Genomic DNA, 224,057 nt, shown 5'->3' on the forward strand with positions numbered 1-224,057 from the left:
TTTCAGCGTTGATGATGATGACAAAGTCGCCCATGTCCATGTGGGATGCGAAAGTGGCCTTGTGCTTGCCGCGCAGCAGGATTGCGGTCTGGCTTGCAAGACGACCAAGGACAACGTCGGTGGCGTCAATGACGTGCCACTGGCGGTTGATATCGCCGGGCTTCGGGGTGTACGTACGCACGGTGTTTGCCTCGTTCTTGTTCTGGCGTTCTTTTTTAGGTGTCGCTAGCTCGCGCACCTACTGTCTGCGCGCTACCGGAACAGAGGTGAGGGCTCCATGTAACCAGTCATCCTGAAGTTCCGAATGTGCACGTTGAGTAGTTATCCTGCAACCGGATCCTCAAGCGGGCACGCACCATCGGAATAGGACACGCACAACGACTACCAAGATTAGCGCGTCAGGTGGTTCGGGGTCAAAATGAGGTAGCCGGAGGCCGCTGGGGCCACGCCGGCCCAATCAACGCAGGGGGATGCAGTGTTGTCAACGGCGAACGGGGATCCCACCAGCGCACTGCTAGTCGTTGGCGCCGGGATCCTGGGAGGCAGCCTCTCCCCCAGCGTCGAACTCCTGATTGCGAAGCTTCTTCCGAGGCTCGGCGAGACGCCGGGACTGCAGGCAAGAATTACGACGGCGGCACTCACCGGCATCGCATGTGCGGCCTTTGCCGCGCATTTCGGCAACGCATTGAGCCTTCCAGCGTTCCTTTTACTTGCCGTATTGGGCGTTCAGCTGGCAAGGATCGATGTAGCGCTCCATTTGCTGCCGAATCCCCTCGTTTTGATACTGCTGGGCGGCGGTCTTTTATTACTTCTATTGCCAGGGCTATTTGGTAAGCAATCTGTTGATCTGCTCCGCGCATCCCTGGGCGCGGTTATTTTGTTCGCCGCCTACCTGATTTTGGGACTCATTTCCCCCGGCGGCATCGGGATGGGCGACGTGAAGCTCGCCGCGCCTGTTGGCCTTTACCTGGGGTACCTAGGTTGGAGCCAGCTGCTCTACGGCGGGCTCATTGGCTTCGTCTTGAATGGCATCGTCACAGTGTTTGTGCTCGGTCGAAAAGGCCGGAATAAAGCCACCGAAGTACCCCACGGCCCCTCAATGCTCGGCGCTCTCGCCGCGGTCACGGTCTTCATCGGCTAGCAACCCAGCCGATTATCCTGCCGCACCCCAGCCGCTTCATCAACAACAGCAAGTAGCCGGCCTGATACATATGAACGGCGACTGAGTACTTGACCCCGTATTCAAGTACGTACTTTTGGCGTCTGCCAAAAAAGTCGAGTACCACTACGCATTGTTGCCTCATACCCCCCAGTGACAATCTCTTCTTAGCGAAGTCCAGCCGCTAAAGATTTATGGGGGCAGCTGGAAATTCGTTGAAATCAACAGAATCCAATTTCACCGAATTAAGGAAATAAAATGACTTCTCTTATGGTCTCGATGATGGCTTTCGTTGCCGGCGTCAAGGATCGTTTCGAATCGGAAAAGGGTGCCACGGCAACGGAGTACTCCCTCCTCGTTGGCCTCATCGCCTTGGTCCTAGTTGTGGGTGTAGGTGCATTCGGTGGCGCACTCAACACCTGGTTCAGCAACCTGGGTACCACCGTCGCCAAGTGGTAGCCCGAGCAAACTAAGTGGGACAAATGAAAAATCTACTTCTGGCCGCACAAGTCCTGGGCGCGTGGCTCCACGTTGATTTCAAATCTCAAAAAGGGGCCACAGCCACAGAATATTCGCTTCTTGTCGGACTGATTGCACTAGTCCTCGTGGTGGGCGTTGGCGCTTTTGGCGGCGCCCTCAATACCTGGTTCTCCACTCTGGGCACCACCGTCTCCGGTTGGTAGCCATATCAACGGTGTGCCGCGTTTCTACGCGGCACACCGTTCCTTTCAACAGCTGCAAATGTCCAGGGGGACCCGTGAAACGCAGCCGCAGAACTTCAAAGAATGACCAACGCGGTGCGGTGGCCGTCGAACTGGCGCTCGTGGCCCCGCTGCTCCTGGCCCTAATCGCCGGCATCGTGGAATTTTCCTATATGTATAACACTCAAATATCGCTGTCTCAGGCCGCTCGGGAAGCTGCGCGAACATATGCCGTGACGAAGGACTGGTCCCAAGCCACAACTGCCGGCATTAATGGCGCACCCGGTTCCTCACTGGTTTCGTCGGACTTCACGCTGACTCCCACAACTTGTTCTGGATCGGATCTCACAGTGAAAGTCACCGTTCAGCATACGTTTCCGTCACCTACAGGCTTTGCACTCAAAATCCAGGGAAGCAACATCTCCTTCTCGAAGACATTCGTAACAAATGGAGTAGGAGCCATGAGATGCGGTGGCTAACCCATCCACGCGATCCCCAGAGGGAAGAAGGCGTCGCCGGCGTCATGGTAGTTCTGATGTTGGTGGTCCTAATTGGGGCAGGCGCACTGGCAGTCGACGTTGGCCAAATTTACGCCGAACGGGCGCAACTCCAAAACGGTGCAGACGCCGCAGCGCTGGCTGTTGCCCAAAGCTGCTCCAAGGGAACATGCCAGACTGCGGTGTCTGGTCCGACATCTATTGCCCGGCCTCTCGCTGACTCCAATTCAAAAGACGGCGCGTCAAAGGTAACGAAAATCGACACCAGCGTCCCTGGCAAGGTAACCGTTACGACGTCGACCGAAGACGGTACATCCGGAGCAGGTTTCCTTTCCAAAATGTTCGCCAGTGCACTCGTAAGCGCCGGACCAGCCACCGTTGGCGCCACCGCAACGGCGACATGGGGGGGTCCGTCAAGTGGTCCGGCCTCGCTTCCACTGGCGTTTGCTCCCTGCCAGTTCGACTTTTCTGGTGCAACCGTCGCCATGTTCAACAAGGGAACCGGCAAGAACTGCGCCGGCGACGCATCAGCTTCAGGGAAGGTTATTGCCGGTGGCTTCGAATGGATCAACACCATCTCTGGCACATGTTCGGCAGTCGTACTGCCGCCAAATCCCGCCAATTCCGACCCCACAATGCCCTACGTCAAAAGCGATAACGGCGCCAATATGCCAAGTGACTGCAATGGCAACAAAGGCGACAACATGGCGGATTACGTAGGCAGTGTTGTCCTCATCCCCGTATTCAGTGGAGCCGCAGGCAATGGAGCCGGGGGGATTTACTACATCGAGGGTTTTGCCGCCTTCTATTTGGACGGCTTTGTATTCCCAGGACATTGCGCAGGGACATACAACCTCGTCGCAAGCAAGTGTGGTGGCAGTGACAGCGGCATTCAGGGGCACTTCGTGAAGTGGGTGGCTGACCCCACCAAATATGAAGGAGGGGGTTACACCGACGGTGGGACCACCGTACCGCCTTCGCTCGTCAAGTAGCAATCATCAAAGGGGAAAGTAATGAAAGCACGCCTACTGGGAGGCATAGCCGCGCTGGTTGTAGCAGTCATTGGCACGGTCCTTCTCTTCAATTACGTGCAAGGCGCGGACCGACGCGCCTTGGCGAACACCGAAACAGAGGACGTACTGGTTGTGAAACAGAACGTCCCGGCCGGAACACCGGCCAGTCAACTCGCTCAATACGTCACTACTAAAGCAGTGCCACGCACCGCCGTCGCCGCCGATGGTGTCCACGATCTCAACTCACTGGGATCAACTGTTACTTCAGTGGCACTGGTACCGGGCGAACAACTTCTAAGCAGCCGTCTGGTTGATGCAAATGCCTACCTCGGCCCCTCCAGGGTTGCTGTTCCTGCCGGGCTTCAGGAGATAACTCTTCGCTTGGGTATTGAGAGGGTAGTGGGCGGCAAAATCCAGGCCGGCGACACAGTGGGCGTCTTCATCTCCATGGCCGACTCTGCGGGTGGCGGCAACGGAACCCAGCTGACGTTTCACAAGGTTCTGGTTACGGCCGTCCAGTTCAGCTCGGGAGCCGCGGCGCAAACGCAGGCGCAATCCACTCAAGGGAGCTCATCGGGTGCCCTCAATGCCGCCAGCGAGAACAAGCCGGCAACAAGTGACTCCTACCTGATCACCCTCGCACGGAATGCGATCGACACCGAAAAGCTGGTTTACGCAGCTGAATTCGGGAAGGTTTACCTCTCCAAAGAACCGGCTGACGCCACCGAGGGCACTGACGGCGTCGTCAATCAGACAAAGGTATTCAAATGAGCCGCTTCATATTGATCTCGCCGTCAACTGACTACGAACGGAAAGTTCGCGCGTCAGTAGCGCCCCTCAGCGGCTCATTGCAGTATTTCCAGGCCGCATACCTCCCCGAGTCCCCTGACGATATCCTCCGGCAACAGGCAGGCGAACCACCGGAGGTGCTGATTCTTGGCCCTGGCCTTCCGCAGGACGAAGCTCTCAAATTCGCAGCGGTGATGGATCTCCAATACCCGGAAATCAGCATCGTCCTGGCGGCCGATGACGACGGCGAACTGGCCCTTAACGCGATGCGTTCCGGCATCCGCGACCTAATCCCCCCGTCAGCCGATATGGATCAGATCCGGGCACTGGTGGAACGGGCAAGCCTTGCCGCAGCTGGACGCCGGCGCGGTCTGGCCCCCAACACTGCCGAGCGTCCCGCCGCTGAAGGAGGGCGGGTCATCGCGGTCATGTCTCCCAAAGGCGGCGTAGGCAAGACAACGGTTGCAAGCAACCTGGCGATCGGATTGGGACAGATTTCGCCGATGAGCGTGGTAATTGTCGACCTGGATCTCCAGTTCGGTGACATCGCAAGCGGCCTGATGCTCGAGCCCGAATTCACGATCACGGAAGCAGTGGTAGGTGCCGCAAGCCAGGACGCCATGGTGCTTAAGACATATCTGTCTCTGCACCCCAGTAACATTTACGTCCTGTGTGCGCCCCGAAATCCCATCGACATGGATCGGATATCCGGCGAAAATATCAGCCACCTGCTGCGCCAATTGCGGGCCGAATTCCAGTATGTGGTGGTCGATACTGCACCCGGCCTGGGCGAGCACGTGCTGGCAACACTGGAGCAGGCCACGGATGCTGTTTGGGTTTGCGGCATGGATGTTCCCAGCATTCGTGGATTGCGGACTGGATTCCAAATCCTTTCGGAACTGGATCTCCTTCCAGATAACAGGCACGTTGTCCTCAACATGGCCGATCGGCGGACAGGCCTTACTGTCCAGGACGTGGAGGCCACCATTGGCGCTCCAGTTGACGTCGTCTTACCTAAGTCCCGCGCCGTACCGTTCTCCACGAACAAAGGAGTCCCCCTTCTCCAGGACGGAAGCCGGGATGGAGCGGCGAAAGGCCTGCGTCGGCTGGTGGAGCGTTTCAAACCCAACTGGGAAGCACCACGCAAGAAGGTTCATAGAAGGGCGGTAGTGCAGTGAGTCTCTCAAACCGTTTTGCCAAGATGCGTGGCGAATCCGATCCCGTTGCTGTCGCAATGCCCCCATCTGCCGCCTCCACTCTGGGCGCTATCCAGCAGGCGCAGGCAGCAGAGCAAGCCCAAGCCCCGGTGACGGTGGAAGTTACAGGCGGGATTGCGAGCGAAGCGCTTACTGGCCTTAAGGAGCGTGCGAGCCAGGCATTATACGAAAGGCTCGGCTCCCGGATCACTGACTCATCCCTTGAGGAGGCGGAGCTCCATCAGTTTGTGAAGGATGAGTTGAAGGCAGTCGTCGACGAAGAACAGGTCCCGTTGTCACAGGGTGAGCGACAGCGACTCACGCGGGAGATCATCGACGACGTTCTAGGGCACGGGCCGCTGCAGCGGTACCTTGATGACCCGTCAGTCACAGAAATTATGGTGAACAGAGCGGACCAGATTTATGTGGAGCGGAACGGCCACCTGTTCCTCACTGACACTAAGTTCAGCAATGAAGAGGCGCTGCGGAGGGTCATCGAACGGATCGTCACCCGGATTGGTCGGCGGATCGACGAATCCTCCCCGCTTGTGGATGCCCGCCTGGCTGATGGATCGCGCGTAAACGCCATCATTCCCCCGTTGGCCGTCAACGGCGCGTCTCTGACTATTCGAAAGTTCGGGCGGGAGGCGTTGACGGTACAAAAACTGATCAGCTTCGGAAGCCTGTCCCCGGAGATGGCCGAACTGCTCCAGGCCTGTGTCCTGGCCCGGATGAACATCATCGTCTCCGGCGGTACCGGCACCGGTAAAACGACAATGCTGAATGTCCTTTCGTCTTTTATCCCTGCCACAGACCGCATTGTGACCATTGAGGATGCGGTGGAACTGCAACTCCAGCAGGACCACGTGGTCAGGCTTGAAAGCCGGCCGGCAAACATTGAGGGCAAAGGTGAAGTGTCCATCCGTGACCTGGTCCGCAACTCCCTCCGCATGAGGCCGGACCGGATCGTGGTTGGTGAGGTCCGCGGGGGCGAATCTCTGGACATGCTGCAAGCGATGAACACCGGTCACGACGGTTCAATCTCGACCGTGCACGCTAACTCACCACGGGACGCGGTGGCCCGGCTGGAAACCCTCGTCCTGATGGCGGGGATGGACTTGCCCCTCCGAGCGATCCGGGAGCAGATCGCATCAGCCGTCAACCTGATCGTGCATATCTCCCGGCTTCGCGACGGAACCCGCCGAGTTACTCACATAACTGAAGTGCAGGGCATGGAAGGCGACATCGTCACGCTTCAAGATGCTTTCGTCTTCGACTACTCTGCGGGCATTGACGCGAACGGCCTATTCCTTGGGAAACCTGTACCCACTGGAGTCCGGCCCCGCTTCACTGACAGATTCGAGGAACTGGGAATCAAGATCTCACCTGCCGTTTTTGGCGCACGAGTGCCAAGGAGTCAATAGATGGAAATCCCAGAAGCTCCGGTCACAGTCTTGATCGCGGGAGTGCTGCTTATCTTCATCTCGATCATTGTCACCTTCGTCGTCGTACTGAAACCCCGGCACGCGATCCCGCTATCACGCCGACGTCCGGACGTGCCCGCAAGTACATCCAGGCTGACACTCCTCACCGAAACGGCAGTCGGTGCCATCAACAAGCGTATGAAAGGGAGAAACGACTTCCTGGTCAACCGTGACAAACTGGAACGGGCTGGACTGAAGACCCAGCCGGCCGACTTCCTGCTCATGATGGGCGCGGGCGCCCTGGCAGGCAGCGTATTCGGTTTTCTGCTTGGGGGGCTCTTCTTCGCAATCATTTTGTTCGCAGTTGTTCCCGCCGGAATGCTCGCCTGTCTTTCGGTACTCACCTCAAGGCGCAAGAGCAAGTTCGACGAGCAGCTGCCGGACACCCTGCAAATGCTGACGGGAAGCATGCGGGCCGGCCACTCCCTTCTACGGGCTATTGATGCGTCAGCACGGGAAAGCGATGCCCCTATGTCGGAAGAACTGAGTAGGATCGTCAACGAGACTCGGATCGGTCGTGATCTTGGGGAATCCATGACGGAAGTGTCCACCCGTACCGGCAGTGAAGACTTTGGGTGGATCTCACAAGCCATCGAAATCCACCGTGAGGTAGGCGGAGACCTGGCGGAAGTGCTTGACCATGTCGGGGAAACTATCCGCGATCGCAACCAGATCCGTCGCCAAGTAAAAGCCCTGAGTGCAGAGGGAAAGATGTCCGCTGCTGTTCTCATGGGCCTGCCAGTGGTTCTGTTCTTCGCACTCATCCTGATCAACGGTCAATACGCAAAGACATTTACGAGCACGGTTCCCGGGTTCCTGATGCTTGGCGCTGCCGCTGTGATGCTCACTGCCGGCGGGTTTTGGCTCAGCCGGCTGATCAAGCCAAAGTATTAGGAGAGCGACATGTCACCTATTGCACTCGGCGCCATACTTGCCATCATTCTGCCCGTGTCCTATCTGGTTTGGTCTGTAGCCGCTACGGACAGGGTTGCCATCCGGAACATACAGGCCAATCTGGGGCAGCGTGCCAGGAACGCTGCCCCACAAACCCTGTCACTGGAATTCAGCGCCTTCACCCGCAAAGTCACGCCGGTCCGCTATGTAACCTGGCTGGACAAACAGCTCGCTGCCCTGGGGCGCCCCAAAGAGTGGCCCCTCGAACGCCTACTGGCCGTAAAACCGCTGCTGGCCCTCGGAGCCGGACTCTTCGGCCTGTTCTACTTCTTTGCCTCGCCGGAGCCGTCACGCTTCGCGATCCTCCTTGCCGCTATTGCGTTTGGCTACTTCGCTCCGGACCTGCTGATACGCACTAATGCTGAGAAGCGGAGAGACAAAATCCGGCAGGAGCTGCCGAACACCCTTGACCAGATGCTGATCTCCGTTCAAGCGGGCCTCGGATTTGAGGCTGCGATGGCCCGTACGGCTCAAAATGGGGACGGCCCCCTCGCGGACGAAATGACGCGCACCCTGCAGGACATGCAGGTGGGGCGTTCCAGGAAGGAAGCCTACCTGGCTATGTCGGATCGTGTTGATGTTCCCGACCTGCGCTCATTCCTACGTGCCATTGTGCAGGCGGATGCGTACGGAATCGCCATCGCAAAAGTCCTGAAGGTTCAAGCCCACGAAATGCGGATGAAGCGCCGCCAGCGGGCCGAAGAACACGCAATGAAGATCCCCGTGAAGATCCTCTTCCCGCTCATCTTCTTCATCTTCCCGACCCTCTTCATCATCCTTTTGGGGCCGGCAGTCATGAACATCATCGCTGCATTCTCCTAGGAGGAGATATGAAGAACCTGGTCACAACCTTGTCCCTGGCCCGAAGCATCACACAGCGGCTTAGGAGTGAAGAAGACGGGGCCACCGCAACTGAATATGCGATCACAGTAGGTTTCATTGCCATCGTGATTGTGGCCGGTGTGGGCCTATTTGGAATCTCGCTCAACGGCTACTTTGGCAACCTCACCGCCGGGATCAAGACGGCGCTGGGTATTCCCTAACATTAGCGCCCAGCGCAGCGACCCAAGGCGCCCAAAGACCGGACCCCCTCGGCACCCAGAACCGAGGGGGTCCTTTGGTTGGAGAACACTCAATTCCAGGTGGCCCGAAAAGCGAGCGGCTGACAATACCGGGGTCCATCTACCGCCGATGTTCCGTCGAGGTCAAGATGAAGGTTGTCAGATTCCTTGTGGCACTCTTTGCAGCCAGCGCGCTAACCGGTTGCCTGCCCCAAGGGGCCCACTTGCAAACTCGCCCGCCGGAGAAGCCTCGTTCTACGGAAACTTCCTCAGTGGCCCAAACCCCGCTGCCTCTCCAGGGATACTCCGGTACATTCCACATCCTCGACAGCAACGGCCGCACCTTCGACCTCGCATATGACTACGAGCCCTCGCGAATAAAGCCCCGTCCTGTGGACTATGGCGGCGCCGAATTTACAGAGGTACAAGTCGAGGCGGCTTACAGGATGAAAATACTGAACACGTCAGAGACCCAAACACTGTCCTTTCAACCAACGTCTGTTTGGGAGGCAACTTTCGGACTTTACGCGCTTTGGGAGTCACCGAATACTCTCTGCGACGGCCTTATTGGGCCGGGTCGAAAAGGACACTGGTGCGGGGTGGAACTTACTCACTTCCACATCGAGCAGGAAGTCTTGCCGGGCACCTCATTGCAGCTCACACCACACCCCGGGTTTCGGACTCCTACCCCGTGCAAGGTGGGACAGTCGCCGTTGATCCCTCCCACCTGCCAGGAATCAGGAATAATTTGGCTCGGCCTGACAACATTGCCATCACATACCAAGGCAAGGATGGCCGCCGCTTCATCAACTCCTGCTATCGGGAAGCCAACCTAAGGTACAACCCGCAGTCTGCGGCAGAACTGCGGGACTGGGATCTCATGGTGGCCGCACGCGACGGCGTGTGCCACGCATTCATGGACAAGAGCATCTTCCCAGGCATGTCCAGCTCCGCAGATCCGGATGGCGGGTATACCTACCTCGACTAAACGGCGGGTCCGAACCCAGGGTAGGCATAGAAAAGACGCAGTGAAAGCGCAGGAAACGTACAAGGCGTAAAGGCTTTGCGCAGGATGTTGCAAGATCGGGTCAGCACTGGATCAAGCGTTGCTAACTTCGATTCAGTGCTGGTGCAGGGCCAGCCAATCCGTCTCGCTCAGGAGTCTCAGATGCTTTCTCTCTACACCAACATCATGATCCGTCTTCGCAGTGAAAAAGGCGCAACCGCCGTTGAATACGGCATCATGGTCGCCCTCATCGCCGTAGTCATCATCGTCGCCGTCAGCACCCTGGGCGGCCAGCTTGGCACTATGTTCAGCGGCGTTTCCAGCGACATTGCGCACCCGTCCAAGACGGCCATCCCCTCCCCGTAGCAACACCCGCCGCCGTTCCGGACCCCATATCGAAATGGCGGCACTCTGCGCGACAGAAACTAGCAAATCCAAGAGGAGGTGCAACAGGTGAGACGCGAGTCGGAACGCGGCGCAGCCGCCGTCGAATTCGCAATCCTGCTGCCCCTCCTCTTGATGCTTGTGCTGGGAACTATCGAATTCGGCCGGGCGTACAACGCCCAGATCACCCTGACCAACGCAGCCCGCGACGGCGTGCGGGTCATGGCGATCAATAACGATCCAATCGCAGCGAAGACAGCAGCCCAAAACGCGGCAGCCTCAGTCAGCAGCAATATCCCCTCCTCCGCCATCACGCTCAGCACTACCACTTGCAGCACAGGAAACCAGGTGACGCTGACCATCAATTACACGCTGTCTACGATCACCGGCATTGCCGGTCCGTATCCCATGATCGGCAAGGGAGTAATGCTGTGCGGAGGCTAAACCGGCGTGCGCGAACAGACAATCAGCAGGCCGAGCGCGGCGCCATAAGCGTCATTGTCGCCATCCTTCTGGTGACGCTCCTCGGCTTCGTCGCCATGGCGGTAGACGTTGGCCGAATTTACTCCGAGCGCGCACAGTTGCAAAACGGTGCAGACGCGGCAGCAATTGCTTTGGCCCAGAAGTGTGCGCGCAACGCATCAGATTCGCTGTGCACAACGTCTACCCTCGCCGGAAGCCTTGCAAACCAAAACGCCCTGAATGGGATGAGTAACGTCAACAACATCCAGCTCAGCACGACGGCGGGAACGGTTTCGGTCACTACAACGGCAAAGGAAAACGGCGCCCCGGATAACTCCGTTTCTCTCTTCTTCGCAGGGGTCCTCGGCATCCCATCGATGCAGGTGGCGGCGAAATCGTCCGCAGTCTGGGGAAGCCCCAGCAAAGGGCCCACAGCGTTTCCCCTCGCTTTTTCCATTTGCCAGGTGCAGACAATGGTGGACAAAGGCCTGCAGGTCCTTCAAAACAAGGACAGCTCCAGTAACCAAAATAAGGACAGCACCAAAAACGCCAACCCCGGTTGCACCCTTCCGTCGGGAGGGACTGTGCCGGGCGGCTTCGGCTGGCTGGCCCAGGACGCCGGGAAGTGCGGTGCCAGTATCGACTTGAGCGTCAACGAAAGCGGCAGCGACCCAACCAACACCAAAACAGGCAACAGCGCCCCCAGCAACTGCGAGGCCACGCTCAATGGCTGGGCCGCCGACATCACAGCCGGGCGCAAAGCTGTCGTCCTCCTGCCGGTGTTCGACAAAGCTACCGGCACAGGCGCTGGTGCCGTTTACCATCTCACGGCTTTCGCCGCCTTCAACGTCGTCGGCTGGAAGTTCAGCGGACAAGACAACACAACTCCCTACTCGTTCAACAACACGGCACCAAAAGGGTCAGGTTCCGCTGCCACAGCCACATGCACAGGCGATTGCCGGGGCATCATCGGACAGTTCGTCACATATGTTTCCCTTGCCGATGGCTTCACGCTGGGTCCCACCAACCCTTACGGCCAATACGGGGCCAGCATCGCCCGTCTCACGCTTTAACCAGCAATAACAATCAGGAGTTGAAAGTGAAATCTCGCATGCTCGCCGGCACGGCCGCCGTAGCCCTGGCGCTTGTGGGAGCCCTCCTCATCATCGTCTATGCCAACGGCGCCGACGCACGGGCGATGGCCACTACTAACCCCAAGAAAGTGCTGGTGGTCCAAAAGGCCATCCCCGCCGGAACCCCTGTGAACGACATGACGGCGTCGCTCGTCATCGAGGACGTTCCCGCGGCCGGTGTAGCCACCACCGCACTCACCTCCTTAGACGGCAAGGGCGGAACGGTCGCCGCCGTCGACCTGGTCCCCGGCGAACAGCTCCTCGCCGAGCGCCTCGTTGCACCCGCAGATGCCAAGAGCAGCAGTGCAGCCAAGGTGCCAGCCGGCTTGCAGGAAGTCACCTTCGAGTTGGAGCCAAAAAAGGTAGTAGGCGGTCGGCTTGAAGCCGGAGACCACATCGGCATCGGGTTCAGCTTCCCTCCCGGCGCGGACAAGAGCAAGCCTGGCGAGCCCACCACCCAGTTGACCCTCCGTAAGGTCCTGGTCACCGCTGTCCAGCGCGCACCGCAGGCAACCGCAAAACCCACCGACGGCAGCAACGCCCAGGACACCACCCTTCCGCAGGGATCATTCATGGTCACCGTAGCCGTGAATGACATCGACGCCACCAAGATCATCTACTCCTCCAACAACGGTGACCTCTGGCTCACCAAGGAACCCCTCGACGCGCAGGACAACGGCGGCTTCATCGCCAGGAAGGACACGGTGTACAAATGAGCCGTTTCGTCCTCCTCTCCCCCAGCGCCGAGTTCGACCAGAAGCTGCGCGCCGCCGTCGCCCACGGTCTTCGCGGCACCGTGCAGACCATCGCGAGTGACATCCTCCCGGCGGGCCCTGCGGAGCTGTTCGCCCTCCTCAACCAGGAGCAGCCGGAAGTGCTGATCATCGGCCCGGACGTCCCCTACGAGGAGGCGCTGCGGTTCGCCAAGGTCTTCGACGTCCAGCTGCCCGGACTCAGCCTGGTCCTGGTCAGCGACGTGGACCCGGACTACCTCCTCTACGCCATGCGCGCCGGCATCCGCGACATCCTCAGCCCGCAGGCCGACGCCGCGGAAATCCGGGTACTGCTGGAACGCGCCTGCCAGTCCTTCGCCACCCGCCACCGCGGCCCGGAGACCCAGCAGGCAGAAGCAAACAGCAAGGGCCTGGTCATCGGCGTCTTCTCCCCCAAAGGCGGCGTCGGCAAGACCACCCTGGCCACCAACATCGCCATCGGCCTGGGCCAGATCGCGCCCATGAGTGTGGTCATCGTGGACCTGGACTTGCAGTTCGGCGACGTCGCCTCCGGCCTCTACCTCAACCCGCAGCACACGGTCACTGACGCCGTCACCCCCGCCGCGGCCCAGGACTCCCTGGTCCTCAAGGCCTTCCTGACGGTCCACCCGGCCGGCATCTACGCGCTGTGCGCCCCGCCCAACCCGGTGGACGCGGACCACATCACCCCGGAACAGGTCAGCCACCTGCTGGAGCAGTTGGCCCAGGAGTTCCAGTACGTGGTCATCGACTCCGCCCCGGGCATGCCGGAAATCGGCCTTGCCGCCATGGAACAGTGCACCGACGTGGTCTGGGTCAGCGCCATGGACATCCCCAGCCTGCGCGGCCTCCGCTCCGGCCTGGAAGTCCTCCGCCAGCTGGACATCATGCCTGAATCCCGCCACGTGGTCCTGAACATGGCCGACGCCAAATCCGGCCTGAACGTCCGGGACGTCGAGTCCACCATCGGCGCGCCCGTGGACGTCAGCGTCCCCCGCTCCCGCGCCGTGGCCCTGTCCACCAACCGCGGCATCCCCGTCCTGCAGGAATCCAAGAAGGACCCCGCCGTCAAGAGCCTCCGCCAGCTCGTGGAGCGCTTCAACCCGGCATGGCGCACGCAGGCCCAGCGGAAACTTCACCGAAGGGTGGTCATCTGATGAAACTCTCCGAACGCATCAACGCGGTCCAGTCGCGCAACCAGGCGGCCGGGACCGCGCTGCTGGAGCCGCCCCTCCCGGCCCCCGCGCCCTCGCCGGCCCCCGCGGACAGCGTGGAGCGGCACCCGGCGCATGCCGCCGTCGTGCATTCAACGCACGACGCCGGCACCCCCTTGGTGCCCGCGGCACCCAGGGTGGATGTCTTCGCAGCCATGAAGGACAGGGCGGCCACTGCGCTTTTCGAGCAGATGGGAACGCGGTTCAACGACGGCGCCGTCACCGAGCAGGAACTGCGGAGCACGGCCAAGAAGGAACTCACCCGCATCGTGGACGCCGAGCAGGTGCCGCTGACGCCGGAAGAACGCACCCGCTTGGTCCAGGACGTTGCCGATGACGTCCTCGGTTACGGGCCCCTCCAGCGCCTCCTCGACGATCCCGCCGTCACCGAAATCATGGTCAACCGCATGGACCAGATCTATGTGGAGCGCAAGGGAAAGCTCACGCTTAGCGAATCCCGGTTCAGCTCCGAGGAGCACCTGCGCAAGGTCATCGAACGCATCGTGTCCAAGGTGGGCCGCCGCATCGACGAATCCTCCCCGCTGGTGGACGCCCGCCTGGAGGACGGCTCGCGCGTGAACGCAGTCATCCCGCCGCTGGCCGTGGGCGGTTCCTCGCTGACCATCCGAAAGTTCAGCAAGACCCCGCTGACCGTCCGCAACCTCATCGACTTCGGCACGCTGACGCCGGAGATGGCCGAGCTGCTGAACGCCTGCGTTAAAGCCAAACTGAACATCATCGTCTCCGGTGGCACGGGCACGGGCAAGACCACGCTCCTTAACGTCCTGTCCTCCTTCCTGCCGCACGATGAACGGATCGTCACCATCGAGGACGCCGTGGAACTGCAGATCCAGCAGGACCACGTGGTGCGGCTGGAAAGCCGGCCGCCCAACACCGAGGGCAAGGGCGAAGTCACCATCCGCGAGCTCCTCCGCAACTCCCTCCGCATGCGCCCGGACCGGATCGTGGTGGGTGAGGTCCGTGGCGGTGAATCGCTGGACATGCTCCAGGCCATGAACACCGGCCACGACGGCTCCCTCTCCACCGTGCACTCCAACTCGCCCCGTGACGCCGTGGCCCGCCTGGAAACCCTGGTGCTCATGGCCGGGATGGATCTGCCGCTGCGCGCGATCCGGGAACAGATCGCCTCCGCCGTGAACCTCATCGTTCAGATCTCCCGCCTCCGCGACGGCTCCCGCCGCATCACCCACGTCACGGAGGTCCAGGGCATGGAAGGCGACATCGTCACCCTCCAGGACGCCTTCGTGTTCGACTACTCGGCAGGCGTGGACGCACAGGGCCGGTTCCTGGGCAGGCCGGTGGCCACCGGCATCCGGCCCCGCTTTATCGACCGGTTCGAAGACCTCGGCATCCATGTGTCCCCCGCGGTGTTCGCCACCCCGCTGGGCCCGGGCCTGAAGTAGGGACGGGCCCATGATCATCGCCATCGGAAGCGTCATCCTCCTCGCAGCCATCTGCCTGCTGGGCGTGGCCGTGCTCCTGCCCAGCGCCCCCTCGGTGCCGCTGGACCGCCGTCGCCCGTTTGAACCCGAGCCGCCCTCCTCGCTGACCCGCCTGGCACTTTCCGGCGTCAGGTCATTCGAACGCCTCCTCGCCGGCCGGAACGTCAAGCTGTTCTCCCGCGCGGAACTGGACAACGCGGGCCTGAGGCTCAGCCAGGCCGAGTTCTTCCTGCTGGTGGGGATCGGCGCCTGCGTCGGCATGCTGGTGGGCCTGGTGACCGTAGGCCCCTTCATGGGACTGCTGCTCGCTTTGCTGGCACCGTTCGTAGGCAAACTGGTCCTCGGATTCCTGGCCGGCAAGCGCCGCACCGCCTTCGACGGCCAGCTGGGCGACACGCTGCAGCTGCTCTCCGGCGGCCTGCGCGCGGGCCACAGCATCCTGCGCGCCATCGACGCCGCCGCGAACGAGTCGCAGAAGCCAACGTCCGAGGAGATGCGGCGGGTGATCACCGAGACCAGCCTCGGCCGTGACCTGCTCGCCGCCCTCAACGACACCGCCGACAGGATGAAGAACGAGGACTTCGTCTGGATCTCGCAGGCCATCCAGATCAACCGCGAGGTGGGCGGCAACCTGGCCGAGGTGCTGGACCAGGTCAACGAGACCATCCGCGAGCGCGCGGAGATCAAGGGCCACATCAAGGCCCTGGCAGCGGAGGGCAAGTTCTCCGCCTACATCCTGATCGCCATGCCGTTTGGCATCGTGGCCATGTTGCTGGCTGTGAGCCCCAGCTATATGAATTCGATGTTCACCCATCCGCTGGGCTGGGTGATGATCGGTGCTTCCTTTGTCCTGATGACCATCGGTGCGCTGTGGATGCGCAAGATCATCGACCTGAAGTTCTGAGGACCCCATGAACCTCATCGTCCTGCTCTCCGTCCTGCTGGTCTGCCTCCCCCTGGGGGCAGTGGCCTGGTCCGTCCTCACCGTGGACAAGCAGGGCCGCGTCGCGGTCACCGACCTGCTCTCCCGTGGCGCCCCGCCCGTCGCAGCTGCACCCACCGGAGCGCCCGCACGGCTTGAAGCCCTGGGCCGGCGCCTCACTCCCCCGGCCTACGTCGCGTTCCTGGACCGCCTCTTGTCCCTCGCCGGCCGCCCCGCCTCCATGCCGCTGGGAAAGGTGCTGGGATCCAAACTCGCCCTCGGCCTGGCCGGGGTGGCCATGGGCGGCTACCTCGCGGGGATCGGAAGCAGCCCGCTGATGAAGCTCGCCGGGATCTTCGTCCTGTTCCTGGGCTACTTCATCCCGGACCTGCTCCTCTACAGCAAGGGGCAGGAGCGGCAGAAGGCGATGCAGCTCGAACTGGCCAACACGCTGGACCAGATGTTGATCTCCGTGGAGGCCGGGCTTGGCTTCGAAGGCGCCATGGCCCGGGCCGGTGAGAACGGCAAGGGCCCGCTGGCCGAGGAACTGGTCCGCACCCTGCAGGACATGCAGGTGGGACGCAGCCGCCGCGAGTCCTACATCGCGCTGGCGGAACGGACCAGCATCCCTGAACTGCGCAGCTTCGTGCAGGCCGTGGTCCAGGCCGACACGTACGGCATCGCGATCAGCCGGGTCCTTCGCGTCCAGGCCAAGGTTATGCGGGTAAAGCGCCGCCAGCGGGCCGAGGAAAAGGCCATGAAGCTGCCGGTCATGATCCTTTTCCCACTGTTGTTCTTTATCTTCCCGGTCCTCTTCATCGCCATCCTGGGACCGGCCGTGATCAACACCGTGATGACGTTCAGCGCACAATAAACGATACGCAGGGCGACGGCAAGGTTGCCTCAAGGTTTACACAGAATGATAAGAAATTGGACGCCGAAGGATTTCCAGGAAGTAGCCTTGAACAATGCAGAGTCAGGATCCCGGTTCCAGCGGAAAGAGCCCCGCTGTGGACTCCCCGCCGGCCGGGGTCTCGTCGCCTGCAGCCCCCGGGCCGGCCGCAGGTGCGTTCCCTTCACTGGAAGCGGCTGCGCTCTTGCCGCTCATTGATGCAGCGGTGCTGGAGGAGCTTGAGGACGAACTGGCCGGATCAGGGCTGGCCCAACGCTTTGCCCGTGACTACGCCGCCATGTGGGACCTGCGCCTGGCCCGGCTGGGAACAGCCGTGGAGAGCCAGGACGAGGCCTCTGCACTGGATGCCGTCATCAGCCTGAAGATCAGCTCCGCCATGGTGGGCGGACTCCGGTTGGCCAGGCTGGCGGAACTCCTCGAAGGCCTGATCCGGAAGGGCGACTTTGTCCAAGGCCAGGCCATGATGGCCGGCGTGGCCCAGGACGGGGCGCGGACGGTGTCCGAGCTGCAGTCGACCTACATCCTGGGAAAGGGCTGACCCTTAGGCGTCATCGGGGCGGCGGGGAGCCAACCGGTACCCCACCCCACGGACCGTCTGCAGCCAGCGCGGTGACAGCTGGTCCTCCTTGAGCTTGCGCCGCAGGTTTCCCACGTGGACCTCCACCGCCCGTTCGTCAGCCTCGCTGATGTACGTGTCCCGGTCATAGAAATCGCCCCGCACCGCCCTCACCAGGTCAGCCCTGGTGCACACGGCCCCGCCGCCTTTCAGCAGCACATGCAGCAGGTCGAATTCACTGCGGGTCAGTCCCAGCGGCTCGCCCTTGACCTCCACGGTGCGTGTCCGGTGGTTCAGCAGGAGGCCGTTGTGCCGCAATACGCTGGAGTCACCGTGCATGGCAGGAACGGGTGCCTGTCCCAAGCTGGCCGGCGCCTCCCCGGTTATCTCATGCCGGGGCCTGCGCATCATTGCCGCGACCCGCGCCCGGAGTTCCCTTGGCCTGAAGGGCTTGGCGATGTAATCGTCCGCGCCTGTGTTCAGTGCAGAGAGCAGGTCCGGTTCCTCCGTCCGTCCCGTCAGCATCACCACATAGGCATTACTGAAATTCCGGATTCGCCGTAAAACCTCGAAACCGTCAATATCCGGCAGGCCGATATCGAGCGTTACAACGTTGGCCTGCTTGCTGCGGACCACCTCAACCCCGGCCCGCCCATCTACAGCTGTATGCACTTCGAAGCCCGCCTGGGTCAGTACGCCTTCAAGGAGGTTGCGTACATCCGCATCATCTTCGATTACTACAGCTACACCAAGATCGTCCATTGCTATCCCTGCGCCAGGCGGAGATGGCCCCCCATTGGCCCAGCGCCAATGCCATTCCCGCTCCAACCATTTATACGCTACTAGTAAGCCCTGCTGATCACACCCGTATTCGTCGCAAAAATTGAAAAGTCAATTATTATGACAAGACGTGTGCACTATGGATGGGAAAGGGTAAGTACCGGGGTAAGGAAAGCAATCAAAGACCCGGGCGGGGCCTGAATTCCAGTTGCGAAAGGGTACGAGTCAGAAACATGGCTGAGCCATTGTTCCACCGGGGGCCTGGCCGGATCTTCCGCCGGCTGGGGCCCCGCGCCCAGGTGGCGTTGTGCCAGCTCCCCCTGACCCTCGTAGTGCTGGTCCTTGCGGTGATCACCCCGTTCGCGTGGCCCTCCCTCCTGCACAGTCCGTTATACGGCGCAGGCCTGGCCCTCCACGGCATCCTGTTCCTTGCCTGCTTCCTGTTGCCCTGGGAGCGGTTGCCGCACAGGCCGTACCTGCTGATCCCGGTGCTGGACTTTGTGGCGATCGCCTTCCTGCGCAATGGCGCGGCACCCCTCCTGCCGGGCCTGGCCGTCCTGGTGGTCTTTCCGGTCATCTGGCTCTCCGCGTCCGGAATGCTGGCACGGAGCAGCCTGGTGCTCAGCTTCCTGGGACCGTTCTTCATCATGGCCCCCTCAGCCGTAGGCCACCTGCCCTCCGTCAACGCATCGGATCTCACCACGGTGGTCCTCTTCCCCGTGATGATGCTTGCTGTTTCGCTGGCCATCCGCTTCGCGAGCGTCAACCTGCGGCTCCAGCAGCGTGAACTGGCGGAGAAGGACCGCGAACTCCGGGACCTGCTGGCGGCAAGCCGGGAACGGGAAAAGCTGCTCGAAACCGTCCTGGACGCCACCGACGTCGGTATTGCCGCCGTCGACCGTTCCGGCCACTTCCTGGTGTCCAACAGCCGCCAGCGCAACTTCCGCCGCGCCACAGGCGCTGACGAGGCCGTCCCCGGCCAGGGGCACCAGCTCATCTTCGGCCAGGACCGTCGCACCTTGCTTCCACAGGACCGCAGGCCCATCAACCGGGCCATGGCCGGGGAATCCTTCGCCGACTACCTGGTCTGGGCCGGTGAAGGGCCGGAGCAGCGCGCCGTCTCCACGGCAGCACGTCCGCTTGTCAGCGAGGATGGCCGGCTCACCGGGGCGGTGGTGGTCTACACCGACGTGACCGGCTGGGTGGAGTCCGTGGCCGCGAACCAGGAACTGATCTCCAACGTCTCGCACGAGTTCAAGAACCCGCTGAACTCGATCATTGGCAACGTGGACCTGGTCCTGGATGAAGCGGACCTGCTGCCGCCGCCCCTGGCACAGCGGCTCCTGGTGGTCCAGCGGAACGCGGAGCGGCTGATGGATCTGGTGGCCGACCTGACGGCCTCCGCTACCACCACTTTGAATGTCCACCCCAAACGGACCGACCTGGCCAGCCTGGTGGAGACCAGCCTGAGTTCGGCTCTCGCCTCGGCACAGCGGTCCCACGTGGAGATCGCCGCCGATGTCCCCTCGCCCCTCTGGGCCTACGCCGACCCGCTCAGGATCGGGCAGGTCCTGGACAACCTGGTGTCCAACGCCATCAAGTACTCCCCCGGCGGCGGCAGGATCAGCATCAGCGCCACCGCGGACAGGCAGTGGGTGCGGCTGAGCGTCACGGACACCGGGATGGGCATGTCGCACGAAGATGCGGCAAAGGTTTTCAACCGCTTCTTCCGGACGGAAGCCGCCCAACAGGCGGCCATCCCCGGGGCGGGGCTCGGCCTGTCCATCACGCGGATGATCGTAGAGCGGCACGGCGGCAGCATCATGTGCGAGAGCGGCGAGGGCCAGGGCAGCACTTTTACGGTGACGCTCCCCGCGGAGGGCCCGCCTCCGGCGTTCTAGGAGATCAGGGTGCGGCCGGGGTCAGTGCTCGCGGACGGCCCTGGTTTGTTCGGCGCGGGTCAGCAGCTCGCTGTCGGAAGGGTATGCCACTTCCTCCAGCACCAGGGGATGCGGGGCTGCAAGGACAGACTTGGCATCCCGCTTCTGCAGCAGCAGCCGTTCGTACAGCCAGCCGGGTTCCTCCACGCCCTCCCCCACATACAGGGCGGACCCGATCAGCGCGCGCACCATGTTGTGGCAGAACGCGTCGGCCTGGACGGTTGCCACGATGACGCCGTCCTCGCCGCGCCGGAACTCAAAGCGCTGCAGCTCCCGGATGGTGGTGGCCCCTTCGCGCGGCTTGCAGAAGGACAGGAAGTTCTGCAGGCCCAGCAGCCGGGAGGCGCCCTCGTTGAGCAGGTCCACGTCCAGCGGGTTCTTGTGCCACAGGGTGAAGTACCGCTCCAGCGGATCCCAGAGGGCGGGCCCGTCCGCGATCCGGTAGCTGTACCGCCGCCACAGCGCCGAGAAGCGTGCGTCAAAGCCGGCGGGTGCCGGCGAGATGTCATGGACTTCCACCGCCCCGTGCAGGTCGCCGAGGGCGCGGTTCAGGGCACCGCGGAGCCTGCGCATCATGGCGACGGCGGGATCCAGTTCGTGCCCGCGCGGCAGCCCCAGCCACTCGTCTTCGGTGAGGTCCAGGTGGACCACCTGGCCGCGGGCGTGCACGCCGGCGTCGGTGCGCCCCGCGACGGTGACCCGTACCTGGCGCCGGACCAGCAAGTGCAGGGCCTCCTCCAGGACGCCCTGGACGGTCCGCAGCCCCGGCTGCAGCGCCCACCCGCTGAACGGGCCGCCGTCGTACGAAAGATCAAGCCGGATACGCAAAAACCCGCCGCCCCCTGGAACGGGGGCCGCGGGTTTTTGGTGGTTCACAGACCTAAGTCTATGCGAAGAGAATCAGCGAATTACTTCGCGTCCTTCTCCTCGGCAGCCGGAGCTTCAGCAGCCTCAGCGGCCGGAGCCTCTTCGGTTGCAGCTTCTTCAGCGGCGGGTGCCTCTTCGGTTGCAGCAGCTTCCTCAGCGGCCGGAGCCTCTTCAGCGGGAGCTTCCTCGGCAGCCGGAGCAGCCTTGGCAGCAGCCTGGGTAGCCTCGGCTACGACGGCCTGCTTGGCGGAAACCGGCTCGAGGACCAGTTCGATGACAGCCATGGGAGCGTTGTCGCCCTTGCGGTTGCCGATCTTGGTGATGCGGGTGTAGCCGCCGTCGCGGTTCTCCACAGCCTGCGCAATGTCGGTGAACAGCTCGTGGACGACGCCCTTGTTGCTGATCAGGCCGAGGACGCGGCGGCGGGAAGCCAGGTCGCCACGCTTGGCGAAGGTCACCAGGCGCTCTGCGTACGGCTTCAGGCGCTTGGCCTTGGTGACCGTGGTGGTGATCCGCTTGTGCTCGAACAGGGATGAGGCCAGGTTCGCGAGCATCAGACGCTCGTGAGCCGGGCCGCCGCCGAGGCGCGGACCCTTAGTGGGGGTAGGCATAATTGTTTCTCCTCATGTGGAAGCCGTGGGCGGCACACCATGGTGCTGCCCGCCGGCCAAGGTCTGGTTTAGAGTTCGTCGTCGCCGAAGGCGGCGTCGTCCTCTTCGATTGCTGCGGCGCGTGCTGCGAGGTCAAAACCGGGAGGCGAGTCCTTGAGGGACAGGCCCAGTTCAACCAGCTTTGCCTTGACCTCGTCAATGGACTTGGCACCGAAGTTGCGGATGTCCATCAGGTCAGCCTCGGAGCGGGCAACGAGTTCACCCACGGTGTGGATGCCCTCACGCTTGAGGCAGTTGTAGGAACGGACGGTGAGGTCCAGATCCTCGATCGGAAGTGCCATGTCGGCTGCCAGGGCAGCGTCGGTGGGCGACGGGCCGATCTCGATACCTTCAGCTGCGGTGTTCAGCTCACGGGCCAGACCGAACAGTTCCACCAGGGTGGTGCCTGCGGAAGCAACGGCGTCGCGCGGGGCGATGGCCTGCTTGGTCTCGACGTCGACAATCAGCTTGTCGAAGTCGGTGCGCTGCTCAACACGGGTTGCTTCCACGCGGAAAGTAACCTTCAGCACCGGCGAGTAGATGGAGTCAACCGGGATACGGCCGATCTCTGCATCGCCGGACTTGTTCTGAGCTGCCGAAACGTAGCCGCGGCCGCGCTCGATGGTCAGTTCGAGTTCGAACTTGCCCTTCGAGTTCAGCGTGGCAATGTGCAGATCCGGGTTGTGGAATTCGACGCCGGCCGGCGGAGCGATGTCCGCGGCGGTGACGACTCCGGGGCCCTGCTTGCGCAGGTAAGCCACGACGGGCTCGTCGTGCTCGGAGGAAACCGACAGGCTCTTGATGTTAAGGATGATCTCGGTGACATCTTCCTTGACACCCGGAACCGTGGTGAACTCGTGCAGCACACCATCGATCCGGATGCTGGTTACGGCAGCACCGGGGATGGAGGAGAGCAGGGTACGGCGGAGGGAGTTTCCGAGGGTGTAGCCGAAGCCCGGTTCCAGCGGTTCAATGATGAAACGCGAACGGTTTTCGGAGACTACCTCTTCGGAGAGGGTGGGGCGCTGTGCAATGAGCACTTAGGTTTCCTTTCGGCGAGCATCCGCTATATGACGCAACACAGGTGGTGGAAATTCGGTCTGAAGACTTAACGCGCTGGGCTTGCCCGGACCATCGCTGGTCCGGGCAAGCTCCTGCTGCGGAAAAGAATTAGACGCGGCGGCGCTTCGGCGGGCGGCAGCCGTTGTGCGCTGCGGGGGTGACGTCCTGGATGGAGCCAACCTCGAGGCCTGCAGCCTGCAGCGAACGGATGGCGGTTTCGCGTCCGGAACCCGGTCCCTTGACGAAAACGTCTACCTTGCGCATGCCGTGCTCCTGCGCACGCTTGGCAGCGGCTTCGGCAGCCATCTGCGCAGCGAACGGGGTGGACTTGCGCGAGCCCTTGAAGCCAACCTCACCGGAGGAAGCCCAGGAAATAACAGCGCCGGTCGGATCCGTGATGGAAACGATGGTGTTGTTAAAGGTGCTCTTGATGTGCGCCTGGCCAAGCGCGATATTTTTCTTGTCCTTCTTACGCGGCTTGCGAACCGCGCCACGAGTCTTCGGGGGCATTTTTTCTCCTACAGAAAGTTATTGGGGAAAGTCCGTAAATCCCGAGCGGGGATATTAACGGGCCTTCTTCTTGCCGGCGACGGTACGCTTCGGGCCCTTGCGGGTACGTGCGTTGGTCTTCGTACGCTGACCGCGTACGGGCAGGCCCTTGCGGTGGCGCAGGCCTTCGTAGCTGCCGATTTCAACCTTGCGGCGGATATCTGCTGCTACTTCGCGGCGAAGGTCACCCTCAACCTTGTAGTTGCCTTCAATGTAGTCACGCAGCTCAACCAGCTGGGCGTCAGTCAGGTCCTTGACGCGGACGTCAGCGCTGATGCCAGTGGCGGCCAGGGTTTCGTGTGCACGGGTCTTGCCCACGCCGTAGATGTAAGTAAGCGCAATTTCCAGCCGCTTTTCGCGGGGAATGTCTACGCCAGCGAGACGAGCCATAGTGGCAGTACTCCTTGATAAACCGGAGGTCGTAGGCAGTACACCCGCACGTTCCGTGCGGCCCCAGCCTCCGACCGGGGGTTAGCTGTCCGGACTCTTTCGAGCTCAATGTTCCAGATCAGCTTGTGCTGCCTTTATTTACTTGCGTGGGTTAGCAACCCAGGATTTCCTTCAGGGAAGGAAATTAGCCCTGGCGCTGCTTGTGGCGCGGGTTCTCGCAGATCACCATGACCCGGCCATTACGGCGGATCACTTTGCACTTTTCGCAGATCTGCTTGACGCTCGGCTTGACCTTCATGGCGTTCCTTTGCGTGTAGCAGTTTGGTCAACTGGAGCAGCAGTCAGCTTGCACTGCCGCCGCCCAGCAATTTACTTGTAGCGGTAGACGATACGACCACGGGTGAGGTCGTACGGGCTCAGCTCCACCACTACACGGTCCTCAGGGAGGATTCGGATGTAGTGCTGACGCATCTTTCCAGAGATGTGTGCCAGAACGATGTGCTTGTTGGTGAGCTCAACGCGAAACATCGCGTTAGGCAGCGCCTCGGTCACAACGCCTTCGATCTCAATGACCCCGTCCTTCTTGGCCATACCCTCCGCTAACTGTTGTTGCCGCAGCCCCGCCGGATAGCACCGGGCATGACCACGAACGTTTTTGTTGGATCGATTGCCGTCTCCAGGCCCAAAAGGGCGTGGCAGTCCAGACAACCAACAAGCAACACTACCCTGTTGGCCGGTAAAAGTTAAATCGGCCATAGTAGCCTACGCAGTGCGGTACGCACCATATTCGCCGGCCGGAGTGCTCACCGCACCAGCTGCGGCCACACCGTCCAGGATGGCCAAACGGACGACGTCGGCTGCCGCGCTTTGGAGCGTGATGAGACTGACCGGCCGGGCAGCGTCGTCGGAGCGGTCAAGTGCCACAGCACCGGTTGCGAGGCAGAAGACTGTGTCCCCGTCGGCCAGGGTATGGCTAGGGTTCAGCGCCCGCGCAATACCGGCATGGGAAGCAGAGGCAGTCCTTTTACATTCGGCCACATCAAGAACGGCATTCGTAGCCACCACGACAAGAGTGGTGTTAAGTGGCGGCGGATCAGTGGTCTTCACGGAGAACTGCACTGCTGGTTCGAACGGAAGACCAAGGGCATTCACGACTGCGATGGCCCCGACCACAACACCGCTGTCCAGCGTGATGGATGCTGTGCCTATTCCGCCCTTATATTGCCCCCGGCCGATCAATGCCCCGGTGCCGGCACCTACGTTGCCCCGACCGACGTCGTGCCCTTCCTTTTGTGCTGCCGCGGCGGCCGTTGCCGCGTAGCCCATGTCCGGCGTCGGCCGTGCGGAGAAGTTCCCGCCCCTGCCGAGGTCGAAGATGGCGGCGGCGGGGACGATGGGCACCACTCCCCCGGGAACGGCAAAGCCGCGGCCGTCTTCCTCGCACCAGCGCTGGGCGCCCGCAGCTGACGCCAGCCCGTAGGCGCTGCCGCCCGTGAGGACAAGGGCGTCCACGGTTCCGACCAGGGTCGTGGGATCAAGGGCGTCTGTTTCGTGCGTGGCCGGTCCACCGCCCTGGACATCCACCGAACCCACAGTGCCCGGCGGCGGCAGGACAACGGTCACGCCGGTCAGCCAGCCGTCGGTGTCCTTCTGGACCTGGCCCACGCGTATGCCCGGGACATCGGTAATGGTTCCCATGCCCCTATTGTCCCCTCCGCTGGCGCGCCCCTGCCGCAGCGGCGAACTTTGTGCGAGACTGCAATCAACACAGCGTTAACGGGCGACGAAGCCTTGGATAACAGTCCCCTGACAAGGGCATATGCGGGTTTCAGCCCCCTGACGGTCTGGTGTAGTAGTCCCTAGATCAAGCCAGGGCCGGCCACGAGCAGGCTCCCAACACGGGAGAGACACGCATGACCCGTCAACTCGCCCAGCACCCCGCCACCAAACCCAAGAGGCCTCCGGGGCGTACGGCAAAAGTTCCACGACGGCGGTGGACCGCAAGGACCCGCCGCGACTTCTTTGTTTTCCTTGCCATGGCGCTGCCCAACCTGGTGCTGATCGCCGTCTTCACCTACCGCCCGCTGTTCAGCAACATGTACTACTCCACGCTGGACTGGACCCTCGGTTCGCCCACCGCCACCGTGGTGGGCTTCACGAACTACGTCACCTTCTTCACCAGCAACGATGCCCCGAAAGTCCTGGGCACCACCGCAGTGTTCACGCTGGTGACGGTGGGCGGTTCGATGATACTGGGCCTGCTGGTGGCGCTGGCCTTGAACGCAAAGGTCCGGGGCACCACGTTCGCCCGCTCCGCCGTCTTTGCCCCCTATGTCCTCTCCGGCGTCGGCGTGGGCCTGGTGTGGTTGTTCATTTTTGATCCGGGCTACGGAGTCCTGGCCTGGCTGCTCCGGGGCATCGGGCAGCAGAGCCCGCAGTGGATCAACGATCCCCAGCTGTCGCTGGTCATGGTGATCCTGGTTTACGTGTGGAAGAACCTGGGCTACTGCGCGGTGGTGTACCTTGCGGGGCTCCAGTCGCTTCCGCAGGAGGTCATGGAGGCGGCGTCCCTCGACGGTGCCAACGGGTTCCGGCGCTTCGTCAGCATCTCGCTGCCGCTGCTGTCCCCCACTACATTCTTCCTCCTGATCACCACCATGCTCAGCTCGCTGCAGGCCTTCGACCTCATCCGGATCATGACACCCCTGGGCACCGGCACCAGCACCCTGATCTACGAGGCCTACCTCCAGGCCTTCGGGGCCTACAACAGGGCCGGCTACTCAGCGGCCATTTCGGTGGTCCTGTTTGCCATCCTCCTGGTGATCACCGTGCTCCAGCTGCGGTTCGTGGAACGAAAGGTTCATTACTCGTGACATCCCTATCACCGGTGAGCCCGGACCCCGCCGCCCCGGCCATCGCCGCGCCGGATCCAGGCCTCCGCCGCGACCGGCCGTTCTCCCGCCGGAACCTTGTCCAGACCGTGGTGGGCGGCTACCTGCCGCTGCTGATCGCCACGCTGGTGGTGTTCCTTCCCCTGCTGTGGATGGTACTCAGCTCCTTCAAGCAGTCGGGCGAAATCGTCACCACCGACCTCAAGATCCTTCCGGAAAGCCTGAACCTGGAGAACTACCGGACCGCCATGACCACGGTCCCCTTCGGGCAGTTCTTCCTGAACAGCACCATCGTCACCCTGTCAGGGGCCACCATCAAGGTGCTCCTGGCCATCCTGACGGCCTACGCCCTGGTCTTTGTCCGCTTCCCGTTCCGGAACTTCATTTTCCTGCTGATCCTGGTGGCCCTCATGGTGCCGCCGCAGGTATCCATCCTGCCCAACTTCATCCTGATTGCGGGGATCGGCGGGAAGAACACCCTGTGGGGCATCATCCTGCCCGGTCTTGGCACCGCCTTCGGCACGTTCCTGCTGCGGCAGCACTTCCGTACCCTGCCCGCCTCCATTCTCGAATCTGCCGAGATGGACGGTGCCGGCCACTGGCGCCGGCTGTGGCAGATCGTGGTCCCCGTCTCCGTGCCTTCCATCGCCACGGTGGCCCTCGTGACCATCGTGACCGAGTGGAACGACTACATCTGGCCCCTGATCATCACGGACCGGCCGGAAACCATGACCTTGCCGGTGGGTCTCACCCTCCTGCAGAACAACGAAAGCAACGCCGCCGGCTGGGGTGTCCTCATGGCCGGGGCAGTCCTGGTCATCGTTCCCATCCTGATCATCTTCGCGGCCCTGCAGCGCTACATCGTGGCGGGCCTCACCCAAGGCAGTGTGACCGGCTAAGCCGCCGGCCGCCGTCGTACTGCCCAACCTCCCAGTACTCCCACCCTTCCGCAGGCAACAACCGAAAGGAAATGTCATGACACTTCATCTGGACCGGAGGCACTTCCTGGGCCTGGCAGGGCTCACCGCTTCTGCCGCTGCCCTGGCCGCATGCGGCGGACCTTCCACCAGCGGCGGCGGACAGGCCACGTCCCAGGCGGCCGATATCGACTTCAGCGGCGTGAAGCCGGCGGCCAAGATCGATTTCTGGTCCAGCCACCCCGGACAGTCGCAGGATGTGGAAAAGAGCCTGATCGAGAAATTCCAGGCCAAGAACCCGGGCATCGCCGTCAACCTGGTGACCGCCGGGGCCAACTACGAGGAGATCGCCCAGAAGTTCCAGACCGCGCAGGCGGCCAAGTCCGGCCTCCCGGGTGTTGTCGTCCTGTCGGACGTGTGGTGGTTCCGGTACTACACCAACGGCAGCATCATCCCGGTGGACAGCCTGACCAAGCAGCTGAACATGAAGATGGACGACTTCCAGCAGTCACTGGTCAATGACTACAAGTACGACGGCAAGCAGTGGGCGCTGCCCTACGGCCGGTCAACGCCGTTGTTCTACTACAACAAAGACCACTTCGCGGCAGCCGGGATCCCCGACCGTGCTCCCAAGACTTGGCAGGAATTCGGCGAGTGGGCACCCAAGCTGAAGGCAAGCTCGGGTGCCCAGTACGCCTACATCTATCCCGCACTGGCCGGCTATGCGGGCTGGACACTGCAGAACATGCTGTGGGGCTGGGGCGGTGGCTGGTCCAAGGAATGGGACATCACCTGCGACTCCGCCGAATCCGTCGCGGCGCTGCAGTGGGCCCAGGACTCGATCTACAAGGACAAGTGGGCGGGTGTCTCGTCCAAGGAAGCGGCCGACGATTTCTCCGCAGGCCTGACCTCGGCCACCATCGCCTCCACGGGCTCGCTGCTGGGCATCCTGAAGTCGGCCAAGTTCAACGTGGGTGTTGGTTTCCTGCCCGGCGGCCCTAGGGCGACGTCCAACGTCTGCCCCACGGGCGGTGCAGGTTTGGGCATCCCCAGCGGCATTTCCAAGGAGGAACAGCTGGCCGCCGGAATGTTCCTGGACTTCGTCACCCAGCCGGAGAGCACCGCGGAGTTCTCTGCCGCCACCGGCTACATGCCCACCCGCAAGTCGGCCGATATGAAGGCGGTCCTGGCCAAGACGCCGCAGATCCAGACCGCAGTGGACCAGCTCGCGGTGACCAAGGTCCAGGACAACGCCCGCGTGTTCCTGCCGGGTGCTGACCAGGAGATGGCGAAGGCCGCCGCGAAGATCCTCACCCAGCAGGGCGACGTCAAGTCCACCATGACGGACCTGAAGGCCACGCTGCAGGGTATTTACGAGCGGGACGTGAAGCCGAAGCTGAAGTCCTAACCACTGTCGACGCGCAAAAGCCCTGGCGGGACCCGGATCCGGGTCGCGCCAGGGCTTTTGTGCGTCACGCAGGAAAATGCGCGTCGAAGAGGGGGAAGTGCGTCCCTTAGGGGATCGGCACCGGGGTGACGCCAAGGGGAACCAGGTGCTCCGCACCGCCGTCGGGCGCCGAAAGCACCCAAATGCCCTTCTCGTGCACTGCCACGGAGTGCTCCCACTGGCAGGAGCGCTTGCCGTCGGTGGTCACCACGGTCCAGTCATCCTCCAGGACTGCGGTCTCGATGGCGCCCCGGACCAGCATGGGTTCGATGGCGAGGCACAGGCCCGGCTTGATCTTGGGGCCGCGGTGGTTGGTGCGGTAGTTCAGGACGTCCGGGGCCATGTGCATCTCGGAGCCAATGCCGTGGCCCACGTAGTCCTCCAGGATGCCCAGCGGCTTGCCGGGTACGGAGGAGACGTAGTCGTCAATGGCGGCGCCAATGTCCCCCACATGCGAGCCGCCGGCCAGGGCAGCGATCCCCCGCCACATGGCAGCCTGCGTAACGACCGAGAGGCGCTGGTCCTCGGGGTCCGCTGTTCCCACGATCACCGTGCGCGCGGAATCCGAGTGCCAGCCGTTGACGATCGCGCCGCCATCGATGGAGATGATGTCGCCGTCCTGCAGGACGCGGCTTCCCGGAATGCCGTGCACCACCTCTTCATTGACGGACGTGCAGATGGTCGCCGGGAAGCCGTGGTAGCCCAGGAAGTTGGACTTGGCGCCTGCCTCGTTGAGCACGGCGGCGAAGACATCGTCCAGGTGCTTGGTGGTGACCCCCGGCACCGCGGCGGCAACGGCGGCATCCAGTGCACGGCTAAGGACCAGGCCGGCCTCGTGCATGGTGCGCATCTGGGCGTTGTTCTTGTATTCGATGCGGGGCTGGCCGAAGGCCATGATGATTCCTTTCAAATGGCTGAGGCTCCTCCCGGATGCCGGGAGGAGCCTCGATAAAACCGGGCGCCTTGGGTCAGGCGGCCTGTGCGGCCTTGATGGCCTGCATCACGCGGTTGGTAACTTCGTCGATCGGACCGATCCCGTCAACCTTGGTGAGGATGCCGCGGTCGGCGTACTTCGCCACCACAGCTTCGGTCTGCTCGTGGTAGAGGTCCAGGCGGTGGCGGATGACGGCTTCGTTGTCGTCGCTCCGGCCTGTTTCCTTGGCCCGGCCCAGTAGGCGGTGTACCAGCTCCTCGTCGTCGGCAGTCAGCTGCAGGACCACGTCGAGCTTCTCGTCGCCGTCGGCGAGGATCTCGTCCAGGTAGTCCACCTGCGCGGTGGTGCGCGGGTAGCCGTCCAGCAGGAAGCCGTTCTCGACATCGGACTCGTTCAGGCGGTCACGGACCATCTTGTTGGTCACGCTGTCCGGGACGAAGTCACCGTTGTCCATGTACTTCTTGGCCTCGACGCCGAGCGGAGTTTCGCCCTTCACGTTGGCACGGAAGATGTCACCGGTGGAGATGGCCACAACGCCGAGGCGTTCTGAAATCCGCTCCGCCTGCGTTCCTTTTCCGGAACCGGGAGGTCCAATAATCAGCATTCTCGTCATCGCAAAAGCCCTTCGTAGTGACGTTGTTGTAGCTGCGCATCAATCTGCTTTACGGTCTCCAACCCAACGCCCACCATGATCAGGATCGAGGTGCCACCGAACGGGAAGTTCTGGTTTGCGTTGATCAGCACGAGTGCCACCAGCGGGATCAGTGCCACGAAGCCCAGGTAGAGGGCGCCAGGCAGGGTGATCCGTGAGAGCACGTACTGCAGGTAATCAGCGGTCGGCCGGCCGGCGCGGATACCTGGGATGAAGCCGCCGTACTTCTTCATGTTGTCTGAGACTTCTTCAGGGTTGAAGGTAATCGCGACGTAGAAGTAGGTGAAGAACACGATCAGGACGAAATAAACCGCCATGTAGATCGGGTGGTCACCGCGGGTCAGGTTGTTGTTGATCCACTCAACCCACGGTTGCATTGGCTCGCCGTTCCGGGGCTGGTTGAACTGCGCGATCAGCCCGGGAATGTAGAGCATGGAGGAAGCGAAGATCACCGGAATGACACCGGCCATGTTCACCTTGATGGGAATGTAGGTACTGGTGCCGCCCACGGTGCGGCGGCCGATCATCCGCTTGGCGTACTGCACCGGGATGCGGCGCTGTGACTGCTCGACGAAGACCACCAGGGCCACGGTGAGGAGACCCACCACCAGGACGAGGAAGAAGGTTCCCGGCCCCTGCGAGGTCCAGATGGCACCGAGGGAGGTGGGGAACTGGGCGGCGATGGACGTGAAAATGAGCAGCGACATGCCGTTGCCCACGCCCTTTTCCGTGACGAGCTCGCCCATCCACATGATCAGGCCGGTGCCGGCCGTGAGCGTGATGATGATCAGGATGGTGGTGATGATGCTGCTGTCAGGAATCACCGGCAACTGGCACCCGGGAAGCAGCTGCCCTGAGCGGGCCAGGGACACCAGGGTGGTGGCGTTGAGCAGGCCCAGCGCGATGGTGAGGTAACGGGTGTACTGGGTCAGCTTCGACTGCCCCGACGCGCCCTCTTCGTAAAGCTGCTGGAACCGGGGAATGACCACCCGAAGCAGCTGGACGATGATGCTGGCCGTGATGTAGGGCATGATGCCCAGGGCGAAGATGGACACCTGGAGCAACGCGCCGCCGCTGAAGAGGTTGACGAGCTGGTACAGCCCGCCGGCGGTCTGACCGTTATGCAAGCATTGCTGGACATTCTGGTAGTTCACACCGGGCGAGGGAATGAAAGCACCCAAGCGGAAGATGGTGATGATTCCCAGCGTGAACAACAACTTGCGTCGCAGATCAGGCGTGCGAAAGGCCCGGCCAAATGCGCTAAGCAAGCGTCCTCCTGTGGTGTCAATAAGGGGTGGGTGACGGAATTTGATAAATCCCGACATCCGAGTCTAACGGGTCTATGCGCCGAGCGAACAATCCGGGCCAGCCGTCATGCGCCGGATGGCGGGAATTGTTCGCCCGGCGGATACGAAAAACTCCCGGTATCCGGGGCCGAAGCCCGCGGATACCGGGAGTTTTACAGCTGGCGCCGTCCCTTACAGGGCGGTGGTGCTTCCGCCTGCTGCAGCAATCTTTTCAGCGGCGCTGGCCGAGAATGCGTGGGCGGTGACGTCAACCTTGACGGTGATGTCGCCGGTGCCCAGCACCTTGACGGGCTGGTTCTTGCGAACGGCACCCTTTTCGACCAGGTTCTCCACGGTGACTGCGCCACCTTCCGGGAACAGCTCGTTGAGCTTGTCCAGGTTTACAACCTGGAACTCAACCCGGAACGGGTTCTTGAAGCCACGCAGCTTCGGAAGGCGCATGTGCAGCGGCAGCTGGCCGCCGGCAAAGCCAGCCTTCACCTGGTAGCGGGCAGCCGTACCCTTGGTACCACGGCCGGCGGTCTTACCCTTGGATGCCTCACCACGACCAACACGGGTCTTGGCGGTCTTGGCACCCGGTGCGGGACGCAGGTGGTGAACCTTCAGGGCGTTCTGCTTCTCAGCAGCCTGCGCCTTATCAGCAGTGTTCTCTGCCATTTACTTCGCCTCCTCTACCTTTACCAGGTGCGGAACCGTGTTGAGCATTCCAACGGTCACGGCGTCGGCGGTGCGGACAACGGTGTGTCCAATCCGCTTCAGGCCGAGGGACCGCAGGGTGTCGCGCTGGTTCTGCTTGCCGCCAATGGCGGACTTGATCTGAGTGATTTCCAACTGAGCGTCGGAGGGGACCAGGTTCTTAGCCAAGACTAAACACCTGCCTTCGGAGCCAGGAGGGCCTTCACCAGCGCTGCCGGAGCGATCTCGTCCAGCGGCAGGCCGCGGCGTGCTGCCACTGCTGCCGGCTCTTCGAGGCGCTTCAGGGCATCAACGGTCGCGTGAACGATGTTGATGGCGTTGGAGGAACCGAGCGACTTGGAGAGGATGTCGTGGATGCCCACGCACTCCAGTACTGCACGGACCGGACCACCGGCGATAACACCGGTACCGGCGGAAGCCGGACGCAGCATTACGACGCCGGCAGCGGCTTCACCCTGAACGCGGTGCGGGATGGTGTTGCCAACGCGGGGAACGCGGAAGAAGGACTTCTTAGCCTCTTCAACGCCCTTGGCGATAGCAGCGGGAACTTCCTTGGCCTTGCCATAGCCCACGCCGACCATGCCGTTACCGTCACCAACGACGACCAGAGCGGTGAAGCTGAAGCGACGACCACCCTTGACCACCTTGGAAACGCGGTTGATGGTGACAACGCGCTCTACGAACTGGTTCTTTTCGGCTTCACGGCCACCGTCGCGGCCGCCACGGCCACCGCGGTCGCCGCGGCCCTGGCCACGGTCGCCACGCTCGCCGCGACGGGCGCCACCACGGCGGTCGTCGGCAGCGGGGGCAGTGGTCTCAGCAGCTGCCGCTTCGGGCGCCTTCTGATCTGCAGACACAGTGTCCTTTTCCTTGTTTGCTTCGGTCACAGTGACAGCCCACCTTCGCGTGCACCGTCAGCGACGGCGGCAATCCGGCCGTGGTACTTGTTACCACCACGGTCGAAGACAACAGCCTCGACGCCGGCAGCCTTGGCACGTTCGGCAACGAGCTCGCCGACGCGCTTGGCCTTGGCAGTCTTGTCACCGTCGAATGCACGAAGGTCGGCTTCCAGAGTGGACGCGCTTGCTACGGTCTGGCCAATGGTGTCATCGACAACCTGGACAAATACGTGGCGTGCGGAGCGGTTGACCACCAGGCGGGGGCGGACAGCCGTACCGGAAATGCGCTTGCGGATACGAAGCTGGCGGCGGCTGCGACCAGCAGCCTTGCTCTTGTTCGTACGCTTCTTGTTAATGGAGATGGCCATGGTTACTTACCAGCCTTTCCGACCTTGCGGCGGATGACTTCGCCGGCGTAACGGATGCCCTTGCCCTTGTACGGGTCAGGCTTCCGCAGCTTGCGAATGTTGGCAGCAACCTCGCCGACCTGCTGCTTGTTGATACCTGAGACAGAGAGCTTGGTCGGTCCCTCTACTGCAAAGGTGATGCCGGCCGGAGCCGAAACGTTGACCGGGTGGCTGTAGCCAAGAGCGAACTCAAGGTCAGATCCCTTGGCCTGAACGCGGTAACCGGTACCGACGATTTCAAGCTTCTTCTCGTAGCCTGCGGTGACGCCCTGGATCATGTTGGCGATCAGGGTGCGGGTCAGGCCGTGGAGTGAACGGGAGGCGCGCTCGTCGTTCGGGCGGCTGACGGTCAGGGTGTTCTCGTCCAGGGCAACCTCGATGGGGCTGGCCACAGTGTGGGTCAGCTCCCCCTTGGAACCCTTGACGCTGACGACAGAGCCGTCAACCTTGACCTCAACGCCGGCAGGAACGGTGATGGGGAGACGTCCAATACGTGACATTATTCTCTTCCTTTCCCGTTACCAGACGTACGCGAGGACTTCGCCGCCCACGCCCTTCTTGCCGGCCTGCTTGTCAGTCAGGAGGCCGGAAGAGGTGGACAGGATAGCGATACCCAGGCCACCGAGCACGTGCGGGAGGTTGGTGGACTTCGCGTAAACGCGGAGGCCCGGCTTGGAGATGCGGCGTACACCGGCGATGGAACGCTCGCGGTTCGGACCGAACTTGAGGTCCAGGGTCAGCTTCTTGCCGACCTCGGCGTCCTCTTCCTTCCAGCCGGCGATGAAACCTTCGGCCTTGAGGATGTCGGCAACGCGTGCCTTGAGCTTGCTGTAAGGCATAGACACGGAGTCGTGGTATGCCGAGTTTGCATTACGCAGGCGCGTAAGCATATCTGCGACAGGATCTGTCATTGTCATGTGGGCTCATGCCCTTCCTCGTAACGGTTTCCGCCGTTCCGTCCTTGACGGAGCGGAGCGGCCGGACCTTTTACGTAGTTAATTAAGCTTCGGTTTTGAACGGGAAACCAAGCGCCTTGAGCAGCGCGCGGCCTTCGTCATCGGTCTTGGCAGTGGTCACAACCGTGATGTCCATACCGCGGACGCGGTCGATCTTGTCCTGGTCGATTTCGTGGAACATAACCTGCTCGGTCAGACCGAAGGTGTAGTTGCCGTTGCCATCGAACTGCTTGCCGCTGAGGCCGCGGAAGTCGCGGATACGGGGCAGTGCCAGGGTGACCAGGCGGTCCACGAATTCCCACATGCGGTCGCCACGCAGGGTTGCGTGTGCACCGATGGGCATGCCTTCGCGCAGCTTGAACTGTGCGATCGACTTGCGGGCCTTGGTAACCTGCGGCTTCTGGCCGGTGATCTGGGTGAGGTCGCGGACAGCGCCGTCGATCAGCTTGGAGTCCTTGGCGGCATCTCCAACACCCATGTTCACAACAACCTTCACCAGACGGGGTACCTGGTTCACGTTCTCGTACTTGAATTCATCCTGGAGCGTTGCCTTGATGGATTCGGCGTACTTGGTCTTCAGACGAGGAACGATCTTCGTTGCCGGAGTCTCGAGAGTCTCAGTCATTAGATGTCCTTCCCGGAGCTCTTGGACACGCGGATACGGACAGTCTTCTGGACGCCGTTCTTCTCCACGGTGTCGAGGCGGAAGCCCACGCGGGTCGGCTTCTTGGTCGACGGGTCAACCAGCGCCACGTTGGAGATGTGGATCGGGGCCTCTACAACCTCGATGCCGCCGGTCTTGGTGCCGCGCTGCGACTGTCCAACCCGGGTGTGCTTGGTGACGCGGTTGATACCCTCGACCAGCACGCGGTTGGTGTCGGTGAATACGCGCAGAACCTTGCCCTGCTTGCCGCGGTCACCGCCGCGCTCAGCCTTGGCGCCAGTGATGACCTGAACCAGGTCACCCTTCTTGATCTTTGCAGCCATGGACTAGAGCACCTCCGGAGCCAGAGAAACGATCTTCATGAACTTCTTGTCACGCAGTTCACGACCAACCGGTCCGAAGATACGGGTACCGCGGGGGTCACCGTCGTTCTTCAGGATCACAGCTGCGTTCTCGTCAAACTTGATGTAGGAACCATCCGCACGGCGGCGTTCCTTCTTGGTACGGACGATGACGGCCTTGACCACATCGCCCTTCTTTACGTTGCCGCCCGGGATTGCATCCTTGACGGTGGCGACAATGACGTCACCGATGCCTGCGTAGCGACGGCCGGATCCGCCGAGAACGCGAATGGTAAGGATTTCCTTAGCACCCGTGTTGTCGGCGACCTTGAGTCGCGACTCCTGCTGAATCACTATTTACTCCTTGCGTCGCGCCGGTTCTCAGGCCGTGATGTTGCTACGGAATGAGCCTTGCGGAACGGTTGATCGGGGTGTCTCTTGACCTGCCTGGATTTTGCCAGACCAGGCCTAAACGCCCGTGCCAGAAGCAGTTGCTCCCACCCGGTCCGGGACGGATCCCGGGCGCACAGGGGCACTATGCTGTGGCACGCTTGTTTACGAGGTTGATGATGGCACGCGAAAGGCGCCATACAAACTCAATATCCTAGCATGTTTTCCGCCGGTCCCCATATCACCACCGTCCCCTGCCCGGCAAGACGGACGACGGCGGCAGGCAGGACAGCCTTTCCGCCCGCCCAGGGCGCCGCTCCCCCGCCAGGCCACGCGCCGCCGTCGTCCGCTGCCGCCAAAAGCTGTCCGGCGTGACGCCCCGGTTAAGCGAGGAAGCCCCCGCTCCCGGAAGGGAGCAGGGGCTTCCAGCGAAGCAGCAGGTGCTACTTGGCCTTTTCGAGGATTTCCACGAGCCGCCAGTTCTTGGTGGCGGACAGCGGACGGGTCTCGGCGATGACAACGAGGTCGCCGATGCCGGCGGTGTTCTCTTCGTCGTGTGCCTTGACCTTGGAGGTACGGCGGATGACCTTGCCGTACAGTGCGTGCTTCACGCGGTCCTCAACCTCGACAACGATGGTCTTTTCCATCTTGTCGGAGACCACGTAACCGCGACGGGTCTTGCGGTAACCGCGCTGCCCAGCCTTGGCTTCGGTAGCAGTTTCGGTCACGTTCTGGTCCTTTTCACTCACTTGGCGTCCTCCTCGGTCTCAGCCTTTTCAGCCTTTTCGGCCTTCTTGGTTGAAGCCTTCTTGGACTTCTTCTCTTCCTTGGCTTCCACAACCGGTGCGGCAACCTCGGCACGAATGCCCAGCTCGCGTTCGCGGAGAACGGTGTAGATGCGTGCGATGTCCTTCTTTACCGCGCGCAGGCGACCGTGGTTCTCCAGCTGTCCGGTGGCGGACTGGAAACGCAGGTTGAACAGCTCTTCCTTGGCCTTGCGGAGTTCTTCAACGAGACGCTCGTTGTCGAAACCGTCCAGCTGTGCGGGAGCCAGATCCTTGGATCCTACTGCCATTTCTATTCACCACCCTCGCGACGCACAATGCGTGCCTTCAACGGCAGCTTGTGGATTGCCAGGCGCAGGGCCTCGCGAGCTACCTCTTCATTGACACCGGAGAGTTCGAACAGAACCCGGCCCGGCTTGACGTTGGCGACCCACCATTCCGGTGAACCCTTACCGGAACCCATGCGGGTTTCGGCAGGCTTCTTGGTCAGCGGACGGTCCGGGTAGATGTTGATCCAGACCTTACCGCCACGCTTGATGTGGCGGGTCATTGCGATACGAGCGGACTCGATCTGACGGTTGGTGACGTATGCCGGGCTCAGGGCCTGGATGCCGTACTCACCGAAGGAGACCTGGGTGCCGCCCGTAGCAGCGCCGGAACGACCCGGGTGGTGCTGCTTACGGTGCTTTACTCGACGTGGGATAAGCATTTAAGCCTGTCCTCCTTCTGCAGCAGCAGGTGCTGCTTCAACTGCCGGTGCTTCGGCAGCAGGAGCTGCTTCAGCGGCCGGACGGTCGTTGCGACGGCGGCGGTCACCGCGGTCAGCGCCACCCGGGCGGCCGGGACGCTCGCCACGGCCACCGCGGGACGGTGCGGCAGCAGCCTGTGCGGCCAGTTCCTTGGCGGTGACGTCACCCTTGTAGATCCAGACCTTCACACCGATGCGGCCGAAGGTGGTCTTGGCTTCGTAGAAGCCGTAGTCGATGTTCGCGCGGAGGGTGTGCAGGGGCACACGGCCTTCGCGGTAGAACTCCGAGCGGGACATTTCAGCGCCACCCAGGCGGCCCGAGCAGGCGATACGGATGCCCTTGGCACCTGCACGCTGTGCGGACTGCATGGCCTTCTTCATCGCACGGCGGAATGCCACGCGGGAAGTCAGCTGCTCTGCAACGCCCTGGGCCACAAGCTGTGCTTCCATCTCGGGGTTTTTGACCTCGAGGATGTTCAGCTGGACCTGCTTGCCGGTGAGCTTTTCGAGCTCGCCGCGGATGCGGTCTGCTTCTGCTCCACGGCGGCCGATGACGATGCCGGGACGGGCCGTGTGGATGTCCACGCGGACGCGGTCACGGGTGCGCTCGATCTCGACCTTGGCGATGCCGGCGCGCTCCATGCCCGTGGACATGAGCTGGCGGATGCGGATGTCTTCGCGAACGAAGTCCTTGTACCGCTGGCCGGCCTTGGTGCTGTCAGCGAACCAGTGCGATACGTGATCGGTGGTGATGCCGAGTCGGAACCCGTGCGGGTTTACTTTCTGTCCCACTTAGCGAGCCTCCTCTTTCTCCGGGGTAGCGACTACCACGGTGATGTGGCTGGTGCGCTTCTTGATCTGAAATGCACGACCCTGGGCACGCGGCTGGAACCGCTTCATGGTCGGGCCTTCATCAACAAACGCTTCGCTGATGATGAGGTCGCCTTCGTCAAACGCCACGCCGTCGCGGTCCGCGAGGACCCGGGCGTTGGAGATTGCTGACTGAACTACCTTGAATACCGGCTCCGAAGCTGCCTGCGGGGCAAACTTCAGAATTGCCAGAGCCTCATTCGCTTGCAATCCACGAACAAGGTTGACGACGCGCCGGGCCTTCATAGGCGTTACGCGGATGTGGCGCGCAATTGCCTTGGCTTCCATTGCTTTCCTTCTCTCGTCTTTGACGTAAACGCAGGCGCCTAGCGGCGCTTGCCCTTACGGTCGTCCTTGACATGGCCGCGGAATGTCCGCGTGGGAGCGAATTCGCCGAGCTTGTGCCCGACCATCGACTCAGTGACAAACACCGGGATGTGCTTGCGTCCGTCGTGTACGGCGATCGTGTGTCCGAGCATGTCGGGGATGATCATCGAACGGCGGGACCAGGTCTTGATGACGTTCTTGGTGCCCTTTTCGTTTTCCCTGGCTACCTTCACAAAGAGGTGCTGGTCAACGAAAGGACCTTTTTTCAGGCTGCGTGGCATGTGTCCAGGCTCCTATCGCTTGTTCTTGCCAGTACGACGGCGACGCACAATAAGCTTGTCGCTCTCTTTGTTGGGGCGGCGGGTGCGGCCTTCCCGCTTACCGTTCGGGTTGACGGGGTTACGTCCACCGGACGTCTTACCCTCACCACCACCGTGCGGGTGGTCAACCGGGTTCATGGCAACACCACGGACGGTCGGGCGGACGCCCTTCCACCGCATACGGCCGGCCTTGCCCCAGTTGATGTTCGACTGCTCGGCGTTGCCGACCTCGCCGACGGTTGCGCGGCAGCGCACGTCAACGTTGCGGATTTCGCCGGAAGGCAGGCGCAGCTGGGCGAAGCGGCCTTCCTTGGCAACAAGCTGGATCGATGCGCCGGCGGAGCGGCCCATCTTGGCGCCGCCCCCGGGACGCAGTTCAACTGCGTGGATGACAGTACCCACCGGGATGTTGAGCAGCGGCAGGTTGTTACCGGGCTTGATGTCAGCACCGGCACCTGCTTCGACAACGTCACCCTGGGAGAGCTTGTTGGGAGCGATGATGTAACGCTTGGTGCCATCAACGTAGTGCAGGAGGGCGATGCGAGCCGTGCGGTTCGGATCGTACTCGATTTCGGCAACGCGGGCGTTGACGCCGTCCTTGTCGTGGCGACGGAAGTCGATCAGACGGTACTGGCGCTTGTGTCCGCCACCCTTGTGACGGGTGGTGATCTTACCGGAGTTGTTACGGCCGCCCTTTTTGGGCAGCGGACGTACCAACGACTTTTCCGGCGTCGACCGCGTAATTTCGGTGAAGTCCGCTACGCTCGAGCCACGACGGCCCGGGGTAGTCGGCTTGTACTTACGGATTCCCATAATTTATTTCCTCGTTAAAGTGGTCTCCGCTACGCGAGCGGACCGCCGAAGATGTCGATGGTGCCTTCTTTGAGGGTGACAATCGCACGCTTGGTGTTCTTGCGGGTACCCCATCCGAATTTGGTGCGCTTGCGCTTACCGGCACGGTTGATGGTGTTGATCGATTCGACCTTGACGGAGAAAATCTTCTCCACGGCCAGCTTGATCTCGGTCTTGTTCGAACGGGGGTCCACCAGGAAGGTGTACTTGCCCTCGTCGATCAGGCCGTAGCTCTTTTCCGACACGACGGGTGCAAGCACGACGTCGCGGGGATCCTTGATGGTGGCTGCACTCACTTGGCATCCTCCTCGTTCTTAGCTGCCTTAGCGGCAACGAATGCGTCGTAGGCAGCCTTGGTGAAGACAACGTCATCAGAGACGAGAACGTCGTAGGTGTTCAGCTGGTCTGCGTACAGAACGTGAACGCCGGCGAGGTTGCGCACGGACAGTGCAGCAACGTCGTTATCGCGCTCGATGACGACCAGCAGGTTCTTGCGGTCGGAAACACCGCGGAGCGTTGCCAGTGCGTTCTTGGCGGAGGGCTTGGTGCCTTCAACCAGGTCAGCGACAACGTGGATACGACCGTTGCGGGCCCGGTCAGACAGTGCGCCGCGCAGTGCAGCAGCAATCATCTTCTTGGGGGTGCGCTGGCTGTAGTCACGCGGGGTGGGACCGTGGACAACGCCACCGCCGGTCATGTGAGGAGCACGGATGGAACCCTGACGGGCGCGGCCGGTGCCCTTCTGCTTGAACGGCTTGCGTCCTGCACCGGAAACTTCAGCGCGGGTCTTGGTCTTGTGGGTTCCCTGGCGGGCAGCAGCGAGCTGGGCAACGACAACCTGGTGCAGCAGCGGCACGTTGGTCTGAACGTCGAAGATCTCTGCAGGCAGGTCAACCTGGACAGTGTTAGCCATTGAACTAGGCTCCCTTCACGGCGGTGCGTACGAAGACGACCTGGCCACGGGCACCGGGAACGGCACCCTTGATAAGGAGCAGCGACTTCTCGACGTCGACCGCGTGAACCGTGAGGTTCAGCGTGGTGTGACGAACGGCGCCCATGCGGCCGGCCATTTTCATGCCCTTGAAGACGCGGCTCGGGGTGGATGCGCCACCGATTGAACCGGGCTTACGGTGGTTCTTGTGGGCACCGTGGGAAGCGCCAACGCCGTGGAAGCCGTGACGCTTCATGACACCGGCGAAGCCCTTACCCTTGGTGGTCCCGACGACGTCGATCTTCTGGCCGGCTTCGAAGAGCTCTACAGAGAGCTCCTGGCCCAGCTCGTACTCGGCAGCATCTGCGGTACGAAGTTCGACGACGTGGCGGCGAGGCGTGACGCCTGCCTTTTCAAAGTGACCAGCCAGCGGCTTGGTGACCTTGCGGGGATCGATCTGGCCGTAGCCGATCTGAACGGCGACGTAGCCATCAACTTCTGCGTTGCGCAGCTGGGTGATGACGTTCGAGTCTGCCTGGACCACAGTGACGGGGATGAGCTTGTTGTTCTCGTCCCAGACCTGGGTCATGCCGAGCTTCGTGCCCAGCAGGCCCTTTACGTTACGGGTTGCGGTCATAGTCTCTCAGCACCTCCCTACAGCTTGATTTCGATGTTCACGTCAGCCGGCAGGTCGAGACGCATGAGCGAGTCAACAGCCTTCGGCGTGGGATCGATGATGTCGATAAGACGCTTGTGCGTGCGCATTTCAAAGTGCTCGCGGCTGTCCTTGTACTTGTGCGGAGAGCGGATAACGCAGTACACGTTCTTCTCCGTCGGCAGCGGCACGGGGCCAACTACCGTTGCGCCTGCGCGCGTGACCGTCTCAACGATCTTCCGTGCTGAAACGTCAATGACCTCGTGGTCGTATGACTTCAGCCGGATGCGGATTTTTTGTCCCGCCATGTCGCCTGACTCTCTTTCAGTCTGTGCTTCCCCGGTTTAGGGCTGCCCTGTTCACTTACTCGTTGTATGGCTGCCGAAGCATTTGAGGTCGTAACCACCATCCGCCGCACAAACTGAATCCGGATAAATCCGGGTTCCTCACCTTGCCGGCGCAACCGACCCCCGCGGTCGGGCGTGTCGCGCTGAACACGCATACAAATCCGCAATTCCATTGGGGTGGGTTATGTTTGGTCTTCAACTTGGACCCTGCACCCGGCATTATCCGGATCGGGACGCGAAGAAGCGCTTGAACAACTCATCTAGTATGCCGGAAAAGCCTGGCAGATGCGAATTGGCTTCGCTTCGTCCCCCTCAAGCCCCATTGCCGTGGAAAGGAACGGGCTGGATGATAGGGGCATGACCCTGGAAGGCACTGAATCGGTGACGGAACTGGCCGGGCGCGTGCCGCCGTCGTTTACCCTGGGCGTCGCAGCTGCGGCGTTCCAAATAGAAGGCGCACTGAAGGCGGGCGGCCGCGGACCGTCCGGGTGGGATGCCTTCGCAGAGAAGCCCGGCGCCATCATGGACGGGCACTCCCCCGCCGTGGCGTGCGACCACTACAACCGCCTGCCCGAGGATGTTGCGCTGCTCAAGCAGCTGGGCGTTGACTCCTACCGGTTCTCGCTTTCCTGGCCACGCATCCAGCCCGACGGCCGCGGCACTTTCAATGCCGAAGGCCTGGACTTCTACGACCGCCTGATCGACCAGCTCCTCGATGCCGGCATTTCCCCCATGGCCACCCTGTACCACTGGGACACCCCCTTGCCGCTGGAACACCGCGGCGGCTGGCTGAACCGGGACACTGCCGATAGGTTCGGTGACTACGCCCGGGCCGCCGGTGAGCGGTTCGGCGACCGAGTGGACCAATGGGTTACCCTCAACGAACCCGTCTCGGTCACCCTCAACGGCTATGCCCTGGGGGTGCACGCGCCGGGACGCAAATTGATGTTCGATGCCCTTCCCGCCATCCACCACCAGCTTCTGGCGCACGGGCTCGGCGTGCAGGCGCTGCGGGCGGCCGGAGTGGCCGGTGGCGTTGGCCTGACCAACCTGCACTCCCCCGTCAGGCCCGCCACACGGAAGATCGGCGACCGGCTCGTCGCACACCTGTACGACCTCCTCATGAACAGGATCTACGCTGATCCCGTCCTGCTGGGCCGCTACCCCTCACTGCCCTTGTACGCCAAGCCGTGGCTGCGCTCCATCGGCAGGATCTCCGACGCCGACCTCAAGACCATCCACCAGCCCCTGGACTTCTACGGGCTCAACTACTACTTCCCGGTGAAGGTGGCCCTGGGACCGGGCATCACACCCATGCCCGCGGACATGCACAAGGAAGTGGCCAAGCTGCCCTTCCACGAAGTGGGGTATCCGGAATACGGCAGCACCGGCTTCGGGTGGCCGGTTGCCCCGGAGCACCTGGGGGTTCTGCTGCGGGAAATGCGGGACCGGTACGGGGAGGCCCTCCCGCCGCTGTACATCACCGAGGGCGGGGCCAGCTTTCCTGAACCCGACAGGGTTTCAGAGACGCTGGAGGACACGGACCGCGTGGAGTATCTGGCTGCGCATCTGGGGACGGCGCTTGAGGCCACGGCTCCCGGCGGCATGGCAGAGGGCGTTGACCTGCGCGGCTATTACGTGTGGACACTGATGGACAATTTCGAGTGGGCCGCCGGCTACTCGCAGCGTTTTGGCCTGGTGCACGTGGACTTCGATTCACTGGAGCGGACCCCCAAACGGTCCTTCTACTGGTACCAGGCGCTGTCCCGCGCCCGGGGCCACCGGCAGGACTAGCCGGCGGGTGGCTGGCCGGTCACCAGCGGCATGTCACTGGGGGCACGTCAATGGACGCCCAGCACTGTGAGGAAAATCAGCACGCAGTTCAGGCCCACGATGAGCGTGGCGCTCGTCCAGCCCGCGATCCGAAGCAGTTTCGAGTCCGCGTGGATGCCCATCACCTTGCGGCTGCCGGTGAGGCGGATCAGTGGAATCAGCGCGAACGGAATGCCGAAACTCAGGAGGACCTGGCTGAGGACCAGGGCCAGCGTAGGTTCAACGCCGGCGCCCAGGACCAGCAGAGCCGGGATCAAGGTGAGCGTGCGGCGGATCAGCAGCGGAATCCTGACCTTGAGCAGGCCGCCCATGATGGTGGCCCCCGCGTAGCACCCCACCGACGTGGATGCCAGGCCCGAGGCCAGGAGGCCTATGGCGAATGCGACGCCGATGACGGGCCCCAGTGCCGACGTCACGGCTGCGTGCGCACCGGCAATGGTGTCCGTCCCCTCAACTCCGCGAAGGCTGGTGGCGGCCAGCAGGAGCATGGCGATATTGACGATTCCGGCAAGCAGCAGGGCACCGGCGACATCCACGCGGGTGGCGCGGATCAACCGTGTCCTGACCGCCGGATCCTCTGAGAAGCCGTGGCGGTCCCTGGCCAGGGCCGAGTGCAGGTAGATCGCGTGCGGCATGACAGTCGCCCCGAGCATGCTGGCGGCGAGCAGGACGGTGTCGGTTCCCTCGAAGCGTGGCACAAGGCCGGCGAGGGCACCACCGGCATCCGGCGGCGCGACGAACAGGCCTGAAACAAACCCGACGGCGATGACGCCAAGCAGGGTCAGGATGGCAAGCTCAAAGGACTTCTGACTCCGGTTTGACTGCAGTGCCAGCAGCAGCATGGACGCCAGGCCGATGATGAACCCGCCCGTCAGCAGGGGCAGGCCGAACAGAAGGTTGAGCGCGACGGCGCCGCCAATGACTTCCGCCATATCCGTTGCCCCGGCAACGATCTCAGCCTGCACCCAGTAGGCGCGGCGCCGGGCGGCTCCCAGGCGTTTGCCGAGGATTTCCGGCAGGCTCATTCCGGTGGCCAGACCCAGCTTGGCTGACTGGTACTGGATCAGCACCGCCATGGCATTCGCTGCCACCAGAACCCACACGAGCAGGTACCCGAAGTTAGCGCCGGCGGTCAGGTTCGCCGCCACGTTCCCCGGGTCCACGTACGCGATGGCGGCCACGAACGCGGGCCCGAGCAGCAGGAGGCGGGACCACACTCTGGTGGTGGCGGATTCCGCGGCCAATGTTGAAACAGCCATCACGTGTCCTCGTCGTTGCGGGCGTCAATAAGACGAGGATACCGCGAATTTAGGTATACCGAAAAGTAGGAATAAGGGGCACCAGCAAATGAGCCTGCAACTCCTCCTACTGGTTCTTGTTTGCCCTGTTGATCCGCTTGGCCCGGTCAATCTCGTGCCGGAAATTCCTTTTGACCCAGAACACCCCGCCCACGACGGCCACCGCGACGATCAGGAAAATAAGCCACCCCATGATGATCTCCTTTCAGTGCTGCAACAGTATCAGTGGCCACTCCCCCCGCACCCGCAGGGTCCTGCCAAAAGGGCAAAAGAAAGCCCCGCTGCTTGGAGCAGCGGGGCTTTCTTTGTGGATTCAGCGCGGGCCGGAGCCCGGCGGATCCTTGATCAGCAAGTACTACTTGATGATCTTGGTAACGCGTCCCGAACCAACGGTGCGGCCGCCTTCGCGGATAGCGAAGCCGAGGCCCTCTTCCATAGCGATGGGCTGGATGAGCGCAACGGTCATCTCAGTGTTGTCGCCAGGCATAACCATTTCCGTGCCCTCGGGCAGGGTGATAACGCCGGTTACGTCCGTGGTACGGAAGTAGAACTGCGGGCGGTAGTTGGAGTAGAACGGGTTGTGACGTCCGCCTTCGTCCTTGGAGAGGATGTAGACGTTAGCCTCGAAGTCGGTGTGCGGGGTGATGGAACCCGGCTTGACGACAACCTGGCCACGCTCGACATCGTCGCGCTTCAGACCGCGGAGCAGCAGGCCACAGTTCTCGCCGGCCCATGCTTCGTCGAGCTGCTTGTGGAACATCTCGATACCGGTAACCGTGGTCTTCTGGACCGGGCGGATGCCGACGATCTCGACCTCGGAGTTGATGGCGAGGGTTCCACGCTCGGCGCGGCCCGTAACAACGGTGCCACGGCCGGTGATGGTGAAGACGTCTTCGATCGGCATCAGGAACGGCTTGTCACGGTCACGTACGGGGTCCGGAACGGACTCGTCGACAGCAGCCATCAGGTCCTCAACGGACTTAACCCACTCGGGGTCGCCTTCCAGGGCCTTCAGGCCCGAAACGCGGACAACCGGAGCGTTGTCGCCATCGAAGCCCTGCGAGCTGAGGAGCTCACGAACTTCCATTTCGACGAGGTCGAGGAGTTCCTCGTCATCGACCATGTCAGCCTTGTTCAGTGCGACCAGCAGGTAGGGAACACCAACCTGGCGGGCCAGCAGAACGTGCTCGCGGGTCTGAGCCATCGGGCCGTCGGTAGCGGCAACCACGAGGATTGCGCCGTCCATCTGGGCAGCACCGGTGATCATGTTCTTGATGTAGTCAGCGTGGCCGGGGGCGTCAACGTGTGCGTAGTGACGCTTCTCGGTCTGGTACTCCACGTGGGAGATGTTGATGGTAATACCGCGCTGACGCTCTTCGGGTGCAGAGTCGATCGACGCGAAGTCACGCTTCTCGTTGAGATCCGGGTACTTGTCGTACAGCACCTTGGAAATGGCGGCCGTCAGCGTCGTCTTACCGTGGTCAACGTGACCAATGGTGCCGATGTTGACGTGCGGCTTAGTCCGCTCGAACTTTGCCTTTGCCACAGGTTCCTCCTAGAACGTTTTCAAATAGCTTGCCCTCCAGCCGCGCTTATCGCGGTAGAACTCAGGCAAGTCTACTTGGGGGGCTTTGGATTGGTGAAATTGCAGATTCAGGAACTAATACTAATCCCCTGAGCCTGTTCGTGCAGGGGCCGGAATCCGGCCGGATGACTCCGGCCGGCCCGGCCACCTGCACCGGCCACGCTGTCCGCTGGCAGACAGCGCCACCGAGGTGTTCGCTTCGAAAGTCCGAAGGACTACTCGCCGCGGGACTTCTGGATGATCTCGTCGGCAACTGCCTTCGGGACCTCGGCGTAGCTGTTGAACGTCATGGAGTACACAGCGCGGCCCTGGGTCTTCGAGCGCAGGTCACCGATGTAGCCGAACATGCCGGACAGCGGAACGTGCGCACGGATGACCTTGACGCCCTGTGCATCTTCCATGGACTGCATCTGGCCACGGCGGGAGTTGAGGTCACCGATAACTTCACCCATGTATTCCTCAGGGGTGCGGACCTCGACATCCATCAGCGGTTCGAGCAGAACCGGGTTCGCCTTGCGTGCAGCTTCCTTGAAAGCCATACGGCCGGCGATCTTGAACGCCATTTCCGAGGAGTCAACATCGTGGTACGCGCCGTCGATCAGCGTGGCCTTGATGCCAACAACCGGGTAGCCGGCCAGGACGCCGTCGTTCAGTGCGTCCTGGATGCCCGCGTCAACAGACGGGATGTACTCGCGGGGAACGCGGCCACCAGTGACCTTGTTCTCGAACTCGTACAGCTCGCCCTCGGCGGTGTCCAGCGGCTCGATGGCAATCTGGATCTTTGCGAACTGACCCGAACCACCGGTCTGCTTCTTGTGCGTGTAGTCGTGGCGTTCGACGGCGCGCTTGATGGTTTCGCGGTAAGCAACCTGGGGCTTGCCTACGTTGGCCTCAACCTTGAACTCGCGGCGCATGCGGTCCACCAGGATGTCCAGGTGGAGCTCGCCCATGCCGGCGATGATGGTCTGGCCGGTGTCTTCGTTGAGGGACACCTGGAAGGTGGGGTCCTCAGCGGAGAGCTTCTGGATGGCCGTGGAGAGCTTCTCCTGGTCACCCTTGGTGTTCGGCTCGATGGCAACCGAGATCACGGGCTCCGGGAAGCTCATGGACTCGAGCACAATCTGGTTGCTGGCATCGCACAGGGTGTCACCGGTGGTGGTGTCCTTCAGGCCGATGGCTGCGTAGATGTGGCCGGCGGTAGCGCCCTCAACGGGCATTTCCTTGTTGGCGTGCATCTGGAACAGCTTGCCGATGCGCTCCTTCTTGCCCTTGGTGGAGTTGACCACCTGGGCGCCTGCTTCCACGTGACCGGAGTACACGCGGATGAAGGTGAGCTGGCCGAAGAAGGGGTGGGCCGCAATCTTGAACGCCAGGGCCGAGAACGGCTCTTCAGCGGAAGGCTTGCGGGTCAGTTCCTTCTCTTCGTCGCGAGGGTCGTGGCCGACCATCGGGGGGACGTCAAGCGGGTTCGGCAGGTAGTCCACAACCGCGTCGAGCATGGGCTGAACGCCGCGGTTCTTGAACGCGGAGCCGCAGAAGATCGGGTAGAGCTCGGAGTTGATGGTCATCTTGCGGATGCCGGCCTTGAGCTCGTCAATCGAGATCTCTTCACCCTCGAGGTACTTCTCCATGAGTTCCTCGGAGGACTCGGCGACGGTCTCAACGAGGTTCGCGCGGTACTCCTCGGCCTTTTCCTGGAGGTCAGCCGGGATCTCGCGGATCTCGTACTTGGCACCCATGGTCACGTCGCCCTTGGCGTCGCCGGGCCACACCAGTGCACGCATGTAGAGCAGATCCACGACGCCGATGAAGTCGTTCTCAGCGCCGATGGGCAGCTGCATGACCAGCGGCTTGGCACCGAGGCGGCTGATGATGGTGTCTACGGTGAAGTAGAAATCAGCACCGAGCTTGTCCATCTTGTTGACGAAGCAGATACGCGGAACGTTGTACTTGTCCGCCTGGCGCCAAACAGTCTCGGACTGCGGCTCAACGCCTTCCTTGCCATCGAAGACGGCAACTGCACCGTCGAGGACGCGCAGGGAGCGCTCCACCTCAACCGTGAAGTCCACGTGGCCGGGAGTGTCGATGATGTTGATCTGGTTGTTTTCCCAGAAGCAGGTCACGGCGGCAGACGTGATGGTGATGCCGCGTTCCTTTTCCTGTTCCATCCAGTCGGTGGTCGAAGCGCCGTCGTGCGTTTCGCCGATCTTGTGGTTCACACCCGTGTAGAACAGGATGCGCTCGGTGGTGGTGGTCTTGCCGGCATCGATGTGGGCCATGATGCCGATGTTGCGGACCTTACTAAGGTCGGTAAGCACGTCCTGTGCCACGGGGTCTCCTTTTGGGATGGACTACACGTTCGCCGCCGGCTCGGTTGAGCCGGCGGCGCCCGGGGAGTATTACCAGCGGTAGTGTGCGAAGGCCTTGTTGGACTCGGCCATCTTGTGGGTGTCTTCGCGACGCTTCACAGCGGCACCGAGACCGTTCGACGCGTCCAGGATTTCGTTCTGGAGGCGCTCGGTCATCGTCTTCTCGCGGCGGGCCTTGGAGTAGCCAACCAGCCACCGCAGGGCGAGTGCGGTGGAGCGGCCCGGCTTGACCTCAACCGGAACCTGGTAGGTGGCGCCACCGACACGGCGGGAGCGGACCTCGAGGGAAGGCTTGACATTGTCCATGGCCTTCTTCAGGGCTGCAACGGGGTCGCCGCCGGACTTGGCGCGAGCGCCTTCGAGTGCACCGTAGACGATGCGCTCCGCCGTGGACTTCTTGCCGTCAACGAGTACCTTGTTGATGAGCTGGGTTACCAGCGGGGAACCGTATACCGGATCCGAAACGAGCGGCCGCTTGGGGGCCGGACCCTTGCGAGGCATATTACTTCTTCTCCATCTTTGCGCCGTAGCGGCTGCGGGCCTGCTTACGGTTCTTCACACCCTGGGTATCGAGGGCGCCACGGACGATCTTGTAGCGGACACCCGGGAGGTCCTTAACACGACCACCGCGAACGAGCACAATGGAGTGCTCCTGCAGGTTGTGGCCAACACCGGGGATGTAGGCGGTAACTTCCACGCCGCCGTTGAGGCGCACACGTGCCACCTTACGGAGAGCCGAGTTCGGCTTCTTCGGGGTGGTGGTGTAGACGCGGGTGCAAACACCGCGGCGCATGGGGCTGCCCTTAAGCGCGGGAGCCTTGGTCTTTGAGACCTTAGGCGTGCGGCCCTTACGGACCAGCTGGTTAATCGTAGGCACTCTCGTGTTCTCCGTTTTATCCGGAGTGGCTGTTTCCGGCCACTCTCCTGTTGCGTTGCCCCGCCGCCCGGGCCCTGAAGGGAATCTCCATGGCGGCGAAGGCGAAGCCTTAATAGTCGGATCGCACACCGGCACGAAACGTACATTCCTGCAGTTCCCTAGGCATGCAAAAATGTGGCATACGTTGCACAAGAACCCTGCAAACCGGAAACGTCGCTCTAATCCAGCTTCTCAGCTGATACCGGCGCACTCATCCACTGCCACAATAACAATTGGTAACAAGTCTAGCATGGACGGGCTCCATGCCTTAATCGGCGGGTTAAACGGGGATGGTCCCCCACCTTTCGGTGCGGGACCATCCGTCGTCAAGCTTCCGGATCAGCGGAAGTCATTGCCCAGGTCGTAGTCATCCAGCGGGATGGCGTGGAACTCGGGAGCTCCGTCACCGCCCAGGGTGTCGTACGAGAAGTCACTGAATGCGCTGGGGCCGGTGAACAGGTTGGCCTTTGCTTCCTCAGTGGGCTCCACGGTGACCTCGGTGTAGCGCGGGAGACCCGTGCCGGCCGGGATCAGCTTACCGATGATGACGTTTTCCTTCAGGCCGAGCAGCGGATCGCTCTTGCCTTCCATGGCCGCCTGCGTCAGGACGCGGGTGGTCTCCTGGAAGGAAGCTGCCGACAGCCAGGACTCGGTGGCCAGCGACGCCTTGGTGATGCCCATGAGTTCAGGACGTCCGGAAGCCGGAGTCTTGCCCTCGGACACAACGCGGCGGTTGGCGTCCTCGAAGCGGCTGCGCTCGGCGAGCTCGCCGGGCAGCAGGTCCGATTCGCCGGACTCGATGACCGTGACGCGGCGCAGCATCTGGCGGACGATAACCTCGACGTGCTTGTCGTGGATACCAATGCCCTGGCTGCGGTACACGCCCTGCACTTCGTCCACGAGGAACTTCTGTGCCGCACGCGGGCCCATGATGCGCAGGACCTGCTTGGGGTCGACCGGGCCGTTGATCAGCTTCTGGCCAACGGAGACGTGGTCGCCGTCTTCGATCAGCAGGCGTGAACGGCGGAGGACCGGGTAGGCGATCTCTTCCGTTCCGTCATCCGGGGTGATGACCAGGCGCATCTGGCGCTCGGACTCTTCGATGGTGATGCGGCCGGCTGCTTCAGCAATCGGGGCAACACCCTTCGGAGTACGGGCTTCGAAGAGCTCCTGGATACGGGGCAGACCCTGGGTGATGTCGTCGCCACCACCGGCGGAAACAGCACCACCGGTGTGGAACGTACGCATGGTCAGCTGGGTACCGGGTTCACCGATGGACTGTGCGGCGATAATGCCCACGGCCTCGCCGATGTCCACGGTCTTGCCGGTGGCCAGCGAGCGGCCGTAGCACAGGGCGCAGGTGCCGACGCTGGACTCACAGGTGAGTACGGAGCGGACCTTGACCTCGGTGATGCCTGCCTTGAAGAGCTCGTCGATCACAACGTCGCCGCAGTCGGTGCCGGCGGCTGCGAGGACGTTGCCCTCGGAGTCCACGACGTCGACAGCCAGCGTACGTGCGTAGGCGCTGTTCTCGACGTTCTCGTCCAGGACCAGCTCACCGTTGGAATCGGCGACGGCGATGGGCGTAACCAGGCCACGCTCGGTGCCGCAGTCCTCTTCGCGGACGATGACGTCCTGCGAGACGTCCACCAGTCGACGGGTCAGGTAACCCGAGTTGGCGGTACGCAGTGCGGTATCGGCCAGGCCCTTACGGGCACCGTGCGTGGCGATGAAGTATTCCAGCACCGACAGGCCCTCGCGGTAGGAGGACTTGATGGGGCGCGGGATGATCTCACCCTTCGGGTTGGCCACCAGGCCACGGATACCCGCGATCTGGCGGACCTGCATCCAGTTACCACGGGCACCGGAGGACACCATGCGGTTGATGGTGTTCATCGGGGACAGGCTCTCACGCATCACCGAGGCGATGTCGTTGGTTGCCTTGTTCCAGATCTCGATCAGTTCCTGGCGGCGCTCGTCGTCGTCGATCAGGCCCTTGTCGTACTGGCCCTGGATCTTGGCGGCGCGCTCCTCGTACCCTGCAAGGATTTCCGGCTTGGCAGCGGGAACCTCGATGTCGGAGATGGCGACGGTGACGCCCGAGCGGGTGGCCCAGTAGAAACCGGCATCCTTCAAGTTGTCCAGCGTTGCCGCGGTGACGACCTTGGGGTAGCGCTCGGCGAGGTCGTTGACGATCCGCGACAGTTCGCCCTTGTCGGCAACGGCTTCAACCCACGGGTAGTCCTCGGGCAGGGTCTGGTTGAACACAACCTGGCCCAGGGAGGTCTGGACGAGCGCCGGCTGACCGGGCTCCCAGCCTTCCGGGGCTTCCCAGCCGGCGTAGGGAACGAATCCTTCGAGCCGGATCTTGACCTGCGAGTTCAGGTGAAGCTCGCGTGCATCGAAGGCCATGATGGCTTCCGATACGGAGGAGAAGATCCTGCCTTCGCCGGCCGAGCCCTTGCGCTTGGTGGTCAGGTGGTACAGGCCGATGATCATATCCTGCGAAGGCAGGGTGACCGGGCGTCCGTCAGAGGGCTTCAGGATGTTGTTCGAGGACAGCATCAGGATGCGGGCCTCAGCCTGCGCCTCGGGGCTCAGCGGCAGGTGGACTGCCATCTGGTCGCCGTCGAAGTCGGCGTTGAACGCGCCACAAACCAGCGGGTGCAGCTGGATTGCCTTGCCTTCAACAAGCTGCGGCTCGAACGCCTGGATGCCCAGGCGGTGCAGGGTAGGTGCACGGTTGAGCAGCACCGGGTGTTCGGTGATGATCTCTTCGAGCACGTCCCAGACCTGCGGGCGGTAGCGCTCCACCATCCGCTTTGCCGACTTGATGTTCTGGGCGTGGTTGAGGTCAACCAGGCGCTTCATCACGAACGGCTTGAAGAGCTCCAGGGCCATCTGCTTGGGCAGGCCGCACTGGTGCAGCTTCAGCTGCGGACCGACGACGATGACCGAACGGCCCGAGTAGTCGACGCGCTTGCCGAGGAGGTTCTGGCGGAAACGGCCTTGCTTGCCCTTGAGCATGTCGCTCAGGGACTTGAGCGGACGGTTGCCAGGTCCGGTGACCGGGCGGCCGCGGCGGCCGTTGTCGAAGAGGCTGTCAACAGCTTCCTGAAGCATGCGCTTCTCGTTGTTGACGATGATCTCCGGAGCACCCAGGTCAAGCAGGCGCTTGAGGCGGTTGTTGCGGTTGATCACGCGGCGGTACAGGTCGTTGAGGTCGGAGGTCGCGAAGCGGCCACCGTCCAGCTGGACCATGGGGCGCAGTTCCGGCGGGATCACCGGGACGGCGTCGAGGACCATGCCGAGCGGGCTGTTGTTGGTGGTCAGGAATGCGTTGACCACCTTGAGCCGCTTGAGGGCGCGGGTCTTGCGCTGGCCCTTGCCGTTGGCGATAACGTCGCGCAGCAGGTCGGACTCGGCCTGCATGTCGAAGTTCTCGAGGCGCTTCTTGATCGCCTCGGCACCCATGGAGCCTTCGAAGTACATGCCGTAGCGGTCGCGCAGTTCGCGGTACAGGCCTTCGTCACCTTCGAGGTCGGCGACCTTCAGGTTCTTGAAGCGGTCCCAGACCTGCTCGAGGCGCTCGATGTCGGCGTCGGCACGCTTGCGCACGTTGGCCATCTGGCGGTCGGCGGAGTCGCGGGCCTTCTTCTTGTCGGCAGCCTTGGCGCCTTCGCCCTCAAGGCGTGCAATTTCGCCTTCAAGGTCGCGGGCGATCGCGGCGATGTCGGCGTCGCGGTTGTCGATCAGCTGCTTCTTCTCGATGTCGTGCTCAACCTGCAGGTTGGGCAGTTCCTCGTGGCGGGCAGCCTCGTCGACGCTGGTGATCATGTAGGCAGCGAAGTAGATGACCTTTTCGAGGTCCTTCGGCGCCAGGTCAAGGAGGTAGCCCAGGCGGGACGGAACACCCTTGAAGTACCAGATGTGGGTAACGGGGGCGGCCAGTTCGATGTGGCCCATGCGCTCACGGCGGACCTTGGCGCGGGTGACTTCAACGCCACAGCGCTCACAGATGATGCCCTTGAAGCGCACGCGCTTGTACTTGCCGCAGTAGCATTCCCAGTCCCGGGACGGGCCGAAGATCTTCTCGCAGAAGAGGCCGTCCTTCTCGGGCTTGAGCGTGCGGTAGTTGATGGTTTCCGGCTTCTTAACCTCGCCGTACGACCAGCCGCGGATGTCTTCCGCGGTGGCGAGGCCGATCTGCATGAGGCCGAAGGAGGATTCGCTGGACATATGGTCCCTGTTCTCTCTTGTTCTCTAAATTCTGAAGTCTTGGTGCGGGATGAGGGAGATGGGGTTCGACGGCGGGTGGGCACCCGCCGTCGAACGCCCGCCTGCTAAACCTCTTCTACGGAGCTGGGCTCTGCGCGAGACAGATCGATGCCCAGTTCTTCCGCAGCCGTGAAGACTGCGTCATCAGAGTCACGCATTTCAATTGTGGTTCCGTCCGTGGAAAGAACTTCCACGTTCAGGCACAGCGACTGCATTTCCTTGATCAAGACCTTGAAGGATTCGGGAACGCCCGGCTCGGGGATGTTCTCGCCCTTGACGATCGCTTCGTAGACCTTTACACGACCGTGGATGTCATCGGACTTGATCGTGAGGAGTTCCTGGAGGGTGTAGGCGGCGCCGTAAGCTTCGAGCGCCCACACTTCCATTTCACCGAAGCGCTGGCCACCGAACTGTGCCTTACCACCCAGCGGCTGCTGCGTGATCATGGAGTACGGGCCGGTGGAGCGTGCGTGGATCTTGTCGTCCACCAGGTGGTGGAGCTTCAGGATGTACATGTAGCCGACCGAGATCGGATCCGGGAACGGCTCGCCGGAGCGGCCGTCAAACAGGCGGGTCTTGCCCGAGGAGTTAATCAGGCGGTCACCGTCGCGGGTCACGTTGGTGGAATCCAGCAGGCCCGTGATTTCCTCTTCGCGGGCACCGTCGAACACCGGCGTGGCAACAGTGGTGGGACCACTCTCGCGCGGCAGGTTCGGCAGCTGCTTGACCCACTCGGGCTCGCCTTCGATCTTCCAACCGGTCTTGGCAACCCAGCCGAGGTGCGTTTCGAGCACCTGGCCCACGTTCATACGGCCCGGAACACCCAGCGGGTTCAGGACGATGTCAACGGGGGTGCCGTCGGCAAGGAAGGGCATGTCCTCGATCGGGAGGATCTTGGAGATAACACCCTTGTTGCCGTGGCGGCCGGCGAGCTTGTCGCCGTCGGTGATCTTGCGCTTGGCGGCCACGTAGACGCGGACCAGCTGGTTCACGCCCGGGGGCAGCTCGTCGTCGTTGTCGCGGTCGAAGACGCGCACGCCGATGACGGTTCCGGACTCGCCGTGGGGAACCTTCAGGGAGGTGTCGCGGACTTCGCGGGACTTCTCACCGAAGATGGCGCGCAGCAGGCGCTCTTCCGGGGTCAGTTCGGTTTCACCCTTCGGGGTGACCTTTCCGACCAGGATGTCCCCTGCTTCAACCTCGGCACCGATGTGGATGATGCCGCGCTCGTCCAGGCCGGCCAGGACTTCCTCGGACACGTTGGGGATGTCACGGGTGATTTCCTCGGCACCAAGCTTGGTGTCGCGGGCATCGATCTCGTGCTCCTCGATGTGGATGGAGGAAAGGACGTCCTCGGCAACGATGCGCTGCGAGAGGATGATGGCGTCCTCGAAGTTGTGGCCTTCCCATGACATGAATGCCACGAGCAGGTTCTTGCCCAGTGCGAGCTCACCCTGGTCCGTTGCCGGGCCGTCGGCGATGATGCCGCCAACTTCCAGGCGCTGGCCTTCGTTGACCAGGACGCGGTGGTTGTAGCAGTTGCCCTGGTTGGAGCGGGCGAACTTGTTGATGCGGTAGTTGGTCTCGGTGCCGTCGTCGTTGAGCATGATGACGAGCTCGGCGGAAACCTCGGTGACCACACCGGCCTTCTTGGCGATGACAACGTCACCGGCGTCGACGGCGGCGGCGCGCTCCATGCCGGTGCCCACGAAGGGGGCCTCGGAACGGACCAGCGGCACAGCCTGGCGCTGCATGTTGGCACCCATGAGTGCGCGGTTGGCGTCGTCGTGCTCCAGGAACGGGATCAGGGCCGTAGCCACGGACACCATCTGGCGCGGGGAAACGTCCATGAACTCGACGTCTGCGGCCGGAACCAGGACGGGCTCGCCTCCACCACCGCGGGCACGGACCAAGACGGTGTCTTCGGCGAACTTCTTGTTCTCGTCGAGCGGGGCATTGGCCTGGGCGATCAGGACCTCGGCCTCGTCGTCGGCCGTCAGGTACTGGACGTCGTCGGAGACGACGCCGTCCTTGACCAGGCGGTACGGGGTCTCGATGAAACCGAACGGGTTGATGCGGCCGTAGGAAGCCAGCGAACCGATCAGACCAATGTTCGGGCCTTCAGGGGTTTCGATGGGGCACATACGTCCGTAGTGGGACGGGTGCACGTCACGGACTTCCATGCCGGCGCGGTCACGGGACAGACCACCGGGGCCAAGGGCCGACAGGCGGCGCTTGTGGGTCAGGCCCGAGAGCGGGTTGTTCTGGTCCATGAACTGCGACAGCTGGGAAGTTCCGAAGAACTCCTTGATGGCTGCAACCACGGGGCGGATGTTGATCAGGGTCTGCGGCGTGATGGCCTCGACGTCCTGGGTGGTCATACGCTCGCGGACAACGCGCTCCATGCGGGACAGGCCGGTGCGGACCTGGTTCTCGATGAGCTCGCCAACGGCGCGGATGCGGCGGTTGCCGAAGTGGTCGATGTCGTCGATCTCGACGCGCAGGTCCACTTCCTGGCCATCGCGTGTGCCCTTGATGGTCTTCTCGCCGGCGTGCAGCGCGACGAGGAACTTGATCATGGCGACGATGTCTTCAACGTGCAGGACAGAGGCTTCCTTGTCGCCAAGGGAGCGGTCGATGCCAAGCTTGCGGTTGATCTTGTAGCGGCCAACCTTGGCCAGATCGTAGCGCTTGGAGTTGAAGTACAGGTTATCCAGCAGGGACTGGGCAGCCTCGACGGTGGGCGGCTCGCCCGGACGCAGCTTGCGGTAGATGTCCAGCAGGGCGTCTTCGCGGGTTTCGGTGGCGTCCTTCTCCAGGGTTGCCCGCATGGAGTCGTACTGGCCGAACTCTTCGAGGATCTGGCCTTCGGTCCAGCCCAGGGCCTTCAGCAGGACCGTGACGGACTGCTTACGCTTGCGGTCGAGGCGGACACCGACCTGGTCGCGCTTGTCGATCTCGAGCTCGAACCATGCACCGCGGGACGGGATGATCTTCGCGGTGAAGATGTCCTTGTCGCTGGTCTTGTCGGCGGCGCGCTCGAAGTAGGCGCCCGGCGAACGGACCAGCTGGGAGACGACGACACGCTCGGTGCCGTTGACGACGAAGGTGCCCTTCTCGGTCATCAGGGGGAAGTCACCCATGAACACGGTCTGCTGCTTGATTTCGCCCGTGTTGTTGTTCATGAACTCGGCCTTGACGTACAGCGGAGCCGAGTACGTTGCGTCCCGGTCCTTGCACTCAGCCATGGTGTACTTGGGGTCAGCGAACTCCGGATCGGAGAAGCTCAGGGACATGGTGCCCTGGAAGTCCTCGATCGGGGAGATCTCTTCGAAGATGTCCGACAGGCCGGACGTGGTGGCGACGCTGAGATCGTTTTCTTCGACAGCCTTTGCCACGCGTGCCTGCCAGCGCTCATTGCCGACCAGCCAGTCAAAGCTGTCCGTCTGCAGGGCAAGCAGATTCGGAACGTCAAGGGGTTCGTGAATCTTTGCGAATGAGAGCCGGCGAGTGGCACCATCAGTGCTGTCGGCAGTGTTAGCGGTTTCGTTATTAGAGGTGCTCGAGGCGACCAAGAGGGATCCTTCCACAGACCTTCAGGCGTTTTCAGATCTCCCCCGCTGTGCACCCTGCGAAGTGACTCCGCAGCGCTACCATCCGGTTCCGCTATATGACCCGGGGCCTGAACTGACTATGCTGTGACCGTTGTTACGGCACGTTGATTGCCAGCTGCCAGGCAAAGCCCACCGCTATATGAAGGCTGAAGGTAAACAGGGAAGACGCAAATATCTACGATACGGCAAAATAACCTACGTGTCTACCCCACATCCCGCCGGATTGCAAGCACCCAGTTTCCGGCGGCCCGAGCCGGGGGTGCGGACCGCCTAGAGGCGCAGCGTAACGCCCTCGGCCGTGCAGCTGCCCGCGTTCGCGAAGACAGCATCCCTTACCGCGTCCTTGGATTCCTGGGACGGCTTGCCCCCGGTTTCCGCCGCCGACGAGTGGTCGATGGCCAGCAGGCTCAGCGAGGTGAACAGCCCCCTCAGGTCCCCGGAAACAGTGTCCTTGGCGTCCTGGGCCCGTGAGTAGACGTCCTCGTAGCCCTGTGAATCGGTGGGGGAAACGGCAGCGTAGTCCGCCACCAGTTTGTTGAAGAGTTCGCAGGCTGCCTTGGTTCCCCCTGCCCGGGCCGCACCGGTACTTCCCGGCCCGATGGAGGGGGCAGGGCTGGTGCCTGCCGCACCGTTGTCCGAGGGCGCCGGCGTGGACTGGGTGGTTTCCGCCGGCGCCGGCGTGGACATCGAGCAACCCGCCAGCGCACTGCCCGTCAATATGGCCATGGCGGCGATGGCAGCCGCATTACGTGTCTTCTTCACGATGTCGCTCCGTCCGTCCCGGCTCCGGACCTGGTGTCCCCTGCAAAGCGCGTCCCCTGCACAGCCTCGCCGTCCACCCTACGCAAGCGGCCGCCGTCGTACACAACCCAGCAGATGGGTACCTCTCCCCTGCCGTGCCGTGCTGCAAAACCCGCCAGCAGGATGCAGCCTAAGGAATGCACATGGCGCTCCCGGCGTTTGAATAGTTGGGTGACCAGGCTCACGATAGCCTTGGTGGCTTAGACCGAAACCGGACTGAAAGTGGTAACCATGGACAACACTCCTCTCAGCAATGACGTTGTCATCCTCGGGGCCGCACGGACCCCGCAGGGCCGGATCAACGGCCAACTGTCCAGCCTCACGGCCGTGGATCTTGGCGCGCACGCCATCAAGGCCGCACTGGGCTCCAGCGGCGTCGATGCAGCGGATGTGGAGGCCGTCATCATGGGCCAGGTCCTGCAGGCAGGCGCCGGGCAGAACCCTGCGCGGCAAAGCGCAATCGGCGCCGGCATCGGGTGGAACGTGCCTGCCGTGACCGTCAACAAGGTGTGCCTTTCCGGGCTGACCGCGGTGATCGACGCCGCCCGGATGATCCGCGCGGGCGAGGCTGCCGTGGTGGTGGCCGGCGGCCAGGAGTCGATGAGCCGGGCACCGCACCTGCTTCCGGGATCGCGACAGGGGTGGACCTACGGCTCCATCCAGGCGCTGGACGCTGCCGCACACGACGGGCTGACCGATGCCTTTGACGGGGAGTCGATGGGCCTGTCCACCGAGACGCGGAACCTCTCGCTGGGTATCGACCGCACCTCCCAGGACAACGTCGCCGCCCAATCGCACCAGCGCGCGGCGCTTGCGGCGAAAAACGGAACGTTCGACGGCGAGATCGCACCTATCAGCGTCAAGCAGCGCAAAGGCGAGCCCCTGGTGGTGGACACCGATGAAGGGGTCCGCCCCAATACCTCGATCGAATCGCTGGCCGGACTGCGCGCTGCATTCGTCACTGACGGCACCATTACCGCGGGCAACTCCTCTCCCCTGTCCGACGGCGCCGCAGCCCTGGTGCTCGCCTCCCGCGGCTATGCGGAGGAGCACGGGCTCGAATACCTGGCGGTGGTCGGGAAGCCGGGACAGGTGGCCGGGCCTGACAATTCCCTGCATTCCCAGCCCTCCAACGCCATCATGAACGCCCTTGGCAAAGCGGGGTGGAGCACCGCCGACCTTGACTTCATCGAGATCAATGAAGCCTTCGGCTCGGTGGCCGTGCAGTCCCTCAAGGACCTGGACTACCCGCTGGAGAAGTGCAACCTCCACGGCGGCGCCATTGCGTTGGGTCATCCGATCGGCGCCTCGGGTGCCCGGCTGGCCGCCCACGCCGCCCATGAGCTGAAGCGGCGCGGGACCGGCAAGGCTGCAGTGTCCCTCTGCGGCGGGGGCGGGCAGGGTGAGGCCCTCCTGCTGTACCGCGACTGATGGCGGGCTCATCCGGAAACGGAGCGGACGGCGTCGGACGGGAACGGTTCCTGGCCGACGCCGCTGCCCGCGGCCTGGCAGTTGACGTGGTGGAACGGCCCGCAGCGAAGAGCCTCGAAGAGGCCGCGGTCATCATGGGAATCACACCGGCGGACATCGTCAAATCCCTGGTAGTCAAGCACAAGGACGGGACGTTCCTTTTCGCGCTCATCCCGGGCGACCGGCAGATTTCGTGGCCCAAGCTCCGCGCCCTGGTGGGCGTGAACAAGCTGTCGCTGCCACCCGCAGGAACCGCACTGGAGGCCACTGGCTACGAGCGCGGCACCATCACGCCGCTGGGCAGCACCACCGCCTGGCCCGTCTATGCGGACGCCACGATCACCGGGCGGCGCATCTCCATGGGGGCCGGGGCACACGGCTACAGCGCCTTCGTGGATGCCGATGAGCTGACCGCAGCACTGGGCGCCGTGGTGGCGGACATCAGCGAGCCTTCCTGAAACGGAAGGCCTTTGTTAAAGCAGGAAACCCCGCCCACCGGAGTGGACGGGGTTTCCGAAGGAAAAGGCGTTGTTACTTGAGGGTAACGGTGGCGCCTGCAGCCTCGAGCTGCTCCTTGGCCTTCTCGGCAGCTTCCTTGTTGGCGCCTTCGAGAACAGCCTTGGGGGCGCTGTCAACCAGGTCCTTGGCTTCCTTGAGGCCGAGGGAGGTGATGGCGCGAACTTCCTTGATGACTGCGATCTTCTTGTCACCGGCAGATTCGAGGATGACGTCGAAGTCGGTCTTCTCTTCAACCTCTTCAGCAGCTCCGCCACCGGCGGGGCCGGCAACTGCAACAGCAGCGGCGGTAACTTCGAAGGTCTCTTCGAAGAGCTTAACGAACTCGGAGAGCTCGATGATGGTCAGTTCCTTGAAAGCTTCAATGAGCTCTTCGTTGCTGAGCTTCGCCATGGTAGGCGTCCTTCCTGTTGTGGTGTCCCGCCGGCGTTCGGCCGGGATGACACCGGAGTCTGGTGGGGTAAAGAGAACTAGTTCTCTTCGGCAGCAGGAGCTTCAGCGGGAGCTTCAGCTTCAGCGGCAGGGGCTTCTTCAGCGGCAGGCGCTTCGGCAGCTGCCGGTGCACCGTTCTCTTCTTCAAGCTTGAGGCGCAGTGCGTCGATGATGCGTGCAGCTGCGGCGGCAGGTGCCTTGAGGACGCCTGCAACCTTGGCGAGCTGCAGCTCGCGGGACTCGAGGGCAGCCAGTGCGGCGACCTCGCTGGCGTCCAGCGCCTTGCCCTCGAAGTAACCGGTCTTGATGACCAGCTGCTTGTTGGCCTTGGCAAAATCCGTCAGGCTCTTGGCAGCGGCAACTGCGTCACCCTTGATGAACGCGATTGCAGTGGGGCCGGCAAGCTGGCCGTCGAATGCTTCGACGCCGGCTTCCTTGGCTGCAATGGCGGTCAGGGTGTTCTTGACGACCGCGAACTTGGTGTCCTGGCCGAGAGAAACACGCAGCTGCTTGAGCTGTGCAACGGTGAGCCCGCGGTATTCGGTCAGGACAGCGGCGTTCGATTCCTTGAAATCGTTAGTGATCTCAGCTACTGCTGAAACCTTGGTAGGCGTTGCCATAACCCTCCTTCCGGGGATAGTGCCGGTATTCGACGGTCCCCGCTCAAGAGAGCTAAAACTAAAAACGCCCCGCGCAGATGCACGGGGCTTGGCTCAACACGTTTATGCCGTGGAGCTTTGCTTCGTTCACCTGCGCCGGCCGCCCTGCGTTGAGGGTCCTTCGTCCGGAAAGCCACTGTGGTCCCCAGCGCACAACTGCAGAGTTGAGCCATGTTCAGGAGAGTGGATTTCCAACAACCGACGGTCTTTGGTACCCCCAGCTTACGCGAGGCATTGCCGGTCCGCCAAATCGGCGCTCAGCTGGTGCTGGTGCGCAGCGTGGGGAGCTCCTTCTGCCAGATACCCGTCACACCGGCCGTCTGGAATCCGAGCTGCTTGTTGACCGTCAGGAGGTACCGGTTCTCCGGCGCATTCCAGGTGTAAATGATGCGCGCGTCCGGGAACTGCTCGCTGAGCCGCTCCATGTTGGCCACCTTGATCAGCAGCCCGAGCTTGTTGCCCCGGTGTTCCTGCAGGACCAAGGTATCGTCCTGGAACACCACGTCAGCCCGGTGGGCCAGGACGGTGATGGTGGTCAGGCCCACCAGCGCCCCGGTGGCGATGTACTCGACGGCGGTGACCACCGTTCTCCTGCCCTGCGCGATGGCGACGTCCTCCGCCTCACGCAGGATGCCGCCGTCGAACACCATGTCCTGCTCAATCGGCGCATCCAAGGAAGGGTCCACGTCGGCGCCGGCCTGGTTTTCCAGCACGGCCACGGCCTCCAGCCAGCGGTCCGGGCAACGGTCCGTCCAATGGTGCAGCCGGTACCTGCCGTTGTTGGCTTCCTCGGCTTCAGCCTGGAGGTCGGCCACCAGCTTGGTGTCCAGGGGCAGGAGGCAGGAGCTGAACTGCTCGATGTGCTGCAGCGTGTATCCGGTCCTCTGTGCGAACTCCACTTCGCGGCTCTCCAGGGGCACAAATCCCTGCCCGGTACCGGGCACCAGCTGGGCCCGTTCAAACTCGTGCAGTGACGCGCCCGGGTGGTTGGTGTCCACCAGGATCATGGTGCGGCCTTCACCCCTGGCCAGCTGTTCGGCAGCCTCAAGCAGGCGGCGCCCCACCCCCTGCCGCTGGAACTCGGGCAGGATGTCCAGGGTGAGCTCGGCCAGGTCCAGGTGGTCGGTCAGGGGCAGCGCAATATCAACCGTGCCCACAATGGCGCCGTCCACCTTGGCCACGAGGATCAGCTGGCGCTCGTAGGGGTCCGCGAACTCAAGCAACTTCTCCTGTGGACCGTACGCAAGGTCGTCGCTGCCCCACGTCTGCATCCGGACCTTGCGGCCCACCTCCACGGCGGCGAGGAAGTCTGCTGCGTCCGGGGTGTCCAATGAGTCGGGTATATACAGCTGCTCGATCTTCACGTCTATTGCCATGCGGGCATCATCCCAGCCGTTTCTGCCACTCACCTTCATAGCCGGCGGGCCTGAATCCAAGGGCGGTATTTATCGCCAGCATATGCTGGTTTTCGCTGGCATTCCATGTCAGGACCGAGCGCGCCGGGGGCCATTTCTCCTGGGCACGCCGCAGGTTGGCCGCCTTGATCAGCATCCCCAGGCGGTGGCCGCGGTGCCCCGCCGCCACGAGGGTGTCCTGCTGGAGCAAGGACTCCGGGACCTGGGGGCGCCAGGCCAGGACGGAGTAGGCAACCAGTTCACCGGTGGGGCGGTACACCGCCGCGGCCACAGAGATCTGCACACCGCTGCGGACCAGGGCCTGTTCATCGTCACGCACGCGGCGGACGTCCCAGTCCTCCCGTTCCCAGTCCATGCCGGCTGTTGGGGCGTCCGTACTCATCCGCGCCCGCAACCCGGCATAGCCGGCTACGAGCGTCACCGGGCAGTGGCCGTCCCAGGCCGTCAGGATGTAGTCGCCGCTGCGGGCCAGGGCTTGAGCCTCCAGTTGCGCCAGCAGGGTACCCGGTACGGGCAACATGAGCCGGCTGGAACGCTCCACCTGCTCGAGCTCATACCCGGCGGACAGGGCAAAGGCAGTTGCAGGGTCATCCCCCGGCAGTTGGCCAACCCCGGATCTCGCGGGGATCATGGGCGAATCACGCCGTACGGCGTCCAGGGGCACCTCATGGAAGGAATCCAAGGATGACCTGCCGCGTGTCCGTGCCACGGTTTCGGCATGCTCCAGCAGGACGCGTCCCAGTCCCCTGCGGCGCCGCTCAGGAACGACCAGGACGTCGATGCCTGCGGTGGCCAGGTTCTCGCGCAGGGGCAGCGTCACGGAGCACAGCCCCACCGGCTCCCCGCCGGCCCGGGCAAGGAACAGGTGCCGTTCCTCGTACTCGTTGCCGCGCCAGAACTCCAGCGCTTCGGCCGGGGTAAGGCAGCGGTCCAGGCTCCCCCAGACGGTCAGCGACTCTGCCTCCTTCATGGCCTGGCAGGCCAGAAGCTCCGGGGACGGCTCGGTGCCAGGGAGGTCCTGGCCGCGCGGAGGAATGACGACGGCGGCAACCGCCAGGGCAGCGGACGGCGGCGAAGACGCGGGCTGGGTTCGCTTGGGCTGGTCCATGCCGCCAGCTTAGGCACTGCCCGCCGGTATGGAGGCAAAAAGAAGACCGCCCCGGCGCATGAGCGCCGGAACGGTCTCCGATTGCTCCGGAATCACTCCGGAAGCAGGAACTTCAGTGAGGGACTATGCCTCGGTGAGCACCTTGGTGACGTTGGGGTCCACGGAGATGCCGGGGCCGAACGTGGTGGCAACGGTAGCCTTCTGGATGTAGCGGCCCTTAGCAGCGGACGGCTTGAGGCGAAGAACCTCTTCCAGTGCTGCTGCGTAGTTCTCGGCCAGCTTGATGGCGTCGAAGGAAACCTTGCCGATGATGAAGTGCAGGTTGGAGTGCTTGTCGACGCGGAAGTCGATCTTTCCACCCTTGATGTCGTTGACGGCCTTGGTGACGTCGGGGGTCACGGTGCCCGTCTTCGGGTTCGGCATCAGGTTACGCGGGCCCAGGACCTTACCGAGGCGGCCAACCTTGCCCATGAGGTCAGGGGTGGCAACGGCGGCGTCGAAGTCGGTCCAGCCACCGGCGATCTTTTCGATAAGGTCGTCGGAACCAACGAAGTCGGCGCCGGCTGCGATTGCGGCCTCAGCCTTGTCACCCGTTGCGAAAACCAGGACGCGGGCGGTCTTACCGGTGCCGTGGGGCAGGTTGACGGTGCCGCGGACCATCTGGTCAGCCTTGCGGGGGTCGACGCCGAGGCGGAAAGCGACCTCAACGGTGGCGTCGAACTTGGACGGGTTGGTGTCCTTGGCCAGCGTTACTGCCTCGAACGGTGCGTAGTGCTTCTCCGCGTCGATCTTGGCGGCTGCTGCCTCATATGCTTTGCTGCGCTTTGCCATGCTGCTTATTTCTCCTTGTGCAGTTGTGGTCTGCGGACCGCGCTGGGCCCTGCCACAGTCGGTGATCCGGTTCGTTATCCGGCCCGGATGGCCAACATTTCAATTTTTTTGGTGCCGGTGTCCCGGCGGTGCCGCCCGTCGTCGTCAATTACCCCGACGCTGGACAGCGGTAAGGGCTGTTAGCCCTCGACGGTGATGCCCATGGAGCGGGCGGTGCCGGCGATGATCTTCGCTGCGCCTTCGAGGCTGGTGGCGTTGAGGTCTTCCATCTTGGTGGAGGCGATCTCGTTGACCTGGGCCTGGGTCAGCTTGGCAACCTTGACGGTGTGCGGGGTGGATGAACCCTTGGCAACGCCTGCAGCCTTCTTGATGAGCTCTGCAGCCGGCGGGGTCTTGGTGATGAACGTGAAGGAACGGTCCTCGTAGACCGTGATTTCCACGGGGATGACGTTTCCGCGCTGGGCTTCCGTCGCAGCGTTGTACGCCTTGCAGAATTCCATGATGTTGACACCGTGCTGGCCAAGCGCAGGACCGATCGGCGGGGCCGGGTTGGCGGCACCTGCCTGGATCTGCAGCTTGATGAGGCCGGTGACCTTCTTCTTGGGAGCCAATGTAGGGTCCTTCTCTCAATAACGTCCTGGGGCACAGGAGCGTGCCTCAGGTTTTTGGCCGCCATGGCGAGGCGGCCGGCCGTTCCGGTGCCGCTAAGCGGGCGGCACCGGGACGAATTCTAGGATTCTCAGATCTTGGTGACCTGGTTGAACGCCAGGGTGACCGGCGTTTCGCGCTCGAAGATGGAGACCAGCACCACGAGGGTCTGGGACTCGGGCTTGATCTCCGAGATCGTGGCGGGGAGGGTCTCGAACGGACCTTCCTTGACGATGACGGACTCGCCGACCTCGAAGTCGACGGCCACGTGAACCTGGTTCTGCTTGTTGACCGGCTTGCCCTTCTCGGCCTGCTCTTCCTCGAAGACGGGAGCGAGCATGGAAAAGACCTCGTCCAGGCGCAGCGGGACCGGGTTGTGGGCGTTGCCCACGAAGCCGGTAACGCCGGGAGTGTGGCGGACGGCGCCCCAGGAGGCGTCGGTCAGGTCCATGCGGACCAGGACGTAGCCGGGGATGCGGACGCGGTTGATCACCTTGCGCTGGGCGTTCTTGATCTCCACGACTTCTTCCATGGGCACCTGGATTTCGAAGATGTAATCTTCCATGTCCAGGGTCTGGATGCGGGTCTCAAGGTTGGCCTTCACGCGGTTCTCGTAACCGGCGTAGGAGTGGATGACGTACCAGTCACCCTCCTGGCGGCGCAGCTTGGCCTTGAACTCCTCGGCCGGATCAGCGGCTGCGGTGGCGGCAGCGGCGGCAAGAGCGTCTGCGGGCTCGTCTTCACCGTCGGCGTCGGAAGCGTCGGCTTCGTCGGCGTCAGCAACTGCTGCGTCGGAGGCTGCGTCATCGGATTCGGGCGCGGAGGACTCAACCTCGGACTCTTCACCGGCTTCCGCCGTGACGTCCGGGGATTCTTCCAGCCCAGTCTCGGTTACCTCGAGCTCCTGCTCAGACACTTGGTCTCCTGCTTCCTCATTGCCTAACATGCCTATTTAAATGGCTCAATTCCGCACGCCGGCGATTCCTTCCGGTTACCCGGGCGAAACACGCGGCCTGCGGACCGTGCAGCCTTAGCTGTCCTTGGAGCCGGTGCCGCCGAAGATCCAGCTGACAGCGGTTCCGAAACCAATGTCCAGCAGGCTGACGATGACCATCATGATGGCCACGAACACCAGCACCACGAGCGTGTAGTTGATCAGTTCCTTGCGGGTGGGGGCAACAACCTTCTTCAGTTCGCCGATGATCTGGCGGACAAAGAGTGCAATGCGGGCGAAGAAGTTTGCCTTGGCTTCCTTCTTAGCTGGGCGGCCCTTGGAGCTGCTGGCAGCTGTTTCGGTCACCTGGTCCTCGCTCATCTTTGCAATGGTGGATTACCCGGCCCTGATCAGAACCATGGTTGCTGCGCCTGCTCCGGGCTTTCGCCCGGAGCAGCTTGCGCAGGGCAGACAGGACTCGAACCTGCAACCTGCGGTTTTGGAGACCGCTGCGCTACCAATTGCGCCACTACCCTATGGAGTGAATTCCACTCTTTGATGGCCCAACACCAGTTTGGACTGGGGCGCACGCCATCATCTGTGTTTCAACACCGGTGAACCAGTCTACGCAAGAACTTCGCATAGGTAAAACCAGCCCGTTCCGGCCCATCCGCAGTCCGGCTTGAAACGTGCTGCGCGGGGCAGTCATAAATCAAAACCGGCACCCCGGAGGGTCCGGTGAACAGCATAGAGTAGAACTCGTCGAATCCCACATTCCAGCCTCCGGGCTGCAAGCGAAGAACGGACCTGCCAATGTCTTCCGCCCGCGTTTCCCAACGCATCTCCGCAATTGCCGAATCCGCAACCCTGGCCGTTGACGCCAAGGCCAAGGCGCTGAAGGCAGCTGGCCGGCCGGTTATTGGTTTCGGTGCGGGCGAACCCGATTTCCCCACCCCGGACTACATCGTCCAGGCGGCCATCGAGGCTGCCGGCCAGCCCAGGTTCCACCGCTACTCCCCTGCCGGCGGCCTGCCCGAACTGAAGAAGGCAATCGCAGAGAAGACGCTGCGCGACTCCGGCTACACGGTGGATCCCTCACAGGTGCTGGTCACCAACGGCGGCAAGCAGGCCGTCTACAACACCTTCGCCACCCTGGTGGATCCGGGCGACGAGGTCATTGTGCCTGCCCCGTTCTGGACCACCTACCCTGAGGCCATCCGGCTGGCCGGCGGCGTCCCCGTAGAGGTCTTCGCCGGGCCCGAACAGGACTACCTGGTGACCGTTGAACAGCTCGAAGCGGCCGTGACGGACCGGACCAAGATCCTGCTGTTCGTCTCTCCGTCGAACCCCACTGGTGCCGTGTACTCCCCCGGGCAGGTGGCGGAGATCGGCAAGTGGGCCGCGGCCAAGGGCCTGTGGGTGGTCACGGACGAAATCTACGAGCACCTCACCTACGACGGTGTCCCGTTCACGTCCATCGCCACCGCTGCCCCGGAACTGGGCGACAAGGTGGTCATCCTCAACGGCGTCGCCAAGACGTACGCCATGACCGGCTGGCGGGTGGGCTGGATGATCGGCCCGGCAGACGTCATCAAGGCGGCCACCAACCTCCAGTCGCACGCCACGTCCAACGTGTCCAACATCATGCAGATTGCCGCCCTCGCTGCCGTGTCCGGCCCACTGACCGCCGTCGATGAGATGAAGGTGGCGTTCGACCGCCGCCGCAAGGCCATCGTCGCGGGGCTGAATGCCATTGACGGCGTGGAATGCCCGACGCCGAAGGGCGCCTTTTACGTATACGCGGACGTCCGTGCGCTGCTGGGTAAGGAATTCCCCACCGCGTCCGGCACCGCCACACCGCAGACCTCCGCAGAGCTGGCCTCGCTGATCCTCGACGAGGTTGAGGTGGCAGTGGTTCCGGGCGAGGCGTTCGGCCCCTCCGGCTTCCTGCGCCTCTCCTACGCCCTGGGGGACGAGGACCTCGCCACGGGTGTCCAGCGCCTGCAGGACTTCCTGGGCAAGGCCCAGTAACGCCCCATCACCTTTCACAGGAAAAACCGGAACGCCCCATCACCAAGTGATGGGGCGTTCTGGTTTAAGGCCCGAAAGGTGATGGGGCGTTGGAGATTGAACGGCAGGATCTGATGGGGCGTCTAGAGGAGGCGCCGCTCCGCGGCCCACTTGGTGAGTTCGTGGCGGCTGGAGAGCTGGAGCTTCCGCAGCACCGCCGAGACATGGGTCTCCACGGTCTTGATGCTGATGAAGAGTTCCTTGGCCACTTCCTTGTAGCTGTAGCCCCGGGCGATGAGCCGCATGACCTCCAGTTCGCGGGCTGAGAGCTTGTCCAGTTCATCATCGGCGATGTCCGCGGGGGCAGTGCCGAAGGCGTCCAGGACAAAACCGGCCAGGCGGGGCGAGAAGACGGCATCACCGCCGGCCACCCGGAACACGGCGTCGGTAATTTCGGTGCCGGAGATGGTCTTGGTGACATAGCCGCGGGCGCCGGCACGGATGACGGCGACCACGTCCTCCGCGGCGTCGGAGACGCTCAGTGCCAGGAAGCGGGTGCTGGACAGGAGCGCAGCGGAGCCTGCGATGACCTCCCGGCCGCCGCCGCCCAGTCCGCCGGGCAGGTGCACGTCCAGGAGGACGACGTCGGGCCGCTGCTGGGCTATCACGGCGATGGCCTGCTCAACGGTGGCGGCCTCCCCCACCACCTGGATGCCGGCGTCGAGGTCCGCCTTCAGACCGGACCGGAAGATGGCGTGGTCGTCCACAAGGACCACCCGCACGGGGGTGGCCGGCCGGGCACTTCCGGCACCTGTTCCCTGGGTTGTGTTCATGATTTTCCTTCCGCGTGTTCTGCTGCGGCCGGCAGCCGGAGGCGGACCTCGGTGCCGTCGCCGGTGCTGAGGATGGCGGCCGAGCCGCCGTGCCGTTTCATCCTGCCGATGATTGATTCCCGAATACCGAGCCGGTCCGCGGGCACGTCCCGCAGCTCAAAGCCCGATCCCCTGTCCTTGATGAAAATCTCGGCCTGCCCGTCCGACGCTTCAAGGTAGACCGAGACCGTCCCGCCACCGTGCCGTGAGGCGTTGAGCATGGCCTCCCGGCTTGCCTGGACCAGGGCCTCATGCGCCTCGGTCATGGCGGCGTCACCGACGGTGACCACCTCCACGGCGTTGCCGAGCAGGTCCTCCACCTCCCCGGCAACAGCCTTGATCCGGTCCGAGAGCTGACCGCTTTCGCGGCCTGGATCCTGGAACAGCCAGCCGCGCAGCTCGCGTTCCTGGGCACGGGCCAGGCGGACGACGTCGTGCTCGTTGCCTGCGCGCCGCTGGATCAAAGCGAGGGTCTGCAGTACCGAATCGTGGAGGTGGGCGGCGATCTCGGCACGTTCCGTTTCCCGGATCCGGCCGGCGCGCTCCGCTTCCAGGTCACGCCAGAACTTCAGAGCCCAGGGCAGCAGGACCAGCACCACGCCGCCGAGGACGGCCACCGACGCGAGCAAGGCGAGCCAGGTCTGTTCCCAGGAACCCGAGCCGGACACCATCACCAGGACCCCGGCCACCACCAGCGCCAGACCGGCAGCGAGCCGGCCCCAGCCTCCGGCCTGGTCCGCCTTGGTCTTGTCCACCAGGCCGGCGCGCCGGGTCTCGTCCAGCTGCATCCACGCGATCGAGGCACCGCCCAGCACAGCAGCAGCCGGGATCAGCGTTCCGAGGGACACATCCACGCCCAGCAACTGGGCAATCATGATGCCCGCCACCAGCAGGAGCCCGCAGCCCAACAGGATTTCCTTGCCATACCGCATTCCACGCGCCCGGAACCAGGGTGGCACCGGGAGCGCGCCCTCACCTTCAGTAAGGGGACCGGCTGCACCCGCCGGGGTTCCGGCGTCGGCCGCTTTTCCTTGGGGCTCGCTCACCGCCGGGGCAATGGGCGACGCCGGGCGGCGGGCGTTGCGGCGGGCGGCCTCGTCCGCCGTGGGCACCATGATCCAGAGCCAGGCATAGAAGACCAGGCCCGCCCCTCCAGCGAAAGACGCCAGGACCATGCCCAGGCGCACGTTCTTCACCGGCCAGCCCAGGTGCGCGGCGAGGCCGGAGCACACCCCCGCGATCACACGGTCGCTGCTCCGTGCCAGGGGCGGCCGCGCCGGAAGGGATGTCATGGGTCAATCCAAACACGGATCAGGGTTGCCCGGACCGCAATCGGCCGCTTCCCGGGGACAGCTCAGGGACGGTTCAGGGTTTCCCCCAATAGAGCGCCAACCGGTCTGAACGGGAGGATCGAGGTATGAACTCGCAGACCCCCTCCCCTGACGACGAACACCCTGCCGAGCCCCTCCCCGACGGGCAGCCCGGCGCGAACAGCGAGCAGCCCACCGAGCCCCTGCCGTCCTCCGCCCCAACGCCTCCGGACCCCGCCACGGTACCGCCTGCGGACGAATCCCAGCGCTACGCGTTCCAAGGCAGCCCCGCCCCGGCGCCGTCCACCGACTTCTTCGGCTGGATCCGCAGCAACGGTATCTACCGGGGAAACGACCGCTGGATCGGCGGCGTCTGCAGCGGCATCGCCCACCGGCTTGGCGTTGACCCGATTATCATCCGCGGCGCCTTTATCGTCCTGACCCTTCTGGCGGGCATCGGGGTACTGCTGTACGGCCTGGCCTGGGCCTTCCTTCCGGAACCGGACGGCAGGATTCACGTCCAGGAAGCAGGGGCCGGCCGCTGGTCCAGCGGCATGACGGGTTCCCTGATCGCCACGGTCCTGGGCCTCACCGGGCTGGGCGGAGGCTTCTGGGGCTGGAGCCACAACGGCCTGAGCGGCCTGCTGTGGACCCTCTTCTGGGTAGGCGGCGCCATCTACCTGATCTACTACCTCTCCCAGCGCAACAAGGCCCACCCCACCATGGCCGGGCACGGCACGGCCGCCTCCGGCGGGACCTACCCGATGGACGGCACGGCCCACACCTCAACGTTCACCGCCGGCACCGTTCCCGGTCCTGGCCCAACTGCAGCACCCACCCACGGCAGCGGCCCCACCGGTTCAGCGCCCACCGGCTCCTACGGCCACGGCAGCTACAGTCCCGCAGGGAGCATCCCGGCCGGCCCCGGCGGCGTTGGCGGCGCCAGGGTGGGGGCGGGCAGAGTTGGTGCCGGAATTGGCGGCGCCGGCACCTCCCCGGGCGGCCCCGGCAACGGCAGACCCGGTGACGCCGGGTACCCCACCCCGTGGGTCCCGCCGCGGCCGCCAAAGCCCCGCCCATCCGGCCCCGGCGCCCCCGCAGTCGCCATCGCCACCGGATCTGCCCTGCTGGTGGGCGGCGGACTCAAGGCCCTGGACGCCGCGGACATCATCAACCTGGGCGGCTCGGGCAACGCCATCGTGTGGGCCAGCGCGGCGGCGGTCCTTGGCCTGGGCATCCTGATGGCGGGCTTCCGCGGCCGCACGTCCGGCATCCTGAGCCTCTTCGCGGTGATCGCACTGGTTACCGGCGGCATCTACAACACCCTGGACGACGGCCGGATGCGGTTCCAGCAAGTTGACTGGAACCCGGCCAGCATCGAGGAAGCGCGCGGCGGCATCGACATCACCGCCGGACGGGGAACCGTGGACCTCACGGGACTCTCCCCAACCGCCCCCCTGACGTCCGACGTCGTGGTTCCGCTCGACATCACCGCCAGCAACGTGACCGTGGTGATCCCGCAGAACCTGCCCGTTGACATCAAGGCGGACATGACCATGGGCAACCTGAACGAAGGAAGCGGCCAGCGCGGCGGCACCACCACCCGCGAAAGCAGCTACAACACGGACCGGCCAGGCAACCACCTGGTGGTGCAGATCGACGGCACCTTCAGCAACGTCACGATCCAGGAAGGCAACTGACATGGACAACAGCAACATTCCGACGACGGCGGGCCAGGACACTGCCGGACCGGCACCGGCCAGGGTGGGAACGGTGGTGTGGGGCCTGATCGTCCTGGCACTGGCCGCGCTGATCATCGTGGCGCAGCTTGGCATCGTGACGCTCAACGGCACCTACGTCCTGATCGGCCTGATGATCGGCGCGGGGGTGGCCCTGGTGGTGGGCGGCCTGCTCTCAGCCCGGAAACGTGACAACGAACCAACTACAGGGAAGTCTTGAACCATGGATAAGTTCTTCAGCATTGTCAGGGGCTTCGGCCTGAAGCGCGGCCCCGAGCGGTGGCTTGGCGGGGTTTGTGGCGGCATCGCTGCCAAACTCAATGTGGACGTGGCATTCGTCCGTATCGCTTTCCTGCTCTTCGCCCTGCTTCCGGGCCCGGCCTTCGTCTTCTACGTCCTGGCGTGGGTCATCCTTCCGGACCAGCGCAACGAGATTCCGCTCCAGACGTTCCTGGACCGCCGGTCGCTGAACCGGCCCTGACCTCCAGGACCACGGCCCCTGCCCCCGAGAATGATCACGGGGCAGGGGCCTTTTTCGTGTCCCCGCGTCCGGAGCGGAGCCGGCCCCCATGTAACCGGTTTGTGTCGTACCCCACACCCCCCACTACACTTCTAGGTGAGCTCAGCGTGGCGCTCTGCCTGTAAACCTTCTCCCCAGGATTTGAGCCGAACATGAAAATTGGAATCCTCACCAGCGGTGGCGACTGCCCCGGATTGAACGCCGTGATCCGAGGCGCAGTGCTCAAAGGCATTGCGGTCCACGGCCAGGAGTTCGTCGGATTCCGTGATGGCTGGCGGGGCGTGGTGGAAGGGGACATCATCGACATCCCCCGCACCATGGTCCGCGGCATCGCCAAACAGGGTGGCACCATTTTGGGCACCTCCCGCACCAACCCGTTCGAAAACGGCGGCGGTCCCGAGGCCATCAAGGCCCACATGGACCGGCTGGGCATCGACGCCATCATTGCCATCGGCGGGGAGGGAACCCTGGCCGCGGCCAAGCGCCTGACCGACGCCGGACTCAAGATCGTGGGCGTCCCCAAGACCGTGGACAACGACCTCGACGCCACCGACTACACCTTCGGTTTCGATACCGCCGTCCAGATCGCCACCGAGGCCATCGACCGGCTCCGCACTACGGGTGAATCCCACCACCGCTGCATGATCGCGGAAGTGATGGGCCGGCACGTGGGCTGGATTGCACTGCACGCCGGGATGGCTGCCGGGGCGCACGCCATCCTTATCCCGGAGCAGAAGGTCAGCATCGAGCAGATCACCGAATGGGTCAATGAAGCCCACGCCCGCGGCCGCGCGCCCTTGGTGGTGGTGGCTGAAGGGTTCGTTCCGGAGCACATGGAAAGCCCGCACTCCGAGCGCGGCCTGGACACGTTCGGCCGTCCCCGCCTGGGCGGCATCGCAGACCAGCTGGCGCCCGAACTCGAAGCCCGGACCGGCATCGAAACCCGTGCCACCATCCTGGGGCACATCCAGCGCGGCGGCGTCCCCTCGGCCTTTGACCGGGTCCTGGCCACCCGGCTGGGCATGGCCGCCATCGACTCCGTGGTCGAAGGCTACTGGGGCACCATGGTGGCCCTGAAGGGCACGGACATCCAGCATGTCGCCTTCGAGGAAGCCCTGGGCCAGCTCAAGACCGTCCCGCAAAACCGCTACGACGAAGCCGCGGTCCTGTTCGGCTAAGCCTGCAGGCCGCCCTAGGCTGGGACCATGACACTCGATCCCGGCTCAGCGGCCATCATCCAGTTGGCGTGGGCACGCCGGCTGGGCCTTGACGACGACGCGTTCGGTGACGCCCTGGCATCGGGTGAACGGATTGTCCGGGCCGATGAATCGGCCCGGACTGTCGAGTTTGTGCGGCTGTTCGGAAGTTCCGCCCTGGTGGGACCACGGAGCGTCATCGACGCCGCGGCGGAAATTCCCGACGAGGAAATGGCCCAGCACGTCACCCTCCTGAAACTGACCAGGCAGCAGGGCGGCCACGGACTCGGTGCCGCGGCCCTGTTCTTCGCCGACGACCTGCCCCTCCAGCAGCCCTCCGAGGAACTGACCGTCTCGCACGGTAATCCGGAGGCGATCGAGCTGGAGGGCAGGTGCCCGCCGGACGACGTCAACGAGGTGGGTCTTTCCGACCTCGAGAACCGCTACACGATCGTCCATGAAATCGATGGCAGGCGGGTCCCCCTTGCCTGCGGCGCTTATGGCGAGTGGGAAGGCCTGCTCGGCAACATGGGGGTCCTGGTGGATCCTGAGTGGCGACGGCAAGGTCTCGGAGCCCTGGCCGGATCCATCGCCGCCCACGAGGCACTGGCGGCCGGGCTGACGCTGCAATGGCGTGCAGACGTCAGCAACACCGGATGCCTTGCCCTCGCCCGGAAACTGGGGCTCTCAGCCGGCGGAATCCAGACCAGCGTCCACCTTCGGTGACTCCTGGCCCTGCCCTGGGCCTCCCCAGTTCTGGACCGGCTTCGGCTTGGCAAAGAACAGCGCAACGGCTGCCGCAACCAGCACCACTGCGGCCGGGAGGAGGATCGACTGGGCCATCGCCGTCGAAAACCCTGCGTGCAGGAACTCGGGAAGCGTACCGCCGCCCATGCCCATGCCCTCACCGGATGGGCCGCCCGGGCCTCGGGACGGGAGTTCGGCCGCCAGCCGCGACTGGATGAGGACGGCGATCGCAGCACTGCCCAGCACGGCACCGAACTGGCGGGTGGTGTTGTAAACGCCGGAGCCGGCACCGGCCTGGCGCGGCGGAAGGTTCCGGGTGGCAGTGGTGCTCAGCGGAGCCCAGATACCGGCGTTGGCAAAGCCCAGGACTGCGCTGGGAAGCAGGAACAGCAGGATGGGTGTGTCCGGCTGCATCAGCAGGCCGTTCCACACCAGTGCCACCGCCATGAGCGTCAACCCGGCGGCGGCAAGGTACTTGGGGTTGACCCGGTCGACGATCTTGCCCACCACGGGTGCCATGCCGCCTGAGATCAGCGCCATAGGAACCATCAGCAGTGCCGACTGGGTGGGCGTCAGACCACGGACCAACTGGTAGTAGAAGATCAGGGGCAGGCCGAAGGACGTCACGGTGAAGCCCACCATGGTAATGCCCAGATTGGCGAGGGAGAAGTTGCGGTCGCGGAACAGTCCAAGGGGAAGCAGCGGCTCGCCCTTGTTGAACCGCTGCCACGCCACGAAGGCCGCCAGGATGACAAGACCGGCGATGATGAGGCCCCACACACTGATCGGCCCGGTAATGGTGCCCCAGTTGTACGTCTCGCCCTCCTGGATGCCAAAGACCAGCAGGAAGAGCCCGACGGCGCTCAGCAGGACACCGGGGATATCGAACCGGTGCGGGTGCGTGCTCAGCGCAGGGACGTTGCGCATCGCCAGGATGAAACCGACGACGCCGATGGGCACGTTGATGAAGAAGATCCACTCCCAGCCCAGGCCGTCCACCAGGACACCGCCCAGGATGGGCCCCACCAGGGTGGCCATGCCGGCCGTGGCACCCCAAATGGCCATGGCGGACCCACGGCGGTCAGGCGGAAAGATGCGGGTGATGACGGCCATGGTCTGGGGCGTCATGACCGCGGCGCCGAGGCCCTGCAGCACGCGCGCCACGATGAGGGTCTCCACGTTTTGGGCCAGGCCGCACCAGAGCGAGGCCAGGGTGAACACCACCAGGCCGAGCAGGTACAGCCGCTTCGGCCCGAACCTGTCACCGAGGCGGCCCGTGATGAGCAGTGGAACGGCGTAGGCCAGCAGGTAGGCGCTGGTCACCCAGATCACCGAGTTAATGTCGGCATGGAGGCCCTCCATGATCCGGGGATTGGCCACCGAGACGATGGTGCTGTCGATCAGGATCATGAAGAACCCGATCACCAGGGACCACAGTGCCGGCCACGGCTTTTCTACGTTTTCCACTCTGTCATCCTTCTGGAGTTTTGTTTGGTGCCGGGCGGAAACCCGGAAAAGTCAGCCCAGCAGGTCCAGGATCTCCGAGCGGGCAAACATCTGCGCCGCTGCCCGTGCCGACGGCGCACCGGCGTCCGGATCCGCTCCGGCGCCCAGGAGAACCCGGGCCACGTCCGTGTAACCCTTGAACGCCGCTCCTGCGAGCGGGGTCTGTCCCCTGTCGTTGGCGGTGTTGGCTTCAGCACCGTGCTGCAGAAGCAGCTGCACGGTCCCGGCATGGCCGTGGTACGCCGCCAGCATGAGCAGCGAGTCACCGGCGGCGTTGGTCATGGTGGCGGGCACCCCGGCGTCCAGGTAGGCACCCAGTAGCTCGTCGCTGCCGTCACGGGCAGCCTGGAAGAGCGTGTGCGCCAAAGCCAGGGCGTCGTCGTCGTGCCCCTCCGTTGCCTCTGCCCCGGCGTGGTCGGGCGTGGTGTTCTCGGTCATCAGCGTGGCCCCCTCAGGAATCCGGTCTGGCGGCCCACGACCTGGCCGGCGTCGGGGGCGACGATGAGTTCCTGGGCGGCCGGATACGGCTCGTCGCCGTCCAGGACCGTCAGTATTTCATCCGGGGCCACGGAACGCTTGATGACTGCCAGGGCGACGGGGCCCATTTCGTAGTGCTGCGCCACCGATGTCACGGTCCCCACTTTCCGCTCCCCGGCCAAGACGGGACTGCCGGCAGCGGGCAGGGTGTGCTGCGAACCGTCCAACTGCAGGAACACCAGCCGGCGCGGCGGGTGGCCAAGGTTGTGGACGCGGGCGATGGTTTCCTGCCCCTTGTAGCAGCCTTTGGCCAGATGCACGGCGGTGCGCAGCAGGTCCAGCTCGTGCGGGATGGTCTTGTCGTCCGTCTCGGCCCCGATCCTGGGCCGCCACGCAGCGACCCGGAGGGCCTCGGCGGCGAGCACGCCGGCCAACGCGCGCCCGGCGACGGCGTCCTCAAGCCCGGCGGCGGGGATGAGGTACTCGAACCAAGGGCGCTCAAGCCCGGGATGGTTCTCCTCGGAGACGGTGGCGTAGGAGTATCCGCCGGCGGAGACGTGCGGCCACGGGTCCTGCCAGGCGAGGTGGCCGGACCATTCGGGGACGGCACGTGTGCTGCCCACAACGGCCCAGTCCCCCGAGACGTCGGCGATCTCCACCCGCAGCATGAACTTCATGCGGTTGAGGTACTCGGCAAGCGGGGCGGCTTCGGCTGCCTCCACGATCAGCCAGGTGCTTTCGCCGTCGTCGACCACCCGGGCGTCGAAATCGATGCGGCCCTGGACGCTGAGGAGCAGCAGTTCGCTGGACTCGGCCGGTTTCAGGGCTGCCACCTGCTGTGAGGACAGGGTATTGAGCCAGCTGAGCCGGTCCGGCCCGGTGACGGTGACCACGCCGCGGTGGGAAAGGTCGACGACGGCTGTTCCGGCGGCGAGTGCGCGCTGCTCGCGCAGCGGCTCGCCGTAGTGGGCGGCGACCCCGGCGTCAGGGCCGGCGGCCTCGACGGCCCCGGGGCGCGACAACAAAGGGCTGGGCGTAGTCATATGTAGTAGAAGTCCTTGGAGGTCAGCGGTATTCCGGGTTTTCGAAATCGAATCGTGTGCCGGCAGCCCATTCGCCCGGCAGGTTTCCGTACGCGGGATAACCCCCGGCGTCCTTCAGGGTCCGGGCCAGGTGCAGGAGGTTCCACGTCATGAACGTGGTGTTCCGGTTGGTGAAGTCTGTCTCCGGGCCGCCCGAGCCTTCATCCAGGTAACTGGGTCCGGGCCCCACCGGCCCGATCCATCCGGCGTCGGCCTGCGGGGGGATGCTGAAGCCGATGTGCTGCAGGCTGTACAGGACGTTCATGGCGCAGTGCTTAATGCCGTCTTCGTTTCCGGTGATCAGGCAGCCGCCGACTTTCGGGTAGAACGCCCATTGGCCCTTGCCGTTGAGCTCCCCGGAGTGGGCGTAGAGGCGTTCGATCAGCTTCTTGGTCTGGGAGGAGTTGTCCCCCAGCCAGATGGGTCCGGCCACCACAACAATGTCGGCTTCCTGGACCGCGGGGTAAAGCTCCGGCCACTCGTCGGTAGCCCAGCCGTACTGGGTCATGTCCGGGTAGACGCCGCTGGCGATGTCGTGGTCCACCGTGCGGATCACCGTGGTGCTGACGCCCTGCTTTTCCATGATCCGGCGGCTGACGCGGATCAGCCCATCGGTGTTGGAGGTCTGGGGCGACTTCTTCAGCGTGCCGTTGAAGAAGACAGCCTTGAGGTCGCTGTAACCGGCCGGCGTTCCTGCTGCTTCCCGGGTGCTTTCTTCCACGGTGCCGCTCCCCTTTTCGTGGGTCAGGAGACCCTCTTTATGGTCAGGAAACTCGTTGGTCAGGAAACCCTGTGCAGGAAGGCGGAAGCATGTGCCTCCAGACCCTTTCCTGCCTCACCGCCCGCGGCCACGTCCCACCGCCACAACAGGTTGCCGTCCACCAGACCGAAAATGCGGGTGGCCGCGCTGTAGTCCTTCGAGTGGCTGCCGCGCATCACCATGTCGGTGGTCAGCTGGATCTGGGGACCCTTGATCTGGCCGTAGTACAACTCCGAGATTCCGCCGGGGTGCGAGATGGACACGGAGATGTCGAAGCCGCCGTCCTTGTTGCGCAGTGCCTCTACCTCGTCGGCACTCTTCAGCACCGGCACGATGTCGGCCGGCACCAGGCCGGGACCGCCGTCGGCATCAAGCTGCTTGCGCTCCAGGGCCCAGAAACCTGTCTCGACGGTGAGCGGCCGCAGGCGCGTGCCTTCGTCGTCGGTCAACCAGCTTTCGGCACGGTACTGCAGATACGGCAGGCCGTTGTGGGTGAAGGAGACGTGCTGCAGGAAGTGTTCGGAATCCTCGTCGCCGCTGCCCAGCCGGCCCCGGCCCTCCCACTCACCGATGAGCCAGGAAAGGGGGACGAGTTCGGGGGTCAGGTCTGTAGGAATCTCAATGGGCATTGGTATTACCTCCAGATACGGCCGGTCCTGGAAAAGGGGTGGCTACTTCTGGCCCTTGAAGAGGCGGTAGACCACGAAACCGGCGAACCAGGCCATGGACAGGCTCGCAATGCCGAGCAGGACAAGGAAGAAGATTTCAAAAGCAAGTACGGACATGGTGCCATCCTAACCCGTTAGTAGATGAGTAGTTTGTCTATGAAGTACGCGAGGGATCCGACGGCCGAAACCGGGGCAAGGCCCATGCCCAGCGCGGCCGCGATGTTCAGCGGAGCGCCGCGGAGCGTTGCCAGCCGCCGGAAGCTGGCAAGGACCGCACCCACAACCACGCCGAAGACGGCGGCCGGCAGGACGGCGATGTCCGACAGGACCAGCCCGGCGAGCGGTCCGGCCAGTCCGGCAAGCACCACTCCCAGCGGGGCGACGATGCTGTCCGGCCAGCGGATAAGCCCTGCCAGCAGGGCCACTGCGGCGCTGATCGCCGCCACCAGCAGCATTTCCCGGACACCGTTGAACCGGGAACCGGCAATCCAGCCCGCGCCGAGGCAGGACAAGAGGACACCCGCGCAGCATCCAAGGGTGGACTCCAGCCGCTGCGCCTGCCCGGTGCCGCGGATCAGCTGCACCACGAAGACGGCCATCATTCCCAGGGCAACGAAGGCCGGTGTCCAGTCCAGGTATCCGGGGGCGGGCGCCAGGCCCGCCGCCACTGCGGCGCCTGCGCCCGGCAGGGCGATGACGGCGGCGAGGGTCTTCTTGGCGGGAATGCGCAGGAAGTGCGGCCAGCCGATGCCCACGGCCGCGGCGATCAGGATTCCCACCGCCACGAGTGCTTCCGGCGAGGCGTAGACCCCGGCGATGATCGCAATGAGGCCGGCTATCCCGACGACGCCAACGGTCCAGGAGCCAAGAGAACGGACGGGCGCCTGCAGTTCCGCCGTCATGCGGAGCCCGGCCTGTGCTTCGTCTGTGCACTCACTGCGCTGTTTTCCCATCCTGGCGATCGGCCGGAAGGCTGGTCAGCCCCCTCATGGCAGGGCAGATCCGCCCTGGTCCAATCCTGCCTTATGTGAACTGGATATGTCGCAAAACGTGCTTGCCCACGTCGCGAATCTGTGGTCTGAAAGGGGCTGACGGGTATACTCAAGGTTCAGCTACGCTCCCTGCTGAGGTGGCTGGCCGGCGGCATGCTGACGGACCAAAACCTCCTGCAGGAAGCCAGTACCGGCCGGTGAGAATCCGGTTCAGTCGCCCAACGATGCGCGGACGGCCCTTGGAGGAACAATGTCGCACATCCTGTTACTGACCAACAGCACCGGTTCTTCGGTGGACATCCTGCCTGCCCTTGAGCTGCTGAACCACAGGGTCCATATCCTCCCCGCCGAGCCGACGGCCCTCCTCGAAACAGACCCCTGCGACATTGTCCTGCTGGACGCCCGCAAGGACTTGGTGGGCGCCCGCTCCCTCACCCAGCTCCTGAAAGCCACTGGCCTCAGCGCCCCGCTCGTGCTGATCCTCACTGAGGGCGGCATGGCAGCGGTGTCCTCCGCCTGGGCCGTTGACGACATCGTCCTCGATTCCGCCGGCCCCGCTGAGGTGGAGGCCCGCATCCGGCTGTCCGTCGCCCGGGCCGTGCCCGAGCAGGAAGACACCCCGAGCGAAATCCGCGCCGCCGGCGTCGTCATCGATGAGGCAAGCTACACGGCCCGGGTCAACGGGGCGCCCCTGAACCTGACATTCAAGGAGTTCGAACTCCTGAAGTACCTGGCGCAGCACCCGGGCCGCGTCTTCACCCGGCAGCAGCTGCTTACCGAGGTTTGGGGTTACGACTACTACGGCGGCACGCGCACCGTGGATGTCCACGTCCGGCGGCTGCGGGCCAAGCTCGGCGCGGACCACGAGAACCTGATCAGCACCGTCAGGAACGTGGGGTACCGCCTCACCCTGGTCCGGCAGCAGGAAGATGAACTCACCGAGGCCTGAGCCTGGACCGCCGCCGGCGTATAGCCTTGGCTCATGACTCCAGCGCATCCGCAGAAGTGGCCCGTCCATGTCGTCCGGGGCGGAGTTGACCAGCAACTGCTGAAAGACTGCCGCGACCTTTTGGCCGCGGCTGAGGAATCGGACGGCAATCCTTCCATTTCGGAGCAAACCCTGGTGACCATGCGCGCCGGAGATTCGGCGGAGCACACCCTGCTGACACTGGCCCTCTACGCGCCGGACGAGGACTCCGACCCGGTGACCGGCCAGGATCTGGCGGGCTTCGCCGTCGTGGTTGAAGAGCAGGACGGAACCGGCATCCTGGAAATCGCCGTCCATCCCTCCTACCGGAACCAGGGTGTGGCGGACCGGCTGGTGGGCGCGCTCAAGGAGGTCCGTGGCTTTGACGGGCTGAAGGCGTGGTCCCACGGCAACCACGAGGCCGCGGCCGACCTTGCTGCCCGCTACGGGTACGCGCCGATGCGCGAGTTATGGAAGATGCGGATGACGACGGCGGGCGCGGACCTGCCCGACGCCGGCCTTCCGGACGGCGTGGCTATCCGTGCCTTCGTGCCCGGCAAGGATGAGGAGGCGTGGCTGGCCGCCAACCGGGCGGCGTTCGCCCACCACCCCGAGCAGGGCGGCCTCACCAGGGCCGACCTCGACGCGCGCATGGCGGAGGACTGGTTCGACCCGTCCGGCTTCCTCCTGGCGGAGGGCCGGGACGGCCGCCTCCTGGGGTACCACTGGACCAAGGTCCACCCCCGCCACGGTGAGCACCCTGCGATCGGCGAGGTTTACGTGGTGGGCGTGACGCCGGAGGCACAGGGCATGGGCCTGGGCAAGGCTTTGACCATTGCCGGCATCAAACACCTTCGCGACGCGGGATTGAACGGCGTGATGCTTTACGTGGATGCGGACAACGCCCCGGCCGTTGCCCTGTACCGCCGGCTCGGCTTCACCCGCTGGGACATGGACGTCATGTACGGCCCCGCCGGCGGGTAGGCAGACCGCGAACCAATCCCCGGCGCCGCGTAAAACAAAGGCCGTGGGGCCGGTGAATGCTTGTAAGGTTGAAATGGAGCCGCGCGGGGCGGAAGCGCCGGCACTGGAGCGCCAGCTAAAGGAGAAGCCATGAACCCGGAACCGTCCGGAACAGCCACGTCCCAGGATGTTGCGGTGCCTGTCCGGGCCCGCTTCGGCTCCTCCGAAGTACCGGCATCACGGGCCACCCAGGACCGGATCGACATTCCTGAGTTCGCACCGAACCTGCAGCCGGAAGGCGACATCCGCCCTGACCGGTTCCTGGACCGCGAACTGAGCTGGCTTGCCTTCAATTCCCGGGTGCTGGAACTGGCGGAAGACCCCACCCTCCACCTGCTGGAACGGGTCAGCTTCCTGTCCATCTTCGCCTCCAACCTGGACGAGTTCTTCATGGTCCGCGTGGCAGGCCTCAAGCGCCGCATCGCTACCGGACTCGCCGTCCCCTCCCCTGCCGGCCTGAGCCCGGTTGAGGTGCTGGAGCGGATCAGCGAGGAAGCCCACCGGCTCCAGCAGCGGCATGCACAGGTCTTCGCCGAGCAGATCCGCCCCGCCCTTGCCTACGAGCACATCCACGTCATGCAGTGGGGGGAACTGGATGACGCCGCCCAGCAGCAGCTCAGCGTCATGTTCGCGGAAAAAGTCTTCCCCATCCTGACGCCCCTTGCCGTGGATCCGGCGCACCCGTTCCCCTACATCTCGGGCCTGTCACTGAACCTTGCCGTCGTGGTCCGGAACCCGGTCAGCGACAAGGAGCTCTTCGCCCGCGTCAAGGTCCCGGACCAGCTGCCGCGGCTGATCTCCATCGACGGCCCCCGCGCCGGTGCCGTGCCGGGCCGGGTGGCGCGGTTCATCGCGCTTGAAGAAGTCATCGCCGTGCACTTGGACAAGCTGTTCCCCGGCATGGAGGTCCTGGAGCACCACACCTTCCGCGTGACGCGCAACGAGGACGTGGAGGTGGAGGAGGACGATGCCGAAAACCTCCTGCAGGCACTGGAGAAGGAACTCCTCCGCCGCCGGTTCGGCCCGCCGGTCAGGCTGGAAGTCACCAACGACATCAACCCCAACATCCGGGCCCTGCTGATCCGTGAACTGGGGGTCGAAGAGTCCGAGGTGTACTCGGTGCCCGCGCCGCTGGACATGCGGGGCCTGTCCGTCATCGCCGGCATCGACCGCGCGGACCTGCACTACCCCAAGCATGTCCCGCACACGTCGCGGTACCTGAACGAGTCCGAGACATCCAAGGCTGCCAACGTGTTCGCCGCCATGCGCCGCCGGGACATCCTGCTGCACCACCCGTACGATTCGTTCTCCACGTCAGTCCAGGCTTTCCTGGAACAGGCCGCGGCGGACCCGAAGGTCCAGGCCATCAAGCAGACCCTGTACCGCACCTCCGGTGACTCGCCCATTGTGGACGCCTTGATCGACGCTGCCGAGGCCGGCAAGCAGGTCCTGGCCCTGGTGGAAATCAAGGCGAGGTTCGATGAGCAGGCCAACATCTCCTGGGCCCGCAAACTGGAACAGGCCGGCGTCCACGTGGTGTACGGCATCGTGGGCCTGAAAACGCACTGCAAGCTTTCGCTGGTGGTCCGGCAGGAAGTGGACGGGCTGCGACGCTACTGCCACATCGGAACCGGCAACTACCATCCGCGCACTGCACGGTACTACGAGGACCTGGGCCTGCTGACTGCCAACGACCAGGTGGGCGAGGACCTTTCCAAGCTGTTCAACCAGCTTTCCGGCTACGCGCCCAAGTCAACCTTCAAGCGCCTGCTGGTGGCACCCCGCTCCGTGCGCTCCGGGCTCATCGACCGGATTGAGACGGAGATCCGCAATGCCCGGGCAGGCGTGCCGGGCCATGTGCAGATCAAGGTGAACTCGATGGTGGACGAGGCCATCATCGACTCCCTTTACCGTGCCTCCCAGGCTGGCGTGAAGGTGGACGTCGTAGTCCGCGGTATCTGCTCGCTGCGCCCCGGCGTTCCCGGCCTGAGCGACAACATCACGGTGCGTTCCATTCTGGGCCGGTTCCTTGAACACTCGCGGGTGTTCGCCTTTGCCAACGGCGGGGACCCCGTGGTGTACATCGGCTCCGCGGACATGATGCACCGGAACCTGGACCGACGGGTGGAGGCGCTGGTGCAGCTCAGCAGCCCGGACGACATCACCTACGTCCTTGACCTCCTGCGGCGCTACATGGACCCGGAAACCTCCAGCTGGCACCTCGACAACGAGGGCCGCTGGATCCGGCACCACCTCTCCGAGGACGGGAAGCCGCTCGAAGACGTCCAGTCCTGGCTGCTGGCGTCCCGGCCGCGGCAACGCACCCTGAGCCGGCGATAAGGGCCGCCGCGTTGTCGAGCGATGCACTCGTAGCTGACCAGACTGACCACCCGGGGGAACCCATAGCTGTAACTGCTGCGGGCGCCATTCCCTGGCGCGCCGGCAGGGACGGCCTGGAGGTCCTGCTGATCCACCGACCCCGCTATGACGACTGGTCATGGCCCAAGGGAAAGATCGACGCCGGCGAGACAATCCCCGAATGCGCCGTCCGTGAGGTGTGGGAGGAGATCGGCCTTAAGGCGCCCCTGGGCATACCCCTGCCGCCCATCCACTACCACGTTGCGTCGGGCCTCAAGGTCGTCCACTACTGGGCCGTCAAGGTCAACGGCGAGACCGTGGTTCCTGACGGCAAGGAGGTGGACAGCGTCATGTGGTGCGCCCCCGAAAAGGCCGCCCGCCTGCTGTCCAACCCGTCCGACGTCAGCCCACTTGAATACCTGCGCGACGCGCACGAACGCGGGGAACTGGACACGTGGCCCCTGCTGGTGCTCCGCCATGCCAAGGCCAAGCCGCGCTCATCCTGGAGCAAGGCCGAGGGCGAACGCCCGCTGGCGGCCACCGGATCCCGGCAGGCCCAGGCCGTGGGCCGGCTCCTGCAGGCATGGAAGCCGATGCGGGTGGTAACCAGCCCTTGGTTGCGCTGCGTTGCAACCGTCGCGCCGTACGCGCGGGCCACGGGCGCGAAAGTGAAGCTCGCGGAGGGCTTGACCGAGCACAAGCATCAGCGCAGTCCGAAGAAGACGGCGGCCGTCATCGAATCGCTTGTCGACAAGCAACGGGCTGTGGTGGTCTGTACCCACCGGCCCGCCCTGCCCACGGTGCTCAAGCAGCTTGCCACCCACATGCCATCACACCTGGCGAAGCTGCTGCCCGCCCACGAGCCGTTCCTGTCCCCGGGCGAGGTGGTGGTCTGCCATGTGGCCAACAGCGGTAAGAAACGGGTTGTAGCGGTGGAGCAGTTCAAGCCCTTTGACGACTAAGGAAACCCGCGCCGCTTGACCCGGGGCCCGGTATCCCCCTTGACTTGGGTGAACGATGCACAGTTCTGGGGGGATAACGTGCCGGCTGCCATGACCGCTGTTGTTTCTGATGCTCCACCCATGGCCGTCCTCTGGCCGTTCCTGCTCGCCGGCGGCGCGTACCTCCTGCTCCGATCCCTGATCCGTGGTGCCCGGGGCCGGGACACTATGGCCGCAGCGTCCCGGCATGCGCTGTGCATCGGCGTCATCGGATGGATGGCAAGCTCCCTGCTTCCTGCTGCGAATGCGGGCATTCTGCCACTATCCGGGGCATCAACCGAGCCCGTGGACATCGCCCCGGCCCTCGCTTGGCCGGTCCTCGGCTGCCTGACCGCACACGCGCTGGGGCAGGCAAGCTACCCCAAAGCACGCCCCCGGCCGGTCCTGCAGAGCCGAAAGCCTCCCCGGCTCCGAGGGTTGGTTTCCCGTCCCCTCGCCTGGACGGTGACGGTGATCTTCCTACTGTCCGCCGCCCAGATCGCGTGGACGTCCACCCTGCCCGGTTTCGACCCCCGCCCGTATGGCTCACGTCCGGATGGTGAGGGCGGCTACGCCACCTTCGGCGGAGAAGGCCGGATCCCTGGCGTGGAGCTGGCGAGGTACCTGGGCGGGGCGTTGTTCGTCCTGGCTGGCGGAACCCTCGCCGTGCTGTTGCTGATCAGCCGCAGGGCGCCGGTGGACGGACTTGCTCCCGGACCGGACAGAGTCCTGTGGACCATCACCACGAACCGCCTGCTCCGTACGGTGGCGACAATCGCGTCCGGGTTGGCGGCCATTGCGGGGAACCACGCAGCCCGGCCCGATCCGGCCGTTGGCCCCGTGAACTGGTTCAACCCGGCCGGTGCGTTGAATCTGGCGGTGCTGCTACTGATGTTGCTGTGGGCACCGCCCAGGTTTCCCGGGGCTCCAATATCCCGCCGGGATGCCAGCGCGCGGGCCCAGCCGGCGACGCGGCTGTCGGTATCAATCGGCGCCGCGATGGGGCTGGCAGCGTTCGTGCCAATACCCACTGCATTCTTCGCCCCGGGAGTCGTGACGGGGCATCCCGCGCTTTTCGTGGCGGTATCCGCAGCTGGAGTCCTGGCCGTTGTTTCACTCGGCGAACTGCTGGTCCACCGGACTTACGGGACCGCGGACGAGCCCCGGCACTGGCCCCGCCAACCGGTTTCACCCGTCCTGGCCTGCACCCTGGTTGCGGCTACTACCGTTCTCGTGGCTGTCGTTTTCCTTGTTGCCTGGCGGCAGGTTGAGCTGGGAGTGGAGCAGTCATGGCCGGTCACTGTTTGGACCAGTGCCGGGGTTGTGCTCGTTTCGGGCTTTCCCCTGCTGCTTGCCCGCCGGCGCAGCAGCGTTCCAGGGGCTGTCCCGGGACTCGACGCCGCACTCCGCGCCATCGCCGTGCACCGGGTGGTCCGGACGCTGGCGGCGTTCCTGGCCGGCCAGGCCGGGGTGCTTCTGATGAGCGCCGGACCAAAGCTGTACCGGGCATCGCCACTCAGTCCGGAACCGTGGGACATCTTCTGGCAGGCTGCCCCAGCCGTGGGGGCCCTCCTCGCAGCCGCGGGCGTGGTGATCGCCGTGATCCCCGTCGGTGGAACAGCCCAGCGCAGCGGCGTAGCACCGCCAGCCGGACATCTTCAGCCAGTAGACTTGGGGGGTGAGCATCCCAACGCCTTATGAAGACCTCCTGCGCGATGTCCTGGCCACCGGCACCCATAAATCGGACCGCACGGGCACCGGAACAACCAGCGTTTTCGGGCGCCAGATCCGCTTTGACCTTTCGAAGAGCTTCCCGCTGATCACCACCAAGCGGGTCCATTTCAAGTCTGTGGCGGTTGAGCTCCTGTGGTTCCTGCGCGGCGAGACCAACATCAAGTGGATGACGGACCAGGGCGTCACCATCTGGAACGAGTGGGCGGACGCGGACGGCGACCTTGGCCCTGTCTACGGCGTGCAGTGGCGCAGCTGGCCCACCCCGGACGGCGGCCACATCGACCAGATCGCCGAACTCATCGAGAACCTGAAGTCGAATCCAGACTCGCGCAGGCACATCGTGTCCGCGTGGAACGTCTCCGAACTCAACGACATGGCACTCCCGCCCTGCCACGCTTTCTTCCAGTTTTACGTGGCCAACGGCAAGCTCTCCTGCCAGCTCTACCAGCGCTCCGCTGACATGTTCCTGGGCGTCCCCTTCAACATCGCCTCCTATGCGCTGCTCACCTGCATGGTCGCCCAGCAGGTGAGCCTTGAGCCCGGCGAATTCGTGTGGACCGGCGGTGACGTGCACATCTACGAGAACCACATGGACCAGGTCCTCAAGCAGCTGGAACGCGAGCCCTACGAGTACCCGCAGCTGAAGATCACCCGCAAGCCGGCCTCGATCTTCGACTACACCTTGGAGGACTTCGACGTGGTGGGCTACCAGCACCACCCGACGATCAAGGCGCCGATCGCCGTATGAGCACCGAAAACTCCACTGATCCCCAGTCCTTTACGGAGGAGCTGGCTGCCTCGATCACCGGCGTCGGCCTGGTCTGGGCGCAGACCTCCGACGGTGTGATCGGCAAGGACGGGGACATGCCCTGGCATCTGCCCGAGGACCTCAAACACTTCACCCGCCTCACCAGCGGGCATCCGGTCATCATGGGCCGGAAGACCTGGCTGTCGTTCCCGGACAAGTACCGCCCGCTGCCCGGGCGGACCAACATCGTCATCACCCGGCAGAAAAGCTGGGCCAACACTCCCGAGGCGGAGGGCGCCGTCGTGGTTCCCTCCCTGGATGACGCGCTCCTTGAGTCGCAGTTCGTCGACGGCGGCGAAACAGTCTGGATCCTGGGCGGCGGGGACGTCTTCCGCCAGTCCACGGACCTCGCCAACGTCGCGGTGGTCACCACCATCGATGTGAAGGCCGACGGCGACACGTTCGCCCCGGAGCTCGGGGCCAGCTGGGAGGCCACCGCCTCCGTCCCGCCGGACGGCTGGCTCACGGCCGCCAACGGCACACGCTACCGATTCACCAAATGGTCACGGACCGAGGGCTAGGAACATGCTGAAGAAACCGGAAACCCTGTTCGTCCTGGGCTACATGCTGCTGCCCCTGCTGGCGCTGCTGTCCGCGATCGTGGGACTGACCATGATCCTGGGAGGCAACAAGATCGCCGGAGCCATCGTGCTGGTGGTGGTCACGCAGGTGTTCACCTTCGGGGCGTTCTTCGCGCTGCGCGCGCGGAAGGCAGCCGTACTGGAGCAGTCAAACCAGGGCTAACGCTCACTGCAGCAGCATGGGGAGGCCACCCCATCGCGGGCGGCCCGGTCCCGGCCTAGGCTGGGGCACGCAGCACTCTGGGGGCTGCTGGATGAATATTGGGGGGGGAATCCTGGTGGCAGGAACTTTGTGGGGCGCCGACGTCGAGCAACTGCGGGCCCTCGCGCAGCAGTTCAACAAGACGGCGGATCTGCTGCAGCAGCAGTCGACGCAGCTGAGCAGCCAGATCAACAACAACCCGGCCTGGAAGGGCGCGGACGCCCAGCGGTTCCGCTCGGACTGGAACACCAGCCACCGGACCCTTCTCCAGCAGACCGTCTCGCGGCTGCAGCAGGAATCGAAAGTACTGCTCAAGAACGCCGATGAGCAGGAGAAGGCGAGCACCAGCGGCTCGGGAGGAGCGGGCGAGCCTGGTGTGTCTGTCGACGCCAGCACCTCCCGTCCGCCGGTGCCTGGCCAGGGCAGCAACGATCCGTGGGGCCCGGACTGGCTCACTGATCCGGATTCCCCGTTCCGCGATGGCTGGGACATCTACGGCCTCACGAAGGCTTTCCCGAACATTCGAGCCGGGCTCTTCGACATCGGTGCCATGCTCCACAAGTCGCGAATCGGCGATTTTTTTGATCCGACAGCATGGCGGGCGTTCGAGGAATCCAACGAATTCAGCAGGTTTTTCAACCTGTCCAACAATTTGCTTGAAGGCAAATTCCACGAAGTCCTGAACCTCGCCGACACCACCAAGGCGTTCAAGTACCTGGACGGCTTCGGCAAGGGACTGGGCGTTGTGGGTGTGGGCCTGGACGCCATGGATGCCTTCAACAACATCAAAGAGGGCGACTACGAGGCAGGCGCCTATTCCGGCGCGAAAGTTGTCTTAGGTGCCCTGTCCTTTGCTCCACCGCCGGTAGGGACGGCCTGCATGGTGGCCAGTGGCGCACTCGCGCTGTACGACAACGTCCCCGTTATCCACGAGGCGGTCGATAACGCTAAAGATAAGATCGTTGAGGGGGCAGAAGCCGTTGGCGGTGCCATCAGCGACGGGGTCGACGCAGTCGGCGACTTTTTCGGCTTCTAAGGACTGAGGAGAACAATCAGTGACTGAAACAAGCACGGCCAGGGGCACAGTTGCCGGACGAGCGTTCCCGGACGCCATCGGATTTGGTTTCGCCGAACTGACACTTCTGCTGAGTCTGCGCCGTGGCCCTGAAGCAGAGGCATCTGCCAGGGCATTGAGGCTTACGAACGAGCTCGACGACCCTTCACTGCTCGCTGCCGGTGCCTCCTCCCTAGTGGCTCGTGGCGCGGCGACAGCAGAACCCCATGGTGAACTGTCTGTCGCCGGGCCGGTAGCAGCAGTAACGAGCGCTCTGACGGAGGCAGTCAAGCACGTCCAGATCAACCTCCTGACCGCTGATTCCGTAGACAACGTGCTGTCCGTCGAGTCGCCCGAGTACAAGATACTTCTGCAGCCCCGCGCGTACCTCAGCTGGTTTGCAATGGCACAACGTCCCGACCAAACACCCGCAGAAGCGGGTTTCTACATGGTCCGTAAGCACCTAGAGGACAACCCTTCCGGGGGCGCCACCATCCGACTCCTGCAGGACGATTCGAAAAAACAACTTCTCGTCAAGCGCAGCGGGCAGGGCTGGACGGTAGGGTATGGTGCCATCGATGCACCCTCCGAACCCATTCAGGAAATGACCGGGCTCACAGACGGCCAGGTCTTGGATCACATCCGATCAATCCGACAGGACTAAAGTGCAGAACGGCATTCCAGGCAATAGCTTTATTCCCGACGACCAAGTCCGCGCCGAACACGAGCAGGCGCTGGCACGCGGGGAAAAGAGAGTCCTGTTTCGCACCGTGAGCGGTGGCCTGTACAGCTATGCGAAGGACGAGCTAGGAGTGGTGACCGCCAGCTCACATCCTCAGGTACGGTCTGCGGCCGGCTTCCTGGTCATGGCGGCTGTCTTAGCTGCTGTCGCGGTGTTCTCCGTCCTGCTGGTGGCGGGACCCACAAGCAGGGGTCAAGGTCCGATGTGGAGCGCGCTGTTCTTGACAGCGGCTGGAGTTGGAGGCACCGCATACGCCATCCACATGGCGAAAGTGGCTTCAAGGGCCAAGCGCCTGCGGGCGGAACGCGGAATCCCCGAACCCACGGCCCGCCAGTTCGACCGATAACTGCCAACCTTTCCTTAGTGAAGCGTGAGGCACTACTGGCAATCGATCCTGCCGCACAGAAACTACTACTGAATCGGCCTTACTTCTATGCCACGGGAATGGACCGCACAGTCCATGCCTATACAAAGGACGAATGGGGTATTGGCGGCTCCCAGCCAACCGGAAACTACTCGGTTCATACGACTACAGGGCTCGTTGTCGTGACAGCCCTCATGACCATTCCAGCCCTCGGCGCACCCCTGATGCTGATCATTGCGCTTGCCAGCGTCAATGTAATTGTTGTCATTTTCGGACTGCTGGGTGCTGTCCTCTTCACAGGAGGATGGCTCCTGGGAGTCCGCAGCCTTCGCCGCGAACTGCGGGCGTCCAAGAAGCGCAAGCTGAAAGGGTTGCCGAAACCGCGTTTTGCACTTTCGGATGACCAGGCGCGCGCCTGGCTCGAATCGAATCCGTCCCACATCGCCATCACCCGCGAAAACTTCCCTGATAGCACTCGTCCGTTTCCTGGGGACGGGCCCGCGACCTAGAAGTCCGGGCTCCCTGGCGCCCAACCAGGGACCGCTCGGCTGCTCACCCAAACGACTAAGAACGGAAGTGGAAATTAATGGACGACGCCGTTCCTGGACCAACAGAACCGGGCCGCCGGAAGGTTTACTACCGGCAGCAGGTGGAGCTGGAGGCCGCTAAGCAGGGACTGACCACCGAAGAGTACGGCGTTTACAAGGGCTCAACCGGCAGTGCCGTCAAGCCCGTCAACTCTGCCGGCGGCTTGCTTTTCCTCATCATCCTGATCACAGTGATCATCGGAGTAGTGGCTGCGCTCCTCGTTAAACTGTTTTTAGACGGCACAGAGGAACCCAATTGGGGCCAAATCGTGTTCGCCATCGCCTTCGGGCTTTGGATTGTGCCGACGTCATGGGCTTACTACTTCAAGGAGCGCAAGGCTGCACGCCTCCGGAAGGCGGCCGGGAAAACCCTTGAGCCTCCTACCCGCCGCTCAAGCAGGCCGGACTGGTAGCGGCAGCTGGCAGCGAAAACTTGCCTGACGCCGTCGTACTTAGTAACGGGACCCGGCGCCCGGCGTGACGTAACCGACTGCGCCCTGCCGGTTGCGAAGTCTAAACTGTACGAATGACTACAGCAGCTACCCCTTCCGTCGGCCTGGTCGGATGGCGCGGCATGGTCGGTTCCGTCCTGATGCAGCGCATGCAGGACGAGGGCGACTTCGCCAACATCAACCCGGTGTTCTTCTCCACCTCCAACGCGGGAGGTGCCGCGCCGTCGTTCGCCGACGGTGCCGGCAAGCTCGAGAACGCGTTCGACCTCGACACTTTGGCGAAGCTGCCCATTATCGTCACCGCCCAGGGCGGGGACTACACCAAGCAGGTCCACGGCGAGCTGCGCAGCCGCGGCTGGGACGGCCTCTGGATCGACGCCGCCTCAACCCTCCGCATGAACGACGACTCGATCATCGTGCTGGACCCCATCAACCGCGACGTCATCGACAAGGGCCTGGTCAACGGCACCAAGGACTTCATCGGCGGCAACTGCACCGTGTCCTGCATGCTCATGGGCCTCGGCGGCCTGTTCAAGCACGGCCTGGTGGAGTGGGGTACCTCCATGACCTACCAGGCAGCCTCCGGCGGCGGCGCCCGGCACATGCGTGAGCTGCTCAGCCAGTTCGGCACGCTCAACGCCGAGGTCAGCACGGAACTGGACGACCCGGCGTCGGCCATCCTGGACATTGACCGCAAGGTCCTGGCCCACCAGCGCACCGACATCGACGCCACCCAGTTCGGCGTCCCCCTGGCCGGCTCCCTGATCCCCTGGATCGATGCGGACCTGGGCAACGGACAGTCCAAGGAAGAGTGGAAGGCCGGGGTTGAGACCAACAAGATCCTGGGCACCTCCGACGAAAACCACGTGATCATGGACGGCCTCTGCGTCCGCATCGGCGCCATGCGCTCCCACTCACAGGCCCTGACGCTGAAGCTCCGTGAGGACCTTTCCGTGGCCGAAATCGAGAAGCTACTGGACGAGGACAACCAGTGGGCCAAGGTGGTTCCCAACACCAAGGAAGCCTCCATGGCGGAATTGACCCCGGTGGCCGCTTCCGGCACCCTGGACATCCCGGTGGGCCGAATCCGCAAGATGGAGATGGGCCCGCAGTACATCAGCGCCTTCACCGTGGGCGACCAGCTCCTCTGGGGCGCCGCCGAGCCGCTGCGCCGCATGCTCAACATCGCCACCGGCAACCTGTAGCTTCCAGCTGCCTCACGAGCGGCCCTTGCCCGCATAACCGTTGCTGCCCGGCAGCGGTTATGCGGGCAAGGGCCGCTTTTGCGTTCCGGAATGGCGCGCCAGGAATGCGTACAGCCGTTGCCGCAGCTCTCCTGGCCGGTTCAGCTGCTGCCAATTGATCCGGAAGACTGCCCAACCCAGCTCCTGCAATGCGTTCTCCCGGCGCCGCTCCGCGAGCAGCACATCCGCCGCCGGCTTGTAGTCCGTGTACTTGGCGACGCCGTCGAACTCGATAATCGCCCGGGCGTCGGGGTCCGCGAAATCCGCCCGGAAAATGCCCTCGCGGGTGGTGATCCCAACCTGCGGTTCGAACATGCGCAGGCCAAGAGAATGCAGCATCAGCCTGGTCCGGGTCTCCCCCGGGGACTCGGACCGGGCATCCAGAACAGCCAGCAGGTCCCAGGCGCGCCTGCCGCCGCGGACCACTGGACTGTCGTTCAGCAGCTGCCGCATGGCCTCGATGGACGCACCCTTGCGCAGCGCGTGGTCACCGATCACAGCGGCCTTTTCCAAGGGCAGGATACGTGCGCAGTCCAGCACGGTCCGCTCGGCACTGGTGGTAAGGACTTCCCGCCCGTCGGGCGTCCACAGTGAAGCCTTCTCAGCTTCCGCGAGCGGCAGCCTGTGAGTCCGGACGTCCCTTCCTGCGCTGGCCTTCGAGTTGGCATACTGGGTTGTCACGTTCACGGCGGCACCGCCTTCCCAGACAAAAAGCCCCCGCAACAATGCCGCGCTCACGTGGCTGTACCGGGACCGGCCGTGGGTGGACTCGAAATGGGCCATCAGCCGGGCCTGGTCCCGGTCCCATTCTTTGAGCGCATGCCAGTTCCCGCTCCGGACGTAGGCTCCCCGCCGCAACCGAAGTACGGCACCGCTCTTCACGGCCGCAGTCAGCACACGGTCGTCCAGCCCGGCAGCCGACAATTGGTGGGTTGACGCAACCACCTGCCCGGGCCAGCGATGGTCGACGAGGGCCTGCAAATCATGGAACTTCATTGCTTAAGGGTCGACGGCGGACACCGGTATCGGAAGCACGCGACGCCGCTATGTGGAGGGACACCGGAGCGAGCGGCCCGTGCCCGCACAACCGTTGCTGCGCGCCACCGGTTATGCGGGGCTGGGCCGGTTATGTGGTGCTGGAAGCCGCTCAGGTGGCCAGGAACGTCGTGTAGCGCCGGCCGGCCTTGGCCAGGGCTGCCTGCGCCGCCGGGCCGAGCGGCCGGGCTTCGTCGAAGAGTTGGGGTACGACGGCGGCACCCGGCCCGGTGCCCTTCAGCGCCCAGGTGCCAACCACCTTCCCCGCGGCAACCACCGTCTTCTTGAAGACACCGTTCCCGCCGGGCACGATCAGGTCGGAATGCTCCGGCGACAGGACGAGGCTGCGGTCCGTGTAGCCCAGGACAAACTCATCAAAACCCGGCAGCAGGTGGACAGACCGGCCGCCGGGCACGCCGGAGTCCAGGAGCTCCGCCACCTCCGGGGACAGCCAGTAGCTGGTCCCCTCGAACTCAAGCTCCACCAGCTCGCACCGGACGTGCTCAAACGCCGTGCGGACCTCGGTCAGCGGCAGCTGCGTCCACCAAGCGAAGTCGCGGAGGGTGGCCGGGCCGTGGCTCCGGAAGTACCGCAGCAGGAACTCGACCAGAGCCTCCTCCCGCTCCAGGCTCCGGGAGGAGGGGATCCACTCATCAAACGCCGCGATCAGCTGCTGGTTGCCGGCCAGTGGCCCCAGCACCAGCCAGCCGTGCCGGCACAACGAAGCCAGGAGATGGATCCCCCGCTGGCCCTGGGTCGGCTGGCCTCCGTCGTCGAACACCTTGAACAGTGCGGCGCGGCTGACGGGACCCTCCGCCGAGATGTGTTCCAGCGCCTGGTCGCGGGCCTTCTCCACGTCCGCCCACGTAATCTCCAGCTGCCGGTGGCGGCCCGCGATGCTCCTGGTGAGCCGTTCGGCCGTGAGGTCCAGCATCCAGCGCAGGTCCCCGGCAGCCACGAGGTGCAGCGTCCCGCGCATCGGCCAGGACCGGACAACAGCTCCGGAACTAATGGCGGCACGCACCTGGGAAAGCCCCGCGTTGGGCACCCGGACCCCGACCGCCCACAGTGCCGCCGGCAGGTCCTGCGCCTGCATGGCGGTCATCCACCGGACCAGCTCCGGCACAGAGGTACCCCCTATCCCGGCGAGCCGCTGGGACACCAGCCGGAGCCTGCCGACCATCCTGCCGTCGCGCAGGGCACCAGATGCAGCCATGCGCCCATCCTAGGCCGGGCGCAGCCCCGAGGGGACGACTAGAGTTCGAGGCCGATGAGCAGCGGCTCCGGGTGCAGCGAAATGCCGAAGTGGCGTTCGACGCCGGCCCGCACCTCCCGCGCGACAGCCACCATATCCGCGGCGCTGGCGGAGCCACGGTTGGTGATGGCCAGGGTGTGCTTGGTGGACAGCGACGCGCGGCCTCCGGCCACGCCGTCGTCCTCCAGGCCGAAGCCCTTCCCGAAGCCTGCCTGGTCAATCAGCCATGCTGCGGAGAGCTTCACCATCCCGTCCAGCCCGGCAGGGTATCGCGGAGCGTTTTCCGGCAGTTTGTCCGCTACGTCAGCCGCCACAATGGGGTTGGTGAAGAACGACCCGGTGGAGTAGGTGTCACGGTCCGCGGCGTCCCACACCATTCCCTTGGAGGCACGAAGGCGCAGGACTTCGCGGCGGACGTCGTTCGCGTAGGCGCGCTGGCCCACGTCCACGTTGAGGGCCCGGGCCAGCTCGGCGTACCGGATCGGCGCGCTCATCCGCCCCAGCGGCAATTGGAACTCGACAGTGAGGACCACGTACCGCGGCGAGCCGTTGACCGTGGTCTGCTTGAGGATGGAGTCCCGGTAGCCGAACTTCAGCTCGGAGTTGGTGAAAGTCTGCACGGCGTTGCGCTCACGGTCCCAGGTGCGGACGGCCGCGATGGTCTGGGAAACATCTGCACCGTAGGCACCCACGTTCTGGACAGGCGTGGCACCGGTTGACCCGGGGATACCGGACAGCGCCTCGATTCCGGACCAGGCGTGGCGTACCGCGTGCTCCACCAGCTTGTCCCAGTTGTGGCCGGCCTGCACCACAACGGCCACTCCCCCGCAGGAGTCCTCGGCGTTGACCGTGAACCCCTCAGAGGCGATCCTGATGACAGTCCCGGGGAACCCGTCGTCGGACACGAGGAGGTTGGACCCGCCGCTGACGATCAGGACCTGTTCCCCGGCGGCATCCGCCGAGCGGACCGCGTCGATGATGTCCGCTTCGGTACGGGCCTCGATGTACTTGCCGGCGGGACCTCCGACGGCGGAGGTGGTCAGGGAGGAGAGGAGCGTGGAAGTCACCTGTCCACGTTACTTGAAGATACTGTGCGGGCGCAGTGACGCGCAGTACCTTCAGGCCAGCTTCCGGGCCACCGGAGAGAGGACGAAGCTCACCGCGAGCATCACCATCACGGCCAGCAGCGAATGCAGGATGCCCACATGCTCGGCCAGCAGCCCCAGCAGCGGCGGGCCGCACAGAAACGCGGCATAGCCGATGGTGGACACCACGGAAACCCGGGCGGCAGCCATCGCGGGATCGTCGGCAGCGGCGGACATGCCCACCGGGAAGCCGAGAGATGCTCCCAGGCCCCACAGTGCGAGCCCGACGTAGGCAAGCCACGGCACCGGCGCAAAGACGAAGACGCCCAGTCCCAGCACAGCCAGTGCAGCGCACCAGCGCATCACGGGAACCCTGCCGAATCTGTCCAGCATCACCGTCCCGGCAAAACGCCCGATGGTCATAAACGTGACGAACAGCCCGTAGCCGGCGGCACCGGCAGCATCGCTCTGCCCGTGGCCGTCGGCCAGGGCAAGGGCCACCCAGTCCCCTGCCGCGCCTTCGGCCAGGGCGAGGCCCAGCACCAGGACACCCAGGAGCAGGGTCCGCCGGTCCCGCCATGCCCGGGCGATCTTGCGCTTGTTGTCCAGCGGGGCGTCGCCGGAGGCGGTTCCGGGAGTGATCACGGGAATCGGCCCGGTACTGGGGTCCTCGAAGGTATCCGGGGAGTAACTGCGCTCCCCCGCCACCGGGGTGACGTCGGCACGGAACCAGGACGCGGCCGTTGCTACCGAACCCGCCACCACCGCCCCTGCCGCCGCAAGGTGCCAGAACACCGGCAGGGACACCGCGGCGGCAACGGCCCCCAGCCCCGCGCCTGCCACCGTTCCCAGGCTGAAGGCCCCGTGGAGCCGCGGCATGATGTGCCGGCCCACCGCGCGTTCCACCGCGGCACCTTCAACGTTGGACGCCGTGTTCCAGCTTCCGGTGCCCAGGCCAATGATGGCCAGGCCGATCGCGGTTGCCACCGGGCTTGCCAGCACGGTTGTGCCAAAACCCGCCGTCAGCAGGCCTGCACCCACCATAATGCTGCCTGTCCGGATGGTCCGCTTGGAGCCCAGCCGCAGCACGATCAGCCCTGAAGCAGACACGGAGGCAAAGGATCCCAGCGTCATGCACAGCAGGATGACGCCGATGTTGCCCGGGGTGAGGTCCAGCGTGTCCCGGATAGCGGGCAGCCGGGACACCCAGGAGGCAAAGGCAAGGCCGCTGGCGCCGTAGGCCACCACGACGGCGTTTCGCCAGGCAGTGACCTGCCCGGCCGTTGCGGTGGTTCCTGCAGAAGTGGTCAAAAGGTGCAGCTCAAGACAGCTTGACGAGGGCCTGGGCCTTCATCAGGACCTTCTGCCCGGCGGAGACAACGGTGAGGTCGACGCGCGCGGTGCCCGCATCGGCGTCGAGCTTCCCAATGGTGCCGCTGACCTCGATGGTGGCCCCGGGCTGGCCGGTTCCGGTGGTGTCGGTCACCAGGACCGGCTTGGTGAAGCGGGTCTGGAAATCGACGACGGCGGCCGGGTCGCCTGCCCAGTCCGTCACCAACTGGACGGCCGAGCCCATGGTGAACATGCCGTGCGCGATGACGCCGGGCAGTTCCACGCCGGTGGCGAAGGCCTCGTTCCAGTGGATGGGGTTGAAGTCCCCGGAGGCGCCGGCGTACTTGACCAGGTCGGTGCGCGTGACCTCGATGGTGCGGCTGCCGATTTCCTGGCCGGCGCTGAGTTCGTTGAAGCTGGGGCTCATGGTTACTGTCCCTCTCCGCGGACCAGGATGGATGACGTGGTGGTGGTGACGGGTTCCCGCGAATCACCGGAACCGAGGGCGAAGATCTCCGAACGCGTGGTGATCATGGCGCCGCCGCCCATGGCACGGACGCCGTCGACATGCAGTTCCGCGACGAGGCGGTCCCCGGCGACGATGGGCCGGTGGTGGGTGAAGCGCTGGTCTGCGTGGACCACGCGGGAGAAGTCGATGCCTGCGTCCGGGTCCTCGATGAGCTGGGCGTCGGCGCGCTGGGCGATGATGATGGCGAAGGTGGGCGGTGCCACCAGATCGGGGTGGCCCAGGGCCTTGGCTGCGTCCACGTCAAAGTGCGCGGGGTGGGTCGCCTTCACGGCGCGGGCGAACTCACGGATTTTCTCGCGGCCGACGTCATACACCTCTGCGGCAGGGTAGCTACGGCCCTGCAGGTCCGGATTGATAGTCATGGATTCCAGCCTATCGCTGCCCCGCCCCTCATAAGACGCCCCCTGCGGTGATATGATGATTTCATCAATTCATCAGGTCGCTGCGTCCGGTGTGCCGGGCAGCCATCGTGCACAGGAGCGCCACTTTTGATGCTGTCTTCCGCCCAAGCCCCGCTCTACGAGATCAAAGCGAACCTATTCAAAGGCCTGGCCCACCCGGCCAGGATACGCATCCTTGAGCTGCTGGCCGCGGCGCCGCAGGAGTCTGCCCCGGTGAGTTACCTTTTGGCAGAAACCGGACTGGAGGCCTCGCACCTCTCCCAGCACCTTGCCACCTTGCGGAAGCACAGGGTGGTGACCTCCGTACGCAGCGCCAATGCGGTGACGTACCAGCTTGCCCACCCAGGGGTCTCGCAGCTGCTTGCCATTGCCCGGACCTTCCTTGTGGACAGCCTGGCCGACTCCAATGAGCAGCTGCGGCTGGCACGGCAGCTGCCGGCGGAACACCTGGCCGGCGGGTCAGCCAAGTGACTGCGAACCCGGTCACGGCCCGTGGCACGGCCACGGAGAGCATCACCCGGTTCCTGCCCTCGCGGAAGGATTACGCCGGCCTTGCCGGCACCTGGCGCACCGACCTGCTGGCAGGGATCACCGTGGGCATTGTGGCGTTGCCGCTGGCCCTCGCGTTCGGCGTCAGCTCCGGGGTGGGCGCCGAAGCGGGCCTCATCACGGCGATCGTGGCCGGGCTGGTGGCGGCTGTCATGGGCGGCTCCCCGGTACAGGTATCCGGACCCACTGGCGCCATGGTGGTGGTACTGGCCCCCGTGGTGGCGGTCCACGGCATCGGCAGCGTCGCCCTCTTGTCCCTGATGGCTGGTCTGCTGGTCTGCGCTTTGGGATTCAGTGGCCTGGGCCGGGCCGTGGCCTTCATCCCCTGGCCCGTCGTGGAAGGCTTCACGCTGGGCATTGCCGCCATCATCTTCCTCCAGCAGGTTCCGCTGGCCACCGGCACGTCCGGCACCCCGGGGCACAACACCCTCCTTGCCGCAGTGGAGGCGGCAGCAGGGGCCGCCGCCCCGACGGTGGTGCTGACGCTCGCGCTCGTGGCGGGAGTCGCCGTCGTGATGGTCCTGGTGCAGAAGTTGTTCCGCGCCCTGCCGGCCAGCCTGCTGGCGGTACTCCTGGCGACCGCCGCTGCCGAAATGCTGCAGCTCGACGTCCCGCGGATTGGTACACTCCCGCATTCCCTTCCGGCTCCGTCCTTCCCCGCCCTCGACCCTGCTTCCCTGGGCAACCTGGCGATGCCCGCCGTGGCTGTCGCCTTCCTGGCTGCCATCGAGTCACTGCTCTCGGCGCGCGTGGCCGCGGGGATGGCCGGGCCGAACGGCAGGCCCACCGGCCCCTACAGCCCCGACCGTGAGCTGATGGGACAGGGCCTGGCTTCCATCGCGGCCGGCCTGTTCGGCGGAATGCCGGCCACAGGAGCCATTGCACGGACCGCGGTCAACGTGCGGTCCGGCGCCAGGACCCGCCTGGCCGCAGCGGTGCACGCCATCGTGCTGCTGGGCATCACTTACCTGGCGTCAGGAATGGTCAGCCGCATCCCGCTGGCGGCACTGGGCGGAGTCCTGATGGTCACGGCAGTACGGATGGTCTCGCGGCGCACCATCACCGCCATCCTGCGTTCCACCCGGGCAGACGCCGCGGTCTTCGTACTGACGGCCGTCATCACGGTGGCCTTCGACCTCATCATTGCCATCCAGATAGGGCTGGCCGCGGCGGCCCTCTTCGCGCTGCGGAAATTCGCTTCGCTGAGCGGGGTCCAGCGCGAGGAGATTCCCGGTCCGCCGGTGGAAGGAGACGAACACATCGCGGTCTTCCGGCTGGATGGAGCGATGTTCTTTGGTGCCGCCGAACGCATCCTCCAGGAGATCAGCCAGGTCAAGGACGTGCAGGTGGCCATCATCAGGTTGTCCCAGCTGCGGATGCTGGACGCGACCGGCGCCCACGCCCTGGTGGAGGTCATTTCCGCCCTGGAGCTGCGCGGCATCACCGTTTTGCTCAAGGGTGTGCGGCCGGACCACCTTGACCTGGTGACCAACGTGGGCGTGATCCGTTCCCTGCGGCACCACAAGCACCTGTTCGACCAGCTCCCGGATGCCGTGGAACATGCCCGCAGCCACGTGCTGCGGAACGCGGCAGCTAGCGCCTGAGGTTTTTGCGGATCGCCTGGCCCCGGACCACGATGCCCACGACGTGGAGGACCAGCCCCAGCCCGATGAGGGGCAGGGAAGCCATGGCCAGCGCCTGGTTGCCGCTGGTGTTGCCCACCAGGTTCAGGATGATGCCGACGGCGATCAGTCCCATTGCGCTGAAGACCAGGACTTTGTAGCGGGTAGGCGCGGTGGCCCAGAATTCGTTCAGCACCGTCCAAGTCTACCGAGTCCCCGGCCACCCCGGCGGGCGGTCCGGGGCCCCGGGCTCAGAACAACGCTTCCTGCACTGCCGGCACCTCTGAGGCGTACTCCCCCAGCACGACGGTCCGGGCGGCCAGCTGGGACAGGTTCACCACGAACTCGGCGTCCGTGCCGTCCAGCCGGGCCAGCGCGTTGGCCCCGCCCAGGGCTGCGATGCTGAAACCGTGCTGCCCCTGGTCCAGGGCGTGCGGATAGGCGTGGCGGGACGCGCTTCCGTGCAGGGCATCAGCATGCGCGGGACGCAGCCACTGCTCCTCCACGGCCTGAAAGCCGTCGACGGCGGTGCGCGCCAGCAGGTCCCGTACGTCACCGGCGGCGCGGGAATTGACTTCGTCCACCGCGCTGGCCGGCAGCGGCCGCAGCAGCGCCTCCGCCTTCGCGGCCGAGCGCACCTGCTGGGTCAGGCCGGCGCCGGCTGTCACCAGGTCCTCGAGGACCCGTACCACGCGGCCATCCTCCGCCCTGGCAACATACCTCGCCACTGCGGCCCCCTGCTCCGCCAAACGGTTCCACTTCCGCGGGCCGGAGGCCGTTCCCACCTTGGTGGTGCCTCCCGCGAACGTGGCCACGTAGAGCCAGTGTTCCTGCATCAGGTAGTCCCGCAGGCCGGGGGTCACCCTGCCGCCGCGGTGGAAGTCGTGCATCAGGCGGGGTTCGTCCAGTACGAAGCACCGCTCGCATTGCTTGCCCCGAAGGGCCGGGGCGGCGGAGCCGCACAGGATGTGGCGGCGCGAGCCGGCTGACTGGACCTGGACGTGGCCCAGGCAGAACCTGCCGGGTTCCACCACCTTGAAGCCGAGCCGGCTGCCCGCCCTGAGGCTGAGCTCCAGGTAGTCCCCCACGGGTGACTGCAGGCGCAGGACCGGGCCGCCGGCGTCGTCCGCTGGGGTTGCGGCAGGCGGACCATCCCAAAAGACCCCGTGGACCAGATAGCGGGTATCGGTCACGGGGTCTCCTGAAGTGGTGGGTGGCGCTACAGCGCGGGCTGCACCCCAAAGGCTACCGCGAGCTTCATGATCTTCTCGGCGCGGCCCAGGCGGGGCAGGTCGGAGCCGTCGCGGATGACGCGGCCGTTGGCTTCGAAGTCGTTCATGAAGTCGGTGGCCCAGGCGACGTCCGACGGCGTGGGGCTGATGACCTCGTTGATCACCGGGGTCTGGTCGATGGCCAGGCAGAGCTTGCCGGTCATGCCCATCATCACGGTGATGCCGGTCTGCTCGCGCAGGATGGGGTGGTTGGTGCCGACGGTGGGGCCGTCGATGGGGCCGGGCAGGTTGCCGACGCGGCTAGCGACGACGAGCTTGGCGCGCGGGTAGGCCATGGCCTCGGGGGTGGCGGCCATGCCCGTGTCGCGGCGGAAGTCACCGGAGCCGAAGGCCAGGCGGAACGCGCCCTGGGCCTTGGCGATGTGGTTGGCTTCCTCGATGCCGAGCGCGGATTCCACCAGCGGGATCACGGGCGTCTTGCCGTCCATGCGGTGGTAGCTCTCGGTCACCTGGTCCGCGGATTCGGTCTTGGCGAGCATGACTCCCAGCAGGCCGGGCGTGCCGCGGAGACCGGCGAGGTCATCGGCCCAGAACGGGCTGGTGGCGTCGTTGATCCGGACCCAGGCCTTGCCACCGGCGGTCAGCCAGTCGATGACGTTGTTCCGGGCCTGGTCCTTCTGCGACGGGTCCACCGCGTCTTCAATATCCAGGATGATCGAATCGGCCCGGGACACGGCCGACTGGTCGAAGAGCTCCGGCTTCATGGCATTGACCAACAGCCAGGAACGGGCGATCTCTGCAGGGATATTCCGTTCCGGCCTAACGGTTTCGGCGGCGATGGTAGACGTCATGCTTTCTACAGTATCCGGCCTGCAAGCGGCACGGCGAAGAAAACGGCCGGCTTGTGAGGATCAATACGAACTAAACGCGTTGTGACTGCGCTTCAGCCAAAAATGAAGCAGCAGGTGCCGTTCCGGCGCTTCCGGAACGGCACCTGCTGCAGCAGGGCTGGGAGGGCTAGGGGATGTTGCTGCCCCGCGCGGTCACCCACAGCTTGTACCAGTCGGCACGGGTCAGCGCCCCGGCCACGCGGGCGGCGTCCCCGCAGGCCCGGATCCGGTCCGGATTGACCGTGCCGATGACCGGTGCGATCCCGGCCGGATGCTTCATCAGCCATCCCAGGAGGATGGCTTCGCCGGACGAGCCGTAGTGGTCGGCAAGCTGCGCCACGAGTTCCGCGGTGGCTGCCTCCGCAGAGGTGGGGTTCTCCTGCTCGGCGCCGGTGTAGACCCCCTTGGCCAGGGAGCCGTACGCCTGCAGGGTGACGTTGTTGCGCGTGCAGTACTCCAGCGTGCCGTGCGGAAAACTGTAGTCCAGGTGCTCCGGGTGGTTGACCAGGACCTGGCTTTCCAGCCACGCCCGCTTGAGCAGGCTCATCTCCAGCTGGTTGGCCACCACAGGGGTCTCCAGCCGGTCCTGCAGCACTTCGATCTGCGCCGCGGACATGTTGGACACGCCCAGCTGGCGGACCTTTCCTTCGGCCATGAGCTGCCCGACGGCGGCTGCCACCTCCGCCGGGTCCGCCAGGGGGTCCGGGCGGTGCAGCAGGAGGATGTCCACGTAGTCCGTCTGCAGCCGTTTGAGGCTGCCGTTGACCCGCTCCAGGATGGCCTCCCGGCTCAGGTCGTAGTGGGTCTGCAGGCCACGCTCGTTCAGCCGGATGCCGCATTTGGTCTGCAGCCGGATGCGCTCCCGCAGGCCCGGGGCGGCAACCAGCACCTCACCGAAAACAGCCTCGGACTTGCCGCTGCGGTAAATGTCGGCGTGGTCGAACAGGGTGATGCCCGCGTCCAGGGCGGCCTGGACGGCAGCCTCGGCCTGGTCCACATGGTCAGCGCCATGCGGCTCATCAGACCAGCTGCCGCCCAGTCCCATGCATCCGTAGATGACTTCCTGCATCAGGAAGCCCCGACCGGGCACGGCACGTGCATCAGCGCAGCCATGCGGTGGTGTTGGCTGGCAGCTTGCCGTCCTCCAGCGGGGCGCTGCTGACCAGGACCGCACCGGCGGGAAGGTCGACGGCGGTGTTCCCGAAGTTGGTGACGGACTGCCACCCGTTGGGGCGCTTGAAGTGCAGGACGTCCGGGTTGCCGTTCTCCACCCATTCAAGGTCCTCGTCGGTCAGCAGTTCGCGGCGCAGTTTCAGTGCTTTGCGGTAAAGCTCCAGCGTGGAGCCTTCGGTCCCGTCCTGGGCCTCGACGGCATACTTGCTGAACCAGTCCGGCTGCGGCAGGTGGGACCCGCCATCGCCGAAGCCGAAGGACGTGCCTTCCACCTTCCACGGCAGCGGCACGCGGCAGCCGTCACGGCCGATTTCGACGCCCTTGTTGCGGAAGAAGGACGGGTCCTGGCGTTCCGATTCGGGAATCTCGGCCACTTCCTGCAGGCCCAGTTCCTCACCCTGGTACAGGTACGCGGATCCGGGGACAGCCAGCATCAGCAAGGTGGCGGCGCGGGCGCGGCGCTCACCCAGTTCAACGTCCAGCTGGTCCTTGGGGCCGCCGGCGAGCAGCCAGTCCTTGCCGTCCTGGCCCTTGGCACCGGCCTTCGCCTTGGCCACCTGCGGCAGGCCGTAGCGGGTGGCGTGGCGCACCACGTCGTGGTTGGAGAACACCCAGGTGGAGGAGGCGCCGGTAGCCGCCGCCTCGGCAAGGTTCCGGGTGATGATTTCCTTGTACTCGGCGGCGTCGAAGTCAGCCTGAAGGAGGTCGAAGTTGAACGCCTGGCCCAGGCCCTGGGGGCTGGCGTAGCGGGCGCGGCGGGTGGCGTGGACCCATGCTTCGGCGACGGCGGTGCGCGGCGGGTTGTACTCGTTGAAAACCTCGCGCCATTCGGCGTAGATCTCGTGGACTTCGTCGCGGTCCCAGAACGGGTGCGTGCCGTCGTCGAATCCATCCACGCCGGTGTTGGCGGCGCTCAGTTCAAGCTTGGACAGCAGCGGCTCGGTGAGGTCCTTGGTGAGGGCGTGAGCCACGTCAACGCGGAAGCCGTCCACGCCGCGGTCCGACCAGAAGCGCAGCGTCTTGAGGAAGTCATCCCGGATTTCCCGGTTGGACCAGTTCAGGTCCGGCTGCTCCTTGGCGAAGATGTGCATGTACCACTGGCCGGGCGTGCCGTCGGGTTCGGTGATGCGCTCCCAGGCGGGTCCGCCGAACACGGAGTCCCAGTCCGACGGCGGGAACTCGCCGTTGGGGCCCTTGCCGTCCCGGAAGATGTAGCGGTCGCGGGCCGGGGAGCCCTTGGGGGACGCCAGCGCTTCCTGGAACCACTTGTGGCGGTTGGAGGAATGGTTGGGGACGATGTCCGCGATCAGCTTGATCCCGGCGTCGTGCAGTGCCTTGGCCATCTCGTCGAAGTCAGCCAGCGTGCCCAGCTTGGGGTCGACATCGCGGTAGTCATCGACGTCGTAGCCGCCGTCGGCGAGCGCGGACGGGTAGAACGGGCTGAGCCACACGGCGTCGATACCCAGCTTCTTCAGGTAGGGGACCTTGGCGGTGATGCCCTTCAGGTCGCCGATGCCGTCGCCGTTGGAGTCGGCGAAGCTGCGGGGGTAGATCTGGTAGACGGAGGCCTGGCGCCACCAGTTGGGGTCGGCCAGACGGTCAGAGTCGGACAGGGTTGCCAGAGTGGCGGTGGTGGACAAGGACTGACCCTTTTCTTCAGTGCGGCTATATTTATATTGAGTCTAAATTTACTTACCCAAGTATTATCTGGTGCTTTGGACAGGAAGGTCAACAGCATGCCTGAACCGGTTCCGGCTACTCCCCAACTGCTGCGGCGGGTCAGCGCCGGCGCGGTACTGGAGTTCATGCGCGCCTCGGGGGCTGTCACCGTCACCGATGTCATGGCGGCGACAGGCCTGACCCGCGCCACCACCATCGCCGTCTGCGAGGACCTGGTCCGGCGGGGCTGGCTCCTGGAACTGGAAAACCAGCGGGAGTTCGGCGGGTACCGGAAGGGCCGCCCGGCCCGGCGCTTCGAGCTCAATGAGCGGGCCGGCGTGGTGCTGGGCATGGATATTGGATATTCGAAGGTCACCGTGGTGGTCTCCGATCTCCGGGGCAGGACAATGGCCCGGTCCAGCCGCCCCTTCCAGGCCGGTGAGGTCGGTTCCCGGGAGCGGATCGCCTTCATCGACGGCGTCGCCATGGCCGCACTGCGCTCCGCCGCGGCGGACCCGGGACAGGTGCTGGCCGTGTGCGCCGGTGTGGCAGCACCGGTGGACCGGCGCGGGGAGGTGGTGGCCACGCAAAAGTTCTGGGGGCTGTTCGACCTGGGACTGCCGGCGGCACTCAAAGCAGCCCGCGGATGGACCGTCCTGCTGGAAAACGACGCAAACCTTGCTGCCCTGGGTGACCGGTGGCAGGGGGCCGCCGCCGGCATCGACGACGTCGTGGTGATTCTGGCCAGTGAACGGCTGGGCTCCGGCATCGTGGAGGGCGGCCGGCTGGTGCATGGAACCCGGGGCAGCGCCGGGGAGCTCGCCTACCTGAACCTGGTGGAAGGCGTCGGCGATACGTACGGCATCGCCCATCTGGCCCGCAGGTGGGCCGCGGAAGCACTGGCCACCACCGCGCCGACTGCCCTCCGGGCCTTCCAGCCAGGGCGGGTGGAGGCCGAACAGGTCTTCGCCGCCGCAGCCCAAGGGGATGCCGTGGCGTTGGAGATCCTGGACCGGCTGGCGGACAGGATGGCGCGGGTGGTGGGCACCGTGGCCACCATGCTCAACCCGGAACTGGTGGTGATCGGCGGCGGTGTGGCGGACTCCGCCCACGTGCTCCTGGCCCCGATCAGCGAGCGCCTGGCCGGGTACACAGCCACCCCCGCCCGCGTGGCAGTATCCCCGCTGGGCGATTCCATCGTGACCGTAGGCGCGGTGCGCCGCGCCCTGGACTACGTGGAGGGGAACTCCCTGGACCTGGTGCTGGCTGCGGCCGCTACTCCGGCATGACCATGGTGCGCAGGTCCAGCTGACGGAGCACCCGGTCCGCCACCTCGGGGTCCATGTCCGGCTCGTTCCGCGCCGCCACCACTTCCTGCCGCGCCGCATCCAGCGCGATGGTCTGGACCGCGATGGCCAGTTCGCGTCCCCGCTGGCGCTTTTCCGCCAGCGGTTCGTTCCGCAGGCTGCCGTCCGTCAGTTCAGCGTGCAGGCGGCGCATCCGGTCCTTGACCAGCGTTACCTTTTCCGGCGGCAGGTCCGTCATCAGGTCGTGCTGCTTCAAGGCCGCGACGGCCGCGGCCTGGGCACGTGCGGCGAGCAGCCGGACAGCGTCGCGTTCCGCCGTTCCGTCCTCGGAGGCGTTGAGGACACGCATCAGCCACGGCAGCGTCAGGCCGGGAAGGACCAGCGTGGCCAGCAGCACCGCGCAGGCAATGACCAGCAGGTAGTCCCGCCCCGGGAACGGCGTACCGTCCGCCAAGGTCAGCGGCAGCGCCAGGGCCAATGCCAGGGTTGCCAGACCGCGCATGCCGCACCAGGTCAGGATGAGGACTTCCTTCAGGGACGTGGGCTGCAGGACGTTCTTCCGTTTCCGGGCACCCAGTGCCAGGACGGCCAGCCACAGGAACCGGACCGCGAACACCAGGACGCAGACCACCGCGGCCACCCCGATCATGCCGAAGATCTCCGCCCCCTCATCGCGGATGACATGCCTGATTTCCAGCCCCACCAGGCCGAACGCCAGCCCCGTGACCAGCAACTCCACCACATCCCAGAAGGCGTTCCGGGTGACACGCTCCGCCGCGTCCTGCGGGCGGGCGTGGCGCTGCATTTCAAGGGCCGTGACCACCACGGCGATAACGCCGGAGGCGTGCACCTCCTCGGCGAGGATGTAGGCGGCGAAAGGCACCACCAGGGTCACCGCGCTCCGGGCCACCATGGACGTGACCAGCCGGGTGACCAGCGCGATCAGCCAGCCCATGGCAATGCCCACCAGGACGGCAAGTGCCGCGCCCATCAGGAACTGCAGGACGACGTCGGGCCCCACCTTGGTGCCGCCCACGGCGGCTGCAACGGCTGCCTGGAAGATGACGATGGCCGCGGCGTCGTTGAACAACCCCTCGCTCTGGAGGACGGTGATGAGGCGGCGCGGCATGTGCACCCGGCCTGCAACGGATTCCACCGCCACAGGGTCCGGTGGCGCCACCATGGCACCGAGGGCGATGGCTGCGGGGACCCCGATGCCGGGAATCATCAGCCATGCCGCACCGGCCACCACTGCCGTGCTGATGACCACCAGCGCCACGGCCAGCATGATCAGCGTCCGCCACCGGACACGGAACACCGCCCAGGAGCTCCGCTGGGCGGTGGCGAACAGGAGCGGCGGAAGGAAGATGGGCAGGATCAGGGCCGGTTCAATCTCCAGGTCGGGGAAGCCGGGAATGAACGTCAGCGCCGCCGCCAGGAGGAGCATCAGGACCGGGTATGGCAGCCGGAGCCTGTCCCCCAGGCCCACGGCCACCACCGTGGCCAGCAGCAGTCCAATGATGAGTGCGAGCTGGTCCATAAGCCTCTTCGCCGCCGGCTACGCGCGGGGTTCCAGTGCCGCCGCCACGGGAAGGGTGCCGTCGCGGAACTCAATGGTCCGGCCGGCAGTCTGGGGAAGGTCCAGTACTGCCGCTGCCACGATGGCCGTATTGGCACGGGAGGTGTCCCGGTCCCCTTCCGGTGAGGGGTCGACGTCGATCAGCCCGGTTCCGGGCTTGTCCGTCAGCGCGCCGGGCCCAAGGATGGTCCACGCCAGGCCGGTGCCGCGCAGGTACTCGTCCGCTGCTGCCTTGGCTTCCGCGTAGGCAAAGAAACTGTTGTCCTCCGGCACCCCGTGGTCCTTGCCGGCACCGAAGTAGGAGACCATGATGTACCGGTCCACGCCGGCCTGGGCCGCGGCATCCATGGAGCGGATGGCGGCGTCCCGGTCCACCGCGTAGGTGCGTTCGGGGTCGCCGCCGCCGGCCCCGGCCGACCAGACCAGGGCGTCATGCCCGGCAAGGGCACCGGCGATGGCGGCCGTCGTCGAATTTTCCACATCCAGGACCAACGGCGTGGCCCCGGTGCCGGCGACGTCGTCTGCGTGGTCCGGATTCCGGATGAACGAGGTGACGGAGTGGCCCTCGCCGGTGAGAAGGGCGGACAGGAGGAGGGCCACTTTGCCGTGGCCGCCGATGATGGCGATGCGTGTCATGCACCCATTCTGCCTGCACGCCGCCTTCATGCAGAGCCATTTGGCCTTGAACAGGGCCTTTATGCCCTGTTGGGGGTTTCCGGCACCCACCTAGCTTGGGGGCATGGCTGCCGGACCCCATGCGGGGTTGGATGGACCCGCATCAGAAGCAATGTTAAAGCTGGGCCGTTTCTTCACGAGGTGGGACCAGACAGAGGACGGCCGGGCGGTGTTCCGGGAAGGCGGCCGCAAGGGCGACATCTTTTACCGTGACCGCTGGAGCCACGACAAGGTGGTCCGCTCCACGCACGGGGTGAACTGCACCGGCTCCTGTTCATGGAAGGTGTACGTCAAGGACGGCATCATCACCTGGGAATCGCAGCAGACGGACTACCCGTCCGTGGGGGCCGACCGGCCGGAATATGAACCCAGAGGCTGTCCCCGCGGGGCGGCCTTTTCCTGGTACACCTACTCCCCCACCCGGGTGCGCTTTCCGTATGCGCGGGGCGTCCTGGTGGAGATGTACCGGGAGGCCAAAGCCCGGCTGGGCGATCCCGTACTGGCCTTTGCCGAGATCGCTGCGGACCCGGCAAAGCGGCGCCGCTACCAACAGGCCCGCGGCAAGGGCGGCCTGGTGCGCGTGTCCTGGCAGGAAGCCATCGAGATTGCCGCCGCAGCCCACGTGAACACCATCAAAACGTACGGCCCGGACCGCTGCGCGGGCTTTTCACCCATCCCGGCCATGTCCATGGTGTCCCATGCGGTGGGGACGCGCTTCATCCAGCTGATCGGCGGGGTGATGACGTCCTTCTACGACTGGTACGCCGATCTTCCCGTCGCCAGCCCGCAGGTCTTCGGGGACCAGACCGATGTTCCCGAATCCGGAGACTGGTGGGACGCCCGCTACCTCATGATGTGGGGCTCCAACGTTCCGGTGACGCGCACGCCGGATGCGCACTGGATGACCGAGGTCCGGTACCGCGGCACCAAGGTGGTCACGGTAAGCCCGGACTATGCGGACAACACAAAATTCGCCGACGAATGGCTTCCGGCCCAGGCCGGAACGGACGCCGCCCTGGCCATGGCCATGGGCCACGTCATGCTCAAGGAATTCTTCGTGGACCGGCAGGTGCCGTTCTTCACCGACTACGTGAAGCAGTACACGGATCTTCCCTTCCTGGTCAGGCTGGAGAAAACCGACGACGGCGCCCTCACGCCGTCGAAGTTCCTCACCGCCCTTGACGTCCCCGGGGAGTCCACGGCCGAGGACGCTGCGTTCCGCACCGTCCTGTTCGACAGGGCCGCGGGGCGGGCGGCGGTGCCCAACGGATCCATGGGTTTCCGGTACTCGGGCAGCGGGGAAGGCAAGTGGAACCTGGACCTTGAGGGGATCGAACCGGCGTTGTCCCTCCGCGAGGTGTCCGGGGAGAGCGCCGAAATCCTGCTCCCCTGCTTCGAGGACGCCGGCGGCGAAGGCAGCATCCTGCGCAGGGGTGTCCCGGTCATGGAGGTGGGCGGCCACCTGGTGACCACCGTGTTCGACCTCATGCTGGCCCAGTACGGCGTGGGCAGGGAAGGCCTGCCCGGCGAGTGGGCGGCCGGCTACCACGACGCCGCCACCCCGTACACCCCGGCGTGGCAGGAGGAGATCACCAGCGTCCCGGCCCAGGCCTGCATCCGGGTGGCACGCGAGTTCGCCCGCAATGCCGAGGAGTCACAAGGCCGCTCCATGATCATCATGGGGGCAGGCATCTGCCAGTGGTTCCACGGCGACACCACGTACCGGGCGGTGCTGGCCCTGGTGATGCTCACCGGCTGTATGGGCCGCAACGGCGGGGGCTGGGCCCATTACGTGGGCCAGGAAAAGACCCGGCCCATCACCGGCTGGGTGTCCCTGGCCAACGCCCTGGACTGGTCACGGCCGCCGCGGACCATGACCGGCACCAGCTACTGGTACATGCACACGGACCAGTGGCGGCAGGATGGGTACTCCGCCGACGCCCTCAAGTCTCCCCTGTCCACCGGCAAGCTGGACGGCATGCACACGGCGGACGCGATCGCCCAGTCCGCACGGCTCGGCTGGATGCCGTTCTACCCCCAGTTCGACCGCAACCCCCTGGACATAGCTGACGAGGCGGAGGCCGCGGTGGCCGCCGGGAACGCCGCGGACACACCCTCCTACATTGCCGAATCGCTGAAGAACCGCTCCCTCAACCCGGCAATCGAGGATGTGGATGCCCCGGCCAACTGGCCGCGGACCCTGGTGCTGTGGCGGTCCAACCTGTTCGGCTCCTCGGCCAAGGGCAACGAGTATTTCCTCCGCAACCTGCTGGGAACCCACAACAACGTCCTGGGCGGGGACAGTGCAGAGGAACTCAAGCCCCGCGACGTGGCCTGGTACCAGGAGGCGCCGGAGGGAAAGCTGGACCTCCTGGTCTCCGCCGACTTCCGGATGACGTCCACCACGCTGCTGTCCGACGTCGTGTTTCCCGCCGCCACCTGGTACGAAAAACATGACCTTTCCTCCACGGACATGCACCCGTTCGTGCACGCGTTCAGCCCCGCCATCGACCCGCCCTGGGAAACCAAGACGGACTTTGACACCTTCCACCTGCTGGCCCGGGAATTCTCCCGGCTTGCCAGGACCCACCTCGGCGTCCGCCGCGACCTCGTCAGCGTCCCGCTGCAGCACGACACCCCGGGCCAGCTCGCCCAGCCCGGCGGCCGGGTCCGCGACTGGCGGGACCCGGACATCCCTGCGGTGCCGGGGCAGAACATGCCCGTCTTTTCGGTCGTGGAACGGGACTACACGGCCATCGCGGACAAGCTCGCCGCCGTCGGACCCCTGGCCGACAAACTCGGCTTCACCGTCAAGAACGTCACCTACAAAATGGCCGAACCGCTGGCCCGGCTCAGCCACGCCAACGGCGTGATGCTGGGCGGGGCGGCGGACGGCCGGCCAGCCATGGACACCGACGCGAAGATGGCCGAAGCAATCCTGGCCTTCTCCGGCACCACCAACGGCCTGCTGTCCGTCCAGGGCTTCAAGGAGCTGGAGGTCCGCACCGGCAGGAAACTGGCCGACCTGGCGGAGGGCTCGGAGGAAAAGTTCATCACCTTCGCCCAGACCCAGGCAGGTCCGGTCCCGGTGATCACATCCCCGGAGTGGTCCGGCTCGGAGACCGGCGGCCGGCGGTACGCCCCGTTCACCATCAACATCGAACGGCTCAAACCCTTCCATACCCTCACCGGCAGGATGCATTTCTTCCTGGACCACGACTGGATGACCGACATCGGCGAGGCCCTGCCCATCTACCGGCCGCCGCTGGACATGCACCGGCTGTTCGGCGAACCACGGCTCGGCTCCGACGGCGCCATGGAGGTGACGGTCAGGTACCTGACCCCCCACTCCAAGTGGTCCATCCACTCCGAATACCAGGACAACCTGCTGATGCTGTCCTTGTCCCGCGGCGGGCCGACGGTCTGGATGAGCCCGGCCGACGCGGATGCCATCAAGGTCCGGGACAACGACTGGGTGGAGTGCACCAACGTCAACGGGGTACTGGTGGCACGGGCGATTGTCAGCCACCGCATGCCGGCCGGGGTGGTCTACGTCCACCACGCCCAGGAGCGCACCATCGACGTACCGAAATCGGAAGCGACCGGCCGGCGCGGCGGCATCCACAATTCCGTGACCCGGCTGCTGGTGAAACCCTCGCACCTGGCCGGCGGCTACGCGCAGCTGGCCTACGCGTTCAACTACCTCGGCCCCACCGGAAACCAGCGCGACATGGTGGCCACCGTGCGCCGCCGCTCCCAGGAGGTGCAGTACTGATGCGTGTAATGGCCCAAATGGGCATGGTGATGAACCTGGACAAGTGCATCGGGTGCCACACGTGCTCCGTGACCTGCAAGCAGGCCTGGACCAACCGTGCCGGCACCGAATACGTGTGGTTCAACAACGTGGAAACCCGGCCCGGGCAGGGTTACCCCCGCCGCTACGAGGACCAGGACCGCTGGTACGGCGGCTGGTCCCTGAACCGGCGCGGCAGGCTGGTCCTCAAAGCCGGCGGCAGGGTCAAGAAGCTGTTCGGCATCTTCGCCAGCCCAGTCCAGCCCGAGCTCAAGGACTACTACGAGCCGTGGACCTACGACTACAAGACCCTGGTGGACGCACCCCTGGGTGACGACTTCCCCGTGGCCCGGCCCAAGTCGCTCATTACCGGGGAGGACACCAAGATCACCTGGTCCGCCAACTGGGACGACAACCTGGGCGGCTCGCAGGACCACGGGCACCTGGACCCGATCGTGGAAAAGGTCCGGCGGGAGTCCGAGGACAAGATCAAGTTCGCCTACGAGCAGACCTTCATGTTCTACCTGCCCCGGATCTGCGAGCACTGCCTGAATCCGTCCTGCATGGCGTCCTGCCCGTCCGGCGCGATCTACAAGCGGGTGGAGGACGGGATTGTCCTGGTGGACCAGGACCGGTGCCGCGGCTGGCGGCAGTGCGTCACCGGCTGCCCCTACAAGAAGATCTACTTCAACCACAAGACCGGCAAGGCCGAGAAGTGCACGTTCTGCTACCCCCGGGTGGAGGTTGGCCTGCCGACCGTCTGCTCCGAGACGTGCGTGGGCCGGCTGCGCTACCTGGGATTGTTTTTGTACGACGCCGATGCCGTCACCGCGGCAGCGTCCGTCACCGACCCGCAGGACCTCTACGACGCCCAGATGGACGTGCTGCTGGACCCCCACGATCCCCGCGTCCAGGCCGACGCCCGCGCGCAGGGCATCCCGGAGGACTGGCTTGACGCCGCACGCCGCTCCCCCGTCTACGCCCTGGCCAAGGTCTACAAAGTGGCCCTGCCGCTGCACCCGGAGTACCGCACGATGCCGATGGTCTGGTACGTGCCGCCGCTTTCCCCCGTGGTGGACCTGCTGCGCGACCAGGGCCACGACGGCGAGGACACGGGCAACCTGTTCGGCGCCATCGATGCCCTGCGGATTCCCGTGGAGTACCTCGCCGAGCTCTTCACCGCCGGGGACACGGAACGGGTCACCGCCGTCCTGCGGAAGCTCGCGGCCATGCGCTCCTTCATGCGCGGCATCAGCATGGGCGGGGATCCGGACGAGTCCATCCCGAAGTCCGTGGGCATGGACGGGCAAAGCATGTACGACATGTACCGGCTGATGGCCATCGCCAAATACAGCGAACGCTATGTCATCCCCACAGCCCACCTGGAGCAGGCGCACGACCTGGAGGAGCTGGGCTGTTCGCTGGACTTCGACGGCGGACCGGGCATGCAGGATTCGGCACCGTTTGGCGAGGCGAGCGGCAGGCCCGTTCCGGTGGCCGTGGATACGTTCAACGCCCTGCGGGACCGGCAGAGCTCGGACACCATCGCGGCCGGAACAGACCTGCGCGGGAGGGTGAACCTGCTGAACTGGGATGGCCGCGGCGCCCCGCCCGGACTGTTCCCGGACAAGCCCTACCCGGACAGGGGCCCGGAGCCGGACACCCTGGCTGCCGCCGAGGATGGGTCATGAAGCGGCCAGCCTTGGACCGGCCAACCGTGAACCGCCGCGACCAGGTGGTCTACCTTGCCGCGGCCTGGTGCCTGTCCTATCCGGATGGGGAACTGGTGGAGCGGGTCCCTTTGGTCCGGGCGGCGCTGTCCGAATTTCCCGGCGCCCTGCCGGAGTTCGCGCCGGTGCTGGACCTCCTGGAAGCCACCCCGCCCATGGAACTGCAGGCCCAGTACGTCCGCGAATTCGACCTGGGCAGGCGGCACGCCCTGCACTTGAGCTACTGGACGGACGGGGACACCCGCCGCCGCGGCGAGGTGCTGGGATTCTTCAAGGAGGCCTACCGGCGCAGCGGCGCGCTGGTGGACCTGGACGGGGAACTGCCCGATTACTTGCCCATGGTGCTGGAATTCGCCGCCCGGGTCGATGGGGACGCCGGGCGGGAACTGCTGCAACGCTACCGGGCCAGCCTCGAAATGCTCAGGCTCGGGCTGTTGCGTGACAACCTGCCGCACGGCCGGATCCTGGCGGCCATCTGCGCCACGCTGCCGGGAAAGTCACCCCAGGACGAGCAGGAAGTGATGCGCATGGCCGGATACGGACCACCCACCGAAAGCGTGGGGCTCGATCCCTATGACCCGCGGCTGCTGCCCGTCAGGAGGGGCTGACCATGCGGGCACTCGGGGCGGCGCTGGAGACGGGGCCGGGGGCCGCCGTCGTGGTTAACAGCTGGGACACCGTCCTGTGGGGCGTCCTGCCGTACGTTATGGCGGTGGTGCTGGTAGGCGGCCTGGTGTGGCGCTACCGGTACGACCAGTTCGGCTGGACCACCAGGTCCTCCCAGCTGTATGAATCCCGGCTTCTGCGGATCGCGTCCCCGCTGTTCCACTTCGGGCTGCTGGCCGTCATCGCCGGGCACTTCTTCGGCCTGGTGATTCCCATGGCCTGGACCCAGGCGGTGGGCATGAGCCAGGAGTTCTACCACTTCAATGCCCTGCTGGTGGGCGGTATTGCCGGGGTCGCGACGCTGGGCGGGATCGCCCTCCTGATCTACCGCCGGCGCACCACCGGGCCCGTCTTCATGGCCACCACCAAAAATGACAAGACCATGTACGTGGTGCTGACCGCTGCCATCGTGTTCGGCCTGTGGACCACGCTGGCCAGCGTTTTCGAGGGCGAACACGGGCACAACTACCGGGAAACCGTGGCGCCGTGGTTCCGGTCGCTGTTTATCTTCCAGCCGGACATCGCGGCGATGGCGGCCGCGCCGTTCTCTTTCCACCTGCACACCCTGGTGGGGATGGCGCTCTTCGTCATCTGGCCGTTCACGCGGCTGGTGCATGCCTTTACCGCGCCCCTGCACTACCTGTTCCGCCCCTACATCGTCTACCGGTCGCGGGACAGGGAGACCAAGGGCAGGGGCTGGTCCGCCGTGGGCACGCCGGACAGGGACACCCGCAACCGCTGACCGGCGGTGCGTTTGAATGACGTGGTGAGGAGCGAGCAGTGGCCGGAACAACCTCAACGCCAGTCACCGGCAGGGCACTGAACCTGGCGCTGGCCACGGCGGCGTCCGTGGCAGGGTTCTGGGCGTGGAACTCGGTGGCCACGCTGGGCGCCTTCTACACCCAGGACCTGTCCCTGACGCCCGCAACCACCGGGATCCTGGTGGCCATGCCGGTGTTCGTCGGATCGCTGGGACGGATCGTGGTGGGCACGCTCACGGACAAGTACGGCGGCAGGCCGATGTTCACCTTTGTCCTGCTGGCCGCCATCCCTCCCATCCTCCTGGTCTCCGTGGGAGGCCTCATCAGTTCCTTTGCCCTGGTGCTGGGGGCCGGGCTGCTGCTCGGCGTGGCCGGGACGGTGTTCGCCGTCGGGATCCCGTTCGTCAGCGCCTGGTACGAACCCGCACGGAGGGGCTTCGCCACCGGTGTCTTTGGCGCAGGCATGGGCGGGACGGCGCTGGCGGCTTTCCTGAATCCCCGGCTGGTGGCCGGGATCGGATACTTCCCCACGCACCTGCTGATCTCCGGGGTCCTGGCCGTGATGGCGGGGCTGGTCTGGTTCCTCATGAAGGAATCACCGGGCTGGGCCCCCAACCATGCGCCGGTGCTGCCCAAGCTCCTGGACGCGGCCAGGACGGCCGTGACGTGGAAGATGTGCTTCCTGTACGCGGTGGTCTTCGGCGGCTTCGTCTCGTTCGCCACCTACCTGCCCACCTATCTGCGGGACGTGTACAGCTTCGACCCCGCCGGCGCCGGGGCCCGGACGGCCGGGTTTGCCCTGGCCGCCGTCCTTGCACGGCCCGTGGGCGGGGTGCTGGCGGACAAGCTTGGTCCCAAGCCCGTGGTGCTCGTGGCCCTTGGCGCCGTCGCCGTCCTGGGCTGGGTGGTGAACCTGCGGCCCGACGGCGAGGTTCCCGCGGGTGCCACGTTCGTTGCCATGGCTGCCGCGCTGGGGCTGGGAACGGGCGGGGTGTTCGCGTGGGTGGGTGTGCTGTCCCCGGCAGGAAAGGTGGGCAGCATCAGCGGCATCGTCAGTGCCGCGGGCGGCCTGGGCGGCTACTTTCCCCCGCTGGTGATGGGCGCCACTTACGACGCCGTGACGCGCAGCTATTCGATCGGGCTGCTCCTGCTGGTGGGCACGGCCCTGGTGGCCCTGGTGTTCACCCTCTTCGCGGTCCAGCCACGGGCCGGGACGGCAGCGGTTCAGCGGGCACGGTAGCGCAGGTACACCACCCCGTTGCCGAACCGGCGCTCTTCGAGCAACTCCAGCCGTGCCTGCAGCCCGTCCGGCAGGAAGCGCAGGCCGCCGCCAACGGCCACCGGGTTGACGAACAGCCGGCACTCGTCCACCAGCCCGGCTTTGAGGGCGTGCGCCGCGAGGGTGGGGCCGCCGATGCTGATGTCCCGGCCGCTGTCCTCTTTCAGGTCCCGCACGGTTTCCGGGAGGAACTGCCGCTCGAGGCGGGTCTTCGAGGTACTGGGGGTGTCCAGCGTAGTGGAGTAGACCACCTTGTCCGCCCCCTGCCAGATGCGCGCGTAGTCCTGGATGACCGGCGGCTCATCCTGGGTATCCATGGTTTCCCAGACCGACATCACCTCATAGATCCGGCGGCCCAGGAGGTACGTGCCGACGTCCCGTTCCATGTCATTGATGAAGGCGTGGACTTCCTCATCCGGTGCGGACCAGTTGAAGTTGCCGTCCTTGTCTGCCGTGTAACCGTCAATGGACATGATTGCGGAGTAGATCAGCTGCGCCATGGGCCCATTCTGCCGGTCGAATCCTGCGCGGAACAGGCCCCGCCGGAGGTTTGCGGCCAGTAGGCGCCCGGGCCGGGTCAGAGCAGGTTCGCTGCCAGGGTCCTGGCGATGAACGTGCCGTAGCGTTCGGCGGACCATCCCCGCTTGACCACCAGGGTCTCGTAGAGTTCGGCGGCGGTGGAGGTGAACATGACGTCGGCAGCCTCGGCCGTGGTGAGTCCGGGCTTGAGGAGTCCCCTGCCCACCAGCTGCCGGGCATTGTGCAGCATCCGGCGGTAGCGGGCATCGTCCACGTCACGCAGCAGTGCCGCCATGGAAGCGTCCCCGCTGGCCGCCGCGTCCCTGATGAGGAGGTAGACCGGGGCGCCGATGGGACTGATCTCCGTGGCGAACCGGCCGAACCGCTCCATTAGCCGTACCGGATCCGTTTCCGTCGTCTGGGCCAGATCAGACCTCTGCTCCGCCGGCGGACCGCCGGCACCGAGGAGGCTCTCCTCGTAGATGGCGCGGACCAGCCCCGCCTTGCTGCCGAAGTTCTTGTAGACCGACTCTCCCGAGACTCCGGCAGCCCGCGCAATCTCCGCAATGGTCGTCGCGCCAAATCCCTGTGCAAGGAACAGCTCCCTGGCGTGCGAACGGACGCTGTGCAGCGACTCCGCGGCGAGCTGCCGGCGCCGCCGCGCGTCATAACTGCGCTGTGCGGGGCGTTTGCCGGAGGCATTGACTGGGCTCTGCATGCGGTCTTAAACTCCAATCAATACAGTTCACTGTATTGAATTCAATCTAACAGGTCACAGCCTCGCGGGGCGAGGCACCAAGGAGTCTTTCAATGGGCACGCCAAACGGCGTGGACCGCCTCCCCGACGGCCCTGTTCGCCGAATGTTTTCCGCGGCACAGCGGCGCGACCTCGATGCCATGGTGGCTGAGTTCGCCGACGACTACGTCAATATCACCCCCAACCACCCCGCCCGCAGCTTCACCGGAAGCGCGCAGGTGCGGAAGAACTGGTCCGCACTGTTCGCAGGGATCCCGGACATGACCGTGACAGTGCTGGACTCGGCAACCGGCACCGGCGGGAACGTATGGGTCGAATGGGGATCGCAGGGCACCCGCCTGGACGGCGGCACTGTCGAGCAGGCCGGCGTCGCCATCTTCAGCCTCCGCAACGACCGGATCGCGGCCGTGAGGTTCTACCTGGAGCCCGTCGAAAGGGACCCGGCGGACGTGAATGCCGCGGTCCAGGCCGTCACCGGAGCAGGAATGGAAGGAACACGGCCATGATCCTCCTGGTCGGCGCCACGGGTGACCTGGGCGGCCGGGTGGCCCGGCTGCTGCGTGGATCAGGGCAGGATGTCCGCTGCCTGGTCCGGCGCACCACCGACGATTCACAGCTCCGTGCGATCGGCGCGGAAGTTGTGCGCGGAGACCTCACTGAACCTGCCACGCTGCCTCCCGCGTGCCAGGGCGTCGAAACGGTGATTGCCACGGCGACGGCGATAAGCCGACGGTTGCAGGGCAGCAGCCAGGCCAGTCTGCGCGACGTTGACGAGGTGGGCATGGGCCACCTCATCGACGCTGCGGAGGCCGCCGGCGTCCGCCGCTTCGTCTATCTGTCCTTCACGGGCATCGAAACCGCTGTCGAGACACCACTGCGGCACGCCAAGCACGCAATGGAAAGGCGCCTGTCGGTTTCTGCCATGCAAACGGTCATCGTGCGGTCCGACGCCTTCCAGGAAATCCACTTCTCCCCCATCAGCCGCTTCGACATGGCGGCCGGCAAAGTGTCGGTTATAGGGCACGGCAACACCAAGGCGCGGTGGGTGGCGACGGATGACGTGGCGGCGCTCCTGTGCGCTCTGGCGGTGGAGCCGGATCCGCCCCGGTTGGTCGAGTTTGGCGGCCCCGAACCTGTGTCGAAGAACGAGGCCGCTGCCCTCGCCGGGAAACTGATGCACCACAAGATGAAAGTGCAGCACATGCCGCGCCCCGTCGCCCGGCTCGCGGTGAAGGCGCTCTCGCATCGCAGGGATGGCCTGGCCTCCGCGCTGGGAGCGGGCCTGACCTCCGACCTGAACGTGGCCACCTGGGATGACGCGCCCCTCCGCCAGCGTGGGATCAAGCCGAAGTCCGTCAGCGACTTCCTCAAGGAGCAGGCGCAGGCATTGTCCGGCCGCTGACCCCTCGCTCACGGCCGGCGCGACACCAGGGATTGCTGGCCCAGCGTCCAAAGGTTGGAGACCGTCCAGTAAACCAGGACGCCGATGGGGAAAAAGATCCCGCCCACGCCAAAGATCAACGGCAGGACATACAGGAGGATCCGCTGCTGGCGCATCAGCGGGCTGTCAGGGTCCTGCCCGGCCATGGTCCGTGCCGCCACAAGTTTCTGGGTAAGGAACTGGCAGGCAATCATCACCAGGATCATGGCGACGGCGGGCACCGCCACCGCAGTGGGGTCACCACCACCGTGCAGCAGCGAGGCGGACAGCGGAGCTCCAAAAATGCTAGAGGAATCGAACTGGACCACCTGCTCGCTGCCCAGCGCGCCAATGCCCTGGTCCTGCCGCACGGCGCTGGAGATTCCGGACAGCACCTGGAAGAGGGCCAGGAAGAACGGCGCCTGGATCAGCAGCGGCAGGCATGCCGAGAACGGGTTGGTGCCATGCTTCCTGTACAGGGCCATCTGTTCCTGGGCCATGGCCTGCCGCGACGCCTGGTCCGTCCTGCCCTTGTACCTGTCCTGGAGCTCCTTCAGGTCCGGCTGCAGGAGCCGCATCCGGCGCTGGGCCCGGACCTGGGCCAGGAATACTGGAACCAGCGCGGCGCGGATCACCAGCACCAGCCCGATGATGGACAGCGTCCATGTCCAGCCGTCCCCCGGCGGCATTCCCGCCGCGCTGAGGCCGTCGTGGAAAGCCACCATGATGACGGACACGAGCCATCGGAACGGCTCCATCACCGCCGCCGGAAAGTCCACCGAATCCCCCATCCGCAGTTGCTGCCAAGCTACTGCGGATCCTGGAAACAGGAAAGCCCCCGGGATCTTTCGATCCAGGGGGCTTAGCCTGTAGCGGTGGGGAGGCTCGATCTCCCGACCTCACGATTATGAGTCGTGCGCTCTAACCAACTGAGCTACACCGCCACGAATGAGAAAAACCTGCGTCAAGCCGGTCAAACCGCCTTGACGCAGGCCCTCATTCAGAGCCCCCCACCGGAATCGATCCGGTGACCTCGTTCTTACCAAGAACGCGCTCTACCACTGAGCTAGGGGGGCAACGAGTAAATACTCTACCGGAAGATTTACGCACCAACAAATCGGCGTCCAGCCCCTCCCCGGACTGGGAATTGCACCCGCCGCCGGCACCGCGCACGCCGCATTTTCCGCGGAATTCCGCGGCTGAACGGGCATGGACAGCGGAGCGGCCGACGCCGGGAAGCGCCTTTTTAAGGCACGTTACTTACATGCCGGGGCTGGAATGTGTCCAGCCCCACATTCGACTTCCGCTTAAATGCCGATGGGCCGGCTCGAAAGCCGGCCCATCGCCGTCGTCAATCTCTCAACGCGCGGGAGTGTTTACCACTTGCCCTTGCGGTTGAAGTCGCGGTGGCCGCTGTCGCCGCCGCTGCGGGGCTTGCGGGAGCCGTCGCCGTGGCCGGCGAAGCGGGAGTCACCGCGGTCGCTGAAGGAACGCTCCGAACGGTCGCTGTACGAACGGCCGCCACGGTCAGCGGAGGTCCGCTCGCCGTCGTTTTTGCGGAATTCCTTCTTGAACCCACCGTTGCCCTTGAAGTTGCCACCGCGGTCACCGCCGCGGTTTCCCTGGTAGGCGCCGCGGTCGCCGGAGGGCTTGCGGCCGTTGTCCAGCTCGAGGTGGATCAGCTCGCCGCCGATCCGGGTGCGGGACAGGGCGCGCAGCTGGTCCTGGCTCAGGTCCGCTGGCAGTTCCACCAGGGAGTGGTCCGAGCGGATGTCGATGCCGCCGATCTGCGAAGAGGAGATGCCGCCCTCATTGGCGATGGCGCCCACGATCGAGCCGGGCATGACCCGCTGGCGGCGTCCCACGGCGATGCGGTAGGTGGCGTTGCCTTCGGTCAGCGTCCGGGTCGGGCCACGGGAGCCGAAGCCGTCCTTGGACCGCTCACGCTTCTGGAACTCGGGAGCGGCAGGCAGTTCCTTCACCAGGAGCGGCTGGCCGCCCTGCGCCATGACCGCCAGGGCTGCGGCAATCTCGGCAGCGGGAACGTTGTGCTCTTCTTCGTAGGAAGCGATGAGGTCACGGAAGGCGGCAACATCCTCGGACGCAAGGGTCTCCGTGATGCGCTCGGCGAACTTGCCCAGGCGCAGCGTGTTGACGGTCTCGGCGGTGGGCAGGTGCATCTGCTCCACCGGCTGGCGCGTGGCCTTCTCGATGGAACGCAGCAGGTACTTCTCGCGCGGCGTCATGAAAAGGATGGCTTCACCGGAACGGCCGGCACGGCCCGTACGGCCGATGCGGTGCACGTACGACTCAGTGTCGTGCGGGATGTCGTAGTTGATGACGTGGCTGATGCGCTCCACGTCGAGCCCGCGGGCTGCGACGTCGGTGGCCACCAGGATGTCGATCCGGCCTTCCTTCAGCGCGTCGACGGTGCGCTCGCGCTGCTGCTGCGGGATGTCGCCGTTGATGGCGGCAGCCTGGAAGCCGCGGGCGCGCAGCTTGTCAGCCAGGTCCTCGGTGGCCATCTTGGTGCGGACGAAGGCGATGACGCCGTCGAACTCTTCCACCTCGAGGATGCGGGTCATGGCGTCCAGCTTGTGCGGGCCCATGACCTGCAGGTAGCGCTGGCGGGTGTTGGCGCCGGTGGTGGTCTTGGACTTGACCTGCACCTCGGCCGGGTTGTTCAGGTACTGCTTGGACATGCGGCGGATCTGGCCGGGCATGGTGGCGGAGAACAGGGCAACCTGGCGGCCCTCGGGGGTCTGCTGGAAGATCTGTTCCACGTCATCGGCGAAGCCCATGCGCAGCATCTCGTCAGCCTCGTCCAGCACCAGGTACTGGAGTTCGGACAGTTCAAGGGAACCCTTGGCGATGTGGTCGATCACGCGGCCGGGGGTACCGACGACCACCTGGGCGCCGCGGCGCAGGCCGGCGAGCTGGGGGCCGTAGGCGGAGCCGCCGTAGACGGGCAGGACGGTGAAGTCGTCGATGTGCTTGGCGTAGGAGGTGAAGGCCTCGGCAACCTGGAGGGCCAGCTCGCGGGTGGGGGCCAGGACCAGCGCCTGGGTCTTGCGGGAGGGGCCGTTGAGGTCGTGGAGTTCGGCCAGGCGGGACAGTGCCGGCACTGCGAATGCTGCCGTCTTGCCGGTACCGGTCTGCGCCAGGCCCACCACGTCGCGGCCTTCAAGCAGCAGCGGGATGGTGGCCGCCTGGATGGGGGACGGCTTTTCGTACCCGACATCCTGCAGGGCGGCAAGGACGCGGGCGTCGATGCCGAGGTCAACGAACTTGACGGTGTTTTCGTCATCATCCGCGGCCTTGGCAGCGGGAGCAACGTCGGCCGTTGCGGCAGCTTCGGTGGCAGCGGGCTCGGCTGCGGGCGCAGCGGCCTCAGTGAATTCGACGGTAGCGGTTTCAGCGGTTGCCGCTGCGGTGGTTTCGTTCTGATTTTCGGGCATAGAGAGATATTCCTCATCCATAGGGGGCCAGGCGGCACTACCCGAGGTGAGCGGAGCCGCAGTACACGTGCCGATGATGCCGGGCAAACGTTGACCGGCCGGTCACAGAAGTCCGGCGCTTTCGCAATCCCGTGGCAGGACTTCGCGCTGCATCTCTTGGCTGCTATCCCAGCAGTCTGTACAGCGTTTTCTTTAGCCGGCTCTCCCTATGAAAATGCCCGCATCGCTTGCGCGGGCCCCAACACTTGCCAGTCCTGCCTCAAGAATTGGGCAGGAAAAAGGGATTTCCGGAGTGGGGGATGTTTCAAGTGTAGGGCACGGATGCCGGAGACCGGAAATTGAACGGCCGACGACGGCGGTGAGCTTGCGCACACCGCCCCGCGCCCCGCAGCCGTGCGGCGGGGCGGTGCTACCGTCCCAGCCGCCGCAGCAGTACCTCGAACTTGGTGTGGTACTCATCCTGGAGCCGGATCTCGCCGTCGGCCTCTGCTCCGCGGAGGGCCGCAATGATGCCCGCATCCGGCTCACTGAACCACTGGCCTATGGTGACGCCGTGGCTCGGGACGAACGTCCGTTCAATGGTGTCCCCGGCCTGGATGCTGCCGGTGCGGACCACCCGCAGGTAAGTCCCCACCCGCCCCTCGTCGGTGAACCGCTTCACCCACTGGGTTTCCTTCATCCGCCGCTGGAAGGTGGCGCAGGGGGTGCGCGGCGACGTGACTTCGAGTTCGACGCCGGAGCCCACCGTCCAGCGCTCCCCGATCACCGCGTGGGTGGCCTCGATTCCGGAAACCCGCAGGTTCTCACCGAAGATGCCCGGCGGCAGCTCCCGCCCCAAAGCGCCGGACCAGAAGTCTGCGTCGGCCTGGGAATAGGCGTAGACGGCCTGGTCCTCCCCGCCGTGGTGTGCCCTGTTGGCCTGGATGTCCCCGCGCAGGCCCAGCTTGTGCACTTTGACCGGACCATCGGCCGGGCGCTTGTCGATGGCCGTGACACCCACGCTGCCCTGGTCTCCCAGGAGCTGGTGGACGCGGCAGACGGCAAGCACTGAACCTGGTTCCATGGCATCAGTCTAGGGTTTCCGCGGGACGCGCCTGCAAGTCCCCGCAATGGGCACTTCTCCCCGTTGCCGCAGTGCGTTCCTGCTGTCAGGCGGCACCGGCAGGGACTACGCTGATTCGAGACTTGCATTGGGGGTGCAGTGCTGTGCCCACATCTCGCGTGACGAATTTGAGGGGGACGCCGTGGACTCGAACCAGAAAGACCCAAAAGAGGATCCGGAGACCGGGCCGGCACCCGACGGCAGCACTGGCGCCGGCAGCACCGCCAAGCCACCGCCCTGGCAGGTCCCCAAGCCGGACCTGCGTCCCGAGCTCCTCAATGAACCGGTCACCTCCGTCGATCCGTTTGCACGCGAGCGGGAGAAGCAGCTCAACCAGGCCGCGGCCCGCAAGAAGCGCTCCCAGCGACGCACCGTGGTGGTGGGCCTCGGCGTGACCGCGCTCCTGGCCGGCACCATCACGGCGGTGGTGGCCAGCAATGAGGATGACCCTGAGTACGCACAGGTCTGTTTCAACGACGAAACCGGCGAGCGCGTGGCGGACAGCAGCTGTGACAGTTCCGCCGGGCGGAGCGGCGGCATCTACGCCTGGTACTTCTATTCCCGCGGGGCGAGCGTTCCGCCCATCGGCCAGAACAGGTCCACCGCGCCAAACTACACGCGCAGCGTCCCCACTGGCGCCAAGGCGTCCGCGGGTTACAGCAGCAAGGGCGGCACGGTCAGCCGCGGCGGGTTCGGTTCAAGCGCCAAGAGCGGTTCAAGCGGCGGCGGCGGCAAGGTCTCGGGAGGCTGACGGATGAAACGGTTGTTGTCTGAGCCCCGGCCGGGCTGGAAGCAGAAGATCGAAGAGCAGGGCCTCGTCTTTTCCACCACCACCATGGATGACGGGCGCAGGATCGAGTACTGGAACGAATCGGCGTACTACGAGTTCACCATGGACGAGGTGGAAACCCTCGAGCTCGCCGCCGAGGACATGCACCGGATGTGCCTGGAAGCGGCGAAGTTCCTGGCCACGGGCGCCATGGGCAGCATCGGCATCGGACCCCAGGCCCTGGAGCTCGCCGCGGAATCCCTGCAGGCCGCCGACGTGGACGTGTATGGCCGGTTCGACTTTATCTATGACGGCCAGGGCGGCCCCGCCAAGATGCTCGAATACAACGCGGACACCCCCACCGGGCTCATCGAGGCCGCTGTGGCCCAATGGTTCTGGCTGCAGGACGTCCACCCGGAAAAGGACCAGTGGAACGGCATTCACGAGGCCCTGATCCGGCAGTGGAAGAAGTTCCAGTACCGCACGGGCATGAGCACGTTGCACGTTGCCCATTCGGAGGTTGAGGAATCCGGGGAGGACTGGATGACCGCCGCCTACATGCGTGACGTCGCCAGCCAGGCCGGATGGACCACCATCGGCATCAACATGTCCGATATCGGGTGGGATCCCAACCTGAACCGCTTCGTGGACCTGGACAACTTCATGATCAGCACCATCTTCAAGCTCTACCCCTGGGAGCTGATGATGAAGGAGGAGTTCGGCCCCCGCCTCCTGGAGCGGGCCCACAACCCGCGCTGGGTGGAACCGGCCTGGAAAATGCTGCTCTCCAACAAGGCACTGCTCGCCGCACTGTGGCACCTCTACCCCGACCACCCCAACCTGCTGCCGGCGTACCTCACGGACCCGGGTCCGTTGAAGGAATGGGTGGCCAAGCCCCTGCATGGCCGCGAAGGCGACAACATCCGCATCCACGCGGACGGCCTCAAGCTGGAGCAGCCAGGCGGGTACGGCCGGGAGGGCTGGTGCTACCAGCAGTACCACCCGCTCCCGGACTTCGACGGCAACCGTCCGGTCCTGGGCCTGTGGGTGGTGGACGGCGAGTCCGTGGGCTGCGGCATCCGCGAATCGGACGGGCCGGTCACGGACTATTTCTGCCGCTTTGTGCCCAACACCATTGACGCGCCGGCCCCGCTTTCGGCGGTGGCCGGCTCCACCAAGGCAGGAATCACCTTATGAGCACGGACACTTCGACGGCGGGAAGCCAGGGCGGCGGGGCCGGCACCCCGGTGCCGGCCAAGGGTCTGCGGGCCGGGATCCTGGACCTGGGCGACTCCGTGATGCTGGGGCTCGCATCCACCGCCCCGGTGTACTCGCTGGCTGCCACCCTGGGCCTGATTGTTGCCGTCAACGGCAACTACACTCCCCTGATCCTGCTGCTGGGCTTCATCCCGGTCCTCTTCATCGCCTACGCCTTCCGCGAGCTCAACAGCGCCATTCCTGACTGCGGAACCACGTTCACCTGGTCCCGGCAGGCCTTCGGTCCGTGGGCCGGCTGGCTGGGCGGCTGGGGTGTGGCGCTGGCCGGGATCGTGGTCCTGGCCAACCTGGCGCAGGTGGCGGGCCAGTACCTCTGGCTGCTGGTGGGTGACGGGTCACTGGCACAAAACAAGCTGCTGGTCACCGGAACCGGCCTGCTGTTCATCGTGCTGATGACCCTGGTGAACTACCGCGGGATCCGGCTGGGCGAGCACGTCCAGCGCGTCCTCACGTATGTCCAGTACATTGCGCTGGGCATCTTTGCGCTGGCCATCGTCATGCGGATCGTGGGCGGGGCGCCCGAGGGCCAGGCTTTCGACTTCGACTGGTTCAACCCGGTGGGTGCTTTTGCCGACCCCGGCGCCGTGGTGCACGGCGCCCTCCTTGCCCTGTTCATCTACTGGGGCTGGGACACCTGCCTGGCGGTCAACGAGGAAACCGAGGACCCGTCCACGACGCCCGGCCGGGGCGCGGTCATCTCCGCTTTCGTGCTGGTGGCCATCTATGTTTCGGTGGCGCTGCTGGTGATGATGTACGCCACCGTGGGGTCCGAGGGCATCGGCCTGGGCAACGAGGCAAACCAGGACGACGTGTTCCTGGCCATGAAGGATGTGGTGCTGGGGCCGTGGGGCTGGCTGATCGTCGTCGCGGTCCTCGCCTCCGTCCTGTCCTCCACGCAGACCACCATCCTCCCGACCGCCCGCGGCACCCTGTCCATGGGCGTCCACGGCGCCCTGCCGGCGAAGTTCGGCGAGGTGCACCCGCGCAACCAGACCCCGGGTTTCTCCACCAAGGTGATGGGTGCCGCCGCGGCCGCCTATTACGTGGCCATGAGCTTCCTCAGTGAAAACCTGCTGGCGGACTCCATCAGCGCCATCAGCCTGTTCATCGCGTTCTACTACGCCCTGACCGGCTTCGCCTGCTTCTGGTACTTCCGCGGAACGCTCCGGGACTCGGCCCGCAACCTCTGGTTCCGCGGCATCCTCCCGCTCACGGGCGCGCTGCTGCTGACCGCGGCGTTCTTCATCTCGGCCGTCCAGATGTGGGACCCGGCCTACGGCGACACCCAGATCTTCGGCATCGGCGGTGCCTTCGTGAGCGGTGTGGTGCTGCTGGCGCTCGGCGTGGTGCTCGCCGCCCTCTGCCGGTTCCTGCCCGCCACCCGCGGCTACTTCCTGGTAAAGAAATGACAGGTAAAAAATGACTGCTGAAGAGATGCGCGGTGAAGAGCGTGAAGCCGTGCCCGCGGGCCCCTCCGACGTCCTGGACCTCGACTCCCTGCTGTCCGCGGAGGAACTGGAGCTCCGGCAGAAGGTCCGCGACTTCACCCACCAGCGGATCAAACCGGACATCGCCCGCTGGTACGAGGACGCCGTCTTTCCCCTTGAACTGGCGACGGAACTGGGTGAGCTGGGCGTCCTCGGGATGCACCTGGAGGGCTACGGCTGCCCGGGGCGGTCCGCCGTCGAGTACGGCCTCGCGGCGATGGAACTGGAAGCCGGGGATTCAGGCATCCGCACCTTCGTGTCCGTCCAGGGTTCGCTGGCCATGACCGCCATCCACACCTGGGGCTCCGAGGAGCAGAAGCAGGAGTGGCTGCCCCGGATGGCCGCCGGCGAGGTCATCGGGTGCTTCGCCCTGACCGAGCCCACGGCCGGATCAGACCCCGCCTCCATGGCCACCTCCGCGGTCCGGGACGGCAGCGGGGACGACGCCGGCTGGGTGCTCAACGGCACCAAGCGCTGGATCGGGCTGGCCTCCGTGGCCGGCGTCATGGTGGTGTGGGCCATGACGGACGACGGCGTGCACGGTTTCCTGGTGCCGGCCGGCACCCCCGGCGTGACGGCCACGCCCATCCGGCAGAAGCTGTCCATGCGCGCCTCCATCCAGTGCGACGTGGTGTTCGACGACGTCCGGCTGGGTCCCGAGGCCCTGCTCCCTGCTGCGCGCGGGCTCCGCGGCCCGTTCACCTGCCTTAACGAGGCCCGGTACGGGATCGCTTGGGGTGCCATGGGTGCCGCCCGTGATTCGTATGAGGCAGCGCTGGAATACTCGCTGGGACGGTTGCAGTTCGGCAAGCCGCTGGCGGGCTACCAGCTCACGCAGCAGAAGCTGGTGGACATGCTGGTGGAGATCCAGAAGGGCACCCTGCTGGCACTGCACCTGGGCCGGCTCAAGGACGCGGGGACTATCCGGCCCGAGCAGATCTCGCTGGGCAAGCTGAACAACGTCCGCGAAGCCATCAGGATCGCCCGCGAGGCCCGGACCATCCTGGGCGGCAACGGCATCACCACCGACTACTCACCGCTGCGGCACGCCGCGAACCTGGAATCAGTGCGGACCTACGAGGGTACCGACGAGGTGCACACCCTGGTCCTGGGCCGGCACATCACCGGGCTTGGTGCCTTCCACTGAGCGCGGGTTGGCGGCGGGTTGCGGCGCAGCGCTCAGGCGGAGAAGCCGCCGTCGGACTTGATCAGCTGACCGGAGACCCATCGTCCGGCCGGTGAGAGCAGGAAGGCCACGGTCCCGGCAACGTCCGCCGGGGTGCCCAGGCGGCCGCCCGGCTGCTGCGCCGTGAGCTCTTCGCGCACCTCCGGGGTCATCCAGCCCGTGTCCACCGGGCCCGGGTTCAGGACATTGGCGCTGATGCCCTGCGGACCGAGCTCCCGTGCGGCGGCAATGACGATCCGGTCCAGCGCACCCTTGGACGCACCGTAGGGAAGGTTGAACGCTGTGTGGTCACTGGTCAGCGCAACGATCGCGCCGCCGTCGTCTGTGGCCTGGCGGGCGAAGGCGGCAATCAGCTGCCAGCTGGCACGCGTGTTCACGGCGAAATGCCGGTCGAAGGACTCAACCGTGGTGTCCAGCACCCCGGAATCGACGGATTCGGCGTGGCTGAGCACCAGCCCCTGGAGAGGACCGGCAAGCTGCACGGCTTCGGCGACCAGCCGGTCCGGACTCCGGGATCCTGCAGGTCGGCCGGGAGGGCGTGGACCCTGGCGCCGATGGCCTCCAGCTCCGCGGTGAGGCGGACCAGGTCGTCAGGCTCGCTCCCCCATGGCATGCGGGCATCATAATCAGCCCAGTAGGACAGCACGAGGTCCCAGCCGTCGGCGGCAAGCTGGCGGGCGATGCCTGCGCCGATGCCGGCCATCCGTCCCACGCCGGTGACGAGGACAACGGGCCGGGACGTGGTTGGTGCGACGGGTTCCATCCAACCAGCCTAGCGGCGCCCCGTGGTGCGCTGATTCAGGCCGTGGCCGGCTCCGCTTCCTGCCGGCTGCGGCTCCGGCGGATGGTTGCGCTGATGACGGCGGCCATGGTGCACATGGCGGCAGCACCGAACCAGGCGTAGGTGTAATGCCCGGTGGCATCACGCAGGGCTCCGGCGGCAATGGCGGCTGCCGCGGCGCCGAGCTGGTGTGCCGCGAAGACCCAGCCGAAGACCACGCTGCCGTCAGCGCCGAACGCCTCGCGGCAGATGGCGGCCGTGGGTGGAACGGTGGCCACCCAGTCCAGTCCGTAGATCACCACGAACACGATCATGCTTGGCTGCACCTCGGCGTTCAGCAGCAGCGGGAGCACCAGCAGGCCGACGCCGCGGAACTGGTAGTAGACGGCCAACAGGACGCGGGGGTTGAAGCGGTCGGTCAGCCAGCCGGAGGCGATAGTGCCGATGATGTCGAAGATCCCGACGACGGCGAGCAGTCCCGCGGCCGTGGTTTCGGGCATGCCGTGGTCGTGCGCGGAGGGGATGAAGTGGGTGCCGATCAGGCCGTTGGTGGTGGCGCCGCAGATGGCGAACCCTGCAGCCAGGGCCCAGAAGGTGCGGACTTTACTGGCCCGGCGGAGGACCTGGAGGGCGCGCACAGCGGCGTTGGTGCGGGGTCCGCTGTCCTGGACCGGTGCGGCCTCTTTAGCCTCGACGTCCACCGGCGCAGCACCGTAGGGCAGCACCCCGACGTCGGCCGGCGAGTTCTTGAGGAACTTCAGCACCAGCGGGACCACGGCCAGGGCGCCGGCAGCGATGAGCAGGGAGGCCTGCCGCCAGCCGGGGTCCTGCGCAAGCATGGCGATGAAGGGCAGGAAGACCAGCTGGCCGGCCGCGCTGCCGGCGGTGAGGATGCCAATGACCAGGCCGCGGCTCTTGGTGAACCAGGTGTTGGCGATAGTGGCGGCGAAGACCAGGGCCATGGAGCCGGTGCCAAGGCCAATGAGCAGGCCCCAGGTCAGCAGGATCTGCCAGGACTGGTTCACCAGCACCGTCAGCGCGCTGCCCATGCCGATCAGGACCAGGGCCGTTGCCGTCACGGCCCGGATGCCGAACCGTTCCATCAGGGCTGCGGCGAACGGGGCGGTCAGGCCGAAGAGAACCAGGTTGATGCTGACTGCCGCCGACAGGACCGTGGTGGACCAGCCGAACTCCTGCTGGAGCGGGACCATGAGGACGCCGGGGGCAGCCCGGAAACCGGCGGCCCCCACCAGCGCCAGGAAGGCGACGGCGGCGACGACCCAGGCGGGGTGGAAGCGGCGCCCCCGTCCGCGCGGGGTCTGCAGCGTCGACGTGTCCGCCGTTTCCCCGGGCAGGGCGCTCACGCGGCCGTTCCTTTCCCGGAGGCGGTGGACAGCCGGATGGGCTCCTCGGAACGGGCGCGGCTGTGCCAGCTGGTGTTCGCCGCGGTCAGCCGCTCCCCGCATTCGGTGCAGGTGTCCGCCGAACTGGTGGCTTTTCCGCAGCCGGAATGGATGACGTGGAGATGCGCCTGATCCGACGGTGCCGGCAAATGCTTCTCCGCCCAGATGGTCACCGCGTTCAGGACCGGCAGTACGTCTTCACCTTTGGGTGTGAGGACGTACTCCTGGCGGGTGCGCCCTCCGTCGTCGTACGCCTTTTTCTCCAGCAGTCCGGACTCAACCAGGCCTGCCAGACGCTTGGTGAGGACCGAGTCCGCCACCTCCAGCCGGCTCTTCATGGCGTCGAAGCGCCCGTTGCCGAAGAAGACCTCCCGCAGGACCAGGATGGACCAGGGGTCACCCAGGATGTCCAGGCCGCGGGCCATGCTGCAGTTGCGTTGGGACCAGTCGGATCGAAGAGGCATACCGGAACACTAGTTGACTTTCTTCAAGAAAGCCAGAGGTCCGCCTCCCGTTACGGGATATTCGAGAAGGCCTGGTCCAGGTCCGCGATCAGGTCTTCCTTGTCCTCGATGCCGCAGGACAGGCGCAGCAGGTTTACCGGGACGGCCAGCTCCGTGCCCTTGACGGACGCGTGCGTCATCTCCGACGGGTAGTTCATGAGCGATTCAATCCCGCCCAGGGACTCCGCCAGCGTGAACACGGACGTTGACTCGGCCACCTTGCGGGCAGCGGCTTCACCGCCCTTGAACTGCACGGACACCATGCCGCCGAACTTCCGCATCTGGGATTTGGCCAGCTCATGGCCGGGGTGGCCTGGCAGGCCCGGGTAGAGGACGGCCTCCACCTCCGGGCGCTCCAGCAGCCACTCGGCCACGGCCTGGCCGTTCTCGCTGTGCCGGTCCATCCGGACGCCGAGCGTCTTGAGTCCGCGGGTGGTCAGGAAGGCGTCCATGGGGCCGGACACGGCCCCCACCGCGAACTGGACGAAGCCGATCTTCTCGGCCAGTTCCTCGTCCTTGACCACGACGGCGCCACCCACCACGTCGGAGTGGCCGCCAATGTACTTCGTGGTGGAATGGACCACCACGTCGGCACCCAGGGCGAGCGGGTTCTGCAGGTAGGGCGACGCGAAGGTGTTGTCGACCACCAGGAGGGCCCCGGCGTCGTGCGCTATGTCGGCGAGCGCCACAATGTCGGTGATCTTCATCAGCGGGTTGGACGGCGTCTCCACCCATACGAACCGGGTCTTGTGCGCAGCCACCGCACGGCGGACCCTGTCCAGGTTGGCCATGTCCACCGGGGTGTTGCCGATCCCCCAGTCGCCCAGGACACGGCTGATGAGCCGGTAGGTGCCGCCGTAGGCGTCGTTGCCCAACACAATGTGGTCCCCGGGGCGGGCCAGCGCGCGGATCAGGGCGTCCTCCGCGGCGAGCCCGGAGCTGAAACTGTAGGCGTGCGTGCCCAGCTCCAGTGCCGCGAGCTGTTCCTGGAGCGCGTCCCGTGTCGGGTTGCCGCCGCGCCCGTACTCATAGCCGCTGCGCAGGCCGCCGATGCCGTCCTGCGCGTAGGTGGAGCTGAAGTGCAGCGGCGGGACCACTGCTCCCGTGCGGGGCTCGAAGGCCTGGCCGGCGTGGACGGCGCGGGTGTTGAAACCCTGGTTTTCAGAGGCAGTCATGATGCTCCTTTTGGGTGACGCAGATCAGTTGCTGAGGTAGGCCAGCAGGTCGTGCCGGGTGAGGATGCCCACCGGCGCGCCCACGAACGTGACCATCAGGGTGTCCGTGTCAGAGAGCAGTTCCCTGGCAGCGGAGATGGTTTCCAGTGAGCCGATCACGGGCAGCTTGGGGCCCATGTGTTCGGAGATCTTGTCCGTCAGCTTCGCTTCGCCGCGGAACAGTTTGGCGGTCAGGGTGCGCTCGTCCACGGCGCCGAGGACCTCGCCCATGACCACCGGCGGTTCCTGTGAGAGGACCGGGATGTGGCTGACGCCGAACTCGTTCATGATGTTGATGACGTCGCGGACCGACTCGTTGGGGTGGATGTGAACCAGGTCGGGCAGCTCGCCGTTCTTGGATTTGATGACCTCCCCCACGGAGGTTTCCTCGCCGCCGGAGAGGAATCCGTAGGAGCGCATCCACTGGTCGTTGAAGATTTTGGCCAAGTAGCCGCGGCCGGAGTCGGGCAGGATGACCACGACGACGGCGCTCTCCGGCAGGTCCCTGGCCGCCTTCAGCGCGGCTGCTACGGCCATGCCGGAGGAACCGCCCACCAGCAGGCCCTCCTCCCGCGCCAGGCGCCGGGTCATGGCAAAGGAGTCAGCATCGGAGACGGCAATGACGTCGTCCGGGATGGTCTTGTCATAGTTGGCCGGCCACATGTCCTCCCCGACGCCCTCCACGAAGTACGGGCGCCCGGTGCCGCCTGAGTAGACCGAACCTTCGGGGTCCGCGCCGATGATCCGGACCACGCCGCCGTCGGACTCCGGCCTGTCAGCCGAAACCTCCTTGAGGTACCGGCCGGTGCCGGTGATGGTGCCGCCCGTGCCGGCGCCGATGACGCAGTGGGTGACCTTGCCGTCGGTGTCCCGCCAGATCTCCGGCCCAGTGGTCTTGTAGTGGCTGCCGGGCGCCGCAGGGTTGGAGAACTGGTCCGGCTTGAAGGCGCCCGGGGTCTCGCGGGTAATCCGGTCCGAGACGCCGTAGTAGCTCTGGGGGCTGTCCGGCGGAACGGAGGTGGGCGTGACCACCACTTCCGCACCGTAGGCCTGGAGCACGGCACGCTTGTCCTCGCCCACCTTGTCCGGGACCACGAAGACGCACTTGTAGCCCTTCTGCTGCGCCACCAGGGCAAGGCCCACCCCGGTGTTCCCTGAGGTCGGCTCCACGATGGTGCCGCCGGGCTTCAGTTTGCCCTCGCGTTCGGCGTCCTCGATCATCTGCGCCGCGATCCGGTCCTTGATGGACCCCCCGGGGTTCAGGTACTCCAGTTTGACCAGGACGGTGGCCTTGATGCCCTCAGTCACGTGGTTGAGTTTGATGAGCGGGGTATTGCCGATGAGGTCCAGGATGGACTGGGCGTACTTCATAGGTACAAAGCTACCGCTTCCTGCGAGCCGATCCCTGCCGCGGGTGCGAGGATAGGCCGGTGAAGCAGTTCGCATGGCTGAGAGCCACCCGCAGCTACCTGCTGCCCGGCGCAACCCTGGCAGCAGGCGTGGCCACCCTGGCATCCGGTGTGCTGCCCGTTCCCGCGTTCGGGGACCTGGCGTCCCGGACCATTCCCATCCTGGCCTTCGTGCTGGCCATGTCCCTGGTCACCGAGCTCGTGGACGAAGCAGGGCTGTTCCGGGTGGTGACGGACCGCTTGGCCGCACTGGGCCGGGGCCGCGTATTCCTCCTGTGGCTCCTGGTGGTGGCAGTGGCAACGGTGTCCACGGTGTTCCTGTCCCTGGATACGACGGCGGTGCTGGTGACACCGGTGGTGGTCCTGTTGGCCGTCCATGCCCGGATCCCGCCGTTGCCTTTCGCGCTGACCAGCATCTGGCTGGCCAATACCGCGTCCCTGCTGCTGCCGGTGTCCAACCTGACCAACCTCCTGGCGCAGGACCGGCTGGGCCTGAGCCCCTTGCGCTTCGCCGGGCTGGTTTGGGCTCCGGCCCTGGTTGGCCTGCTGGTCCCCCTTGGCCTGCTGTGGCTGGCGTTCCGGCGGGACCTGCGCGGAACGTACGGACCGCAACCGGCCCATCCCGTCCGCGACCGGACCCTGCTTAAAGCCGCAGGGATCACGCTGGTGGTCCTGTTGCCTGCACTGGTGTCCGGACTTCCGGTCCAGTACCCGGCGCTCGCCGCCGCCGCCGTCCTGGTGGCGGTCTTCCTCCGGCGCCGGCCCTCCGCCCTGCGGTGGTCCATGGTCCCGTGGCGGCCGCTGATGCTGACGGTGGGGCTGTTCATGCTGCTGGAAGCCCTGCACGCGCACGGCCTCACGTCCCTGCTCGCGGGTGTGGCCGGAACCGGGGAGAGCCTGCCCGCACTCCTGCAGCTGGCCGGGCTGGGCGCCGGTGCGGCCAACGCTGCCAACAACCTCCCCGCCTACCTGGCGCTGGAACCGGTGGCGGGTTCACCCGCCCGGCTCGCAGCGCTCCTGATCGGCGTGAACCTTGGCCCGTTGGTGACTCCCTGGGCCTCGCTGGCCACGTTGCTCTGGCACGAGCGGCTGCGGGTGCTGAACGTTCCCATCCGGTGGGGCGGGTTCGCAGCGGCGGGACTGCTGGCGGTGGCGCTGACCGTGCCGCTTGCCGTGCTGGCACTGTGGGCCGTGTCCGGAATGCCCTGAGCCGGCACCACGTCAGCTGCCCGGGTCAGCTGTCGCGGGTCAGCTGCCTGGAGCCTGGCCGCCCTCCGCGGCGGGGAGGTTCTCCCAGAGGCCCATCACATTGCCCTCAGGATCCTTGAAGTAGGCCGTGTAGCCCATCCCGGGAATCTCATTTTTGGGCATGACCACGGAGCCGCCCAGCTCCTCCACGCTCTTGAGCGTGGCGTTGATATCCGGAACGTCCACGGTGATGACCGGACCGGTGATCTGCCCCTCCCTGGCCATCATTCCCCCGTTGATGGCGCCCGCAGCCGCCGGCTGGCCGTCGTCGTCCATGTCCGTGGTGATGACCATGCTGTAGTCCATCCCCGGCACCGGTTCGATCCGCCAGCCCAACGCCTCCTGGTAGAACTTCCTGGCCCGCTTCTGGTCGTCCGCGGGGATCTCGAAATGCACTACTCCGCCCATGGTTGCCCTCCGTGTTCCTGTGCTTATCTGTTGGTTGGGTGCCTTGCGCCGGTGTCCGGGCGCCACACGCGGTGATCCTAATCCGGGGCCGCAATGCGCAGAAGGGCCGATGGTCCCGCCGCTGTCAGTGGTCCGTGGGACGATTGAAGGCATGACGATCGCAGAGGCACCTCCCCGGCTGGCGGCCGCGGCGGACGTGTCGCTGCGCTGGTATCCGGAGGCCCCCTACAGCCTTTCCCGGACCCTTGGCCCGCTCCTGCGCGGCAACAGCGATCCTTCCTTCTGCGTGCACGGGGACGTTGTCTGGAATGCTTTTACGACGCCGGACGGTCCGGCCACCATGCGGCTCGCCCCCGCGGGTGGCGGCGATGTGGGCGCGCCGTTGGTGGATATCCAGGCGTGGGGGCCCGGCGCCGCAGCCGCCGTGCAGGCGGCGCCCCGCCTGTTGGGGGCCGACGACGACTGGCAGGGTTTCGATGAACCGGCTTTCCATGCCACGCTGCCGCGCATGGTGCGGGAGGCGCGGCGCCGCAGCCTGGCGGTCCGGCTGCCTTCAAGCGGCCGCATGGTGGACCAGCTGGTGCCGATCATCCTGGAGCAGAAGGTCACGGTGATCGAGGCGCGGCGCGCCTACCGCTACCTGGTGCAGCGTTACGGGACTCCGGCGCCCCCGGCCGGGACGTCCACCCCGCGCGGTTTGCTCGTGGCACCGACGGCAACCCAGTGGCTGCAGGTTCCCAGCTGGGAGTGGCACAAGGCCGGGGTGGGACCCCAGCGCTCCGCCACCGTTATGCGCGCCCTGCGCTCCGCCGCCGCGCTTGAACGCCTCGCGGCGCTGCCGGCGCTGGAGGCGGCGGAGAAGATGCAGGTCATCCCGGGGATTGGGGTGTGGACCGCGGCCGAGGTGGTGCAGCGCACCCATGGCTGCCCGGACTCGATCTCGGTGGGCGACTACCACCTCGCGGCCTACGTGGGGGCCGCATTGACCGGACGGCGGACCGATGACGCCGGGATGCTCCGCCTTTTGGAGCCCTGGCGGGGGCACCGCCAGCGCGTGGTCCGGATGATCCAGGCCACCGGCTTCCGCAAGCCCACCTTTGGCCCGCGGATGACCATCCAGGACCACCGGGGGCACTGACCTGCACGGCACTTCCGGCCGCCTGGAAACGCTTGATCTCCGTGCCAGAGGGTACGGAGCCGGTATAGGGCGCTCCGCGGGGTGCCACACCCGTCCGGTTGGACGGCACCAGGCTGGCAGGCAACGTCGACCGAAAGGATCCCATGAGCTCCGAAACAGGCAGCACCAACCCAAACTCCGAGGCTGTGCCCGGAACGTCCCAGGATCCCGCCGTCCTGGATCCGGACGCCCAGGATCCGGACGCAGAGGAGAAGCTTAGGCTGCAGCTGGCCATCTTCGACGTGTCGCGCGACGCCGGAGGCAGGGGCTTGGAGGAGATCCGGGACATGCTGCTGTCAGCCTTTGCCGCCCGGGGCGTTGCGGCACCGCCTGCAACTTGGGTGGAATCCGTGGCGTCCTCGGCGTTTTACGGTGAGCCCTACATCATCGACTACCCCACGGCCATCGCAGCCGACGATCTGGAACCGGCCCCGAACCCGGAGGTCCGCGAGCGGCTCGCCGCCCGGCGCGAGCTGCGCGAAGTGCAGCTCCCACCCGGAATCTTTCCCTCCCAAGAGGAGTGGAATATCCCTGCCAACGAGGTCACCACCGCGGACCAGGGACGCGGCGGGCGAGCTGCCTTCCGAGCCCTGACGGCACCTGGAGGCCCCTCCCGGCAGCTCCTGGCGGCGGTAGGGCTGGCAGGAGTCGTCCTGGCTGCCCTTGCGATTATCCAGTTATCACGCCGCACCTCCCGGGTCTCCCTGGAGGGCTAGGGGCAGTTCTCCCCATCCCGCCTTGGCCCGCCGCCGCATAAGCTGTTGGAGGCTGGGACTGATTTGGGGGAACAATGGCAGGCATTTATGGGGCGGACGTCGCCCAACTCCGCGCCCTGGGAAAGGCCCTGGCCTCTTCCTCAGCCCGCTTGGCATCCACCAGAACGGCGCTGTCGAGAGACGTGCGCGACCCGGGCCGGTGGAAAGGGGCCGACGCCGAAAGGTTCCGGAACGAGTGGGACGGCACCCACAGCCTCCTGCTGGGCAAAGTCGGCGAGGCGCTTGCGGAGGCCGGGAAAGCGGCCGGACGGCCCGCGGATGAGCAGGAACTCGCCAGCGGCGCCGGTGGCACGGCAAGCCGGACCAGCGCTGCTGGACGCCCCGCCGGCAAGGGCGGCGGGGATTCGACAGCCGAGTATCTGACCGGCGGGGAGCATTCTGTTGCGCGCCACCCCGACCGCGGCGAAGCGAACCTGACCGCGCCGGAACTGGACAGGCTCCGGGGCCTGGTCAGGGACGCGAAGTCCGCTTCGACCTGGTACAGCAGCCCGATGGACAATCCTGAGGCCGGTCGGCTCATGGCGCGAACTTCGGAGGCGTGGGGCTGGCTCCTTGTCCTGGCAGCCCTGTCCTCGGCCCTGACCCTCGCTGGCTGTGCCCAGCCCGAAACAACGGTTGATTCGAAGCCGCAGGCAGTAGCCACGAAAGGCCAAGGGCGCGCTTCCAGCCCAAGCTGCACCAGCACTGGAACCTACAAGGTGGTCCCATCAGCAAACGGCTCATTCCCGCTGCTTCCAGCAACCTCCGCAGCGGAGCCACCCCTGGTCCGGCTTTCCAGCACGCACCTCAAGAGTGACCCGGTGACCGCGGACTTGTCGGTTGCCCTCTTTTCCGGCGGCAGCCCCGCGTCAAAAGAGTTCCGCGGGCTCGCTATCGGCCAGCAGGCATCCTTTGACGGCTACACGGTCCGGGTCACATCCATCTGCGAGGGCGAAGTGCTGTTCGACCTCGTGCAGCAGCCCGGATAGTCAGAGGCCCAGCCGGGCCACGGCCTCCTCGCGCATCTGGACCTTGCGGATCTTCCCCGAGACCGTCATGGGGAAGCTCTCCCGAACTTCCACGTAGCGGGGAATCTTGTAGTGGGCCAGCCGCCCGCGGCAGAACTCTGCCAGGGAGTCGGCATCGAGCGGCCCGGCACCCGGCTTGAGGATGATGCAGGCCATGAGTTCCTCGCCGTACCGCTGGTCCGGGACCCCGATGACCTGGACATCCTGGATGGCGGGATGCGTGTAGAGGAATTCCTCGATTTCGCGGGGGTAGATGTTTTCGCCGCCACGGATCACCATGTCCTTGATGCGGCCTTCCACCACCACGTAGCCGTCCTCGTCCATGAGGGCCAGGTCGCCGGTGTGCATCCACCCGTCCGCGTCGATCGCCTCGGCCGTCTTGTCCGGCTGGTTCCAGTACCCGGCCATCACGGCATAGCCGCGGGTGCAGAGTTCGCCGATCTGTCCGCGTTCCAGTTCCTCCCCGGTGGCCGGGTCCACAATCCGGCTTTCCAGCTGGGGCATGGTCCGGCCCACGGTCTCGGTGCGCTGCTGCAGAGTGTCGCCCTTGCGGGTCATGGTGGACACCGGCGAGGTTTCAGTCATGCCGTAGCAGATGGCCACATCCACCATGTTCATTTCCGAAATGACCCGGTTCATCACCTCGATGGGGCACAGCGAACCTGCCATGACACCGGTGCGGAGCGTGGACAGATCGTAGGAACCGAAGTCGGGCAGCGCCAGCTCGGCGATGAACATGGTGGGCACCCCGTACAGGGACGTCCCCTCAAAGTCCTGGACGGCCTCAAGTGCGGCGGCGGGCGAGAAGCCCCGGCCCGGGATGATGGTGGCGGCGCCGTGGCTGAGGGCGTTGAGGTTGCCGATCACCATGCCGAAGCAGTGGTAGAAGGGCACCGGGATGACCACGCGGTCGTGCTCCGTGTAGCCCAGCAGCTCGCCGATCGCAAAACCGTTGTTCAGGATGTTGTGGTGCGTCAGCGTGGCGCCCTTGGGGAACCCCGTGGTGCCGGAGGTGTACTGGAGGTTGATGGGATCGTGCGGGCTGAGTTCAGCCATGCGGGCCACCAGGTGCGAGTGCGCGACGGCGTCGGCGCGCTTGAGCAGCTCGGCGTACGTAAGTTCGGCGTCGCTTTGGGGGCTGCCGGCTTTCAGCGCGTCCAGGCCATGGTCCGGCAGGAAGACGAGTTCCCGCAGGTCCGGGCAGGTAAGGAGGGCCTGGCGGCCCATGGCCACGTAGTCGCTGTTGGCGTCCGAAGGCGCCGTGACCAGCGTGCGCATACCGTTCTGCTTGACCACGAACTCCAGTTCGTGGCTGCGGTACGCGGGGTTGACGTTGACCAGGATGGCACCCATCTTGGCGGTGGCATACTGCAGCAGCGTCCACTCGGCGCAATTGGGGCTCCAGATGCCCACCCTCTCCCCCTTGGCGACGCCCAGGGCGAGGAGCGCGCGGGCCAGCCGGTCGACGTCGTCGTTCATCTTGGTGTAGCTCCAGCGGCGGGCGTCAGCGCCCGCCACGGATGCGGCCTCGATGAGGGCGTCGTGGAGTGGAAACTGCGCGGCGACGCGCTCGAAGTTCGCGCCGATGGTTTCCTCCAGGAGCGGGACGTCAGTGTCCCCGGCTGTATAAGCACGCATGATGGCACGCTACCAACAGGATCCCGGCAGGAGAAGAACGACAGGCTGGGAAACAGGGGCAACAGAACCGGACGGCCCGGTGGCGCCCGGTATTGTGAAATCCATGAGTGCACCCATTGACCTGATAGCAACGTTCATCCCCAACGACGGCGAGTTCCACCGCGTGAAGCTGGCCCTGGAAATCGCCATCGACGAGGTGGTGAAGGAGCCAGGCTGCATCCAGTACGAACTGACCGAAGCCACCGAGGAGAAGCTGGTCCTGACCGAGCAGTGGGCGTCCGAGGAGGACCTGGACAGGCACTCCAAGGGCATCGCCGTGCAGGACCTGAACGAATCGCTGAGCGCGCTGCTGGCCGAACCGGTCAAGGTCGAACGCGTCTAGCGCACCGTTAACCGCAGAATGCGGGACCTCCCACCGGAGGTCCCGCATTCTGTATTTAACGAGTCTTAGAAGTCGGGGATCTGCGTGCCGTCCTGGGGACCGGTCTGGCCGGCAGGCTTGCCGGCCGCGGCTGCTGCTTCTTCCCGCTGCTTGGCCACATGGGCGTGGACCTCATCCATGTCCAGCGCTTTCACGGCGTCCACTACCTGTTCCAGCTGCTGGGCGTTCAAAGCGCCGGGCTGTGAGAACACCAGCACCTTTTCGCGGAAGGCCATCAGCGTGGGGATGGAAGAGATGCCTGCCTCCGCTGCGAGCTGCTGCTCAGCTTCGGTGTCCACCTTGGTGAAGAGGACGTCGGGGTGCTTCTCGGAGACGGCGGAGTACGTGGGGCCGAACTGCTTGCACGGGCCGCACCATTCCGCCCAGAAATCGACCAGGACAATGTCGTTGCCTTCGATCGTCGATGCGAACTGTTCACCTGTGATGTCAAGGGTAGCCATGTGTCCACGGTACGCGTCAGCCCCGGGCCTGTCGCGGTTGTTCGCTCCCCGCGTCATCGGGAATACGGGGAAGGACGACGGCGGCCGCCGGGTTCAGGCGGTGGCATCCCAGAGGTGCGGGGCGGGCGTGCGGCTGCCTGGGAGGGCGCTGGAAGCACGCCATTCGTGGATCCAATCGGGGAGCACCAGGTCCGCCGGCGGGGCGCCGAACTCCGCAAGGATGTCCTCCTGGCTGACCGGGCCCGTCCCGGTGACCAGCCGGGTGGCGATGTAGGCACGCGCGTAAACTTCGCCGTCGGACACCATGCGCTGCTCGAAGAAGATCGCCTTGGTGTCCAGCCCGATGATGCGGGTCTCGATGGCGTACTCCTGCCACAGCTGCAGCGATTTGCGGAAGGAGATGGTCTCCGCGGACACCACCGGGCTCCAGCCGCGGCGGCGCATCCGCTTCCAGACGCCGCTGCGCACCATCAAATCGAACCGACCCAGGTCCATCAGGGACAGGTACATGCCGTTGTTGACGTGCATGGCGATGTCGATGTCCGTGGGCAGGACGCGCAGGGGCAGGGACGACGGGTCCCACACCGCCAACGGCGGACGGCGGCGGGAGCGGAAGAGCATGAGGAGTGTTCTCAGGAGCAGGTGCATGCCTCAATGTTACCCGCCAGTAACATCTTGCGGGGGGCCGCTCCACATCCGGCACCGTGGGATTTCCTGCATCGCCTGGTGACGTTGCTGTCCGTGCTGCACCGGGCCGTGGGCGAAACGCTGCGCGGCCGGGTGGTCACCTACGTGGCGGCGTCCGCGGCGTTGCTGGTTTTCGTGGGGGCCTTGGCCGTGCTGGACGTGGAACAGTGGGCGCCCGATGCCAAGATCACCACGTTCGGTGACGCACTGTGGTGGGCCACCGCCACCATCACCACGGTGGGCTACGGGGACATGTACCCCGTCACGCCCATCGGCCGCCTGGTGGCCACAGCGCTCATGATGAGCGGGATCGCGGTACTCGGTGTGGTGACGGCGTCCATCGCCTCGTGGCTCGTCCAAAGGGTGGAAGACACAGCCGAAACGGTGGCCGAGGCCGTGGAGGAACCGGTGCGGGCCGAGGTGGCCGAGCTGGTCAGCGAGATCGCCCTGCTGCGGCGGGAGATCGCGGAACTGCGGGAACACCGGCCCCTGTAACGGCAAGTATTCAAGGTTCCGGCGTCGAGTAGCGGCCCCCTTCCGGGCGAGTAGCGGGCCGGCAAAATCGGGTAACCCCTACTGGTGCCCCGGCCTTGCCCCGTTCCTAGACTCGGGATTCCTAGGACCAACACGCACTGGCAGGTCCCCCGGGTGGCTTCCGGGAGCTCCTGCCGTCACGCGGAGCTCCGCATTTTCTGGGTATGCGGACGCCTCCAACCTGCGCCGCTTTCGGTTCCGGCCCCCGCCGGGACCGGCGGCGCAATATCATCTCGCTCCGTCCAGCGTCTTGGTGTGCATGCAGCGCCCCGGCGGGACCGAACACTGATGGGCAACCCATGAACCAGCCTTCCCTTCCCTCCCCCGACGGCACCAGCAGAAGCTTCGCCACCGACGAACCCCGGACCGACCTGACCACCGGCCGGCCGGTCATCAGCAACAAGTTATGGGCCGGCATGGCCACGGCAGCGGTGGTGGCCGCGGTGGGCGTCGGTGCCATGGCGGCGCCGCCCGCGTCCCTCAACGGGAGCACGACGGCGGCGGCGCAGGCAGCAGAGGCCCCCGCGCCGCCGTCGGCAAGCAGCTCCGCCCCCACAGCTCCTGCAGCCGCTCCCGGGGCGGCGGAAGCGGTGGCAGCGCAGGTGGCCGCTCCGGCCGCCGAAGCGCCGGCCCCACCGGCCGACCCGGCTCCGGCTCCGCCGCCCGTGGCACCCGAGCCTGCACCCGCGCCGGTCCCCGAACCTGCCGGCGACCCCAACCTGTACACGGTGGTGCCGGGCGACACCGTCGGGGCAATCGCCGCCGGCCATGGCGTGGACATGAATGCCATGCTCGCGGCCAACGGACTGAGTGCGTACAGCATCATCTACCCGGGCGAAACGCTCCTGTTGACGGGCCCGCCCATCGCAGTTGCCGAGCCTGCTCCTGCTCCGGCTGCCGCGCCCGCCCCCGCCGCGGCACCGGTTGCTGCGCAGGCATCCGCTCCGGCCGCCGTTGCGCCGGCGGCTCCTGCCGTCCGGACCATCTACGTAGCCGGTTCGGGTGGCCAGTCCATGGTGGACGCCTGCATCGGGCCCATCCACTACACACCCAATGACGGCTACTCCCTGTTCATCACCGAACACGATTTCTGCGGTGGATGGGCCCGGTTCTCGGGAATCGGCGTGGGTGAGACCGTGAGCATCCCGGGTTACGGAACGTACACGGTGACCGGGCGCGGCACAGTGCCAAATCCCGGAACCACCAATGACGTCATCTCGGTGTTCGGCGGGTTTCCCCGGGCGATCCTGCAGACCTGCATCCCGGGAACCAGCACGATGCTCCTGATCGCGCTGAACTGAAATTGCGGAATTCGTAAGCTTGTCCGCGGGTCCTGGCCTCCAAGGGCTGGACCCGCGGACAAGTCAATGACGCGCCACAATGGCGCGCTATACGCCGTGGCGTTCTGAAATGTGTTCCACCAGTTCGCCCACGCGCTGTTCGGAGTAGTTGCGGGCAATATCGCCCTGGCTGATGATGCCTACCAGCTTGTGGTCCGAGATCACCGGGAGCCTGCGGACCTGGTGCTGCTCCATCATGTCGATCGCTGCATCAACGTTGGCGTCGGCGTCGATGCAGTAGGGCTTGCCGGCAGCCAGCTCGCGGGCCATCATCTGGCCCGGGTCGCGGCCGGCGGCAACGCACTTGAGCACGATGTCGCGGTCAGTGATCATGCCCTTCAACTTGCCGTCGTCACCGCAGATGGGAAGCGCTCCGCAGTCAAGGTCCATCATCATGCGGGCCGCGTCCGTCAGTGACTCTGTTTCCCTGACGCACCTCGCATCAGTGGTCATGAATTCACGTACAGCACTCATTGAATCCTCCTTCATCGATGGATTATCGACGCAGGGCATCGGAGCACATGCGCCGATGCTGCCAGATTACGCCCGCACCCAGATGGTGTCGACGGCGGAAGGAGGCCCGTTCTGAAGGGCTGGGAAAGGGCCCGGGGCAACGAAAAAGCCTCCGGAACCTGGTGGTTCCGGAGGCTTTTCCTTCGGTGGCAGATGAGGGATTCGAACCCCCGTAGGCGTTGCCAGCTGATTTACAGTCAGCCCCCTTTGGCCGCTCGGGTAATCTGCCGAACTTCAAAAGAAGTACCCGCCGATGCAGTGTTGGGAAGCATCCGTTTCCGGCGCTTTCCGCTTCAGTAACCGCGGGCAAGACAACTTTACAGAACTTCGGGCGAAGAATCGAATCGGGCCTTCCACGGCCCCTAAAGCCCTGAATCGGCGCCGAAAAATTGGTGCCTAAGCCTCCCCGAGGATGCGCCCGGCCAGCTTTGCTTCGAAGCTGAGTGCCTGCTCCTCGGTGATCTGGTTCAGCTGCACAGCCCGCTGGAGGTCGGCGCGGACCCCGTCCATCCTGGCGGAGGCATCCGCCACGGGACTGAAGACAATGGAGGCCGCCACTGCGGCCGCCGCCACCGACGACGCTGCTGCAGCCACCGCCCCCGCTGCTGTACTGGTGCTGCGGGTGACGTAATGGGCGGCTTTGCGGTGCATGGTGTTCCCTTCAACTGCGGTACAACTGCTCCAACTCTCGCCAGCCCTCCTTCGTTCCCCCGGTGGATCCGCTGAGAGGGAACTGTGAATCAGGCGCCCCCACCGGCCCGGACATCCGTACTAGGCTGGATGCCAGTGATCCAGGCCCTGTACCCGCACGGGGCTCCCATCAACAAAGGAGAGTCATGGCAGGCGAGTCAACGTTCGACGTCGTAAGCAAAGTGGACAAGCAGGAAGTGGCCAACGCGCTCAACCAGGCGCAGAAGGAACTCGCCCAGCGCTACGACTTCAAGGGCGTCGGTGCCGAGGTGGACTTCAGCGGCGAAAAGATCCTCATGAAGGCCAACTCGGAAGAACGGGTCCTGGCCGTCCTGGACGTGCTGCAGTCCAAGCTGATCCGCCGCGGCATCTCACTGAAGTCGCTGGACACCGGCGAGCCCTACGCCTCCGGCAAGGAGTTCCGTCTGGAAGCCTCCATCAAGGAGGGCATCGCCCAGGACCTGGCCAAGAAGATCAACAAGCTCATCCGCGACGAAGCACCCAAGTCGGTCAAGTCGCAGATCCAGGGCGACGAACTGCGTGTTTCTTCCAAGTCGCGTGACGACCTGCAGGCCACCATGGCGCTGCTGAAGGACTTCGAGGAAGCGGACCTGCAGTTTGTGAATTTCCGCAGCTAGTCCCCCGCCGCCGTCGTTTTCGACGCGCAAAAAGTTACACGCCACGTATAAAGGCTGGCGCACCCCACATTCCGGGCGCGCCAGCCTTTTTGCGTGTCGCTGCCCGTTTTGCGCAGCGCGGAGCCGCCAGGGCGCGCGCCTCCCGGGAGACGAGGGACCCAGGAAGGTAACCTGGGGACAATTACGGCACGTTTGGTTTGCGTATTCGACGGCGGCGGGTAATCTCTTCCTTAGGCCTGCCTAAGTAAGGGCAGCCTGAGCGAAAGAACACTCCATGACTGCCAACTTCCTGATCGGCCTGCGCGAAGGACTCGAAGCCACCCTGGTGGTGGTCCTCCTCATGGCCTACCTGGCCAAAACGGACCGCCGCCATCTCATTCCCCGGTTGTGGGTGGGCGTGGCAGCGGCCGTTGCAGTGTCCGTTGCCTTCGGCGCCCTGCTGACCTTCGGCCCCAAAGGGCTCACCTTCGAAGCGCAGGAGGCCATCGGCGGCACCCTGTCCATCGCCGCCGTCGGCCTGGTGACGTGGATGGTCTTCTGGATGGCACGCACCGCACGGACCCTGGGAAGCGACCTGAAATCCCGCGTGGACAAGTCAGCGGGCGGAGCAGGGTGGGGCCTGGCCGTGGTGGCTGCCATCGCAGTGGGACGCGAGGGCCTGGAAACAGCCCTCTTCCTCTGGGCTGCGGCCAAGGCCACGGGCGAATCCACCCAGCCGCTCATCGGCGCCCTCCTGGGCCTGGCCGCCGCGGCCGGCTTCGGCTACCTGCTGCACCGGGGCGTCCTGAAAGTGAACCTCTCGCGTTTCTTCACCTGGACCGGGGCGGCCCTGGTCATCATCGCCGGCGGCGTCCTGTCCTACGGCATCCATGACCTCCAGGAGGCCGGACTGCTCCCGGGCCTGCACTCCCTGGCCTTTGACATCAGCGGCGCCGTCCCGCCGTCGTCCTGGTATGGCACCCTGCTCAAGGGCACCCTCAACTTCTCCCCCGCAACCACCTGGCTGGAAGCCGGAGCCTGGCTGCTCTACGTGCTGCCCGTGCTGTTCCTGTACCTCCGCATCAACCGCAAAACACCACCCAGCCCCGCCGGCTCCCACGACAACACTGCCGTCAAGGCCGTGGCCGCCGCCTGAATCCCCCTCACCCGCACCAAAGGAATCCCCCATGCCTGGCTTCACCCTGCCTAAAAACAACCTGCCCAAAACTGCCCCGTGCACCTTCCGCAGCAAGCGTGCCGCCCTGGCCGCCGCCGTCGTCGCCGTGCCCTTGATCCTCACGGGCTGCACGGACAACACCAAGGCCTCGGACACTGCCGCGGGCGCCATTGACGTCGTCAGCTCGAACAGCGAGTGCAAGGTCTCCGCCACCAGCGTGCCCAGCGGCAACCTCACGTTCTCGGTCAAGAATGAAGGCACCGAGGTCACGGAGTTCTACCTGCTGGCCGCGGACGGGCTGCGCATCCTTGGCGAGGTGGAGAACATCGGCCCGGGCCTGAGCCGCAACCTGGTGGTGACCGCACCCGCCGGCACCTACACCACCGCGTGCAAGCCCGGCATGGAAGGCGACGGGATCAGGGCTGCACTGGAGGTCACCCCGTCCGGCAACCAGCAGCCGGCGGACGCGGATTTCCAGCACCTCCTCGACACCGCCACCACGCAGTACGCGTCCTACGTCAAGGACCAGGGCGAACAGCTGCTCACCGGGACCGAGCAGTTCGCCGCGGCCTTCGCGGCCGGTGACGCGGCGAAGGCGCGCGAACTGTACGCCGCGACGCGCCAGCACTGGGAACGGATTGAGCCCGTCGCGGAGTCCTTCGGGGACCTGGACCCGCAGCTTGACGCCCGCGAGGCCGATCTTGAACCGGGCCAGGAGTGGACCGGGTGGCACCGCGCGGAGAAGGACCTGTTCCCGCCCGCCGGCTACACGGCCTTGACCGCTGCCGAGCGCTCAGCCATCGCCGACCGCATGGTGGCCGACACCAAGGACCTCGTGGAGCGCACGCGCACGCTGGAGATCTCCGCGGACATGCTGGGCAATGGCGCCAAGGAGCTGCTGGATGAAGTTGCCACCGGAAAAGTGACCGGTGAAGAGGAAATCTGGTCCCACACGGACCTCTGGGACTTTCAGGCGAACGTGGACGGTGCCCGCATTGCCTTCGAAAACCTGAAACCGGCCCTGCAGCAGAAGGACGCCGCACTGGCAACATCGCTGGACGAGAAGTTCGCCGCGCTTCAGGCCGAACTCTCCACCCATGCCCAGGGGACCGCCTTCACGTCCTACGACAAGCTGACGCCGGAGCAGGTCCAGCGGCTGGCTTCCCTGGTGGACGCCCTTGGGGAGCCGCTGTCCCGGCTGACGGCGGCGGTGGTCCTGTGACCGGCTGCCCGTTCAGCGGCCGGGCGCCGGAAGCTTCTGAGCCGAGCGCGGTCCCGGCTTCCGTCCAGGCACCGTTGGAGCCCCCCAAGGGGGAACGGCCGACGGCGGCCGCGCGCCTTAGCAGGCGCGGCCTGTTTGGCATCGCCGGACTGGGCGGGGCTGCGGCGGGACTTGCGGCCGGCTTCCTTGGCCACGACGCGGTGGCGGCCTCCGCGGCACCTCCCGCCGCCGACAGTCCGGTGGTCCCCTTCCACGGGGACCACCAGGCCGGCATCACCACCCCCGCCCAGGACCGCCTGCACATGGCCGCGTTCGACGTCACCACCACCAGGCGCGAAGAACTCATCCAGCTGCTCAAGGACTGGACGCGCGCGGCCGAAGCCCTGACCGAAGGCCGCCCGGCCGGCGCGACAGGCGCGGTGGACGGCCCCTACGGCGCTCCGCCGGAGGACACCGGCGAGGCTTTGGACCTCAACGCGGGCAAGCTGACGCTGACGTTCGGCTTCGGCGCCGGCCTGTTCGAGAAGGACGGCGCGGCCCGGTTTGGGCTGGACGGCCGGCGGCCCGAGGCCCTGATCGACCTGCCGCACTTCCCCGGCGACGACCTGGACCCCGCCCGCAGCGGCGGCGACCTGGTGGTCCAGGCCTGCGCCGACGACCCCCAGGTGGCCGTCCATGCCATCCGGAACCTGGCCAGGATCGGGTTCGGAAAGGTCCGGGTGCGCTGGTCCCAGCTGGGATTCGGGCGAACCTCGTCCACCACCCGCGCCCAGCAGACCCCGCGGAACCTCTTCGGCTTCAAGGACGGCACCAACAACCTCAAGGTCGAGGACGACCAGCTGCTGGACCAGCACGTGTGGGCCACGGCCGGCCGGCCGGAGGATGCCTGGCTGGCGGGCGGCAGCTACCTGGTGGCGCGGCGGATCCGGATGCACATCGAGACCTGGGACCGGACGTCGCTGGGCGAGCAGGAGGGCCTGATCGGCAGGACCAAGGGCACGGGCGCACCCCTGTCCGGCGGCGAGGAGTTCACCGAGCCCGACTTCGCCCGGCAAGGCAAAGGCGGCAAACCCCTGATTCCGCTCGATTCGCACATGCGGATGGCCCACCCCAGCCGGAACAGCGGCGTGAGAATGCTGCGCCGGGGCTACAACTACACCGACGGTTCCGACGGCGTGGGCCATCTCGATGCGGGCCTGTTCTTCATTGCCTTCGTCACCGATCCCCGGAGCCACTACGTCCCGATGCAGATGGCGATGGCCAAGGGCGACACCCTGGCGGTGGAGTACCTGAAGCACACGGGTTCGGGACTGTTCGCCGTTCCCGGCGGGGTGAAGCCCGGCGGATTCATCGGGGACGGCCTGTTCAGGTAGGAAGGCTGCCCGGCGTCCGACGGCGGGGTTCCCGGCTACAGCTGCCGGCCCGCCATCCGCTCCAGCCGTGCGATCCGGTCCCGCATGGGCGGGTGGGTGGCGAACAGCTTGTTCATGGCCCCGCCGCGGAACGGGTTGGCGATCATCAGGTGCGAGGCGTTGACCAGCCGCTGGTCCTGCGGCAAGGGCGCAAGGCTCACGCCGCGCTCAATCTTGTCCAGGGCTGAGGCGAGCGCCAGCGGATCGCCGGTGAGCTGCGAACCGTCCTCGTCGGCGTCGTACTCCCGGGTGCGGGAGATGGCCATCTGGATCAGGGACGCCGCGAAAGGTGCCAGGAGGGCCATGGCGATCATGGCCAGCGGGTTGGCATTGCGCCGGTCCCCGCCGCCGAAGAACAGCAGCATCTGCCCCACCGAGGTGATCACGCCGGCGACGGCAGCCGCCACGGACGAGGTGAGGATGTCGCGGTTGTAGACGTGCATGAGCTCGTGGCCCAGGACGCCGCGGAGTTCGCGCGGGTCCAGGAGCTGGAGGATGCCCTCGGTGCAGCAGACGGCCGCGTTCTGCGGGTTGCGGCCGGTGGCGAAGGCGTTGGGGTTCATGGTGGGCGAGACGTAGATCCGCGGCATGGGCTGGTTGGCGCGCATGGAGAGCTCGCGGACAATCTGGTACAGCTGCGGGGCCTGGGCTTCGGTCACAGGGACGGCCTGCATGGAGCGGATGGCGATCTTGTCGCTGTTCCAGTAGCCGTAGAACGTGGTGCCGACGCCGATCAGGGCCATGATCCAGATGGGCGCCGAACTGCGGGTGCCCACGCCGATGAGCCCGCCGAGGCCAAGCAACACCGCCCACAGCACCCCGAAAAGCGCCGCGGTCTTCAGGCCGTTGTGATGGTTGTGCACGTTTCCTCCTTGCTTAAGGAACGGCTTGCTAGGGCGCCGGGTTCCGGGCATCGTACTGCCGGAAGCCGGGCTGGAGTTTCGCCGCGAGCCATGCCCCCGCGATGCACAGTGCACCGCCGAGCAGCAGGACCCACCCCTCATTCAGAAGCTTAGTCGCGCCGCCGGCCAGCAGGTCCCCGACCCGGGGGCCGCCGGCCACCACCACGATGAACACGCCCTGCAGGCGTCCGCGCAGGTGGTCAGGGGCCGCGGCCTGCAGGATGGTGTTGCGAAAGACGCTGCTGATGGAGTCGGCAATCCCGGCGAGGGCGCAGCAGGCGGCGGCGGGCAGCAGCCACAGGGTCACCGCTCCGTCCGGCGCCGGGCCCGCGAGCAGCACCACCAGGCCGAAGGCCCCGATGGAGGCACCCCAGCCCATGACGGAAACCACGACGGCGGTCCCCTGGCGGCGCACGCTGCCCAGCGGACCGGAGAACAGGCCGGCCAGGAAGGCCCCGACGGCGGTGCAGGCCAGCAGGATGCCCACCGTCGCCTCGCCCCCGCCGATCATGAGGGCAGCGACGGCGGGGAGCAGCGCCCGCGGCTGGGCAAGGATCATGGCCACGAGGTCGATGATGAAGGTCATCCGGAGGTTGGGGCGCGTTCCCAGGAAACGGAAACCCTCAACCACGGAACGAAGTCCCACTTTGCTGCGGGTGCCTGCCGGAGGCATCGGCGGAAGCCGGTACACCGCCCAGAGGACGAACGCGAAGCTGGCGAAGTCGATGGTGTAGGTCCAGCCGAACCCCAGCCACGCCACCAGGAGGCCGGCCAGCAGCGGCCCGGCGGTCATGGCAAGGCCCAGGGACAGCATGCTCAGGGCGTTGGCCGCCGGCAGGAGCTCCTTGCGGATAAGCATCGGGATAATGGCGCTGCGGGCCGGCTGATTGATGGCCTGGGCCCCGCTTTGCAGCGCCACCAGCAGGTACAGCACCCACACGTTGCCCAGCTGCAGCCAGGCCTGCAGCGCAATCAGGCCGGTGGTCAGCCAGAGGACCGTGGAGGCCAGCAGGGCGATGCGCCGGCGGTCATGCGCGTCCGCGATGGAGCCGCCCATCAGGCCGCCGATTATCAGGGGAACCAGCGCGAAGATGCCCAGCAGGCCCACGTAGAAGCTGTCCTGGGTCAGCCGGTACACCTCGAGGCTGACGGCCACCAGCGTGAGCTGGCTGCCGACGGCGGATACCGCCGATCCCAGCCACAGCCGGCGGAATGCGGGGCTTTCCTTGAGCGGCGTGACATCGGCAAGTATTTTCCCCACCCCGCAACACTAGCGGGCGACACGGAAAGGTAAGCCGAGCCTTATTGTGAGTTATTAATAATAAGTGCTTCAATGGAGCCATGACGGAGCACTTTGATGGCCAGGACGCATGGGCTGCGGCCCTGCGCGCCCATGGCCGCAGGGTGACCAAGCAGCGGCTCGCTGTACTCGCCGCCGTCGAACGCCACCCGCATTCCCCAGCCGAAAGCATCCTTGCCGCCGCCCGGACCGAACTGCCGGAACTGACGGCCCAGTCCGTCTATGTGGTCCTCGGCGACCTGACGGACCTGCACATGCTGCGCCGGTTCGAGCCGCCCCACTCCCCCGCCCTGTACGAGACACGGGTGGACGACAACCACCACCACGCCATCTGCATCAGTTGCGGCCGCGTGGAAGACGTGGACTGCGCCGTCGGCCACGCCCCCTGCCTCACGCCGCACTGGAATCCGGACGCCAAGCCGATGACCATCCAGATCGCCGACGTCATGTACCAGGGCATCTGCCAGGAGTGCCAGCAGGCCCAACAGCTTCCTCCCCACAGTCCCTCGCAAGAAAAAGAGAAATAGGAGAACAATGACTGCCGTTTCCACAACCCAGTCAGGTGCACCGGTTACGTCCGACGCACACTCAAAGTCAGTTGGTGCCGATGGTGCCATCATCCTGACTGACCACTACCTGGTGGAAAAGCTCGCCCAGTTCAACCGTGAGCGGGTTCCGGAGCGCGTAGTGCACGCCAAGGGCGGCGGTGCATTCGGCACGTTCAAGACCACCGAGGACATCTCCAAGTACACCAAGGCAGCGTTCCTGCAGCCTGGCGTCGAGACCGAGATGCTGATCCGCTTCTCCTCAGTGGCGGGCGAGAACGGTTCCCCGGACACCTGGCGCGACCCCCGCGGTTTCGCCGTGAAGTTCTACACCACCGAGGGCAACTACGACCTCGTGGGCAACAACACCCCCGTCTTCTTCATCCGTGACGGCATCAAGTTCCCGGACTTCATCCACTCCCAGAAGCGACTGCCGGGCACCCACCTGCGCGACGCCGACATGCAGTGGGACTTCTGGACCCTGTCCCCCGAGTCCGCCCACCAGGTCACCTGGCTGATGGGTGACCGCGGCCTGCCCGCCTCCTGGCGTGAAATGCAGGGCTACGGCTCGCACACCTACCAGTGGATCAACGCCGAGGGCGAGCGGTTCTGGGTCAAGTACCACTTCAAGTCCAACCAGGGCGTGAACTCCATGAGCTCCGAGCAGGCGGAACAGCTTGCCGGTTCCGACGCGGACTTCTACATCCGCGACCTGTCCGAGAACATCGAAGCCGGCAACTTCCCGTCCTGGGACCTGCACGTGCAGGTCATGCCGTACGAGGACGCCAAGACCTACCGCTTCAACCCGTTCGACCTCACCAAGGTGTGGCCGCACGCGGACTACCCGCTGATCAAGGTGGGCACCATGGAGCTGAACAAGAACCCGGAGAACTACTTCGCGCAGATCGAGCAGGCCACCTTCGCGCCGTCGAACTTCGTGCCCGGTATCGCCGCCTCCCCGGACAAGATGCTGCAGGCCCGCATCTTCTCCTACGCGGACGCACACCGCTACCGCGTGGGCACCAACCACGCCCAGATCCCGGTGAACCAGCCCAAGAACCAGGTCAACAACTACAGCCAGGACGGCCAGGGACGTTTCCTCTTCAACGCCCCCTCGGTTCCGGTCTACGCCCCCAACACGTTTGGCGGCCCGGCTGCCGTTGAGCCGCAGAACGCTGCGGGCGGCTGGGAGAACGACGGCGAGCTCACCCTCGCCGCGCACTCCCTCCACGCCGAGGACGGCGACTTCGTCCAGGCCGGCGCGCTGTACCGCGAGGTCTACAACGAGGGCGAAAAGGCCCGCTTCCTGGAGACCATCACCGGCGCCGTTGGCGGCGTGAAGCGCTCCGACATCAAGGAACGCGCCATCCAGTACTGGACCAACGTCGACGCCGAGCTGGGCGCCAAGCTGCGCGCCAACCTCGGTGCCGGTGCGGCCCCGTCGGCTCCGGCTTCGGACGCTGAGTCCGCCAACAAAATCGGCTGACCAGGCCTCCTGCTGGCTGAACTGAAGAACACCCCGTCACGGGCTTCCGTGGCGGGGTGTTCTGCTGCGTGGCCCGGTTGTGCACATACGGCGCCGGGGAGGTGGCCGGTCGCGGACGGCGGTTCTAGGCTCCGTAGATGAACACTTTCGCAGGCATTCCCCCGGAAGCCTTCCGCTTCTACGCGCAGCTGGAGGACAACAACAACCGCGACTGGTGGCTGGAACACAAAGCAACGTACCACGCATCAGTCAAGGAACCGCTCACCCTCCTGCTCTCCGAGCTGGAGCCCGAGTTCGGACCTGCCAAGCTTTTCCGCCCTAACCGGGACATCCGCTTCTCACTGGACAAGTCGCCATACAAAACTGCCCAGGGGGCATTCGCCGCCCGCCAGGAAGGCGTGGGTTTCTATCTCCAAATCAATTCCGACGGACTGTTGATCGGTGGCGGCTACCACTCCCACACGCCCGCCCAGCTGTCCCGGTTCCGCGCGGCCGCTGACGCCTCCGCCAGCGGCGCCGCCCTGCAGGACATTGTTGATGCCGTGGCCGGGGCCGGTTTTGCCATCGAAGGCGAGAAGCTGAAAACCGTCCCGCGGGGTTTCGACAAGGACCATCCCCGCGCCGAATTGCTTAAGCACAAATCACTGTCCGCGGGTGTCGAGATGGGCCAGCCGGAGTGGGTGTCCACACCGGCCGCAAAAGAGCAGATCGCGGAACGCTGGCGACAGCTGCGGCCGCTCGTGGAATGGGTGGGACGGTACGCGGCGCCGTGACCGGCCCGAAGCATGACCCGGCCGGAAACGCGGCTGCCCGCCCGGCGCAGGCCGGGCGGGCAGTTCTACAGCTGGTGCGGTGGGCCGTCAGGTCCGGCTCAGCTCGTCCTCGTCATCAGACTCGGTGGCTGTCCGTGACGCCATGCCGGGCGCGCCATTGACGGACGCGTTGGCTTCGGCGAAACGCTCATTGAGCCGCGAGTGGCGCTGGCCGTAGGCGAAGTAGATCGCCAGGCCCAGCACCAGCCAGAAGGCGAAGAAGATCCAGGTCTCCACGGCGAGGTTGGTCATCAGGTAGAGGCACAGCACCGCAGACACAATGGGCAGCACCTTGCCGAGCGGAACCCGGAAGGCCGGCTTCAGGTCCGGGCGCTTCTTGCGGAGCACCAGGATGCCCAGGCTGACCACCACGAACGCGGACAGCGTACCGATGTTGATCATTTCCTCGAGCAGGTCCACGTTGGTGAGGCCTGCAACCAGCGCCACCGCAGCACCGCAGATGACCTGGAGGCGCACTGGAGTGGACCGCTTGTCGCTGGTCTTGGACAGCGCCCGGGGCAGCAGGCCGTCGCGGCTCATGGCCAGCACCACGCGGGACAGGCCCATGAGGAGCACCATGATCACGGTGGTCAGGCCCACGAGGGAACCAAAGGCGATGACCTTGGCCGCGGAGGTGTCTCCCACTGCCTCGAAGGCCGTGGTGAGGGTGGGGCTCTTGGCTTCGGCCAGCTGGGTGTAGGACACCATGCCGGTCAGGGCCAGGGACACGAGGATGTAGAGCAGCGTGACCAGTGCCAGGCCGCCGAAGATGCCGCGGGGCAGGGTCTTCTGCGGGTTCTTCACTTCCTCGGCGGAGGTGGCCACCACGTCGAAGCCTATGAAGGCGAAGAACACCAGGGCGGCACCGGCGAAGATGCCCATGGTGCCGTACTGGGCGGGGGCAGCTCCGGTCAGGAAGCCAAAGAAGGACTGCTTCAGGACGTCTGCGGCGCCGGTGCCGGCCGTGGGCTCGGCTGCCGGAACGAAGGGGGTGTAGTTTTCGAACTTCACGTAGGTGAAGCCCACCACGATCACGAACAGCACCACGGCGATCTTGATCAGGGTGAAGATGTTGCCCACACGGGCGGAGAGCTTGGTGCCCAGCACCAGCAGCACGGTGAAGATGGCCACGATGAGGAATGCGCCCCAGTAGAGGTCCACGCCCGCCAGCGAGATGGCCGGCGGGATGTCCAGGCCGGTGAGGGCGAACACCTTGCTGAGGTAGATCCCCCAGTACTTGGCGATCACGGCAGCGGCGGTGAACAGTTCCAGGATCAGGTTCCAGCCGATGATCCAGGCAAGGAGCTCACCCATGGTGGCGTAGGTGAAGACGTAGGCGGATCCCGCTACGGGAATGGCCGTGGCGAACTCGGCGTAGCACATGATGGCCAGCGCGCACGTGACGGCGGCGATCGCGAAGGACAGGGTAACGGCGGGACCTGCAAAGTTGGCGGCGGCCTTTGCGCCGACCGAGAAGATGCCGGCGCCGACAGCAACGGCGACGCCCATGATCATGAGGTCCCAGGTGCTGAGGGAACGCTTAAGCTTGCGTCCCGGCTCATCGGCGTCGGCAATCGACTGCTCGATGGATTTTGTCCGCAGAAGGTTCATTGGGGGTCACAATCCTGGTTTGTGAGGGAAACAGACCTATCAACGATACTGTCCATCCACTGGACGGTCCCAATCGTCCCGAATAATGAGACGGCCCCGATGCCGAACATTCTTCTGCCAAAGCACTCGGGGCCCTCCGAATGGAGAGCCCCGAGTGGCAGTTGGTCGAACTTCCTAGGACGGCCAGTCCATCAGTGTTGACCGGATCAGGAAGCGTTTACCTTCAGGCGCTTCAACGGAAAAGCCGCTCCCGCGTCCGGGTACGACGTCGATGGTCAGATGGGTGTGGCTCCAGTAGTTGAACTGCTCACGGGACATCCAGAACTCCAGCGGCAGGGGCTGCAGACCGTCCGAAAGATCGAACAGCCCCAGCAGGACATCCGCGTCCCCCGTGATGAAGTCCCCGGCCGGATAGCACATGGGCGAGGACCCGTCGCAGCAGCCGCCGGACTGGTGGAACATGAGCGCCCCATGCTTGTCCCAGAGCATCCGGAGCAGGTCCACGGCAGCCGGCGTGAGCGCCACCCGGGAAAAATCTTCCCCGGGCAGCGTCACGGCGGCAGCGAGCCCTTCAGCTGGCATCAGAACCTCAGCACCACGCGGCCGTCGATCTTGGCGTGCTTCATCTCATCAAGCACGGCATTGACCTCCGACAGTTCCCGCACGGACACGGTGGGGTGGATCTTCCCGCGGGCATAGAAGTCCAGGGCTTCCTCCATGTCCTGCCGGGTGCCGACGATCGAGCCGCGGACAGTCAGTCCCTTGAGCACAATCTCGAAGATCGGCGCCGGGAAATCCCCCGGCGGCAGTCCGTTGAACACGATGGTGCCGCCGCGGCGGGCCATCCCGATGGCCTGTCCGAACGCTGACGGGTGCACCGCAGTGACCAGAACTCCATGGCAGCCTCCTGTCTCCCGCTGGATTACCTCCGCCGGGTCCTCATGCAGGGCGTTGACCGTGAGTTCAGCGCCGTGGGCCTTGGCCAGGGCCAGCTTGTCGTCGGCGATGTCCACGGCCGCAACCCGGAGTCCCATGGCCACGGCGTACTGGACTGCGATGTGCCCAAGGCCGCCGATGCCGGAAATGGTGACCCACTGGCCCGGCCGGGTCTCGGTCATCTTCAGCCCCTTGTAGACGGTGACGCCGGCGCAAAGCACCGGCGCCACCTCGACGGGGTCGGATCCCGCCGGTATGCGCGCCGCGAACCGGGAGTCCACCAGCATGTACTCCCCGAAGGAGCCGTCCACGCTGTACCCGCCGTTCTGCTGCGCCTCGCACAGGGTTTCCCACCCGCTACGGCAGTACTGGCAGTCGCCGCAGGCCGACCACAGCCAGGCGTTGCCCACCAAGTCACCGATGGCGAGGTTGGACACCCCCTCACCCAGTGCCACTACTTCACCCACGCCTTCGTGCCCGGGGACGAACGGAGGGGAGGGTTTGACCGGCCAGTCGCCTTCCGCGGCATGGAGGTCGGTGTGGCAGACGCCGGTGGTCAGGACCTTGACCAGGGCCTGTCCCGGCCCCGCCGTGGGAATGGCGATGTCCTGGATCGACAGGTCCGTGCCGAATTCGGTTACTACTGCTGCTTGCATTGTCGTCGTCATTGGCGAAATCCTTGCGTCGTTGTAGTGGTGCGGGCTTCGGCCTAGAAGAAGCCCAGCTTGTTTTCGTCGTAGCTGACCAGGAGGTTCTTGGTCTGCTGGTAGTGGTCCAGCATCATGGCGTGGTTCTCGCGCCCGATGCCGGAGGACTTGTAGCCGCCGAAAGCGGCACCTGCCGGGTAGGCGTGGTAGTTGTTCACCCAGACGCGGCCGGCCTGGATCTCGCGGCCGGCGCGGTAGGCCACATTGCCGTTGCGGGACCAGACGCCGGCGCCCAGGCCGTACAGGGTGTCGTTGGCGATCCCCATGGCGTCGTTGTAGTCACTGAACCGGGTCACCGCCACCACGGGGCCGAAGATCTCCTCCTGGAAGATCCGCATCCGGTTGTGGCCCTCGAACACGGTGGGCTGGACGTAGAAGCCGCCAGCGAGGTCCCCCGGGAGTTCGGCGCGGGCGCCGCCGGTGAGCACCTTGGCGCCTTCCTGCTTTCCGATGTCGATGTAGGACAGGATCTTCTCCAACTGGTCGTTGGAGGCCTGCGCGCCAACCTGCGTTTCGGTGTCCAGCGGGTTGCCCTGGATCATCTTCTCCACCCGGGCCACGGCGTCGGCCATGAAGGACTCGTAGATGTCCTCCTGCACGAGGGCCCGCGAGGGGCAGGTGCAGACTTCGCCCTGGTTGAAGGCGAAGAGTGCGAAGCCTTCCTGGGCCTTGTCGTAGAACGCGTCGTTTTCCTGGGCAACATCGTTGAAGAAGATGTTGGGGCTCTTGCCGCCCAGTTCCAGGGTGACGGGGATGAGGTTCTGGCTGGCGTACTGGCTGATGAGCCGGCCGGTGGTGGTTTCACCGGTGAAGGCGATCTTCCGGATCCGGGAGCTGGATGCCAGCGGCTTGCCGGCCTCCACGCCGAAGCCGTTGACCACATTCAGTACGCCGGCGGGCAGCAGGTCCCCGATAAGTTCCATCAGCACCAGGATCGATGAGGGCGTTTGCTCCGCGGGCTTGAGCACCACGGTGTTGCCGGCGGCGAGCGCGGGCGCAAGCTTCCAGACGGCCATCAGGATGGGGAAGTTCCAGGGGATGATCTGGCCCACCACGCCGAGCGGTTCGTGGAAGTGGTACGCGGTGGTGTTGTCATCGAGCTGGGACAGGCTGCCCTCCTGGGCGCGCACCGCGGAGGCGAAGTAGCGGAAGTGGTCCGAGGCCAGCGGCAGGTCGGCGTTGAGGGTTTCCCGGATGGGCTTGCCGTTGTCCCAGGTTTCGGCCACGGCGAGCATCTCGAGGTTCTCGTCGATGCGGTCGGCGATCTTGTTCAGGATGGCGGCGCGTTCCGCCACGGAGGTCTTGCCCCAGGAGGGTGCGGCCTTGTGTGCCGCGTCCAGGGCTAGCTCGATGTCCTCCGCGGTGCCGCGGGCCACCTGGCAGAACGCCTTGCCCGTCACCGGGGTGATGTTTTCGAAGTACTGGCCCTTGACCGGGGCCACCCATTCGCCGCCAATCCAGTTCTCGTAGCGGTCCTTGAAGGTGACCTTCGAACCGTCGGTTCCCGGCTGTGCGTAAACGGTCATGTGCTTAGCTCCTTTGCTGTGCAGAAGGCTGGCCCGTAGGGGCGCTCGCCGATGGACCCAGCGTAGGAGGAGCAACGTTGCAGCAAGGTTGCGAGGGTGAGATCCAGATCACAGAGCCGTGGTCCGGCCCGAATCGAGCGTCAGGCGCGCAGTTCGGCTTCCAGCCGTTCCAGGTCGGCTACGACGGCGGCCCGCTTGGGTGAGCGCGGCGGCAGGAGGCGGAGCGCGGCGCGGCGGATGACGACGTCGTCCCTTGCTTCGGGAAGCGCAGCGTACTTGAGCAGGGACTCGGCGCTGCCGTCCGTGAGGACCGCTTCCCGGAGCAGGGACGAAACCCTGTTCCTGAGGTCGACAACGCCTGGCGCCTCCGAGCGCGGGAGTACCTCGCCGCGGTAGATCTCCAAGGCAATCCGGTGTGCGCCGCGCTGCAGGCAGCTGAGCACCTGGCCGGTATCCGGCACCAGGTCCAGCGGGAGCCGGTACGGGCGGGAGCCGGGGACAGCGTCGGGACTCAGCTGCTGGATGACCTTGCGCAGGCGGACCATCTCGGCCCGCAGCGTGATGGTGGAGCCCTCCCCGGGGTACAGCAGCAAGCCCAGTTCCTCGGCAGTGAGCCCGTCTGGGTGAGTGCTCAGCAGGGCGAGGATCTCGCTGTGCCGTGCTGACAGGGAAACGGTCCTGCCGCCCAGGCTGAGCAGTGCCTGGTCGCGGCCCAGCAGCTGCAGGCTGTTCCGGTAAAGGCTGCCTTCGCTGGCACCCGGGCCTTGCCTGCCGGCGGCAGCCGGGGACCGTCGTCGTACTGGCTTCCTGGCGAGCTCCGCCGCAAGCTGCAGGCGCTCCACCCGCAGCTGCGCCTGGGCGGCAGCAACGGTGGCCTCCACCAGCGACAGCGTGTGCGGCGCCACCGCGGTGTCCGTCCCGGTGATGTCCACGACGCCGAGGACAGCGCCGGAGTCGGGGTCATGGAAGGGGACGGCGGTGCAGCTCCAGGGGTGCACTGCCCGCTGGTAGTGCTCGGCGCCCGCGATCTGGATCCCCCGGCCCAGGGCAAGGGCGGTGCCCGGCGCGCTGGTGCCGACGCTGGCCTCGGACCAGTCGGCACCGGGGACGAACATCATGCCTTCGGCCCGGCGTTGGAGGGTGGGGTCGCCATCCACCCACAGCAGCCTGCCCACCTCGTCGCCCACCGCAACCAGGAGCCCGCTGTCGTGGCTGGGCTGGACCAGGAGTTTGTTGATGACCGGCATGATCGCGGCCAGGGGGTGCTGCCGCCGGTAGTCCTCCAGCTGGTCCCAGTCGAATGCCAGCGGCGCGGCAGCGTTGTCCGGATTGGCCTTGAAGCTTGCCGACCGCTGCCAGGACTCCTTGATGAGGTTGCGCAGCCCGGGGATCTCGGGGGTGAGGTTGCCGGGGTCCGACCCCAGGCGCTCGTGGCCGGCCAGTGCGGCACGCTGGCGCGGTTCAGGATGGAGCAGGTTCGTCATCGAACTCCCGTTCCGGAGTCTTGTCCGGCTGTGCAGGGCTGGAGGGTGGCCAAGTCAGCATAGCTGGACAACAACCTCGTGTCACCGGCCTGCCCTGACCAGCTCTTCCAGAGCGTCCGCCCCCGCCGCTGCTCCCCCGGCGGCCGCGTAGCCATCCGCCACCCGGCGCGCCCCCGGCGCCTTGCCCAGGGCCTGGTGGACGGCTTCCCGGAGCCGCTCCGGCGTGAGGCGCTTCCGGCTGAGCCGCACTCCGGCGTCGGCCGCCACTACCCTTGCGGCCACCTCGTGCTGGTCGCGGCCGAACGGGACCACCACCACGGGCACTCCCTTTGAGAGGGCCTTCTGTGTTGCCCCCATGCCGCCGTGGGTGATGGCAACGGCGGCGCGGTCAAGGACAGGGCCGTGCGGCACGAAATGTTCCAGCCTGGCATTGGACGGAACGGGCTGGAAACGGTCGAGGCCGGCGGCCCTGGCGGCACCCGCAGAGCCGGCCTCGGCTGCAGGCAACGTGGCGACGACGGTATAGGGCTCTCCGGCCAGGGCCGCCAGGGCGGTCCGGACGATGGCGTCATCCGCCTGGTACTCGGAGGACGTGGTCACCAGGACGACCGGAGCGGTGGCCTCCCCGAGCCACGAGGGAGTTTCGGCCGGCGGCTCCCAGTCCAGGGCGCCGATCATGCGCACATCCGGAGCCCAGTCCGGGTGCGGATATTCGAACGGCCCGGCGGTGGCCACGAGCATCAGCGGGGCGGTGCGGAACATGGAGTTGGCGCCGGTGACCGGAGGAAGCATGCCGCCGGAGATGTCGGCCCGCAGGGCGTTGATCCGGGGCAGCATCAGCTTCTCGACGGCGCCAATCACCAGGCGCCGCACCACCGCATCCCGGGCCCTGCCGAGCGGACCCGGCAAAGGAGCCAGCCCCGGCCCGAACGGGGGCGTACCCCTTGAGGGCAGCGGCGGGGTGTAGGGGCTGAAGGTTGCCCACGGCAGCCCTGAGTGTTCTGCCAGGATGCGCGCGCCCCAGGCGTTGATGTCGACCAGGAGCAGGTCCGGCCTTATCCCCTCAATGGCGCGCTGCAGGTCCGGCGCATCGAACCGGGCGCGGGCGGCGAAGGTCTCAACGCTGGAGGCCAGGGCAGCCTTCGGGTTTGTGGCGCGGTAGTCCGTGGCCTCGATCGCAAGAATCCTGCCGTCCACCGGCCCGGCGTGGAACCCTGACTCCGTGAGCTGTGGAACCTGCCGTGGCAGGGTGCGGATGTGGACATCATGACCGCGGGCCTTGAGTTCCGCGAGCAGCGGAACCATGGGGAAGAGGTGGCCTATGGCAGGTGAAGTGTAGGCAAGGACGGTGGACATCAGGGCCTCCGCGTGAAGGGTTCCAGCATTTCGAGCAGGGAGTGGGCCACCTGGCCGCGGCTGAGCCCGGCGTCCAGGCGCAGCAGTTTCCAGTTGTAGACGTCGCAGAGAGCGACGAACTGGGCCAGCCGGCGGTCGTGGTCCGGGCTGCCCTTCAGGGGGTCAAGGAAGGGGCCGAAAACGCGGCGGCACCATTCGCGGTGCAGGTGGCGCGCTCCCCCGGTGATTTCCGCCAGGACGGGGGAGGTTTGTTCCTCGGCGAGCAGCTTCAGTGCCAGCGCGCCGGTGGTTTCGTAGTGTTCCAGGAGGTTGTCGACGGCGGCGGGCACGTCGCCGGGAGGAACGGCGCTGCGCTGGCTGTCCACCCTGGCCGTGGCAGCCTTGGCGCTGGCGTCGATGAGGGCGGCGCGGTCCCCGAACCTGCGGATGACGGTCTGGACGGTGACGCCGGCGCGGGCAGCCACCGCACCCAGCGTGACGTCGGCGAGCGGCCCCTCCATGAACAGGTCTTCGGTGGCCTGCAGAATCCGGCGGCCGGTTTCCTCGGCAGAGGTGGCGCGCTTCGGGGAGCTGTAGGGACGGGTTCCGGCCCCGGCCGTATTCATGTTAACCAGATTAACTCGAATACACCGTCGGGGGTAGGGGTCAGCCGCGGGAAATGCGGATCATCTCCTCGCGCGGCACCACCTTGATACGCTCGCGGACCACGTGGTCCAGGCCCTCGGGTCCGGTCCAGGCGGCACCCAGGCCCGCCTCGTGGGCGTCGAGCTTGTTCCACCCCTCCCAGGTGGTGTATTCGATGCCGCGCTCTTCCAGCAGGTCGATGATGGCCTGGGGATCCGGGTTCCCGGCCGCCGGGAGGGTGAGCCGGTCCTCCAGCAGGAAGCCGATGGTCTCCAGCGCATCGCCCTTGGTGTGGCCGATCAGCCCCACAGGTCCGCGCTTGATCCAGCCCGTGGTGTAGATGCCCGGAACGGGGTTGCCGTCGGCATCGAGGACCCGGCCGCCTTCGTTGGGGATGACGCCCCGCTTGGCGTCGTACTCCAGTTCGTCCAGCGCGGAGCCGTGGTAGCCGATGGCCCGGTAGACAGCCTGGACAGGGTATTCAACGTACTCTCCGGTGCCCTTGGCGTTGCCGGTCCCGTCCAGCTGCATGCGCTCGAACTTGATGCCGCCCACCTTGCCCGTGCCGTCGTCGAGCACTTCAACGGGGCTGTGCAGGAAGTGCAGGTGCAGCCTGCGGGATGAGGGGTTCTCCGACTCCGCATGCTCCTCCACCAGCCAGTTGGTGAGAGTGTTCACCATGGTCTTGACCTGGTTGTTGCTGCGGATGGCCTCGTCCGAGGCGTCGTCGAATTCAAAATCCTCGGGGTAGAGGACGATGTCGACGTCGTCCATGTGGCTCAGTTCCCGCAGCTCCAGCGGGGTGAACTTGACCTGGGCGGGGCCGCGGCGGCCAAAGACGTGGACGTCCGTCACCGGGGACGCCTTCAGGCCGGCGTACACGTTGTCCGGGATCTCGGTGGTAAGCAGCTCCTCGGGGTGCTTGACCAGCATGCGGGCCACGTCCAGGGCCACGTTGCCGTTGCCGATCACCGCGATTTCCCTGGCCTCCAGCGGCCACTCGCGGGGCACGTCCGGGTGGCCGTCGTACCAGGACACAAAGTCCGCGCCGCCAAAGGAGCCGCGCAGGTTGATGCCCGGAATGTCCAGGTCCGCGTCCCTGATGGCGCCCGTGGAGAAGATGACGGCGTCGTAGAAGGCCCGGAAATCGTGCAGCGTGAGGTCCCGGCCGTAGGTCACGTTGCCCAGGAACCGGATGTCGCCCCGGTCCAGGACCTTGTGCAGGGCGTTGACGATGCCCTTGATGCGGGGGTGGTCCGGGGCTACGCCGTACCGGATCAGGCCGTAGGGTGCCGGGTAGGCCTCGAAGAGGTCGATGCTGACCTGAAAGTCGCCGTCCTTGACCCCGCTGGACTTGGTGAGGATGTCCGCAGCATAGACTCCTGCCGGTCCCGCGCCGATAATGGCGACGCGGAGGGGACGGTTGGCGGCGGTTTCGCTGTGATTGGACACCGGGAACCCTTCTGAACTGGTCCTGCTCATGTTTCATGAGGGTGCGCCGCATGGTGCAGCGCACAGTCCCCCATTCTAGTTGGCGGCCAGGGCCACTACCTTGCCCTCGCGGTACAACAGCGCCCTGAGCTCAGCTTCCGCCGAGTCCAGCCGTTTCGGATCGATGGTTTCGCCGTCATGGTAGTGGTCCAGCACCCGCGGGTCCACGTAGCTCTTGCGCGCAATGGAGGGAGTGTTTCCCAGCGTCTCCGCCGCGTCGTACATGGCGCGGCTGATGGCCCGCTTCCGCTTTGCCGCCGTCCGCTGGACTCCGGTCCTCGCCAGGCTTTCCGCGGCCGCCACGGTCCCGCGCAGGGTCCGGAAGTCCTTGGCGGTGAAGTCTGAGCCGGTCCGCTCCTTCACGTAGGCGTTGATATCCGCACTGGTGACCGGACGCCAGGTCCTGCCCTCCTTGTAAGCCAGCAGCCTCGCGTTCGGTCCCCGCCGCTTGAGCAGGCGCAGGAGGGCGGCGAGGTCGGCGTCGCGGATTTCCGATTCCCAGTCCTTGCCGCTCTTGGCCGGGAAGCGCAGGAGGATCCGGTCCTTGCGCACCTGGACGTGGGCGCACAGCAGCGTGGCCAGCCCACGGCTTCCGTTCTCGTTGGTGTACCTCTCCGAGCCCACCCGCAGCGAGCCGGTGTCCAGCATCCGGAACGCCGCCGCCAGGACGCGGTCGCGGGTGAAGCCTTCACTGCGCAGGTCCATGGTCACCCGCCGCCGGGCCGCGGGCAGTGATTCGGCCAACTGGAGGGACCGGTCAAACTTCACCCGGTCCTTACGCTCGCGCCACTCCGGATGGTAGATGTACTGGCGGCGGCCCACGGCATCCACGCCGGTCGCCTGGATGTGCCCGTTCTCGAACGGGGCGATCCAGACGTCGGTCCAGGCCGGCGGGATGCCGATACTTTCCAGGCGGTCGCGGATAGGGCCGGGCGGCAGCGTGGAGCCGTCCAGGTCCCGGTAACTGAAGCCCTTGCCGGCGGGCACCCTGCGGTAGCCGCGGCCCGAGGCGTTGCTGCGCCGGAGCCTCATGGGCTGGGCTCCGGGGAAGGCGCACGTGTCATGAAAGCAAGCCTACTGATTATTTTCCGGAATACCGCCTGTCTGCTGGAATACCTGCCCACCGGATGCTGTTATGGACTTCGTGCCTATGCCAGAAGGAACCTCCCCCGCCACGCCCGTTGCTACCCCCGCAGCCGCGCCGCCGGCCGGTGAGGGGCCCCGGGCTGTCGCCAAGGATTCGACGACCGGCATGCTGTTCGGCATCGGCGCCTACGTTCTGTGGGGGCTGCTCCCGCTGTACTTCTTCATCCTGATGCCGGCGGGCGCCGTCGAAATCGTGGCCAACCGGGTGGTGTGGTCCCTGCTGTTCTGTGCTCTCCTGATCACGGTGACCAGGGCGTGGGGCGTGCTCGCGGTGGCGCTGAAGGACCGACGGGTCTTTGGTTCCCTGGCGCTGGCGGCATTCCTGATTGCCATCAACTGGCTGACCTACACGTACGGCGTCACCACGGGGCAGGCCGTGGAAACGTCACTGGGCTACTTCATCAACCCGCTCGTCTCTGTGCTGCTGGGTGTGCTGGTCCTGAAGGAAAGGCTGCGGCCGCTCCAGTGGGCCGCCGTCGGCGTCGGCTTCGTAGCGGTGGGCGTGCTCACCTACTCCTACGGGAAGCTGCCATGGATTGCCCTGACCCTGGCGTTCAGCTTTGGCCTGTACGGCTTCGTCAAGAACCGGGTGGGATCGAGGGTGGACGCCATCACCAGCCTCAGCGTGGAGACGATGGTGCTCGCCCCTCTGGCCGCCGTGGCCATGGTGGTCCTGGCCGCAGGCGGCAGCTCCACGTTGACGTCCGAGGGACCAGGACACTTCTGGCTGCTGCTGGCATCGGGCGTGATCACCGCCGTCCCGCTGCTTTTCTTCGGTGCGTCCGCACGGCGGCTGCCCATGACCACCATCGGACTGCTCCAGTACTTTGCCCCGGTCCTGCAGTTCGTGGTGGCGCTGCTGGTCTTCCGGGAGGCCATGACGGTTGAGCGCTGGATTGGTTTCGGGGTGGTGTGGCTGGCCCTGCTGCTGCTGACCCTGGACATGCTGCGGACGGCTCGCAGGAACTCCCTCGCCCGCAGGGCGGCAGTCCGCCAGGGCGCCTGAGCCGGGGCTCCCGGTCAAAGTCAACCTCCCAGGGCGCGCTTCACGGCATCGTACGCGGGGGTGGGTTTCCCGTCGTTGAACAGGTGGTCGTGGCCCTGCCGCAGGCTCCCGCCGTCGTCGATCCACCAGTCGTAGCGGTCATCCACTCCCCACGTGGTGTAGGAGACGCAGGTGCGCGAGCGCAGGCAGGTGGCCAGCACCGTGGCGTACTGCTTCGCCTGGGCGTCCGTCCCCTGGCCGTCTGTGACGTCGTTCTCGGAGATGCGGACGTGGAGCCCGGCGTCCCCAAAACGCTTGAGCGTCCGGGTGAGGTCGTCGGCGGAGATGGCGTCGGTCTTGAGGTCGTAGACGTGGGCCTGGAGGCCTGCCCCGTAGATGTGGCCGCCCTGCGCATTCGTGTCCAGGATGAGCTTGAGCAGTGCGTCCTGGCGGCGCCCGGGCACGTCGGCGCCGTTCTCGTTGATGTACTGCTTGATGTCCGGATCGGCCGCGTAGACCGCCTTGGAAACCACGGCCGGATAGCCCGGCCCGAAGACGCGGTACCAGATGTTCTGCTGCATGCCGGTCCCCTGGTCCACGTCGAACGGTTCGTTGACCACGTCAAGGGAAGCCAGCTGCCCTTTGAAGTGCCCCACTACTGCGGAGATGTAGTCGAGCAGTGCTGCCGCGCTGGTCCGGCGCTCCGCGTCCGAGCCTGCGGGGAGTTCCTGCATCCAGCGGGGCATGGCCTCCGTAAAAGCGATGGTGTGGCCGTGCACTGCCATGCCCTTGCTCCGGGCAATCGCCAGGATCGCATCAGCTTCTTCGAAGGTGTAGACGCCCCGCTGCGGGGAGAGGAACTGCGGCTTCATCGCGTTCTCCGGTGTGAGGGCGCCGAAGTTTTCGACGAACTCCCGGGCATAGTCCGTGTCCCCGGTGAGGGGCCCCAGTGCCACGGCCGCGCCTACCAGGAAGTCCGGACGGGTCCTGGCGGCGAGCGCCTGCAGGCCGTCCTTTGACGGCTGGACGCCGGCTGCCGCGGCCCCTGAGGTGCGCAGGCCGGCGCTTCCCGGCGCAACCGCCTTGAGCGAGGTGATTGCGAAGTCGCCGGAATCGCTGGAGAACCCCAGCCACAGTTCCCCGGATGAGAACACCTTGCCCAGGGGAAGGGAGGAAAGAGTGTCGTTGCCGCTTGCGACGGCCAGCGTATCGCCGGAGCGGCGCACGGTGAAGGGCGCCCCCGGGTCCTTTACCGTGACGTGTTCATCATGCACCGGCACCGGCTGGGTCACGTCTTTCTTCTGCGTCCCGTCGAAGACGGCGATCTTCAGGTCGTTTCCCTGAAGGGTAAGCCGCAGGCCCGCCGGCTCGACGCGGAACTCATCGGCGATGACGGGCGGCCGGTCGTACAGAGCCCAGGACGCGTCCGCGGTCACGTCCGCGAACGTCGCGCTGACCGAAAAGTCTCCGCCGACCATCAGGTGCGTGCCGGCGAGGTTGAGCGGGGGGTTCGGCTGACCTCCTTCCCCGCTCTGCTCCACGATTCGCCTGGCGGTGGGCGTCACCTGGAGTGCGCCGTTCCCGGCCCGGACGCCTGGAACATCCTGCCAGTCCCCGTGCAGCAGGTCCAGCGTCACATCAGGCTTGGGCGGGGAGCATGACGCGAGGATGACGAGGAGGGCGGACACCAGCACCACCGTCAGTGCGTGCGGGCGCCCGGCCATCCTTCGTCCTCTCCCCTGCTGCCAGGACCTGGTGCTGCTAGGACTTGGTCCAGCGGACGTCGTCGAAGTACGCCTGCAGTCCCGAATTGCCCTGGACGATCACCTGCAGGCTCGCCTTTGCCACGGCGGTGCTGCTCGGCGAGTACGTCAGGTCCACATTGGTCACGCCGCCGGTTGAGATCCCGAGCTTCCACTGCCCGGAGATCCACTGCCCGGCCGAGTTGTATTCGTCAATGTAAAAGCCCATCTCGCCGCTGGTCCGCGCCGTGATGTTGAGGTAGCTGGCGATCTTGTAGCTGCCGGCTGCCACCGCCACCTGCGGGGAGAACAGGTGTTTGTTGGCCGTGGTGGCGGTCATCTTAACCGAGTTCACCGGGTTGGCCGGGCTTCCGTGGTTGGCTGCGTCAGCCAGGATGGTGGATGCGGAGTCTGTCCGCCAGCCCGAGCCGATTCCGGCATCAAACGTGCCGTTTGCCACGAGGTTGGGCGACGGCGTGGTGGAGCCGGCCCCGAGCGTCATCATCTGCATGTTGTCCAGGTACGCCGTGATGCCGGTGCCGGTCACGTAGACCTGCAGGCTGGCAGACGCCACGCTGGTGGAGCTGGGAGTGTAGGTGAAGTTCATCGACTCCACCCAACGGCTGTTTTCCCGCTTGCGGAACTGCCCGGAAATCCACTGCCCGGCCGCGTTGTACTCGTCCACGTAGAAGCCCACTTCTCCGGAGGAGATTGCCGCCACGTTGAGGAAGGCCTTGTACAGGTAGCTGTTGGCCGCCGACACCGGAACCTTTGGCGAGAACAGGTGGCCCGCAGCGGAACCCGACACCAGCTTCACCGACTTGGCAGGATCCGGGTAGCTCCCGTTGGTCCCGGCGTCCGCGGTGATCGTGGCCGGGGCGTCCGTGCGCCAACCGTCGGCGATGCCGTTATTGAACGTCGCGTTCGGCAGGAGGTTGGGGCTGCCGGTTACCAGGCCCTTGCTGACATTGACGTTCCTGATCTGCCCGGCTGCCACTTTGGTCTGCACATACGCTGCCAGCTGGTCCAGCTCAGCCGTTCCGTACTGGTAGTCATCCGGGTTCTGGCTCGGCGAGGGCCTGACGTCGTGGAACGTGAAGATGGCCCACGTCTTGTTGGCGATTGCCTCGTCAACCTTGGCCTTCAGGGTTGAGACCGTGGTGGTGACTTCCTGCACCGGAGTGTTGTGGAGCAGCAGGTCGCCGAGCGGCCAGATGTTGTTGCCCACGTCCGCGAAGCCGCGCATCGAGGTGTAGTACTTTGCTATCCGGGCGAGCGCCGACATGTCGTAGTCGCCGTAGGGCGTGGCCAGGGCAGTGGCGTTGAACCCGTGGGCCGACAAAGCGGCCCTGCTGTTGGCCAGCTCGGCGTCCACCTGGGCGGCCGTCAGCTTGGTGGCCTGGCAGTCGTTGCCCACACTGACAAGGCACTGGTGGTCAACGGTGTGCGAGCCGATCTCCCAGCCGTAGGTGTTCTGCAACTGGGTGATCTGGTCCCACGTCATATAGGGAACGTCGGTGTTGGCGCGGCAGGTGTTCGGCACGGCGGTCATCCCCACGCAGTTGGTGATGACGTAACTGGTGCCGGTGAGCCCGTACTTCTTAAGGGTGGGGGCAGCCTGCGTTAAGGCACTTTGCATGCCGTCGTCGAAGGTGAAGGACACGAGCGGAGTTGGGGCAGGGTTGTCCACGGCGGCGTTCGCGGCCGCAGGGGTCAGCAGCGCGGCGGCCATGGCCCACACGGCTACCCCCAGGGTCAGGAGCCCGGCGCGGCGTCGCGCCAGGCTGGATCTGGATTTGATCATGACTTTCTCCTTCTTTCGGGTGGCGAAGGCGCCGCGTTTCACCGCCTGACGGTGGTCACGGGCCCTGCAACTGCTCGAACGCCTGGGCGACCGGTTTCACTTGGATGCCGCTTTCGTCGATGAGCTGCAGCTGGGTTGCGAGGACGTCGCTGGTGATGGTGCTCTTGTCCGCCGCAATAGTGTTCTTCTGGGTCCCCGACGCGTCGGGGGCAGCGATCTGGTGGTAGACCAGGATGAGCCAGCCGTTGGACCGCTTAGCCTCGGCGAGCGCTTCCTTCAGGGTGTCCGACGTGGTTGCGTCGGTCACGTACAGGACCTTCAGGTCATGCGGGTTGATGTTTTGCCTGGTGTTGATCCCGTCATCCGTCCCCCGCATGACCTTGAAGTACTTGGCCGCGTACCAGTCCACCTGGGCGTCGGAGCGTCCGTACGGCGGTGCCAGGTCATCAGTGGGAAGGCCGGCCGCGGCCAGCGCTTCCTCACTCTTGCGCAGCTCCTCATCCAGCCGCTCCGCCCCCACGGAGGTGAGGTCGACGTGCTGGTAGGAGTGGGCTGCGATTTCATGTCCCGCCTGGTGCAGCTGCTGGACCTCGGCGCCCGTGATGAAGTTTGGCGTTTCGATAGAGCTGGCGTTGACGTACTGGGTGGACTTGAAGCCATGCTTGTCCAGCAGGGGCAGCGCCCGGTCGTACACGGACTGCCACCCGTCGTCGAACGTGATCGAGACCGTGGGCTGGTTCCACCGCAACGGCCCGGGCCTGGTGATGTCCGTCAACGAATAGTCGCGGACGGCGGTGGTCCCGTTCCCATGTGCAACCAGGGTGACCATCGCGGTGGCCGCGCCGTCGGGGACCTGGAATGCCTCGCTGATGGTGGTCCACTCCCCTGCCGGCGGCACGGTCTCCAGGTTCTTGAAGGTGCGTCCTCCGCCCGCAAGCTCGAACTCGGCCACCACATCCACCTCGCGGTCCGCCTTGTAGGCCGCGCCGAACCTGAAGTAGCGGTCCGGGGTCACCGGGATGGGCTGGTACTGCCACTTCGCCTCCCCGTTCTGGTAATTTCCGACGCGGGTCCAGAGGAAGCTTCCGCGCCCATCCTCGCCGCGCCCGGATTCCACCGTTGACGTCCCGGAGGAATAGGGGGACCAGAAGGCCGGCTGGTTCGGCTGGGTACCGGCGAACCCCGGGTTGGGGATCACGTTCGGGCCCACCGTTGCGGGTGCCGGGGGCTGGACGTCGTCCGCTGCCTCAAGGTAGGCGCCTTCCACACGTGCGGTGCCCACTGAGGCGAAGCGGAAGACGTACTCCACTGCCGCGACGGTGTCGCCGCTGTTGAAGGCATCACTCACCGTGAACGCGGTGGTACCGGGCCGCTCGACCGGGTTCCGCAGCTGCTCCAGGCTGGCGGAGCCATCCCTGTGGTATTTCCGCACCAGCAGCCGGAAATCCGCTTCCGTGGTGGCGTACACCTTGAAGAAGTAGGTCTTGCCGGGAGCCACGTCCACGCGCGGGCTGGTGAGGGTGACGTCGCCCGAGGCGTACTGCGGGATGTCGAGCTTCAGCGCCTGGGCGCCCATCTGTCCCTGCACCAGTTCGAGGGAGGTCTTCGCGTCCCCGCTGTGGCCGGCGGTCCAGCCGCCTGCAGGTGCTACCGAAGTACCGGCCGACGGCGACGGGCCGGGTGTCGCCGTCGGTGCGGCAATGCCGGGAAAGAGCGCCGGGAGCAGGTTGGCTCCGGGCCGCGCCTGGGCGAAGGTGCCGATCCTGCCCGTATACATGAACCACCCTGCGGTGATCAGGAGGACCAGGACCGCGATGACCACGAGCGGATTCAGCAGGACCTGGCGGACCCGCCGGCGCCTAGGCGGCACGGCTTATCACCGCCACGCTGCCGGCCCGCTGCGGAGATTTCCAGGTGTTGATCTCAGGGCGCCGCACCAGCCCTGGTGAACGGGCGATGCACCGGACCGCTGCCGCGAGCTGGACCAGGTCCATGATGTAGAACAGGAAGTAGGCGGTGGGCGCGTACATGCACAGCCTGGTGCGTTCCCGGGGTGAGAGGTTTTCATCCATCAGGACTGTCAGCAGCGTGTAGGCGGTGATGGTGGCGTAAGCCCCGATGATCAGCGCCGGAGTGTAAGTGGCCAGCGACCAATAGACCGCATATGTCCAGGCCAAGGGTGAGACGAGCAGCGTGAATTCGCTCAGCACGGCCGTGGGCATCCGGTAGTAGGCCAGGGTGCGGCTGTACCGGCGGCTGGGGTTCAGCGTCATGCTGCGGTACTTGATGAGGTTCTGGATGCTTCCGTACTTCCAGCGGTAGCGCTGCTTGGCCAGGGCACGGAAGGTGAGCACCCCCTCGGTCTTGGCCACCACGTCCGCGCCGTAGACCATGCGGAAGCGCCGGTTGCCCAAGTGGGTGATTTTTGCACTCAGGCCGATGTCCTCGGTCACGGTGTCCGTGTCGTAGAAGTCCACCTTGCGCAGCACGCGCATCCGGTAGGTGGAGGCCACCCCACCCACCACGAACTCGCAGTTCAGCAGCGAGTAGAGCTTCTTTGAGCGGTAGCCAATCATGTGCTCAAACCGTTGCAGGATGCCGAGCGCCGTGGTCTCCTCCATGATTTGGACGTTCGCCGCCACGCCGGCGACGTACGGGTCGTCGAAGTAGGACAGCGCCCGGGTGATGGCGTCCGGCTGGATGACCGAGTCGGCGTCGAGCGTCATGACGAACTGGCCGCGCGCGAACCTGCGCAGCACCGAATTGAGCGCCGCGCCCTTGCCTACGTTCCGGTGCATCCGCAAGATCCGCAGGTCCATGGCGGGGTGGCGCAACTGGTAATCACGGACCAGCCGGCCGGTGAGGTCACCGGAGGCGTCATCCGCGACGAAGACTTCAAAGAACGGGTAGGTGCTGCGCCGGATGGAGTCCAGGGTCCGCACGATCACCGCTTCCTCGTTGTGGGCGGCAATGACAATGGAGACCAGCCCGGGTACCTCGGGGAGCGCCCGCCGGGTCCACGTGGCCGTCGCTGCGCACTCGGGCTGGTAGGGGGTGGGAAGCCGGATCCCGCTGAGTCCCTTGCGCCGCTGTTGCCATATGTCGTAGAAGTTGGCACCCGCCAGATAGAGGCCGAAGTGCACAACGTAAAGGATGCTGACGCCCGCGAAGAGCCAAAAGACCAAGAGCGCGATATCCATCGCTCATCCGTCCACGGAGTTGGTTGCGAGCACGTTCGTGAAGGCTTCGGGCAGCGGGACGTTGGCCGGCTGGAGAAGGTCGATCCCGGCCGCGATGGCGGGCACGACGGCGATGGCCGGCATGACCGCGGCAGCGGCGGCCTGCGCGGCGGCGGCCCCTGCGTCCCGGGCGGTCCCGGGACGTTGGCCGGCTGGAGCAGCCGTGCCGGCGGCGGCACCGGCAGAGGCGTCGACGCTTGCCACGGCGATGGCCGGAACGGCGGTGCCGGCTGCCGCCGTCTTGGCCATGGCCCGGCGGGCGGCGCGGCGGTAGAACCGGATGCCGATGAAGCGGATGACCACGGTGAGCGTGACCATGCCCCACAGCACCAGGCTCATCTGGGCCACGAAAGCGAGGAGGCTCTCGAACATGGCGCCGTCCCGGCCGAAGGTGGTCCCTGCAGGCACGGCGAAGGTTCCCAGGTTCGTCACCACAGGCCCTCCCCCGTTCCCCTTGAAGCTTGCGTCATTGCTGAAGGCTGCGTCATTGCCTTCCCCCTGTCTTGAGCAAGATGTCCGTCTTTGGGCTGTGGGGTGTCACCGCCTGGGGTGCCCATGCACCAGGCGTTCGTGGAAGTTCCTGTCGTCAGCGTCATGGGAGGGCAGCGTCATTACCCTGCGGCTGACTTGATTGGGAGCGCATATGGAGCTCCGCAATTTGGGGCGGCAGGTGGCGCCTCAGGCAATTGGCGTCGCGCACTGCCCACCCGTTTATAGGTCAAAATTACGTATTCCTGCGCAGGCCCGACACGAGTAACGGGTACTCTATAAAGATTTTTGGGGCTACTTACCAAAAGGGTTTTGGGGGGACCGCCGCGTACCCGCCGGTCCGGGTGGAATATTAGGTAGTTTGCGCAGTCCGGTGCGGGGGCCTAGGTATCCCCCACAGCGGGCTTTCCCCGGCCACGAAAAAGGCAGCACCCCGGCGGGGTGCTGCCTTTTTCGTGGACCGGGTTAGCGGCTCCTAGGCGTTGGCCTTAATGGCTGCGGCGAGGACTTCCAGGCCGTCCGCGAGCAGTTCATCGGTGATGACCAGCGGGGGCAGCAGGCGGATGACGTTGCCGTAGGTGCCGCAGGTGAGGATGATGACGCCTTCCTTCAGGCAGGCGGCTGCGACAGCCTTGGTCAGCTCCGGGTTGGGTTCCTTGGTACCGGCCTGGACGAGCTCGATGGCGAGCATGGCACCGCGGCCGCGGACGTCGCCGATTACGGCGGTCCCGGCGCCGGCCAGTTCGGACTGCAGCTCACGCAGGCGCGCCGTGGCGATGGATTCGATGTGGCGGGCACGGCCGTTCAGGTCGTACTCCTCCATGGATCCGATCGAGGCCAGGGCTGCTGCACAGGCCACGGGGTTGCCGCCGTAGGTGCCGCCCAGGCCGCCGGGGTGCACGGCGTCCAGGAGGTCGGCGCGGCCGGTGATGGCGGACAGCGGCATGCCGCCGGCGATACCCTTGGCCATGGTCATGATGTCCGGGACGATGCCTTCGTGGTTGACGGCGAACCATTCGCCCGTGCGGCAGAAGCCGGACTGGACCTCATCGGCGATGAAGACGATGCCCTTCTCCTTGGCCCATGCGGCCAGCGCGGGCAGGAAGCCCTCGGCCGGGACAATGAAGCCGCCCTCGCCCTGGATGGGCTCGATGATGATCGCGGCAACCTGGTCGCCGCCGATCTGCTTCTCGATCATGGTGATGGCGCGCTTTGCTGCCTCTGCGCCGGTGATCGAGGGGTTTTCCTCGCGGTACGGGTAGCTCATGGGCATGCGGTAGACCTCGGGCGCGAACGGGCCGAAGTTGGTTTTGTACGGCATGGCCTTGGCGGTCAGTGCCATGGTCAGGTTGGTGCGGCCGTGGTAGGCGTGGTCGAAGGCGACGACGGCGTCCCGGCCGGTTGCCAGGCGGGCCACCTTGACGGCGTTTTCCACTGCCTCGGCACCGGAGTTGAACAGGACGGTGCGCTTTTCGTGGTCGCCCGGGGTGAGGCGGTTCAGCTGCTCGGCAACGGCCACGTAGCCCTCGTAGGGGGTGACCATGAAGCACGTGTGGGTGAAGTGCTCCACGGCTTCCTTGACGGCGCCCACGACGGCGGGGTCGGAGGCACCCACGCTGGTCACGGCGATGCCTGAGCCCAGGTCGATGAAGGAGTTGCCGTCGACGTCGTGGATGATGCCGCCGTCGGCGTCTGCCACGTAGACCGGGACGCTGGAGGCGACGCCGGCGGCCACCACGGACTTGCGGCGTTCGGTCAGTGCCACGGACTTGGGGCCCGGGAAGTCGGCCTGGACGTTGCGCTTCTGCTCCAGGCGGTAGGTGATGTCTGCTGCGGTGGTGGTCATGGTTCTTTTCTTTCTACGATTCCGGGTTTCGGCAAGCTCAACCAGCGGGAAATGGTCAGGCGTCGAGGGCGGACATCACGTGCTTGATGCGCGTGTAGTCCTCCACGCCGTACATGGAGAGGTCCTTGCCGTAGCCGGACTGCTTGAAGCCGCCGTGCGGCATTTCGGCGGTAAGGAGGATGTGGGTGTTGATCCAGACAGCGCCGAAGTCCAGGTCACGGCTCAACCGCATGGCCGTGCCGTGGTTGGTGGTCCAGACGCTGGACGCCAGCGCGTAGTCCACGTCGTTGGCCAGGGCCACGGCTTCTTCCTCGGTGCTGAACTTCTGGACGGTGATGACGGGGCCGAACGTTTCCTTCTGCACCACGTCGTCGGTCTGCTTGGCGCCGGTGATGATGGTGGGTTCGAAGAAGTAGCCCTTCTCCCCTGCCCGGTGTCCACCCGTTTCGATCCGGCAGTTGGCCGGCAGGTTCTCCACCACGGAGGTCACGGCGTTGAAGTGGTTCACGTTGTTCAGCGGGCCGAAGTAGTTGTCTTCGTCGTTCTGCGAACCGGTGTGCAGGGTCCGGGTGTGTTCCACCATGGCTGCCACGACGTCGTCGTGCACGGAATCCTGCACCAGCACCCGGGTGATGGCCGTGCAGTCCTGGCCGGCGTTGAAGAACGCGAACTCGGCGATGGCCGCCGCGCTCTTCTTGATGTCCGCGTCCGCGAAGACGATGGCCGGGGCCTTGCCGCCGAGCTCCAGGTGGGCGCGCTTGAGACCCTTGGCGGCGCCGGAAGCCACTGCGATTCCCGCGCGGACAGATCCCGTGATGGACACCAGGCCGGGGACCTTGTGCTCCACCATCATGGCACCGGTTTCGCCGGTGCCCAGGACCACGTTCAGGACGCCCGCGGGCAGGATGTCGCCGGCCAGGCGGGCCAGGACCAGGGTGGACTCGGGGGTGGTGTCGGAGGGCTTGAGGACCACGGTGTTGCCGGCGGCGAGCGCGGGACCGATCTTCCAGATGGCCATCAGGAAGGGGTAGTTCCACGGGGCGACCTGGGCCACGACGCCGATGGGTTCGCGGCGGACGTAGGAGGTGTGGCCTTCGAAGTACTCGCCGGCCGACTTCCCCTCCAGGATGCGGGCGGCACCGGCGAAGAAGCGCAGCTGGTCGGCGCCGGCAGCCACTTCCTCGGAGGCGATGAGGGAGCGGACCTGGCCGGTGTTGCGGTGCTGGGCTTCGACGAGTTCGTCGCTGTTGGCCTCGATGGCGTCGGCAAGCTTGAGCAGCATCAGCTGGCGCTGGCCCGGGGTGACATGCTTCCAGGTCCTGAAGGCGTCCTTGGCTGCCGTCATGGCCGCATCCACATCCGCCTGCACGGAAACGGGGGCCTGCGCCACGACTTCCCCGTTGGTGGGGTTGACCACGTCCAGCAGGGTGGTGCCGGCGGGGGTGACGAACTTCCCGTTGATGAAGTTCTGCAAGGTTTGGACCACGGTGTGCAACCTCTTTCGTAAGGGCCATCGGCGGCCGGGCGGAGACCAGGACGGATGGATGGAACTGCCTTGAGCCTATGCCAGCGCCCAAGCAGGGTGAATAGCCACCTGCACACCCTTGCCGAAGGGGTTTAGTGCGGTTGCCCAGCTCACGTTTATCCTTGCTTCATGGCCATTTCCCTTGCCGCCCTGGTGGGCGTGACCTCCTTGAAGCTGTCCAAGGCGGGCGTGGCGGAGACTACCTGGAACCAGGACATCAACTGGGTGGCGGTTACGGAACTCGAGGATCCGCAGCGGTTCCTCAACGGCGGGGAACTGGTGCTCACCACCGGCCTGCGGCTGCGGTCCGCGCCGGAGCAGCGCCGCTTTGTGCGGCAGGTCCAGCGGGCCGGCGCAGTGGGCATCGGGTTCGGTGTGGGGTTGTCACATGACGCGGTGCCGCCGGCCCTGCTGGCGGAGGCCAACCGGTGGGGCCTGCCGGTGGTGGAAGTGCCTTACGAAACCCCGTTCATCGCCATCACCAAGCTGGTGGCGGACGCCCAGTCGGCTGACCACTACGCCAAGCTGGAACGGCTCATTGCCGGGCACCAGGTGCTGGCCCGGGCGCTGCTGACCGGCGGCGGGCTCGCAGAGCTGCTGAAGAACCTGGGCGGCATGCTGCGCACCGACGTAGCGCTGACCCAGTTCACGGCGCAGTTGTACAACAGCGGCAGCACCCACCCGTCAGCCGATACCTGGTCCAGCTACCCCGTGCCCACGGGCCGGCGCGATGCCTGCACGCTGTGGGTCCGCCAGCCCTTCGAGGACACCGGCATCATCGGTTACGCGCAGAACCTGATCAGCGTGGAGCTGAATAACATGGTCAAGCAGCGCCAGGCCCAGCGCGCCCTGTGCGGCCAGGTACTGGAGGACGTGATCCACGGGGCACTGGAGACCAGCGAGGCCCAGCGCCGCCTGGCCGGGGTGGGCGTGAACAGCACCCGCAAGAACGTGGTGCTGCTGGCCGTATCGGCCGCCCACGGGAAGGCGTTGGGAAGCACCTCAGTGCCGCAGGAACTGGAGAAGGCGGTTGCCGCCGTCGTGGGCAAGGACCTGGTGCTGGTGGTCAATGACGACGGCGGGACGGCGCCGGCGCTGGCACGGAAGCTGAGCGACCACCTCGCCGAAGCCGGGATCCACGCCACGATCGGCATCGGCGGGGCGTACACCAAGCCCAACGGCCTGCGCTGGAGCTACTTCGAAGCCCGCGACGCCGCCAGCCATGGGCTGCCGGTCAACGAACCGGAACGGCTCAGCCTGACATCGCTGCTGCTGGCCAGCGAGGATGTCCCGCTGGCGGACATGGCACACGAGTCCCTGAACCCGCTGCGGGCCTTCGATGCCGCGCACGGCTCGGAGCTGATGTCCACGCTGGAGAGCTACCTGAACAACAACGGCTCGGTGGCTGCGGTGGCGGAAGAGCTCACGCTGCACCGCAACACGGTCCGGTACCGGCTGGCGCAGATCACCGAGCTCACCGGCTATGACCCCTCCGTCACCGCAGACCGGGTGCAGCTGTGGTTGGCCCTGGCCGTGGCCCGGTTGTCCGCCCGGCAGGGCAAGTAGGCCGGAAACCGCGGTCCGCCTCAGAGGACGCCGTGGCCCAAGAGGTCGCGCGACTTCTTCGTGGCCTTCCGGTACCCGGCCCGGGCCGCCAGCATCCGTTCTTCCTGCTGGCTGAGCAGCTCCGCGTAGATGCCTGCCGTGGCAGGCTCGCTGTACTCCGCGGCGATGGCTGCCAGCAGGTCGCGGGCCACCACGGCGTCCTGGAACTGGCCCAGGACCTTCTGCTGCCGGCGGGCAGCCTTGGCCACCTTGCCCGCACGTTTGCCGTGCACCAGGGCCGCTGATTCAGCCACGTGGCGCAGCCGCTTGGCATCCTTGCGTACCCGGTGGAGGGCAAGTTCCTGGTCCCTGCCGCGCCGCGCGCGCTTGGCCGCTTTGCGGGAGCGCTCCAGCCGCTTGGCTGCCTTGTCCACGGCTTTCGCGGCCGCCCGACGTCCCGGGGCCACCGTGTCGGCGCGCACCGGCGGGTTGTCGCGGAAATCCTCGAGCTTGTCCAGGAGCCGGAAGTAGCGCCCCGAGCCCAGGGCTTCCAGCAGGAGCCGGTACGCGGCGTCATAGTCCCCGCCCGTGCGCTGCTCCACCCGTGCCGTGGCCCCGGCGGTACCATCCCCCGGCTGCAGCCCGCCCAACTGGTCACGGAGCCGGGACCGCAGGACCTCGGCGTCGCGCGGCTGGCCGAGCAGCTGGCCCAGCCACTTCAGCTCGCTCCGCAGTTTGCGCACCGGCGATGCCCGGTAGAGCTTGGCGTACGCTGCCAGGACCGAGCGGATCCGGCGCGTGGCGGACCGCATGTTGTGGATGGCCTCGGGTTCCTCCCCCCGGACGGCGGCGTCGCTGGCGAGGATCTGGTCGATCTGTGCGGCCACATATACGGTGACGACGGCGGCGGCCGGCGCGCGCTTCCCGGCCAGCAGGGCAGGGGTGCCTTCGGGTCCGGCGGCACCGGCGGGCGCCTCGCCGGCGGCGGCACGCTTGCCCGCTTTGGTGTCAGCGCCCAGGGCACGGACCAGCTTCGAGGCATGGCCGGCGGGCCGGGCGCCGGCGGCTGCGAGCAGTTCCTCCACCGGGTCAAAGAGGTCCGGCCCACCGTGGACCAGCTCCAGCTCCCATTCGCGCCACTCCTGCCTTGTGGCGTTGTCCCCGTCGCCCAGGCGTTCGGCGGTGACCTGGTCGTCCGCGAGGTCGGCGAGGTGGACGCCGTCGGCCCCGTACAGGGGGTAGGTGGTGCGCCGGGTGTCCAGGCGCACCACCGGCACGGGGACGGCACCCCTGAGGTAGGCGTGCAGGTGGGTGAGCAGGGCGTCCGGGACGACGTCGGGCCGGCCGAGGGGTGCGTGCAGTTCCGTCCGCTCCTGCGGTCCTTCGCCGCTGGGCGCCGCTTGGGGAGGCAGCTTCAGGTGCCAGCCCGCGTCCTTCCCGCCGGTGCGGCGGCGGAGGGTGATGCGGCGTCCGGCCAGGGCGTGGGTGGGGGTGTCAAAGTACACCGCCTCCAGCAGGTCGGTGTGCGGCTTCCCTGTGCGGGCCACCCCCGCGGCCTGCTCCAGGGTCGGCACCACGGCGCCGGTATCGACGTCGTACTTCTTCTCAATCTCGAGTCCCCTGGAAGCCTCCACAGCCGCCCTTCCGCACCGCCTGGTCCGCGCCAGGCCCTCCGACAGTCCGTTGGCAGTCTATTGCAGGCACCGAAACCCGGGAGAGGTTGGCCACAAAAGCGCAAACATCAAACGTCTAACCTTTAGGGTGGTTCGTATGCCCGCCACTCCCCCCGTTTCCGTTCCCACCGCCGCCCAGGCGCCCGTTGCGGTGCCCGGGACCCCGCCCGGCGGCGCCGCCCCGGCGAAGCCGCGCTCCGCCGTCGTCTTCGGCGTCATTGCGCTGGTGCTGATCGGGCTGAACCTGCGCGCGGGCATCACCGGTGCATCCGCGCTGCTGCACGACCTGCAGGCGGCGCTGGGCTACGGGGTGCTGGTGGCGGCGGTCATCCCCTCCATCCCCACCCTCTGTTTCGCGCTTGCCGGTGCCGCCACGTCCTGGCTCACCGGCAGGCTTGGCGTGGAGAAGGCCATCCTCCTGTCCCTGGCGCTGCTGGCCGGCGGGCTGCTGCTGCGCGGCATCCCCGCCACGGGCATGCTGGTGGCCGGCAGTGTGGTGGGCATGTCCGGGCTGGCCATCTGCAACGTGGCAATGCCGTCCTTCATCCGGGAGCACTTCGCGTCCCGGACGTCACTCATGACCGCCGTCTACACGGTGACCATGACCACCGGCGGTACCCTGACCTCGGTCGCGGTGGTCCCGCTGGCACAGGCGCTCGGTTCCCCGTCCGCCGCCGTCGGCGCCGTGGGTATCGCGGCCGTGGCCGCCTTCCTGGGGTTCCTGCCGGTGGCTCTGCACGCCCACCGCCATACGGTGCGGACCACGGCCGGGCATGTGTCGCCCTGGCCGCTGTTGCGGACCCGCAAGGGGCAACTCCTCACCGCGATCTTCACCCTGCAGGCCCTGCTGGCGTACGCCCTGTTGAGCTGGTTCCCGTACATGCTCACCACCATGGGCCTGAGCGCCTCGGACAGCGGGCTGATGTTCGGCCTCATGCAGCTGGTCTCCGTCCCCGCGGGCATGGTGCTGATAGCCATCGGCGCCCGGCCCCGGATGCTGCGTCCGGCGTTCTACCTGGTGAGCATCACCATGGCCGTGGGAATTGCGGCGCTGCTGGTCCTCCCCGTGGCGCTGGCCGCGGTCCCCGCTGTCCTGCTGGGCTTCGGCCTGGGCATCTTCCCGCTGGTGATGGTGATGATCAGCCGCAGCGGCACCAGCACCGCCGAGACCACCGCCCTCTCCACCCTGGCCCAGTCCTCCGGTTACCTGCTGGCCACCGCGGGCCCGTTCGGCATGGGACTGCTGCACAGCGCCACCGGAGGCTGGTCCCTGCCGCTGGTGCTGCTGCTGGCACTGGCCCTGGTCCAGATCGTGGTGTCCCACCTGATCACCGGCCCTGCGATGTCCGTCAAGCCCGCGGAGAGGAAGTAATCCCATGACCCTGAGCCCTTCCGTCCGTCCGCCGCTCGCGGCCGAGGTCACGGCCAAGCTGCGGGGCATGGTCCACTCCGGTGAGTGGCCGCTGAACCAGCGCATCCCGTCCGAACCTGAGCTCATGGCCAGGCTGGGGGTTTCCCGCGGCACCCTCCGCGAAGCGGTCAAGGCCCTTGCCCACGGCGGAATGCTGGAGGTGCGGCGGGGGGACGGCACCTACGTGCGCGCCACGAGCGAAATGTCCGGCGCCGCGCGCCGCATGTACCAGGACCACACCGAGCAGCACATCCTGGAGGTCCGGCTGGGCCTGGACACCCAGGCTGCCCGGCTGGCCGCGCGCAACGCAACGGACGACGACGTCGCCGCCCTGGGGGCCCTCCTCGCCACCCGGGACCAGGCCTGGAACAACGGCGACTTCGAAGCCTGGGCGGACGCGGACTGGAGCTTCCACGAGGGCATCGCCCGGGCGTCCGGCAACCCGCTGCTGCACGAGCTGTACGCCAGCTTCGGAACCGTGTTCCACCAGGACCTGCTCACGCAGCAGCGCCGGCCGGGGTTCAACGGACTCCCCCGCGACGGCCACGAAACACTGCTCGACGCCATCGCCCAGCGGGACGAAGACGCTGCCGTGGCCAGCGTGAACCGGAACCTGAACTCGTGCGCGGAGTGGCTGGCGGAGTAACCCGGCCCTGCGCGCCCCGCCCTATCCACCCCGTGGGCATGCCGACGGCCCGGCACTGTGGTGCCGGGCCGTCGTCGTCCGCTCTATGTCTGGCTGGTAGCGCTAGTCGCGGCGCAGGCCCGAAAGGACGTTCTTGGGGCGCTGCATCTCGCCGTGCTTGGCGCCGAGGATGATCACCAGGGCAGCGAAGCCGGGGATGGCCCACTGCAGTGCCTTGAGCTGCTGCTGGGCCGACTTCAGCTCGTCCGAGGCTGCACCGTGCGGCTCGGTGGCACCTTCGGCACCCTCACCGGCCAGCTTCTCCACCTTCTTGCCCAGGATGCCCGAGTACAGGGTCACTGCGGCGCCCACCACGGTCACGGCCGTCTTGATGACGGTGTCGCGGGCCACGCCCTCCTGCTTGGCGATGCGGCCCTTGTTCTCCCACGCAATGGCCAGGTCCGCCACCAGGTGGGAAGCGAAGGCTGCGGTCTGGAACGGTGCCCACTTCATCCAGCCGGCGCTGGAAAGCCGGGTGCGCTCTGCGGGGTCCTTGGCCTGGGCCGCTGCCCCGTTGAGTCCGATGGCGCCCATCAGGGATCCACCAAACCATGCTGCTGCCGTCAGGTCGTGAACTGAACGGGCAATGAGATTTCCTGCCATGATGTGCATTCCTAACGTTGTGGACTGGTTCCGTGTTGCCGCTGTGCCGCGGACTCCACCTGCCGTGTTCCTTCGAGGTATGGTCCGCCCATGGTAAGCACACTTACTAATATTACGAAACCCCATCCCCGAGAGGGGCAACCGCGTAATATCGTCGCCATGGGAAATACAGGGACATTGTTCGGCTGGGCCTTCGGGGACCCCGCCCGTGGAAGTGACGGCGGCTACGTGGACGGACTGCAGCGCGAGGCACTGGGGAACGCCAGGGAAACGGCAAAGGCCAAGGGCGTTGGCGTTGTAGCCGGCTCGGAGGTGTTCACCGTCCTCAGCGCGGACGATTCCCTGGTGGAGCTGGACAACGCCCCCGGCCAGCTGGTGGTCCGCTGCACCGTACACGTGGAGGGACCCGGCGCAGAGAAGCTGCGGGCCGAAGGCCCCATGAACGGCTAAGAGATGTCCGACGGCGAATCCACCCTCAGCCAGGCAGCGGACGCTGTCGAGGACGCGTCCAATGCCAAAGCCCTGGACGTCCTGGCCCGTTCCGGATTCGCCGTCATGGCGCTGCTCCACATCATCGTAGGGGTCATCGCCATCGCCATCGCGTTCGGCCACCCCGGCGATGCCGAGGCCACCGGCGCCATCGCCCGGCTGGCGGACAACCCGTGGGGTCCCCTCGTCATGTGGGGATGCGTGGCCGCCTGCCTGGGCCTTGCGCTGTGGCAGGCCAGTGAAGCGACGCTGCGGGCCAGGAGCCTTCCCCGCAAGGAACGGCTGGCCAAGCTGGTGTCCTCGGGATTCCTGGCCATCGCGTACGGCAGCGTGGGGCTGACCTTCGCAGGCTTCGCGTTGGGGCAGCGCAGCGACTCGGGCGACAATACCCGGGACTTCAGCGCCAGCCTGATGGCCAACCCCATGGGGCCATGGGTCCTCGTCGCCCTCGGCCTGACCATCCTCGGCATCGGCATCTACTTCGAGGTCAAGGGAATCCGGCGCGGGTTCAAGGAAGAGCTGTTCCACTTCGAGGGCACCCGCCGCGGCAGGCTCATCGACAGCCTGGGCGTCACCGGCCATGTGGCCAAAGGTGTGGCGCTGAACCTCACCGGACTCCTGTTCATCATCGCCGCCGCCAGGGACCGGCCGGACGAATCCACCGGGCTGGACGGCAGCCTCAAGGCCCTGCAGGGCCACCCGTTCGGGCCCACCCTGCTCGTGGCCATTGGTGCAGGGTTTATCGCCTACGGGATCTTCGCGCTGATCCGGGCCCGCTTTGGCCGCATGTAGTTCCGGGGTTTGTGGGTAGGGAGGAAGTATGACCCAGCAGCTGCGCGTTAGTTCCGCCGTGACCTCCAGTGCCGGCCAGGCCTTCGCCGGCCTCTTCCGGCTCCTGAAACTCGCCAGGCCGGACCGGCCCATCCACCCACAGGGGCTGGGCCTGCACGGAACGTTGACCAGGACCGGCAACCCGTCCGGCCCCAGCGGCATCGACTGGCTGGACGCGCCCGGTACGGACCAGGTTGTGGCCCGCTTCTCCAGGTCAGTAGGGCTGCCGCAGGCGCTGCCGGACATCCTTGGCCTGGCCCTGCGCGTTTCGCCGCCCGGCGCCGGCGGCCCCGCGGACGTGCTGTTTGCCTCCACCGGCTGGGGGCTGCCGGGCCGGTTCCTGCTGGTGCCGCGCCTGGATGTTGCAGGAGCCTCCATGACCACGCTGATGCCCTACCGCGGAAGCCGGGGCCCCGTGCTGTTGGGACTCCAGACGCGGAGCCTCCCGCCGGGTTCGCTGGCGTCCGGGGAATGGGTGCTGGGACTGCACTGGGCCACACCGGGCAGACGCTGGCGGGAATGCGGCGAAGTGCGGCTGCGGGCCGGTGCCAGTCCCACCGACATCCCGCTGCGTTTCGATCCCCTGGAGCACCAGCCGCCCGGGGCGCAGGCCTACAGCTGGACCCGGCGGCTGCGGAAGCCGTCCTACCGGGCCGCACGGCGGCCCGCACCTCCCGCCGTCGGACGCCCGCCAGAATCCCCCGCATCGCCCGGGAAAAGCACTACCGCAACCGGAAGGAACTCCATGTCCACCGTCTCGCAGCTGTTCAAAACCCCCTCTGCCGACGTTTGGCGGGTGATCGCCGACGGCTGGCTGTACTCCGGCTGGGTGGTGGGCGCGTCCCGGATCAGGGATGTGGACGCCGAATGGCCAAGGGTGGGCGCCCAACTCCACCATTCGGTGGGAGCCTGGCCGCTGGTGATCGACGACAGCAGCCGCGTGACCGCCGTCGAGCCCGGCCGCTCGCTGGAACTGGTGGCACGCGGTTGGCCCATGGGCGAGGCCAAGGTGGAGATGACACTGGAGGACCGCGGCAACCAGTGCCTGGTGACCATCGCTGAGGACGCCATCCGGGGGCCCGGCAAGCTGATGCCCAAGTTCCTGCGCGATCCCATGATTTCCGCCCGGAACCGGGAGACCCTGCGCCGCCTGGAGCTCATGGCCATCGGCGGCGCGGGGAAATAGCGCATCAGGGTTAAAGGGTTGTTAAACGCTGGGAACCGCGGGACGATTATGTCCCGCGGTTCCTGCATCCAGTTCCTGGAGCCGGGCGTCAGCTCCTAGACCTGGGCGGAGACGCCGTCGCGGGAGATGTCCACCATGTCCTCGCGCGGCACCACCTTGATGCGCTCACGCTTGACCTCCACGCCGTGCGAGCCGCCGGCTTCGGTGGCCGCTGCGCCGAGGGCCAGCTCGTGGGCGTCCAGTGCCAGCCAGCCTTCCCAGCTGGTGAACTTCACACCGCGGGCGTCGAGGAGTTCGGTGACTGCGTCCTCCTGCGGAACCGAAGCCACCGGCAGGTTTTCGCGGTCTTCCAGCAGGTAGGTGACGGTCTCCAGGGCATCGCCCTTGGTGTGGCCGATCAGGCCCACCGGTCCGCGCTTGATCCAGCCCGTGGCGTAGAGCCCCGGCACATGCTGGCCGGACGCATCCAGGACGCGGCCGCCGTCGTTCGTGACCACGCCCTTCTTGTGGTCGAACTCCACGTCCGGCAGGGCCGACCCGAAGTAGCCGATGGCGCGGTACACGGCCTGGACCGGGTAGTCCACGTACTCGCCGGTGCCGCGGGCGTTGCCGCTGCCGTCCAGCTCGGTGCGCTCGAACTTGATCCCCGCCACCTTGCCGGGGGTCGCGGCGTCGTCGTAGATCTCCACCGGGCTGTGCAGGAAGTGCAGGTGGAGGCGGCGGGAGGCCTTGAGCTCGGAGACGTCCTCGGGCTGCTCGGCGATCCAGTTGGTGAGTGTTCCCACCATGGTCTTGGTCTGGTTGTTCGTCTGGATCTGGCGGTCCGATTCCTCGTCGAACTCGAAGTCCTCGGGGTACAGGATGATGTCCACGTCCTTGGAGTGGGACAGCTCGCGCAGCTCCAGCGGGGTGAACTTGACCTGGGCGGGGCCGCGGCGGCCGAAGACGTGCACGTCGGTGACGGGCGAGGCCTTCAGGCCGGCGTAGACGTTGTCCGGGATTTCGGTGACCAGCAGGTCATCGGCGTGCTTGGACAGGACGCGGGCCACGTCCAGGGCCACGTTGCCGTTGCCGATCACGGCGATTTCCTTGGCCTCCAGCGGCCATTCGCGCGGCACGTCCGGGTGGCCGTCGTACCAGGAGACGAAGTCGGCGCCGCCGAAGGAGCCCTCCAGCTCGACGCCGGGAATGTTCAGGTCCGCGTCCTTGATGGCGCCGGTGGCGAAGATGACGGCGTCGTAGTGGGTGCGGAGGTCATCGATGGTGAGGTCCGTGCCGTAGTCCACGTTGCCGAAGAAGCGGATGTCGCCGCGGTCCAGCACCTTGTGCAGGGCGTTGACGATGCCCTTGATGCGGGGGTGGTCCGGGGCCACGCCGTAGCGGATCAGGCCGTAGGGTGCCGGGTAGCGGTCGAAGAGGTCGATGCTGACGGTCAGCTCACCGCTCTTGACGGCTTCGCTCTTGGTGAGGATGTCAGCGGCGTAGACGCCGGCCGGGCCGGAGCCCACGACGGCGACGCGCAGGGGACGCGCAGCAGATCCTACGGTTGTGCTGGATGACACGGCTGTGTTCCTTTTCTTCTGCATCGATTGCTGAGTAACTGCCGTTTTGAAGGCTCATACCGACAGTTACGGAGCAATCGATGGGTTTCAGGTGGTGAGGACGGTCTTGCGGGGGCTGTTCGGGGTGGTGGTGCTGTAGTCAGCGGTTTTGAAGTGCGACGGCGCGAACGGGCTCACGCGCACCACGTCACCGATGACAATCACGGCAGGATTTGCGACGCCGGCCGCCTGGGCCTGGTCGGCGATGGAACCGAGCGTGCCGATCGTGACGCGCTGGTCCGGCAAATAGCCGTTTTCCACGATACCAACAGGGGTGCCTGCAGGCAGCCCGGCATCGCCCAGCGCGGACGCGGATTCGCGGAGCTGGCCCACGCCCATGAGCAGGATAATGGTGTGGTCTGCGCGGGCAGGAACCTCGGAGAGTTCTTCGTGGCCGGTGACCACGCTGAAGCCCTTGGCCAGGCCGCGGTGGGTGACGGGAATGCCTGCGGCTGCGGGTACCGAGATGGCGGACGTAACGCCGGAGACCACCTCAACCTCGACTCCGTGCTGGCGGCAGTATTCGGCTTCCTCGCCGCCGCGTCCCAGCACGTACGGGTCGCCGCCCTTGAGCCGGACCACCCGGTTGCCCTTGAGCGCTTCCTCCACCAGGATGCGGTTGATTTCCGCCTGCGGCACCGGGTGGTGGCCGGGGGTCTTGCCCACTTCGATGACGCGGACGTCCGGGGCGAGTTCGTTCAGCAGTTCGCGGGGCCCGAGGCGGTCCGCGACCACGACGTCGGCCTGGCCCAGGAGCCGGCGGCCGCGGACGGTGATGAGGCCGGTATCACCGGGGCCGCCACCAACGAGGGCCACGCTTCCCTGGTGGGCACGGCGGCGGCGCAGCGGAAGATCGCCGGTCTCCAGGGCGGTGGCGACGGCGTCGCGGACGGCCATGGCACGGCGCGGGTCTCCGCCGGCGTTGATGGCAATCTTGACGTCGTCCACCTCAGCGACCGCGGGGGTCCAGGCGGCAGAAGCTTCATGGTTGGAGGCGTTGACGCACCAAACCCGCTGCGCCTCGGCGTCGGCCGATACCTGGGCGTCCACCTCAGGAGCGCCCGTTGCGGTCTGGACGAACCAGACGCCGTCGACGTCGCTGGAAAGGTAAGGCCGCGCTTCCCAGGTGAGCAGGCCGGCGTCGGCCATCTCCTGCAGCGCGGGCGAGGCAACGGGGGCCACGACGGTGACCAGGGCACCGGCGTCGAGCAGTCCCTTGGCGCGGCGGGCCGCAACGGGGCCGCCGCCCACCACCAGCACGGGGCGGCCGAGCAGCCGCAGCGCCGTGGGGTATATGTCCTGAATTGCCATGAATCAACGGTAGGGCGGCGTCACATTGGCCCACAAAGGGTCAGCAACACCAGTTCACGTAAGGTAACGCTGCGTCACAAAGAATCTGCCATACTGCCGGCGAGGAAGCTGCCGCGGTCCCGGATCAGCCCTTCCAGGTACCGGGCCAGGAAGAGGCGCTCGACGGCGCGGCCCAGGACTCCCAGCGGGGCGGTGAACTCCACCTTGTCCGTCATAGTGCTCCCCGTGGCGGTTGGTGCGAACTCATGGACGTGCCGGAATGACGTGAACGGCCCCTTGACCTGTTCGTCGGTGAAGCTGCGGGGGAAGTCCACGTGGGTGATCCGGCTGGTCATGGTCAGTGGAATGCCGAAGTGTTTTGCCCGCCAGGTCACCTCCTGGCCTTCTCCGATCAGCCCGCTGGTGACGCCGCCGACCGCCCGCTCCCCTGATTTCTGCTGGGAGTCCACATGCAGGTCGATGCTGCGCGCCAGGTCGAACAGCTGCTCCGCGGGCAGCGGCGACTCGGTGCGGCATACGAAGCTGACGGTCATGGCGCCAGTCTGCCATGCGCCAGGGAACAGCAGAGCCCGACGGCGGGAGGTCGCCGTCGGGCTCTGAGGGTGCGTTGGGGAGGGGCTGGGTCAGCGGGTGCTGCCGGCCAGGAGGCCGCGGCGCCGAAGCAGCCGCTTCTCGATGGGTCCGAAGACCAGCAGCTCGATGAGGATGCCGACGCCGAGGATCAGCAGGATGGCAGCCATCACGATGGTCATGTCGGACAGGTCGCGGCCCTGGTCCAGCATGGATCCCAGGCCGAAGCCGATGGTGCCGCCCACCGCGATGATCTCCGCCGCCATGAGTGAGCGCCAGGAGAAGGCCCACCCCTGCTTGAGGCCGCTGAGGTAGCCGGGCAGTGCGGCGGGAAGGATCACCTGCAGAGCCATCTGCAGCCGGGACGCGCCCAGGACGGTCCCCACGCGCCGGTACTGCGGCGGGATCTGGTCCACGCCGGAGATGAGGCCGTTGATGATGGACGGGATGGCGCCCATGAACACCACGAAATAAACAGTGGCGTCCGTGAGGCCGAACCAGATGATGGCCGCGGGAACCCAGGCCACGGATGGCAGCACCTGCAGGCCGGAGATCAGCGGTCCGAATGCGCGTCGAAGCGGGGCAACCTGGGCCAGCAGCAGGCCCACGGGAGTGGCAATGGCCACCGAAATCAGGAAACCAACCACCCCGCGCTGCAGCGAGGTCCAGATCGCTTCCTGGAACTTGCCGTCGCCCCACAGGACGCCCATCTGCGTCACCACATCCAGCGGCCCCGGAACCAGGTCGCGCCGCTTCACGCCGAGCGAGACGTAGAACTGCCAGATGAGCACCAGGACCACCAGCGCGGCCACCGGCAGGAGGATCCGGCTCCAGTCGACGCGGTGCTTGCGGTCGGCGTCGGACTGCAGGGAGTCCAGCCCGGATTCGAGCTCGCGCAGGTCCTCATTGCCCGTGGACGTCCGCGTCAAGGCGGCGTGCACGTGGGCTGCAGGCGCAGCGCCGGATGGCGCCCAGGGAGTGGCATCGGGCCTGTCGGAGCGGGACGCTTCGTCCGAAGGACGAAAGCCGTCCCGCGAAGGGGCGGGGGCGGCATCCGGCGCGGAGCCGGACAGGGACTTACTTGGCATGGCGGCGAATCTCCTCACGCAGCCGGGCGGTGATGACCCCGGTCAGCTGGCCGGCGAGCCCGGCATCGGTTCGGTGTTCCTCGGTGACGTCCCATTCCTGGACCACGCGGCCGGGGCGGGAGGAGAGCAGCAGGACGCGCTGGCCCAGCCGGACAGCCTCCCGGACGTTGTGGGTGACGAAGACAATGGTCCGCCCGGTTTCCTTCCAGATGCGCTCGAGTTCGTCGTGCAGCAGGTCGCGGGTGATGGCGTCCAGTGCGGCGAACGGTTCATCCATGAGCAGCAGCTGCCGGTCCTGGGCCAGGGAGCGGGCCAGGGATACGCGCTGGCGCATGCCGCCGGACAGTTCGTGCGGGCGCTTGTCCCCCGCGGATCCCAGGTGCACCAGTTCGAGGAGTTCCTGGGCCTTGGTGCGGCGTTCGGCCTTGCCCACTCCACGCAGTTTCAGGGCCAGCTCGATGTTCTCCCGGGCGGTGAGCCACGGGAACAGTGCCGCGTCCTGGAACATGAAGGCGGCGCCGTCGCTGGGCACTTCCAGGGCGCCCGACGTCGGCGCTTCCAGTCCCGCGATGATGTTCAGGAGGGTGGATTTGCCGCAGCCGGAGGCACCAAGGAGGGCAACGAACTCGCCCTGCTTGATGTTGGCGTTGACGTCGTCCAGTACCGGGGCGCCGTCGCCGAAGCGCTTGCCCAGGTGTTCCAGTACGACTGGCATGGTGGCGTCCTTAGGTAGTGGTGGGGGTCAGTCCTGGCCGAGGCCGGCTGCCGAAATCCTGCCGGCGCCGGTGACCTGGTTAAGCGCGGTGAGGTCGAAGAGGCCGTTGATGTCGGCCTTCTTGGTGGTGCCGGCGTCCACCCCGTCCTGCAGCAGTTTGGGGTAGCTCCCGGCCAGCGGGTCGAGAGTGAAGGTGATGTTGGCGAGGGAACGGTTCAGCACATCAGCCGGCAGTGCGGCCCCGGCGGATTCCTGCAGGGCTTCATTGACAAGTGCAGCCTTCTCGTCGGCCGGTGCCGAGTTGAGCCATGCGACCGACTTGGCATGCCCGGCCAGCAGCGCCTTGACGGTGTCCGGGTGGTCGGCGGCGAACGTCTGGTTCACGATCAGGATCGTGGTGGGGAACTCTCCGGGCTTGCCGGTGCCTGCCCCGTCCCACAGGTCCTTTTCGTCCACGAGGACCTTGGCTCCGGCCTGGAGCACCAGGCGTGACGCCCAGGGCTCAGGCAGCCACGCGCCGTCGAGCTTTCCGTCCTGGAACAGCTTGAGGGTCTGGGCGTTGTCCGTGGGGTTGATGGCGACGTCGCCGCTGCCGTCCACGTTGGTCTTGTAGCCCTGCTTGGTGAGCCACGCGCGCAGGGCCACGTCCTGGGTGCCTCCCAGCTGCGGCGTTGCCAGGGTCTTTCCCTTCAGGTCCGCGGCGGAGGTGATGCCGGGCTTGACCACCAGCTGGGCACCGCCTGCAGCGGCTCCGGCGATCACGCGCACGGACTGGCCCTGGCTCTTGGCGAAGGAGTTGATGGCGGGGTTCGGGCCGATGTAGGCGGCGTCGATGGCCCCTGCGTTGAGGGCTTCAATGGCTGCGGGTCCGGCGTTGAACGTCTCGGTGCTGAGCTTGGTGCCGCCCAGGGCCTCAGCCAGGAACCCTTTTTTGACCCCGACCAGGGCGGGGGCGTGCGTGACGTTGCCGAAGTACCCCAGTTTCAGCTCTGCGGCCGGGGTGGGCTCGGCGGCCTGCGCCTCGGTGTTGCGGGAGATGTTGGAGGCAACAATGGCCCCGACAGCGATCAGCAGGACCAGCCCTATGGCCAGGGCAGCCTCGACGGCGCGCCTGCGCGTGGGGACCGCGCTCTCGCCTGCCACGATGCGGGTCATCCCGGGCTTGGAACTAGTCATTGTTTCACCATAGGGAGCGGCCCCAACCCGTTCAATGAGGCGGAAACGGGGGGTCACGCACGTTCATTTAGCGTCATATTCCGCCGCACTGCTGCCCGGTTTCGCAGAGTCAGTTGCCTTTGACGTTGACCAACTGCCGCAGCTTGTGCCGCACCGTCACCAGGTCCGCGGCGTCCTGCATGACCTGGTCGATCGGCTTGTACGCGGCCGGGATCTCGTCGATGAAGGCCTCCGACGCCCGGAACTCAATGCCCTTCATGGCCCGCTTCAGTTCCTCCAGGGTGAAGGCCTTGCGGGCTGCGTTGCGTGAGTATTCCCGCCCTGCCCCGTGCGGGGACGAGTTCAGCGACGCCGGGTTGCCCCTGCCTTCCACCACATACGACGCCGTCCCCATGGATCCGGGGATCAATCCGGGATCGCCGTGCGCGGCTTTGATGGCACCCTTGCGGGACACCCAGACCGGCTTGCCGTAGTGCGTCTCCTGCTCTGTGAAGTTGTGGTGGCAGTTGATCCGCTCAAGCTCGCGCACCTTGCCTCCCACCCAGCGGCTGAACTGGGCAGCCACCCGGTCCATCATTTCCTCCCGGTTCAGCAGAGCGAAGTGCTGGGCCCACCGCAGTTCTGCGATGTAGCGCTCAAACTGAGGCGTGCCCTCATCCAGGTACGCCAGGTCAGGATCCGGCAGGTAGATCTGGTTCTTGCGGCTCACGTGCTGGGCCACCCCGATGTGGTGCTGGGCGATCCTGTTGCCGACGCCCCGCGAGCCCGAATGCAGGAAGAGCCACACGCCGTCGTCCTCATCTGCGGAGATTTCGATGAAGTGGTTCCCGGAGCCCAGGGACCCCAGCTGCAGTTCCCACTTGGGAACGTATTGGGCGGGGTTGAACCCGGCTTTCGCGGCCCGCCGTTTGAGCTCGGCGATCCGCGGCTCCGCCGTGGGCAGGACGCTCCTGTTGTTGTGCCCGGCGGACAGCGGGATGACCCGCTCGATATCCTCCCGGAGGCGCTTCCGGTCTTTCGGCAGGTCCTTCACGGAGTACTGGGTGCGCACCGCGATCATGCCGCAGCCGATGTCCACGCCCACGGCCGCCGGGATGATGGCGCGCAGGGTGGGGATGACGGATCCCACGGTGGCCCCCTTGCCCAGGTGCGCGTCCGGCATCAGCGCCAGGTGGGGGTAGATGAACGGCAGGGCCGCCGTCATCACGGCCTGCGCGCGGGTTTTGTCATCCAGGATGGACGCCCAGTTGAGAAGCTTCGGGCTGATGGTTTCCATTGCCGCCTCCCGCCGCGGTGACCATGACTAGGGTAAGTCCTAGGCTAAACCCGCGCTTCGAAAGGAGATGCAGCAATGGTCAGTGTCCAGACGGATATCCACATCGACAGGCCGCGTGAGGAAGTTGCTGGCTTTGCGGCGAACCCCGAAAATGCGCCCCGGTGGTACGTCAACATCCACAAATCGCAGCGGCTGGACAGCGGTCCCCTGGGCCCCGGCTCGAAGGTGGCATTCACTGCGAAGTTCCTGGGCCGGGAGCTCAACTACACCTACGAGTTCGTGGAGTACGTCCCCGGTGAGAGATTGGTGATGCGCACCGCACAGGGCCCCTTCCCCATGCAGACCACCTACACATGGACGGACGACGACGGTGGGACGCGCATGACGCTCGGCAACAACGGGAGCCCCTCGGGTTTCTCCCGCCTGGCCGGCCTGGTTATGGAACCAATGATCCGCCGGGAGACCCGGAAGGACCTGCAGAAACTCAAGGCAATCCTTGAAGGTGACAGCCGGCGCTGGCCGCGGGCGGGCGAAGCCGAATAGGGAACTTACGCAGTGGCGGTGAGCCGGTGCCTCGGGGTGCGGGCGGCGGCCCTGGCAACCAGCAGGCGGCGCAGGTTGAACCAGCAGAACAGCGCGAGTCCCAGATACAGGGAAAGCTCCATCACTTCGCCGTACTCGGAGATGCCGTAGTCAGGTGCGGGCCAGACCAGCAGGCGGAAGAGACGGTAGGCCGCCGCCAGCCCGAAGGCCGGCACCACGAAAAGGGGCGGAACCAGCAGGTGTGCAGACTCCAAGTGCTTCCAGCGGCCGCGGGCTGCGTTCCAGACCAAGGGAGCACAGGCGCCGTAAAGGCTTGCCAGCAGCATGGCGGCGGGTACCAGTTCCTGCACACCACCAATGTTGTGCACGGTGGTTTCCCCCTGGCGGTTGATCGCCTCCATGGCTTCCGGTGTCTGCCAGCCGAAGATGCGTTGTCCCCAGGAGATCTCCTCCCCTGCCAGGAACCAGACGCCGGCGGTGACCACCCCGTAAAGCAATGCCATGATCTTGTGCCCGGTTCTGGACAGGCGGAACGCCAGGAGGGGCAGGAAGATGCCTGCAGCCGCCAGGGAGAAGAACTGGAGCCATTCGACCAGGGAGTCCTCGTCGAGGAGCCAGATGAAGAGTGGCGGGTGCAGGACGGTGGCCGCGGTTGCGAGGGCGATGCCCAAAGGCAGCAAAGCGATGATCAGCGCCCGGCGCGGGAGGGTTCCCCATTCGCGGGCGTCGCGTGCGAAACGGATAGCGGTTTTGGTGTTCCACCGGTGGATGGCCGGCATCGTGTCCCCCTCAACGAACAGGCCGGAACCTGGAATCGCGGCACCGGCGAAGCGATGCCTGAGCTTCCCATGCCGCCCGCGGCCACGAAAGGTTCGGGGGGAACCTTTGCGGTTTATTGTGCGGATTACCGCAGGCCCTCGAAATCGCCGGAAACACTGCGGGGCCGCCGTAACGATACGGCGGCCCCGCAGGGTTCCAGCGATGTGGGCGGACCTAGATGCTGTAGCGCTCGTCCTCGTGGTCGCCCGGGTGGTCCTTGACCAGGCCCGCGGCCAGGGTGTTGCCGTCGAGCGGATCGATCACCAGGAACGCGCCGGTGCGGCGGTGGTGCAGGTAGTTCTCCAGCGGCAACGGGGCGGCGAGGCGGAGCTGCGCGTGCCCGATGTCGTTGAGCTCCAGGCTGGAGGCACCTTCGAGCTTGAAGGTGGCCAGGTCCAGCTTGCCGGAGACGCTGCGGACCATCGCCTGGACGGTGCGGGTGCCGTGCTTGACCAGGACCTTCTGGCCCTCGCGGAGCGGCTTCGGGGACAGCCAGCACAGGGCGGCGTAGAGGTCGGCAGAGGCTTCGCGGACCGTGCCGGCGGCGGCGATGGTGTCACCGCGGGCGACATCGAACTCGTCCGCCAGCCGGATGGCCACGGACTGCGGGGCGGCGGCTTCCTGCAGGGAGGAGCCGGCGAAGTCGATGCCCACCACGGTAGTGGTCCGCGGCGACTGGCCCGGCGTCAGCACGGACACCTGGTCACCCACCTTCACCGAACCTTCCGTGATCTGGCCGGCATACGCGCGGTAGTCGCGGTAGGCCTCTACATCCAGCCCGGCGGCGACGGCGTCGGGAGCCAGCGCACCCTGGGGCCGGATGCCCAGCTGCACGGGGAAGCGGAAGCTTTCCAGGTGGCTCTCGAGCTCATCGGCGGCGGGGAGGGTTTCGAGGACCTCCAGCAGCGCGGGGCCGGTGTACCACGGGGTGCGCTCAGAGCGCTCCACCACGTTGTCGCCGTCGAGTGCGGAGACGGGGATCACCAGCAGGTCGCTGATTCCGTCGGAGCCCAGGCCCAGTTCGCGGCCCACCTGTTGCACGTCGGCTTCGATGTCGCGGAACACCGACTCGCTGAAGTCCACCAGGTCGATCTTGTTCACGGCCACGATCACGTGGGCCACACGCAGCAGCTGCAGCACGGACAGGTGCCGGCGGGTCTGCTCCAGGACACCCTTGCGGGCGTCAATGAGGACGACGACGGCATCCGCAGTGGACGCGCCCGTCACCGTGTTCTTGGTGTACTGCACGTGCCCGGGGCAGTCGGCCAGGATGAAGCTGCGCTGGTCGGTGGCGAAGTAGCGGTAGGCCACGTCGATGGTGATGCCCTGTTCGCGCTCTGCACGCAGGCCGTCAGTCAGCAGGGCCAGGTCGATGCCGCCCTTGTCACCGCCAAATCCGCGGTCCGCGGAGGTACGGGCGACGGCGTCGAGCTGGTCGGCCAGGATTGCCTTCGAATCGTGCAGGAGGCGGCCCACCAAAGTGGACTTTCCGTCGTCGACCGATCCTGCCGTGGCAAAGCGGAAGAGGGTGGTGGGCAGGGCCGTTTCCAGGTCCGCCGGGAGAACTGCTTCGGTGGTCATTAGAAGTACCCGTCCTTCTTGCGGTCTTCCATGGCGGCCTCGGAGATGCGGTCATCTGCGCGGGTGGCGCCACGTTCGGTCAGGGTGGAGGCGGCGACTTCGACCACGACGTCGGACACCGTGTACGCGTTGGACTCCACGGCACCGGTGCAGGACATGTCCCCTACGGTGCGGTAGCGGACGGTCTTGGTGATAACTTCCTCATCGGGGCGCGGCTGGGACACTTCGCCCACTGCGCGCCACATGCCGTCGCGGGCGAAGACTTCGCGTTCGTGGGCGTAGTACAGGCCGGGCAGCTCAATGTTCTCGCGCTCGATGTAGCGCCAGATGTCCAGTTCGGTCCAGTTGCTGATGGGGAACGCACGGACGTGCTGGCCCACAGTGTGGCGGCCGTTATAGAGGTTCCACAGCTCGGGGCGCTGGTTGCGGGGGTCCCACTGGCCGAACTCGTCGCGAAGGCTCAGGATGCGCTCCTTGGCGCGGGCCTTGTCCTCGTCGCGGCGGCCGCCACCGAAGACGGCGTCGAATTTGTTCTGCTGGATGGCGTCCAGCAGCGGCACGGTCTGCAGCGGGTTGCGGGTTCCGTCGGCGCGCTCGGCCAATTCACCGCGGTCGATGAACTCCTGCACGGAGCCCACCACCAGCTTCAGGCCCAGGCGCTCAACGGTGCGGTCGCGGAAGTCGATGACCTCGGGGAAGTTGTGGCCGGTGTCCACGTGCAGCACGGGGAAGGGGACCTTGCCCGGCCAGAAGGCCTTGGTGGCCAGGTGCAGCATCACCACGGAGTCCTTGCCGCCGGAGAACAGCAGCGCAGGCTTCTCGAACTCGGCGACAACCTCGCGGATGATGTGGATGGCCTCGGACTCAAGGGTGTCCAGGCTGGACAGTCGGGTTGAGACGCCGGCCTCGGTCACCTGGGTCTCCTCGGTAAGTGAAGTGCTCATACGTGTAGTCCGCATTCTGTCTTGTCGGATCCTGCCCAGCGGCCGGCGCGGGGATCTTCGCCGGGCGCCACCTTGCGGGTGCAGGGCTGGCAGCCAATGGAGGGGTAACCCTGGGAAAGCAGCGGGTTGACGGGCAAAAGGTTGTCGTCCGAGTACTGGACCAACTGGTCGAACGTCCACGCTGCCATGGGGTTGACCTTGACCAGGCCGTTCTTTTCGTCCCAGGTGACCAGCGGCGTGTTGGTGCGGGTGGGGGCTTCGTCGCGGCGGACGCCGGTGAACCACAGTTCGTAGCCGGCGAGCGTGCGCTGCAGCGGCGCCACTTTGCGGAGGGCGCAGCACTGGGCAGCGTCCCGGGCGAAGAGGTCCTTGCCCAGGAGCCGGTCCTGCTGTTCCACGGTATTCTCCGGCAGCACGTCCACCACGTTGACGCGGAGGTTCGCGGCCACCTCGTCGCGCGTGGCGTAGGTTTCCGGGAAGTGGTAGCCGGTCTCCAGGAACAGGACGTCGACGCCGGGCATCTGGTCGGCGACCAGGGCCGGCAGGACGGCGTCGGCCATGGAGCAGGCGACGGCGACGGCGGGCAGGTCGAAGTTGCGCTCCACCCAGGCGATCACGTCGCGGGCGGGGGCGTCCCAGCCGAGCTCAGCTGCGCCGGCTTCTGCAATGGCCTTGAGCTCTTCGACAGGGCGCTTGGCGGGTGCGGGTGCGAGATGCTTTGCCATTACTGCAGTGCCTCCTCGTCTGCTGCGTGGGCCCATTCGGCGAAGGTCTGGCCTTCGGCGCGGTCGGCCACGAACCGGCGGACCACGCGCTCCACATAGTCGGGCAGGTCGTTGACGTAGACCTTCAGGCCGCGGACGGTGCGTCCCAACCCGGCTTCCTCGCGGTCGTTGTTGGCCAGCCCGCCGCCCAGGTGGACCTGGAAACCCGGGGAGGGGTCGCCGTCGGGCGTTGGCAGCATCATGCCCTTCAGGCCGATGTCGGCCGTCTGGATGCGGGCGCAGGAGTTGGGGCAGCCGTTGATGTGCAGCGACAGTGCCTGCGGCAGCTGGCCCGAGCCGGCGAGGTCTGCCAGGCGGCGCTCGAGTTCGGCGACGGCGGTAGCGGCCGTGTACTTGGTCTCTACGATGGCCAGCTTGCAGTACTCGATGCCGGTGCAGGCAATGGTGCCGCGCCGGAAGACGGACGGGCGGGCGGACAGGCCCAGACCGTCCAGTTCGGCGATGAGCGGCTCCACCTGGTCCTTTTCGACATCGAGGACCACGATTTTCTGGTGCGGGGTGGTGCGCAGCCGGTAGGAGCCGCGGGCCTCCAGGGTGTCCGCGAGCTTGACCAGGCCGGACCCGGAAAGGCGGCCGGCGATCGGGGTGGCACCGATGAAGAACTTGCCGTCCTTCTGCTCGTGCACGCCCACGTGGTCGCCCGGGGTGGCGGGCTTGGGCGCAGCGGGGCCGTCGGCCAGCTTGTAGCCCAGGTATTCGTCCTCGAGGATCTGGCGGAACTTCTCCGGGCCCCAGTCGGCCAGCAGGAACTTCAGGCGGGCCTTGGTGCGCATGCGGCGGTAGCCGTAGTCGCGGAAGATGCTGGTGACGCCCAGCCACACGTCTGCGGCCTGGTCCGGCTTCACGAACGCACCGAGGCGCTTGCCCAGCATGGGGTTGGTGGACAGCGCGCCGCCAACCCAGAGGTCGTAGCCGGCGCCGAGTTCCGGGTGTTCGATGCCCACGAACGCGCAGTCGTTGATCTCATGGACCACATCCTGGCTGGGGTGGCCGGTGATAGCGGTCTTGTACTTGCGGGGCAGGTTGGACAGCAGCGGGTTGCCGATGAACCGCTCCCCCAGCTCGGCGATGAGCGGGGTGGGGTCGATGATCTCGTCCTTGGCGATCCCGGCCACGGGCGAGCCCAGGATGACGCGGGGCACGTCGCCGCAGGCTTCTGTGGTGGACAGGCCCACGGACTCCAGTCGGTTCCAGATCTCCGGGATGTCTTCGACCCGGATCCAGTGCAGCTGGATGTTCTGGCGGTCGGTGAGGTCGGCGGAGTCCCGGGCGAAGTCCACGGAGATCTGGCCGATGACGCGCAGCTGCTCGGTGGTGAGGGCGCCGCCATCGATGCGCACGCGCAGCATGAAGTATTTGTCTTCGAGCTCGTGCGGCTCCAAGGTGGCGGTCTTGCCGCCGTCGATCCCCTGCTTGCGCTGGGTGTACAGGCCCCACCAGCGGAAACGGCCGTGCAGGTCCTGGCCGGGGATGGCGTCGAAGCCTTCCTTGGCGTAGATGGTCTCGATACGCTCGCGGACGTTCAGGCCGTCGTCTTCCTGCTTCCAGGTTTCGTTGGCGTTCAGCGGCGTCTTGCCGTCCACTTTCCACTGGCCATGCGGCTTCGCAGCGGGGCGGGACGGGCGGGCGGGGCGCTTGGGGGCAGCGGGGTCCGCCGACGCTCCGGCTAGAGCTGTATCAGTCATGCATCGACTGTAGGGCGGCGCCGAATACCGTCACAAAGGCCCGGAAACGCTAAGTCACCTAGGGAAATATTTCGTCACGAAACGCTGGAGGGCCTTGAAGAACCCATCCTGCTGTGCATCGGCGGGAGCCTTCTCCGGGGCTTCGGCGGGGGCTGCCACGGGTGCTTCCGGTGGAGTTCCGTCCATGGCGGCGACGGCGGCGTCGTACCTGTCGAGCGCGATCTCCGCGAGTGTCGGGGACGGCAGCAGGGGCCGGGTCACGACGTCGGCACCCGCCTTCGCCAGCTGGTCGTGGAAGAAGCCCGGTGCCAGGAGATACGAGGCAATCACCACCCGGCCGCCGACGTCGACCGCTCCGGCGGACTCCCCCGCCCCGGCACCCCCGGCGAGCTCTTCGCGGAGCATGGCGACGGCGTCGGGCACTGAAGGCTGGGCGGAGGCACCGTAGGCGGCCACCATCCGGTTGGACCGCAATGCCCGGAGCTGGCCCAGCAACTCCTCGACGCTCACGGCGGCGTTGGGGTTGGATGAGCCCGCAGCGGCCAGGACGATGACGTCATTGTCGGTGGTGCCGGCCTCGCGGAGCCGCTGGTCCAGCAGGGCCGCGAGTCGCTGGTCGGGGCCAAGCGGTGCTGCGGCGGCACTGCCCGGCCGGCTCTTCACGGCCCGGGCGATGTCAACCTTCACGTGGTATCCAACGCTCAGCAGGAGCGGCACCACCACCGCAGCTTCCCCCTCCGGCAGGCCCGCCACCACATCCACCAGGTCCGGCTGCTGGACGTCCACATAGGCTTCCCGGACATCAAGGCCCGGGCGCAGTTCCGCGATGGCGGCGCGCAGGGCGTTGACCTCCGCGGCCCCCTGTGTGTTGGACGTCCCATGGGCACAGGCGATCATGATGGGGCTGTTCATAGGGGCTAGCGTAACGTTGGAGCCGCCCTGTCCGCCCTCTTTGAAATACCGGGACGCCCCATGACATTCGCCTTTGACAACTCCCCGGTGTGGCTGGACCTGCTGGGCGTGTTCTTCTTCGCGGTATCGGGCTCGCTGCTGGCGGCGCGGAAGCAGATCGACATTGTGGGATCCCTGCTGCTGGCCTCCCTGGTGGGGCTTGGCGGCGGCGTCATCCGCGACATCATCCTGGGCATAGTTCCGGCGGCCTTCACCAACCCGGCGTATCTGGCACCACCACTGCTGGCCACCGTGCTGGTGTTCTTCCTGTTCTCCAGTGTCCAGCGCTACACCTCGCTGTTGACCCTGTTCGATGCCGCCGGCCTGGCCCTGTTCTGCATGACCGGCACCATCAAGGCGCTGGCCACCGGCCTCAACCCGGTGGCCTCAGTACTGCTCGGGGTGACGTCGGCGGTGGGCGGCGGCCTGCTCCGGGACATCACGGCCAACGAGGTGCCCGAGCTGTTCAACCCAAAGGACATTTACGCGCTGCCCGCGTTCGTGGGGTCCTCACTGACAGCAGTGCTCTGGGTCCTTGGCGTGTTCAACGTGCTGACAGCAGCCGGGATTGCGGCGCTGGTCTTCACGTTCCGCATCCTGGCGTGGCGGCGCTCCTGGCAGGCGCCGCTTGCCGTCCGCGGGTGGCACCGGAGGGCAGGCGATTCAGGGCTGTGACGTTGGTTTCCATGTCATTTTGGGAGCGCCGCCATTAGCTAGGATATGAGCATGACTGACATGTTCCTCGAGAAGTTCCGCGCGCTTGTTCCGAAGTATCTCGAGGATGAATGGCAGGAAGCGGACGGCCTGACGCCCGAGGAGCTGGACAAGGCCCTCGCAGACCACCAATTCGAGATCCCCCTGGTCCTGCGCGAGTTCTACCTTGCACTGGGCGGCTGCGAGGACCTGATGGAGGCCTACCACTACTTCTGGGACCCTGAAGAGCTCGAGGTCGACGACGAAGGCTTCCTTATGTTCCTCGAAGACGAAGAGGAAGCATTCACCTGGGGCTTCCGCGTGGGCGACCTCAGCGTCCCGGACCCCATCGTGTACCGCCGCAACAATGCCCGCGGCCAGTGGAAGTCCGAGGAAGGCACCTTCTCCGAGTTCGTCTTCGACATGTTCGAGTGGGCGTTCGAGGACGAAGAGGAAGAGTAAAGGGCTCCCTTTTCTTTCGTTGACGTAAATGCGTCACTTATGGACCGGACCTTGGCGAGTGCCCCTGCGTTTGCAGGGGCACTCGCTGGTTAACACCCCGTAAATCACGCAAACAGGTCGCCAGGCCTGCTGTTTGCCGGCCTTCGCTACACCCGCAGCACCGCCTTGACCTCCGCGACCATGGCTTCGGGACGGTGGATGACGTCCTCATAGTAGTAGCGCAGCACCAGGTAGCCCCCAACGATGCTCCGGTTGTTGCGCCGCTGGTCCCGCTTGATGGACTTCGGCTCGAAGTGCGTTGAGCCATCCGTCTCCACCACCAGGCACTCCTCGACCAGGAAATCCACCTCTCCAACTCCGGCAATGTAGACATGCCGCCGAACCCGTAGTCCAGCCCGAGCGAAATAGACATTCGCGAGTACCTCCAGCACGGAGTCCGCGCGGGGAATCACCAGGTCCAAAACCGACCGGGCGCGCCCGTTGCGGCGTCCCTGGCAGCGCGCGTAAAGGAAATCGAGTGAAATGGCTCCGGCGCCCACAGCCGACTGCACCATCACCAGGGCCTCCATTTCCGGCAGGCAGTGCAACGCATGAAGAAGCACATCCGCGAGCCCCAGCGCAGGCAGCCAGGGATGCCGCGAATGCTTGGGCCGGCCATGGTCAACGACTCCGGACGTATGGGTGGGGTGACTCCGGCTTAGGTGCAGGTCAGATGGGTCGTTCAGAGTCCACAGCTGGTAGATGGGCGCGGCGGACAAACACGTGAGCCGCCCGCCGGCTGTCAGAGCCCTTGCAACCCGTCCATCGCCCGGCAGTGCATAGACACCGCGCCTGATTCTTATCACGAGGCCCAGCGCCACCGACCGTCCCACACGGGTACGCGTGAAGCCGGCCCTTTGCAGTTCGAGAGAGCGGGCTGCTCCCCCACGCCTGGCCAGGTAGTCGCAGATGTCCATCCCTCATCGTGGCCGTGCGCAGCCCTCGACGAAGCAGAGGATTCTGGCCATGTGAATAACGGCCCCACAGTCGCTGACGCGATTGCGTGATTTTTTGGCTGTGCAGGAATCCAGTCCCGCGTACTTGAGGGGTGTGGAACCGCCGGTCCAGCTATAAATCACGCAATTGAGCGAGTACTCTTCCACGGCAGCCGGCGGAGCTGGCTGAAAACTCTTTGACACACACAGTTACAGAGGACTTGCGCGTTATGACAAATCTGTCATAAGCTATTCACGGATCCGCTAAACGCCTCCGGCGGGTCTGATGCGAACGGAGAGATAGCCCCGGTTCACAGCAGCTTCGGTTGTTGAGGACCGGGGCTATCCCGTTAAGCCCGGCTGCCACGGCCGAACCGGCACAACGAAGAAGCCCGGCACCTCGCGGCTGCATCAACCAGAGGTACCGGGCCCCAAATGGACAGTAATCAGCTGGCGCGGTCCACCACAGCCAGCGCGAAGTTGGACAGTGACTCCTTGACCACGCCCTCGGGCAGCGGAGCGAGCGCTTCAATGGCTTCCTTGGCCCACTGCCGCGCCACCACCCAGGACTCCGCGGTGACAGGGTGCTCGCGCAGTCCGGCAACGGCGGCAGCCAGCGCCTCGTCCGAGGACAGGTCGCCGTCGATCAGCTTCAGGAGGTCGACCGCGGACTGGTCGCCATCAGCGGCAGCCTTGCGCAGGAGCAGCACCGGCAGGGTGGGTACCCCTTCGCGCAGGTCGGTTCCCGGCGACTTGCCGGACTTGACCTTCACTCCGGTGACATCGATGACGTCATCGGCGAGCTGGAAGGCCACGCCCACCTTCTCGCCGTACTCCACCAGGACGTCCTCGTAGGCCTCGTCGGCGCCGGAGAAGATGGCGCCGAACTGGCCGGAGGCGGCAACCAGCGATCCGGTCTTGTCTGCGATGACGGAGAGGTAGTGCGCCACGGGATCCTCGTCCGGACGCGGACCGACGGTCTCGTGCAGCTGGCCCAGGCACAGCCGCTCGAAGGTGCGCGCCTGGATGCCCAGTGCGCGGCCGCCCAGCTCGGAGACCAGGATCGAGGCACGGGCAAAGATCAGGTCTCCGGTCAGGACGGCGACGGAGTTGCCCCACACCTCGTGAGCCGTGGGAGCGCCGCGGCGGAAGGGCGCGGAGTCCATGACGTCGTCGTGGTAAAGGGTTGCCAGGTGCGTCAGTTCCACCACGACGGCGGCCTGCACCACGGCGGGCAGGGACGCGTCACCGAGGTGGGCACACAGCAGGGTCAGCAGTGGACGGATCCGCTTGCCGCCGGCTTCCACCAGGTGGCGCGACGTTGCGTCAGCCAGGGGATCCGAGTTGGCGATGGCTTCGCGGAGCTTCTTCTCCACCTTGGCCAGGTTGTTGGTGATGGCCGGGCCCAGCTCGGCGTCCCCCGCGATGGCCGCAAAGCCTGCAGGCAGCTGGAGGCCCGTGGCGATGGCGGTGGTGTTGAGGCTGGGTTCGGAGTCCGGCAGGCCGTGCCCGGCGTGCGTCCAGCTGTGGTCTGCGGAGTTGGTCACGGGTTAACCCTAACTTTTTGTTGCGGATACCGCTGGTTCGGAGCTGACGGGGTATTGGATGTGGCCGGAACCAGTGATTCCAGGACGCGGATCACCCGGTCCTCGAAGCCCTTTGCGGCGGGGTCTGTGAGGTTGGCCAGAAGCCGGACCACGAACCGCATCAGCACGGGGATGGGCATGCCGGTGCGCAGTGCGAGCTTCATGACGGCCGGCTTCCCGATCAGCGCGGCGAAGGCCCGCCCAAGCGTGAAGTGCGATCCCCAATGGTTCCGCACATAGTCCGCGTACCGCGCAAGGTGCGCATCGGCGTCGTACGTTCCGCCCGAAGCAGCCGTGCGTGAGGAGGCGTCGATGATGAATTCGGCGGCGAACCGCGCGGACTCCATGGCGTAGGAGATACCCTCGCCGTTGAAGGGCGAGACCATGCCGCCGGCGTCGCCCAGCAGGAGCAGGCCGGGCGAGTAGTGCGGGGTGCGGTTGAAGCCCATGGGCAGGGCGGCACCGCGGATTTCGCCCACCTGGTTCTCCGGCGTGAAGCCCCAGTCGGCGGGCATCCCCGCGGTCCATTCACGGAGGACCTGCTTGTAGTCGAGCTTGCCGAACTCCTTGGAGGAGTTCAGGATGCCCAGGCCCACGTTGGACGTGCCGTCGCCGACGCCGAACACCCAGCCGTAGCCGGGCAACAGCTTGCCGTCTCGGCCGGGGAGCTCCAGCCAGCCTTCCATCCAGTCGTCGTCGGTGCGCGGGGAGGTGAAGTAGGTGCGGACAGCGACGCCCAGGGGGCGGTCATCGCGCTTCTGGATCCCCAGGGACACGGCGGTGCGCGTGGAGTTGCCGTCGGCAGCTAGGACGACGTCGGCACTGAACTCGCGCGTCTCCCCCGTCTTGCGTCCGGACGCGTCCAGGAGCGCTGCGCGGACACCGGTGACCCGGCCGGCGTCGTCCCGGAGGGCTTCGGTCACGCTGTGCCGCTCGAGGATGGTGGCCCCGGCGGCCTCGGCGTGCCGCGCCAGTTCCTCGTCGAAGCCCAGGCGCGTGCGGATCAATCCGTATTGCGGAAAGTCGGACACCTCGGGCCAGGGCAGCTCGATGGTGCGGCCGCCGGCGATCAGGCGCAGGCCCTTGTTCCGGCGCCAGCCGTCGTTCTCCGGGTGCGGCAGGCCGAGCTTCTGGATTTCGCGGACGGCGCGCGGGGTCAGCCCGTCACCGCAGACCTTCTCGCGCGGAAATGCGGTCTTTTCCAGGACTGTGACCTCGAGGCCGGCCTTGGCCAGGTAGTACGCGGCGGTGGATCCGGCCGGACCGGCGCCGACAATCAGTACCTTCACAGGTCAGCGGACAGTGTTGCGGCGCAGCTTGGCCACCGGGCCCTTGTGCGCAGCGATGGCGGCAGCAGCGCCGTCGGGCGAGGAATCAGCCGGCTTGAACGCGCGGTGCACGGCCACGATGCCGCCGGTGAGGTTGCGGTAGGTGACCTTCTCCCAGCCGCTCTCCTGCAGCCATGCGGCCAGGTGGTCCTGGTCCGGCCAGGCGCGGATGGATTCGGCGAGGTAGACGTATGCGTCCGGGTTGGAGGCGACCTTGACGGCGATGGCCGGCAGGGCGCGCATGAGGTATTCGGTGTACATGGTGCGCCACAGCGGAACCACCGGCTGCGAGAACTCGGCGATGACCAGCCGGCCGCCGGGCTTGGTGACGCGCAGCATTTCCTGCAGCGCCTTCTTGGGTTCGTTTACGTTCCGCAGCCCGAAGGAGATGGTGGTGGCGTCAAACGTGTTGTCGGCGAACGGCAGGTTGGTGGCGTCACCGGCGATGAAGTCGATGTCAGGGCGGCGGCGCTTCCCCACTTTGAGCATGCCCAGGGAGAAATCGCAGGCCACAACGTCTATGCCGGCGTCGGCATACGGTTCGCTGGAGGTGCCGGTTCCGGCCGCGAGGTCCAGGACCCGCTGGCCCTTGGAGACTTCCATGGCGTCCACCACGATCTTCCGCCAGCGGCGGGTCTGCCCCATGGAGAGGACATCGTTGACGACGTCGTATTTCGGTGCGACGTCGTCAAACATCGTGGCTACTTCGTCCGGACGCTTATCCAAGGATGCTCGGTTCACCATGACATTGTCTCAAATGTTCCTGACGGTCCTGACCAGCCATGCCGGGCTCCTTCGGAGGGTGTCCGGGCGCCGGGAAGGCCCCGGCGTACGCGGGAGTAGTGTTGTCTCATCATGACGAGCACGTTCCGCACCCTGACGGTCCCCCTGGATGACAAAGCATTCCCCGGGGGACTGCCTTCGTTTCTGGTCCGGGACGATGTCCTCTGCTGGACCCGCCGCGAAGCCGGGCTGGCCGGTTTTGGCGAGATTGCACGGTTCACCTCCTCGGGCCCTGACCGGTTCCTTGAGGCGGACATCTGGTGGCGGCACCTGGTCCTGGAGGCTGAGGTGGCGGATTCCGTGGAGCTGCCAGGCACCGGTCCCGTGGCTTTTGGTTCCTTTGCTTTCTCCAAGACGTCAGCCCACGAGTCACGGCTGATCGTGCCGGAAATCGTGGTGGGCGTGCGGGACAACCAGGCATGGCTTACCCAGCTGACGTTCGACGGCGGCCCGCTCACCGAAGAGACGGCCCTCGCCGCACTGGACCGCTGGCTGGACGGCGGTTCCCACGCCGCCTCCGCCACGGAAAGCACGACGCCGGCAGCGAACTCAGCCGGGGACGCTTCAGTCGGTGACGTGCCCGCCCAGGCAGGGGGCGCCGTCGTGCGTCCCCTCCCGCTGGCTGCCGGCGCAACGCTGCACACAGGTTCCCTCAGCGAAGAAGCGTGGATGGAGGCCGTGGCCGCCGGTGTTGCCGAAATCCGCACAGGCGCCCTGGAAAAGCTGGTGTTGGCACGGGACGTCGTGGCAACTATTCCCTCCGGCGTACATGCCGCGGACGTGCTGCGGGAGCTGGCTGCACGGTACCGCGAATGCTGGACCTATGGCGTGGACGGCCTGGTGGGGGCCACACCCGAGATGCTGATCCAGGTGGAGGGTCGCACCGCCCAGGCCCGCGTGCTGGCCGGCACCCTGGACCGCCGCGACGCGCACGGCGAGGACGGTCCGCCGATGGACTACGCCACCCGCGTCCTGGCCGGATCCGAGAAGCAACGGCATGAGCATGAGATCGCCATCCAGTCGCTGACCAAGCAGCTGGCACCTTTCTCCGAGGCGATGAATGCCCATGACGAACCTTTCATCCTGGAACTGCCCAACGTCTGGCACCTGGCCTCCGACGTCAAGGCCGAGCTCACCGAGGTGGAAGGCCACGTGCCCACCTGTTTGGCCCTGATCAACGCGCTGCACCCCACCGCCGCGGTCTGCGGGACGCCCACACTGGTGGCCGGTGAACTGATCCGCAGGCTGGAGCACCTGGACCGCGGGCCGTACGCCGGGCCGGTGGGTTGGCTGGACGCTGCCGGCAACGGCGAGTGGGGCATCGCCCTGCGCGGGGCGGTCATAGAGTCCCCTGAGACCGTGCGGCTGTATGCCGGCTGCGGCATCGTTGACGGCTCGCAGCCGGAGGCCGAACTGGCCGAGACCTGGGCCAAGTTCCGGCCGATGTTGGAGTCCCTGGGCATCAGCAGCTGAGGGTCCTCCGCACCACAACTGGGCAAGGAGTCTGGGATGACAGACGACTGCTGCTCTGGAAGGCTTGATTTTGTCACCGTTACAGTTATCCAATAGTGAAACTTAGTTGCGTGTGACGTACCTCTCTTGTTGAGCGTTACACTATAAGCCGCGTTAGTACCTCATAGCCCCTGCAACAAAAGGTAAGAAATGCAGACTCCCCGTACCCTCTTGGGCACGTCCAAGCTGACCGCTGCCACCATGATCGCCATCAGCGCCCTGGCCCTCTCAGCATGCACCAACGCCTCGGAAACGGGTCCCTCCAGCGCGGCCACCTCTTCGGGCAGCGCCAGCGCCAGCTTTGATCCCAGCACCGTCAAGAAGGACGACGCCCTGGCCGCTATGGTCCCGGACGCCATCAAGTCCAAGGGCACCATCACGGTCGGCTCCGACACCAGCTACGCCCCGGCCGAATTCCTCGGTGCGGACGGCCAGACACCTGTCGGCTACGACGTGGACATCGCCAAGGCCATCGGCGCCACCCTGGGACTCAAGGTCCAGGTCCAGACCGCAGAGTTCACCGGCATCCTCCCGGCCCTCGGCCCCAAGTACGATCTGGGCATCTCCTCGTTCACCATTAACCCGGAGCGCCTGGGGGCAGTGAACATGGTCAGCTACTTCAACGCAGGCACTGCCTGGGCCGTGAAGAAGGGCAACCCCAACAAGTTCTCCCTGGACGACGTGTGCGGCAAGTCCATCGGTGTGCAGACCGGCACCGTCCAGGAGGACCCGGACCTTGCCGACCGCAACAAGAAGTGCGTTGCTGACGGCAAGAAGCCCATTGACATCGTCACCCTGAAGAACCAGACGGATGTCACCACCCGCCTGGTGAACGGCAGCATCGACGCCATGGCTGCCGACTCCCCCATCATCGGCTACGCCCTGACCCAGACCAATGGCCAGCTGGAGAAGCTGGGCGACGTCTACGACTCCGCTCCGCAGGGCATCGCCGTGGCCAAGGCCGATACCGCCTGGGCAGAGGTCATCCAGAAGACCGTCACCAAGCTGATGGAAGACGGCTCCTACAAGAAGATCCTGGACGGCTGGGGCAACTCTGAAGGCGCCATCACCAAGTCCGAGGTCAACCCGGCGGTCAAGTCTTGAGTTTTCGCGTTACCGACGACAAGTCAGGCGTGCACATGGAACACCATCAACACGGGGACGCGCCGGTCCTGAACAAGTCAGTGCCGGTGCGCCACCCGGGCCGGTGGGTCAGCGCCGTCATTATCCTTCTCCTGGTGGCGGCATTCCTGCAGAGCCTGTTCACCAACCCCAACTTCCGCTGGGACGTTGTGGGCACCTACATCCTGGATGTGAAGGTCGTCCAGGGCGTGGGCTGGACCCTCCTGCTGACGGTTGCTTCCATGGTGCTGGCCATTGTCCTGGCCATCCTGCTGGCGGTCATGCGGCAATCCGACAACCCGGTGTTCCGCTGGACCAGCTGGGTGTGGGTGTGGTTCTTCCGTGGCACGCCTGTCTACACGCAGCTCGTGTTCTGGGGCCTGGTGACGGTTCTCTACCCGGCCTTTACCCTGGGCATTCCGTTTGGACCGGAGCTCTTCAGCTACGCGCTGTCAGATCCCAGCAAAGGCCTGATCCCTGCGATCCTCGGCCTGGGCCTCAACGAATCCGCCTACCTCGCGGAGATTTTCCGGGCCGGCCTCAAGTCCGTGGACAAGGGCCAGCAGGAAGCCGCCGAGGCGCTGGGCATGTCCAAGGGCAAGATCATGTGGCGGATCATCCTGCCGCAGGCCATGCGGATCATTGTTCCGCCCACGGGCAACGAAACGATTGGCATGCTGAAGACCACGTCGCTGGTCCTGGCCGTCCCGTTCACCCTTGACCTGACCTTTGCCACCAACGCCCTGGCCAACCGCATTTACCTCCCTATCCCGCTCCTGATCGTTGCGGCATTCTGGTACCTGCTGGTCACCAGCATCCTGATGGTCGGGCAGCACTACCTTGAGGCGTACTACGGCAGGGGTGTGGACAATTCGGCCCCGGCAGCGGTCAACCCGGCAGCTGCCAAAGCCGCGGGCGCCGGTGCTGATGCACATCGCTCAATGAAGACGGACTTCCCCGAGGAGAGTGCACGATGACGATCACAGCAGAGAAGCCGCTGGTCAAGATCGAGGGCCTCCACAAGTACTACGGGCACCACCATGTACTCCGGGGCATCGACATGACCGTCAACCAGGGCGAAGTGTCGGTGGTGATCGGTCCGTCTGGTTCCGGCAAGTCCACCATGCTGCGCTGCGTGAACCTTCTGGAGAGCATCAGCGCCGGACGGATCTCCGTGGGTGACCAGCTGATCGGCTACCGCGAGGTCAACGGCAGGCTCCATGACCTCAAGACCAAGGAGATCGCCGCCCAGCGCCGTGAAATCGGGATGGTGTTCCAGCGCTTCAACCTGTTCCCGCACAAGACCGCGCTCCAGAACGTCATGGAAGCGCCGGTGCACGTGAAGGGCCAGTCCAAGGCTGCCGCCCAGAAGCGGGCACTGGAACTGCTGGACCGCGTGGGGCTGGGCGACCGCGCCGGCCACTACCCATCCCAGCTTTCCGGCGGCCAGCAGCAGCGCGTGGCCATCGCCCGGGCACTGGCCATGGAGCCGGAGCTCATGCTCTTCGATGAACCCACCTCGGCACTGGACCCGGAGCTGGTGGGCGATGTCCTGAACGTGATGAAGGACCTGGCCAAGTCCGGCATGACCATGATCGTGGTGACCCACGAGATCGGCTTCGCCCGTGAAGTGGGTGACACGCTGACATTCATGGACGGCGGTGTGGTGGTGGAGTCGGGCGATCCCCGCGAGATCATCGCCAACCCGCAGCATGCGCGCACCAAGGAGTTCCTGGGCCGCGTGCTCTGACGCGGTTCCTCACTTTCGACACGCAAATGCCCTGTCGCTGCCGGTATATCGGTAGCGGCAGGGCATTTCCGTGTCACAGCGGATTGTGCGCGTCGGCAGCTACTGCCCCGACAGCACAGCCTCCACGGCGGCGGAGACTGCTTCCTTGATCCGGGCGTGGAGTTCGCGCAGCGCCCCGCGGTCCGTGCGGACCTCCACGATGCTGCGCCCCTGCACAGGCCGGTCAAGCGCCTCGGCGAGTCCCGCCGTCGTACTGACCACGGAATGCCCGACGCCGTACGCCGCCGCGAGTGCCGCGATGTCCACCGAGTGCGGGGTGCCAAAGAGGCGCTCGACGGCGTCTCCGTAGCGGCCGCCTTCCTCCACTCCCCCGTGCTCGAGCAGGCTGAAGATGGCGCCGCCGGCGTCGTTCAGGACCACGATCCGCAGGTCCGGCTCTTCTTCCCCGGCGCCGAGGAGGAGCCCACCGGCGTCGTGCAGGAAGGTCACGTCGCCCAGCAGGACAGTGGTCTGCTGCCGGCCGCCCAAAGCGATGCCGGTGGCGGTGGAAATGGTGCCGTCGATGCCGGCCAGGCCCCGGTTGGCGTACACGGTGGCGGCTGGATCCGCGGCGGGAAGTCCGGCGAGGTCCACGTCGCGGATGCCGTTGGAGGAGCCGAGCAGCAGCTGGCCGCGCGAATGCTTCCAGACCAGCGAGGCCACCGAGGGGCCGGTGGCAGCGGGGTCGGCGGACACCACCTGGTCCAGTGCGTGCTGCGCGGCCGATCCGGCAAGCAGCCACGTGTCCAGCCAGGTGGAGCTGCCGCGGCCAGCGAACCCGGCGAGGTCCGCGAGGTTTTCCAGCGGCAGTTCGGTGCGGCGCCCGGGCTCGTACCAGGCCACCGGGACAGGCTGGTACAGGGCAGATTCGACGTCGGCACTGGCGAGCAGCGCGGCAACGGGACGGGACAGCGTGGGCCGGCCGAACAACACCACGCGTTCGATGGGCTGCGCGGAACCGGCCCTGAAGTGCTCCAGCAGCAGCCGGTACGGGCCCACGGCGTTGGGGCCGAAGCGGGCGTTGGAGGATGGTTCGGCGAGCAGCGGCAGGTTGTGGGCGCGGGCGAACGCTTCGGCCACGGGACCGGCGTCGTGCCCTGCCAGCACCACCGTGCGCCGTTCCGGCAGCGTGTCAGCCGCCGGCGGCAAGTTCATGACCAGGGGCTCCGATCCCACCCGGTAGCGCTTCCGCTCCACTTCGTCGGGCAGCCGGTCCCCGGGGGCGGGAACCAGCGGGTCGCGGAACGCGAGGTTGAGCTGGACCGGGCCCGGCGGAAGGTCCGGGAATGCGCCGGTTGCTGCGGAGAGTCCGGTCTGGATGGCCCGCTCGGGGTTGCTGCCGGCGGGGACATCGGCGGCGAACCGGACGTGCTCGCCAAAGAGGTCCGGCTGCGCCGTGGTCTGGTTGGCCCCGGTTCCGCGCAGCTCATCGGGCCGGTCTGCCGAAAGGACGATCAGCGGGACAGCGGCATGGTTGGCTTCCATCACCGCAGGCATCAGGTTTCCGACGGCGGTTCCGGACGTGGTGAGGACGGCTGCGGGCGAGCCGCTGGACAGGGCAAGGCCCAGCGCGGTGAAGCCTGCGGAACGCTCATCGATGCGGACCAGCAGGTCCACCCGGCCCGCGGCGGAGGCTTCGGCGAGGGCGTATGCCATGGGGGCCGACCGCGAACCCGGCGATACCACCACGTGCCGCACACCGCCGTCGAGCAGGACGTCGACGGCGATCCTCGCCGCAGCGAGCGCACTCAGCTCAGCGTCGGGGGCGTCAGGGCTGCTCAGCCCGGGGGTGTCCGGGGCAGGTTCGTTCAACGAAGTCACCAACCCAGTTTGCCACCCTCCAACGCCCCATCACCTCCTGCCCCGAATCGCCATACGCCCCATCACCTCCTGCCCCGATGGACCCGAAAGGTGATGGGGCGTTCCCGGAAAGGGGGCTAGAGGTGATGGGGCGTCGGATACGGAGCGGAAGCTCACACGAGTTAGGTAAACTTCATCCAAGCAAGAGATCCGAGCATGCGAAGGACCGCCCATGAAGCGCAAGGCCACCGCCCTCGACGTCGCCAAACTGGCAGGCGTTTCGCGCAGTGCCGTGTCGCTGGTGCTGAACGGCCGCGGCGACGGAAACGTTGCGCTCGATAGCCAGCAACGGATCCGGGAGGCGGCGGCAGCGCTCAACTACTCCCCCAACAAGATCGCCCTGAGCCTGCGCAACCAGCAGTCGCGCGTCATCGGCATCGTGTCCGACCAGGTGGTCACGAGCCCGTTCGACGGCAACATCATTGCCGGCGCTGATGCGGTGGCCCGGGAACACGGCTTCGTGACCGTGGTGATGGACACCGAGCTGGACGAGTCCCGCGATGAGAGCGCCGTGGAAACCCTGCTGGACCGCCAGGTGGACGGCCTGATGTACGTGACCGTGGGCCTGCGGCCGCTGCACGTGCCCGCAAACATGGCGCGTGTACCGTCGATCCTGGCCAACTGCTTCGATGACCGTCCGGAGGCAGGGCTTCCGGCCGTGATTCCTGACGAAGTGCGCGGTGGCCGGGAAGCCGCAGAGCACGTGATGTCCCTGGGCCACCGGGACATCGCATTCCTCGCCGGCGACTCCCTGACCCCCGCGGCGCCCCGCCGGATCGAGGGCTACCGTGCGGCCTTCAGCGGCGCGGGGATGCCCGTCAACGAGGACCGCGTCATCCAGGTGGGCTGGGACATCGACGCCGGTTTCCACGGTGCCATGAAACTCCTCGAAGGCGTGGAACCGGCCGCCCGGCCCACTGCCATCCTGTGCGCCAACGACCGTCTGTCCATCGGTGTAGTGCTGGCCTGCTACCGCCTGGGCCTGAGCGTCCCGCAGGATGTGTCCGTCATGGGGTACGACGACGAATTCCGCATCGCGAAGGCCATGGTCCCCGCGCTGAGCACCATGGCCCTGCCGCTCCGGGAGATGGGGGCGGCGGCCATGGCGTCACTGCTCGCCGAGGTGGGGTCTGCACCGGAGGGAACGTCCGACGACGGCGGCCCGGCTGCCGCCGCCGTCTCCGGCACCGCGAGGGAGACGATGGTTCCCTGCCGGCTGGTGGTCAGGGAATCCACCGGCCCGGTCCCGGCCGGACGCTGACCACGCCGCCGGCCGGGACCTACCGGACGGTTTGGAGCGGGTTACGCGGGCCTGGCCAGGCTCCAGACGTCCGCCGTTGCCCCTGCGGGAAGACTCAGGTGCCACTCCTCCCCCGCAGCCGGGTAAGCACGCAGCGTGGTTGCCACCGACCCGGAACGGTACACCTCCACCAGGGAGGCATCCACGAACACCCGCAGCTCCTCCCCTTCGTCGACGCTGCCGCTGAAGACCACCTGCCGGCTTCCGTTCCCCACCAGGAGCAGCTCCACAGCACCGCCCATTCCTGCGGTGACCACGGCCTCGGCGAAGGCAGGCAACGGCACCGTCCCGGATGCCTGGCCGGCGAGCAGCTCTCCACGGTAGGCATCGACTTCCGGGGCAGGGCTGACCGCAAGGGAACCGCCGGCTATCGACAGCTCGCGCGGGAAGGTCAGGACTCCGGCCCACCCGGCGGCGTCGATCTCTGCCTGGCTGCGGCCGCGGCGCCCGTCCCGCCCCGGGCCTTCGTTGGCCCAGCCCCACAGCAGGGCCCGGTCCGCCAGGGATACCACCTGCGGGGCGTAGAAGTCGCGGCCGAGATCGGACTTTCCGCCGGTCCGCGGCGTGAAGACGGGCAGCCCTGTGGCGGGGTCTTCGGCCAGCGATCCGATCAGGTGGCCCACGCCGTTGGCGTGTTCGTGTGAGTCGCCGGCGAGCCAGAGCGAGAACATCATCAGCCAGGTGCCCCCGGCAGGGGCATTGTTGTCGGGCACCTGCACGAGCTGCGGGCATTCCCAGATCTCCGCTGGCGTGAAGGTGGCGGCAACCGGGTTCTCCGAGGTCAGCCAGATGCCCTGGTACTTCCAGTCGGTCAGATCGTCCACGATGTAAAGCAGCAGGGCGGCGTGCCCGTTGGCCAGTCCGGCGCCCTGCATGGCGTACCGCTTGCCGTTGAAGCGGAAAATGAACGGGTCCCGGACTGCGGTCACCCGTCCGTCGGCGGGCATGGTGGCGGAAACGTGGCCTGCCTGCTCCCAGTGGACAAGGTCCTCCGAGCCGCGGGCGATGACCACCTGTGAGTGGCCCCCGTCGCCGCGGACGCCGGAGTAGGCAGCGGTGGGAACACCGTCGTCGTCCGTCACCACCCCTGTCCAGCAGCCGTACTCGTCGGGGCCGCCATCCTGCGGGCGAAGCGCCACGGGGTGCTCCTCCCAGCGGACCAGGTCCACCGAGCTCACGTGTCCCCAGGCGATCCTGTGGTGCCGGGCCGAGTCCGGGTTGTACTGGAAGAACACGTGGTACCGGCCGTTGATGAAGCTGATGCCGTTGGGGTCATTGATCCAGCCCTGCGCCGGGCGCGGGTGGAAGCGGGGAAAGGCAGGGTCGGGGTGGGCGGCGGCAACGTCGTCGAAGGTGACGGTGCCGGGATGGACGGCGGCGAGGTCCGGGGAAGTCATGGAACGGCCTTTCGGGCTTGAGGGAGAGAGGTTTACTTGCCGGTTCCGGCTGTGAGGCCGTCCTGCAGGGCGCGTTGGCCGAAAATGAAGACCACCAGCGCGGGGATCATGGACAGGACTACGCCCGCCAGGACCACCGAAATGCTGCCGGTGCCCAGGTTGCCCTGCAGTGAGACGAGGCCCAGCGGGAGGGTGAAGTTCTGTTCGGAAATGGTGAGGATCAGCGGGCGGAAGAACTCGTTCCAGTGGAAGTTGAACGCGAGGATTCCCACAATCGCCATGCCGGGCATCGCCAGGGGCGCGTACACGGAACGGAATGTCCGCCACGGGCTGGCGCCGTCGATCGAGGCGGCTTCCGCGAGTTCGGCCGGCAGCCCCATGAAGTACTGGCGCATCAGAAACGTGCCGAACGCCGTCGGGATGGCCGGCAGGATCAGCGCGAGCAGGGTGTCGGACAGGCCCATGCCGCGGATCAGCATGAAGACGGGGACGATCGTCACCTGCACGGGCACCATCATGGTGGCCAGCACGATCGAGAACAGCGCCCCGCGACCACGGAATTTCAGGTGCGCGAACGCGTAGCCGGCCAGGGCGGCGGAGACCATCTGGCCCACCGCGATCACGCCGGTGACCAGGGCGCTGTTGAGGACCAGCAGGAAAATATTCAGCTGCTTGAATACTTCGCCGTAGGAGGTGAAGTCCGGGTTCCAGGGAATGAACGACGGCGGCAGCTTGAACGATTCCGACGGCGACCGCAGCGACGTGGACAGGGTCCAGAGCACAGGTCCGAGCGTGAGGGCGGCTGCGAGCAGCAGCAGGAGGGTCCGGACGGCGAAGTTCCAGTTGAACTTCTTCCGGTTGGGCGTGGTGATGGGGAGGCCTTGGGAGAGCCGGGGGGAATGTCCGGCCAGGCCGTGGTCAGTTGTGGTTGTCATGGCTGGCCTTACTGGTAGAAGACGAATCGTGTGCTGAGCCGGAACTGTGCGGCCGTGATGGCCATGATGATCAGCGTGAGCAGCACGCCGATGGCGGACGCCTGGCCGAATTCGAGCCGCTGGAACGCCGATTCGAAGATGACCATGACGGCGGTGCGGGTGGAGTCGCCGGGGCCGCCGCGGGTCAGGACGTAGGGCTGGTCGAAGACCTGCAGGGCGCTGATGATGGCCATGACCGAGGCGACGAGCGTGGTGGGGCTCAGCAGCGGCAACGTCACGTGGAGGTGTTTGCGCCAGCCGGTGGCGCCGTCAATCGCGGCTGCCTCGTATGTCTCGACAGGAATGGAGGCCAGGCCCCCGATGAACAGGAGGAAGGAGAAGCCGAAGTTCTGCCAGACGTACACCAGGATCACGACGGCGGCCGATCCGCCCGGTGTGGTCAGCCACGGCACGGCGGGGATGCCCACCAGGGACAGGAACCAGTTGACCACGCCGAACTGTTCGTTAAAGAGGTACCGCATGAAGATGGACACCGAGGCGGCGGACAGGATCAGCGGGAAGAAGAACGCGGACCGGAAGAACACCCGCAGCCACGCCGGCATCTTTTCCTGCACCATGACCGCCAGTGCCAGGGCGAGTCCCAGCTGGAGTGCCACCGCCACGACCACGAACACGATGGTGTTCAGGAAGGACACCCGTACGGTGGGGTCCTGGACCACTTCCGAGAAGTTGTCGAAGCCCACGAAGGTTGGTGCCGAGATGATGTCCCAGCGGAAGAAGGCCAGGACAACCGAGGCCACGATGGGAACCAGGGTGAACAGGCCCATGCCCAGGATGGTGGGCGCCAGGAAGATCCAGGCCAGCCAGCGCTGGTTGTGCCTGGCGCCGGTGGTGCGGCCTCCGGCGCCCGAGGCACCGCTGGTGCCGCTGCCGGCGAGGGTGCGGGCCGTCGTCGTACTTGCCCGGCCGGCTGCCCGCCTGGGCCGTTCGCGGGGCGGGGTGGTGGTGCTCATGACTGCCTCCTCAGGGCAAGTTCAAGGTCGCGCTGCATGGATGCGAGGGCCTGCTTGAGCTGCTGCTCGTCCCCGCTGACGGCAAGGGATACGTTCTTCATCAGGGCCGTTTCGACGGCGGCCTGCTGGGGTGGTGCCGGGATGGGGCCCGTGGTGAGGAACCGGTCCAGGGTGTCGTAGAAGACCTTCCAGTGGGCGGGACCCTTGCCGGCATACAGCTGTTCGTTGACCATGGAGCGGCGCGCCGGCGTGGTGATCGGGCTAGGGAAGATCAGCTCCATCGCCTCGCGGCTGGAGCTGAACTTGATCCATTCCCAGGCGGCATCCTTGTCCTTGGCGGTCTTCATGATCGCGTAGCCGGCGGTGCCGAACTGGTGGCGCTGGGTCTTCCAGCGCGGGAAGAACTGGACGTCGAAGTCGTTGGCGCCCATGCCGGCCTCATGCAGGCCCTGCACCCAGTAGCCGCCGGCGGGCGTGGTTCCGATCCGGTTGGAGGCGAACAGGCCCACCAGGGAACTGCCCCCGCCTTCTTCCGGCCGGACGCCCAGCCCGTCCTTGACCAGGCCGCGGAGGTAGTCGAAGGACTCGAACACCCGGTCGTCGTTCGCGTTCGGTTCCAGCCACTGGTAGCCGCCGGAGCGGAGGCTGCGGGAGGGGTCGTTGGCGTAGAAGCCGTCCCAGAGCCAGTCGCCGCCTGCGGACCTGGTCTCTTTGAGGAAGCTGGTGTCGTTGGCGTAGAGCCACGGCACCACGCCGCCGAAGAGCCTGTTGGTCCAGTAGTAGGGCGTGAAGTCGGAGGTCCGGGCCTTGCGCATCGCGGCGAGGCTGTTGCGGAAATCGATGTGGGTCCAGTCGTCCGCCGGCCTGTCCAGGCCTGCCTGCGCAAACGCGGCCGTGTTGTAGTACATGTTGGCCGCGTTCCAGTCCATGGGGAGCTGGTACAGGCTGCCCTTGTACATGAAGGCTTCCACCAGGCTGGGGTGCACGTCGTCGAAGAATTCGCGCATGTCCGCGGCATCGCGGCGGATGTACTCGTCCAGCGGGTGGGCCAGCTTTTCGGCGAACAGTTGGGCGCCCTCGGTGGCCACGTACACCACGTCCGGTGGGGTTCCCGCGGCCACCATGGTGAGGATTTTGGTGAAGAAGTCTTTCCAGTCCACGGCCTGGATGGCTTGGACCTTGACCCGGATTTCCGGGTGGAGGCGGGTGAATGCGTCGATGGCCCGCTGGCGGGCGGCGGCGTCCGCGGCGGTGCCCATGATGGCGATGCTGAGGCTGTTGTCTCCGCGGCCCGGAATGTCCGTTCCGGAGAGCCGCGGCCACGACGCCACGGTTGCTCCGATGATTCCCGCGCCGAGGGCACCCAGGGCGGTACGGCGGGTGATGTCCCGCAGGTGCCCGTCTATGGCTCCGGTCATGTCCTTTTCCTTCCTAACACGTGTTAGGAACTGTAGATGACCGACCTAACACGTGTCAAGCATCACATGGCGTGCCTCCGCGGCAGCGGGGTAGGGCAGCGTTTAAGCCCGAAACGCCCGCCCACCATTCCGCCGGAAGGGGCAGAAGGTGAGCGGGCGTTGACGGAAAAGCCGCCATAGGTGATGGCGCGTCCCCGGAAAAGCCGCCAAAGGTGATGGCGCGTCCCTTTGGAAGGGGTTAGCCGCGGAACACCTGGACCACTGAGGGACGGGGCGCGCGCACCTGGCCGGGTGCCGGCGTCGTGCCTGCCGGGACGTAGTCCGGGAAGAACGAGTGCGGCGCCTCGAAGGTGCCTTCCTCGCCCGGGTGCTGCACGGAGACGAACACGGTGCGCTCGTCATCGTGGATGACCGGGCCGCAGGTTTCGGCGTCGCGGGGAACGGAAAGGAACTGCTCCACCTTGCCGCGCTCGGCGCCGTCCAGGGTGACCTTGAAGAGGCCGTCGTTGTAGCCGATGCCGGAGGGGGCGCCGTCGGTGGAGATCCAGAGGTTGCCCACGGAGTCGAAGGCCACGTTGTCCGGGCAGGAGATGGGCGAGACCTTGTCCGCCGGGTAGCCGGAGAAGTAGGTGACGTCGCCCTGCGCCGGATCGCCGCAGACCATCAGGAGGGTCCAGTTGAACGTCGTGGAGGTCTGGTCGCCGGTTTCGGTGATTTCCACGATGTGGCCGTCGCGGTTCTGCGTGCGCGGGTTGACCTCCGTGGCGCCTTCCTTGGTGCCGGTGCCGCGGTCGGAGTTGTTGGTGCAGACCACGTAGACCTTGCCGGTGTGCAGGCTGGGCTGGACGTCCTCGCAGCGGTCCATCTTGGTGGGGCCCACCTTGTCCGCGGCCAGGCGAGTGTACACCAGGACCTCTTCGACGGACATGCCGGGGACTGCCGACTTGCCGCCGACCACCAGGGGCAGCCATTCGCCGGTGCCGTCGAACGCGCCGTCGGAGGGAAGCGCCCCGGTCCCGGTGATCTCCGCGGCGGGCGAGTTGCCGGTGAACTTGGCAACGTAGAGGTCGCCCTCGGAGAGCAGGTTCATGTTGTGCCTGCGGTCGCCCTCCCGGTACTTATCCGCCGAGACGAACTTGTAAAGGTAGTCGAACTTCTCGTCGTCGCCCATGTAGGCCACCACGTGGCCGGACTCGGCCACGATCACGTTGGCGCCCTCATGCTTGAAGCGGCCCATGGCGGAGCGCTTCTTGGGGGTGGAGGTGGGGTCGAACGGGTCAACTTCGACGATCCAGCCGAAGCGGTTGGCCTCGTTCTCGTACCCGGCATTGCGGGTGTCGAAGCGGGGGTCATCGAGTTCCCACTTGCGTGCGGTGGGCTTGGCGGTGAGCCCGTAGCGCTTGTCGCCGGCTGACGTGCCGCCTGCGACGAAATAGCCGTTGAAGTTTTCCTCGCCGGAGAGGATGGTCCCCCAGGGGGTGGTGCCGCCGGAGCAGTTGCCGAACGTGCCCTTGATGGCGCGGCCGGACGGGTCGGCCACGGTCTTCACCAGCGCCGAGCCGGCAACCGGGCCGGTCAGTTCGTAGGTGGTGTCCGAGAGGTAGCGGCGGTTCAGCGGCGCGCCCTTCACGTAGCTCCACGGCTTGGTGGTGTTCTTGCGCTCCAACTCCACCACGGCCAGGCCGTGCGCGGCGCGGCCGATGGCACGGGTTTCCACGGGGTTGTAGCCAGCCGGCACCATGATGTTTTCGTTGGTGTACTCGTGGTTGGTGAACAGCACAGCGCGGCGGCCCTTGCTGCCCGGGATTTCCACGATGTCCGTGTAGTCGTTGTTGTAGCCGAACTGGCGGGCCTGGGCTGCGGCGGTCTGGTTGTTCAGGTCGAACTCGGGGGAATCGCTGAACAGCGGGTCGCCCCAGCGGATGATCGGCTGCCAGGTGAAGCCCTGCGGCACGGTAAAGGCGTCGACGGCCTTGTCGACCGGCTTGATGGCGGTGAACTGCAGCTTGGAGTTGCCGAAGCCTTCCTTGGCGGCCTTGGACAGGCCCGCGGCGGAGGCAGGTTCGGCGGAGCTCACGGCTGAACCGAGGGCGACGGCGAGCGCACCGGCGGCGCCAAGGCCCAGGGCGGCGCGGCGGGACATGGTGGCGGAGGCGATGTCGCGGAAGTAGCTGTTGGAGCTGGTGTTGCAGACGTCACCGGCGCAGGCGTTGTCGCACTTGAGCGCACACGTGACGGGGCTGCGCTTGCCCTTGGTATGGCCGAGCATGGGCAGCAGGGTGAACTTGCGGGCGGTTTCAGACATGGGGAACCTTCCAAGGAATCTCTCTGGGGTGCCCGACCACCCTTCCAGCCGCTTCCTACCGGAACCCATCCAGTTGATGAAGTTAGGGTTAACCGCCCGTGACCTGCAGGAACGTTGCCCAATCCCTCATCGGCTGCTCCGTGGCGGGAAGAAGGCGCGGACCGGCAGCAGGAGCCCGGCGAGCGAAAGGGCGATGAAGACCACCTGGTGGACGTGGTCGTTACCCGGAGGGAGATTCCCTATCAGATGCGCCGCCCAAAACAACGGATAGAACCAGAGTGCGTACCAGGCCCAGCGTTGGCGCCGCCGGTACGGCACCAGCACGATCAGCAGACCGAAAAGGCCAAGTCCCGCCACCGCCTCATCGGCTGCTGAGTAACTGCCGTTTTGGGGTCTGAAAACGGCAGTTACGGAGCAATCGATGGGGTGAGGAGGGCGTGGACGCGGCGGAGCCGGTCCAGCCACCAGTCCCGCCGCTCAGCGGAAGCCGCAAAGCGCTCCAGCAGCCCGGCGTCAGCGGCCACGTCGCGGAGGCGGATGGCGCCGTCGTCGGCCACCAAGGGGTCCAGCGTGATGTCCGATTCGAACAGCGACACCGTGCCCAGGCCGCAGGCGTACGGCAGGTCCGGCAGGGCGGCGGCCAGCGCCAGCCCGGCCCGGATGCCCACGGACGTGTCCAGTGCGGAACTGACGACGGCGGGAAGTCCGGCCTGTGCCACGATGTCCAGGGCGCGCCGCACTCCCCCAAGCGGTGCCGCCTTGACCACGATCAGGTCCGCCGCGCCGGCCCGGGCCACGCGGAGGGGGTCGGTCTCCTTGCGGACACTCTCGTCCGCGGCGATCAACACCGGAGTTCCGGCGTCACGGAGCCGGGTCCGGACCTCGGCCAGGCCCTCGATGGACGGCACCGGCTGCTCTGCGTACTCGAGCCCCACCGGGGCGAGCCGCGTCAGTGCCTCCACGGCGCCCGGCACGTCCCAGCCGCCGTTGGCATCCACACGGACCGCAGCATCCGGCAAAGCCGCGCGGACAGCGTGAAGCCGCGCAACGTCGTCGTCCAGTGACTGCCCCTGCTCCGCCACCTTGACCTTGACGGCGTCCACCCGGCCGAACCGTGCCAGCACGTCCGGCACCCGGTGGGCGGGTACGGCCGGGACCGTGGCGTTGACCGGAACCGACGTCCGCAGGGGGGCCGGGAAACCGTGCCACCCTGCCTCGATGGCGGCGGCCAGCCACCGGGAGGCCTCGGCGTCGCCGTACTCAGGGAACGGGCAGAACTCGCCCCAGCCCGCGGGACCCTGGAGCAGGAGGGATTCCCGCTGCATGATCCCGCGGAACTTCACGCGCATGGGCAGGCTGACCACGCGGGCCCCTGCCAGCAGTTCCGCCAGCGGGGGAACTGGTTGGGGCGGGTAGGCAGGAGCGGACAAGAGACCGGGGTTGGGCATGCCGTTTACTGTACGCCGCAGGCCGGG

At 65.8% G+C, this 224,057-nt stretch carries 220 protein-coding genes, 4 tRNA genes and 2 pseudogenes (1 of these 226 only partly in view); 91 read left to right on the forward strand and 135 right to left on the reverse strand.

Going from position 1 to position 224,057, the window contains the following annotated elements:
* A protein-coding gene (gene rplM, locus VIK36_RS15425; protein ID WP_015937805.1) for a 50S ribosomal protein L13 crosses the window boundary here: on the reverse strand, positions 1–181 show its 5' end (the start). The gene continues 263 nt to the left of window position 1, outside the view; the window shows 181 of its 444 coding nt (coding positions 1–181); it begins with the start codon at positions 179–181; the stop codon falls past the left edge of the window.
* Positions 182–478: 297 nt separating this feature from the next.
* Here rplM and VIK36_RS15430 point away from each other — a divergent pair, with 297 nt between their 5' ends.
* The 21 genes from VIK36_RS15430 (at position 479) to VIK36_RS15530 (ending at position 17,641) form a co-directional block, all read left to right on the forward strand.
* Positions 479–1,141 carry a prepilin peptidase gene (locus tag VIK36_RS15430; protein ID WP_324642601.1) on the forward strand — a complete coding sequence of 221 codons (663 nt, stop codon included), beginning with the start codon at positions 479–481 and terminating at the stop codon, positions 1,139–1,141.
* Positions 1,142–1,417: 276 nt separating this feature from the next.
* Complete coding sequence (locus tag VIK36_RS15435; protein WP_324642602.1) at positions 1,418–1,618, forward strand: Flp family type IVb pilin; 201 nt, start codon at positions 1,418–1,420, stop codon at positions 1,616–1,618.
* 23 nt (positions 1,619–1,641) lie between these two features.
* Complete coding sequence (locus tag VIK36_RS15440; protein ID WP_324642603.1) at positions 1,642–1,842, forward strand: Flp family type IVb pilin; 201 nt, start codon at positions 1,642–1,644, stop codon at positions 1,840–1,842.
* Between the two features lie 119 nt (positions 1,843–1,961).
* Entirely contained in the window at positions 1,962–2,339 is a 378-nt protein-coding gene (locus VIK36_RS15445; RefSeq protein ID WP_324645298.1) for a TadE/TadG family type IV pilus assembly protein, read from the forward strand.
* A complete protein-coding gene (locus tag VIK36_RS15450) occupies positions 2,327–3,349 on the forward strand; it encodes a pilus assembly protein TadG-related protein (protein ID WP_324642604.1) in 1,023 nt (340 codons plus the stop codon). The genes VIK36_RS15445 and VIK36_RS15450 overlap by 13 nt, the downstream gene beginning before the upstream one ends.
* 21 nt (positions 3,350–3,370) lie before the next feature.
* Positions 3,371–4,141, forward strand: a complete 771-nt coding sequence (cpaB, locus tag VIK36_RS15455) for a Flp pilus assembly protein CpaB (protein ID WP_324642606.1) — start codon at positions 3,371–3,373, stop codon at positions 4,139–4,141.
* A complete protein-coding gene (locus VIK36_RS15460) occupies positions 4,138–5,337 on the forward strand; it encodes an AAA family ATPase (protein ID WP_324642607.1) in 1,200 nt (399 codons plus the stop codon). Before cpaB (VIK36_RS15455) ends, VIK36_RS15460 begins: the two co-directional genes overlap by 4 nt.
* 56 nt (positions 5,338–5,393) lie before the next feature.
* A complete protein-coding gene (locus VIK36_RS15465) occupies positions 5,394–6,779 on the forward strand; it encodes a CpaF family protein (RefSeq protein ID WP_324645299.1) in 1,386 nt (461 codons plus the stop codon).
* A complete protein-coding gene (locus VIK36_RS15470) occupies positions 6,780–7,733 on the forward strand; it encodes a type II secretion system F family protein (protein WP_324642608.1) in 954 nt (317 codons plus the stop codon).
* A gap of 9 nt (positions 7,734–7,742) precedes the next feature.
* Positions 7,743–8,615 carry a type II secretion system F family protein gene (locus tag VIK36_RS15475; RefSeq protein ID WP_324642609.1) on the forward strand — a complete coding sequence of 291 codons (873 nt, stop codon included), beginning with the start codon at positions 7,743–7,745 and terminating at the stop codon, positions 8,613–8,615.
* Positions 8,616–8,623: 8 nt separating this feature from the next.
* Complete coding sequence (locus tag VIK36_RS15480) at positions 8,624–8,836, forward strand: Flp family type IVb pilin (protein ID WP_224026646.1); 213 nt, start codon at positions 8,624–8,626, stop codon at positions 8,834–8,836.
* A gap of 766 nt (positions 8,837–9,602) precedes the next feature.
* Entirely contained in the window at positions 9,603–9,842 is a 240-nt protein-coding gene (locus tag VIK36_RS15485; RefSeq protein ID WP_324642610.1) for a hypothetical protein, read from the forward strand.
* Positions 9,843–10,022: 180 nt separating this feature from the next.
* Entirely contained in the window at positions 10,023–10,226 is a 204-nt protein-coding gene (locus tag VIK36_RS15490; RefSeq protein ID WP_324642611.1) for a Flp family type IVb pilin, read from the forward strand.
* An 87-nt stretch (positions 10,227–10,313) separates the two neighbouring features.
* The gene (locus VIK36_RS15495) at positions 10,314–10,688 is read left to right on the forward strand and encodes a TadE/TadG family type IV pilus assembly protein (RefSeq protein WP_324642613.1); all 375 of its coding nucleotides are present in this window, start codon (positions 10,314–10,316) and stop codon (positions 10,686–10,688) included.
* Positions 10,676–11,779 carry a Tad domain-containing protein gene (locus VIK36_RS15500; RefSeq protein ID WP_324642614.1) on the forward strand — a complete coding sequence of 368 codons (1,104 nt, stop codon included), beginning with the start codon at positions 10,676–10,678 and terminating at the stop codon, positions 11,777–11,779. Before VIK36_RS15495 ends, VIK36_RS15500 begins: the two co-directional genes overlap by 13 nt.
* Before the next feature lie 26 nt (positions 11,780–11,805).
* Positions 11,806–12,555, forward strand: a complete 750-nt coding sequence (gene cpaB, locus VIK36_RS15505) for a Flp pilus assembly protein CpaB (protein WP_324642615.1) — start codon at positions 11,806–11,808, stop codon at positions 12,553–12,555.
* Positions 12,552–13,748 carry an AAA family ATPase gene (locus VIK36_RS15510; RefSeq protein ID WP_324642616.1) on the forward strand — a complete coding sequence of 399 codons (1,197 nt, stop codon included), beginning with the start codon at positions 12,552–12,554 and terminating at the stop codon, positions 13,746–13,748. The genes cpaB (VIK36_RS15505) and VIK36_RS15510 overlap by 4 nt, the downstream gene beginning before the upstream one ends.
* The gene (locus VIK36_RS15515; RefSeq protein ID WP_324642617.1) at positions 13,748–15,229 is read left to right on the forward strand and encodes a CpaF family protein; all 1,482 of its coding nucleotides are present in this window, start codon (positions 13,748–13,750) and stop codon (positions 15,227–15,229) included. The genes VIK36_RS15510 and VIK36_RS15515 overlap by 1 nt, the downstream gene beginning before the upstream one ends.
* A gap of 10 nt (positions 15,230–15,239) precedes the next feature.
* Positions 15,240–16,172 carry a type II secretion system F family protein gene (locus VIK36_RS15520; protein ID WP_324642618.1) on the forward strand — a complete coding sequence of 311 codons (933 nt, stop codon included), beginning with the start codon at positions 15,240–15,242 and terminating at the stop codon, positions 16,170–16,172.
* Positions 16,173–16,179: 7 nt separating this feature from the next.
* Positions 16,180–17,064 carry a type II secretion system F family protein gene (locus VIK36_RS15525; protein ID WP_324642619.1) on the forward strand — a complete coding sequence of 295 codons (885 nt, stop codon included), beginning with the start codon at positions 16,180–16,182 and terminating at the stop codon, positions 17,062–17,064.
* A gap of 94 nt (positions 17,065–17,158) precedes the next feature.
* Positions 17,159–17,641 (forward strand): Hpt domain-containing protein, encoded by a 483-nt coding sequence (locus VIK36_RS15530; RefSeq protein WP_324642620.1) that lies wholly within the window; start codon positions 17,159–17,161, stop codon positions 17,639–17,641.
* A 3-nt stretch (positions 17,642–17,644) separates the two neighbouring features.
* Here the strand turns inward: VIK36_RS15530 and VIK36_RS15535 are convergent, their stop codons facing one another.
* Positions 17,645–18,421, reverse strand: coding sequence for a response regulator transcription factor (locus VIK36_RS15535; protein WP_255172832.1), 777 nt, complete (start codon positions 18,419–18,421; stop codon positions 17,645–17,647).
* A 251-nt stretch (positions 18,422–18,672) separates the two neighbouring features.
* Between VIK36_RS15535 and VIK36_RS15540 the strand changes: the two genes are divergently transcribed.
* On the forward strand, positions 18,673–20,340 hold the full coding sequence (locus VIK36_RS15540; protein WP_324642622.1) for a sensor histidine kinase: 1,668 nt from the start codon (positions 18,673–18,675) through the stop codon (positions 20,338–20,340).
* A gap of 21 nt (positions 20,341–20,361) precedes the next feature.
* Here the strand turns inward: VIK36_RS15540 and VIK36_RS15545 are convergent, their stop codons facing one another.
* From VIK36_RS15545 to VIK36_RS15580, 8 genes are all read right to left on the reverse strand, one after another.
* Complete coding sequence (locus tag VIK36_RS15545; protein WP_324642623.1) at positions 20,362–21,255, reverse strand: tRNA pseudouridine synthase A; 894 nt, start codon at positions 21,253–21,255, stop codon at positions 20,362–20,364.
* 32 nt (positions 21,256–21,287) lie between these two features.
* Positions 21,288–21,857, reverse strand: a complete 570-nt coding sequence (gene rplQ, locus VIK36_RS15550; RefSeq protein ID WP_255172835.1) for a 50S ribosomal protein L17 — start codon at positions 21,855–21,857, stop codon at positions 21,288–21,290.
* A gap of 68 nt (positions 21,858–21,925) precedes the next feature.
* Positions 21,926–22,936, reverse strand: a complete 1,011-nt coding sequence (locus tag VIK36_RS15555) for a DNA-directed RNA polymerase subunit alpha (RefSeq protein ID WP_013601812.1) — start codon at positions 22,934–22,936, stop codon at positions 21,926–21,928.
* A gap of 130 nt (positions 22,937–23,066) precedes the next feature.
* A complete protein-coding gene (gene rpsK, locus VIK36_RS15560; RefSeq protein WP_009358720.1) occupies positions 23,067–23,468 on the reverse strand; it encodes a 30S ribosomal protein S11 in 402 nt (133 codons plus the stop codon).
* Positions 23,469–23,522: 54 nt separating this feature from the next.
* Positions 23,523–23,897 (reverse strand): 30S ribosomal protein S13, encoded by a 375-nt coding sequence (gene rpsM, locus VIK36_RS15565; protein ID WP_003803743.1) that lies wholly within the window; start codon positions 23,895–23,897, stop codon positions 23,523–23,525.
* Between the two features lie 184 nt (positions 23,898–24,081).
* Positions 24,082–24,195: a 50S ribosomal protein L36 gene (rpmJ, locus tag VIK36_RS15570; RefSeq protein ID WP_009358722.1), complete on the reverse strand. Its 114-nt coding sequence runs from the start codon at positions 24,193–24,195 to the stop codon at positions 24,082–24,084.
* A 71-nt stretch (positions 24,196–24,266) separates the two neighbouring features.
* The gene (gene infA / locus VIK36_RS15575; RefSeq protein ID WP_009358723.1) at positions 24,267–24,488 is read right to left on the reverse strand and encodes a translation initiation factor IF-1; all 222 of its coding nucleotides are present in this window, start codon (positions 24,486–24,488) and stop codon (positions 24,267–24,269) included.
* 171 nt (positions 24,489–24,659) lie between these two features.
* The gene (locus VIK36_RS15580; RefSeq protein ID WP_324642631.1) at positions 24,660–25,595 is read right to left on the reverse strand and encodes a P1 family peptidase; all 936 of its coding nucleotides are present in this window, start codon (positions 25,593–25,595) and stop codon (positions 24,660–24,662) included.
* 215 nt (positions 25,596–25,810) lie between these two features.
* Between VIK36_RS15580 and VIK36_RS15585 the strand changes: the two genes are divergently transcribed.
* The 3 genes from VIK36_RS15585 (at position 25,811) to VIK36_RS15595 (ending at position 29,113) form a co-directional block, all read left to right on the forward strand.
* Positions 25,811–26,770: a sugar ABC transporter permease gene (locus VIK36_RS15585; protein ID WP_324642632.1), complete on the forward strand. Its 960-nt coding sequence runs from the start codon at positions 25,811–25,813 to the stop codon at positions 26,768–26,770.
* Positions 26,767–27,687, forward strand: coding sequence for a carbohydrate ABC transporter permease (locus VIK36_RS15590; RefSeq protein WP_159631371.1), 921 nt, complete (start codon positions 26,767–26,769; stop codon positions 27,685–27,687). The genes VIK36_RS15585 and VIK36_RS15590 overlap by 4 nt, the downstream gene beginning before the upstream one ends.
* Before the next feature lie 76 nt (positions 27,688–27,763).
* Positions 27,764–29,113: an ABC transporter substrate-binding protein gene (locus VIK36_RS15595; RefSeq protein WP_324642633.1), complete on the forward strand. Its 1,350-nt coding sequence runs from the start codon at positions 27,764–27,766 to the stop codon at positions 29,111–29,113.
* Positions 29,114–29,219: 106 nt separating this feature from the next.
* Here VIK36_RS15595 and map read toward each other — a convergent pair whose 3' ends face one another.
* The 23 genes from map to rpsJ all read right to left on the reverse strand — a co-directional run bounded on the left by map (position 29,220) and on the right by rpsJ (position 42,194).
* Positions 29,220–30,047, reverse strand: a complete 828-nt coding sequence (gene map, locus VIK36_RS15600) for a type I methionyl aminopeptidase (protein ID WP_324642634.1) — start codon at positions 30,045–30,047, stop codon at positions 29,220–29,222.
* 73 nt (positions 30,048–30,120) lie between these two features.
* Positions 30,121–30,690: an adenylate kinase gene (locus VIK36_RS15605; protein WP_201302397.1), complete on the reverse strand. Its 570-nt coding sequence runs from the start codon at positions 30,688–30,690 to the stop codon at positions 30,121–30,123.
* Positions 30,691–30,695: 5 nt separating this feature from the next.
* A complete protein-coding gene (gene secY, locus VIK36_RS15610) occupies positions 30,696–32,006 on the reverse strand; it encodes a preprotein translocase subunit SecY (protein WP_324642635.1) in 1,311 nt (436 codons plus the stop codon).
* Positions 32,007–32,216: 210 nt separating this feature from the next.
* Positions 32,217–32,702 (reverse strand): 50S ribosomal protein L15, encoded by a 486-nt coding sequence (gene rplO, locus VIK36_RS15615; protein ID WP_013601817.1) that lies wholly within the window; start codon positions 32,700–32,702, stop codon positions 32,217–32,219.
* On the reverse strand, positions 32,703–32,909 hold the full coding sequence (rpmD, locus tag VIK36_RS15620) for a 50S ribosomal protein L30 (RefSeq protein ID WP_009358731.1): 207 nt from the start codon (positions 32,907–32,909) through the stop codon (positions 32,703–32,705).
* Between the two features lie 2 nt (positions 32,910–32,911).
* The gene (gene rpsE, locus VIK36_RS15625) at positions 32,912–33,628 is read right to left on the reverse strand and encodes a 30S ribosomal protein S5 (protein ID WP_255172842.1); all 717 of its coding nucleotides are present in this window, start codon (positions 33,626–33,628) and stop codon (positions 32,912–32,914) included.
* A complete protein-coding gene (gene rplR / locus VIK36_RS15630; protein ID WP_159631366.1) occupies positions 33,625–34,008 on the reverse strand; it encodes a 50S ribosomal protein L18 in 384 nt (127 codons plus the stop codon). Before rplR ends, rpsE begins: the two co-directional genes overlap by 4 nt.
* 2 nt (positions 34,009–34,010) lie before the next feature.
* Complete coding sequence (gene rplF, locus VIK36_RS15635; RefSeq protein WP_159631365.1) at positions 34,011–34,547, reverse strand: 50S ribosomal protein L6; 537 nt, start codon at positions 34,545–34,547, stop codon at positions 34,011–34,013.
* A gap of 18 nt (positions 34,548–34,565) precedes the next feature.
* The gene (gene rpsH / locus VIK36_RS15640) at positions 34,566–34,964 is read right to left on the reverse strand and encodes a 30S ribosomal protein S8 (RefSeq protein ID WP_015937843.1); all 399 of its coding nucleotides are present in this window, start codon (positions 34,962–34,964) and stop codon (positions 34,566–34,568) included.
* 82 nt (positions 34,965–35,046) lie between these two features.
* Positions 35,047–35,628 (reverse strand): 50S ribosomal protein L5, encoded by a 582-nt coding sequence (gene rplE / locus VIK36_RS15645; RefSeq protein ID WP_018769138.1) that lies wholly within the window; start codon positions 35,626–35,628, stop codon positions 35,047–35,049.
* Positions 35,628–35,990: a 50S ribosomal protein L24 gene (rplX, locus tag VIK36_RS15650; RefSeq protein WP_142032009.1), complete on the reverse strand. Its 363-nt coding sequence runs from the start codon at positions 35,988–35,990 to the stop codon at positions 35,628–35,630. The genes rplE and rplX overlap by 1 nt, the downstream gene beginning before the upstream one ends.
* A gap of 3 nt (positions 35,991–35,993) precedes the next feature.
* Positions 35,994–36,362, reverse strand: coding sequence for a 50S ribosomal protein L14 (gene rplN / locus VIK36_RS15655; protein WP_003803789.1), 369 nt, complete (start codon positions 36,360–36,362; stop codon positions 35,994–35,996).
* 479 nt (positions 36,363–36,841) lie between these two features.
* The gene (rpsQ, locus tag VIK36_RS15660; protein ID WP_043454607.1) at positions 36,842–37,147 is read right to left on the reverse strand and encodes a 30S ribosomal protein S17; all 306 of its coding nucleotides are present in this window, start codon (positions 37,145–37,147) and stop codon (positions 36,842–36,844) included.
* Complete coding sequence (gene rpmC, locus VIK36_RS15665) at positions 37,144–37,473, reverse strand: 50S ribosomal protein L29 (RefSeq protein ID WP_159631364.1); 330 nt, start codon at positions 37,471–37,473, stop codon at positions 37,144–37,146. The genes rpsQ and rpmC overlap by 4 nt, the downstream gene beginning before the upstream one ends.
* Before the next feature lie 2 nt (positions 37,474–37,475).
* Positions 37,476–37,892, reverse strand: a complete 417-nt coding sequence (rplP, locus tag VIK36_RS15670; protein WP_043454603.1) for a 50S ribosomal protein L16 — start codon at positions 37,890–37,892, stop codon at positions 37,476–37,478.
* Entirely contained in the window at positions 37,893–38,723 is an 831-nt protein-coding gene (gene rpsC / locus VIK36_RS15675) for a 30S ribosomal protein S3 (protein ID WP_141942674.1), read from the reverse strand.
* A complete protein-coding gene (gene rplV / locus VIK36_RS15680) occupies positions 38,724–39,089 on the reverse strand; it encodes a 50S ribosomal protein L22 (RefSeq protein ID WP_009358304.1) in 366 nt (121 codons plus the stop codon).
* A gap of 38 nt (positions 39,090–39,127) precedes the next feature.
* Positions 39,128–39,409, reverse strand: coding sequence for a 30S ribosomal protein S19 (rpsS, locus tag VIK36_RS15685; RefSeq protein WP_003803803.1), 282 nt, complete (start codon positions 39,407–39,409; stop codon positions 39,128–39,130).
* Between the two features lie 12 nt (positions 39,410–39,421).
* Complete coding sequence (rplB, locus tag VIK36_RS15690) at positions 39,422–40,261, reverse strand: 50S ribosomal protein L2 (RefSeq protein ID WP_159631363.1); 840 nt, start codon at positions 40,259–40,261, stop codon at positions 39,422–39,424.
* Between the two features lie 29 nt (positions 40,262–40,290).
* Complete coding sequence (gene rplW / locus VIK36_RS15695) at positions 40,291–40,596, reverse strand: 50S ribosomal protein L23 (protein WP_011692807.1); 306 nt, start codon at positions 40,594–40,596, stop codon at positions 40,291–40,293.
* Positions 40,593–41,213, reverse strand: a complete 621-nt coding sequence (rplD, locus tag VIK36_RS15700) for a 50S ribosomal protein L4 (RefSeq protein WP_175316316.1) — start codon at positions 41,211–41,213, stop codon at positions 40,593–40,595. Before rplD ends, rplW begins: the two co-directional genes overlap by 4 nt.
* A 4-nt stretch (positions 41,214–41,217) precedes the next feature.
* A complete protein-coding gene (gene rplC / locus VIK36_RS15705; RefSeq protein ID WP_307425018.1) occupies positions 41,218–41,868 on the reverse strand; it encodes a 50S ribosomal protein L3 in 651 nt (216 codons plus the stop codon).
* A 17-nt stretch (positions 41,869–41,885) separates the two neighbouring features.
* A complete protein-coding gene (gene rpsJ, locus VIK36_RS15710) occupies positions 41,886–42,194 on the reverse strand; it encodes a 30S ribosomal protein S10 (RefSeq protein WP_003803825.1) in 309 nt (102 codons plus the stop codon).
* Positions 42,195–42,590: 396 nt separating this feature from the next.
* Between rpsJ and VIK36_RS15715 the strand changes: the two genes are divergently transcribed.
* Positions 42,591–44,027: a GH1 family beta-glucosidase gene (locus tag VIK36_RS15715; protein WP_255172846.1), complete on the forward strand. Its 1,437-nt coding sequence runs from the start codon at positions 42,591–42,593 to the stop codon at positions 44,025–44,027.
* A gap of 47 nt (positions 44,028–44,074) precedes the next feature.
* Here VIK36_RS15715 and VIK36_RS15720 read toward each other — a convergent pair whose 3' ends face one another.
* The 9 genes from VIK36_RS15720 to VIK36_RS15760 form a co-directional block, all read right to left on the reverse strand.
* A complete protein-coding gene (locus tag VIK36_RS15720; protein ID WP_324642643.1) occupies positions 44,075–45,325 on the reverse strand; it encodes an Nramp family divalent metal transporter in 1,251 nt (416 codons plus the stop codon).
* A gap of 106 nt (positions 45,326–45,431) precedes the next feature.
* Positions 45,432–45,557: a hypothetical protein gene (locus VIK36_RS15725; protein WP_255172848.1), complete on the reverse strand. Its 126-nt coding sequence runs from the start codon at positions 45,555–45,557 to the stop codon at positions 45,432–45,434.
* Positions 45,558–45,719: 162 nt separating this feature from the next.
* Positions 45,720–46,910 carry an elongation factor Tu gene (gene tuf / locus VIK36_RS15730; protein WP_141159762.1) on the reverse strand — a complete coding sequence of 397 codons (1,191 nt, stop codon included), beginning with the start codon at positions 46,908–46,910 and terminating at the stop codon, positions 45,720–45,722.
* A gap of 254 nt (positions 46,911–47,164) precedes the next feature.
* A complete protein-coding gene (gene fusA / locus VIK36_RS15735; protein ID WP_324642644.1) occupies positions 47,165–49,279 on the reverse strand; it encodes an elongation factor G in 2,115 nt (704 codons plus the stop codon).
* Positions 49,280–49,348: 69 nt separating this feature from the next.
* Positions 49,349–49,819 (reverse strand): 30S ribosomal protein S7, encoded by a 471-nt coding sequence (gene rpsG, locus VIK36_RS15740; protein WP_003803829.1) that lies wholly within the window; start codon positions 49,817–49,819, stop codon positions 49,349–49,351.
* Between the two features lies 1 nt (position 49,820).
* The gene (rpsL, locus tag VIK36_RS15745; protein ID WP_009358312.1) at positions 49,821–50,195 is read right to left on the reverse strand and encodes a 30S ribosomal protein S12; all 375 of its coding nucleotides are present in this window, start codon (positions 50,193–50,195) and stop codon (positions 49,821–49,823) included.
* A 378-nt stretch (positions 50,196–50,573) separates the two neighbouring features.
* Positions 50,574–54,473 carry a DNA-directed RNA polymerase subunit beta' gene (locus VIK36_RS15750; RefSeq protein WP_159631358.1) on the reverse strand — a complete coding sequence of 1,300 codons (3,900 nt, stop codon included), beginning with the start codon at positions 54,471–54,473 and terminating at the stop codon, positions 50,574–50,576.
* Between the two features lie 104 nt (positions 54,474–54,577).
* Positions 54,578–58,087: a DNA-directed RNA polymerase subunit beta gene (gene rpoB / locus VIK36_RS15755; protein WP_324642646.1), complete on the reverse strand. Its 3,510-nt coding sequence runs from the start codon at positions 58,085–58,087 to the stop codon at positions 54,578–54,580.
* A gap of 309 nt (positions 58,088–58,396) precedes the next feature.
* Positions 58,397–58,888: a hypothetical protein gene (locus VIK36_RS15760; protein WP_324642647.1), complete on the reverse strand. Its 492-nt coding sequence runs from the start codon at positions 58,886–58,888 to the stop codon at positions 58,397–58,399.
* Between the two features lie 270 nt (positions 58,889–59,158).
* On the opposite strand from VIK36_RS15760, the gene VIK36_RS15765 reads away from it, so the two are divergent.
* Together VIK36_RS15765 and VIK36_RS15770 are read left to right on the forward strand one after the other, a co-directional pair.
* Positions 59,159–60,358 carry an acetyl-CoA C-acetyltransferase gene (locus VIK36_RS15765; RefSeq protein ID WP_255172852.1) on the forward strand — a complete coding sequence of 400 codons (1,200 nt, stop codon included), beginning with the start codon at positions 59,159–59,161 and terminating at the stop codon, positions 60,356–60,358.
* On the forward strand, positions 60,358–60,855 hold the full coding sequence (locus VIK36_RS15770; RefSeq protein WP_324642648.1) for a YbaK/EbsC family protein: 498 nt from the start codon (positions 60,358–60,360) through the stop codon (positions 60,853–60,855). Before VIK36_RS15765 ends, VIK36_RS15770 begins: the two co-directional genes overlap by 1 nt.
* 73 nt (positions 60,856–60,928) lie before the next feature.
* Here VIK36_RS15770 and rplL read toward each other — a convergent pair whose 3' ends face one another.
* The 9 genes from rplL to VIK36_RS15815 form a co-directional block, all read right to left on the reverse strand.
* Positions 60,929–61,306, reverse strand: a complete 378-nt coding sequence (gene rplL / locus VIK36_RS15775; protein WP_018760467.1) for a 50S ribosomal protein L7/L12 — start codon at positions 61,304–61,306, stop codon at positions 60,929–60,931.
* 77 nt (positions 61,307–61,383) lie between these two features.
* A complete protein-coding gene (gene rplJ / locus VIK36_RS15780; protein ID WP_255172854.1) occupies positions 61,384–61,965 on the reverse strand; it encodes a 50S ribosomal protein L10 in 582 nt (193 codons plus the stop codon).
* Between the two features lie 296 nt (positions 61,966–62,261).
* Entirely contained in the window at positions 62,262–63,380 is a 1,119-nt protein-coding gene (locus tag VIK36_RS15785; RefSeq protein WP_324642649.1) for a GNAT family N-acetyltransferase, read from the reverse strand.
* A gap of 7 nt (positions 63,381–63,387) precedes the next feature.
* On the reverse strand, positions 63,388–64,527 hold the full coding sequence (locus VIK36_RS15790) for a GNAT family N-acetyltransferase (RefSeq protein ID WP_324642650.1): 1,140 nt from the start codon (positions 64,525–64,527) through the stop codon (positions 63,388–63,390).
* A gap of 123 nt (positions 64,528–64,650) precedes the next feature.
* Positions 64,651–65,358 (reverse strand): 50S ribosomal protein L1, encoded by a 708-nt coding sequence (gene rplA / locus VIK36_RS15795; protein WP_159631352.1) that lies wholly within the window; start codon positions 65,356–65,358, stop codon positions 64,651–64,653.
* A 179-nt stretch (positions 65,359–65,537) separates the two neighbouring features.
* Positions 65,538–65,969, reverse strand: a complete 432-nt coding sequence (rplK, locus tag VIK36_RS15800) for a 50S ribosomal protein L11 (protein ID WP_018760472.1) — start codon at positions 65,967–65,969, stop codon at positions 65,538–65,540.
* Positions 65,970–66,097: 128 nt separating this feature from the next.
* Positions 66,098–66,922: a transcription termination/antitermination protein NusG gene (gene nusG, locus VIK36_RS15805; protein ID WP_324642652.1), complete on the reverse strand. Its 825-nt coding sequence runs from the start codon at positions 66,920–66,922 to the stop codon at positions 66,098–66,100.
* Positions 66,923–67,036: 114 nt separating this feature from the next.
* Positions 67,037–67,321: a preprotein translocase subunit SecE gene (gene secE / locus VIK36_RS15810; RefSeq protein WP_142133076.1), complete on the reverse strand. Its 285-nt coding sequence runs from the start codon at positions 67,319–67,321 to the stop codon at positions 67,037–67,039.
* An 82-nt stretch (positions 67,322–67,403) separates the two neighbouring features.
* Positions 67,404–67,476: transfer RNA gene (locus VIK36_RS15815), tRNA-Trp, on the reverse strand.
* 277 nt (positions 67,477–67,753) lie between these two features.
* On the opposite strand from VIK36_RS15815, the gene VIK36_RS15820 reads away from it, so the two are divergent.
* Positions 67,754–68,971 (forward strand): pyridoxal phosphate-dependent aminotransferase, encoded by a 1,218-nt coding sequence (locus tag VIK36_RS15820; protein WP_324642654.1) that lies wholly within the window; start codon positions 67,754–67,756, stop codon positions 68,969–68,971.
* Positions 68,972–69,093: 122 nt separating this feature from the next.
* On the opposite strand, the gene VIK36_RS15825 is transcribed toward VIK36_RS15820, so the two are convergent.
* Both VIK36_RS15825 and VIK36_RS15830 read right to left on the reverse strand, forming a co-directional pair.
* On the reverse strand, positions 69,094–69,783 hold the full coding sequence (locus VIK36_RS15825; RefSeq protein WP_324642655.1) for a response regulator transcription factor: 690 nt from the start codon (positions 69,781–69,783) through the stop codon (positions 69,094–69,096).
* Positions 69,780–71,114, reverse strand: a complete 1,335-nt coding sequence (locus tag VIK36_RS15830; protein ID WP_255172858.1) for an ATP-binding protein — start codon at positions 71,112–71,114, stop codon at positions 69,780–69,782. Before VIK36_RS15830 ends, VIK36_RS15825 begins: the two co-directional genes overlap by 4 nt.
* A 125-nt stretch (positions 71,115–71,239) precedes the next feature.
* Here VIK36_RS15830 and VIK36_RS15835 point away from each other — a divergent pair, with 125 nt between their 5' ends.
* The 5 genes from VIK36_RS15835 (at position 71,240) to VIK36_RS15855 (ending at position 75,313) form a co-directional block, all read left to right on the forward strand.
* Positions 71,240–72,832 (forward strand): PspC domain-containing protein, encoded by a 1,593-nt coding sequence (locus VIK36_RS15835; protein ID WP_324642656.1) that lies wholly within the window; start codon positions 71,240–71,242, stop codon positions 72,830–72,832.
* Position 72,833: 1 nt separating this feature from the next.
* Positions 72,834–73,091, forward strand: coding sequence for a hypothetical protein (locus VIK36_RS15840; RefSeq protein ID WP_159631347.1), 258 nt, complete (start codon positions 72,834–72,836; stop codon positions 73,089–73,091).
* 3 nt (positions 73,092–73,094) lie between these two features.
* Positions 73,095–73,352 (forward strand): PspC domain-containing protein, encoded by a 258-nt coding sequence (locus VIK36_RS15845; protein ID WP_255172860.1) that lies wholly within the window; start codon positions 73,095–73,097, stop codon positions 73,350–73,352.
* A 191-nt stretch (positions 73,353–73,543) separates the two neighbouring features.
* On the forward strand, positions 73,544–74,569 hold the full coding sequence (locus VIK36_RS15850; protein ID WP_159631345.1) for an ATP-dependent 6-phosphofructokinase: 1,026 nt from the start codon (positions 73,544–73,546) through the stop codon (positions 74,567–74,569).
* A gap of 27 nt (positions 74,570–74,596) precedes the next feature.
* Entirely contained in the window at positions 74,597–75,313 is a 717-nt protein-coding gene (locus VIK36_RS15855) for a GNAT family N-acetyltransferase (protein WP_324642659.1), read from the forward strand.
* On the opposite strand, the gene VIK36_RS15860 is transcribed toward VIK36_RS15855, so the two are convergent.
* The 6 genes from VIK36_RS15860 to VIK36_RS15885 all read right to left on the reverse strand — a co-directional run bounded on the left by VIK36_RS15860 (position 75,275) and on the right by VIK36_RS15885 (position 80,729).
* The gene (locus tag VIK36_RS15860) at positions 75,275–76,801 is read right to left on the reverse strand and encodes a DHA2 family efflux MFS transporter permease subunit (RefSeq protein ID WP_324642660.1); all 1,527 of its coding nucleotides are present in this window, start codon (positions 76,799–76,801) and stop codon (positions 75,275–75,277) included. The genes VIK36_RS15855 and VIK36_RS15860 overlap by 39 nt on opposite strands.
* A gap of 51 nt (positions 76,802–76,852) precedes the next feature.
* The gene (locus VIK36_RS15865) at positions 76,853–77,278 is read right to left on the reverse strand and encodes an ankyrin repeat domain-containing protein (protein ID WP_255172863.1); all 426 of its coding nucleotides are present in this window, start codon (positions 77,276–77,278) and stop codon (positions 76,853–76,855) included.
* Positions 77,278–78,360 carry a YgfZ/GcvT domain-containing protein gene (locus VIK36_RS15870; protein ID WP_255172864.1) on the reverse strand — a complete coding sequence of 361 codons (1,083 nt, stop codon included), beginning with the start codon at positions 78,358–78,360 and terminating at the stop codon, positions 77,278–77,280. The genes VIK36_RS15865 and VIK36_RS15870 overlap by 1 nt, the downstream gene beginning before the upstream one ends.
* A gap of 22 nt (positions 78,361–78,382) precedes the next feature.
* Positions 78,383–79,120 (reverse strand): flavodoxin family protein, encoded by a 738-nt coding sequence (locus tag VIK36_RS15875; RefSeq protein ID WP_324642661.1) that lies wholly within the window; start codon positions 79,118–79,120, stop codon positions 78,383–78,385.
* 59 nt (positions 79,121–79,179) lie between these two features.
* A complete protein-coding gene (locus tag VIK36_RS15880) occupies positions 79,180–79,788 on the reverse strand; it encodes an FABP family protein (RefSeq protein WP_255172866.1) in 609 nt (202 codons plus the stop codon).
* Positions 79,789–79,961: 173 nt separating this feature from the next.
* Positions 79,962–80,729 carry a permease gene (locus VIK36_RS15885; protein WP_324642662.1) on the reverse strand — a complete coding sequence of 256 codons (768 nt, stop codon included), beginning with the start codon at positions 80,727–80,729 and terminating at the stop codon, positions 79,962–79,964.
* Positions 80,730–81,069: 340 nt separating this feature from the next.
* Here VIK36_RS15885 and VIK36_RS15890 point away from each other — a divergent pair, with 340 nt between their 5' ends.
* The 14 genes from VIK36_RS15890 to asd all read left to right on the forward strand — a co-directional run bounded on the left by VIK36_RS15890 (position 81,070) and on the right by asd (position 93,876).
* Positions 81,070–81,768, forward strand: coding sequence for a winged helix-turn-helix transcriptional regulator (locus VIK36_RS15890; protein ID WP_159631339.1), 699 nt, complete (start codon positions 81,070–81,072; stop codon positions 81,766–81,768).
* Positions 81,769–81,801: 33 nt separating this feature from the next.
* Positions 81,802–82,770, forward strand: coding sequence for a mycothiol synthase (gene mshD, locus VIK36_RS15895; protein WP_324642664.1), 969 nt, complete (start codon positions 81,802–81,804; stop codon positions 82,768–82,770).
* A 129-nt stretch (positions 82,771–82,899) separates the two neighbouring features.
* Positions 82,900–85,149, forward strand: a complete 2,250-nt coding sequence (locus tag VIK36_RS15900) for an RNA degradosome polyphosphate kinase (RefSeq protein ID WP_255172869.1) — start codon at positions 82,900–82,902, stop codon at positions 85,147–85,149.
* 11 nt (positions 85,150–85,160) lie between these two features.
* Positions 85,161–86,129, forward strand: coding sequence for an NUDIX hydrolase (locus tag VIK36_RS15905; RefSeq protein WP_324642666.1), 969 nt, complete (start codon positions 85,161–85,163; stop codon positions 86,127–86,129).
* A 90-nt stretch (positions 86,130–86,219) separates the two neighbouring features.
* Entirely contained in the window at positions 86,220–87,848 is a 1,629-nt protein-coding gene (locus VIK36_RS15910; RefSeq protein ID WP_324642667.1) for a hypothetical protein, read from the forward strand.
* Positions 87,826–88,629, forward strand: coding sequence for a thymidylate synthase (locus tag VIK36_RS15915; protein WP_324642668.1), 804 nt, complete (start codon positions 87,826–87,828; stop codon positions 88,627–88,629). The genes VIK36_RS15910 and VIK36_RS15915 overlap by 23 nt, the downstream gene beginning before the upstream one ends.
* Positions 88,626–89,210: a dihydrofolate reductase gene (locus tag VIK36_RS15920; protein WP_324642669.1), complete on the forward strand. Its 585-nt coding sequence runs from the start codon at positions 88,626–88,628 to the stop codon at positions 89,208–89,210. Before VIK36_RS15915 ends, VIK36_RS15920 begins: the two co-directional genes overlap by 4 nt.
* Before the next feature lie 4 nt (positions 89,211–89,214).
* Entirely contained in the window at positions 89,215–89,433 is a 219-nt protein-coding gene (locus VIK36_RS15925; protein WP_324642670.1) for an NF038396 family protein, read from the forward strand.
* A gap of 115 nt (positions 89,434–89,548) precedes the next feature.
* Entirely contained in the window at positions 89,549–90,508 is a 960-nt protein-coding gene (locus tag VIK36_RS15930) for a hypothetical protein (RefSeq protein ID WP_255172874.1), read from the forward strand.
* A 19-nt stretch (positions 90,509–90,527) separates the two neighbouring features.
* Entirely contained in the window at positions 90,528–91,190 is a 663-nt protein-coding gene (locus VIK36_RS15935) for a hypothetical protein (RefSeq protein ID WP_255172875.1), read from the forward strand.
* Position 91,191: 1 nt separating this feature from the next.
* On the forward strand, positions 91,192–91,614 hold the full coding sequence (locus tag VIK36_RS15940; RefSeq protein WP_324642671.1) for a hypothetical protein: 423 nt from the start codon (positions 91,192–91,194) through the stop codon (positions 91,612–91,614).
* Positions 91,615–91,631: 17 nt separating this feature from the next.
* Complete coding sequence (locus VIK36_RS15945; protein WP_324642672.1) at positions 91,632–92,141, forward strand: hypothetical protein; 510 nt, start codon at positions 91,632–91,634, stop codon at positions 92,139–92,141.
* A 77-nt stretch (positions 92,142–92,218) separates the two neighbouring features.
* Complete coding sequence (locus tag VIK36_RS15950; protein ID WP_324642673.1) at positions 92,219–92,632, forward strand: hypothetical protein; 414 nt, start codon at positions 92,219–92,221, stop codon at positions 92,630–92,632.
* Positions 92,633–92,745: 113 nt separating this feature from the next.
* The gene (gene asd / locus VIK36_RS15955; protein WP_324642674.1) at positions 92,746–93,876 is read left to right on the forward strand and encodes an aspartate-semialdehyde dehydrogenase; all 1,131 of its coding nucleotides are present in this window, start codon (positions 92,746–92,748) and stop codon (positions 93,874–93,876) included.
* A 57-nt stretch (positions 93,877–93,933) separates the two neighbouring features.
* Here the strand turns inward: asd and VIK36_RS15960 are convergent, their stop codons facing one another.
* The 6 genes from VIK36_RS15960 to VIK36_RS15985 form a co-directional block, all read right to left on the reverse strand.
* Positions 93,934–94,911 (reverse strand): hypothetical protein, encoded by a 978-nt coding sequence (locus VIK36_RS15960; protein ID WP_324642675.1) that lies wholly within the window; start codon positions 94,909–94,911, stop codon positions 93,934–93,936.
* A 151-nt stretch (positions 94,912–95,062) separates the two neighbouring features.
* Positions 95,063–96,166 (reverse strand): winged helix DNA-binding domain-containing protein, encoded by a 1,104-nt coding sequence (locus tag VIK36_RS15965; RefSeq protein WP_324642676.1) that lies wholly within the window; start codon positions 96,164–96,166, stop codon positions 95,063–95,065.
* A 38-nt stretch (positions 96,167–96,204) separates the two neighbouring features.
* Positions 96,205–97,272, reverse strand: a complete 1,068-nt coding sequence (locus VIK36_RS15970; protein ID WP_159631320.1) for a UDP-N-acetylmuramate dehydrogenase — start codon at positions 97,270–97,272, stop codon at positions 96,205–96,207.
* 51 nt (positions 97,273–97,323) lie between these two features.
* Entirely contained in the window at positions 97,324–98,601 is a 1,278-nt protein-coding gene (locus VIK36_RS15975; RefSeq protein WP_324642679.1) for an MFS transporter, read from the reverse strand.
* Between the two features lie 10 nt (positions 98,602–98,611).
* Positions 98,612–99,049, reverse strand: a complete 438-nt coding sequence (locus tag VIK36_RS15980; protein ID WP_255172884.1) for a MaoC family dehydratase — start codon at positions 99,047–99,049, stop codon at positions 98,612–98,614.
* A gap of 2 nt (positions 99,050–99,051) precedes the next feature.
* Positions 99,052–99,513 (reverse strand): FAS1-like dehydratase domain-containing protein, encoded by a 462-nt coding sequence (locus tag VIK36_RS15985; protein WP_255172885.1) that lies wholly within the window; start codon positions 99,511–99,513, stop codon positions 99,052–99,054.
* 129 nt (positions 99,514–99,642) lie between these two features.
* Here VIK36_RS15985 and VIK36_RS15990 point away from each other — a divergent pair, with 129 nt between their 5' ends.
* Both VIK36_RS15990 and VIK36_RS15995 read left to right on the forward strand, forming a co-directional pair.
* Complete coding sequence (locus VIK36_RS15990; protein WP_324642681.1) at positions 99,643–100,023, forward strand: metalloregulator ArsR/SmtB family transcription factor; 381 nt, start codon at positions 99,643–99,645, stop codon at positions 100,021–100,023.
* Positions 100,020–101,705 carry a SulP family inorganic anion transporter gene (locus tag VIK36_RS15995; RefSeq protein WP_324642682.1) on the forward strand — a complete coding sequence of 562 codons (1,686 nt, stop codon included), beginning with the start codon at positions 100,020–100,022 and terminating at the stop codon, positions 101,703–101,705. The genes VIK36_RS15990 and VIK36_RS15995 overlap by 4 nt, the downstream gene beginning before the upstream one ends.
* Here VIK36_RS15995 and VIK36_RS16000 read toward each other — a convergent pair.
* The 5 genes from VIK36_RS16000 to VIK36_RS16020 form a co-directional block, all read right to left on the reverse strand.
* Complete coding sequence (locus VIK36_RS16000) at positions 101,695–101,919, reverse strand: DUF3188 domain-containing protein (RefSeq protein WP_224026693.1); 225 nt, start codon at positions 101,917–101,919, stop codon at positions 101,695–101,697. The genes VIK36_RS15995 and VIK36_RS16000 overlap by 11 nt on opposite strands.
* A 55-nt stretch (positions 101,920–101,974) precedes the next feature.
* Complete coding sequence (locus VIK36_RS16005; protein WP_324642683.1) at positions 101,975–102,916, reverse strand: DUF2797 domain-containing protein; 942 nt, start codon at positions 102,914–102,916, stop codon at positions 101,975–101,977.
* Positions 102,917–102,942: 26 nt separating this feature from the next.
* A complete protein-coding gene (locus VIK36_RS16010) occupies positions 102,943–103,806 on the reverse strand; it encodes an HpcH/HpaI aldolase/citrate lyase family protein (protein WP_141942759.1) in 864 nt (287 codons plus the stop codon).
* A 166-nt stretch (positions 103,807–103,972) separates the two neighbouring features.
* Positions 103,973–104,914 (reverse strand): aldo/keto reductase, encoded by a 942-nt coding sequence (locus tag VIK36_RS16015; protein WP_255172889.1) that lies wholly within the window; start codon positions 104,912–104,914, stop codon positions 103,973–103,975.
* Positions 104,915–104,945: 31 nt separating this feature from the next.
* The gene (locus tag VIK36_RS16020; protein WP_255172890.1) at positions 104,946–106,658 is read right to left on the reverse strand and encodes a glycoside hydrolase family 13 protein; all 1,713 of its coding nucleotides are present in this window, start codon (positions 106,656–106,658) and stop codon (positions 104,946–104,948) included.
* Between the two features lie 96 nt (positions 106,659–106,754).
* Between VIK36_RS16020 and VIK36_RS16025 the strand changes: the two genes are divergently transcribed.
* Complete coding sequence (locus VIK36_RS16025; RefSeq protein ID WP_255172891.1) at positions 106,755–107,966, forward strand: ROK family transcriptional regulator; 1,212 nt, start codon at positions 106,755–106,757, stop codon at positions 107,964–107,966.
* Here the strand turns inward: VIK36_RS16025 and VIK36_RS16030 are convergent.
* A complete protein-coding gene (locus tag VIK36_RS16030; RefSeq protein WP_255172892.1) occupies positions 107,953–109,524 on the reverse strand; it encodes a Na+/H+ antiporter in 1,572 nt (523 codons plus the stop codon). The genes VIK36_RS16025 and VIK36_RS16030 overlap by 14 nt on opposite strands.
* An 18-nt stretch (positions 109,525–109,542) precedes the next feature.
* Positions 109,543–110,199, reverse strand: a complete 657-nt coding sequence (locus tag VIK36_RS16035) for an SDR family oxidoreductase (RefSeq protein ID WP_255172893.1) — start codon at positions 110,197–110,199, stop codon at positions 109,543–109,545.
* A 103-nt stretch (positions 110,200–110,302) separates the two neighbouring features.
* Between VIK36_RS16035 and VIK36_RS16040 the strand changes: the two genes are divergently transcribed.
* Genes VIK36_RS16040 through VIK36_RS16060 form a run of 5 tightly spaced genes read left to right on the forward strand, consistent with a single transcriptional unit; the run spans position 110,303 to position 118,428 of the window.
* Positions 110,303–114,013, forward strand: a complete 3,711-nt coding sequence (locus VIK36_RS16040) for a nitrate reductase subunit alpha (protein WP_324642684.1) — start codon at positions 110,303–110,305, stop codon at positions 114,011–114,013.
* Positions 114,013–115,722, forward strand: a complete 1,710-nt coding sequence (narH, locus tag VIK36_RS16045; RefSeq protein ID WP_324642685.1) for a nitrate reductase subunit beta — start codon at positions 114,013–114,015, stop codon at positions 115,720–115,722. Before VIK36_RS16040 ends, narH begins: the two co-directional genes overlap by 1 nt.
* A gap of 26 nt (positions 115,723–115,748) precedes the next feature.
* A complete protein-coding gene (gene narJ / locus VIK36_RS16050; RefSeq protein WP_420716275.1) occupies positions 115,749–116,369 on the forward strand; it encodes a nitrate reductase molybdenum cofactor assembly chaperone in 621 nt (206 codons plus the stop codon).
* A 2-nt stretch (positions 116,370–116,371) separates the two neighbouring features.
* Entirely contained in the window at positions 116,372–117,169 is a 798-nt protein-coding gene (gene narI / locus VIK36_RS16055; RefSeq protein WP_324642687.1) for a respiratory nitrate reductase subunit gamma, read from the forward strand.
* A gap of 38 nt (positions 117,170–117,207) precedes the next feature.
* Entirely contained in the window at positions 117,208–118,428 is a 1,221-nt protein-coding gene (locus VIK36_RS16060) for an MFS transporter (RefSeq protein WP_324642688.1), read from the forward strand.
* Here VIK36_RS16060 and VIK36_RS16065 read toward each other — a convergent pair.
* Together VIK36_RS16065 and VIK36_RS16070 are read right to left on the reverse strand one after the other, a co-directional pair.
* Complete coding sequence (locus VIK36_RS16065) at positions 118,413–118,967, reverse strand: dihydrofolate reductase family protein (RefSeq protein WP_324642689.1); 555 nt, start codon at positions 118,965–118,967, stop codon at positions 118,413–118,415. The two genes, VIK36_RS16060 and VIK36_RS16065, sit on opposite strands and share 16 nt — an antisense overlap.
* A gap of 77 nt (positions 118,968–119,044) precedes the next feature.
* Positions 119,045–119,704 (reverse strand): helix-turn-helix domain-containing protein, encoded by a 660-nt coding sequence (locus tag VIK36_RS16070; RefSeq protein WP_324642690.1) that lies wholly within the window; start codon positions 119,702–119,704, stop codon positions 119,045–119,047.
* Positions 119,705–119,796: 92 nt separating this feature from the next.
* Between VIK36_RS16070 and VIK36_RS16075 the strand changes: the two genes are divergently transcribed.
* Positions 119,797–120,249, forward strand: a complete 453-nt coding sequence (locus VIK36_RS16075; protein ID WP_324642691.1) for a nuclear transport factor 2 family protein — start codon at positions 119,797–119,799, stop codon at positions 120,247–120,249.
* Positions 120,246–121,145 carry an SDR family oxidoreductase gene (locus tag VIK36_RS16080; RefSeq protein WP_324642692.1) on the forward strand — a complete coding sequence of 300 codons (900 nt, stop codon included), beginning with the start codon at positions 120,246–120,248 and terminating at the stop codon, positions 121,143–121,145. The genes VIK36_RS16075 and VIK36_RS16080 overlap by 4 nt, the downstream gene beginning before the upstream one ends.
* A gap of 8 nt (positions 121,146–121,153) precedes the next feature.
* On the opposite strand, the gene yidC is transcribed toward VIK36_RS16080, so the two are convergent.
* The 5 genes from yidC to VIK36_RS16105 all read right to left on the reverse strand — a co-directional run bounded on the left by yidC (position 121,154) and on the right by VIK36_RS16105 (position 125,684).
* Entirely contained in the window at positions 121,154–121,954 is an 801-nt protein-coding gene (gene yidC, locus VIK36_RS16085; protein ID WP_324642693.1) for a membrane protein insertase YidC, read from the reverse strand.
* A gap of 79 nt (positions 121,955–122,033) precedes the next feature.
* A tRNA-Met gene (locus VIK36_RS16090) sits at positions 122,034–122,107 on the reverse strand.
* A gap of 60 nt (positions 122,108–122,167) precedes the next feature.
* Positions 122,168–122,239, reverse strand: a tRNA-Thr gene (locus VIK36_RS16095).
* 300 nt (positions 122,240–122,539) lie between these two features.
* Positions 122,540–124,621, reverse strand: coding sequence for a DEAD/DEAH box helicase (locus VIK36_RS16100; RefSeq protein WP_324642694.1), 2,082 nt, complete (start codon positions 124,619–124,621; stop codon positions 122,540–122,542).
* A 409-nt stretch (positions 124,622–125,030) separates the two neighbouring features.
* Entirely contained in the window at positions 125,031–125,684 is a 654-nt protein-coding gene (locus tag VIK36_RS16105) for an MOSC domain-containing protein (protein ID WP_324642696.1), read from the reverse strand.
* 181 nt (positions 125,685–125,865) lie between these two features.
* Between VIK36_RS16105 and VIK36_RS16110 the strand changes: the two genes are divergently transcribed.
* From VIK36_RS16110 to VIK36_RS16125, 4 genes are read left to right on the forward strand one after another with little or no spacing between them, the layout of a single operon-like run.
* Positions 125,866–126,474 carry a Tat pathway signal protein gene (locus tag VIK36_RS16110; RefSeq protein ID WP_324642697.1) on the forward strand — a complete coding sequence of 203 codons (609 nt, stop codon included), beginning with the start codon at positions 125,866–125,868 and terminating at the stop codon, positions 126,472–126,474.
* Between the two features lie 3 nt (positions 126,475–126,477).
* Positions 126,478–127,689, forward strand: a complete 1,212-nt coding sequence (locus VIK36_RS16115) for a glutathionylspermidine synthase family protein (protein ID WP_324642698.1) — start codon at positions 126,478–126,480, stop codon at positions 127,687–127,689.
* Positions 127,686–129,179 (forward strand): APC family permease, encoded by a 1,494-nt coding sequence (locus VIK36_RS16120; protein WP_324642699.1) that lies wholly within the window; start codon positions 127,686–127,688, stop codon positions 129,177–129,179. Before VIK36_RS16115 ends, VIK36_RS16120 begins: the two co-directional genes overlap by 4 nt.
* Before the next feature lie 10 nt (positions 129,180–129,189).
* The gene (locus tag VIK36_RS16125) at positions 129,190–130,404 is read left to right on the forward strand and encodes an acyl-CoA dehydrogenase family protein (protein WP_324642700.1); all 1,215 of its coding nucleotides are present in this window, start codon (positions 129,190–129,192) and stop codon (positions 130,402–130,404) included.
* Between the two features lie 32 nt (positions 130,405–130,436).
* Here VIK36_RS16125 and VIK36_RS16130 read toward each other — a convergent pair.
* From VIK36_RS16130 to VIK36_RS16150, 5 genes and pseudogenes are all read right to left on the reverse strand, one after another.
* A pseudogene (locus tag VIK36_RS16130) lies at positions 130,437–131,206 on the reverse strand (SDR family oxidoreductase).
* 35 nt (positions 131,207–131,241) lie between these two features.
* On the reverse strand, positions 131,242–132,588 hold the full coding sequence (locus VIK36_RS16135; RefSeq protein WP_420716217.1) for an MFS transporter: 1,347 nt from the start codon (positions 132,586–132,588) through the stop codon (positions 131,242–131,244).
* On the reverse strand, positions 132,585–133,091 hold the full coding sequence (locus VIK36_RS16140) for a winged helix-turn-helix transcriptional regulator (protein WP_255172910.1): 507 nt from the start codon (positions 133,089–133,091) through the stop codon (positions 132,585–132,587). The genes VIK36_RS16135 and VIK36_RS16140 overlap by 4 nt, the downstream gene beginning before the upstream one ends.
* A 50-nt stretch (positions 133,092–133,141) precedes the next feature.
* Positions 133,142–134,305, reverse strand: a complete 1,164-nt coding sequence (locus VIK36_RS16145; RefSeq protein ID WP_324642701.1) for a cystathionine gamma-synthase — start codon at positions 134,303–134,305, stop codon at positions 133,142–133,144.
* Positions 134,306–134,329: 24 nt separating this feature from the next.
* Positions 134,330–135,715 carry a cystathionine beta-synthase gene (locus VIK36_RS16150; protein WP_324642702.1) on the reverse strand — a complete coding sequence of 462 codons (1,386 nt, stop codon included), beginning with the start codon at positions 135,713–135,715 and terminating at the stop codon, positions 134,330–134,332.
* A gap of 59 nt (positions 135,716–135,774) precedes the next feature.
* Here VIK36_RS16150 and VIK36_RS16155 point away from each other — a divergent pair, with 59 nt between their 5' ends.
* Positions 135,775–136,962, forward strand: a complete 1,188-nt coding sequence (locus VIK36_RS16155; RefSeq protein WP_324642703.1) for an SLC13 family permease — start codon at positions 135,775–135,777, stop codon at positions 136,960–136,962.
* Positions 136,963–137,001: 39 nt separating this feature from the next.
* On the opposite strand, the gene VIK36_RS16160 is transcribed toward VIK36_RS16155, so the two are convergent.
* Entirely contained in the window at positions 137,002–137,409 is a 408-nt protein-coding gene (locus VIK36_RS16160) for a VOC family protein (RefSeq protein ID WP_324642704.1), read from the reverse strand.
* A gap of 151 nt (positions 137,410–137,560) precedes the next feature.
* On the opposite strand from VIK36_RS16160, the gene VIK36_RS16165 reads away from it, so the two are divergent.
* The 3 genes from VIK36_RS16165 to VIK36_RS16175 all read left to right on the forward strand — a co-directional run bounded on the left by VIK36_RS16165 (position 137,561) and on the right by VIK36_RS16175 (position 140,330).
* Positions 137,561–138,547 (forward strand): 3-methyladenine DNA glycosylase, encoded by a 987-nt coding sequence (locus VIK36_RS16165; protein ID WP_324642705.1) that lies wholly within the window; start codon positions 137,561–137,563, stop codon positions 138,545–138,547.
* A gap of 143 nt (positions 138,548–138,690) precedes the next feature.
* Entirely contained in the window at positions 138,691–139,302 is a 612-nt protein-coding gene (locus VIK36_RS16170) for a hypothetical protein (RefSeq protein WP_324642706.1), read from the forward strand.
* A 74-nt stretch (positions 139,303–139,376) separates the two neighbouring features.
* Entirely contained in the window at positions 139,377–140,330 is a 954-nt protein-coding gene (locus VIK36_RS16175; RefSeq protein WP_324642707.1) for a hypothetical protein, read from the forward strand.
* On the opposite strand, the gene VIK36_RS16180 is transcribed toward VIK36_RS16175, so the two are convergent.
* The gene (locus VIK36_RS16180; RefSeq protein WP_324642708.1) at positions 140,331–142,007 is read right to left on the reverse strand and encodes an AMP-binding protein; all 1,677 of its coding nucleotides are present in this window, start codon (positions 142,005–142,007) and stop codon (positions 140,331–140,333) included.
* Positions 142,008–142,110: 103 nt separating this feature from the next.
* Between VIK36_RS16180 and VIK36_RS16185 the strand changes: the two genes are divergently transcribed.
* Positions 142,111–142,389 (forward strand): putative quinol monooxygenase, encoded by a 279-nt coding sequence (locus VIK36_RS16185; RefSeq protein WP_159631253.1) that lies wholly within the window; start codon positions 142,111–142,113, stop codon positions 142,387–142,389.
* A 65-nt stretch (positions 142,390–142,454) separates the two neighbouring features.
* On the opposite strand, the gene VIK36_RS16190 is transcribed toward VIK36_RS16185, so the two are convergent.
* Positions 142,455–142,889, reverse strand: a complete 435-nt coding sequence (locus VIK36_RS16190; RefSeq protein WP_324642709.1) for a thioredoxin family protein — start codon at positions 142,887–142,889, stop codon at positions 142,455–142,457.
* Positions 142,890–142,982: 93 nt separating this feature from the next.
* The gene (locus VIK36_RS16195) at positions 142,983–143,537 is read right to left on the reverse strand and encodes an acyl-CoA thioesterase (protein ID WP_324642710.1); all 555 of its coding nucleotides are present in this window, start codon (positions 143,535–143,537) and stop codon (positions 142,983–142,985) included.
* Positions 143,538–143,603: 66 nt separating this feature from the next.
* Between VIK36_RS16195 and VIK36_RS16200 the strand changes: the two are divergent.
* Together VIK36_RS16200 and VIK36_RS16205 are read left to right on the forward strand one after the other, a co-directional pair.
* Positions 143,604–144,071 (forward strand): annotated as a pseudogene (locus tag VIK36_RS16200) (potassium channel family protein); the annotation flags it as partial.
* A gap of 338 nt (positions 144,072–144,409) precedes the next feature.
* A complete protein-coding gene (locus VIK36_RS16205; RefSeq protein ID WP_324642712.1) occupies positions 144,410–145,411 on the forward strand; it encodes a LysM domain-containing protein in 1,002 nt (333 codons plus the stop codon).
* Between the two features lie 87 nt (positions 145,412–145,498).
* Here VIK36_RS16205 and VIK36_RS16210 read toward each other — a convergent pair whose 3' ends face one another.
* From VIK36_RS16210 to VIK36_RS16220, 3 genes are all read right to left on the reverse strand, one after another.
* Positions 145,499–145,924: a CBS domain-containing protein gene (locus VIK36_RS16210; protein WP_255172922.1), complete on the reverse strand. Its 426-nt coding sequence runs from the start codon at positions 145,922–145,924 to the stop codon at positions 145,499–145,501.
* Positions 145,925–146,110: 186 nt separating this feature from the next.
* Positions 146,111–146,192, reverse strand: a tRNA-Tyr gene (locus tag VIK36_RS16215).
* Positions 146,193–146,359: 167 nt separating this feature from the next.
* Positions 146,360–146,614: a hypothetical protein gene (locus tag VIK36_RS16220; protein WP_255172923.1), complete on the reverse strand. Its 255-nt coding sequence runs from the start codon at positions 146,612–146,614 to the stop codon at positions 146,360–146,362.
* 185 nt (positions 146,615–146,799) lie between these two features.
* On the opposite strand from VIK36_RS16220, the gene VIK36_RS16225 reads away from it, so the two are divergent.
* The 4 genes from VIK36_RS16225 (at position 146,800) to efeB (ending at position 151,042) form a co-directional block, all read left to right on the forward strand.
* Positions 146,800–147,291 (forward strand): YajQ family cyclic di-GMP-binding protein, encoded by a 492-nt coding sequence (locus VIK36_RS16225; protein WP_018769043.1) that lies wholly within the window; start codon positions 146,800–146,802, stop codon positions 147,289–147,291.
* Positions 147,292–147,565: 274 nt separating this feature from the next.
* Positions 147,566–148,426, forward strand: coding sequence for an iron uptake transporter permease EfeU (gene efeU, locus VIK36_RS16230; RefSeq protein ID WP_324642714.1), 861 nt, complete (start codon positions 147,566–147,568; stop codon positions 148,424–148,426).
* Positions 148,427–148,457: 31 nt separating this feature from the next.
* The gene (efeO, locus tag VIK36_RS16235) at positions 148,458–149,669 is read left to right on the forward strand and encodes an iron uptake system protein EfeO (protein WP_324642715.1); all 1,212 of its coding nucleotides are present in this window, start codon (positions 148,458–148,460) and stop codon (positions 149,667–149,669) included.
* 74 nt (positions 149,670–149,743) lie between these two features.
* The gene (efeB, locus tag VIK36_RS16240; RefSeq protein WP_255172926.1) at positions 149,744–151,042 is read left to right on the forward strand and encodes an iron uptake transporter deferrochelatase/peroxidase subunit; all 1,299 of its coding nucleotides are present in this window, start codon (positions 149,744–149,746) and stop codon (positions 151,040–151,042) included.
* Between the two features lie 35 nt (positions 151,043–151,077).
* Here the strand turns inward: efeB and htpX are convergent, their stop codons facing one another.
* Both htpX and VIK36_RS16250 read right to left on the reverse strand, forming a co-directional pair.
* A complete protein-coding gene (gene htpX, locus VIK36_RS16245; protein WP_255172927.1) occupies positions 151,078–151,944 on the reverse strand; it encodes a zinc metalloprotease HtpX in 867 nt (288 codons plus the stop codon).
* Between the two features lie 28 nt (positions 151,945–151,972).
* Entirely contained in the window at positions 151,973–153,244 is a 1,272-nt protein-coding gene (locus VIK36_RS16250; RefSeq protein ID WP_324642718.1) for an MFS transporter, read from the reverse strand.
* An 80-nt stretch (positions 153,245–153,324) separates the two neighbouring features.
* Here VIK36_RS16250 and VIK36_RS16255 point away from each other — a divergent pair, with 80 nt between their 5' ends.
* The 3 genes from VIK36_RS16255 (at position 153,325) to VIK36_RS16265 (ending at position 156,087) form a co-directional block, all read left to right on the forward strand.
* Positions 153,325–153,810: a Fur family transcriptional regulator gene (locus VIK36_RS16255; RefSeq protein ID WP_255172929.1), complete on the forward strand. Its 486-nt coding sequence runs from the start codon at positions 153,325–153,327 to the stop codon at positions 153,808–153,810.
* A gap of 7 nt (positions 153,811–153,817) precedes the next feature.
* Positions 153,818–155,314 (forward strand): catalase, encoded by a 1,497-nt coding sequence (locus tag VIK36_RS16260; protein WP_324642721.1) that lies wholly within the window; start codon positions 153,818–153,820, stop codon positions 155,312–155,314.
* A gap of 137 nt (positions 155,315–155,451) precedes the next feature.
* Entirely contained in the window at positions 155,452–156,087 is a 636-nt protein-coding gene (locus tag VIK36_RS16265; protein ID WP_324642722.1) for a DUF2461 domain-containing protein, read from the forward strand.
* 87 nt (positions 156,088–156,174) lie between these two features.
* Here VIK36_RS16265 and VIK36_RS16270 read toward each other — a convergent pair whose 3' ends face one another.
* The 9 genes from VIK36_RS16270 to VIK36_RS16310 form a co-directional block, all read right to left on the reverse strand.
* Entirely contained in the window at positions 156,175–157,737 is a 1,563-nt protein-coding gene (locus tag VIK36_RS16270; protein ID WP_255172932.1) for an amino acid permease, read from the reverse strand.
* A gap of 174 nt (positions 157,738–157,911) precedes the next feature.
* Positions 157,912–158,319, reverse strand: a complete 408-nt coding sequence (locus VIK36_RS16275) for a DUF779 domain-containing protein (protein ID WP_255172933.1) — start codon at positions 158,317–158,319, stop codon at positions 157,912–157,914.
* Positions 158,319–159,341, reverse strand: a complete 1,023-nt coding sequence (gene adhP / locus VIK36_RS16280) for an alcohol dehydrogenase AdhP (protein WP_255172934.1) — start codon at positions 159,339–159,341, stop codon at positions 158,319–158,321. Before adhP ends, VIK36_RS16275 begins: the two co-directional genes overlap by 1 nt.
* 41 nt (positions 159,342–159,382) lie before the next feature.
* On the reverse strand, positions 159,383–160,906 hold the full coding sequence (locus VIK36_RS16285; protein ID WP_324642726.1) for an aldehyde dehydrogenase family protein: 1,524 nt from the start codon (positions 160,904–160,906) through the stop codon (positions 159,383–159,385).
* Positions 160,907–161,046: 140 nt separating this feature from the next.
* On the reverse strand, positions 161,047–162,390 hold the full coding sequence (locus VIK36_RS16290; RefSeq protein WP_324642728.1) for a helix-turn-helix domain-containing protein: 1,344 nt from the start codon (positions 162,388–162,390) through the stop codon (positions 161,047–161,049).
* 81 nt (positions 162,391–162,471) lie between these two features.
* A complete protein-coding gene (locus tag VIK36_RS16295) occupies positions 162,472–163,746 on the reverse strand; it encodes a glycosyltransferase (protein ID WP_255172937.1) in 1,275 nt (424 codons plus the stop codon).
* Complete coding sequence (locus VIK36_RS16300) at positions 163,746–164,351, reverse strand: TetR/AcrR family transcriptional regulator (RefSeq protein ID WP_324642729.1); 606 nt, start codon at positions 164,349–164,351, stop codon at positions 163,746–163,748. The genes VIK36_RS16295 and VIK36_RS16300 overlap by 1 nt, the downstream gene beginning before the upstream one ends.
* 40 nt (positions 164,352–164,391) lie before the next feature.
* Entirely contained in the window at positions 164,392–165,852 is a 1,461-nt protein-coding gene (locus VIK36_RS16305; protein WP_420716218.1) for an FAD-dependent oxidoreductase, read from the reverse strand.
* A 45-nt stretch (positions 165,853–165,897) separates the two neighbouring features.
* On the reverse strand, positions 165,898–166,893 hold the full coding sequence (locus VIK36_RS16310; protein ID WP_255172940.1) for a DNA topoisomerase IB: 996 nt from the start codon (positions 166,891–166,893) through the stop codon (positions 165,898–165,900).
* Positions 166,894–167,011: 118 nt separating this feature from the next.
* Here VIK36_RS16310 and rarD point away from each other — a divergent pair, with 118 nt between their 5' ends.
* Positions 167,012–168,013 (forward strand): EamA family transporter RarD, encoded by a 1,002-nt coding sequence (rarD, locus tag VIK36_RS16315; protein ID WP_324642734.1) that lies wholly within the window; start codon positions 167,012–167,014, stop codon positions 168,011–168,013.
* A 20-nt stretch (positions 168,014–168,033) separates the two neighbouring features.
* Here the strand turns inward: rarD and VIK36_RS16320 are convergent, their stop codons facing one another.
* From VIK36_RS16320 to VIK36_RS16350, 7 genes are all read right to left on the reverse strand, one after another.
* Positions 168,034–169,716 carry an endo-1,4-beta-xylanase gene (locus tag VIK36_RS16320; protein ID WP_324642736.1) on the reverse strand — a complete coding sequence of 561 codons (1,683 nt, stop codon included), beginning with the start codon at positions 169,714–169,716 and terminating at the stop codon, positions 168,034–168,036.
* 37 nt (positions 169,717–169,753) lie between these two features.
* Positions 169,754–171,538 (reverse strand): polysaccharide deacetylase family protein, encoded by a 1,785-nt coding sequence (locus tag VIK36_RS16325; RefSeq protein ID WP_324642737.1) that lies wholly within the window; start codon positions 171,536–171,538, stop codon positions 169,754–169,756.
* 55 nt (positions 171,539–171,593) lie between these two features.
* The gene (locus tag VIK36_RS16330; RefSeq protein ID WP_324642739.1) at positions 171,594–173,408 is read right to left on the reverse strand and encodes a polysaccharide deacetylase family protein; all 1,815 of its coding nucleotides are present in this window, start codon (positions 173,406–173,408) and stop codon (positions 171,594–171,596) included.
* Positions 173,398–174,738 carry a glycosyltransferase family 2 protein gene (locus VIK36_RS16335; protein ID WP_324642741.1) on the reverse strand — a complete coding sequence of 447 codons (1,341 nt, stop codon included), beginning with the start codon at positions 174,736–174,738 and terminating at the stop codon, positions 173,398–173,400. Before VIK36_RS16335 ends, VIK36_RS16330 begins: the two co-directional genes overlap by 11 nt.
* 3 nt (positions 174,739–174,741) lie before the next feature.
* Positions 174,742–175,212, reverse strand: a complete 471-nt coding sequence (locus VIK36_RS16340) for a hypothetical protein (RefSeq protein ID WP_324642743.1) — start codon at positions 175,210–175,212, stop codon at positions 174,742–174,744.
* A gap of 529 nt (positions 175,213–175,741) precedes the next feature.
* Positions 175,742–177,112: a 4-aminobutyrate--2-oxoglutarate transaminase gene (gene gabT / locus VIK36_RS16345; RefSeq protein ID WP_255172947.1), complete on the reverse strand. Its 1,371-nt coding sequence runs from the start codon at positions 177,110–177,112 to the stop codon at positions 175,742–175,744.
* A gap of 55 nt (positions 177,113–177,167) precedes the next feature.
* Entirely contained in the window at positions 177,168–178,598 is a 1,431-nt protein-coding gene (locus VIK36_RS16350) for a gamma-aminobutyraldehyde dehydrogenase (protein ID WP_224026738.1), read from the reverse strand.
* Between the two features lie 168 nt (positions 178,599–178,766).
* Between VIK36_RS16350 and VIK36_RS16355 the strand changes: the two genes are divergently transcribed.
* Positions 178,767–180,203 (forward strand): PucR family transcriptional regulator, encoded by a 1,437-nt coding sequence (locus tag VIK36_RS16355; RefSeq protein WP_324642745.1) that lies wholly within the window; start codon positions 178,767–178,769, stop codon positions 180,201–180,203.
* 20 nt (positions 180,204–180,223) lie between these two features.
* Here VIK36_RS16355 and VIK36_RS16360 read toward each other — a convergent pair whose 3' ends face one another.
* The gene (locus tag VIK36_RS16360; protein ID WP_324642747.1) at positions 180,224–181,816 is read right to left on the reverse strand and encodes a CYTH and CHAD domain-containing protein; all 1,593 of its coding nucleotides are present in this window, start codon (positions 181,814–181,816) and stop codon (positions 180,224–180,226) included.
* Between the two features lie 136 nt (positions 181,817–181,952).
* Between VIK36_RS16360 and VIK36_RS16365 the strand changes: the two genes are divergently transcribed.
* Both VIK36_RS16365 and VIK36_RS16370 read left to right on the forward strand, forming a co-directional pair.
* Entirely contained in the window at positions 181,953–183,227 is a 1,275-nt protein-coding gene (locus VIK36_RS16365; RefSeq protein ID WP_324642748.1) for a CynX/NimT family MFS transporter, read from the forward strand.
* A 4-nt stretch (positions 183,228–183,231) separates the two neighbouring features.
* A complete protein-coding gene (locus tag VIK36_RS16370; RefSeq protein ID WP_324642749.1) occupies positions 183,232–183,912 on the forward strand; it encodes a FadR/GntR family transcriptional regulator in 681 nt (226 codons plus the stop codon).
* 102 nt (positions 183,913–184,014) lie between these two features.
* Here VIK36_RS16370 and VIK36_RS16375 read toward each other — a convergent pair whose 3' ends face one another.
* A complete protein-coding gene (locus tag VIK36_RS16375; protein WP_255172952.1) occupies positions 184,015–184,554 on the reverse strand; it encodes a hypothetical protein in 540 nt (179 codons plus the stop codon).
* A gap of 159 nt (positions 184,555–184,713) precedes the next feature.
* Between VIK36_RS16375 and VIK36_RS16380 the strand changes: the two genes are divergently transcribed.
* Genes VIK36_RS16380 through VIK36_RS16390 form a run of 3 tightly spaced genes read left to right on the forward strand, consistent with a single transcriptional unit; the run spans position 184,714 to position 187,060 of the window.
* Positions 184,714–185,004, forward strand: a complete 291-nt coding sequence (locus tag VIK36_RS16380; protein ID WP_159631180.1) for a hypothetical protein — start codon at positions 184,714–184,716, stop codon at positions 185,002–185,004.
* 3 nt (positions 185,005–185,007) lie between these two features.
* A complete protein-coding gene (locus VIK36_RS16385) occupies positions 185,008–185,835 on the forward strand; it encodes a DUF1206 domain-containing protein (protein WP_324642752.1) in 828 nt (275 codons plus the stop codon).
* 28 nt (positions 185,836–185,863) lie between these two features.
* Positions 185,864–187,060: an SRPBCC family protein gene (locus VIK36_RS16390; RefSeq protein WP_324642754.1), complete on the forward strand. Its 1,197-nt coding sequence runs from the start codon at positions 185,864–185,866 to the stop codon at positions 187,058–187,060.
* A 95-nt stretch (positions 187,061–187,155) separates the two neighbouring features.
* Here VIK36_RS16390 and VIK36_RS16395 read toward each other — a convergent pair whose 3' ends face one another.
* The 7 genes from VIK36_RS16395 to VIK36_RS16425 form a co-directional block, all read right to left on the reverse strand.
* Positions 187,156–188,622 carry an FAD-dependent oxidoreductase gene (locus VIK36_RS16395; RefSeq protein ID WP_324642756.1) on the reverse strand — a complete coding sequence of 489 codons (1,467 nt, stop codon included), beginning with the start codon at positions 188,620–188,622 and terminating at the stop codon, positions 187,156–187,158.
* 87 nt (positions 188,623–188,709) lie between these two features.
* A complete protein-coding gene (gene cobA, locus VIK36_RS16400; RefSeq protein WP_324642757.1) occupies positions 188,710–189,972 on the reverse strand; it encodes a uroporphyrinogen-III C-methyltransferase in 1,263 nt (420 codons plus the stop codon).
* Between the two features lie 74 nt (positions 189,973–190,046).
* Positions 190,047–190,505, reverse strand: a complete 459-nt coding sequence (locus tag VIK36_RS16405) for an SRPBCC family protein (protein ID WP_324642759.1) — start codon at positions 190,503–190,505, stop codon at positions 190,047–190,049.
* A 90-nt stretch (positions 190,506–190,595) separates the two neighbouring features.
* A complete protein-coding gene (locus tag VIK36_RS16410) occupies positions 190,596–191,630 on the reverse strand; it encodes an ABC transporter permease (RefSeq protein ID WP_324642761.1) in 1,035 nt (344 codons plus the stop codon).
* Positions 191,620–192,345, reverse strand: coding sequence for an ABC transporter ATP-binding protein (locus tag VIK36_RS16415; protein ID WP_159631168.1), 726 nt, complete (start codon positions 192,343–192,345; stop codon positions 191,620–191,622). Before VIK36_RS16415 ends, VIK36_RS16410 begins: the two co-directional genes overlap by 11 nt.
* A gap of 27 nt (positions 192,346–192,372) precedes the next feature.
* Positions 192,373–193,500, reverse strand: coding sequence for an ABC transporter substrate-binding protein (locus VIK36_RS16420; protein WP_324645301.1), 1,128 nt, complete (start codon positions 193,498–193,500; stop codon positions 192,373–192,375).
* Positions 193,501–193,630: 130 nt separating this feature from the next.
* The gene (locus VIK36_RS16425; protein WP_255172960.1) at positions 193,631–194,797 is read right to left on the reverse strand and encodes an RtcB family protein; all 1,167 of its coding nucleotides are present in this window, start codon (positions 194,795–194,797) and stop codon (positions 193,631–193,633) included.
* Positions 194,798–194,872: 75 nt separating this feature from the next.
* Between VIK36_RS16425 and VIK36_RS16430 the strand changes: the two genes are divergently transcribed.
* A complete protein-coding gene (locus tag VIK36_RS16430) occupies positions 194,873–195,340 on the forward strand; it encodes an SRPBCC family protein (RefSeq protein WP_324642763.1) in 468 nt (155 codons plus the stop codon).
* Between the two features lie 5 nt (positions 195,341–195,345).
* On the opposite strand, the gene VIK36_RS16435 is transcribed toward VIK36_RS16430, so the two are convergent.
* The 6 genes from VIK36_RS16435 to VIK36_RS16460 form a co-directional block, all read right to left on the reverse strand.
* Positions 195,346–196,119: a hypothetical protein gene (locus VIK36_RS16435; RefSeq protein ID WP_324642764.1), complete on the reverse strand. Its 774-nt coding sequence runs from the start codon at positions 196,117–196,119 to the stop codon at positions 195,346–195,348.
* Between the two features lie 214 nt (positions 196,120–196,333).
* On the reverse strand, positions 196,334–197,740 hold the full coding sequence (locus tag VIK36_RS16440) for a sulfate adenylyltransferase subunit 1 (RefSeq protein WP_324642765.1): 1,407 nt from the start codon (positions 197,738–197,740) through the stop codon (positions 196,334–196,336).
* Entirely contained in the window at positions 197,740–198,684 is a 945-nt protein-coding gene (gene cysD / locus VIK36_RS16445) for a sulfate adenylyltransferase subunit CysD (protein WP_110541436.1), read from the reverse strand. The genes VIK36_RS16440 and cysD overlap by 1 nt, the downstream gene beginning before the upstream one ends.
* Positions 198,681–199,409, reverse strand: a complete 729-nt coding sequence (locus tag VIK36_RS16450; protein WP_159631156.1) for a phosphoadenylyl-sulfate reductase — start codon at positions 199,407–199,409, stop codon at positions 198,681–198,683. Before VIK36_RS16450 ends, cysD begins: the two co-directional genes overlap by 4 nt.
* A complete protein-coding gene (locus VIK36_RS16455) occupies positions 199,409–201,154 on the reverse strand; it encodes a nitrite/sulfite reductase (protein ID WP_324642768.1) in 1,746 nt (581 codons plus the stop codon). Before VIK36_RS16455 ends, VIK36_RS16450 begins: the two co-directional genes overlap by 1 nt.
* Positions 201,155–201,208: 54 nt before the next feature.
* Complete coding sequence (locus VIK36_RS16460) at positions 201,209–202,066, reverse strand: sirohydrochlorin chelatase (protein WP_324642770.1); 858 nt, start codon at positions 202,064–202,066, stop codon at positions 201,209–201,211.
* A 60-nt stretch (positions 202,067–202,126) separates the two neighbouring features.
* Here VIK36_RS16460 and VIK36_RS16465 point away from each other — a divergent pair, with 60 nt between their 5' ends.
* Together VIK36_RS16465 and VIK36_RS16470 are read left to right on the forward strand one after the other, a co-directional pair.
* On the forward strand, positions 202,127–202,780 hold the full coding sequence (locus tag VIK36_RS16465) for a trimeric intracellular cation channel family protein (RefSeq protein WP_324642772.1): 654 nt from the start codon (positions 202,127–202,129) through the stop codon (positions 202,778–202,780).
* Positions 202,781–202,831: 51 nt separating this feature from the next.
* Positions 202,832–203,260 carry a hypothetical protein gene (locus tag VIK36_RS16470; protein ID WP_175316201.1) on the forward strand — a complete coding sequence of 143 codons (429 nt, stop codon included), beginning with the start codon at positions 202,832–202,834 and terminating at the stop codon, positions 203,258–203,260.
* 146 nt (positions 203,261–203,406) lie between these two features.
* On the opposite strand, the gene VIK36_RS16475 is transcribed toward VIK36_RS16470, so the two are convergent.
* The 4 genes from VIK36_RS16475 to VIK36_RS16490 all read right to left on the reverse strand — a co-directional run bounded on the left by VIK36_RS16475 (position 203,407) and on the right by VIK36_RS16490 (position 207,889).
* Positions 203,407–203,814: an endonuclease domain-containing protein gene (locus VIK36_RS16475; protein WP_324645302.1), complete on the reverse strand. Its 408-nt coding sequence runs from the start codon at positions 203,812–203,814 to the stop codon at positions 203,407–203,409.
* An 866-nt stretch (positions 203,815–204,680) separates the two neighbouring features.
* The gene (locus tag VIK36_RS16480; protein WP_255172970.1) at positions 204,681–205,781 is read right to left on the reverse strand and encodes a polyprenyl synthetase family protein; all 1,101 of its coding nucleotides are present in this window, start codon (positions 205,779–205,781) and stop codon (positions 204,681–204,683) included.
* Positions 205,778–207,109: a geranylgeranyl reductase family protein gene (locus tag VIK36_RS16485; protein WP_324642773.1), complete on the reverse strand. Its 1,332-nt coding sequence runs from the start codon at positions 207,107–207,109 to the stop codon at positions 205,778–205,780. Before VIK36_RS16485 ends, VIK36_RS16480 begins: the two co-directional genes overlap by 4 nt.
* A gap of 3 nt (positions 207,110–207,112) precedes the next feature.
* Positions 207,113–207,889 carry a demethylmenaquinone methyltransferase gene (locus VIK36_RS16490; protein ID WP_255175632.1) on the reverse strand — a complete coding sequence of 259 codons (777 nt, stop codon included), beginning with the start codon at positions 207,887–207,889 and terminating at the stop codon, positions 207,113–207,115.
* A gap of 114 nt (positions 207,890–208,003) precedes the next feature.
* On the opposite strand from VIK36_RS16490, the gene VIK36_RS16495 reads away from it, so the two are divergent.
* From VIK36_RS16495 to VIK36_RS16510, 4 genes are all read left to right on the forward strand, one after another.
* Positions 208,004–209,404, forward strand: coding sequence for an isochorismate synthase (locus VIK36_RS16495; protein WP_324642774.1), 1,401 nt, complete (start codon positions 208,004–208,006; stop codon positions 209,402–209,404).
* 189 nt (positions 209,405–209,593) lie between these two features.
* Positions 209,594–210,547 carry an ABC transporter substrate-binding protein gene (locus VIK36_RS16500; protein ID WP_324642775.1) on the forward strand — a complete coding sequence of 318 codons (954 nt, stop codon included), beginning with the start codon at positions 209,594–209,596 and terminating at the stop codon, positions 210,545–210,547.
* A gap of 35 nt (positions 210,548–210,582) precedes the next feature.
* Positions 210,583–211,542: an amino acid ABC transporter permease gene (locus VIK36_RS16505; RefSeq protein WP_255172974.1), complete on the forward strand. Its 960-nt coding sequence runs from the start codon at positions 210,583–210,585 to the stop codon at positions 211,540–211,542.
* Positions 211,539–212,315 carry an amino acid ABC transporter ATP-binding protein gene (locus VIK36_RS16510; protein ID WP_324642777.1) on the forward strand — a complete coding sequence of 259 codons (777 nt, stop codon included), beginning with the start codon at positions 211,539–211,541 and terminating at the stop codon, positions 212,313–212,315. Before VIK36_RS16505 ends, VIK36_RS16510 begins: the two co-directional genes overlap by 4 nt.
* Before the next feature lie 99 nt (positions 212,316–212,414).
* Here the strand turns inward: VIK36_RS16510 and menD are convergent, their stop codons facing one another.
* A complete protein-coding gene (gene menD / locus VIK36_RS16515; protein WP_420716219.1) occupies positions 212,415–214,175 on the reverse strand; it encodes a 2-succinyl-5-enolpyruvyl-6-hydroxy-3-cyclohexene-1-carboxylic-acid synthase in 1,761 nt (586 codons plus the stop codon).
* Between the two features lie 211 nt (positions 214,176–214,386).
* On the opposite strand from menD, the gene VIK36_RS16520 reads away from it, so the two are divergent.
* Positions 214,387–215,475, forward strand: coding sequence for a LacI family DNA-binding transcriptional regulator (locus VIK36_RS16520; protein WP_324642779.1), 1,089 nt, complete (start codon positions 214,387–214,389; stop codon positions 215,473–215,475).
* 41 nt (positions 215,476–215,516) lie between these two features.
* On the opposite strand, the gene VIK36_RS16525 is transcribed toward VIK36_RS16520, so the two are convergent.
* The 6 genes from VIK36_RS16525 to VIK36_RS16550 all read right to left on the reverse strand — a co-directional run bounded on the left by VIK36_RS16525 (position 215,517) and on the right by VIK36_RS16550 (position 224,030).
* Complete coding sequence (locus VIK36_RS16525; protein ID WP_324642780.1) at positions 215,517–216,911, reverse strand: glycoside hydrolase family 32 protein; 1,395 nt, start codon at positions 216,909–216,911, stop codon at positions 215,517–215,519.
* A gap of 32 nt (positions 216,912–216,943) precedes the next feature.
* On the reverse strand, positions 216,944–217,846 hold the full coding sequence (locus VIK36_RS16530) for a carbohydrate ABC transporter permease (RefSeq protein ID WP_324642781.1): 903 nt from the start codon (positions 217,844–217,846) through the stop codon (positions 216,944–216,946).
* A gap of 8 nt (positions 217,847–217,854) precedes the next feature.
* Complete coding sequence (locus VIK36_RS16535) at positions 217,855–218,859, reverse strand: sugar ABC transporter permease (RefSeq protein ID WP_324642783.1); 1,005 nt, start codon at positions 218,857–218,859, stop codon at positions 217,855–217,857.
* Positions 218,856–220,277 (reverse strand): extracellular solute-binding protein, encoded by a 1,422-nt coding sequence (locus VIK36_RS16540; protein WP_324642784.1) that lies wholly within the window; start codon positions 220,275–220,277, stop codon positions 218,856–218,858. The genes VIK36_RS16535 and VIK36_RS16540 overlap by 4 nt, the downstream gene beginning before the upstream one ends.
* A 238-nt stretch (positions 220,278–220,515) precedes the next feature.
* A complete protein-coding gene (locus VIK36_RS16545; protein ID WP_324642785.1) occupies positions 220,516–222,582 on the reverse strand; it encodes a PhoX family phosphatase in 2,067 nt (688 codons plus the stop codon).
* A 407-nt stretch (positions 222,583–222,989) separates the two neighbouring features.
* A complete protein-coding gene (locus VIK36_RS16550) occupies positions 222,990–224,030 on the reverse strand; it encodes an o-succinylbenzoate synthase (RefSeq protein WP_255172982.1) in 1,041 nt (346 codons plus the stop codon).
* Positions 224,031–224,057: the final 27 nt, after the last annotated feature.

The organism is Pseudarthrobacter sp. LT1 (assembly GCF_035621795.1).
Lineage (GTDB): Bacteria > Actinomycetota > Actinomycetes > Actinomycetales > Micrococcaceae > Arthrobacter.

Excerpts from the sequence above, each read along its gene's own strand:
- VIK36_RS15435 (WP_324642602.1), top strand. The coding sequence starts at position 1,418 with ATGACTTCTCTTATGGTCTCGATGATGGCTTTCGTTGCCGGCGTCAAG.
- VIK36_RS15440 (WP_324642603.1), top strand. The coding sequence starts at position 1,642 with ATGAAAAATCTACTTCTGGCCGCACAAGTCCTGGGCGCGTGGCTCCAC.
- VIK36_RS15450 (WP_324642604.1), top strand. The coding sequence starts at position 2,327 with ATGCGGTGGCTAACCCATCCACGCGATCCCCAGAGGGAAGAAGGCGTC.
- cpaB (WP_324642606.1), top strand. The coding sequence starts at position 3,371 with ATGAAAGCACGCCTACTGGGAGGCATAGCCGCGCTGGTTGTAGCAGTC.
- VIK36_RS15460 (WP_324642607.1), top strand. The coding sequence starts at position 4,138 with ATGAGCCGCTTCATATTGATCTCGCCGTCAACTGACTACGAACGGAAA.
- VIK36_RS15465 (WP_324645299.1), top strand. The coding sequence starts at position 5,394 with ATGCCCCCATCTGCCGCCTCCACTCTGGGCGCTATCCAGCAGGCGCAG.
- VIK36_RS15470 (WP_324642608.1), top strand. The coding sequence starts at position 6,780 with ATGGAAATCCCAGAAGCTCCGGTCACAGTCTTGATCGCGGGAGTGCTG.
- VIK36_RS15475 (WP_324642609.1), top strand. The coding sequence starts at position 7,743 with ATGTCACCTATTGCACTCGGCGCCATACTTGCCATCATTCTGCCCGTG.
- VIK36_RS15480 (WP_224026646.1), top strand. The coding sequence starts at position 8,624 with ATGAAGAACCTGGTCACAACCTTGTCCCTGGCCCGAAGCATCACACAG.
- VIK36_RS15490 (WP_324642611.1), top strand. The coding sequence starts at position 10,023 with ATGCTTTCTCTCTACACCAACATCATGATCCGTCTTCGCAGTGAAAAA.
- VIK36_RS15510 (WP_324642616.1), top strand. The coding sequence starts at position 12,552 with ATGAGCCGTTTCGTCCTCCTCTCCCCCAGCGCCGAGTTCGACCAGAAG.
- VIK36_RS15515 (WP_324642617.1), top strand. The coding sequence starts at position 13,748 with ATGAAACTCTCCGAACGCATCAACGCGGTCCAGTCGCGCAACCAGGCG.
- VIK36_RS15520 (WP_324642618.1), top strand. The coding sequence starts at position 15,240 with ATGATCATCGCCATCGGAAGCGTCATCCTCCTCGCAGCCATCTGCCTG.
- VIK36_RS15525 (WP_324642619.1), top strand. The coding sequence starts at position 16,180 with ATGAACCTCATCGTCCTGCTCTCCGTCCTGCTGGTCTGCCTCCCCCTG.
- VIK36_RS15530 (WP_324642620.1), top strand. The coding sequence starts at position 17,159 with ATGCAGAGTCAGGATCCCGGTTCCAGCGGAAAGAGCCCCGCTGTGGAC.
- VIK36_RS15535 (WP_255172832.1), bottom strand. The coding sequence starts at position 18,421 with ATGGACGATCTTGGTGTAGCTGTAGTAATCGAAGATGATGCGGATGTA.
- VIK36_RS15540 (WP_324642622.1), top strand. The coding sequence starts at position 18,673 with ATGGCTGAGCCATTGTTCCACCGGGGGCCTGGCCGGATCTTCCGCCGG.
- rplQ (WP_255172835.1), bottom strand. The coding sequence starts at position 21,857 with ATGCCTACCCCCACTAAGGGTCCGCGCCTCGGCGGCGGCCCGGCTCAC.
- rpsK (WP_009358720.1), bottom strand. The coding sequence starts at position 23,468 with ATGCCCCCGAAGACTCGTGGCGCGGTTCGCAAGCCGCGTAAGAAGGAC.
- rpsM (WP_003803743.1), bottom strand. The coding sequence starts at position 23,897 with ATGGCTCGTCTCGCTGGCGTAGACATTCCCCGCGAAAAGCGGCTGGAA.
- rpmJ (WP_009358722.1), bottom strand. The coding sequence starts at position 24,195 with ATGAAGGTCAAGCCGAGCGTCAAGCAGATCTGCGAAAAGTGCAAAGTG.
- infA (WP_009358723.1), bottom strand. The coding sequence starts at position 24,488 with ATGGCCAAGAAGGACGGGGTCATTGAGATCGAAGGCGTTGTGACCGAG.
- VIK36_RS15580 (WP_324642631.1), bottom strand. The coding sequence starts at position 25,595 with ATGGGAACCATTACCGATGTCCCGGGCATACGCGTGGGCCAGGTCCAG.
- VIK36_RS15585 (WP_324642632.1), top strand. The coding sequence starts at position 25,811 with ATGACCCGTCAACTCGCCCAGCACCCCGCCACCAAACCCAAGAGGCCT.
- VIK36_RS15595 (WP_324642633.1), top strand. The coding sequence starts at position 27,764 with ATGACACTTCATCTGGACCGGAGGCACTTCCTGGGCCTGGCAGGGCTC.
- map (WP_324642634.1), bottom strand. The coding sequence starts at position 30,047 with ATGGCCTTCGGCCAGCCCCGCATCGAATACAAGAACAACGCCCAGATG.
- VIK36_RS15605 (WP_201302397.1), bottom strand. The coding sequence starts at position 30,690 with ATGCTGATTATTGGACCTCCCGGTTCCGGAAAAGGAACGCAGGCGGAG.
- rplO (WP_013601817.1), bottom strand. The coding sequence starts at position 32,702 with ATGGCAGAGAACACTGCTGATAAGGCGCAGGCTGCTGAGAAGCAGAAC.
- rplR (WP_159631366.1), bottom strand. The coding sequence starts at position 34,008 with ATGGCCATCTCCATTAACAAGAAGCGTACGAACAAGAGCAAGGCTGCT.
- rplF (WP_159631365.1), bottom strand. The coding sequence starts at position 34,547 with ATGTCACGTATTGGACGTCTCCCCATCACCGTTCCTGCCGGCGTTGAG.
- rpsH (WP_015937843.1), bottom strand. The coding sequence starts at position 34,964 with ATGACAATGACAGATCCTGTCGCAGATATGCTTACGCGCCTGCGTAAT.
- rplE (WP_018769138.1), bottom strand. The coding sequence starts at position 35,628 with ATGACTGAGACTCTCGAGACTCCGGCAACGAAGATCGTTCCTCGTCTG.
- rplX (WP_142032009.1), bottom strand. The coding sequence starts at position 35,990 with ATGGCTGCAAAGATCAAGAAGGGTGACCTGGTTCAGGTCATCACTGGC.
- rpmC (WP_159631364.1), bottom strand. The coding sequence starts at position 37,473 with ATGGCAGTAGGATCCAAGGATCTGGCTCCCGCACAGCTGGACGGTTTC.
- rplP (WP_043454603.1), bottom strand. The coding sequence starts at position 37,892 with ATGCTTATCCCACGTCGAGTAAAGCACCGTAAGCAGCACCACCCGGGT.
- rplV (WP_009358304.1), bottom strand. The coding sequence starts at position 39,089 with ATGGAAGCCAAGGCAATTGCGCGCCACATCCGCGTAACGCCTATGAAG.
- rpsS (WP_003803803.1), bottom strand. The coding sequence starts at position 39,409 with ATGCCACGCAGCCTGAAAAAAGGTCCTTTCGTTGACCAGCACCTCTTT.
- rplB (WP_159631363.1), bottom strand. The coding sequence starts at position 40,261 with ATGGGAATCCGTAAGTACAAGCCGACTACCCCGGGCCGTCGTGGCTCG.
- rplD (WP_175316316.1), bottom strand. The coding sequence starts at position 41,213 with ATGGCTAACACTGTCCAGGTTGACCTGCCTGCAGAGATCTTCGACGTT.
- rplC (WP_307425018.1), bottom strand. The coding sequence starts at position 41,868 with ATGACCGCAACCCGTAACGTAAAGGGCCTGCTGGGCACGAAGCTCGGC.
- rpsJ (WP_003803825.1), bottom strand. The coding sequence starts at position 42,194 with ATGGCGGGACAAAAAATCCGCATCCGGCTGAAGTCATACGACCACGAG.
- VIK36_RS15715 (WP_255172846.1), top strand. The coding sequence starts at position 42,591 with ATGACCCTGGAAGGCACTGAATCGGTGACGGAACTGGCCGGGCGCGTG.
- VIK36_RS15720 (WP_324642643.1), bottom strand. The coding sequence starts at position 45,325 with ATGGCTGTTTCAACATTGGCCGCGGAATCCGCCACCACCAGAGTGTGG.
- VIK36_RS15725 (WP_255172848.1), bottom strand. The coding sequence starts at position 45,557 with ATGGGGTGGCTTATTTTCCTGATCGTCGCGGTGGCCGTCGTGGGCGGG.
- rpsG (WP_003803829.1), bottom strand. The coding sequence starts at position 49,819 with ATGCCTCGCAAGGGTCCGGCCCCCAAGCGGCCGCTCGTTTCGGATCCG.
- VIK36_RS15750 (WP_159631358.1), bottom strand. The coding sequence starts at position 54,473 with ATGTCCAGCGAATCCTCCTTCGGCCTCATGCAGATCGGCCTCGCCACC.
- VIK36_RS15765 (WP_255172852.1), top strand. The coding sequence starts at position 59,159 with ATGGACAACACTCCTCTCAGCAATGACGTTGTCATCCTCGGGGCCGCA.
- VIK36_RS15770 (WP_324642648.1), top strand. The coding sequence starts at position 60,358 with ATGGCGGGCTCATCCGGAAACGGAGCGGACGGCGTCGGACGGGAACGG.
- rplL (WP_018760467.1), bottom strand. The coding sequence starts at position 61,306 with ATGGCGAAGCTCAGCAACGAAGAGCTCATTGAAGCTTTCAAGGAACTG.
- rplJ (WP_255172854.1), bottom strand. The coding sequence starts at position 61,965 with ATGGCAACGCCTACCAAGGTTTCAGCAGTAGCTGAGATCACTAACGAT.
- VIK36_RS15785 (WP_324642649.1), bottom strand. The coding sequence starts at position 63,380 with ATGGCAATAGACGTGAAGATCGAGCAGCTGTATATACCCGACTCATTG.
- VIK36_RS15790 (WP_324642650.1), bottom strand. The coding sequence starts at position 64,527 with ATGGACCAGCCCAAGCGAACCCAGCCCGCGTCTTCGCCGCCGTCCGCT.
- rplA (WP_159631352.1), bottom strand. The coding sequence starts at position 65,358 with ATGGCAAAGCGCAGCAAAGCATATGAGGCAGCAGCCGCCAAGATCGAC.
- secE (WP_142133076.1), bottom strand. The coding sequence starts at position 67,321 with ATGAGCGAGGACCAGGTGACCGAAACAGCTGCCAGCAGCTCCAAGGGC.
- VIK36_RS15820 (WP_324642654.1), top strand. The coding sequence starts at position 67,754 with ATGTCTTCCGCCCGCGTTTCCCAACGCATCTCCGCAATTGCCGAATCC.
- VIK36_RS15825 (WP_324642655.1), bottom strand. The coding sequence starts at position 69,783 with ATGAACACAACCCAGGGAACAGGTGCCGGAAGTGCCCGGCCGGCCACC.
- VIK36_RS15830 (WP_255172858.1), bottom strand. The coding sequence starts at position 71,114 with ATGACATCCCTTCCGGCGCGGCCGCCCCTGGCACGGAGCAGCGACCGT.
- VIK36_RS15835 (WP_324642656.1), top strand. The coding sequence starts at position 71,240 with ATGAACTCGCAGACCCCCTCCCCTGACGACGAACACCCTGCCGAGCCC.
- VIK36_RS15840 (WP_159631347.1), top strand. The coding sequence starts at position 72,834 with ATGGACAACAGCAACATTCCGACGACGGCGGGCCAGGACACTGCCGGA.
- VIK36_RS15845 (WP_255172860.1), top strand. The coding sequence starts at position 73,095 with ATGGATAAGTTCTTCAGCATTGTCAGGGGCTTCGGCCTGAAGCGCGGC.
- VIK36_RS15850 (WP_159631345.1), top strand. The coding sequence starts at position 73,544 with ATGAAAATTGGAATCCTCACCAGCGGTGGCGACTGCCCCGGATTGAAC.
- VIK36_RS15855 (WP_324642659.1), top strand. The coding sequence starts at position 74,597 with ATGACACTCGATCCCGGCTCAGCGGCCATCATCCAGTTGGCGTGGGCA.
- VIK36_RS15865 (WP_255172863.1), bottom strand. The coding sequence starts at position 77,278 with ATGACCGAGAACACCACGCCCGACCACGCCGGGGCAGAGGCAACGGAG.
- VIK36_RS15870 (WP_255172864.1), bottom strand. The coding sequence starts at position 78,360 with ATGACTACGCCCAGCCCTTTGTTGTCGCGCCCCGGGGCCGTCGAGGCC.
- VIK36_RS15880 (WP_255172866.1), bottom strand. The coding sequence starts at position 79,788 with ATGCCCATTGAGATTCCTACAGACCTGACCCCCGAACTCGTCCCCCTT.
- VIK36_RS15885 (WP_324642662.1), bottom strand. The coding sequence starts at position 80,729 with ATGACGGCGGAACTGCAGGCGCCCGTCCGTTCTCTTGGCTCCTGGACC.
- VIK36_RS15890 (WP_159631339.1), top strand. The coding sequence starts at position 81,070 with ATGTCGCACATCCTGTTACTGACCAACAGCACCGGTTCTTCGGTGGAC.
- mshD (WP_324642664.1), top strand. The coding sequence starts at position 81,802 with ATGACTCCAGCGCATCCGCAGAAGTGGCCCGTCCATGTCGTCCGGGGC.
- VIK36_RS15900 (WP_255172869.1), top strand. The coding sequence starts at position 82,900 with ATGAACCCGGAACCGTCCGGAACAGCCACGTCCCAGGATGTTGCGGTG.
- VIK36_RS15910 (WP_324642667.1), top strand. The coding sequence starts at position 86,220 with ATGACCGCTGTTGTTTCTGATGCTCCACCCATGGCCGTCCTCTGGCCG.
- VIK36_RS15920 (WP_324642669.1), top strand. The coding sequence starts at position 88,626 with ATGAGCACCGAAAACTCCACTGATCCCCAGTCCTTTACGGAGGAGCTG.
- VIK36_RS15925 (WP_324642670.1), top strand. The coding sequence starts at position 89,215 with ATGCTGAAGAAACCGGAAACCCTGTTCGTCCTGGGCTACATGCTGCTG.
- VIK36_RS15950 (WP_324642673.1), top strand. The coding sequence starts at position 92,219 with ATGGACGACGCCGTTCCTGGACCAACAGAACCGGGCCGCCGGAAGGTT.
- asd (WP_324642674.1), top strand. The coding sequence starts at position 92,746 with ATGACTACAGCAGCTACCCCTTCCGTCGGCCTGGTCGGATGGCGCGGC.
- VIK36_RS15960 (WP_324642675.1), bottom strand. The coding sequence starts at position 94,911 with ATGAAGTTCCATGATTTGCAGGCCCTCGTCGACCATCGCTGGCCCGGG.
- VIK36_RS15965 (WP_324642676.1), bottom strand. The coding sequence starts at position 96,166 with ATGGCTGCATCTGGTGCCCTGCGCGACGGCAGGATGGTCGGCAGGCTC.
- VIK36_RS15980 (WP_255172884.1), bottom strand. The coding sequence starts at position 99,049 with ATGAGCCCCAGCTTCAACGAACTCAGCGCCGGCCAGGAAATCGGCAGC.
- VIK36_RS15985 (WP_255172885.1), bottom strand. The coding sequence starts at position 99,513 with ATGACTATCAATCCGGACCTGCAGGGCCGTAGCTACCCTGCCGCAGAG.
- VIK36_RS15990 (WP_324642681.1), top strand. The coding sequence starts at position 99,643 with ATGCTGTCTTCCGCCCAAGCCCCGCTCTACGAGATCAAAGCGAACCTA.
- VIK36_RS16010 (WP_141942759.1), bottom strand. The coding sequence starts at position 103,806 with ATGACGTCTACCATCGCCGCCGAAACCGTTAGGCCGGAACGGAATATC.
- VIK36_RS16015 (WP_255172889.1), bottom strand. The coding sequence starts at position 104,914 with ATGCAGGAAGTCATCTACGGATGCATGGGACTGGGCGGCAGCTGGTCT.
- VIK36_RS16025 (WP_255172891.1), top strand. The coding sequence starts at position 106,755 with ATGCCTGAACCGGTTCCGGCTACTCCCCAACTGCTGCGGCGGGTCAGC.
- VIK36_RS16030 (WP_255172892.1), bottom strand. The coding sequence starts at position 109,524 with ATGGACCAGCTCGCACTCATCATTGGACTGCTGCTGGCCACGGTGGTG.
- VIK36_RS16035 (WP_255172893.1), bottom strand. The coding sequence starts at position 110,199 with ATGACACGCATCGCCATCATCGGCGGCCACGGCAAAGTGGCCCTCCTC.
- VIK36_RS16040 (WP_324642684.1), top strand. The coding sequence starts at position 110,303 with ATGGCTGCCGGACCCCATGCGGGGTTGGATGGACCCGCATCAGAAGCA.
- narH (WP_324642685.1), top strand. The coding sequence starts at position 114,013 with ATGCGTGTAATGGCCCAAATGGGCATGGTGATGAACCTGGACAAGTGC.
- narI (WP_324642687.1), top strand. The coding sequence starts at position 116,372 with ATGCGGGCACTCGGGGCGGCGCTGGAGACGGGGCCGGGGGCCGCCGTC.
- VIK36_RS16065 (WP_324642689.1), bottom strand. The coding sequence starts at position 118,967 with ATGGCGCAGCTGATCTACTCCGCAATCATGTCCATTGACGGTTACACG.
- VIK36_RS16070 (WP_324642690.1), bottom strand. The coding sequence starts at position 119,704 with ATGCAGAGCCCAGTCAATGCCTCCGGCAAACGCCCCGCACAGCGCAGT.
- VIK36_RS16075 (WP_324642691.1), top strand. The coding sequence starts at position 119,797 with ATGGGCACGCCAAACGGCGTGGACCGCCTCCCCGACGGCCCTGTTCGC.
- VIK36_RS16080 (WP_324642692.1), top strand. The coding sequence starts at position 120,246 with ATGATCCTCCTGGTCGGCGCCACGGGTGACCTGGGCGGCCGGGTGGCC.
- yidC (WP_324642693.1), bottom strand. The coding sequence starts at position 121,954 with ATGGGGGATTCGGTGGACTTTCCGGCGGCGGTGATGGAGCCGTTCCGA.
- VIK36_RS16100 (WP_324642694.1), bottom strand. The coding sequence starts at position 124,621 with ATGCCCGAAAATCAGAACGAAACCACCGCAGCGGCAACCGCTGAAACC.
- VIK36_RS16105 (WP_324642696.1), bottom strand. The coding sequence starts at position 125,684 with ATGGAACCAGGTTCAGTGCTTGCCGTCTGCCGCGTCCACCAGCTCCTG.
- VIK36_RS16115 (WP_324642698.1), top strand. The coding sequence starts at position 126,478 with ATGAAACGGTTGTTGTCTGAGCCCCGGCCGGGCTGGAAGCAGAAGATC.
- VIK36_RS16120 (WP_324642699.1), top strand. The coding sequence starts at position 127,686 with ATGAGCACGGACACTTCGACGGCGGGAAGCCAGGGCGGCGGGGCCGGC.
- VIK36_RS16125 (WP_324642700.1), top strand. The coding sequence starts at position 129,190 with ATGACTGCTGAAGAGATGCGCGGTGAAGAGCGTGAAGCCGTGCCCGCG.
- VIK36_RS16140 (WP_255172910.1), bottom strand. The coding sequence starts at position 133,091 with ATGCCTCTTCGATCCGACTGGTCCCAACGCAACTGCAGCATGGCCCGC.
- VIK36_RS16145 (WP_324642701.1), bottom strand. The coding sequence starts at position 134,305 with ATGACTGCCTCTGAAAACCAGGGTTTCAACACCCGCGCCGTCCACGCC.
- VIK36_RS16150 (WP_324642702.1), bottom strand. The coding sequence starts at position 135,715 with ATGAAGTACGCCCAGTCCATCCTGGACCTCATCGGCAATACCCCGCTC.
- VIK36_RS16160 (WP_324642704.1), bottom strand. The coding sequence starts at position 137,409 with ATGGGCGGAGTAGTGCATTTCGAGATCCCCGCGGACGACCAGAAGCGG.
- VIK36_RS16165 (WP_324642705.1), top strand. The coding sequence starts at position 137,561 with ATGACGATCGCAGAGGCACCTCCCCGGCTGGCGGCCGCGGCGGACGTG.
- VIK36_RS16170 (WP_324642706.1), top strand. The coding sequence starts at position 138,691 with ATGAGCTCCGAAACAGGCAGCACCAACCCAAACTCCGAGGCTGTGCCC.
- VIK36_RS16175 (WP_324642707.1), top strand. The coding sequence starts at position 139,377 with ATGGCAGGCATTTATGGGGCGGACGTCGCCCAACTCCGCGCCCTGGGA.
- VIK36_RS16180 (WP_324642708.1), bottom strand. The coding sequence starts at position 142,007 with ATGCGTGCTTATACAGCCGGGGACACTGACGTCCCGCTCCTGGAGGAA.
- VIK36_RS16185 (WP_159631253.1), top strand. The coding sequence starts at position 142,111 with ATGAGTGCACCCATTGACCTGATAGCAACGTTCATCCCCAACGACGGC.
- VIK36_RS16190 (WP_324642709.1), bottom strand. The coding sequence starts at position 142,889 with ATGGCTACCCTTGACATCACAGGTGAACAGTTCGCATCGACGATCGAA.
- VIK36_RS16195 (WP_324642710.1), bottom strand. The coding sequence starts at position 143,537 with ATGCACCTGCTCCTGAGAACACTCCTCATGCTCTTCCGCTCCCGCCGC.
- VIK36_RS16205 (WP_324642712.1), top strand. The coding sequence starts at position 144,410 with ATGAACCAGCCTTCCCTTCCCTCCCCCGACGGCACCAGCAGAAGCTTC.
- VIK36_RS16210 (WP_255172922.1), bottom strand. The coding sequence starts at position 145,924 with ATGAGTGCTGTACGTGAATTCATGACCACTGATGCGAGGTGCGTCAGG.
- VIK36_RS16220 (WP_255172923.1), bottom strand. The coding sequence starts at position 146,614 with ATGCACCGCAAAGCCGCCCATTACGTCACCCGCAGCACCAGTACAGCA.
- VIK36_RS16225 (WP_018769043.1), top strand. The coding sequence starts at position 146,800 with ATGGCAGGCGAGTCAACGTTCGACGTCGTAAGCAAAGTGGACAAGCAG.
- efeU (WP_324642714.1), top strand. The coding sequence starts at position 147,566 with ATGACTGCCAACTTCCTGATCGGCCTGCGCGAAGGACTCGAAGCCACC.
- efeO (WP_324642715.1), top strand. The coding sequence starts at position 148,458 with ATGCCTGGCTTCACCCTGCCTAAAAACAACCTGCCCAAAACTGCCCCG.
- VIK36_RS16255 (WP_255172929.1), top strand. The coding sequence starts at position 153,325 with ATGACGGAGCACTTTGATGGCCAGGACGCATGGGCTGCGGCCCTGCGC.
- VIK36_RS16260 (WP_324642721.1), top strand. The coding sequence starts at position 153,818 with ATGACTGCCGTTTCCACAACCCAGTCAGGTGCACCGGTTACGTCCGAC.
- VIK36_RS16265 (WP_324642722.1), top strand. The coding sequence starts at position 155,452 with ATGAACACTTTCGCAGGCATTCCCCCGGAAGCCTTCCGCTTCTACGCG.
- VIK36_RS16270 (WP_255172932.1), bottom strand. The coding sequence starts at position 157,737 with ATGAACCTTCTGCGGACAAAATCCATCGAGCAGTCGATTGCCGACGCC.
- VIK36_RS16275 (WP_255172933.1), bottom strand. The coding sequence starts at position 158,319 with ATGCCAGCTGAAGGGCTCGCTGCCGCCGTGACGCTGCCCGGGGAAGAT.
- adhP (WP_255172934.1), bottom strand. The coding sequence starts at position 159,341 with ATGACGACGACAATGCAAGCAGCAGTAGTAACCGAATTCGGCACGGAC.
- VIK36_RS16285 (WP_324642726.1), bottom strand. The coding sequence starts at position 160,906 with ATGACCGTTTACGCACAGCCGGGAACCGACGGTTCGAAGGTCACCTTC.
- VIK36_RS16290 (WP_324642728.1), bottom strand. The coding sequence starts at position 162,390 with ATGACGAACCTGCTCCATCCTGAACCGCGCCAGCGTGCCGCACTGGCC.
- VIK36_RS16295 (WP_255172937.1), bottom strand. The coding sequence starts at position 163,746 with ATGTCCACCGTCCTTGCCTACACTTCACCTGCCATAGGCCACCTCTTC.
- VIK36_RS16300 (WP_324642729.1), bottom strand. The coding sequence starts at position 164,351 with ATGAATACGGCCGGGGCCGGAACCCGTCCCTACAGCTCCCCGAAGCGC.
- VIK36_RS16305 (WP_420716218.1), bottom strand. The coding sequence starts at position 165,852 with ATGAGCAGGACCAGTTCAGAAGGGTTCCCGGTGTCCAATCACAGCGAA.
- VIK36_RS16310 (WP_255172940.1), bottom strand. The coding sequence starts at position 166,893 with ATGAGGCTCCGGCGCAGCAACGCCTCGGGCCGCGGCTACCGCAGGGTG.
- rarD (WP_324642734.1), top strand. The coding sequence starts at position 167,012 with ATGCCAGAAGGAACCTCCCCCGCCACGCCCGTTGCTACCCCCGCAGCC.
- VIK36_RS16320 (WP_324642736.1), bottom strand. The coding sequence starts at position 169,716 with ATGGCCGGGCGCCCGCACGCACTGACGGTGGTGCTGGTGTCCGCCCTC.
- VIK36_RS16325 (WP_324642737.1), bottom strand. The coding sequence starts at position 171,538 with ATGATCAAATCCAGATCCAGCCTGGCGCGACGCCGCGCCGGGCTCCTG.
- VIK36_RS16335 (WP_324642741.1), bottom strand. The coding sequence starts at position 174,738 with ATGGATATCGCGCTCTTGGTCTTTTGGCTCTTCGCGGGCGTCAGCATC.
- gabT (WP_255172947.1), bottom strand. The coding sequence starts at position 177,112 with ATGACCACCACCGCAGCAGACATCACCTACCGCCTGGAGCAGAAGCGC.
- VIK36_RS16355 (WP_324642745.1), top strand. The coding sequence starts at position 178,767 with ATGGCCATTTCCCTTGCCGCCCTGGTGGGCGTGACCTCCTTGAAGCTG.
- VIK36_RS16365 (WP_324642748.1), top strand. The coding sequence starts at position 181,953 with ATGCCCGCCACTCCCCCCGTTTCCGTTCCCACCGCCGCCCAGGCGCCC.
- VIK36_RS16370 (WP_324642749.1), top strand. The coding sequence starts at position 183,232 with ATGACCCTGAGCCCTTCCGTCCGTCCGCCGCTCGCGGCCGAGGTCACG.
- VIK36_RS16375 (WP_255172952.1), bottom strand. The coding sequence starts at position 184,554 with ATGGCAGGAAATCTCATTGCCCGTTCAGTTCACGACCTGACGGCAGCA.
- VIK36_RS16380 (WP_159631180.1), top strand. The coding sequence starts at position 184,714 with ATGGGAAATACAGGGACATTGTTCGGCTGGGCCTTCGGGGACCCCGCC.
- VIK36_RS16385 (WP_324642752.1), top strand. The coding sequence starts at position 185,008 with ATGTCCGACGGCGAATCCACCCTCAGCCAGGCAGCGGACGCTGTCGAG.
- VIK36_RS16390 (WP_324642754.1), top strand. The coding sequence starts at position 185,864 with ATGACCCAGCAGCTGCGCGTTAGTTCCGCCGTGACCTCCAGTGCCGGC.
- cobA (WP_324642757.1), bottom strand. The coding sequence starts at position 189,972 with ATGGCAATTCAGGACATATACCCCACGGCGCTGCGGCTGCTCGGCCGC.
- VIK36_RS16405 (WP_324642759.1), bottom strand. The coding sequence starts at position 190,505 with ATGACCGTCAGCTTCGTATGCCGCACCGAGTCGCCGCTGCCCGCGGAG.
- VIK36_RS16410 (WP_324642761.1), bottom strand. The coding sequence starts at position 191,630 with ATGCCAAGTAAGTCCCTGTCCGGCTCCGCGCCGGATGCCGCCCCCGCC.
- VIK36_RS16415 (WP_159631168.1), bottom strand. The coding sequence starts at position 192,345 with ATGCCAGTCGTACTGGAACACCTGGGCAAGCGCTTCGGCGACGGCGCC.
- VIK36_RS16420 (WP_324645301.1), bottom strand. The coding sequence starts at position 193,500 with ATGACCCGCATCGTGGCAGGCGAGAGCGCGGTCCCCACGCGCAGGCGC.
- VIK36_RS16425 (WP_255172960.1), bottom strand. The coding sequence starts at position 194,797 with ATGGAAACCATCAGCCCGAAGCTTCTCAACTGGGCGTCCATCCTGGAT.
- VIK36_RS16430 (WP_324642763.1), top strand. The coding sequence starts at position 194,873 with ATGGTCAGTGTCCAGACGGATATCCACATCGACAGGCCGCGTGAGGAA.
- VIK36_RS16435 (WP_324642764.1), bottom strand. The coding sequence starts at position 196,119 with ATGCCGGCCATCCACCGGTGGAACACCAAAACCGCTATCCGTTTCGCA.
- VIK36_RS16440 (WP_324642765.1), bottom strand. The coding sequence starts at position 197,740 with ATGACCACCGAAGCAGTTCTCCCGGCGGACCTGGAAACGGCCCTGCCC.
- cysD (WP_110541436.1), bottom strand. The coding sequence starts at position 198,684 with ATGAGCACTTCACTTACCGAGGAGACCCAGGTGACCGAGGCCGGCGTC.
- VIK36_RS16450 (WP_159631156.1), bottom strand. The coding sequence starts at position 199,409 with ATGGCAAAGCATCTCGCACCCGCACCCGCCAAGCGCCCTGTCGAAGAG.
- VIK36_RS16455 (WP_324642768.1), bottom strand. The coding sequence starts at position 201,154 with ATGACTGATACAGCTCTAGCCGGAGCGTCGGCGGACCCCGCTGCCCCC.
- VIK36_RS16460 (WP_324642770.1), bottom strand. The coding sequence starts at position 202,066 with ATGAACAGCCCCATCATGATCGCCTGTGCCCATGGGACGTCCAACACA.
- VIK36_RS16465 (WP_324642772.1), top strand. The coding sequence starts at position 202,127 with ATGACATTCGCCTTTGACAACTCCCCGGTGTGGCTGGACCTGCTGGGC.
- VIK36_RS16470 (WP_175316201.1), top strand. The coding sequence starts at position 202,832 with ATGACTGACATGTTCCTCGAGAAGTTCCGCGCGCTTGTTCCGAAGTAT.
- VIK36_RS16475 (WP_324645302.1), bottom strand. The coding sequence starts at position 203,814 with ATGGTGCAGTCGGCTGTGGGCGCCGGAGCCATTTCACTCGATTTCCTT.
- VIK36_RS16495 (WP_324642774.1), top strand. The coding sequence starts at position 208,004 with ATGACGAGCACGTTCCGCACCCTGACGGTCCCCCTGGATGACAAAGCA.
- VIK36_RS16500 (WP_324642775.1), top strand. The coding sequence starts at position 209,594 with ATGCAGACTCCCCGTACCCTCTTGGGCACGTCCAAGCTGACCGCTGCC.
- VIK36_RS16505 (WP_255172974.1), top strand. The coding sequence starts at position 210,583 with ATGGAACACCATCAACACGGGGACGCGCCGGTCCTGAACAAGTCAGTG.
- VIK36_RS16510 (WP_324642777.1), top strand. The coding sequence starts at position 211,539 with ATGACGATCACAGCAGAGAAGCCGCTGGTCAAGATCGAGGGCCTCCAC.
- VIK36_RS16520 (WP_324642779.1), top strand. The coding sequence starts at position 214,387 with ATGAAGCGCAAGGCCACCGCCCTCGACGTCGCCAAACTGGCAGGCGTT.
- VIK36_RS16525 (WP_324642780.1), bottom strand. The coding sequence starts at position 216,911 with ATGACTTCCCCGGACCTCGCCGCCGTCCATCCCGGCACCGTCACCTTC.
- VIK36_RS16530 (WP_324642781.1), bottom strand. The coding sequence starts at position 217,846 with ATGACAACCACAACTGACCACGGCCTGGCCGGACATTCCCCCCGGCTC.
- VIK36_RS16535 (WP_324642783.1), bottom strand. The coding sequence starts at position 218,859 with ATGAGCACCACCACCCCGCCCCGCGAACGGCCCAGGCGGGCAGCCGGC.
- VIK36_RS16540 (WP_324642784.1), bottom strand. The coding sequence starts at position 220,277 with ATGACCGGAGCCATAGACGGGCACCTGCGGGACATCACCCGCCGTACC.
- VIK36_RS16545 (WP_324642785.1), bottom strand. The coding sequence starts at position 222,582 with ATGTCTGAAACCGCCCGCAAGTTCACCCTGCTGCCCATGCTCGGCCAT.
- VIK36_RS16550 (WP_255172982.1), bottom strand. The coding sequence starts at position 224,030 with ATGCCCAACCCCGGTCTCTTGTCCGCTCCTGCCTACCCGCCCCAACCA.